Source organism: Chitinophaga agri (genome assembly GCF_010093065.1).
Classification (GTDB): domain Bacteria; phylum Bacteroidota; class Bacteroidia; order Chitinophagales; family Chitinophagaceae; genus Chitinophaga; species Chitinophaga agri.
Window position 1 is genome coordinate 7,101,788 of record NZ_CP048113.1, and the last position, 230,686, is coordinate 7,332,473.

General features: G+C 47.3%; 118 protein-coding genes, 1 tRNA gene and 1 riboswitch (2 of these 120 cut by a window edge). Of the genes, 75 read left to right on the top strand and 44 right to left on the bottom strand.

Annotated features, from left to right (window positions below):
• The 9 genes from GWR21_RS28285 to GWR21_RS28325 form a co-directional block, all read right to left on the bottom strand.
• On the bottom strand, positions 1–1,844 hold the 5' portion of the coding sequence (locus GWR21_RS28285) for a SusC/RagA family TonB-linked outer membrane protein (RefSeq protein WP_162335057.1). The gene continues 1,702 nt to the left of window position 1, outside the view; the window shows 1,844 of its 3,546 coding nt (coding positions 1–1,844); it begins with the start codon at positions 1,842–1,844; its stop codon lies off the left edge, out of view.
• 191 nt (positions 1,845–2,035) lie between these two features.
• Positions 2,036–3,196: a FecR family protein gene (locus GWR21_RS28290; protein WP_162335058.1), complete on the bottom strand. Its 1,161-nt coding sequence runs from the start codon at positions 3,194–3,196 to the stop codon at positions 2,036–2,038.
• Positions 3,197–3,286: 90 nt separating this feature from the next.
• A complete protein-coding gene (locus GWR21_RS28295) occupies positions 3,287–3,865 on the bottom strand; it encodes an RNA polymerase sigma factor (protein WP_162335059.1) in 579 nt (192 codons plus the stop codon).
• 131 nt (positions 3,866–3,996) lie between these two features.
• On the bottom strand, positions 3,997–4,587 hold the full coding sequence (locus GWR21_RS28300) for a TetR/AcrR family transcriptional regulator (RefSeq protein WP_162335060.1): 591 nt from the start codon (positions 4,585–4,587) through the stop codon (positions 3,997–3,999).
• 69 nt (positions 4,588–4,656) lie between these two features.
• Positions 4,657–5,625 (bottom strand): hypothetical protein, encoded by a 969-nt coding sequence (locus GWR21_RS28305; RefSeq protein ID WP_162335061.1) that lies wholly within the window; start codon positions 5,623–5,625, stop codon positions 4,657–4,659.
• Positions 5,626–5,644: 19 nt separating this feature from the next.
• Complete coding sequence (locus GWR21_RS28310; RefSeq protein ID WP_162335062.1) at positions 5,645–6,007, bottom strand: DUF3817 domain-containing protein; 363 nt, start codon at positions 6,005–6,007, stop codon at positions 5,645–5,647.
• 15 nt (positions 6,008–6,022) lie between these two features.
• Entirely contained in the window at positions 6,023–6,526 is a 504-nt protein-coding gene (locus tag GWR21_RS28315) for a hypothetical protein (protein ID WP_238430057.1), read from the bottom strand.
• Positions 6,527–6,587: 61 nt separating this feature from the next.
• Positions 6,588–7,772 carry a metallophosphoesterase gene (locus GWR21_RS28320; RefSeq protein ID WP_162335063.1) on the bottom strand — a complete coding sequence of 395 codons (1,185 nt, stop codon included), beginning with the start codon at positions 7,770–7,772 and terminating at the stop codon, positions 6,588–6,590.
• A gap of 119 nt (positions 7,773–7,891) precedes the next feature.
• On the bottom strand, positions 7,892–8,164 hold the full coding sequence (locus GWR21_RS28325; protein WP_162335064.1) for a hypothetical protein: 273 nt from the start codon (positions 8,162–8,164) through the stop codon (positions 7,892–7,894).
• Between the two features lie 167 nt (positions 8,165–8,331).
• On the opposite strand from GWR21_RS28325, the gene GWR21_RS28330 reads away from it, so the two are divergent.
• Complete coding sequence (locus tag GWR21_RS28330; RefSeq protein WP_162335065.1) at positions 8,332–8,571, top strand: helix-turn-helix domain-containing protein; 240 nt, start codon at positions 8,332–8,334, stop codon at positions 8,569–8,571.
• A gap of 145 nt (positions 8,572–8,716) precedes the next feature.
• Positions 8,717–11,020 (top strand): S9 family peptidase, encoded by a 2,304-nt coding sequence (locus tag GWR21_RS28335; protein ID WP_162335066.1) that lies wholly within the window; start codon positions 8,717–8,719, stop codon positions 11,018–11,020.
• A 128-nt stretch (positions 11,021–11,148) separates the two neighbouring features.
• Here GWR21_RS28335 and GWR21_RS28340 read toward each other — a convergent pair whose 3' ends face one another.
• Entirely contained in the window at positions 11,149–11,796 is a 648-nt protein-coding gene (locus GWR21_RS28340) for an SEC-C domain-containing protein (protein ID WP_162335067.1), read from the bottom strand.
• 135 nt (positions 11,797–11,931) lie between these two features.
• On the opposite strand from GWR21_RS28340, the gene GWR21_RS28345 reads away from it, so the two are divergent.
• From GWR21_RS28345 to GWR21_RS28355, 3 genes are all read left to right on the top strand, one after another.
• The gene (locus tag GWR21_RS28345; protein WP_162335068.1) at positions 11,932–12,510 is read left to right on the top strand and encodes a Crp/Fnr family transcriptional regulator; all 579 of its coding nucleotides are present in this window, start codon (positions 11,932–11,934) and stop codon (positions 12,508–12,510) included.
• A 111-nt stretch (positions 12,511–12,621) separates the two neighbouring features.
• Entirely contained in the window at positions 12,622–12,801 is a 180-nt protein-coding gene (locus GWR21_RS28350; RefSeq protein ID WP_162335069.1) for a hypothetical protein, read from the top strand.
• A gap of 57 nt (positions 12,802–12,858) precedes the next feature.
• Positions 12,859–13,494: a nitroreductase family protein gene (locus GWR21_RS28355; protein ID WP_162335070.1), complete on the top strand. Its 636-nt coding sequence runs from the start codon at positions 12,859–12,861 to the stop codon at positions 13,492–13,494.
• Between the two features lie 63 nt (positions 13,495–13,557).
• On the opposite strand, the gene GWR21_RS28360 is transcribed toward GWR21_RS28355, so the two are convergent.
• Positions 13,558–13,794 carry a hypothetical protein gene (locus GWR21_RS28360; protein ID WP_162335071.1) on the bottom strand — a complete coding sequence of 79 codons (237 nt, stop codon included), beginning with the start codon at positions 13,792–13,794 and terminating at the stop codon, positions 13,558–13,560.
• A gap of 336 nt (positions 13,795–14,130) precedes the next feature.
• On the opposite strand from GWR21_RS28360, the gene GWR21_RS28365 reads away from it, so the two are divergent.
• On the top strand, positions 14,131–16,686 hold the full coding sequence (locus GWR21_RS28365; RefSeq protein WP_162335072.1) for a tetratricopeptide repeat-containing sensor histidine kinase: 2,556 nt from the start codon (positions 14,131–14,133) through the stop codon (positions 16,684–16,686).
• 47 nt (positions 16,687–16,733) lie between these two features.
• Here the strand turns inward: GWR21_RS28365 and GWR21_RS28370 are convergent, their stop codons facing one another.
• Positions 16,734–17,129, bottom strand: a complete 396-nt coding sequence (locus GWR21_RS28370; protein ID WP_162335073.1) for a winged helix-turn-helix transcriptional regulator — start codon at positions 17,127–17,129, stop codon at positions 16,734–16,736.
• 105 nt (positions 17,130–17,234) lie between these two features.
• On the opposite strand from GWR21_RS28370, the gene GWR21_RS28375 reads away from it, so the two are divergent.
• Positions 17,235–17,837, top strand: coding sequence for an FMN-dependent NADH-azoreductase (locus tag GWR21_RS28375; protein WP_162335074.1), 603 nt, complete (start codon positions 17,235–17,237; stop codon positions 17,835–17,837).
• Positions 17,838–18,401: 564 nt separating this feature from the next.
• Here the strand turns inward: GWR21_RS28375 and GWR21_RS28380 are convergent.
• The 3 genes from GWR21_RS28380 to GWR21_RS28390 form a co-directional block, all read right to left on the bottom strand.
• Positions 18,402–20,684: a xanthine dehydrogenase family protein molybdopterin-binding subunit gene (locus GWR21_RS28380; protein WP_162335075.1), complete on the bottom strand. Its 2,283-nt coding sequence runs from the start codon at positions 20,682–20,684 to the stop codon at positions 18,402–18,404.
• 107 nt (positions 20,685–20,791) lie between these two features.
• Positions 20,792–21,814: an FAD binding domain-containing protein gene (locus GWR21_RS28385; RefSeq protein ID WP_162335076.1), complete on the bottom strand. Its 1,023-nt coding sequence runs from the start codon at positions 21,812–21,814 to the stop codon at positions 20,792–20,794.
• Positions 21,815–21,835: 21 nt separating this feature from the next.
• On the bottom strand, positions 21,836–22,624 hold the full coding sequence (locus tag GWR21_RS28390; protein ID WP_162335077.1) for a 2Fe-2S iron-sulfur cluster-binding protein: 789 nt from the start codon (positions 22,622–22,624) through the stop codon (positions 21,836–21,838).
• A gap of 1,005 nt (positions 22,625–23,629) precedes the next feature.
• Here GWR21_RS28390 and GWR21_RS28395 point away from each other — a divergent pair.
• From GWR21_RS28395 to GWR21_RS28460, 14 genes are all read left to right on the top strand, one after another.
• Positions 23,630–26,074 carry an outer membrane beta-barrel family protein gene (locus GWR21_RS28395; RefSeq protein WP_162335078.1) on the top strand — a complete coding sequence of 815 codons (2,445 nt, stop codon included), beginning with the start codon at positions 23,630–23,632 and terminating at the stop codon, positions 26,072–26,074.
• Between the two features lie 33 nt (positions 26,075–26,107).
• Positions 26,108–42,199 (top strand): non-ribosomal peptide synthetase, encoded by a 16,092-nt coding sequence (locus GWR21_RS28400; protein WP_162335079.1) that lies wholly within the window; start codon positions 26,108–26,110, stop codon positions 42,197–42,199.
• A gap of 38 nt (positions 42,200–42,237) precedes the next feature.
• Entirely contained in the window at positions 42,238–43,995 is a 1,758-nt protein-coding gene (locus GWR21_RS28405; RefSeq protein ID WP_162335080.1) for a carbamoyltransferase family protein, read from the top strand.
• 6 nt (positions 43,996–44,001) lie between these two features.
• Complete coding sequence (locus tag GWR21_RS28410) at positions 44,002–46,083, top strand: SGNH/GDSL hydrolase family protein (RefSeq protein WP_162335081.1); 2,082 nt, start codon at positions 44,002–44,004, stop codon at positions 46,081–46,083.
• Positions 46,084–46,101: 18 nt separating this feature from the next.
• Positions 46,102–47,982 carry an asparagine synthase (glutamine-hydrolyzing) gene (asnB, locus tag GWR21_RS28415; protein WP_162335082.1) on the top strand — a complete coding sequence of 627 codons (1,881 nt, stop codon included), beginning with the start codon at positions 46,102–46,104 and terminating at the stop codon, positions 47,980–47,982.
• Between the two features lie 30 nt (positions 47,983–48,012).
• Positions 48,013–49,662 (top strand): cyclic peptide export ABC transporter, encoded by a 1,650-nt coding sequence (locus tag GWR21_RS28420; protein WP_162335083.1) that lies wholly within the window; start codon positions 48,013–48,015, stop codon positions 49,660–49,662.
• Between the two features lie 46 nt (positions 49,663–49,708).
• Positions 49,709–70,291, top strand: a complete 20,583-nt coding sequence (locus GWR21_RS28425; protein ID WP_162335084.1) for a non-ribosomal peptide synthetase — start codon at positions 49,709–49,711, stop codon at positions 70,289–70,291.
• Between the two features lie 32 nt (positions 70,292–70,323).
• Positions 70,324–81,600 (top strand): non-ribosomal peptide synthetase, encoded by an 11,277-nt coding sequence (locus GWR21_RS28430; RefSeq protein WP_162335085.1) that lies wholly within the window; start codon positions 70,324–70,326, stop codon positions 81,598–81,600.
• Between the two features lie 74 nt (positions 81,601–81,674).
• Positions 81,675–93,812 (top strand): non-ribosomal peptide synthetase, encoded by a 12,138-nt coding sequence (locus GWR21_RS28435; protein ID WP_162335086.1) that lies wholly within the window; start codon positions 81,675–81,677, stop codon positions 93,810–93,812.
• Positions 93,813–93,822: 10 nt separating this feature from the next.
• The gene (locus tag GWR21_RS28440; RefSeq protein WP_162335087.1) at positions 93,823–94,779 is read left to right on the top strand and encodes a TauD/TfdA family dioxygenase; all 957 of its coding nucleotides are present in this window, start codon (positions 93,823–93,825) and stop codon (positions 94,777–94,779) included.
• A 33-nt stretch (positions 94,780–94,812) separates the two neighbouring features.
• A complete protein-coding gene (locus tag GWR21_RS28445) occupies positions 94,813–96,078 on the top strand; it encodes a KamA family radical SAM protein (RefSeq protein ID WP_162335088.1) in 1,266 nt (421 codons plus the stop codon).
• A gap of 36 nt (positions 96,079–96,114) precedes the next feature.
• Complete coding sequence (locus GWR21_RS28450) at positions 96,115–96,798, top strand: thioesterase II family protein (protein WP_162335089.1); 684 nt, start codon at positions 96,115–96,117, stop codon at positions 96,796–96,798.
• 48 nt (positions 96,799–96,846) lie between these two features.
• A complete protein-coding gene (locus GWR21_RS28455; protein ID WP_238430059.1) occupies positions 96,847–98,466 on the top strand; it encodes an MBL fold metallo-hydrolase in 1,620 nt (539 codons plus the stop codon).
• Positions 98,467–98,489: 23 nt separating this feature from the next.
• A complete protein-coding gene (locus tag GWR21_RS28460) occupies positions 98,490–99,653 on the top strand; it encodes a hypothetical protein (protein ID WP_162335090.1) in 1,164 nt (387 codons plus the stop codon).
• A 190-nt stretch (positions 99,654–99,843) separates the two neighbouring features.
• On the opposite strand, the gene GWR21_RS28465 is transcribed toward GWR21_RS28460, so the two are convergent.
• Positions 99,844–99,917 (bottom strand) — tRNA-Arg (locus GWR21_RS28465).
• A 93-nt stretch (positions 99,918–100,010) separates the two neighbouring features.
• Here GWR21_RS28465 and ung point away from each other — a divergent pair.
• Positions 100,011–100,682 carry a uracil-DNA glycosylase gene (gene ung / locus GWR21_RS28470; RefSeq protein ID WP_162335091.1) on the top strand — a complete coding sequence of 224 codons (672 nt, stop codon included), beginning with the start codon at positions 100,011–100,013 and terminating at the stop codon, positions 100,680–100,682.
• A gap of 89 nt (positions 100,683–100,771) precedes the next feature.
• Here ung and GWR21_RS28475 read toward each other — a convergent pair whose 3' ends face one another.
• The 5 genes from GWR21_RS28475 to GWR21_RS28495 form a co-directional block, all read right to left on the bottom strand.
• The gene (locus GWR21_RS28475) at positions 100,772–101,914 is read right to left on the bottom strand and encodes an efflux RND transporter periplasmic adaptor subunit (RefSeq protein WP_162335092.1); all 1,143 of its coding nucleotides are present in this window, start codon (positions 101,912–101,914) and stop codon (positions 100,772–100,774) included.
• Positions 101,915–101,925: 11 nt separating this feature from the next.
• Positions 101,926–106,278 (bottom strand): CusA/CzcA family heavy metal efflux RND transporter, encoded by a 4,353-nt coding sequence (locus GWR21_RS28480; protein WP_162335093.1) that lies wholly within the window; start codon positions 106,276–106,278, stop codon positions 101,926–101,928.
• Between the two features lie 106 nt (positions 106,279–106,384).
• On the bottom strand, positions 106,385–106,726 hold the full coding sequence (locus tag GWR21_RS28485) for a hypothetical protein (protein WP_162335094.1): 342 nt from the start codon (positions 106,724–106,726) through the stop codon (positions 106,385–106,387).
• Positions 106,727–106,851: 125 nt separating this feature from the next.
• Positions 106,852–107,355 carry a hypothetical protein gene (locus GWR21_RS28490; RefSeq protein WP_162335095.1) on the bottom strand — a complete coding sequence of 168 codons (504 nt, stop codon included), beginning with the start codon at positions 107,353–107,355 and terminating at the stop codon, positions 106,852–106,854.
• A gap of 39 nt (positions 107,356–107,394) precedes the next feature.
• On the bottom strand, positions 107,395–108,111 hold the full coding sequence (locus GWR21_RS28495) for a class I SAM-dependent methyltransferase (RefSeq protein WP_238430061.1): 717 nt from the start codon (positions 108,109–108,111) through the stop codon (positions 107,395–107,397).
• 445 nt (positions 108,112–108,556) lie between these two features.
• Between GWR21_RS28495 and GWR21_RS28500 the strand changes: the two genes are divergently transcribed.
• The 9 genes from GWR21_RS28500 (at position 108,557) to GWR21_RS28540 (ending at position 124,411) form a co-directional block, all read left to right on the top strand.
• A complete protein-coding gene (locus GWR21_RS28500) occupies positions 108,557–111,313 on the top strand; it encodes a glycoside hydrolase family 2 protein (RefSeq protein ID WP_162335096.1) in 2,757 nt (918 codons plus the stop codon).
• A 206-nt stretch (positions 111,314–111,519) separates the two neighbouring features.
• Positions 111,520–112,914, top strand: a complete 1,395-nt coding sequence (locus GWR21_RS28505) for an alpha/beta hydrolase family protein (RefSeq protein ID WP_162335097.1) — start codon at positions 111,520–111,522, stop codon at positions 112,912–112,914.
• Entirely contained in the window at positions 112,911–114,794 is a 1,884-nt protein-coding gene (locus GWR21_RS28510; protein ID WP_162335098.1) for a right-handed parallel beta-helix repeat-containing protein, read from the top strand. Before GWR21_RS28505 ends, GWR21_RS28510 begins: the two co-directional genes overlap by 4 nt.
• Before the next feature lie 12 nt (positions 114,795–114,806).
• Entirely contained in the window at positions 114,807–117,011 is a 2,205-nt protein-coding gene (locus GWR21_RS28515; RefSeq protein WP_162335099.1) for an alpha-L-rhamnosidase-related protein, read from the top strand.
• Positions 116,995–119,034: an aceric acid hydrolase gene (locus tag GWR21_RS28520; RefSeq protein WP_162335100.1), complete on the top strand. Its 2,040-nt coding sequence runs from the start codon at positions 116,995–116,997 to the stop codon at positions 119,032–119,034. Before GWR21_RS28515 ends, GWR21_RS28520 begins: the two co-directional genes overlap by 17 nt.
• Positions 119,035–119,465: 431 nt before the next feature.
• Positions 119,466–122,690 (top strand): TonB-dependent receptor, encoded by a 3,225-nt coding sequence (locus GWR21_RS28525; RefSeq protein WP_162335101.1) that lies wholly within the window; start codon positions 119,466–119,468, stop codon positions 122,688–122,690.
• Between the two features lie 253 nt (positions 122,691–122,943).
• Positions 122,944–123,348, top strand: a complete 405-nt coding sequence (locus GWR21_RS28530; protein ID WP_162335102.1) for a hypothetical protein — start codon at positions 122,944–122,946, stop codon at positions 123,346–123,348.
• Between the two features lie 50 nt (positions 123,349–123,398).
• Positions 123,399–123,872 (top strand): hypothetical protein, encoded by a 474-nt coding sequence (locus tag GWR21_RS28535; protein ID WP_162335103.1) that lies wholly within the window; start codon positions 123,399–123,401, stop codon positions 123,870–123,872.
• 53 nt (positions 123,873–123,925) lie between these two features.
• A complete protein-coding gene (locus tag GWR21_RS28540; protein ID WP_162335104.1) occupies positions 123,926–124,411 on the top strand; it encodes a hypothetical protein in 486 nt (161 codons plus the stop codon).
• A 58-nt stretch (positions 124,412–124,469) separates the two neighbouring features.
• On the opposite strand, the gene GWR21_RS28545 is transcribed toward GWR21_RS28540, so the two are convergent.
• A complete protein-coding gene (locus GWR21_RS28545; RefSeq protein ID WP_162335105.1) occupies positions 124,470–126,647 on the bottom strand; it encodes an outer membrane beta-barrel protein in 2,178 nt (725 codons plus the stop codon).
• A gap of 124 nt (positions 126,648–126,771) precedes the next feature.
• Between GWR21_RS28545 and GWR21_RS28550 the strand changes: the two genes are divergently transcribed.
• From GWR21_RS28550 to GWR21_RS28560, 3 genes are all read left to right on the top strand, one after another.
• Complete coding sequence (locus tag GWR21_RS28550; protein ID WP_162335106.1) at positions 126,772–128,205, top strand: sensor histidine kinase; 1,434 nt, start codon at positions 126,772–126,774, stop codon at positions 128,203–128,205.
• Positions 128,202–128,894: a response regulator transcription factor gene (locus tag GWR21_RS28555; protein ID WP_162335107.1), complete on the top strand. Its 693-nt coding sequence runs from the start codon at positions 128,202–128,204 to the stop codon at positions 128,892–128,894. The genes GWR21_RS28550 and GWR21_RS28555 overlap by 4 nt, the downstream gene beginning before the upstream one ends.
• Positions 128,895–129,035: 141 nt before the next feature.
• A complete protein-coding gene (locus GWR21_RS28560) occupies positions 129,036–131,432 on the top strand; it encodes an ABC transporter permease (protein ID WP_162335108.1) in 2,397 nt (798 codons plus the stop codon).
• A 6-nt stretch (positions 131,433–131,438) separates the two neighbouring features.
• Here GWR21_RS28560 and GWR21_RS28565 read toward each other — a convergent pair whose 3' ends face one another.
• From GWR21_RS28565 to GWR21_RS28580, 4 genes are all read right to left on the bottom strand, one after another.
• Positions 131,439–133,256 (bottom strand): hypothetical protein, encoded by a 1,818-nt coding sequence (locus GWR21_RS28565; protein ID WP_162335109.1) that lies wholly within the window; start codon positions 133,254–133,256, stop codon positions 131,439–131,441.
• A gap of 202 nt (positions 133,257–133,458) precedes the next feature.
• Positions 133,459–134,253, bottom strand: coding sequence for a helix-turn-helix domain-containing protein (locus GWR21_RS28570; RefSeq protein ID WP_162335110.1), 795 nt, complete (start codon positions 134,251–134,253; stop codon positions 133,459–133,461).
• A 2-nt stretch (positions 134,254–134,255) separates the two neighbouring features.
• Positions 134,256–134,645, bottom strand: a complete 390-nt coding sequence (locus tag GWR21_RS28575; RefSeq protein ID WP_162335111.1) for a winged helix-turn-helix transcriptional regulator — start codon at positions 134,643–134,645, stop codon at positions 134,256–134,258.
• 41 nt (positions 134,646–134,686) lie between these two features.
• Complete coding sequence (locus GWR21_RS28580) at positions 134,687–135,682, bottom strand: hypothetical protein (RefSeq protein WP_162335112.1); 996 nt, start codon at positions 135,680–135,682, stop codon at positions 134,687–134,689.
• A gap of 324 nt (positions 135,683–136,006) precedes the next feature.
• Between GWR21_RS28580 and GWR21_RS28585 the strand changes: the two genes are divergently transcribed.
• The 3 genes from GWR21_RS28585 (at position 136,007) to GWR21_RS28595 (ending at position 144,451) form a co-directional block, all read left to right on the top strand.
• Entirely contained in the window at positions 136,007–139,174 is a 3,168-nt protein-coding gene (locus tag GWR21_RS28585; protein WP_162335113.1) for an RICIN domain-containing protein, read from the top strand.
• Between the two features lie 502 nt (positions 139,175–139,676).
• Positions 139,677–141,119 (top strand): amino acid permease, encoded by a 1,443-nt coding sequence (locus GWR21_RS28590; protein WP_162335114.1) that lies wholly within the window; start codon positions 139,677–139,679, stop codon positions 141,117–141,119.
• Between the two features lie 101 nt (positions 141,120–141,220).
• A complete protein-coding gene (locus tag GWR21_RS28595; protein WP_162335115.1) occupies positions 141,221–144,451 on the top strand; it encodes a S41 family peptidase in 3,231 nt (1,076 codons plus the stop codon).
• A gap of 221 nt (positions 144,452–144,672) precedes the next feature.
• Here GWR21_RS28595 and GWR21_RS28600 read toward each other — a convergent pair whose 3' ends face one another.
• The 4 genes from GWR21_RS28600 to GWR21_RS28615 form a co-directional block, all read right to left on the bottom strand.
• Positions 144,673–145,518, bottom strand: coding sequence for a hypothetical protein (locus GWR21_RS28600; protein ID WP_162335116.1), 846 nt, complete (start codon positions 145,516–145,518; stop codon positions 144,673–144,675).
• A gap of 223 nt (positions 145,519–145,741) precedes the next feature.
• On the bottom strand, positions 145,742–147,445 hold the full coding sequence (locus GWR21_RS28605) for a M56 family metallopeptidase (RefSeq protein WP_162335117.1): 1,704 nt from the start codon (positions 147,443–147,445) through the stop codon (positions 145,742–145,744).
• A gap of 14 nt (positions 147,446–147,459) precedes the next feature.
• Entirely contained in the window at positions 147,460–147,861 is a 402-nt protein-coding gene (locus tag GWR21_RS28610; RefSeq protein ID WP_162335118.1) for a BlaI/MecI/CopY family transcriptional regulator, read from the bottom strand.
• 1,199 nt (positions 147,862–149,060) lie between these two features.
• Entirely contained in the window at positions 149,061–149,447 is a 387-nt protein-coding gene (locus GWR21_RS28615; protein WP_162335119.1) for a VOC family protein, read from the bottom strand.
• A gap of 125 nt (positions 149,448–149,572) precedes the next feature.
• Here GWR21_RS28615 and GWR21_RS28620 point away from each other — a divergent pair, with 125 nt between their 5' ends.
• The 8 genes from GWR21_RS28620 (at position 149,573) to GWR21_RS28655 (ending at position 160,530) form a co-directional block, all read left to right on the top strand.
• Entirely contained in the window at positions 149,573–150,571 is a 999-nt protein-coding gene (locus tag GWR21_RS28620) for a GlxA family transcriptional regulator (protein ID WP_162335120.1), read from the top strand.
• Positions 150,572–150,669: 98 nt separating this feature from the next.
• Positions 150,670–152,004, top strand: coding sequence for an ethanolamine permease (eat, locus tag GWR21_RS28625; RefSeq protein WP_162335121.1), 1,335 nt, complete (start codon positions 150,670–150,672; stop codon positions 152,002–152,004).
• Positions 152,005–152,019: 15 nt separating this feature from the next.
• A complete protein-coding gene (locus GWR21_RS28630) occupies positions 152,020–153,396 on the top strand; it encodes an ethanolamine ammonia-lyase subunit EutB (protein ID WP_162335122.1) in 1,377 nt (458 codons plus the stop codon).
• Positions 153,393–154,175, top strand: coding sequence for an ethanolamine ammonia-lyase subunit EutC (gene eutC / locus GWR21_RS28635; RefSeq protein WP_162335123.1), 783 nt, complete (start codon positions 153,393–153,395; stop codon positions 154,173–154,175). Before GWR21_RS28630 ends, eutC begins: the two co-directional genes overlap by 4 nt.
• Positions 154,176–154,232: 57 nt before the next feature.
• The gene (locus GWR21_RS28640; protein WP_162335124.1) at positions 154,233–154,811 is read left to right on the top strand and encodes a sigma-70 family RNA polymerase sigma factor; all 579 of its coding nucleotides are present in this window, start codon (positions 154,233–154,235) and stop codon (positions 154,809–154,811) included.
• A gap of 45 nt (positions 154,812–154,856) precedes the next feature.
• Positions 154,857–155,771, top strand: coding sequence for a FecR domain-containing protein (locus tag GWR21_RS28645; RefSeq protein ID WP_162335125.1), 915 nt, complete (start codon positions 154,857–154,859; stop codon positions 155,769–155,771).
• 19 nt (positions 155,772–155,790) lie between these two features.
• The gene (locus GWR21_RS28650) at positions 155,791–158,991 is read left to right on the top strand and encodes a SusC/RagA family TonB-linked outer membrane protein (protein WP_162335126.1); all 3,201 of its coding nucleotides are present in this window, start codon (positions 155,791–155,793) and stop codon (positions 158,989–158,991) included.
• A 9-nt stretch (positions 158,992–159,000) separates the two neighbouring features.
• Positions 159,001–160,530, top strand: a complete 1,530-nt coding sequence (locus tag GWR21_RS28655; RefSeq protein ID WP_162335127.1) for a SusD/RagB family nutrient-binding outer membrane lipoprotein — start codon at positions 159,001–159,003, stop codon at positions 160,528–160,530.
• A 2-nt stretch (positions 160,531–160,532) separates the two neighbouring features.
• Here the strand turns inward: GWR21_RS28655 and GWR21_RS31620 are convergent, their stop codons facing one another.
• Together GWR21_RS31620 and GWR21_RS31625 are read right to left on the bottom strand one after the other, a co-directional pair.
• Positions 160,533–160,691 (bottom strand): hypothetical protein, encoded by a 159-nt coding sequence (locus GWR21_RS31620; RefSeq protein ID WP_238430064.1) that lies wholly within the window; start codon positions 160,689–160,691, stop codon positions 160,533–160,535.
• Positions 160,692–160,886: a hypothetical protein gene (locus GWR21_RS31625; protein WP_238430066.1), complete on the bottom strand. Its 195-nt coding sequence runs from the start codon at positions 160,884–160,886 to the stop codon at positions 160,692–160,694.
• A gap of 140 nt (positions 160,887–161,026) precedes the next feature.
• On the opposite strand from GWR21_RS31625, the gene GWR21_RS28665 reads away from it, so the two are divergent.
• The 7 genes from GWR21_RS28665 (at position 161,027) to GWR21_RS28695 (ending at position 183,806) form a co-directional block, all read left to right on the top strand.
• Positions 161,027–161,233: a hypothetical protein gene (locus tag GWR21_RS28665; protein ID WP_162335128.1), complete on the top strand. Its 207-nt coding sequence runs from the start codon at positions 161,027–161,029 to the stop codon at positions 161,231–161,233.
• A 786-nt stretch (positions 161,234–162,019) separates the two neighbouring features.
• Entirely contained in the window at positions 162,020–166,426 is a 4,407-nt protein-coding gene (locus tag GWR21_RS28670; protein WP_162335129.1) for a hypothetical protein, read from the top strand.
• A gap of 5 nt (positions 166,427–166,431) precedes the next feature.
• Positions 166,432–168,504: a fibronectin type III domain-containing protein gene (locus GWR21_RS28675; protein ID WP_162335130.1), complete on the top strand. Its 2,073-nt coding sequence runs from the start codon at positions 166,432–166,434 to the stop codon at positions 168,502–168,504.
• A 30-nt stretch (positions 168,505–168,534) separates the two neighbouring features.
• Positions 168,535–175,401, top strand: a complete 6,867-nt coding sequence (locus tag GWR21_RS28680) for a SprB repeat-containing protein (RefSeq protein ID WP_162335131.1) — start codon at positions 168,535–168,537, stop codon at positions 175,399–175,401.
• A 13-nt stretch (positions 175,402–175,414) separates the two neighbouring features.
• Complete coding sequence (locus GWR21_RS28685; RefSeq protein ID WP_162335132.1) at positions 175,415–177,208, top strand: hypothetical protein; 1,794 nt, start codon at positions 175,415–175,417, stop codon at positions 177,206–177,208.
• Between the two features lie 20 nt (positions 177,209–177,228).
• Entirely contained in the window at positions 177,229–183,324 is a 6,096-nt protein-coding gene (locus GWR21_RS28690) for a deaminase domain-containing protein (RefSeq protein ID WP_238430068.1), read from the top strand.
• Positions 183,324–183,806: an SMI1/KNR4 family protein gene (locus tag GWR21_RS28695; RefSeq protein ID WP_162335134.1), complete on the top strand. Its 483-nt coding sequence runs from the start codon at positions 183,324–183,326 to the stop codon at positions 183,804–183,806. Before GWR21_RS28690 ends, GWR21_RS28695 begins: the two co-directional genes overlap by 1 nt.
• A gap of 177 nt (positions 183,807–183,983) precedes the next feature.
• On the opposite strand, the gene msrA is transcribed toward GWR21_RS28695, so the two are convergent.
• Complete coding sequence (gene msrA / locus GWR21_RS28700) at positions 183,984–184,601, bottom strand: peptide-methionine (S)-S-oxide reductase MsrA (RefSeq protein ID WP_317165762.1); 618 nt, start codon at positions 184,599–184,601, stop codon at positions 183,984–183,986.
• Positions 184,602–184,834: 233 nt separating this feature from the next.
• Here msrA and GWR21_RS28705 point away from each other — a divergent pair, with 233 nt between their 5' ends.
• The 7 genes from GWR21_RS28705 (at position 184,835) to GWR21_RS28735 (ending at position 196,409) form a co-directional block, all read left to right on the top strand.
• The gene (locus tag GWR21_RS28705; RefSeq protein ID WP_162335135.1) at positions 184,835–186,952 is read left to right on the top strand and encodes an endonuclease MutS2; all 2,118 of its coding nucleotides are present in this window, start codon (positions 184,835–184,837) and stop codon (positions 186,950–186,952) included.
• A gap of 183 nt (positions 186,953–187,135) precedes the next feature.
• The gene (locus GWR21_RS28710) at positions 187,136–187,576 is read left to right on the top strand and encodes a MarR family winged helix-turn-helix transcriptional regulator (protein ID WP_162335136.1); all 441 of its coding nucleotides are present in this window, start codon (positions 187,136–187,138) and stop codon (positions 187,574–187,576) included.
• A gap of 277 nt (positions 187,577–187,853) precedes the next feature.
• A complete protein-coding gene (locus GWR21_RS28715) occupies positions 187,854–188,735 on the top strand; it encodes a helix-turn-helix domain-containing protein (protein ID WP_162335137.1) in 882 nt (293 codons plus the stop codon).
• Positions 188,736–189,065: 330 nt separating this feature from the next.
• Positions 189,066–190,244: an efflux RND transporter periplasmic adaptor subunit gene (locus GWR21_RS28720; RefSeq protein ID WP_162335138.1), complete on the top strand. Its 1,179-nt coding sequence runs from the start codon at positions 189,066–189,068 to the stop codon at positions 190,242–190,244.
• A gap of 102 nt (positions 190,245–190,346) precedes the next feature.
• Positions 190,347–193,517, top strand: coding sequence for an efflux RND transporter permease subunit (locus GWR21_RS28725; RefSeq protein WP_162335139.1), 3,171 nt, complete (start codon positions 190,347–190,349; stop codon positions 193,515–193,517).
• 33 nt (positions 193,518–193,550) lie between these two features.
• Positions 193,551–194,975: an efflux transporter outer membrane subunit gene (locus GWR21_RS28730; RefSeq protein WP_162335140.1), complete on the top strand. Its 1,425-nt coding sequence runs from the start codon at positions 193,551–193,553 to the stop codon at positions 194,973–194,975.
• A 450-nt stretch (positions 194,976–195,425) separates the two neighbouring features.
• Positions 195,426–196,409 (top strand): alpha/beta hydrolase, encoded by a 984-nt coding sequence (locus GWR21_RS28735; RefSeq protein WP_162335141.1) that lies wholly within the window; start codon positions 195,426–195,428, stop codon positions 196,407–196,409.
• Positions 196,410–196,679: 270 nt separating this feature from the next.
• Here the strand turns inward: GWR21_RS28735 and GWR21_RS28740 are convergent, their stop codons facing one another.
• Entirely contained in the window at positions 196,680–197,570 is an 891-nt protein-coding gene (locus GWR21_RS28740) for an AraC family transcriptional regulator (protein ID WP_162335142.1), read from the bottom strand.
• Between the two features lie 529 nt (positions 197,571–198,099).
• Between GWR21_RS28740 and GWR21_RS28745 the strand changes: the two genes are divergently transcribed.
• From GWR21_RS28745 to GWR21_RS28755, 3 genes are all read left to right on the top strand, one after another.
• Positions 198,100–198,648 (top strand): carboxymuconolactone decarboxylase family protein, encoded by a 549-nt coding sequence (locus GWR21_RS28745; RefSeq protein WP_162335143.1) that lies wholly within the window; start codon positions 198,100–198,102, stop codon positions 198,646–198,648.
• A gap of 30 nt (positions 198,649–198,678) precedes the next feature.
• The gene (locus GWR21_RS28750) at positions 198,679–199,602 is read left to right on the top strand and encodes an AraC family transcriptional regulator (protein ID WP_162335144.1); all 924 of its coding nucleotides are present in this window, start codon (positions 198,679–198,681) and stop codon (positions 199,600–199,602) included.
• Positions 199,603–199,988: 386 nt separating this feature from the next.
• A complete protein-coding gene (locus GWR21_RS28755; protein WP_162335145.1) occupies positions 199,989–201,071 on the top strand; it encodes a hypothetical protein in 1,083 nt (360 codons plus the stop codon).
• A gap of 61 nt (positions 201,072–201,132) precedes the next feature.
• Here the strand turns inward: GWR21_RS28755 and GWR21_RS28760 are convergent, their stop codons facing one another.
• Positions 201,133–202,665, bottom strand: a complete 1,533-nt coding sequence (locus tag GWR21_RS28760) for a serine hydrolase domain-containing protein (protein ID WP_162335146.1) — start codon at positions 202,663–202,665, stop codon at positions 201,133–201,135.
• A 133-nt stretch (positions 202,666–202,798) separates the two neighbouring features.
• A complete protein-coding gene (locus tag GWR21_RS28765; RefSeq protein WP_162335147.1) occupies positions 202,799–203,035 on the bottom strand; it encodes a hypothetical protein in 237 nt (78 codons plus the stop codon).
• A gap of 408 nt (positions 203,036–203,443) precedes the next feature.
• On the opposite strand from GWR21_RS28765, the gene GWR21_RS28770 reads away from it, so the two are divergent.
• From GWR21_RS28770 to GWR21_RS28780, 3 genes are all read left to right on the top strand, one after another.
• Positions 203,444–207,403, top strand: a complete 3,960-nt coding sequence (locus tag GWR21_RS28770) for a caspase family protein (protein WP_162335148.1) — start codon at positions 203,444–203,446, stop codon at positions 207,401–207,403.
• A gap of 158 nt (positions 207,404–207,561) precedes the next feature.
• Complete coding sequence (locus GWR21_RS28775) at positions 207,562–208,302, top strand: hypothetical protein (RefSeq protein WP_162335149.1); 741 nt, start codon at positions 207,562–207,564, stop codon at positions 208,300–208,302.
• A gap of 33 nt (positions 208,303–208,335) precedes the next feature.
• Complete coding sequence (locus GWR21_RS28780; RefSeq protein WP_162335150.1) at positions 208,336–208,737, top strand: hypothetical protein; 402 nt, start codon at positions 208,336–208,338, stop codon at positions 208,735–208,737.
• Positions 208,738–208,785: 48 nt separating this feature from the next.
• On the opposite strand, the gene GWR21_RS28785 is transcribed toward GWR21_RS28780, so the two are convergent.
• Complete coding sequence (locus tag GWR21_RS28785) at positions 208,786–209,364, bottom strand: hypothetical protein (RefSeq protein ID WP_162335151.1); 579 nt, start codon at positions 209,362–209,364, stop codon at positions 208,786–208,788.
• Between the two features lie 353 nt (positions 209,365–209,717).
• On the opposite strand from GWR21_RS28785, the gene GWR21_RS28790 reads away from it, so the two are divergent.
• The 3 genes from GWR21_RS28790 (at position 209,718) to GWR21_RS28800 (ending at position 212,213) form a co-directional block, all read left to right on the top strand.
• Positions 209,718–210,326, top strand: a complete 609-nt coding sequence (locus GWR21_RS28790; protein WP_162335152.1) for a hypothetical protein — start codon at positions 209,718–209,720, stop codon at positions 210,324–210,326.
• 212 nt (positions 210,327–210,538) lie between these two features.
• Positions 210,539–211,345: a patatin-like phospholipase family protein gene (locus GWR21_RS28795; RefSeq protein ID WP_162335153.1), complete on the top strand. Its 807-nt coding sequence runs from the start codon at positions 210,539–210,541 to the stop codon at positions 211,343–211,345.
• 109 nt (positions 211,346–211,454) lie between these two features.
• A complete protein-coding gene (locus tag GWR21_RS28800; protein ID WP_238430071.1) occupies positions 211,455–212,213 on the top strand; it encodes a basic secretory family protein in 759 nt (252 codons plus the stop codon).
• A 263-nt stretch (positions 212,214–212,476) separates the two neighbouring features.
• Here the strand turns inward: GWR21_RS28800 and GWR21_RS28805 are convergent, their stop codons facing one another.
• A complete protein-coding gene (locus tag GWR21_RS28805; protein ID WP_162335154.1) occupies positions 212,477–213,112 on the bottom strand; it encodes a hypothetical protein in 636 nt (211 codons plus the stop codon).
• Between the two features lie 55 nt (positions 213,113–213,167).
• Here GWR21_RS28805 and GWR21_RS28810 point away from each other — a divergent pair, with 55 nt between their 5' ends.
• Positions 213,168–214,988, top strand: coding sequence for a glycoside hydrolase family 15 protein (locus tag GWR21_RS28810; RefSeq protein WP_162335155.1), 1,821 nt, complete (start codon positions 213,168–213,170; stop codon positions 214,986–214,988).
• 9 nt (positions 214,989–214,997) lie between these two features.
• Here the strand turns inward: GWR21_RS28810 and GWR21_RS28815 are convergent, their stop codons facing one another.
• Both GWR21_RS28815 and GWR21_RS28820 read right to left on the bottom strand, forming a co-directional pair.
• Complete coding sequence (locus GWR21_RS28815; RefSeq protein WP_162335156.1) at positions 214,998–216,524, bottom strand: TolB family protein; 1,527 nt, start codon at positions 216,522–216,524, stop codon at positions 214,998–215,000.
• Positions 216,525–216,733: 209 nt separating this feature from the next.
• Complete coding sequence (locus GWR21_RS28820; protein WP_238430073.1) at positions 216,734–217,201, bottom strand: GlxA family transcriptional regulator; 468 nt, start codon at positions 217,199–217,201, stop codon at positions 216,734–216,736.
• A 193-nt stretch (positions 217,202–217,394) separates the two neighbouring features.
• On the opposite strand from GWR21_RS28820, the gene GWR21_RS28825 reads away from it, so the two are divergent.
• The 6 genes from GWR21_RS28825 to GWR21_RS28850 all read left to right on the top strand — a co-directional run bounded on the left by GWR21_RS28825 (position 217,395) and on the right by GWR21_RS28850 (position 227,095).
• Positions 217,395–217,910, top strand: coding sequence for an alpha/beta fold hydrolase (locus GWR21_RS28825; protein WP_162335157.1), 516 nt, complete (start codon positions 217,395–217,397; stop codon positions 217,908–217,910).
• Positions 217,907–218,239: an alpha/beta fold hydrolase gene (locus GWR21_RS28830; protein ID WP_162335158.1), complete on the top strand. Its 333-nt coding sequence runs from the start codon at positions 217,907–217,909 to the stop codon at positions 218,237–218,239. Before GWR21_RS28825 ends, GWR21_RS28830 begins: the two co-directional genes overlap by 4 nt.
• A 259-nt stretch (positions 218,240–218,498) precedes the next feature.
• The gene (locus GWR21_RS28835) at positions 218,499–218,888 is read left to right on the top strand and encodes a hypothetical protein (protein ID WP_162335159.1); all 390 of its coding nucleotides are present in this window, start codon (positions 218,499–218,501) and stop codon (positions 218,886–218,888) included.
• A 92-nt stretch (positions 218,889–218,980) separates the two neighbouring features.
• A riboswitch (cobalamin riboswitch) is annotated at positions 218,981–219,172 on the top strand.
• 169 nt (positions 219,173–219,341) lie between these two features.
• A complete protein-coding gene (locus tag GWR21_RS28840; protein ID WP_238430074.1) occupies positions 219,342–221,588 on the top strand; it encodes a TonB-dependent receptor in 2,247 nt (748 codons plus the stop codon).
• Between the two features lie 306 nt (positions 221,589–221,894).
• Positions 221,895–222,734, top strand: a complete 840-nt coding sequence (locus tag GWR21_RS28845) for an alpha/beta hydrolase family protein (RefSeq protein WP_162335160.1) — start codon at positions 221,895–221,897, stop codon at positions 222,732–222,734.
• The gene (locus GWR21_RS28850; RefSeq protein ID WP_162335161.1) at positions 222,731–227,095 is read left to right on the top strand and encodes a caspase family protein; all 4,365 of its coding nucleotides are present in this window, start codon (positions 222,731–222,733) and stop codon (positions 227,093–227,095) included. The genes GWR21_RS28845 and GWR21_RS28850 overlap by 4 nt, the downstream gene beginning before the upstream one ends.
• A gap of 163 nt (positions 227,096–227,258) precedes the next feature.
• Here the strand turns inward: GWR21_RS28850 and GWR21_RS28855 are convergent, their stop codons facing one another.
• From GWR21_RS28855 to GWR21_RS28870, 4 genes are all read right to left on the bottom strand, one after another.
• Positions 227,259–227,867, bottom strand: a complete 609-nt coding sequence (locus GWR21_RS28855; RefSeq protein ID WP_162335162.1) for a pentapeptide repeat-containing protein — start codon at positions 227,865–227,867, stop codon at positions 227,259–227,261.
• A gap of 274 nt (positions 227,868–228,141) precedes the next feature.
• Positions 228,142–228,990, bottom strand: coding sequence for an STM4011 family radical SAM protein (locus tag GWR21_RS28860; RefSeq protein WP_162335163.1), 849 nt, complete (start codon positions 228,988–228,990; stop codon positions 228,142–228,144).
• On the bottom strand, positions 228,987–230,291 hold the full coding sequence (locus GWR21_RS28865; RefSeq protein WP_162335164.1) for an STM4012 family radical SAM protein: 1,305 nt from the start codon (positions 230,289–230,291) through the stop codon (positions 228,987–228,989). The genes GWR21_RS28860 and GWR21_RS28865 overlap by 4 nt, the downstream gene beginning before the upstream one ends.
• On the bottom strand, positions 230,288–230,686 hold the final stretch of the coding sequence (locus tag GWR21_RS28870) for an STM4013/SEN3800 family hydrolase (protein ID WP_317165763.1). 417 nt of this gene lie beyond the right edge of the window; the window shows 399 of its 816 coding nt (coding positions 418–816); the start codon falls outside the window, past its right edge — the gene reads right to left on this strand; it ends in the stop codon at positions 230,288–230,290. The genes GWR21_RS28865 and GWR21_RS28870 overlap by 4 nt, the downstream gene beginning before the upstream one ends.

Consider the following 230,686-nt stretch of genomic DNA (forward strand, 5'->3'; position numbering starts at 1 on the left):
AACTGTTTACGCTGGCCGATAGTGCGGGCGTCCGTAAATGTAGTCGACGTGCCAGGCGCTTTCAGGTAGCCGTATGTACCCTGGAAGCTGAAGCCTTTCCACAGTTTAACACCAACATTGGCGGTGAGATTGACACTGATTGTGTTGGTATTGGAATGTGCATAGTTGATTTCCCGGAGGGGATAATAATCCAGGTTGATCCTGCTTCTGCCAGTATAATTATTACGGGTGGAATCGCTCCATCCATTGGTGAATGCAATATTCTGTTCTCTTCCCTGTCCATCTACAAATAACTGATAGGGCAGGAAGGTATTATCAACGGACGGCATATTCCTGGCACTCATGACGTTATTGATCAGTGAGGTGTTCAGCGATACCGTGATCCGTTTGCCGGCATTGATATGCTGGGAGAGGTTAACCTTATAGGTATTGTTCTTATTACCCGGCGTATTATTTTGCACACCTGTCCAGCCCAGCGAAGCATAGAAGGCATAGTTACTGTTTCCTGCGGAAACGGACACGGTGTGATTGGTAGTGACAGGCTTACGATAGAAAAGATCAATGATCTGCGACCGGTTATCTATGCGGCTCATGCTATCCAGACTTTTATCAGCCTGTGCTGTACTGATCAGGCCGCGGTATTGATTATATAGTACCATCTCATGCGGCAATACCACCTGTGTGCCCAGTGAGTTCCAGGGATAGTTAACAGGATCAAATGTCTCGCGGGCGGTCTGTATGTACTGTTCACTGTTCATCAGCTGATTATAGCTGAAGTCTGGTTTGCCCTGCAAACTCACAGATCCCGTGTAATTCACCGACAACTTTTGATTTTTATTGCCTTCCCTGGTTTTCACGACAATCACACCATTAGCGGCCCGCGCACCCCAGATGGCGGCAGCAGCGGCATCTTTCAGCACAGTGATATCTTCTATGTCATCGGGATTGACAGAACTGAAGTCGGTCGTAATGACACCATTGATGACATAGAGCGGATTGGTAGGCTGATCACCACTCACAGTAGAATATCCCCTGATCACACTTGACCTGGTGGTAAAACCGTTGCCTGTTCTGCCGGAGGAGGTGGAGTTGATACCTACGGTAAGACCTGGTACCTGCCCTTCCAGCCTGGCCACCACATCAAAAGTGCTGACACGTTCTTTGAACACTTCCATATCCGGCTTGCCGAAAGCACCGGTGGCTCTTTCCCGGCTCAACTGCTGATAGCCGGTGTTGTAAATGGTAACAGTGGATAATGCACTGATACGGGGCGACATGATGATGGTCATGTTCTCCGTCATCCGGGAGTAGGGAACTAACACACTTTCATGGCTGATACTGGTGAAGAGCAGCGTATCGGTAGGAACCAGTCCATAAAGGGTAAACTGTCCCTGTTCATTCGTGAATACGTAGCGGCGGCCATTGCGGAGCATCACGGTAATGTTTGGAAGCGGCTGAGCGTTATTGTCAGTCACTTTACCGGTTACGTAGCCCGGATGGTCGGAGCCGTCTTCTGTGGCCTGTGAGATCACGGCAGGGGGCTTGCGACTGATAAAGATCGTTTGCCCCTGGATACTGTAGTTCAGTGGCTGATCGGCCAGGATGAGCTGCAGGGCTCTGATCAGCGGTACATTCTTTAACTGGACCGTTACCGGTGAGGCGATGGCCAGGTCTTCGTTGCGGTAGAAGAACTTGTAGCTGGTTTGTTGCCGGATGCTGGCAAACACTTTCTGCAACGGAACTGACTTACCACTGAAGGTGACCAGTGGAGTCTGCGTCTGTGCGAAGGTGCTGGCATTTACCTGTAGCAGCGCCATGAAGAAAAGCAGGATAGCCAGTTTCATTACAAGTGCGTTTTTGGTTGATCTGGTCCCCATAAGCATAGGGGGGACGACGGGATTGCATTGACCCTTAATTTGCATACATTTGCAATGTTTAATGTTTAGTAATAAGCCGGACTTAAACGAAAACCGGGGGTAGGACGCCAATCTTTGCACCCGGTTTTTTCATTTAGTTCACGCGATTTTGGTTCTCTCTAATGCTGAATAATAATTAGCTTTTTGCCCTCGATTTTATAGTTGATACTTGTTGCCGATAACCCCTGTAACACCTGTGATAAGGTGAGGGTTTTGTCTATTTCTCCTGTAAAAGTGGCGGTTGGTATTTTCCCCTCATAGCTCACTTCAATGTCGTACCAGCGGGCCAGTTGCCGCATGACGGTCTGCAGGTCTGCATTATTAAAGGCGAATATGCCTTCTTTCCATGCCACCGCGCTGTTTACATCGGCCTCTTTGATAAGACGGATCTGCTGACCGATCTGCGCTTCCTGACCTGGCTTCAGTAATTGTGATGTTTCCTGATGAGACACCCTGACAGCACCCGTTATCAAGGTGGTGTTGATGGTGGCTTCATCTTTATAAGCGTTGATATTAAATGCAGTTCCTAAAACATGGATGGAAGTGACGTCATTGATGATCACCTTAAATGGCTGGCTGGCGTTGGCTGCCACATCGAAATATGCCTCACCGGTTACCTTTACTGTTCTTTCCTTTTCTGTGAAAGCTGTAGGATAGGTAAGGCTGCTGGCCGCATTCAGCCATACCCTGGTACCATCTGGTAAGATCAGCTGATACTGGCGGCCCCGGGCAGTGGTAATGGTATTGTAAGCGACAGGTCCGGTATGCTTCGAATGATTACCATTCCTTTCCTTATAGGAGATCTCTCCGTTCCTTAACTGAATGGCGGTGGTGCCCTGCATAGCGATCAGGCCATGTTGCGAGCTATCCAGCACTATATCGCTACCGTCAGCCAGGGTAAGTATTGCGCCCGTCTTTCCCGGAAGAATGTCAGTATGCTTTGCCAGCTGTGGTGGCGCCGGTGCAGGTGACTGCCGTAATAAATAATAACCACCGGTGAGCAGCAATAAAACAGCTGCTGCGGCTACTGCCCAACGGCGAATAGGGAATAGGGGTCTTACGACCGGTTCCTGCCGGATACTTTGTAAAAGCTGATCCTGTATGTTGGCAGCAATTCCTGCTTTCTGCTGATCGAAATCTTTCAGCACGTTCCGGTCCCGGTAATCCAGCACTTCCAGGTACTGTTCTACAAACGCGGCTTCTTCAGGGGATGCTTCCCCTTCATTATACCTGGCGAGCAGTTGGAAGAAGTGTTGTTTGTCCTTGCCGGAATCGTACATAACAGGTGGCTTTAATAGTATAGTCAGGAAAAAAGGAGTGCTTTCCCGACCTCAGGACACTTTTTTTAAAAAAGTTTTCCGGCTGCCTGGTCAGAGCGTGTCATCCAGCAGGACGAGCAGGATGAGGAGGTGCCCGAAATGGGCTTTCAGGTCCTGTATAGAGATGCTGAGCTGGTTCTGTACTGTCTTACGGGAGAGCTGAAGGTTATCGGCAATCTCCTGGGTGGTGAGGTGGTGGAGATAGTATTGAATAAAGATCTGCCGGCGTCTTTCCGGCAATACTTCTGCCCATGAAATGATCAGGGCCGTGAGGTCTTTTTCCAGTAATGCCTGATCTGCTTTATAAAGGGATTCTTCTGTATTGTCAAGCAATTCGAAGAAGAATTCGTCTTTTTTAGCGATGAGTTTATTAATAATACGGTATTGGAGGGCTTTTCCCAGGTAGGCAGGCAGGTTCATGATGGCCAGTTCTTGCCTGCGACGCCACAGGTCCAGAAAAAGGTCATGTACAAGTTCCCGGGCCAGTTCCTGGTCACCCAGCTTTTTACTGGCTGTCGTATACAGCTTTTCCCAATGCCGTTGAAATAATTGCTGGAAGGCCGTTTCTGAGCCGTTTTTAATAAGACTGAGCAGCTGTTGGTCGGTGTCGGTATGTATGAAGTCGTTCACTAAGCGCTTAAGATTTCCCCCAGGCTTAAATTTAATCAAAAAATAAGGAATTTGTACAACTCCTGACAGCATCTGGATTTAGCGGGTAATGGCCGGACGCAAACAGCATATTCCTTATACGGTCAGTGGCTTCACTTCAGTGTATCCAGATAGTACTTCAGTTGTTTGAGAAAAAGTGTATAAGGGGCTTTGCTGTTCTCCAGTTTGCCAAAGTTGCGTGCACCCCAGTATCCCGACATGACGAACAGGGTGACCTGTTTCGCATTCACATCTTTTCTTACCAACCCGTTTTTCTTGCCTTTTTCAATAGTGGCGATCATGTTTTTCGTCCATTGTTGGGTCAGTTCGTTTAACGCCTCATTAAAATCGGCGTTCCAGGGACTCATTTCCTGTGCGAAATTAGCCACCGGACATCCATATTCAACCTGGAGGAATTTATCCTCCATCAGCAGGTGATGCACTAAGTTATAAATAGCTTCCAATGGCGGTTCGTCTTTTTGTAAGGGGGCAATAAAACTTTGCGTAAGTGCAGGCTTCATTAATTCATTGATAATGGCGATCCCCATTTCATCTTTGTTTTTGAAATGGTAGTAAAAGGCGCCTTTGGTGACCTGGGTGGTGGCAATAATGTCGTCAATACTGGTGGTCTTGTAACCCCTGACATAAATTAGTTCGAATGCTTTTTGCAGAATATTGATCCGCGTCGCTTCCGCCTTTTTCATCTGGATATCTTTGGTTTATGTAATTGCCCACGTTAAAGTAAGGTAACAATTTACGTGTGCAAAGTTGCATTATTTCCCGGAGGTTTCCTGAGCGCCAAGACTGTAGATATACTTTTTCACCAGTTGTAATCCTTCCTCATCTACAATGGTAGTGCCGGTTTTCGGCATATGGTATTCTCCCAGTGTATGCATCCTGACGAGCATGTTTTGTTTGTTGAACTGAATGCCGGTTTCCTCAAAAGGAAGGGAATAACCGAGTTGGATAGAGGTGTTGCCTGCGATGCCGGCCGACTGATGACAATGTGCGCAATTGATATCGAGATAGGCTCTGGCCCTCACAGGAACAGCGAGTGATGCGTCATTATAATCGGGCATGGAGGGAATGGAAGTGATGTTGGCCTGCGCGAGTATACCTTTATGCATGAGATAGTTGAGTTGCGGCTGCCGGATACCATCTCTGTCAACAATGATATGCAGGTTGGATGCTGTGGGGCCTATCGGACTTAATGCGTCTCCTGACCGATGGCAGGAACCACAATCCTGCTGTGTGGGGATCTTATAGTGCAGCTGTCTTTTTTTTCCGGTATGATCAGTGAACATCACCGGAACGGTAGCGCCATCCTTTAATAAAGTTGCATCGGTCTGGGCGTCATTCCAGCGATATGTTGCCGCATTCCATTTTTTATCTTTCAATAATAGCAGGCGGGTCTCTATGATTTGCCTGCTACCGTTCGCAGTAGAGGAGTAATAGAATGTTTTGGCGATGATGGTGCCTTCGGGAAAGATGGGTAGTCCGTTGCCGTTCAGCACCAGCTTACTTCCGGCAGGGATCTTTAACAGCCGTTGTTTCTCCGCATAGTCTGTAAATAAGGTGGAGGCGATATGAAAGGTGACGACGCCGGTAGCTGGCAGCAGATCCCTCATTTTTCCTTCGAACAGCGGGTAGGCGGAGAGTGTGTTCTTAAATGATATATTGTTACTGATAGCCTGTGAGGAATTGTTACAGGCTATCAGATATGACGCTAGCGCAGCGATCAAAACAATAAGCGGAATATATTTATTTGCCCGCACTGTTGTTTGTGTTATGCGGCCCGTTCTGCTGGCGTTCGCTAGCCGCTTCTTCCGGTACCAGTATATATTTATCTACATAAAAGTTCCCGAAAGGGATCAGGCAGGAGAGCAGTACTTTCCAGGAAGTCTGAAAAAATTTCCAGCGGTAGGTGACAGCCACACTGAGAGTAGTGATCACGAAAACGATGAAAAGTATGCCATGAACGGGTCCCAGTAGTTTAACCAGTGCAGGTTGCTGTGCCCAGTATTTTAATGGCACCGCAATGAAGACGAGTATGATTAGGGACATTCCTTCGAAGAATCCGAGGATCCTGAGACGGCCTATCGGCGTTTTAACAAGATGTAACATGATATTGAACAGTGATTAGAATGATCGGAGAAAAGGTCGGTTAGCTAATGGAGAGAACGGCCATGGTATTGCGATGAGTATGATCAGCAGCCCCAGGGAATACCATCGTAACATGTTCCTGAATTTTGACTGATCCGTATCCATCCGTTTGGCTGTTGCGGAGCCAATGGTGATGATGACGATAGCAATGATCATGAGACAGAGGTGTATGAAACGAAAGAACGTGTGTTCGCTGACGATATTATCTGAAGCAGCATCAAATCCCGCCAGCTTCACCACAGGACTGATGCAATACAGGGCGATGCCGAGTACCAGTTGTATATGTGTAATGGTGGCGGTAAGGTGCCTGATCGTGTTACTGGATCGGGAGAATGGCTTGTTAAGCCGGATACCATTCCACGCCGTAATGATCGCAGCAATAAGACTGAAGACAACAAGATATCTGTTGACGGAATGTAGTAGTAGCAACGTCTGGTGCATAGTTTGGCTATTGAACGAAGCAAAGATAAATAAAAACATACTAGTTAGTATGTTTTTGAAAAATAAAGGTATGGGTAATGTAAAAATGGCTGCTGTGTGGTTATGCCTTTCCTTTCTTCAGTGTCAGCACGGTTATCTCCGGCCACATACCGATCCTGCCTTTTAATCCGTGGAAGCCAAATCCTCTGTTTACATACAGGTACTTTCCGTCCTGGTTGTACAAGCCGGCCCACTGTTTATAGAAATACTTGATCGGGCTCCATTTGAATCCAAATAATTCAATACCGAACTGCATACCATGCGTATGTCCTGCGAGGGTAAGATGTACGTGCTGATCATGATCTACGGTCACTTCATCCCAGTGGGACGGATCATGGGACATCAGTATTTTGAAAGCATTATCAGGTACATTGGTGGTGGCCTGTTTGAGGTCACCATATTTGTGAAAGCCGCCTTTACCCCAGTTCTCTACACCGATCAGCGCAATACTTTGTCCCTGTTTGCTGATCCTGATAGCTTCGTTCAGTAGTAGCTGGAAACCGATCTCACCGTGGATCTCTTTTAAGCGGACCAGGTTTGCTTCCTTGGCAACCGGACTTTCCCAACGCATATAGTCTCCGTAGTCATGGTTACCCAGAACGGAATATTTGCCATAGGGAGCTTTCAGTTTAGTGAAAGCGGGGATCCATGGGTCCATTTCCGTCGCCATGTTATTCACAAGATCTCCCGTAAAAAGCAGCAGATCGCTGTTCTGTGCATTAACGAGGTCAAGTCCTTTTTGCACACCTGCGGCATCGCTGAAGCTACCGGAGTGTATATCTGAGATCTGTGTAATGGTGAAGCCATCGAATGCTTCCGGGAGGTCGGGGAAGTGTAATGTTTCCTTACGTACGCGGTAAAAGTGTTTGCCGCGTGTTAAACCGAAGAGAATGACAAGGAACAGGACACCTGCGAGTGCCAGTGTCGCCTCGCTGACATACAGGCTCCTGGGCGGAAATCCCCTGAAGATCCTGACGAGGTCTTCCGCTAACAGAAATACCGAGGAGAACAGTTTGGGTACGAAAAGTAATATCATGGCCGCCATCAGCAGCGACAGCATTCTTTGTACGCGCTTGCCTGCCCTGAGCAGGGAGATGCTGACGATAATGCCCGCCATTATGAGTATATCGAGCAGCCAGTAGCCCTGATGGAACAGGGCGTTATGGGTAAGTGTAGTGATAGCCTGGTAGAAATAAACATCGCCTGCCACAAACAGTAATAAGATCAAAAAAAGCCTTCTAGCCATATAGATAAATCCTGTGTTTTATAGATAGACGAATGGCACACAGAAATATTTTACCAGTGGGCACTAATTTTGAAAGATGACCTGATCATGTTAGCAGACAGGGCCCTGCCGCTGCCGGACTATACCTTGCTGTATCTGTCTACCTGGGCGATAGCGTCTTTTAAGATCTCTAAATGAACACGCAGGATCATTTCCTCTTCCGCATTGCTGTATGCCTTTTCCCCTTTGATGTTCGTTCTGCATTTACGGTAGTAGGTAGGAATGCTCCATCCGCATTCTTCGCAGATCCTGTCCCGAAGAACGACGGGTAAATGGGTCATTATCAAATGCAGTTCATTCAGCAGATTACTGGTTGGTTGGTCCTTCTTTTGTCCTGTTTGTGGCGCGTTCATATCCTGGAGCTTTTCTTATTATCTGATAAAATGGTTGTCCATAACAGCCCTTTTTCACCCTGTCACTGTGTGTTTTATGTTTTTGCTGTTGGAATAAAGTTACCATAATTATACTTAATTGTCAAAATTGACAATTTTATTTTTAAATAGAACTGCATATTCGGAACGTGAAAGTCCGTAATACAACATATTTAAAAGCCTTCGGAGAGCATCTGAAGAAGGTCATAGTTTCTCAGGAGAAGACACCGGAAGAAGTAGCTGCCCATGGTGGTTTGGAAACAAAGCAGGTGTATCGTGTCATCAACGGAGAGCATAGTGCGACCATATCTATCATCTATTCTATTGCCAAAGGAGTTGGCGTACCACCTAAAGATCTGTTTGACTTTGAATTTGAGGATGTTTCTTAGGAAAGTATTGCTGATGAACGCTGTCAACTGACCGTTCGGGTCATTTCGGACCTGCCTGATGTAATTTATATCACTCCTTCTTATATATAACGTCACAATCTTATCTTTAGTCCCTGACTAAATGCCCACGCATCTGGAATTAACTATGAACAAATTACTTTTAACCGCTTCCTGTGCCCTGGTTACGTGCAGTCTTTATGCGCAGCAGCCTGTTACAGTTGACGCTTACCGGTTCGCAGAGAGCCGGCTAATTTATAACACGGCCCCACTGGTGGATAATAACGTAGTATCTCCCGAGTGGCTGGAAGATGGCCGTTTCTGGTACAGGGTGCTGACTGCCCGGGGGAGTGAATTTATATTGGTGAATCCCGCAAAAGCAACCCGCAGTGCCGCGTTTGACCAGGAGAAACTGGCGGCATCATTGTCGAAGGCTACCGGTATCTCTTATAAAGCATACGCACTGCCGTTTCGCGCTTTCCATTTCCTGAATAATAACAAAAGCATCGGCTTTGAAATAGCTGGATATGAATGGACCTGTGATCTGCAGTCCTATCAGTGTCAGAAAGTTGAAGGCCATCTGGGTGATGCCCATTCCGGAAATGGTCGGGGTGGTGTGCTTTCACCCGACGGCAAACTCATTGCTTTTATCAAAGACGATAACCTGTGGGTGCGTGAGCTGCCTGGAGGGAAGGAACGTGCACTGACCACCGATGGCGTGAAGAACTTCGGTTATGCAACTGATAACGCCGGCTGGCGCAGCAGCGATAACCCGGTATTACGCTGGTCGCATGATTCCCGTAAGATTGCCACTTTCAAACAGGACCAGCGCGAGGTAAGTGACATGTACCTTGTGACGACCAATATTGGTAAGCCTGTATTGAAAACATGGAAGTATCCACTTGCCGGTGATCCGGTTATTCCGATGATCCACAGGGTGATCATTGATGTCGATGCGGCGAAGGTAATCCCTATACAGGTAGCACCAGACCCGCATCGTGGCACCCTGAGCGATGATATTTCTTCCAGTGGCACCTTTGATGATGTGGACTGGAGTGATGATAACACTGAGCTGGCATTTGTATCTACTTCCCGCAATCATAAGGAAGAGAAGCTGCGCATTGCTAACGCTACGACCGGTGCGGTGCGTGAGGTTATGCAGGAAAAAGTAGCCACCCAGTACGAATCCGGACAGGACGCGATCAACTGGCGTTATTTTAAGAAGACCAATGAGATCATCTGGTATAGCGAACGCGATGACTGGGGGCACCTGTATCTCTATGACGCTACTACCGGACAGGTAAAGAACCAGATCACCAAAGGTCAATGGCTCGTTACCAGTGTGGAGCGGTTCGATGAGAAGAACAGGGTGATCTATTTCAATGCCTGCGGCCTCGATAAGGTCAATCCTTATTTCAGCCACTTCTGCAAAGTTAACTTCGACGGTACCGGCTTCAAAGACCTGACGCCGGAAGCGGGCAATCATAAGCTGACCTTCGTACCGGGAGAGAAGTACTTCATAGACAGCTATTCACAGCCGGATATTCCTGCGACCACCGTGTTATGCAATGCACAGGGTAAGCTACTCATTACACTGGAAAAGGCCGATATCACCCGTTTGAAAGCGACCGGATGGAAAGCGCCCATGCCGGTATCTGTTAAGGCCCATGACGGCAAAACGGATATCTATGGACTGCTGTTCACGCCTACCAACCTGGATGCAGGTAAGAAGTACCCGATCATTGATTATATCTATCCTGGTCCGCAGGGTGGGGGTGTACGTGACTGGTCGTTTATGGCTGCCCGGAATGACCATCAGGCGCTTGCAGAACTGGGTTTCATTGTAGTCATACTGGAAGGTACCAGTAACCCGCTGCGGAGCAAAAGCTACCATGATATGAACTATGGTAACATGGCGGAGAATACATTACCTGACCAGATCACCGGTATCCGGCAGCTGGCTGCCAGGTATACGTATATCGATACCAGCCGTGTAGGTATCTGGGGACACTCCGGTGGCGGCTTCGCTACCGCTGCCGCCCTTTTCCGTTATCCTGACTTCTTCAAAGTAGGGATCTCTGAATCAGGCAACCATGAAAATCGTAGCTATGAAGATGACTGGGGTGAGCGTTACAACGGCCTGACCTCCGAATCGGACTATGCCAAACAGGCCAATGCCCTCTATGCCGGTAACCTGAAAGGCAAGCTGCTCCTGGCCCATGGTATGATGGATGACAACGTGCCTCCGTATAATACATTACTGGTGATAGATGCACTGACGAAGGCTAACAAGGATTATGACCTGATCGTATTTCCGCACGCCAGACACGGATTTGCAGGAGATGGACCTTATATGATGCGTCGCCGCTGGGATTATTTTGTGCGTAACCTGCTGCATGCGGAACCGCCAAAAGAATATCAGTTGTCAGGCAGACCTGATCCAAGGTATTAACCGCGGTCCATTCAAATAACTTTAGGAAAATAGCATAAGAAAAATAACGCCTGTAACCGGAAGTAGGATTACAGGCGTTATTCTTTATCTGTTGAAGCATGCAGCCGGGAAGGCCTCATGGCCATCCGTTACTCATTCACCTTTGTGGCATTTTGTTTATCCACAGCAATAGCTGCCGGCAGGTTTTTACCATGACACTGGCTATAAGGCTTTCCACTTTTACAGTAACATGGCGCACCAAATTTACCGCCTTCCGTGAGGAACAGCATGACGTTATTGGCAAGGGTATCGTAGTGGTTATACATGTTCCCGGTATAGGTATTGAAATTGATGTTATCGTCTTCCAGCTGTTTACCATATTTCAACAGGAACTCTTTCATCTCGGAGAGCATAATGGCATGATCTACCAGCGGATTGCCGGTGATATTAACCCGGACATTACGGGCCTGCTTGTCTTCAGCGGTGAACCTGTCATCAGGGATGAACATGATCTTTTCTAAAGCAACACGCGGCGGCGTGACATCGGTCAGGTTACCATCGTTATCTTCCCATACGGCGTAATGCTCGCCTTCGCAGATAAAATCACCCTGCCAGATGGCCCAGCCATACACGGGGTTACCCCCGTCTTTCGCCACTTTCTCCTGCACATTGATATAAGACTTTCCTGTCTTCGCTCCGGGTGCCGGCTGTACTGGTATTATTTCATGTTCATAGTCTGATCCGATACGATCAATAAGTTGCTGAACAGGTGTAGTAATGTCAATTGGACTAATCATGCCGTAAAAATACAACACAATACGATAAAATGCTGGGGTACGGCGCCGGCCGCCGTATCATCTGCTGCAGCATCCCGTGATCAGCGTACTCTGGCGGGTTTGCATTATCTTTACGGGTAAGTATAATCCAACAATATGTTTGCTGCTTTCCAGAAATATTTAACCGATAAGATTGAGCTGTCAGAAGAAGAAATTGCAGCTATTGCTGATGTAGCCGTAGTGAAGAAGCTCCGTAAGAAGCAATACCTGCTGCAGGAAGGGGATGTATGGAAGTATAATGCTTTTGTATGCCGGGGTTTTCTGAAGACGTTCTCGGTAGATAACAATGGTATCGAGCATATACTAAACTTTTCCCCCGAAAACTACTGGACGGGCGACAGGGAGAGCCTTACCAACGGAACACCTTCCCGGCTCAATATTGACGCCATCGAGGATTCGGAAGTATTACTGATTAAGAAAGAGGCATTTGAAGCGCTTTGTCAGCAGATACCTCAATTCAATAACCTGATCAACAGTATCCTGCATAAGAGTTTTCTGATGTCTCAAAGCCGTATTCTTGCGAATATCAGTCTCTCCGCAGAGGAAAAATATCAGCAGTTCCTTGAGAAATATCCCGCTATTGCGAACCGTATTCCCCAGCACATGATCGCGTCATATATTGGTATCACCCCTGAAACCCTGACCCGCATCCGCAGGAACGGGCTTAAGAAATAGCCGTCCCGGAAATCATTGACATTTGTTTGCTTTTTTTTCGGACAATAGTCAATGGATCGGGGCACTGCCTCATACGATCTTTGCATCATCAATAACAATTAAACACAAACGATGAGCAAGATAGTAAACGCAGTAGCGCAACAACAGGCCCCTGCGGCAGTACTCTGGTCTCCTAAAGATGGTATTACCTTACACTGGCAGGTCGGTACACCTGAGAAACCAGCTGCTGTGACGGGTATGGACCTGTTTGTTTTTGAGCAGGGTAAGGTCGCGCATCCTATGTATTTGTAGACGGCAATGAATAATCTTCGTCAGTCTCAGTAAAAGATAATGTTTAACATCATTGCCATGAACAATATTATAGATGCCCTGCAGTGGCGTTATGCCACCAAACGGATGACCGGTGCTACCGTGCCGGATGATAAGCTGAACACAATATTAAAGGCGGCTCATCTGGCGCCTTCCGGAATCGGTTTGCAGCCCTACGAGATCCTGGTGATCAGCAATCCACAACTCAAACAGCAGATCCTGCCTATAGCCATGAACCAGGTTGTGGCAGTGGAATCCTCACATTTACTTGTATTTGCGGCCTGGGATGAATACAGTGCGGAAAGAATTGACCATGTATTTGATCATCTGAATAGGGAACGTGGCACAAATGGGACAACATCTGACAGGCAGCGTCAGTTTGCCAAAAACTTCTTCGGGCAGATGAGCCTGGATGAGAATTTTCACCATGCGGCGAAGCAGGCCCATATTGCATTGGGGCTGGCGGTGGCTGCTGCTGCGCTGGAAGGGGTGGATGCTACTCCGATGGAAGGATTTAATGCGGCTGCACTGGATGAGTTCCTTCATTTACCCCAAAAAGGGTTGAGAAGTTCCATGTTGCTGGCACTGGGTTACCGGGATGAGGCGAATGACTGGAACCTGTCACTGAAAAAGGTACGTAAGCCTTTTGATGAATTGGTGACCACCCTGAAATAACGGACCCTTTTGTTAAAAATGATGTATGCTATGGTTGAGATAGCATACATCGTTTTATTACATTTAAATATCCAGCGTGCTATGCAGGGACTTTACTTCTTTGTTGAGTACGCTGTCATAGTCCCTGTCACGTGTTGCTTCGTCTTCATATGACCAGATCTCGAAATGCTCTTTACTAAAATAGAACCGTATCTGATAATCTCCGCTCTCACCGTTCCCGGCGTTAATGTGTGTTACCAGGTCCAGGTTAACAATTCTTCCCGATAGCTGTTCTGCTGATGATTTGATGAAAGTTGCCATGTGTAATGAGGTTTAATGATTAGGTGGAACTCACATTGTCCATTAGGAACATTAGTCAAAGATAATACCAGAGATAGTTGTATAATAGACAGAATTAGTGGCAGTTGGATGCAGGCAACGTATGAGAACCAGTAATACCTGCTAATAAACAGTATGGTATAAATTGTTGTAATGGTGGTGTTTTTAATGGTCTGCTGACGGTAAGAAGATTCCAATACAAAAAGAAGTATCTATAAATTTTGTTTCTTTGAGTACCGGACTGAAAAGCTGGCAGCCAGTTAGTCCCGGTGGGAACATTTATGTTGTATTGGTCTGTTTTACAATTCAAATGACGACATGGTAACAACCAAAATCTGGTTTTATTTAGTAGCATTGATCTTGTTGCCGTCAGGAATATTTGCACAAAATACACCTGCCACACTGGAAGTGAGGCTGGAAAAGGATCGCGACGGTGCGGCATTACTGAAGCAAATAAATGTTAATGCAAATGATACCAATCAGGTCAAATTAACACTTAAGGCAATACGTATGTATTGGTACCTGCGGTCAGAAACGGGTAAACTGGATACCTGTATGGTGCTGGCAAAGAAGGCTTACAAGGTGAGCACTGAACTGAAATACACGGAGGGTATAAACGAGGCCGCATTCATTTTGTGTAAGGCGTACATGGTGAGAAATAATGCTGGCGAAGCAAGCAAACTGCTTACAGCTGCTTATGGCGAGCAACGTGTAAAGCTGATGCTTGCCATGGCAGAATATTACGTTTTTGAGTTTGAACCCAGTGACCCGGAATACAGGAAGGCGTTGCCGCTCATGAAAGACGGCATAAAGGTATGTGAAACATATCGTTCTGACCGATGGTTAGACGAATGCATGGTGCTTCAGGGAAAATATCTTTTTAAGAGTGGCGACTATCAGGGTGGCAGGAACTCGTTTATGAACATCATTCGTAAACATCATGCGGCGGGAAATTACGGAAGGGCGGCCAAATTTTGGTCTGAACTGGGGAATAATACGCCGGAGAATGACAGTACATTTGAAGATATCCGCCATAGTCATGAAATGGCCGTGCATAATTATTATCAGGCAAACGATCTTAAAAATGCGGCCTATTGCTTACGGGATCTTGCTGTTGTAAATGGAAATCATAACCGGACAGATTCTTCAGAGCGACAGCTGCTCCGCGTTATTACAACACTAAAGGCTATCGGGGAGCGCGTTACGCCAACGACGTACAATATACTTGGAGATTTCTACCGGTTCACCGGACAATATGATAAAGCGTTATATTATACATTGGAGGCACTCAATGTCACTGCTGACAATGAAACACAGGCCAGGGCGCATAGTCATTTATTAATAGGCAGGACATATGAAAAACTGCGTGACTATTCCAATAGCCTGAAGCATTATCAGCTTGCTTTGAATATCATTAGTCCAAGAAATAAACGTCTGCGATCGCTTATTGCTAATGATATGGCCTACGTAACGGCTGTTGCGGGGAACCCCCAAAAAGCGCTTTCTGATCTGAATGACTTTATTAAAGTAAATCCTCACCCATTTCTAAATAGCAAGCAGGAATTCGCTGCTACCTTTGGAGCGATCTATTCATTAATGGGAGATTATGTCAGGGCAGAGAAATATTATCTGGAAATGTTAAGTCTTAACAAGGCTGTTAACGAGGAGAACGGCCGGCTGGTTAACGAGTCAGGATCAACGCTCGCAAGTGGTGGCGCCTACTTTCTGATCGGGAAGTTTTACACAGCACGCGGGAATTTCAGTGCCGCAAATGGCTATCTGAAAAGATCATTGCAGAACGCACAGTTCCTTGATGCCGATCAGGAACTGGAGACCTATGAGCTGCTCTTTAAAACCGATTCAGCTTTGGGTAACTACCTGTCAGCCATTAAGCATCTCGAACGACACAGAATATTATATGATTCCATTAACAGTGTGCAGAAGAACAGGCAGATAACTGAGCTCGGTTTGAAGTATGAGACGGAGCAGCGATTGAAAGATATCGAGATACTCCGGAACAAAGAGACGAAGAATCTGGCAGCTTTACAGAAGGCTGACTTTATCAGGAATATAATCATTGCCGGCGCCCTTGTTACATTGTTATTCGCCGTATTTGCCTACAGGGCGTATTATAACAAGCGTCGTAGTAACCGCGAACTGCAGGCGCAACGAGAAGAGATCGATAGTCAGAACCAGGTGCTGCAGGTGCTGTTATCGCAGAAAGATCAGTTCCTGAAGGAGAAGGAATGGCTGTTGAAGGAAATCCATCACCGGGTAAAGAACAATTTGCAGATCATTATGAGCCTGTTGAACTCTCAGTCTGCGCATCTCAGAAATACAGATGCGATCGAGGCGATCACTACCAGCGGTAACAGGGTACGGTCCATTGCATTGATCCATCAGAAGCTCTATGGTGGCGAGAGCCTTTCCAGTGTTAATATGCCCGAATATGTGGCAGACCTTGTACGGTACATGATGGATGGATTTGACACCCGGGAACGTGGGATCACCTTTGTACAAAAGATAGACAGTATCAATATTGATGTGGCTCAGGCGGTTCCTGTCGGGCTTATATTGAACGAAGCCATTACGAATGCAGTCAAGTATGCCTTTGGTAAAAATGGTGGTGAGATCATTATTGATTTCCATCGTACCGGAGATGGTGTGATATTATCTATTGCAGATAATGGGAAAGGGCTGCCTGTGGGGTTTGATATCAGTCAATCCAATTCACTGGGTATGGAAATGATGCAGGGGCTCGCTAAGCAGCTGAGAGGTAAATTGGACATCAGTAGTGAGGGAGGGACCATTGTACAGGTCGGATTTAGGCTGCTTCCTGCAACGGACGGCGCATTGCCGGTTACGGATAATTAATCGTCGGACTTACTGCCGTATACTGTTGATGACGATAAAACCTGTTTTTAGTTGCGGGTCTCCCGGTCCCTTTGTATACTCCTCCTGATGAGCTCCCGGTGTTGTTTACCCCATGCACTGAGCTCACGTAATACGTTCTTCAGCGTCAGACTATATTGTGTCGCCTCGTAGATGATAGTGACTGGTTTCGTTGCTACCACATTACGCGTCACAAATGCATTCAGTTCCAGATCTTTTAGCTCTTTTGCCAGGATCTTTGGAGAAATGCCTTCCAGGTCATGCAGGATCTCATTGAATCGTTTCGGAGACTGCACAAGGCTTAAGATCAGTGGTAGTTTCCATTTGCCACCGAGAACATACAGCGTATCCATTACGCTGGTGAGCGAGCTGTCGCATTCCTGTTTGTCAGGAATTCTTTCTATGTACTGAACTTTCATTGTCATACCTAAAGGTACGCGCTTTCCTGTAAGTAAGCGCTTTCCTGGAGGTAAGTCCGATTTTTCCGGCGATGGGCACAGGTACCTTTGTCAGCAAATAATCCAGGATTTATGAAACGTATCCTTCATCTGATTTCAAGTATTCAGGGAAATGAATCTTACAGCTACAAACTCAGCAGGGCCATTGTAGAAAAAGTCATTGAAAAGTATCCGGGTAGTACCGTGGAAAATGTGGATCTGAATGATCACGAACCACCGCATCTGAACCCAACTATCCTTCAGTCTATGTTCACACCCGTTGACCAGCTGACGGCAGAAGCGAAAGAGTCGATCCGTTACTCCGACGCTGCGGTCGCACAGATACTGGCAGCGGATATCATTGTCATCGGTGCACCACTGTATAATTATACGATCCCTTCATCACTGAAAGCCTGGATCGATCATATCACCCGGGCAGGGATCACTTTTGGTTATAGTGAAAAGGGTCCCGTAGGCAAGGTACTTGGAAAGAAAGTATATTTAGCAATGGCTTCCGGTGGGGTGTATTCGGAAGGGCCGGGTAAGGTGAATGACTTTGTGGCGCCTTATCTGAAAGCTTTTCTGGGTGCTTTGGGTATGACGGATCTGACAGTGTTTCGTGTGGAAGGAGTGAAGGTGGCAGGAGTTAAAGAGCAGGCATTGGAGAAGGGGATAGCGGGTATTCATATAGACTGATGATGCTATTATCTTTTCATCATTTACGGCTTTGTTGATATGTCAATGAAGCCGTAAATGTTTTAACTGCCTGTCGGCGATTGCTGTAGGAATTAGGTGATTAAGTCGGGGAGCAGTTTTGACAAAAAAGTACTCTTCAAAAACTCTCCTGGCTCTTTTTTCCATTATTATTTTATCCATTTTGTCCTTTATCAGCCAAAGTTTTAACATGCGGTAAACACCATCTAGCGGATCACTACCCACAATTCGGCCGCCTCCCAATTCTATCTCTCTGATGTGACACCAAATTCGTCTATTGGTATTTTTTTTTGGTCATCCACAGTGACTATATGGTTGCAGCGAAGTAACATCCAATCTAATTAATACGAGAAAATAGAAAATGTATATACCCTCAAAATACTAAATAAATCTATTAACTGGTCATACAGAATTATCCCTGGTCAAAGTAGAAAGAGGATAACTATTTTTAGTAGTATCCTCTTTTCTGTGCATTCAGATCAGCTATTGTAGCATTGTTGTATGTGCATTTTGCTTGTATGGATCTTTGCTGGTGTGCACCTTTCCTCACACCAGTTTATCAGGCGTCAGCGGAAGATCTCTTAACCGTTTACCCGTAGCATTGAACACCGCATTGGCAATGGCTGCCGAAACGCCGGTAATCCCGATCTCTCCTATACCGCGTGCTCCGATAGGGGATATGTGCGGGTCTGGTTTTCCGATAAAATGTACATCAATCGGTGGTACATCCAGGTTAACGGGTACGTGATAGTCGGCCAGCGTCCGCATAACAGGATTACCCCAGCGTTTGTCGTATTCGGTAGCCTCCATTAAGGCAGCTCCAATGCCGAAAATAACTCCTCCGATAATCTGTGAACGGGCTGTCTTTTCGTTCATGATACGGCCTACGTCCTGTACGCTGGTGAAGCGTGTTACGCGAATAGTGCCAAAATCCTCATCCACCCATACTTCGGCGAACTGAGCGCCAAACGAATGAAAAGCATATTGTTTGATATCACTGTTTTGTTCAGCGGGCGTTGTCTGCGGGGTACAAAGAGCGCCCGGAATGGTCAAGCCTGCTCCCGAGACAGGCTGGGTAGTGGCGCAGGCCTCTATCTCATTTCTTTTAGTCCTGGTAATGATGTCTGTATATGAATCAGCTGTTTTCTCGTCACCTTTTACAAACAGTTTCCCATTGCTGTAGCTGATCTCTTCGGGGTTTCTGCCATGGAGCCTGGATGAAGGGTCTGCAATCGCCAGGCTGGCAAGTTCCTTCCTGAGCATGACACAGGCCTCCATTGCAGCCGGGTGGATGCTGGCAGTTGTTTGTGAACCGCCGGCCAGTGGTGCTGCGGGAAGACTCGAATCACCGATCTTTACCTGAATGCGGTCTACAGGTACACCCAGCGAATCAGCAACTGTTTGTGCCAGTACGGTATAGGTGCCGGTTCCGATATCAATAGATGCAGTCATTACGGTGACGTCGCCTTGTGTGTTCATCACTACTTTTACGGAAGCAGCGCTCCTGCCGCCCGGATAGGTGGCGGTGGCCATTCCATATCCCACAAGATATTTACCGTTGCGCTTTTGACGTGGCTCCATGGACCGGTTCGACCAGCCGAATCTCTCAGCACCTCTTGTGTAGCAGTCGATCAGGAAATCGGTGGAGAATGCGTGGCCTTTCATGGGGTCGCTGCCTGTATGGTTGGCGATCCTGAATTCGACCGGATCCATCTTCAGTTTGTATGCCATTTCATCTATAGCAGATTCCAGTGCAAATGTACCTGGTGTTTCACCTGGTGCGCGCATGAAGGTGGGCGTGCCCCGATTCAGTTTGGTGACATTATAGGTGACTTCGCGTAGCGGTGCCTTGTATAAAACGAGTGATTGTTTACCACTTGGTTCAAAAAAGTTTGTAAGATTAGTGTAGGTGTCCGTGTGATGACGTAGGGCACTCAGTTTTCCGGCGCTATCTGTTCCAATGGCTACGTGTTGGATGGTAGCTGCACGATGTCCGACATTGGTCTGCATCATCTGTCTGGTGAGCGCGAGTTTTACCGGTTTTCCTGTTGCTTTTGCTGCCATAGCCACTAACAGTGTATGCAGCCATAATCCTTTACTGCCGAAACCGCCGCCTACAAATGGTGCTATGACCTGCACATTTTCAGGCGAGAGACCCAGGAAATAGGCGGCAATAGCGCTTGTCATGCCCACGCCCTGAGTGGCATCATACAAAGTCAGTTTATCAGTACTATTCCATACCGCCACGGTAGCATGTGGTTCCATGGGGTGATGGTGTTCTGCAGGTGTCGAATAAGTTTGGCTTATCCGGTGTGCAGCTGCCGCTAGTGGGGTGGCAGTTTTCCCTTCGTTCACCTGTGCATCCTCTCCCATAAATACTTTCGGTTTTGTGGCGTGAGGAAGTGCAGCGGTGAGATCTGTGGCCGCCTTGTCCTGAGTATAACGGACCTTTAATTTATAAGCGGCAGCGCGCGCCTGCTCGTATGTCTCAGCGACGACAACGGCAATGAACTGACCGATGTAATGTACTTTGTTATCCTGAAGAGGCGGCAGGGTTTCTCCCAGGAATGCGGCGCCAGCTTTCATCTGAGCCTGCATATCGAGGGGTTTCAGCTTCATGGCATTTTTATAGCTGATCACAGCGATCACGCCTGGTTCTTTTTTTGCGGTAACATCATCGATGGAGGCGATTGTACCTTTTGCGATGGTGGCACGTACAGGAAACGCATATACCATACCGGGCTGGTTAAATTCTGCAGCATATGTAGCCTTACCAGTGACCTTTAAGCGGCCATCTATACGGCTGATGGGTTTGCCGGTTTCACTCATGATCTGAAAGAGTTTATCTGTTGAGAATGTGTGTTACTGTCCCATTACGGGACTTATCGGCCGGACTTGTTGTGTGGCCTGATGAACACCTGATTGCTTACGTGTGTTCAGACTTCGCTATGAAGGCCCGCTTCGATGCCATAGCCAGCCCCATTCAGCGCATAAGTAAGCGCCCGCACAATAGCATCTCCTGCCAGCTTCACTTTGTACTTATTATGTTCCAAAGGTTTAGCCTTGCTTAACTCCGCCGTTGCGGCGGCCTTGAAATTGGCTATTGTGGCATCCCTGCCTTTTAACAATTGCTCGGCAGCAGCAGCGCGCCAGGGTTTGTGGGCGACACCTCCCAGCGCGATCCGGACATCTTTGATCTTTGTGCCGTCTAAAGACATAGCAGCGGCCACTGACACCAGTGCAAATGCATAGGATGACCGCTCACGGATTTTCAGATAATAGGAATGATCAGCAAGATCATTTTCCGGTAGTTCTATGGAAGTGATTAGCTCTCCATGTTTCAGATTATTATCTATCTCCGGATTATTACCTGGTAACCGGTGAAAATCGGCAAACGGGATAGTACGCTTTCCTGTGGATCCACCTTGCACATGTACGACAGCATCCAGTGCAGATAACGCCACTGCCATGTCAGACGGATATACGGCCACGCACTTTTCAGACCAGCCGAAAATGGCATGATTGCGGTTCATGCCTTTCAGGGCACCGCAACCAGATCCTGGTTCACGTTTATTGCATGGCATAGAGACATCATAAAAATAGGTGCAGCGTGTGCGCTGATTCAGATTTCCTCCATTTGTGGCCATATTTCTGATCTGTGCACTGGCACCCGCCAGGATAGCCATACTAAGCAGTGGATAATTTTTGCGTATTTTCTCATGATTGGCAGTGAATGAATTCGTCGCCATGCCACCAATCAGAATGCCATTGTCGGTTTTCTCAATAGCAGTATGTTTCAGGCGGGTGATATTTATGAGTGCAGAAGGATGTGTGACATCTTCCTTCATCAGGTCCAGGAGGTTCGTTCCACCACCAAGGAATTTTGCATTGGCGTTTGCGGAAACAGTAGTGATCGCAGTCTCAGGATCACCAGCAATTGAAAATTTGAATGGTCTCATAGTTGAGGATTGCTTGAATGATCAAATAGTACCGTCGGCAAATTGCCATACCTGGGCTACAGCTTTATCTCCCTGCACTTCACGAATGGCATTCACAATATTCGGGTAGGCTCCGCAGCGGCAGATATTCCCCGACATCCTTTCGCGTATTTCTTCATCGGAAAGTTCCACGGCTTTTCCCGTTTTCCGTATATTGTTTGTGACATAGCTGGCTTCCCCGTCTTTTGCTTCATTGACCAGGGCTACAGCAGAACAGATCTGGCCTGGTGTGCAATACCCACACTGAAAGCCGTCATGTTTGATAAAAGCTTCCTGCATGGGATGCAGCTTATTGCCATCTGCCAGGCCCTCTATCGTCGTGACCTCTCTATCCTCACAAGTGGCTGCAAGTGTAAGACATGAGAGCACGCGGCGCCCGTCAATAATAACTGTGCAGGCGCCACACTGCCCATGATCACATCCTTTTTTTGAACCTGTCAGATCCAGGCGCTCACGTAGCGCATCCAGTAAGGTCATGCGGGAATCCAGCAATAATTGCTGCGTATTACCATTTACCTTGAAAGAGACATTGATGCCATTTTCAATGCCGGTTGGTGGGAGTGGATTGCCGGTGGCACTTCTGGCCATCAGTTGCTCAATACCGAGAAGATGGGTGGCCAGTAAGCCAGTCCCGGTGAAAGTGAATAATTTCAGGAAATGGCGCCTCTTCATGCCCGATGTGATGATCTCACTGATTTCATCAGGCATGAGTTCTTCGAGAGCACTCCGCTCTGCATCCGTTAAATCTGGAAACTTGGGTTGATCTTCCATTGTGTTGATTTGAGGTTTTTAATCGATAGGAGACTACTTACAGGTAAGCGGAAGGTTATCAGGCCTGATTGCTACTTCCGGCGTTTAAGACCGGCAAATAAGCGTTCTTTACCAATCATCACCAGTTGTTCACGAAGAAGTTTTACCGGGAAAGCCCGGTGCGCTGACAACAGATGGGAAATTGGTGCAAACGTCTTCACGTAAAGTCCGCACACCTGTACATATGTAATAGTGATATGCAGGCCTCAAATAGTGTACCGGTTGCTAAGAGCCTAAGTCACTATGCAGTTTTCGGGCATCTTCCGGCTGTAATTTATCTGATTGGTTCCGCCGCGCCAGCAGCTGTGCGTGATGCCGTTTTTAGGGGCTTCAGGTAAGTATAGCGTATCCACATCTGCATCCGTTGTTTCTATGGGAAGTTAACGTATAGGCTGGTACACACAATTGGTATGGGATGGTAACATTATCACCAGCGTAGCGGAGACATAAGGACCGGACCATCGGATGTGATGCAGGTATAGTGATGGTTATTCGGATACGTCGCATAAATGATCAGCGCCATTGCTGTTATTTCCGGTGATGATTGCAGATCAGTTTTCAACCGCGACTGAATATCGGGGTGTCTGACGTGATATTATATATGTGTAGACGTTACGATTCGGTGTATGCTCCACTGATGCATTGTTACAGCGTAAAAGCATTATTTGCTGTTTCTTTTCTTAACCGGGACGTAACATTTTTTTAGTTCTTTTTATTTGGATTTATGAATTAAAGAAATTACTTTTGAAACGTTCAGTTCCACCAACAGAGGTTCTACAAAGTATTGCCCAACAAATTGTTTAACAACATTTAGTATCACATGTTGACTCACCTTTGATGGTTTGCGTGAATAAAACCCTTTATTTCCTTTGATAGCGTGCTTTTAGCGGGTTTACTTCTTGCTTGTGTTAACTATTGTGTAGTCAGATGCCATTGAGTTGTTTAACATTCATTAACAATTTCGCGATGAGAATAGTTTTTTCCCTCTTTTTTATTCCACTTATGGTTTTTATCTCTTCGAATGCATTTAGTCAAAACCATTATATCGTAGAGGGAATCGTAGCTGATCAGAACAATAAGCCGCTTGCTTTTTCAACTGTCAATCTGATTAGTTTACCTGACTCTGTAGTTGTTGCTTCTCAGCCTTCTGACGAGCAGGGCAGGTTTTCGCTGTCTGTCAGTAATGAGGGGAACTATAGTGTGGTAGCAACTTATCTGGGGTATAGTAAAGGTATCACAGCTCCTTTTGTACTTGATAAGGACCATGCAATTATCAGGCTGCCAGCCATTGGCCTTACGTTGAAACAGGCCACCAACCTGAAAGAGGTGAATATCGTCAAGCAAAAGGAATATATTGAAAGAAGGAACGACAGAATTATTCTGAATATCGAAAATAATATCCTGGCTGCAGGCAACTCAGCGATGGACATTCTTGAAACGGCGCCTAATGTTTCTGTAGACCGGGACGGTAATATTTCATTACGGGGTAAAAAAGGGGTTGTGATCATGATCAACAACAAGCCGACATACCTGTCTGTCAGCGACATTTCCAACCTCCTGCGGAATACGCCGGGTGCCTCCATTCAGACAATTGAACTAATTGCCAATCCATCGTCCAAATTTGATGCGGCGGGAAGTGCAGGTATCATTAACATCCGGATGAAGAAGCGGGATGACTACGGTACGAACTGGAACCTGAGTGCGATGGCAGGGTATGGTACTTATTATAAGTCCAGCATCGATCTTGGCTTCAATCACCGTGGCGGCAGTTTCAACTTATATGGTAATTACGGTAACTCGAATAACAAGCGGTTCAATGATAATGATGTTGATCGCGTGAATTATCTTAATCAGGATATCACACTTTTTGATCAGACATCCAATGCTATCAGGAAGATAGGTAGTCACAACTTTTCCGTCGGAGCTGATTATTTTATCAATCCGAGGAATGTGATCGGAGTGCTTGTTTCCGGATCATTTACGGATGCCAGTCAGACTATGCTGAGCAAGACATTGATCGGATCAGCACCTAAGCGCATAGACTCAGTTTTGTCGACCAGAAATCCTGAGAAAAGCGGATTCGACAACATGACCTATAACCTGAATTATAAGACGGTGCTGGATACGCTGGGGCAGGAGCTATCCTTTGATGTTGATTATAACAGGTTTGTTTCCTACAAGCGTTCCTCTTATGATAACTTTTATCATCTGCCGGACGGTTCTCAGTTAAAGAACCCGGAATATTTGAGGAACAGTGCTCCTATAAGGATTAATATATACTCTGCTAAATTTGACTATACTGTTGCTGTCAAAAAGTTTAAACTGGAACTTGGCGGCAAAACAAGTTGGGTAGAGACAGATAATAATTTTCAGTTTGATTCGTTAAGTACTGATGTATGGACACCCACAAACAGAAGTAATCATTTTGTATATCATGAAAATGTAAACGCAGGATATATAAATGTGAAGAGAGAGTTCCAGAAGTGGTCATTGCAATTCGGTGTCAGGGCGGAACAAACAAATTCCAAAGGTGATCTGAAAGACACGAAGCAGGTAGTAAAACGCAGCTACCTGGACTTTTTTCCAACATTTTACGCAACGCACAAATTCTCTCCTGATCATGAGATGGGATTTTCGTACGGGCGTAGAATTGACAGGCCTAGTTATGAGGACCTTAATCCATTTCTTTTTTATGTCGATCCGTATACATTCAGCAGAGGAAACCCTTTCCTGAACCCGCAGTATACAAACTCGTTCGATCTGTCATATACACTGAAGAATACCTATTCTTTTGCCTTTGGTTATAGCTTTACTGACGATGTGATGTCTTCTGTTAATATCAATGACAGCATCGCCAAAACGGTCATTGTGACGAACGCTAATATTGCGAAACAGCGGTCTTACACCGCTTCAGCCAATGCGCCGGTAAAATTCACGTCCTGGTGGAAGAGTAACAATAACCTGAATGTGTTCCGTAATGAATTCAGCTCTCCGGATATTTTCGGTGTGGCATTCAGCAGCGGGCAATGGTCTTATATGTTTAACTCAAATCAGAGTTTCAATATACTGAAGGACCTCCGCGCAGAAATTAACTTTTCATACCAGTCGCCGGTTGTTCTTGGCACCTTAAAAGTAACCAATGCCCAGCACGGCATAGATATAGGCGTAAACAAGTCATTTGCAAACAACAAAGCAAATCTGAAGTTGTCTGTAAGAGACGTTTTTAATACAAGAGAACAAACAATTGTTAATCTTCTGCCGGGGATGGACTTTCAGCTTCACCAGAAGGGTGAAACCAGAATTGGCAGATTAACCTTTACCTACAAGTTCGGTAACAATAAAGTAAAACAGGCACGACAAAGAAACACCGGCTCTGAGTCTGAATCACAGCGAATAAAAGGAGCCAACTAGAGAGAAAATTTATACCATACTCATCCATTTATTATGAGAAAGTTAACGCACCAGGCTTTTGAATACAAAAGCCTGGAGAGACCTGCTTTGGAAGCAATTTCCGAAGACGGGAACGGTAGTTCTATCACCTTTGAAATCCTTAACCGTAGAAGTAACCAGTTAGCCCACCTGTTGCTAGATCAGGGATTGGCTTATGGTGAAAGCGTGGGTGTCTTACTCCCGGCAGGTATACGGCACGTCTCAGCTATGCTCGCGGTATTTAAGGCTGCAGGCGTATATGTTCCGATTGATATAAATTTTGCACGCGGACGTTTGCTGCAGATGTTCGAGGAAACAGGTATAGCACTCGTGATCACTGTACCTGAATACCGGGAACAACTGGACAGCTTTTTTGCTGCACATCAGCTGCCGGTTCGATGCGTTGTAGTATTGCCCGCTTCCGGCACTGAGCTGTTAAGGGATATTGATCTATCCGGGCAGGATATGATCAATATAGATGAAACCCGTCCGGAAGTCTATCTGAGAGATGCCATCACATCGGCATATACGAGCCTGCCGGTCAAAGATTATCCTGTATACAATCCGGATCTGTCGCAGTCGCCTGATGACACCTGTTACATCTTCTATACCTCCGGTTCTACCGGCAGGGGAAAAGGTATTGCAGGATCACACGGCAGCCTCAGTCATTATATACATTGGCATGTGGCCGAATGGGATATAAAGGAAGGGCACCGTGTGAGTCAGCTTGCACCACTTACTTTTGATGCCTCGCTTAAAGATATCTTCAGTTGTCTGATATCAGGCGCTGTTCTCTGTATCCCGCCGCTGGCCGCGCGTACTAACATGCCGCTGCTGGCCGACTGGCTGCGATCTGAGAAAGTCAGTATCCTGCAAACTGTGCCATCCCTCTTCCGGCTGCTGACAGCGGCTGTGAAGCAACAAGGGCGCGGCATAGAAAGTCTGAGGTACATTGTCCTCGCAGGTGAGAAACTATATGGTAAAGATGTGACTAACTGGTATGCAGTGAACGGAGAAGGTGCAAGATTATCCAATCTTTATGGTCTGACTGAAACAACTATACTTAAAACATATTATCACATCGATAAGTGGGACTGGGCGGCAGGAGAAGTAATTCCGGTGGGTTTTCCTATCAGCAATTCGATGGTAGCCGTTATCAGCAATGGTGTGATCTGTGAGGATGGCGAACTGGGTGATATATATATCAAGAGTCCCTATATCAGTAAGGGTTACCTGGACAAGAGCCTGACTGCGCGCAGCCTTGTACAGAATCCATTAGTGGCGGATAAGGAAGACCTGGTCTGGCTGACAGGAGATCTGGGGCGCTATCGCGACGATGGCAGCCTGGAAATCGTCGGACGGCGCGACGATCAGGTGAAGATCAGTGGGATACGCGTGGAACTGGATGAGGTACGTGGAAGTATATTGAAACTCGGTGACATAGACCAGGTGGAATTACTGGTAGATCAGGACGATGACTATCAGCAGACATTGATCTGCTATTATACAGGACGTGAACGCAGTGCCGGACAATTACGCGCGGAACTGTCGGATCAGCTGAACGCGGCGCTGATGCCCTCTTACTATGTCTGGCTATCAGCGTTCCCGTTAAATCTGAATGGCAAGGTAGACCGTAAGGCATTGCCACGTCCGCAAGAGCTGATAATACAAAAGGATGAAGAGCCTCCACATGCAGGTGTGGAACAGGAACTTGCCGATCTATGGCGGCAGGTACTCAAGGTTGAACAGGTGTGGCGGCAGGATAACTTTTTTAATATAGGAGGTTCCTCACTCAAGGCTATTCAGCTTATCTCCCGTATTTATAAATCGCTGGATGTACAACTGAGCATAGGAGAGTTGTTCAGCCATCCGGAACTGCATGCACAGGCGCAGTTGATAAATGCAGCAAAGCGATCGGCATATGCTTCGATTCCTTTGGTAAAGCCTCAACGCAGTTATCCGTTATCAAATGCGCAGAAACGGATATGGGTATTGAATCAGCTCGATAAAGCATCTACAGCATATAATATCTCCCTCTTGTATACGATACAGGGAGAGGTCAATATCGAATGGCTGCAAGCTGCTTTTAATGCGCTGATTGCCCGTCATGAAAGCTTACGGACAATTTTTATCCTGGAAAACGATGCCCCTGCTCAATATATCCTGGCCGCTGAAGAGCAGTCATTTGCAATTACGTTTGCAGACTGCAGGCTGTCGTCAGATCCGGTGTCCTTCGCCCTGGATAATGCACGTACAATAGCTGAGACAGTATTTGACCTGGAGAGGGCGCCTTTGTTAAAGGTGGGATTGTTCCGGGTAAGAGAACAGCAATACCTGCTGACGTTATGCATGCATCATATTGTTGCCGATGAATGGTCGGTTCAACAGGTGCTGCTGAAAGAGCTGGTGACGCTGTATGATGGATACAAAGATGGCCGGAATGCTGAGTTACCTCCGCTGCCAATACAATATAAAGACTATGCATGCTGGCAACTCGACCAGTTGAATGAGGGCGTGCTTTCTACAGCCCGGTCATACTGGCTTAAACAGTTCTCAGGGGAGTTGCCGTTACTGGAACTTCCGCTGGACTATCTTCGTCCGGCTGTACAAAGACACAGAGGCGAGCATTTTTATTTCGAGTTCGACAAAGTAAAAAGCAGCGAGTTTGAGGCCATTCTGAAAGCGTCTCAGGCAACCTTATATATGGGCCTTGTTGCATTGGTAAACGTCCTTTTATACCGTTATACGGGCCAAACAGACATAATTGTAGGGAGTCCTGTTGCAGGTCGTGACCACCCCGACCTGGAGGGGCAGATCGGGTATTACGTAAATACGCTGGCTTTCAGGAATAGCGTAGACGGAGATGCACCTTTTTCAGCCTTTTTATCGCGCGTAAGCCATACCGTCCTCGATGGGTTTAATTATCAGGCCTATCCTTTTGATGTAATGGTCGATGAGCTGGAGCTGCGTCGTGATCTGAGCCGTTCGCCGCTGATTGATGTGATGGTAAGCCTGCAGCAGATACAACAGCAAAATGTGGTCGAAACGGAGTTGTCAGGTAAATCGATGGATAAAGTATCTGTGCAGAACAGTATCAGTAAGTTTGATCTGACGTTTGCTTTCGAACAAACCGGTGGTCAGCTGAAATTACAGATCGAATATGACACCGATCTGTTTAAACGGGAACGTATTGAGCGTATGGCTCTCCACCTCGAAGGGATTATGGCGGCAATTGTTCAGATGCCGGGTGTGCCTTTGTCCAAACTGAATTACCTGTCTTCAGCAGAACGTGATCAACTACTGTACGGGTTCAATGATACTGCTTTTAATTACCCATCTTCAGATACCCTTGTCAGTTTATTCGAGCAACAGGTAAGAAGGTCACCTGACTCCCTGGCGGTTAAGTGCGGACAAAAGGAACTCAGCTACAGGGAATTGAATGCGCATGCAAACGCAGTGGCGCATTCCCTGCTCAGTAACTATGGTGTCAGTGCAGAAGAGTTGATCTGTCTGCATGTTGAAAGGAATGAATTCCTGCTGATAGGAATATTGGGTATACTGAAGGCCGGCGCAGCCTATCTGCCCCTGGACCCTGATTATCCGGAGGAAAGGATCGCTTACCTCGTGAAAGACAGTGGTGCGCGACTAGTGCTCACGGATAGCGAATTATTAACAGTTGAAGGAGCGGAAACAGTGTTTCTGCGGGAGACTATTCTGCAGGATCTTCCAACAGAGAACGATCCAGTTGTAAGGCTGCATCCGGGCCAGCTCGCCTATGTGCTGTATACTTCCGGATCGACTGGCCGTCCGAAAGGCGTAATGATAGAACACGGAAGTGTTGTCAATCTTTTGTGTAGTACTGGTGATATACTTAGTATCACCTCTGCGGACCAGTGGCTGGCAGTTACCACCTATACGTTCGATATATCAGTCCTGGAGCTATTCCTTCCCCTTATTACAGGTGCGAGCGTGATGGTGGCTGATAAAACAATGCTGAATGACCCAGCCTTCCTGCAGGCTGCCATCGACAACGGGACCGTTAGTATAATTCAGGCCACTCCGAGTATGTGGACCTTGCTGATGGATAACGGATGGAAAGGCCGGAAAGGATTGAAACTGCTGTCTGGCGGCGAAGCGCTGAATACAAAACTGGCTGACGATCTGTTAAGGTTTGGTTCGGAGCTGTATAATATGTACGGTCCCACGGAAACGACGATATGGTCAGTGTGCCACCGGGTGAAGCCATCCGGAGCGCTGATCCCTATTGGTAAACCGATGGGCAATACGCAGGTGTATGTGCTCGATAACGTGCTCGGGTTATGTCCTGTTGGTGTGCCGGGGGAATTGTGTATTGGCGGCGCAGGACTGGCAAGGGGGTATCTGCACAATGCGGACCTCACGAGAGAACGTTTTATCCGGCATCCCTATGGTGAGGGATCACTGTACCGTACCGGCGACATGGCCAGGTGGTTGCCTGATGGTACACTGGTATACCTCGGCCGCTTTGATAATCAGATAAAGCTCAATGGATACCGTATCGAGCTCGGTGAAATAGAAGCTGTACTGGCCAGCCATGAATCAGTAGATCAGGCGGCAGTTAAGGTGGTACAGCATAATGGAGAGCAGTATCTCTCTGCTTACTATACATCATCAGCTGATGTAACAACTGCTGACTTACATCAATTCCTGACAGCATTGCTGCCCCGGTATATGGTGCCTGCCTATTTTACGGCGCTGGATGCGTTACCGCTGACAGCCGCAGGGAAGACCGACCGAAAAGCATTGCCGGACCCACAAGTGAAGGTCAGCGTTTATCGTGCCCCTGTTACCCATACAGCGCGTCAGCTCGCGGCCATATGGGAGGAACTACTGGGCTATGCGCCTATTGGCTTGAACGATAACTTTTTTGCGCTTGGCGGCAATTCGATGAAGGCTATCCTTGCCATGTCGCGCATCTATAAATCATTTTCTGTAAGGCCTGATCTTAAAGACCTGCTTACACATGCTGATCTGGCGGCGCAAAGCCGTTTAATTGGCCATCTGCGTAGTGAGCTATATGCGCCGGTGCCTCAGGCATCCCCTGCGGAAAGCTATCCGCTATCGAACGCCCAAAGGCGTTTGTGGGTAATGCATCATCAGGAAGGTGCTTCACTGGCATACCACATACCGATTGCGTATATCCTGGACGGAAATTTACATGAAGAAAGTCTGGCTAAGGCATTCGGATACCTGGTTGCCCGCCATGAAATACTGAGGACCGTTTTTGAATTAAAGAAAGGGGAACCCAGGCAGCGCGTACTGCCTGCTGACGAAGTACCGGCGGCGTTTGACGTTTGGGATTACCGGTCGGATGCTGCCGCCGCTTATGAGCATGCACAACAACTGGCAAGAATGCCGTTCGATCTGGGAAAAGGGCCACTGTTGAGAATGGGTGTTTTCCGACTGGAGCAGCAACAATATCTTTTATTGTTCTGCGTGCATCATATTGTGTCTGATGGATGGTCTCTTCAGATTATGCTCAGTGAGTTACAGCTTGCCTACAATGCTTATCTGAATGGACTGCAACCGGAGTTACCGGTTCTCTCCCTGCAGTATAAAGATTATGCCTGCTGGCAACAGCAGCAACTGAAAAAGACACGTATGTCCGATAGTAGTACTTATTGGACAAAACAATTAGCAGGTATCATACCTCCTCTGGAACTGCCGGTAGACTATCCCCGCTCTTCAAAAAGAGAATATCGCGGTGCACAATACAGCTACTGTTTCGACGGGTCAGCCAGTCTGGCATTTGAAGCCTTATTACAGGAGGAGCAATGTACCCTTTTCATGGGCCTGCTGGCACTTGTAAACGTACTGCTTTACAGGTATACAGGTCAGTCTGATGTTACGGTAGGTAGTCCCGTAGCTGGCAGAGAGCATCCGGATCTGGAAAACCAGGTTGGTTTTTATGTCAACACACTGGCACTGCGCAACCGTATTAACGGTAGCAATAACTTTGCATCTTTTCTGTCGGATGTAAGGCAAGTGGTAATGGACGGTTTACAACATCAGTCTTATCCTTTTGACCTGTTGACCGAAGAACTGCGTGTACATCATGATGCCAGCCGTTCATCGCTGTTCGACGTAATGGTTAGCCTGTTAGGGCCATATCGTGCAGAGACTGAATTATCGTCATTATCCGGACTCACTATTCAATCCATTCCTTTTGAACATGGGGTGAGTAAATTTGACCTGCTGTTCTCGTTTGTTCGTGATGAAGCAGGCATCCGCCTGGAACTGGAATATGATACGGCCTTATACAGGGAAAGCACTGTCAGCCGGATGGCAGGCCACCTGGGTCAACTGTTAACCACCATCTTATCATCGCCTGATACTGCGCTGGATGAAATCAGTTACCTGAGCGAAGAAGAAACGCATGAACTGTTATACACCCTCAATGATAACACTGCCGGGTATCCTGAAGATAAAACACTGGTTGATCTGTTTGAGTGCCAGGCGAGCCAGACCCCTGATCATGTTGCGGTGGTTTTCGGTGACCACAGTCTGACCTATAAGGAACTGAATACCCGTAGTAACCGTTTGGCAGGTTACCTTCGGTCGCATTATCATCCACGTCCCGATGACCTGATCGGCATCCTGCAGTCACGCACAGAACAGATGATCATTTGCATTCTTGGCATTCTGAAATCGGGTGCAGGTTATGTGCCGATCGATGTTGACTATCCGGGAGACCGTATAGATTACATGAAGACAGACAGTAATTGTTTGGTGGTCCTGGATGAAGGGGAACTTAACCGGTTCTTAGCGGAAGAAGCCACTTATCCCGGAGATAATCCTGAGCAGGTGAATACGCCTTCTGATATCGCCTATGTGATCTATACATCAGGCACAACAGGGCAGCCTAAAGGGACTTTGATAACGCACGGGAATGTTGTGCAGTTGCTGAAGCCTGATCGCCCGATATATGATTTCCAGGCGACAGATGTATGGACAATGTTCCATTCGTACTGTTTTGATTTTTCAGTATGGGAGATGTATGGGGCCTTGTTGTTTGGTGGTCGTGTTGTGATCGTACCGGGAGCTACAGCCCGCGATCCGGAGGCATTCATCACGTTGCTTCAGGAACAGGGCGTGACCGTTTTGAACCAGACGCCGTCTGCTTTTTACAATCTGCGAAAAGCCCTCGATGAAGCCGGTTATCCGCCATTATCATTACGATATGTCATATTCGGTGGCGAGGCACTAAGTCCTGCAAAATTATCATCCTGGTATAAGTATTACCCATCGGCTGCTTTGGTCAATATGTATGGTATCACAGAGACGACGGTGCATGTGACCTTTAAAGCAATCACGGAACCGGATATTGAATCAGGTATCAGCAATCTGGGCCGTCCTATACCGACGCTACGTTGTTATGTACTGGATAGCCAGGGACAGTTACTACCGTTTGGTGTACCTGGGGAATTGTATGTAGGAGGAGCGGGGGTAAGCCGTGGTTATCTGAACCGTGCGTCACTGACAGCGTCCCGTTTCATAGCAAGTCCGTTTGTGACTGGCGACCGCCTTTACCGGACGGGAGATAAAGTTCGTTTGCTGGAGAATGGAGACCTTGTGTATTATGGCCGGTTGGATAACCAGGTGAAGATACGTGGCTACCGTATTGAATTAGGAGAGATCGAAGCCGTTCTTCGCAGGCATGAGATGATCGATGATGTGGTAGTGCTTTTTAACAATAATAATGGAGAAGAAGGTAACCTGGTCGTTTATCTGATTGCCAAAGAAAAACTGACCAGTGCAGATATACGATCCTTCCTGGGAGACAAATTGCCGGGCTACATGATGCCGGGCCATTTCCTGCAGCTGGAAAAGTTCCCGCTTACTCCAAATGGGAAACTGGACAGATTTGCATTGCCGAATGCCGTAACAGCAGGATTTAGTATAGGTGGCGATTATGTAGCACCACGAAATGATATGGAACGCAGGATGGCTGTCATCTGGGGAGCGATCCTGGAAAATGCACGGGTGGGCATCCGCGATAGTTTCTTTGAACTTGGTGGCGATTCAATTAAAGTTTTACGCCTGATAAGTGAACTGAGAAAACATGCGGCGCTGGAGATATCTATTGCTGATGTATATAAATATGAAACAATAGAAAAGCTCTTTCTCTATGTGCTGGAGAATAAATGGCTTATCGACCAGCGAAATCTGGCTATGGTGGACAAGGAAGTGCTGGTGAGAAAAAGCCTGGATGAACAGAAGGAACGGATACTCGCTTCCGGCAGGTTGATGAATGCAGCTAATGTGGCAGATATATACCCGATGAGCGGTATTCAGAAGGGAATGGTCTTCGAATCGCTTGTACGTCCGGGGCAGGGTGTGTATCATGACCAGTTCTTTTACCAGGAGGATTTTTATCAGTTCGATACGGAACGTTTCAAACGTGCCTTGCAACTATTGGTTGATAAACATGCCATTCTTAGAACATGTTTTAATCTTATAGAATATGAGACAGAAGTACAGATTGTCTATAAGGAGATAGACATAAAGATCGGATATTACGATGTAGCTGCCCTTGATGAGAAGGCACAGGAAACCTTCGTGGCCGACTATATGCGTACAAGCCTGAAGCAGCCTTTTGATGTGACCATTGCTCCGCTCTGGCGTATGAACATATTCAGGTTTGGTGAAGAGAAAATGGGATTTGTATGGGAATTTCATCATGCCATTTTGGATGGCTGGAGCAATGCATCCTTCCTTACGGAACTGAACAACCTGTATCTGCAACTGGGAAGATCGCCGTCCTTCATGCCGCGTAAACTCAAATCTGACTACAAAAGTTTTATTGTACAGGAGATCCTCGATAAGGAAGACAAAGAAGTCATAGGCTTCTGGGAGAAGGAAACAGCGGATTATACAAAGATTCAGCTGTTCAGAAAAGAAGAAACAGATGCCAGATTTAATGCCTTTCTAGATACTGTTTATCTGAATAAACTGGGTGCCCTCTCGCTGGCTATCAATACTCCAGTTAAGACCATCGCACTGGCAGCGTATCTTTATCTGCTGAAGGTGTTAGGGTATAGTGATGAGCCGGTAACAGGACTTGTTACTAACTCAAGACCAGATACGGAAGATAGTGCCGAAATACTGGGCTGCTTCCTGAATACCATCCCGCTTAAAACAGTGGTCAATGTTAATGAAACCTGTGCTGGTTTTATTAAACGACTCGACAGGCAACTGGTGGATCTGAAGAAATATGAGCGCCTTAGTATACAGGATATTCTAAGTCTTGGTCATCAACGCTCAGATTCAGATGAAGGAAATATACTGTTTGATGTAGCGTTTAACTACGTAGACTTTCACACCTTTAATGCCTTTGAGGATGACATCAGTGGGGATGAACAGGAAACAGCTTCGCTGAACATTCCTGACTTTGAGCGTACCGAAATCTACCTCAGCTTTATAGTAGACAGAACGGGAGGCGCATTTAATTTGCTTCTTCGTCAAACCCGTGAATTGAAATATGATCTGACGCTTACGGGTATCAGCGAACTGTACTTCAATATATTAAAGCAGATAATCGATCATACACAGCAGGTGACCGGCAAGATTGATGTCCTGACAAAAGCAGATCGGGAGATGCTGCTGTATAAGTACAACGACACAACTTTTGGATTCCCTGCAACCGAAACAATGGTTAGTCTGTTTGAGAGCCAGGCTGCGTCTGATCCGGAAGCAACTGCTGTGATATACAATAACAGGTCGTTAAGCTATCGTGAGTTGAACGAACGTGCCAATATGGTAGCGCATTTTCTCAGAATGCGTTTATCAGTAAAGCAGGGAGATCTGGTTGCGGTAATGCAGGAAAAAAGTGAACTGCTGATCGTAGCAATGCTGGGCGTGCTCAAGGCAGGAGGGGTGTATATGCCGGTTGACCCTGCCTATCCTGCCGACAGGATCAGGTATATGCTGGGCGATAGTAAAGTGAAGGTGATACTGGCTGACCGCACAATATATACAGATAGCGATGCTGTCTGCATCATGATAAATGACGAATTTACATTTGCCGGATCACCTGTCAGAAACCCTGAGATACGTCTGAAAGAAGATCAGCTGGCATATGTCATTTATACATCCGGATCTACCGGCCGTCCCAAGGGAGTGATGGTCAGTCACCTGGCGCTGGCCAGCCTGATATATGCGCAGCGTGCTTCTCTGAATGTCAGAAAAGATGATCGTGTACTGCAGTTCGCATCTATTTCCTTTGACGCATCTGTGTTCGAAACCTGCCTGGCACTGGCAAATGGCGCTGCTTTAGTGATGATGGACACTATCCAGCTGAAGGACAGGGAACTTACGGAAAGAATGAAGGAACAGGGCGTTACTGTTGGTATTTTCCCTGCATCTTACCTGAATGTATTGAACCTTCCTGCATTGAGCGCTTTCCGTATAATTGCTTCCTGTGGTGATGTGTTCAGCAGAGATATTGTTAAGCATATAGACCCGCAGGTCTCTGTTTTTAACCTGTATGGTCCCACAGAATATGCGGTATGGGCGTCGACTTACAGGGTAGCGCTGGGGGACTGGCAGCGTAGTACCATTCCTATCGGCAAGCCGGTAGCGAATGCACAACTCTATATTCTGGGAACTGACCTGGGGCTACAGCCGCCAGGTGTGCCTGGAGAACTGTGCATAGCGGGACCAGGACTCGCAAACGGTTACCTGAATAATCCGTCGCTTACAGCAGCCCGCTTTGTCAAAAATCCTTACGGAAAGCATCTCTTGTACAGAACAGGAGATCTGGCCAGATGGTTGCCTGATGGCAATATTGAATATCTGGGGCGCGCAGATAGCCAGGTGAAGATAAGAGGTTACAGAATTGAACTGCAGGAGATAGAACAGGTCCTAGCTGCGCACGAAAGTATATCGGAAGCAGTTGTAACTGTTATAGAGCGCGCCGGAGACAAAATCCTTTCGGCATATTACACTGCAAAGGAAGAGGTGAGTGTCAATGCACTTGCAGGCTTCCTGAAGGAACATCTGCCAGACTACATGATCCCGGCCTTTTTCACAGTGCTTAAAGAATTTCCGCTCACCGGCAGCGGTAAAATAAACAGGTTTATATTACCTGATCCCGGTATTCAGCGGCAGGAAGGCGTTCTTCCATCCAGTCCGGTAGAGAAGGAACTGGCTGCTATCTGGGAAGAGGTCCTTGCGTATAGTGGCATCGGATTGAACGATAACTTTTTTGACCTGGGTGGACACTCATTGAAGGCCATACAGGTACTGTCAAGGATACACCGCATATTTTCAGTGAGACTTGATCTGAACGAGTTCTTATCTAATCCTGTGATGTCCGCGCAATGCGAATTGATCAGTCAGGCGAAGAGAGAAGCTTTCAGGAAGATACCAATAGCAGCTGCCGGGAAAAACTATCCCTTGTCAAATGCGCAAAAAAGATTATGGCTCCTGCAGCAACAGGATAAAAATACGGTTGCCTACAATATTCCTGTTAATTATATGCTGGAAGGGGAACTTGATATTGCCTCTTTATCCCGTTCGTTTGAAACAGTGATCGCGCGGCATGAGAATCTTCGTACCGTTTTTGTGTTTGAAAACGGTGAACCCCGTCAGCAAATATTAACGACAGAGACCAGCAAGTTCCATTTGGAATATATGGATTATCAGGGCAATCCCGGAGCGGTAAAAGCAGCTGCCGAAGAGTTGTCAAATACCATCTTTGATCTGTCTGCCGGTCCGCTTTTACGGGTGGCATTATTCCGTACGGGTGTATCTACCTATCAGCTATGCCTGTGTATGCATCATATCATCTCCGATGAATGGTCTATGCAGGTACTGGTAAGAGAGCTGGTACATTGCTATAATAGTTATATCACAAGCACCATTCCTGCACTATCCCCACTACCGATTCAGTACAAGGATTACGCCACCTGGCAGCAACAGCAGTTACAGGGTGGATCGCTGGAAGCAGCCCGTCAGTACTGGCAGCAGCGTTTCAGCGGAGAGTTGCCTGTACTTGAACTGCCATTGGATCATCCCCGCCCTGTTGTACAGGGACATCATGGCAGTGAGGTCTACTTTGAGTTGAATGCCGAAGACAGTGCATTGTTCATATCACTGATGCGTAGTGAGGATGCGACGTTATTCATGGGATTGTTATCTCTCGTAAACGTCCTGTTATATCGTTACACGGGTCAGCAGGATATTATTATCGGCACGCCGGTAGCTGGTCGTGACCATGCTGATCTGGAAGAGCAGATCGGGTATTTTTTGAATACACTGGCCCTTCGCAACCAGGTATCCGGTCATCAGAGTTTTCGGCAGCTATTGCAGGCCGTTCGTACGAACACACTCGAAAGTTATCAGCATCAATGGTATCCGTTTGATATGCTGATAGAAGACCTGGGACTCAGCGTGTCGCAGGGCCGTTCTCCTTTATTTGATGTGGTGGTCATCCTGCAGAACATCAAACTGAATAACGACACCGTATTGGAAATGAAAGGTGTTGAAGTGTCGGTGGAAGATGCTCCTTTGGAAATCAGTAAGGGAGACCTTCGTATCCAGTTTGTAGACCGTGGTGAGGGACGTAACCTTTATGGCAGTATAGAATACAATACAGATCTCTTCGAGCGTGAGCGCATCGCGCATATGAGCAGACAGTTACAGGAGTTGCTCCATTCTATCGTTAAAGAGCCGGATGTGCTGATCCATACGCTTTCCTATCAGGAAGATGATGGCGTAGCAACGATGTTGTTCAATAGTGATCAGCCACTGGAAGCCTATCCGTTGATGCATCGGGTGTTTGAACAGCGGGTAGAAGAATTTCCGTCAGCGGTCGCCGTGTCAGATAATGGTATAACCATCAGTTATCAGGCGCTCAACAGCCGTAGTAACTATTTGGCGCGCCTGTTACAGGACGAAGGTGTCAGCATTGGTGACAGTGTCGGTATTTTCCTGCCCGCAGGTATCCGCCAGGTGACCGGTTTGCTGGCAGTGTTCAAGGCCGGTGGTGTATATGTGCCGATGGATATCAGCTTCGCCCATTCCCGTTTGCGGCAGATGCTGGAGGAAACCCGTCCTGCAGTGATCATCACATCAGAAGAATACCGGGAATCACTGGCAGAATTATTTTCGGCTCATCAGATAAAAGTGGACTGTTTGGTGACGTTACCGTTATCAGGAACCTCTTTATTACAGGATATAGGGCTTTCAGGAGTGGAGATGATTGCGGTGGGAGATACGGCGCCTGAAGTCTATCGCAATGGTGTCCGGATGTCCGCTAAAGAATACAGTACAGATAATCTGGAGAATGAGCCGGCGGCCGAAGGGGATAGTTACATTTATTACACGTCGGGTTCTACCGGTAAGGGGAAAGGCATTGTGGGTGCTCATAATAGCCTTAGCCATTATATACACTGGCATATGCGTGAGTGGAATATAGGCAATGGCGATCGCATCAGTCAACTGGCACCAGTAACATTCGATGCGTCGCTGAAAGACATATTGAGCAGCCTTGGATCCGGAGCGACATTATGCGTACCCTCATCAGAAGTGCGTAATAACATGCCGTTACTGGCAGAGTGGTTGCGTACAGAAGAGGTAAGCATATTACAAACGGTGCCATCTTTATTCCGTTTGCTGACTGGCGCGATGAAACAACAGAACCGGGGTATAGGCAGCCTGCGGCATGTGGTGCTGGCAGGAGAGAAGCTGTATGGAAAGGATGTGACTAACTGGTACGCGGCCAATGGTAATGGCGCCTCATTATCAGCGCTGTATGGTTTGACGGAAACGACGATTCTAAAGAGTTGTTATCATATTGAGGAAAAAGACTGGGAACCGGGCGAAGTTATTCCTGCAGGCCGTGCGATCAGTGGAGCGCATATTGCCGTGATCAATGAGAGTGGTATGTGCAGTTCCGGTGAGCTGGGGGATGTGTATATCCGGAGTCCTTACCTGAGCAAGGGTTATCTTGATAAATCACTGACGGCATTAAGTCTTGTACAGAACCCATTGTTGCGGGAAGCAGAAGACCTGGTATGGCTGACAGGAGACCTGGGTCGTTACCGTAAAGATGGTAATCTTGAGATCCTGGGGCGCCGTGATGATCAGGTGAAGATCAATGGCGTTCGTATAGAGCTGGACGAAGTTCGTGGTAGTGTGCTACAGCTTGAAGATATAGAGCAGGTAGAGTTACTGGTAGATCAGGATGCAGATTATCAGCAGACACTGATCTGCTACTATAGCGGTCGTGAGCGGAGTGGTCATGAATTGCGGGTAGCCCTTTCGGCGACTTTGAATCCGGCGATGCTGCCATCATATTATGTGTGGTTAGCATCATTCCCGCTGAACCTGAACGGGAAGGTGGACCGTAAGGCCTTACCACGTCCGCAGGAGTTATTATCAGATAGGGGATATGAAGCGCCGCATGCAGGTGTAGAGCAGGAAGTGGCCGTTTTGTGGCAGCAGGTGTTAGGGATAGAGAAAGTAAGCCGTCATGACAATTTCTTCAATATAGGAGGGTCATCGCTGAAAGCGATTCAGTTGATCTCGCGTATTTATAAGTCACTGGATGTGCAGTTAAGCATAGGCGATATATTTGGTCATGCGGAACTGCAGGAGCAGGCATCTGTTATCCAGGCAGCGAGGCGATCAGCATATGTTGCGATCCCACTGGCGGTAGTCCAAACCACGTATCCTGTATCCAACGCACAGAAACGTTTGTGGTTACAGGTACAGCAATCCCCTACATCTCTGCAGTTCAACGGTCGGGACCTTTACCGTTTACAGGGGGATCTGTCGGTAGAGAGTCTGATCCGTTCGTTTGATACATTGGTGGCTCGGCATGAGAGCCTGCGTACGGTGTTCCTGGTAGAGAGCGGGCAGCCGCGGCAACAGATATTACCTGCAGATGCCCACAGATTCAAGGTACAGTATCATGATTATACAGACCGTGCTGACAGCACTGAGCAGGCAATGGCACATGCACGTGCCATTACAGCCGAGGTGTTTGATCTTTCTGCGGGACCATTGTTACGTGTAACCCTGTTCCGTACAGATACGTCTACTTACCTGCTTAGCCTGAGCATGCATCACATCATATCTGATGAATGGTCTATGCACATCCTGGTGAAAGAACTTGTGCTGTGCTACAATAGTTACGTCTCAGGCAATCTTCCTTCACTGGCACCATTACCGTTGCAGTATAAAGACTACGCCTGCTGGCAGCAGGAGCAGTTGCAGGGAGCATCACTGACCACTGCCCGGAATTACTGGTTGAGCCGTTTTAGCGGAGAACTTCCGGTGCTGGCATTGCCGCAGGATCGTCCCCATCCGTTAACGCCGGGGCATCATGGAGGCGAAGTGTACTTCGAATTCACTGATGCTGAAACCGAAGCATTTGGGGCATTAGTGCGTAGTGAGGACGCCACCTTGTTCATGGGATTGATGGCTGTGGTAAAAGTACTGTTGTATCGCTATACCGGGCAGCGGGATATTATAATAGGCACACCGGTCGCAGGTCGTGATCATCCGGATCTGGAAGGCCAGATCGGATACTATCTGAATACGCTGGCGCTGCGTGACCACATATCCGGCGAGCAGAGTTTCCGACAGCTGTTACAAGCCGTTCGTAGTAATACATTAAATAGTTATCAACATCAGTGGTATCCTTTTGATATGCTTGTGGAAGATCTGGGATTAAGAAGTAGTCAGGGTCGTTCACCACTGTTTGATGTAGTGATGATCCTGCAAAACATACAGCTCGCCGAAAACACCACTTTGGAAATGAAAGGTGTGGAGGTAGTTGAGGAAGACGCTGCGCTGGAGATCAGTAAAGGTGATCTGCGTATTCAGTTTGTAGACTGTGGAGAGCAACGAAGTCTGTATGGTAGTATCGAATACAACACAGATATTTTCAATCGCGAACGCATTGAGCGTATTTGTCTTCATCTGCGGCAGTTACTCTGTTCTATTGTTGATAATCCGGATATCGCGGTTCACCAACTGGGCTATCTGAGTGAACATGAACAGGAAGAAGGGGCTGCGCAACTTGATGTTTTCAAATCTGAAATAGACAGGTCATTTTAGCCAACATTACTCATCCATATTATTAAATAATTGCCCACATGTCAACAAACATCATCGGAATTTCCGCTCACTACCACGATTCTGCATGTTGCCTGATACAGGACGGCGTATTAAAGGCTGCAGTGCAGGAAGAGCGATTCACCAGAAAGAAGAATGACCCTGACCTCCCCAAAAAGGCTTTCATGTATTGTCTGAAAGAAGGCGGTATAGGCATGGCAGACATCGACTGTATTGCCTATTATGAAGATTCCAGGAAAAAATTATCCCGCCAGCTATGGAGTGGTATTCAGGGACTGACCAGTCAGCAGATAATGGACATTCAGCCGTTGCGTGTAGAAGAAAGTATCCGAAAAGACCTCGGATTTAACGGGTTAATAAAGGTATATGAGCATCATCAGTCTCATGCTGCAAGTAGTTTTTTCTATTCTGATTTTAAAGAGTCTGCTATCCTGACTGTGGATGGTGTCGGAGAGTGGGCTACCACCTCTTATGGGACGGGGAAAGATGCTGCGCTGGAGATCTTTGAAGAAGTGGAATTTCCTAATTCGATAGGACTGCTTTATAGCACATTAACGAGTTTTCTAGGCTTCAGTGTAAACAGCGGAGAATATAAAGTGATGGGACTTGCACCTTACGGAAGACCGGTTTTTGCAGATAAGATATGGCAGATGATACGGCTTACGGAAAAGGGGCAATACGAACTGGACATGCAATACTACAACTTCCTGAAAGGAGCACGAATGTATTCTGATCTGCTTGCACAGTTGTTGGGTATTCCTCCCCGCAGGAAGGATACTGATATACTCGCAGTACATAAAGATATCGCTAAAAGTTTACAGGTTGTACTGGAAGAAATACTGATTTCCAAAGCACAATATCTGCATGATGTTACGGGAAGTGAAAACCTCTGTATGGCAGGAGGTGTTGCCCTGAATTGTGTAGCAAACGGCAAGATCCTGAAGCATACTTCGTTCAAAAATATGTTTGTACAGCCGGCGGCAGGTGATGCTGGCTGTTCACTGGGAGCTGCTGCACTTGCATACGCCGATATTACCGGAAAAAGGATAGCAAAAACAGAGAATCATGTATATCTGGGCCCGTCCTATAGTAATGACAGTATCCGGAAAGTATTACAGTCAACGTCTCTGGTATTTTCAGACTTCGAATCCAGGGAAGATGAACTGCTGCAGCATATCGCACAGAAAATAGCTGATGGTAAAGTAATAGGCTGGTTCCATGGAAGAATGGAATTTGGACCGAGATCCCTTGGCGCAAGATCAATACTCGCAGATCCGAGAGGTGCGCAGATGCGTGACAGGATCAATGCGATGGTGAAGAAACGTGAGGCATTCAGGCCGTTTGCTCCTGCTATACTATCCGAAGAAACAAGTAAACATTTCGACCTTGATCATGATTCGCCGTTTATGCTGGAAACCTGCGATGTAATATCTCACCTGGATCTGCCGGCTATCACCCATGTAGACAGATCCGCAAGAGTGCAGACCGTTCATAAAGAGACAAATCCCAGGTTCTATAAACTGCTGCAGGCATTCCAAAAGATCACCGGATGTCCGATACTGTTAAATACATCGTTTAACATAAAGGACGAACCGATCATATGCAGCCCTGAAGAAGCTGTGGTCTGCTTCGTTACGACTGATATCGACTGTCTGGTAGTTGAAGATTTTTTCATAGATGCGGAAGGTAACGATCTGAGCCTCCTTGAAATGATCAACCAAAACCTCGTAAGAGCAGTAGAATTTGAACTTAACCCGGATGTTTACACTTTTATCTAAGTAGTTATGTTACTAAGTACCTCAAAGGAACAAAGAAAAGAATATGCAACCCTTCTCACAGATCTTTTGTATACGGATAGTGATGATAAAGAGCTGAAAGCGTCATTGATCCGCAAGCTGGGATATGAAGAGGAAGCTGTAATTTCTCACACTTCAGAGAGCGACCTGCTGGTGGATGGCACAGTCGGTATTTATAAGCGAGAAGGGGAAGGCCGTACGGCCGTTTTTTCCCGCAACGTTGATGAAAAGGACAGGTGGTCTTATTTTGCAGATATCCACAGTATTCCGGCTGTAGGCGATAAACGAAGAGTAGTGTTTCTCGGAGAGTCAGTAGGCAGAGGCTTTCTGCTGGACCCCGACTATACCCCCAGTATCGTATTGGAATATCAGCTGAATCAGCTGGCAGGGAGAGAGGAATATGAAGTAATAGATCTGGCGGAAACGAATCTTGGTTTACCTGAATTACTGCGTCGTTACAGACAATGTTATCAGCTGCATCCTGATATGATTGTTTTTCTGGCGGGTAATAACTGGAGATACGAGTTATTAAGGGCTATAGAAGGCAAGCCGGATGTTTATCAGCGCCTTGTGAGAGCATTGCAGGAAAATGAGCAGATGCAATCAGTTGGGAAAATGATCGAGGACATCTTTGCTGATGTAGTGACGGCTTTCCTGGAAACAGTAGGACGGTTGTCCCGCGAGAATAACGTACCTGTTATCTTCGCCATCCCGGAATTTAACCTCCTTGATTGCAGAAGTACGCAGGCTGAACAATACATATCCACTTTACACGGTGAAGGTATTGACGAATGGGTTACCTGTAAGATCGTGGCCGAGAAAGCATTTGCAGCGCATGATCTGACTACTTGTATTGCTAATGCACAGCGGATGATCGCGCTGGATTGTACACATCCTTCCGGATATGAGCTACTAGCGGACTGCTGGTTACAGCAAGGTAAGTATGAAGAGGCAAGGGCCTGCCTTGAAAATGCAAAGGATACCGCTCTATACTTCAGGACAGACAGTAAGCCCAGGATATTCAATATTATCCGGGAAACCATCTTGTCGAAAGCAGCTGAGAACAACGTTCACATACTTGATATAAAGGCGGTTTTTGATACTTATCAGAATGGCCGTCTGCCTGGCAGGGAATTGTTCCTGGATTATTGCCACTTCACCGTAGAGGGAATACAGGTCGCTATGAATGCGGTCAGCAACCGTCTGTTCAATATTGATAAAGGTACTGATCATCCGCCTATGGTTGTCAAGTCGCCTGAGGCAAAAGCGATTACAAGGGGGCTGGGGCATCTGTTCGCTGCCATTCACAATGCGCACTGGGGACAATCGTATGAAATACTCTATTATCATTGCTGTAAGGCCCTGGAGAATTATAAGCAGGTGGCAAGGTTGATGGTATATTATTGTGACATGATGTCCCGGAAAACAGCCAATAACCTTTGTAAATCGCTTGAGATGATCCTGAAAAGCAGCGAGTATAACCTTGACAGGTATGTGCATGCGCTGTTGCCGCCGAGGAACAAAAAGTCACTGGAAACAGAACTGGTGAGTGCGATGGTGGATGCGTTGAAGACGGTACAGATAGATCTCACCAAGTACGTTCGCGAAATCCGTGTGGCAGAACATAATCAGAAAGATGACCCTACAAATCTTCTGCTGCCTTTCTACTGTCTCTCTTCATATGAGGAATTCCAGGGTTCAAATAATGCGTTCTACCAGGCCAGGAACTACCGTTCGGTGTTCAAGGTGGTCGGCACAGGCGGGCACACATTGAAAATAGATGTCGAACTACGGGTGCCTTATCAGACACAAGCAACTGCTAAGGCTTTGCTGTATATGAATGATGCACCTGTTACAGAACTGGAAGTCACCAATGACTGGGTACGTTATGAGTTAGAAATCCCCGCTGGAAAATTACACAATGATGTAAATGAACTTTCTGTTCATTGGCCGTTGCCAGGAGAGTTGCCGCTTAAACCCAAAGAACGCACGCGTACATTGTCGCTGCTGGATAATATGTTCTTTGTCTTTGGAGAAATAAGTCTGCTTAATGTAAGATTCAATAGTTAGCCAAATAAAAAATACAGTATGTGTGGTATTACAGGTGTTTGTTATAAAGACCCGCAGCGCAGGCCTTCCCTGGACGTGGTAAAACGTATGTCGGATAAACTTGTTCACCGCGGTCCCGATGACGCTCAGAACGTCGCCAATGGTAACGCCGGATTCGGATTCCGAAGACTGAGTATCATTGACCTCGTGCATGGTTCTCAACCATTCTATAGCAATGATGGATCTGTGATGCTGATCTGCAACGGTGAGATCTATAATTACAAAGAGCTCAGGGCTGAGCTTTCAGCCAAAGGATATGTATTTAATACGAATTCAGATATAGAAGTGCTGGTTAGCCTTTACGTAGAATATGGCAATGACTTCCTGAAACGGCTCAATGGTCAGTTTGCAATGGCCTTGTTTGACAGCAAACGAAACCTGTTGCTACTGGCAAAGGATCATTTTGGTATTTGCCCATTGTTTTACACGCTATATGATGATGCTGTGATCTTTGCATCAGAAATAAAAGCGATTCTCGAATACCCGGGAATTCCGAGAGAGGTGAACCTTTCCGGTCTGGACCAGATCTTTACCTTTCCCGCTGCGATTAGTCCCGCTACACTTTTCAAGGGGATTTACAGCCTTGAACCGGGTACCTATGCAGTGTATACCGGCGGCGTACTGACCAAAACTGAATATTGGGATTTGGAATATCCAGAAATAGGATACAAATACGAGAGTAAGGATGAAGCATATTATGTTGAAGGACTGAACGAGCAATTATTACGGTCTGTCAAATATAGAGTACATGCAGATGTGCCGGTAGGCTTCTATCTGAGTGGTGGCCTGGATTCCTCGCTCATAGGAGGATTGATGTATGCGACCAATGATTCCCGTGACTTTAACTCATTTTCTATCAGCTTTTCCGGTTCCGGTAAGGAAAACAAGGAGATCAATGAGCAACGGTATCAGCACCTGATGAGTAAGCATTTAAATTCCACTCACAATGATATTGATTTTTCCTGGGGACAGATAGACAAAAAATTACGTGAGGTAGTTTACTTCTCCGAATCTCCGCTGAAAGAAACCTATAATGTCTGCTCTCTGGCGCTGTCGGAAGCTGCCAGAGCCAGGAATGTAAAGGTTGTATTGTGTGGAGAAGGTGCAGACGAGCTATTTGGTGGGTATGCAGGATATAAGTTCGATACTCTCAGAATGAACAAAACGATACATAAGGATCTGGATCATCTGCTTGAAGATAAAGTCCGCAATCATTTGTGGGGTAACCCGGAGTTTACCTACGAGAAGAATGAGCATGAGTTCAGAGAGGTGAAATCTGCATTGTATTCTAACAGCATGCAAAGCCGGTACGGTGATTTTGATTGCCTGAAAACTCCTGTGGTCAACAAAGCCAGGATGAAGAACAGGCACATCTTTCACCAGCGGTCATATGTTGATTTTAAACTGAGGCTTGGCGGGCACCTGATCGCAGATCACGGCGACCGTATGGCCCTGGCAAACAGTGTTGAATCACGTTATCCGTTCCTGGATGTTAATCTGATCGACTATGTGACGAAAATTCCTCCGGGCATGATGTTACAGAATATGAATGAAAAATTCCTGTTGAAACAAGTCGCAAAAGGGATAGTACCTAATGAGATCATCCGGCGGGAAAAGTTCGGTTTTGTCGCTCCCGGTAGCGTGGCACTGCTGAAAGCAAATGTAGAATGGATAAATGACCTGCTTTCCTATGATACGATCAAACGGCAGGGTTTCTTCAATCCGGATACGATCGAACGACTCAAAAAGCATTATATGAAAGATGATTTTGTGCTTACACCACCATATGATCTGGACTTGCTGATCATCGTATTAACCTTTAATATTTTCCTGGATACATTTCAGTTGCCATCCCTGTAGGTCGCCTTTGCTAACATAATTCTCTTGTATATGAACTTTCTGAATATCCTGCTCCGTAAATTCAGAGCCTCGCTGATATTTATCCTTTTACTGGGCATTTTCAACAGCCTTCTTAACGGCGGTTTGTTGATATTCATCAATACAACTATTTCCGGTAAATCATTACCATTCTTTAATAATTACAGATGGATGGTTTTTACCGCAATAATAGTCAGTTCTCTTTTATGCGCCCGGATATTTCAGACTTACATGATCAGGCTGACAAATAATATCCTCTTCGATTTTGAGAATGACATCCTTCGGAAGTTACGGCAATCTTCATACAGGGATTTCGAAAACCTTGGAAAGGAAAAGATCTATACAGCCATAAATGATACGAAAACACTGGCTCATATACCCGAGGTGTTCATGAATGCCTTTAATGCATTTGTCGTGATGATCTGCTGCTGTGCTTACCTGCTGTTCATGTCTTTTACAGGAGGTATTGTTGTCCTGTTAAGTATGGCTGCGCTGGTTATATTTTATATCGTCAGAAATAATGGCATTGAAGCCGAGCTAAATAAACAAAGAGACCTTCAGAATGCCTATTATAAATACATCAATGACCTGTTGCTTGGCTTTAAAGAGCTGAAAATGGGAGCGGTTCGCAATCTGAATATATTCAATCACTTCCTGATAAAGAACAGGATCATCGCTAAGAAGATCTCTGTAGAAACGTCTATCAGATACAATGATAATGAGCTGACAGGTACTTACAGCTGGTATGTTATTTTCGGTATCACTATGTTCGTACTGCCGTTTTTCTTTTCCATGGATATTGAAAAGGTGACCGTATTTCTCGTGACTATTCTTTATCTCATGGGGCCTGTGGCCATTATGATAACCCTGATCCCAACATCTACGGCCATTAAAATAGCAATAGAACGGCTGTCGGTATTTGACCAGCAACTCAGGTTTATTGAGGGGCGGGACGGTGCGGAGGAATTAATGGATCACAATAAAGATGGCTTTGACCACCTGGAGTTTAAGAACGTAGATTTCACTTACTATGATAACAGTTTGCCGGACAGGCCTTTCCAGTTAAAATCAATTAATCTCAGGATTAACAGAGGAGAAGTGCTGTTTATTACCGGTGGTAATGGCAGTGGGAAAAGTACTTTTGGATATCTGCTGACCGGGCTTTATCAACCGGATGAAGGAGAGATCTCTGTAAATGGCAGAACGTTCGGGAGAGAAGAAGGGCAACTGTACCGTAACTACTTTTCAGCTGTATTTACAGATAACTATCTCTTTGGAGAGAATTATGACAATTTCGATCTTAGTTCTTCCAATACTGAATTTATGGAACTGGTGAAATTGATGAAGATGGAGAATGTGTTACATATAGATGAGACAACCAGAAAGATCACAACAAATCTTTCCAAGGGGCAGCGTAAGAGACTGGCATTGATTTATGCTTTGCTTGAGAATAAACCTGTACTCGTTATAGACGAATGGGCGGCAGAACAGGATCCGTCTTTCCGTCAGTATTTTTATACAGAAGTGCTGGATAAGTTGAACCGCAGAGGGAAAACAATTATTGCGATAACCCATGATGACGACTATTACTACTGTGCCAGCCGCGTTATTAAGTTCAACTATGGTTCGATAGTAAGTGAAGAATTGCCTTTAGTGAAATGAGTAGATTATTTACCCCATTCTAGCGTTTATGGAAAGGACACAATCAATGACATCAATTTTAATAGCTGCCAGTAAGACCAACAAGGGTATCACCTTTATCAAAGGTGCCAACTCGGAGAGCTTCTGTAGTTATGAGGAACTATATAATACAGCTTTACATATTTTACATAATCTGCAGCTGCGTGGCATAAGATCCGGCGATGAGGTGGTGTTACAGCTGTCAGATAACCGGAAATTCCTGGAAGTATTCTGGGCATGTGTCATGGGTGGGATCATTCCAGTACCATTGGCTCCAGGTACACAGGGGTTACATCATGTGAAACTGATCACTATATGGAAGAAGCTGGATAGACCGTCACTTGTTTTTGATGAAGAGTTTAAATTACAATATGCAGGCTATGCAGATAAAACAGGTGATACTGATATTGTTCAGCTGATGCTGGATAGGGGATGGCACGTTGACAGCCTGCGGGAATTCCAGGGACAGGCAACTGCGGAGGAGAATAGGCCTGAAAATATTTGTTATATACAGTTTTCTTCCGGTTCCACCGGAGACCCCAAAGGTGTCACACTCACACATGCCAACCTATTGGCAAATACTGCTGCGATCGCAGATAGGATTTCAACCCAACAGCATGACAGATCGTTATGCTGGTTACCGCTGACCCACGACATGGGTATGATCTGTTTTCACCTGACAAGTGTCCTGGCTGCAATCGATCAATATATCATTCCAACCCCGTTGTTCATCAAACGTCCCTTATTATGGCTGGAGATGATAGGCAGGTACCACATCACACAATCGTACTCTCCCAATTTTGGGTTAAAATATGTGATGGCTGCCATTGACACAAATGGTGATGCTACCGGTAAATGGGTACTCAATAGCCTGAGGGTGATCATCAATGGGGCGGAGCCTGTGTCAGAAACATTATGCAGGTCATTCCTTGATAAACTCGAAGTATGTGGTCTGCCCGGTAGTTGTATGTTCCCCGGGTATGGGCTTGCGGAGGCATCTGTTGCGGTCACCATTCCGATGAAAGAAAGCAGTCTGTCATTTCTGAAGTGCAGCCGTACTTCCTTAATAAAAGGGAAGCAGGTAACAATTTTAAGTGAAGATGATCATTTGCCTTATGTCAGTTTCGCCAATGTGGGTGTCGCTGTAAATGATTGTGAGGTCAGAATATGCGACGATCATGATAATGTATGTGATAGCCTCGTTATTGGTCATATACAGGTAAGAGGATTGAACGTTACTGCCGGTTACTACAAGGACCCGGTAAAGTCGGTAGCAGTATTTACTTCTGATGGGTGGCTGCGGACAGGTGATTTGGGTTTCCTGTCGGGAAAAGAGCTATATGTGACGGGAAGGGAGAAGAATCTTATCATTGTAAATGGGCAGAACTATTACCCTCATGATATCGAGCAATATGCGGAAGAACTGCTTGATCTACGTCCGGGTAGCACTGTTGCTTGTGGCATTAACAATTACAAAACAGCTTCTTATGATACAGTGTTGTTTGTCGTATATAGACAGGATACGGCGAAATTTTCAGTAATTGCCTCACAACTGAGAGAAGCTATTTTAGCAGATACTGGTCTTTTGATAGATAAGATTATTCCTATTCGGAGTATTCCCAAGACTACAAGTGGAAAAGTACAACACTATCAATTAGCGGAGTTTTATAACAACGGTACGTATGACTCAATTTGTGCAGAATTAGATGCATTGCGTGCCATTGAGATGGGCAATAGCTCGCCCCGTACACAGACTCCGGAAGGTAAACTGGTTTATGTTGCAGAAGTAATTTTTGGCAGAAAACTGGGATATGATGAAAATTTCTTTCAAAGTGGACTGAGCAGTCTCCGGGCTGTGTCTTTTAGTAACCTGCTTGCGCAGCAGGGGTATCGTGTGCCGTTGCATGTAATCTTCGAATATCCGACCATCCGGTTACTCCGTAGTGAATTAGAAAGGGGGCATGCATCATCTGTCGTGCACATTCCTTTTGTCGGGCAAAAATCAAGCATACCGCTCACCCCTGGTCAACGGCATTTCTGGCTTTTCAATGAAATCAGGGAGAACAGTGCAGCAGGGAATATTGCTACCTGTACTGATATAGTGGGGATCCTGGATGAAAATAGCTTCATACAGTCGATGGAAACGATCGTTAGACGGCATGACAGTCTACGTACGGTGTTTGACCATTCGGATGGAATGCCATTACAGCATGTACTGCCGTATGAGCAATCGGGCTTTAGGGTAGTTGTTGAAGATCTGCGGGCTGCGCCCGATCCGGTTACAGTTGCGCAGGTGCGCGCCCGGGAACTGGCTGCACAGGCGTTTGACCTGGAACGGGGGCCGCTGCTGGATGTCAGGTTATTGCGTACAGCAGCCGATAGCTACCTGTTTGTTTTTGTGATCCATCATATCATTTCAGATGGCTGGTCAATAGACGTGATCAGTAAAGAACTTAGTGTATTGTATGCTGCTTATGTAAAGGGAGAAGCGCCCTCGTTACCGGCGTTACCCATTCAGTACGGTGATTATGTTCACTGGCAGCAGTCACGGGTTGGCACTCCCGGATATGATGCCAGCCGTAGGTTCTGGCTGGATTATCTGAGTGGTGACTTACCAGTCAGTGCGTTGCCATCATTTTCGGGTTATGACAGTGTTAAGCGTGGTCAGCATGGAGCGACCCTGCATATTGATCTTCCCGCTGATGTGAGTCAGCAACTGAAGTTGATCAGTCAGCGTGAGGGCGTAACCATGTTTAGTGTTATCCTGTCGCTGCTGGGTATCCTGTTGCAGAAGTATACGGGGGAAGACGAGGTGATGCTGGGAACGGATATAGCCGGGCGGGATCACTATGAGCTGGAAGGGCAGGTAGGATATTATCTGAAGCTGCTGGCCATTCGTTTACGGTTGCGCAGGGATGAAAGTTTCAGTGAATTGCTGCAGTCTACGCATGCAATGCTACTGGAAGTATATCAGCATCAGGACTATCCTTTTGAACATCTGCTGGAGGAACTTGGTATCCGGCAGGAAGCAGGTCGTTCACCTTTGTTTGATATTTTGGTACTGTTCCAGAACTTTGATAATGCATTAGGGTTCGATGGATTGCTGGAGGGTGCAGATATACGCTCAGAGGAGATCGACAATGGGACCAGTCTCAATGACCTGTTGCTGGAATTCAGTGAACGCAAAGGGTGCCTTCATTTGAAGGCACGTTATGATACAAGTGTATTCAACGCGAGTCAGATAAGTGATCTGGCCGCTCAGTTCATCCATCTTGCAGCGCAGCTGGATGAAGGTCTGTTATTGCCATTGTCAGCGCTGGACGTATTGACCCCGTCCCAGCAATATCAATTACTACATACCTTCAATGATACATCGGTAGTATATCCGGCGATGGACATAGTGAGCCTGTTTGAACGTCAGGTGCTGCAATCTCCTATGTCCACGGCACTTATCTGTGAGACACGTGCGTTAAGTTATGCCGAACTTGACCGCCTCTCCAATCTGGTAGCCGGTTATCTGCTGACAGCAACCTCGCTGCGGGAAGGAGAGCTGGTTGGCTTGCTGACAGCGCGTAATGAATACCAGGTGATCAGTATGCTGGGTGTCCTGAAAGCTGGTGGAGCTTACGTTCCCCTGGATCCGGAATATCCTGCAGAACGACTCTCCTATATGATCAGTGATAGTGGTGTAAGACTGATCTTAAGTGATCAGTTGGGAGAGGAGGGCGCGAGGTTCATTCCTATTGTCGATATTTGCAATGGCGTTACTACTTCCTTTGTAGGAAGTGTCCGGCGTGATCCGGAGCGTGTCGCGTATGTATTGTATACATCAGGCTCTACTGGTCGTCCGAAAGGCGTGATGATCGCTCATCGTGCGTTAAGCAATTATGTAAATTCCTTTATTAACTATTTTTCAATAACCTCCAGTGACCGGGTCATCCATCAGTCATCCATGTCGTTTGATACGTCTGTGGAGGAGATCTACCCTGCGTTATGTAGTGGAGGGTTGGTAGTGATAGCACCTGGCGGTGGTCGCGATGTGGCTGCATTGTCAGCGCTGATACAGGATGAGAGTGCTACCGTGTTAAGTACAACACCACTTGTGCTGCAGGAGCTGAACAATGACAGTACGGCCCTGAGAAGTTTACGCGTCATCATCAGTGGTGGTGATGAGTTAAAAAACAAGTATATCGACCATTTACCTGCAAATGTGCAGGTTTATAATACATATGGTCCCAGTGAGACGACCGTGTGTGCCACCTATTACCGGATTGAGGGAGGAGAGGAAGTTATACCTATCGGTAAGCCGATCAGTAATGTGCAGGTGTATATCCTGGATGAAAGGTTAGGGCTTCAGCCGGTTGGCGTAGCAGGAGAGCTATGTATCGGAGGAGCGGGCGTAGGTCTGGGTTATCTGAACAATGCGGAACTGACGTCATCTCGTTTCGTAGCTAATCCTTATGGGGATGGCCTTTTATATCGTACGGGCGATATGGCGAGGTGGCAGTCAGACGGTAACGTCTTATTCCTTGGCCGTGCGGATGATCAGGTGAAGGTGCGTGGCTACCGGATAGAATTAGGGGAGATCTCCCAGGTGCTTGCAGGTCATAGGAGCATCTGTGATGCAGTTGCGAAGGTGTCAGATCAGTCGCTGGCAGTGTATTATACATTATCCGAAGCGGTATCAGCGTCAGCGCTCCGATATTATCTTGAATCGCGTTTGCCGCACTACATGGTACCCGCTCACTTTATAGAGTTAGCGGCATTGCCTTTAACCGCGAGTGGGAAAGTGGACCGTTCCGCTCTTCCCAGCCCTGTTGCGGGTACACGCAGTTACCGTTTGCCGGCAACACCCTTATCGCGGCAGCTGGCAGCTATCTGGTCATCTGTGTTATCACAGGAAGTTATCGGGCTGGACGACCACTTCTTTGAACTGGGTGGTCATTCCCTGAAAGCAGTGCAGCTGATCAGTCGCATCTACAGGGAGTTTTCCGTACGGCTGTCGTTGAAGGAACTGTTTACACATCCTGTGCTGGAGGCGCAAAGTCAACTGATAGCGAAATCCCGCAGCGCACAATATGCGTCAATTCCGGTGAAGGAAAATCGTGCAGCATACCCATTATCTTATGAACAGCAACGTTTGTGGTTACTTGATCAACTTATTATAGGTAATACTGCTTTAAATCTTTCATGGTTGTGCGAGTTATCGTTATCCTATTTCCGGCTGGATGAAAATAGCTTCATGCAGGCGATGGAAACGATCGTTAGACGGCATGACAGTCTACGTACGGTGTTTGACCATTCGGATGGAATGCCGTTACAGCATGTACTGCCGTATGAGCAATTGGGCTTTAGGGTAGTTGTTGAAGATCTGCGTGCTTTGCCCGATCCGGTTACAGTTGCGCAGGTGCGTGCCCGGGAACTGGCTTCACAGGCGTTTGACCTGGAACGCGGGCCGCTGCTGGATGTCAGGTTGTTGCGTACAGCAGCCGATAGCTACCTGTTTGTTTTTGTGATCCATCATATCATTTCAGATGGCTGGTCAATAGACGTGATCAGTAAAGAACTTAGTGTATTGTATGCCGCTTATGTAAAGGGAGAAGCGCCCTCGCTACCGGCGTTACCCATTCAGTACGGTGATTATGTTCACTGGCAGCAGTCACGGGTTGGCACTCCCGGATATGATGCCAGCCGTAGGTTCTGGCTGGATTATCTGAGTGGTGACTTACCAGTAAGTGCGTTGCCATCATTTTCGGGTTATGACAGTGTTAAGCGTGGTCAGCATGGAGCGACCCTGCATATTGATCTTCCCGCTGATGTGAGTCAGCAACTGAAGTTGATCAGTCAGCGTGAGGGCGTAACCATGTTTAGTGTTATCCTGTCGCTGCTGGGTATCCTGTTGCAGAAGTATACGGGGGAAGACGAGGTGATGCTGGGAACGGATATAGCCGGGCGGGATCACTATGAGCTGGAAGGGCAGGTAGGATATTATCTGAAGCTGCTGGCCATTCGTTTACGGTTGCGCAGGGATGAAAGTTTCAGTGAATTGCTGCAGTCTACGCATGCAATGCTACTGGAAGTATATCAGCATCAGGACTATCCTTTTGAACATCTGTTGGAGGAACTTGGTATCCGGCAGGAAGCAGGTCGTTCACCTTTGTTTGATATTTTGGTACTGTTCCAGAACTTTGATAATGCATTAGGGTTCGATGGATTGCTGGAGGGTGCAGATATACGCTCAGAGGAGATCGACAATGGGACCAGTCTCAATGACCTGTTGCTGGAATTCAGTGAACGCAAAGGGTGCCTTCATTTGAAGGCACGTTATGATACAAGTGTATTCAACGCGAGTCAGATAAGTGATCTGGCCGCTCAGTTCATCCATCTTGCAGCGCAGCTGGATGAAGGTCTGTTATTGCCATTGTCAGCGCTGGAAGTATTGACCCCGTCCCAGCAATATCAATTACTACATACCTTCAATGATACATCGGTAGTATATCCGGCGATGGACATAGTGAGCCTGTTTGAACGTCAGGTGCTGCAATCTCCTATGTCCACGGCACTTATCTGTGAGACACGTGCGTTAAGTTATGCCGAACTTGACCGCCTCTCCAATCTGGTAGCCGGTTATCTGCTGACAGCAACCTCGCTGCGGGAAGGAGAGCTGGTTGGCTTGCTGACAGCGCGTAATGAATACCAGGTGATCAGTATGCTGGGTGTCCTGAAAGCTGGTGGAGCTTACGTTCCCCTGGATCCGGAATATCCTGCAGAACGACTCTCCTATATGATCAGCGACAGTGGTGTAAGACTGATCTTAAGTGATCAGTTGGGAGAGGAGGGCGCGAGGTTCATTCCTATTGTCGATATTTGCAATGGCGTTACTACTTCCTTTGTAGGAAGTGTCCGGCGTGATCCGGAGCGTGTCGCGTATGTATTGTATACATCAGGCTCTACTGGTCGTCCGAAAGGCGTGATGATCGCTCATCGTGCGTTAAGCAATTATGTAAATTCCTTTATTAACTATTTTTCAATAACCTCCAGTGACCGGGTCATCCATCAGTCATCCATGTCGTTTGATACGTCGGTGGAGGAGATCTACCCTGCGTTATGTAGCGGAGGGCTGGTAGTGATAGCACCTGGCGGTGGTCGTGATGTGGCTGCATTGTCAGCGCTGATACAGGATGAGGGTGCTACCGTGTTAAGTACAACGCCACTTGTGCTGCAGGAGCTGAACAGTGATAGTACAACCCTGAAAAGTTTACGCGTCATCATCAGTGGTGGCGATGAGTTAAAAAACAAGTATATCGACCATTTACCTGCAAATGTGCAGGTTTATAATACATATGGTCCCAGTGAGACGACGGTCTGTGCCACCTATTACCGGATTGAGGGAGGAGAGGAAGTTATACCCATCGGTAAGCCGATCAGCAATGTGCAGGTGTATATACTGGATGAGAGGTTAGGGCTTCAGCCGGTTGGCGTAGCAGGAGAGCTGTGTATCGGAGGAGCGGGCGTGGGTCTAGGTTATCTGAACAATGCGGAACTGACGTCATCTCGTTTCGTATCTAATCCTTATGGGGCTGGCCTTTTATATCGTACGGGTGATATGGCGAGGTGGCAGTCAGATGGTAACGTCTTATTCCTGGGCCGTGCGGATGATCAGGTGAAGGTGCGTGGCTACCGGATAGAATTAGGGGAGATCTCCCAGGTGCTTGCAGGTCATAGCAGCATCCGTGATGCAGTTGCGAAGGTGTCAGATCAGTCGCTGGCCGTGTATTATACATTATCCGAAGCGGTATCAGCGTCAGCGCTCCGATATTATCTTGAATCGCGTTTGCCGCACTACATGGTACCCGCTCACTTTATAGAGTTAGCGGCATTGCCTTTAACCGCGAGTGGGAAAGTGGACCGTTCCGCTCTTCCCAGCCCTGTTGCGGGTACACGCAGTTACCGTTTGCCGGCAACACCCTTATCGCTGGAGCTGGCAGCTATCTGGTCATCTGTGTTATCGCAGGAAGTTATCGGACTGGACGACCACTTCTTTGAACTGGGCGGTCATTCCCTGAAAGCAGTGCAGTTGATCAGTCGCATCTACAGGGAGTTTTCCGTACGGCTGTCATTGAAGGAACTGTTTACACATCCTGTGCTGGAGGCGCAAAGTCAACTGATAGCGCAATCCCGCAGAGAACAATATACTCCCATTCCCGTCATAGCATCAGCAGATAGTTATCCGTTATCGAATGCACAGCAGCGTATGTGGGTACTGTATGAGCTGTCGCCAGGAAGTGCCGCATATAATATACCGTTGCTGTCCCGTTTGAGCGGTAAAATAGACCAGCTGGCGCTGGAACAGTCACTGCAGGTATTGCTGTTACGTCACGAGAGCTTGCGTACCGTGTTTGAGCAGCAGGATGGGGAACCGCGCCAGCGCATAGCCTCATTTAGCGGCAGTCTGCTGACAGTGTATGACTACCCTGGTGATGAGCCCCGTGCGTTAGCTCATGCACAGTCGCTGTCGGCTATCCCATTTGATCTGTCAGCGGGTCCATTGCTGCGCGTTTGTTTGCTGATGACAGGAGCAGAAGAAGGTTTGCTGTTATTGTGTCTTCATCACATCATTGCAGACGAATGGTCCATGCAGGTACTGTTCGGAGAACTGATCCGTTTATACAATGGTTATGTGTCAGGTAGTCCTGTGGAGCTGGAAGCACTTCGGGTACAGTACAAGGACTATGCTTACTGGCAACGCTCACAGTTACCGGAAGCATTATTATCATCACGTACTTACTGGACGGAACGTTTTTCAGGAGTTCTTCCCGTACTCGACCTGGCAACAGATTATCTGCGTCCCTCAGTGAAGGGATATCAGGGAGCCAGCTACACTTATACATTTAATGCAGGTGACAGCGAACTGTTTGGGCAGGTATTACAGGATCATCACAGTACCCTTTTCATGGGTTTACTGGCACTGGTGAAGTTATTGCTCTATCGTTACACGGGTCAGACAGATCTGATAGTAGGTAGTCCTGTGGCGGGCCGTGAACATCCTGATCTGGAAAATCAGGTGGGCTTCTATGTCAATACGCTGGCGCTGCGTGATGAGTTGAAAGGAGGCGAGGGCTTTAGCACATTATTGGAACAGGTACGTCAGACGGTATTGGAAGGGTTTGCGCATCAGGCATACCCATTTGATGAACTGGTTACGATGTTGTCTTTATCGCATGACATGAGTCGTTCACCATTATTTGATGTAATGGTGAGCTTACAGGATCAACATATCCTGCCTGAAGTAGCAGGTCTTTCCGTATCAGCGATACATCCCGATCAGGGTATCAGCAAGTTTGACCTGTCGTTTTATTTTGCGGACACCGCAGATGGTATTCAATTACAGCTGGAGTATGACACAGCACTATATAGTCATGAGCGGATCGTTCGGATGACAGGACATCTTGAGGGGCTGATGCGGGCAGTGTTAAGGCAGGGTACGTCAGCATCGCTATCCTCTTTGTCTTATCTGAGTGATGCCGAACAACAGGAACTGCTGTATACGTTCAATGATACATCAGCTGCATATGATTTGTCCGATACAATTATCAGTCTTTTTGAGCAGCAGGTAGCAATATCACCATCATCGATAGCTGTTATCAGTGAAGATATATCATTAAGTTATGCGGAACTGAATGCACGTGCAAACGCTTTGGCGCATTATCTGTTAAATGATTATGCTATTCGTCCCGGTGAACTGATCGGTTTAAAGACTGCGCGTACTGCGTACTTTGTTATCGGTATATTCGGCATTCTGAAGTCCGGTGCAGCCTATATTCCCATTGATCCTGAGTATCCGGCCGAACGTGTGGGATACATGATCAGTGATAGTGGTTTACGGTTGTTGTTAACCGATCAGGAGGGTGAAGAACGTTCAGGTGTTGAGACAATCTTCTTAACAGATCCTGCTGTTTATAGCAGCCGGTCTGCAATGAATCCAGGCAGGAGCACAGATGGAGGTCAACTGGCCTATGTGTTGTACACCTCTGGCTCCAGCGGCCGTCCAAAGGGAAGTCAGATCAGTCATAGCAGCGTAGTGAATCTGAGTAGCTGGCATCAGCGTCAATTTGGATTAACGACGGAAAGTGTAGGTTCTCTGTACGCCAATATCAGTTTTGATGCGAGTGTGTGGGAGTTGTTTCCTTACCTGTTATCAGGGGGTAGTGTGAAAATGTTATCAGGGGATCTGCGTTTAGATCTGCCAGCATTAGTAAAAGAGCTGAACACGGGAGGCATTACACACACCTTCCTTCCCACCGGCATACTGAAATCTATTCTTTCTTCAGCACTGACCTTAAAAAAGGAGCTGATCATTCTTACGGGAGGAGATACACTAGACCGTATCTCGGCTCCAGGATTAACGATATACAATAACTACGGTCCGACAGAGTCCACCGTTGTAACTACAAGTTACCGGATTAAGGGCGGAGAGGAAGTTATACCCATCGGTAAGCCGATCAGCAATGTGCAGGTGTATATCCTGGATGAAAGGTTAGGGCTTCAGCCGGTTGGCGTAGCAGGAGAGCTATGTATCGGAGGAGCGGGCGTAGGTCTTGGTTATCTGAACAATGCGGAACTGACGGCATCTCGTTTCGTAGCTAATCCTTATGGGGAAGGCCTTTTATATCGTACGGGTGATATGGCGAGGTGGCAGTCAGATGGTAACGTCTTATTCCTTGGGCGTGCGGATGATCAGGTGAAGGTGCGTGGCTACCGGATAGAATTAGGAGAGATCTCCCAGGTGCTTGCAGGTCATAGCAGCATCCGTGATGCGGTAGCGAAGGTGTCAGATCAGTCGCTGGCCGTGTATTATACATTATCCGAAGCGGTATCAGCGTCAGCGCTCCGATATTATCTTGAATCGCGTTTGCCGCACTACATGGTACCCGCTCACTTTATAGAGTTAGCGGCATTGCCTTTAACCGCGAGTGGGAAAGTGGACCGTTCCGCTCTTCCTGCCCCTGTTGCGGGTACACGCAGTTACCGTTTGCCGGCAACGCCCTTATCGCGGGAGCTGGCAGCTATCTGGTCATCTGTGTTATCACAGGAAGTTATCGGGCTGGACGACCACTTCTTTGAACTGGGCGGTCATTCCCTGAAAGCAGTGCAGCTGATCAGTCGCATCTACAGGGAGTTCTCCGTACGGCTGTCATTGAAGGAACTGTTTACACATCCTGTGCTGGAGGCGCAAAGTCAACTGATAGCGCAATCCCGCAGAGAACAATATACCCCCATTCCCATCATAGCATCAGCAGATAGTTATCCGTTATCGAATGCGCAGCAGCGTATGTGGGTGCTGTATGAGTTGTCACCAGAAAGTGCCGCATATAATATACCGTTGCTGTCCCGTTTGAGCGGTAAAATAGACCAGCTGGCGCTGGAACAGTCACTGCAGGTATTGCTGTCCCGTCACGAGAGCTTGCGTACCGTGTTTGAGCAGCAGGATGGGGAACCGCGCCAGCGCATAGCCTCATTTAGCGGCAGTCTGCTGACAGTATATGACTACCCTGGTGACGAGCCCCGTGCGTTAGCTCATGCACAGTCGCTGTCGGCTATCCCATTTGATCTGTCAGCGGGTCCATTACTGCGCGTTTGTTTGCTGATGACGGGAGCAGAAGAAGGTTTGCTGTTATTGTGTCTTCATCACATCATTGCAGACGAATGGTCCATGCAGGTACTGTTCGGAGAACTGATCCGTTTGTACAATGGTTATGTGTCAGGTAGTCCTGTGGAGCTGGAAGCACTTCGGGTACAGTACAAGGACTATACATACTGGCAACGCTCACAGTTACCGGAAGCATTATTATCATCACGTACTTACTGGACGGAACGTTTTTCAGGAGTTCTTCCCGTACTCGACCTGGCAACAGATTATCTGCGTCCCTCAGTGAAGGGATATCAGGGAGCCAGCTACACTTATACATTTAATGCAGGTGACAGCGAACTGTTTGGGCAGGTATTACAGGATCATCAGAGTACCCTTTTCATGGGTTTACTGGCACTGGTGAAATTATTGCTCTATCGTTACACGGGTCAGACAGATCTGATAGTAGGTAGTCCTGTGGCGGGTCGTGAACATCCAGATCTGGAAAATCAGGTGGGCTTCTATGTCAATACGCTGGCGCTGCGTGATGAGTTGAAAGGAGGGGAGGGCTTTAGCACATTATTGGAACAGGTACGTCAGACGGTATTGGAAGGTTTTGCGCATCAGGCATACCCATTTGATGAACTTATTACGATGTTGTCTTTATCGCATGACATGAGTCGTTCACCATTATTTGATGTAATGGTGAGCTTACAGGATCAACATATCCTGCCTGAAGTAGCAGGTCTTTCCGTATCAGCGATACATCCCGATCAGGGTATCAGCAAGTTTGACCTGTCGTTTTATTTTGCGGACACCGCAGATGGTATTCAATTACAGCTGGAGTATGACACAGCACTATATAGTCATGAGCGGATCGTTCGGATGACAGGACATCTTGAGGGGCTGATGCGGGCAGTGTTAAGGCAGGGTACGTCAGCATCGCTATCCTCTTTGTCTTATCTGAGTGATGCCGAACAACAGGAACTGCTGTATACGTTCAATGATACATCAGCTGCATATGATTTGTCCGATACAATTATCAGTCTTTTTGAGCAGCAGGTAGCAATATCACCATCATCGATAGCTGTTATCAGTGAAGATATATCATTAAGTTATGCGGAACTGAATGCACGTGCAAACGCTTTGGCGCATTATCTGTTAAATGATTATGCTATTCGTCCCGGTGAACTGATCGGTTTAAAGACGGCGCGTACTGCGTACTTTGTTATCGGTATATTCGGCATTCTGAAGTCCGGTGCAGCCTATATTCCCATTGATCCTGAGTATCCGGCCGAACGTGTGGGATACATGATCAGTGATAGTGGTTTACGGTTGTTGTTAACCGATCAGGAGGGTGAAGAACGTTCAGGTGTTGAGACGATCTTCTTAACAGATCCTGCTGTTTATAGCAGCCGGTCTGCAATGAATCCAGGCAGGAGCACAGATGGAGGTCAACTGGCCTATGTGCTGTACACCTCCGGCTCCAGCGGCCGTCCAAAGGGAAGTCAGATCAGTCATAGCAGCGTAGTGAATCTGAGTAGCTGGCATCAGCGTCAATTTGGATTAACGACGGAAAGTGTAGGTTCTCTGTACGCCAATATCAGTTTTGATGCGAGTGTGTGGGAGTTGTTTCCTTACCTGTTATCAGGGGGTAGTGTGAAAATGTTATCAGGGGATCTGCGTTTAGATCTGCCAGCATTAGTAAAAGAGCTGAACACGGGAGGCATTACACACACCTTCCTTCCCACCGGCATACTGAAATCTATTCTTTCTTCAGCACTGACCTTAAAAAAGGAGCTGATCATTCTTACGGGAGGAGATACACTAGACCGTATCTCGGCTCCAGGATTAACGATATACAATAACTACGGTCCGACAGAGTCCACCGTTGTAACTACAAGTTACCGGATTAAGGGCGGAGAGGAAGTTATACCCATCGGTAAGCCGATCAGCAATGTGCAGGTGTATATCCTGGATGAAAGGTTAGGGCTTCAGCCTGTTGGCGTAGCAGGAGAGCTATGTATCGGAGGAGCGGGCGTAGGTCTTGGTTATCTGAACAATGCGGAACTGACGGCATCTCGTTTCGTAGCTAATCCTTATGGGGAAGGCCTTTTATATCGTACGGGTGATATGGCGAGGTGGCAGTCAGATGGTAACGTCTTATTCCTTGGCCGTGCGGATGATCAGGTGAAGGTGCGTGGCTACCGGATAGAATTAGGAGAGATCTCCCAGGTACTTGCAGGTCATAGCAGCATCCGTGATGCGGTAGCGAAGGTGTCAGATCAGTCGCTGGCCGTGTATTATACATTATCCGAAGCGGTATCAGTGTCAGCGCTCCGATATTATCTTGAATCGCGTTTGCCGCACTACATGGTACCCGCTCACTTTATAGAGTTAGCGGCATTGCCTTTAACCGCGAGTGGGAAAGTGGACCGTTCCGCTCTTCCTAGCCCTGTTGCGGGTACACGCAGTTACCGTTTGCCGGCAACACCCTTATCGCGGGAGCTGGCAGCTATCTGGTCATCTGTGTTATCACAGGAAGTTATCGGGCTGGACGACCACTTCTTTGAACTAGGCGGTCATTCCCTGAAAGCAGTGCAGCTGATCAGTCGCATCTACAGGGAGTTTTCCGTACGGCTGTCGTTGAAGGAACTGTTTACACATCCTGTGCTGGAGGCGCAAAGTCAACTGATAGCGCAATCCCGCAGAGAACAATATACCCCCATTCCCGTCATAGCATCAGCAGATAGTTATCCGTTATCGAATGCGCAGCAGCGTATGTGGGTGCTGTATGAGTTGTCACCAGAAAGTGCCGCATATAATATACCGTTGCTGTCCCGTTTGAGCGGTAAAATAGACCAGCTGGCGCTGGAACAGTCACTGCAGGTATTGCTGTCCCGTCACGAGAGCTTGCGTACCGTGTTTGAGCAGCAGGATGGGGAACCGCGCCAGCGCATAGCCTCATTTAGCGGCAGTCTGCTGACAGTATATGACTACCCTGGTGACGAGCCCCGTGCGTTAGCTCATTCACAATCGCTGTCGGCTATCCCATTTGATCTGTCAGCAGGTCCATTACTGCGTGTTTGTTTGCTGATGACAGGAGCAGAAGAAGGTTTGCTGTTATTGTGTCTTCATCACATCATTGCAGACGAATGGTCCATGCAGGTACTGTTCGGAGAACTGATCCGTTTATACAATGGTTATGTGTCAGGTAGTCCTGTGGAGCTGGAAGCACTTCGGGTACAGTACAAGGACTATGCCTACTGGCAACGCTCACAGTTACCGGAAGCATTATTATCATCACGTAATTACTGGACGGAACGTTTTTCAGGAGTTCATCCCGTACTCGACCTGCCAACAGATTATCTGCGTCCCTCAGTGAAGGGATATCAGGGAGCCAGCTACACTTATACATTTAATGCAGGTGACAGCGAACTGTTTGGGCAGGTATTACAGGATCATCAGAGTACCCTTTTCATGGGTTTGCTGGCACTGGTGAAGTTATTGCTCTATCGTTACACGGGTCAGACAGATCTGATAGTAGGTAGTCCTGTGGCGGGTCGTGAACATCCAGATCTGGAAAATCAGGTGGGCTTCTATGTCAATACGCTGGCGCTGCGTGATGAGTTGAAAGGAGGGGAGGGCTTTAACGCATTATTGAAACAGGTACGTCAGACGGTATTGGAAGGTTTTGCGCATCAGGCATACCCATTTGATGAACTGGTTACGATGTTGTCTTTATCGCATGACATGAGTCGTTCACCATTATTTGATGTAATGGTGAGCTTACAGGATACCCCGGTGTCACCATCCGTATCAGGACTATCTGTGGAAAGTGTAGCGCTTGATCATCGCATCAGTAAATTTGACCTGCTGTTCTCGTTTGTTCGTGATGAAGCAGGCATCCGCCTTGAACTGGAATATGATACGGCCTTATACAGGGAAAGCACTGTCAGCCGGATGGCAGGCCACCTGGGGCAACTGTTAACCGCCATCTTATCATCGCCTGATACTGCGCTGGATGAAATCAGTTACCTGAGTGAAAGAGAAACGCATGAACTGTTATACACCCTCAATGATAACCCTGCCGGGTATCCTGAAGATAAAACACTGGTTGATCTGTTTGAGTGGCAGGTGAGTCAGACCCCTGATCATGTTGCGGTAGTTTTCGGTGACCACAGTCTGACCTATAAGGAACTGAATACCCGTAGTAACCGTTTGGCAGGTTACCTTCGGTCGCATTATCATCCACGCCCCGATGACCTGATCGGCATCCTGCAGTCACGCACGGAACAGATGATCATTTGCATTCTTGGCATTCTGAAATCGGGTGCAGGTTATGTGCCGATCGATGTTGACTATCCAGGAGACCGCATCGATTACATGAAGACAGACAGTCATTGTCTGGTGGTCCTGGATGAAGGGGAACTGAACCGGTTCTTAGCGGAAGAAGCCACTTATCCCGGGGACAATCCTGAGAAGGTGAATACGCCTTCTGATATAGCCTATGTGATCTATACATCAGGCACAACAGGGCAGCCTAAAGGGACTTTGATAACGCACGGGAATGTTGTGCAGTTACTGAAGCCTGATCGCCCGATATATGATTTCCAGGCGACAGATGTATGGACAATGTTCCATTCGTACTGTTTTGATTTTTCGGTATGGGAGATGTATGGGGCCTTGTTGTTTGGTGGTCGTGTTGTGATCGTACCGGGAGCTACAGCCCGCGATCCGGAGGCATTCATCACGTTGCTGCAGGAACAGGGCGTGACCGTTTTGAACCAGACGCCGTCTGCTTTTTATAATCTTCAGCAATCACTGTTATCGGCTGGTTGTCCGCCATTGTCATTAAGATATGTCATATTCGGTGGCGAGGCATTAAGTCCGGCAAAGTTATCATCGTGGTATAAGTATTACCCATCGGCTGCTTTAGTCAATATGTATGGTATCACAGAGACGACGGTGCATGTGACCTTTAAAGCAATCACGGAACCGGATATTGAATCAGGTATCAGCAATCTGGGTCGTCCTATACCGACGCTACGTTGTTATGTACTGGATAGTCATGGACAATTGGTTCCGTTTGGTGTACCTGGAGAATTGTATGTAGGAGGAGCGGGGGTGAGCCGTGGTTATCTGAACCGTGAATCACTGACAGCGTCCCGTTTCGTAGCAAGTCCGTTTGTGGCTGGCGACCGCCTTTACCGGACGGGAGACAAAGTTCGCCTGCTGGCGAATGGAGACCTTGTGTATTATGGCCGGTTGGATAACCAGGTGAAGATACGTGGCTACCGTATTGAATTAGGTGAAGTGGCGTATGTCTTGTCGCGGCATGAGGACATAGAAGATGCTGTTGTAAAGGTGATAGACAGGAACGGGGACAAACAGCTGAGTGCTTACTATACACAGGTATCACCGGTAAGTGATACGGCATTACGTGAATATATGCACCAGCGTCTACCCGCCTATATGGTTCCCGTTCACTTCACGATGTTAGACAAGCTACCGCTTACATCGAATGGGAAAGTCAACCTGAACGCATTACCGGAGCCGCAGACGGTTGGCCGGATGTACCGTGCAGCGTCCACATCCACAGAGAAGTCCCTTGCCGAGATATGGGAAAGCCTACTGGGCTGTGGCCGTGTGGGACTGGATGATCATTTTTTTGACCTGGGTGGTCATTCTTTAAAGGCGGTACAGCTATTGAGCCGTATCCAGCAGCGATTTTCGGTGCGTCTCAGCCTGAAGGATGTGTTCACCCATGCATTGCTATCCGATCAGAGCGCGCTGATAGCGGCTGCTGCACATGACGCCTATGCTCCAATACCGTCAGCGCCTGTGGCAGACAGCTATCCGTTGTCCAATGCACAGAAGCGGCTATGGGTATTGCAACAATTCGATAAACAAGCTACAGTATACAATATATCCCTGTTAAATACGCTCAGGGGTAAAGTAGATGTCGACAGTATGAAGCGCGCCTTTGAGGCATTGATAGCACGTCATGAGGTGCTTCGTACTGTGTTTCTTATCCAGGGAAATGAGCCATGGCAGTATATTCTTCCACCGGGAATGTTTTTGTTCGCTGTTGAATATGTTGATTATACCTGGAGTGAGGATGGCACAATGCGTGCAAAAGAACATGCAAAATCGATAGCTGAGACTGTCTTTGATCTTGAACGGGGTCCTTTATTAAAAGCCGGTTTATTCAGGATGGCTTCGGACGAATATCTTTTTGTTATAGCCATTCATCATAGTATTTCCGATGAATGGTCCATCCGCATACTGGTAAAGGAACTGCATGATTACTATAATAGTTATGTAAAGGGACAGGCTCCGGTTATCGCACCTTTACCCATACAATATAAGGATTACGCCTGTTGGCAACAGATGCGTTTACAGAAAGGTGATCTGCAGGAAGCCCGCACATACTGGCTTGAGCGATTGAATGGGGAACTGCCGGTTTTAGAGCTGCCTACTGATTATCCTCGTCCACCTGTACAACGCCATCGGGGTGCACAGATATGTCATCGGTTTGCGAAAGCAGAGATAGCAGTATTTGAGTCTTTACTGCATGAACAGGAGGCCACCCTATATATGGGACTGGTCGCATTAATCAATGTATTATTATATCGTTATACCGGACAAACAGATATCCTTATTGGTAGTCCCGTGGCAGGGCGTGTACATCGTGATCTTGAAGATCAGATCGGCTTTTATGTAAATACGCTGATATTAAGGAATCAGATACCGGTTACAGAAGCATTCACTACATTTCTACAACAGGTACGGCACACAGTAATGGATGCGTTCACTTATCAGGAATATCCTTTCGATATACTGGTTGAAGAACTATATGTAGCGCGCGATCTGAGCCGTTCACCGCTGTTTGATGTGATGATTAGTTTGCAGGAAGAACAACCAGCCCAGGCGTTTAGTGGGGTTTGCGTGGAAACCTTGCCGCTGGAAAATGCGGTCAGTAAGTTCGATCTGCTCTTTTTCTTTGAAAGGGAAAACGGTCAACTGCAGTTAAGGATTGAATATGACATTGACCTGTACAGACATGATCGTATCGAGCAGATGGTGAGGCATCTGCAAGGTTTAATGACGGCTGTGGTGTATACTCCGCATGCATCATTATCAGCACTTGCCTATCTATCTGAACAAGAGCGTCATCAGTTGCTTCATACATTTAATAATACTTATGTGGATCAACTGGCGGACGCCACAATGGTCAGCCTGTTTGAAAAACAGGTAGACTGTGAGGGCACTGTTATCTGTGGAGACGTTAAGCTTAGTTACGCGGAATTGAATGCCAGCGCCAATATGTTGGCGCATTATTTATTGCATGAGCAGAAGGTTCAGGCGGGAGAAATAATAGGGCTATATACCAATCGTAATGAATACATGTTAATCGGCATGCTGGGGATATTAAAAGCCGGAGCCGCGTACCTGCCTATAGATCCTACGTATCCGGAAGATCGGATCTCATACATGGTAAAGAACAGTCGATTACAAATTGTACTTACCGATCAGGATTTTCCATTTGTTCTACCCGCGAAGATTGTATCGCTCCGGCAGGAAAGCTTAATAGCTGGTCAGCAGATAAGTAATCCACAGATATCTATCCCGGCCAACCAACTCGCATATGTGCTTTATACATCCGGGTCAACCGGCCAACCTAAAGGTGTGATGATTGAGCATGGTGCCGTGGTCAACATGTTGATCAGTGTAGGAGCGGAAATTGGCATCAGTGTTTCCGATCGCTGGTTAGCCGTGACCACATACACATTTGATATGTCAGTCGTAGAACTGTTCCTGCCATTGATAACAGGTTGTGATCTGATTATTGCAGACCGTCGGATGATCAACACACCAGCGTTATTGACAGAAGCGATTAGCAGCAGGAAGGTGACTATAATGCAGGCGACACCCGTGATGTGGAACCTGCTGGTTGAAAGCGGATGGCAGCCTGGTGGCTGGCTAAAGCTGATTACTGGTGGAGAACCGTTAACAAGTGTACTCTGTCAGCGTTTGTTGGCTGGTGGTGCGGAACTCTGGAATATGTATGGCCCTACAGAAACCACTGTCTATGCGACTTATCACAAAGTAAAACGTAGTCTTGATAATCAGCCTATCGGGCGTCCCGTTTCCAACACACAAATCTACATCCTGGATGATCATCTTGCACTGCAACCTGTCAACGTACCAGGCGAATTGTACATCGGAGGAAAGGGAGTAGCGCGCGGTTATCTTCACAATGATAAACTCACTGCCGACCGCTTTATTGAGAACCCCTTCGGACAAGGCCGTCTGTATCGTACCGGCGATATCGCCCGATGGTTGCAGGATGGAAATATAGAGTATGTGGGGCGCGCAGATGATCAGGTGAAACTACGCGGTTATCGCATTGAACTGGGAGAAATAGAACAGGCCATCCTATCCTGCGAAGGTGTGGAGCAGGCAGTTGTTAAACTGATAGTGCATTCCGGCGATAAGTTCCTTGCAGCCTATTATACGGCATCACTGGAAGTAAGTGTGAATACCCTACGGAAATATTTGCAGGCGAAATTGCCACAGTACCAGGTACCTTCTTATTTCATTTTGATGAATGAATTTCCTGTGACCTCAAGCGGTAAGATTGACCGTCGTGCGTTGCCGGAACCTGTCATTCGGGAGCGCCTGTATCGGGCTCCTGTTACAAATGTAGAACACGAACTCGCAGGTATATGGGAGGATGTGCTAGGCCATGCTCCTGTGGGGTTGGATGATAACTTTTTTGAATTGGGAGGACATTCTCTGAAAGCAATACAACTTATGTCCAGAATATCTAAAGCGTTTGCTGTGCAACTCGATATCAGGGAACTATTGATAGATCCTGTACTCTCTGCGCAAAGCAGCAGAATAGAGGTTCATCAGTGGGGAAAGGGCGCTGTGCCGGAAAATTCAATAGATAATATGGATGAGATCATTATTTAGTTTTTATAAAAGTATATCACAAGTACATTAATATGGAAGTCGTAGATATCTTAAATAAAGTAAGGAAACTTGGTGGTAGCATTAAGCTGTACGGCCCTGATGATTCACAGTTGAAGATTAATTCGCCTGCAGGTGTTTTAGATGAATTGCTGTTATCAGCATTGAAAGAGAAGAAGCTGGCGATAATTGAGTATCTCAGGAATATAAAAACAACGGAGCGTATTTATCCCGCACCTATTCAGCAAAATTATCCGTTATCGAATGCGCAGCAGCGTATGTGGGTGCTGTATGAGCTGTCACCAGAAAGTGCCGCATATAATATACCATTGCTGTCCCGTTTGAGCGGTAAAATAGACCAGCTGGCGCTGGAACAGTCACTGCAGGTATTGCTGTCCCGTCACGAGAGCTTGCGTACCGTATTTGAGCAGCAGGATGGGGAACCCCGCCAGCGCATAGCCTCATTTAGCGGCAGTCTGCTGACAGTATATGACTACCCTGGTGACGAGGCCAGTGCGTTAGCTCATGCACAGTCGCTGTCAGCTATCCCATTTGATCTGTCAGCAGGTCCATTGCTGCGCGTTTGTTTGCTGATGACAGGAGCAGAAGAAGGTTTGCTGTTATTGTGTCTTCATCACATCATTGCAGACGAATGGTCCATGCAGGTACTGTTCGGAGAACTGATCCGTTTATACAATGGTTATGTGTCAGGTAGTCCTGTGGAGCTGGAAGCACTTCGGGTACAGTACAAGGACTATGCTTACTGGCAACGTTCACAGTTACCGGAAGCGTTATTATCATCGCGCACTTACTGGACGGAACGTTTTTCAGGAGTTCTTCCCGTACTCGATCTGACAACAGATTATCTGCGTCCCTCAGTGAAGGGATATCAGGGAGCCAGCTACACTTATACATTTAATGCAGGTGACAGCGAACTGTTTGAGCAGGTATTACAGGATCATCAGAGTACCCTTTTCATGGGTTTACTGGCACTGGTGAAATTATTGCTCTATCGTTACACGGGTCAGACAGATCTGATAGTAGGTAGTCCTGTGGCGGGTCGTGAACATCCAGATCTGGAAAATCAGGTGGGCTTCTATGTCAATACGCTGGCGCTGCGTGATGAGTTGAAAGGAGGGGAGGGCTTTAACGCATTATTGAAACAGGTACGTCAGACGGTATTGGAAGGTTTTGCGCATCAGGCATACCCATTTGATGAACTGGTTACGATGTTGTCTTTATCGCATGACATGAGTCGTTCACCATTATTTGATGTAATGGTGAGCTTACAGGATACGCCGGTGTCGCCATCCGTATCAGGACTATCTGTGGAAAGTGTAGCGCTTGATCATCGCATCAGTAAATTTGACCTGCTGTTCTCGTTTGTTCGTGATGAAGCAGGCATCCGCCTTGAACTGGAATATGATACGGCCTTATACAGGGAAAGCACTGTCAGCCGGATGGCAGGCCACCTGGGTCAACTGTTAACCGCCATCTTATCATCGCCTGATACTGCGCTGGATGAAATCAGTTACCTGAGTGAAAGAGAAACGCATGAACTGTTATACACCCTGAATGATAACACTGCCGGGTATCCTGAAGACAAAACACTGGTTGATCTGTTTGAGTGGCAGGTGAGTCAGACCCCTGATCATGTTGCGGTGGTTTTCGGTGACCACAGTCTGACCTATAAGGAACTGAATACCCGTAGTAACCGTTTGGCAGGTTACCTTCGGTCGCATTATCATCCACGCCCCGATGACCTGATCGGCATCCTGCAGTCACGCACGGAACAGATGATCATTTGCATTCTTGGCATTCTGAAATCGGGTGCAGGTTATGTGCCGATCGATGTTGACTATCCGGGAGACCGCATCGATTACATGAAGACAGACAGTCATTGTCTGGTGGTCCTGGATGAAGGGGAATTGAACCGGTTCTTAGCGGAAGAAGCCACTTATCCCGGGGACAATCCTGAGAAGGTGAATACGCCTTCTGATATAGCCTATGTGATCTATACATCAGGCACAACAGGGCAGCCTAAAGGGACTTTGATAACGCACGGGAATGTTGTGCAGTTACTGAAGCCTGATCGCCGGATATATGATTTCCAGGCGACAGATGTATGGACAATGTTCCATTCGTACTGTTTTGATTTTTCGGTATGGGAGATGTATGGGGCCTTGTTGTTTGGTGGTCGTGTTGTGATCGTACCGGGAGCTACAGCCCGCGATCCGGAAGCATTCATCACGTTGCTGCAGGAACAGGGCGTGACCGTTTTGAACCAGACGCCGTCTGCTTTTTATAATCTTCAGCAATCACTATTATCGGCTGGTTGTCCGCCATTGTCATTAAGATATGTCATATTCGGTGGCGAGGCATTAAGTCCGGCAAAGTTATCATCGTGGTATAAGTATTACCCATCGGCTGCTTTAGTCAATATGTATGGTATCACAGAGACGACGGTGCATGTGACCTTTAAAGCAATCACGGAACCGGATATTGAATCAGGTATCAGCAATCTGGGTCGTCCTATACCGACGCTACGTTGTTATGTACTGGATAGTCATGGACAATTGGTTCCGTTTGGTGTACCTGGAGAATTGTATGTAGGAGGAGCGGGGGTGAGCCGTGGTTATCTGAACCGTGAATCACTGACAGCGTCCCGTTTCGTAGCAAGTCCGTTTGTGGCTGGCGACCGCCTTTACCGGACGGGAGACAAAGTTCGCCTGCTGGCGAATGGAGACCTTGTGTATTATGGCCGGTTGGATAACCAGGTGAAGATACGTGGCTACCGTATTGAATTAGGTGAAGTGGCGTATGTCTTGTCGCGGCATGAGGACATAGAAGATGCTGTTGTAAAGGTGATAGACAGGAACGGGGACAAACAGCTGAGTGCTTACTATACACAGGTATCACCGGTAAGTGATACGGCATTACGTGAATATATGCACCAGCGTCTACCCGCCTATATGGTTCCCGTTCACTTCACGATGTTAGACAAGCTACCGCTTACATCGAATGGGAAAGTCAACCTGAACGCATTACCGGAGCCGCAGACGGTTGGCCGGATGTACCGTGCAGCGTCCACATCCACAGAGAAGTCCCTTGCCGAGATATGGGAAAGCCTACTGGGCTGTGGCCGTGTGGGACTGGATGATCATTTTTTTGACCTGGGTGGTCATTCTTTAAAGGCGGTACAGCTATTGAGCCGTATCCAGCAGCGATTTTCGGTGCGTCTCAGCCTGAAGGATGTGTTCACCCATGCATTGCTATCCGATCAGAGCGCGCTGATAGCGGCTGCTGCACATGACGCCTACGCTCCAATACCGTCAGCGCCTGTGGCAGACAGCTATCCGTTGTCCAATGCACAGAAGCGGCTGTGGTTACTGCAACAGCAGGGGCAGGATACAATTGCTTATAACATACCGGTTAATTACAGCCTGAACGGGCATGTGGATATAGACTGCCTGGCCCGTGCTTTCAATATTGTTATAGCACGGCATGAAAGCCTCCGTACTATTTTCATTCTTGAAAATGGAGAGCCACGGCAGCAGGTACTTCCTATGAATGCTTGCAGATTTAAAATTGAATATAAAGATTACCGCAACACGCCAGGAGCAGAAAAGGTGGATGCGCAGGCAGTGGCTAATACCGTCTTTGACCTGTCCTCAGGCCTTTTACTGCGTGTAGCATTGTTTCGCACAGGTGAATCTGCTTATTTACTCAGTCTATGCATCCATCATATTATCTCCGATGAATGGTCGATGCAGGTGCTGGTAAAAGAGCTGCTACAGTGTTATAATAGCTACTGCTCAGGTGAAGAGCCTTCATTGGTCCCTCTACCAGTACAATATAGGGATTATGCCTGGTGGCAACAGGAACAACTACAGGGTAAATCTTTGGAGGCAGCACGTCATTACTGGCTGCGTCGTTTTAGCGGAGACCTTCCCGGGCTGGAGCTGCTGTTGGACCATCCTCGTCCTGTTATACAGGGGCATGAGGGTGCGGAAGTTTACTTCGAATTCAATGCAGAAGAGAGTGCTATATTCAGAGCATTTGTGCGTAGTGAAGACGCGACGCTCTTCATGGGGTTAATGGCAGTTGTTAAAGTATTGCTATATCGCTATACCGGGCAGCAGGATATCGTGATAGGTACGCCGGTCGCAGGTCGTGACCATCCGGACCTGGAAGGGCAGATAGGCTACTACCTGAACACATTAGCGCTGCGGGACCAGGTATCTGGAGACCAGAGTTTCAGACAACTTTTAGCCGGCGTACGCAATAGTACCCTGGAAAGCTATGAATATCAGTGGTATCCATTTGATATGCTGGTAGAGGATCTGGGATTGAGCGCTGGTCATGGGCGATCACCTCTGTTTGACGTGGTTGTTATTTTACAGAACATTCAGCTGAATGCAGATGCCGCATTGCAGATGAAGGGGGTAGACGTAGTAGTTGAGCATGCTGCGCTGGAAGTGAGTAAAGGAGATCTTCGTGTTCAGTTTATGGATCACGGTGAAGAACGTAATCTCTATGGCTGTATAGAATATAATACGGATATTTTTGACCATGAACGTATCGTTCATGTCAGCATGCATTTGCAGGAATTATTCAGCGCTGTTGTGAAAGAGCCGGATGGCCTGATACGTAACTTTTCATATCAGGAAAATGATGGCGTTACCGCTATATTGTTCAATAAGGAGCAGCAGCGGCATGCATTCCCGCTAATCCATGAAGTGTTTGAAACAAGGGCAAAAGAGCATCCTTCACTGACAGCAATAGTCGAAGCAGGTACAGGGATCAGCTATGAATCGCTCAACAGCCGTAGTAATCAGCTTGCTCACTTGTTGATGGATCAGGGAATAACGTCAGGTAACAGAGTCGGCTTGTTCCTGCCCGCAGGTATCCGGCAGGTGTCCGCTTTGCTCGCGGTGTTTAAGTCTGGTGGCGTGTATGTCCCAATGGACATTGGTTTTGCCCGTGCCCGTTTACTGCAGATGCTGCATGAAACGCGTCCGGCTATAATCATCACATCGGGTGAATACAGAGAAGCGGTGGTACAATTGTTAGCCGGGTACGACGGGGTAATAGATTGTCTTGTAGTCTTACCAGTGTCAGGTACCGATCTGCTACTGGACATCGGACTTCCGGCAGCAGATATGATCACTGCGGGGGATGCCAGCCCCGAAGTTTACCGTAATAATGTACTTATTGAATCTAAAGTATATAGTACAGCTAATCCTGAGGTTATGCAGCCTGCTGATAGCGATAGTTATATTTTCTATACTTCGGGATCAACCGGTAAAGGCAAAGGTATTGTGGGTGCGCATGATAGTTTAAGCCACTATATCCATTGGCATATGCGCGAATGGAATATCGGTAAAGGACACCGCATTAGTCAGCTGGCGCCTGTTACGTTCGATGCGTCACTAAAAGATATCTTCACCAGTCTGGCATCCGGGGCCACACTTTGCATTCCATCGCCATCAGTACGCAACAATATGCCGTTGTTGGTTGATTGGCTTCGGTCGGAAGAAGTAAGCATCCTGCAAACAGTTCCTTCTTTGTTCCGGTTACTGACAGCCGCTGCGAAACAACAGATGCGTGGTATTGATCATCTGCGTTATATCATACTGGCTGGTGAAAAGCTGTATGGTAAAGATGTAAATAACTGGTATGCAGTGAATGGTGGGGGTGCCCGTTTGTACAATCTGTATGGTTTAACAGAGACAACGATTCTGAAAAGCTGCTATCACATCGGGTTCAAACATTGGGAACCGGGGGAAGTCATTCCCGTAGGAAAAGCTATCAGTGATGCCAGTATAGCAGTGATCAATGAAAGCGGATTATGTACGTCAGGAGAACTGGGAGATGTATACATCAGGTGCCCTTATATCAGCAAAGGTTATCTTTCCAGTGAGCTGACCGAACGTAGCCTTGTACAAAATCCTCTGGTGCATGACCGGCAGGATCTTGTCTGGCTGACCGGTGACCTGGGACGTTTTCGCAGTGATGGTAACCTGGAGATACTCGGACGGCGGGATGATCAGGTGAAGATCAATGGGGTACGGGTAGAGCTGGACGAAGTGCGGGGAAGTATGCTGCAGCTGGAGGATATAGACCACGTAGAAGTATTGGTTGAGCAGGATACTGATTACCTGCAAACCCTTATTTGTTATTATACCGGTCGTGAACGCAGTGCAGACCAGTTACGGGGAGAGCTAACCCCCCTGCTCAATCCCGCCTTATTGCCATCATATTATATATGGCTACCACAATTCCCATTGAACATGAATGGAAAAGTAGATAGGAAGGTATTGCCCCGTCCGGAGGAATTGTTGTACGACAAGAACTACGAAGCACCGCAGACAGGAATAGAGCGGGAACTTGCTGATTTGTGGCAGCAGGTATTAGGAGTGCAACAGGTGGGGCGCCTGGATAATTTCTTTAATATTGGCGGCTCTTCGTTGAAAGCAATACAACTGATTTCACGTATCTATAAAGCCTTAGATGTACAGCTGACTATAGGAGAGCTGTTCAGTCATCCGGAATTGCATATACAAGCTACATTGATAAACGACGCTAAATGCTCTGTTTATGTTCCGATACCTTTGGCAGAACAACAAGATACATATCCGCTTTCCAATGCACAAAAGCGCTTGTGGTTACAAGTACAACAATCACTGGACGCTGTCCAGTTTAACGGAAGAGAGTTATACCGTCTGCAAGGTGATGTATCTGTTGAGAACCTGACGCGTGCTTTCAATACGATCATTGCACGCCATGAGAGTCTGCGGACCGTATTTATAATGGAAAACGGAGAACCCCGGCAGCATATATTGCCAGCTGATGCGGATATCTTCAACGTTCGCTATTATGACTATGCCGATAGTGCAGATGGAGCGGCAAAAGCGCTGGCCCATGCAAGGGCTGTCACGGCTGAAATTTTTGACCTTTCTGCAGGTCCACTGATACGGATAGCTTTATTCCGTAAAGATGTATCCTCCTACTTACTTTGCCTGTGTATGCATCATATCATTTCCGATGAATGGTCTATGCAGGTAATGATAAGAGAACTGATTTATTGCTATAACAGTTATTCCGCAGGTGCCAATCCGTCGCTGTCACCACTGCCGATTCAATACAAGGATTACGCTTCCTGGCAGCAAGAACAGTTACAGAGTGGGTCGCTGGAAGCAGCCCGCCAGTATTGGCAGCAGCGTTTCAGTGGAGAGTTGCCCGTACTTGAACTGCCATTGGACCATCCCCGTCCTGTGGTACAGGGACATCACGGCAGTGAGGTTTTCTTCAGACTGAGCGCAGAAGACAGAAGGTTGTTCGATTTGCTGGTACGTGGCGAGGATGCAACATTATTCATGGGGTTATTATCTGTTGTAAACGTGCTGTTATACCGTTATACGGGACAGCAGGATATTATTGTTGGGACGCCCGTAGCCGGTCGTGATCATCCCGACCTCGAAGGTCAGGTTGGTTGTTTTCTGAACACACTGGCGCTCCGCAACGAGGTGTCCGGTCATCAGAGCTTTCGGCAGCTATTGCAGACTGTTCGCAATAACACACTCGAAAGTTATCAGCATCAAGCGTATCCGTTCGATATGTTGGTCGAAGAGCTGGGCCTGAACCGGGGTAAAAACCGCTCCCCATTGTTTGACGTGGTGGTGATCCTGCAAAATATTCATTTTAATGACAGTCTATCCCTGAAGATGACTGGTGTGGATGTGTCGATGGATGATGCAGCACTGGGTATCAGCAAAGGAGATCTTCGTATTCAGTTTGTAGACCGTGGGGAAGATCAGGAGCTTTACAGTAGCATAGAATACAATACGGATCTCTTTGACCGGGAGCGTATTGCGCATATGAGCAGGCAGTTACAGGAATTGTTCCATTCCATCGTTAAAGAGCCGGATGTGCTGATCCATACGCTTTCCTACCAGGAAGATGATGGGGTAGCAACGATGTTGTTCAATAGTGATCAGCCAAGGGAAGCCTATCCGTTGATGCATCGGGTGTTTGAACAGCGGGTACAAGAATTTCCGTCAGCAGTCGCCGTGTCAGATAATGGTATAACCATCAGTTATCAGGCACTTAACAGCCGTAGTAACTATTTGGCGCGCCTGTTACAGGACGAAGGTGTCAGCATTGGTGACAGTGTCGGTGTTTTCCTGCCCGCAGGTATCCGCCAGGTGACCGGTTTGCTGGCAGTGTTCAAGGCTGGTGGTGTATATGTGCCGATGGATATCAGCTTCGCCCATTCCCGTTTGCGGCAGATGCTGGAGGAAACCCGTCCTGCAGTGATCATCACATCAGAAGAATACCGGGAATCCCTGGCAGCATTATTTTCGGCGCATCAGATAAAAGTGGACTGTTTGGTGACGTTACCGTTATCAGGAACCTCTTTATTACAGGATATAGGGCTTTCAGGAGTAGAGATGATTGCGGTGGGAGATACGGCGCCTGAAGTCTATCGCAATGGTGTCCGGATGTCCGCTAAAGAATACAGTACAGATAATCTGGAGAATGAGCCGGCGGCCGATGGGGATAGTTACATTTATTACACGTCTGGTTCTACGGGTAAGGGGAAAGGCATTGTGGGTGCTCATAATAGCCTTAGCCATTACATACACTGGCATATGCATGAGTGGAATATAGGCAATGGCGATCGCATCAGTCAACTGGCACCAGTAACATTTGATGCGTCGCTGAAAGACATATTGAGCAGCCTTGGATCCGGAGCTACATTATGCGTACCCTCATCAGAAGTACGTAATAACATGCAGTTGCTGGCAGAGTGGTTGCGTACAGAAGAGGTAAGCATATTACAAACGGTGCCATCTTTATTCCGTTTGCTGACGGGCGCGATGAAGCAACAGAACCGGGGTATAGGCAGCCTGCGGCATGTGGTGCTGGCAGGAGAGAAGCTGTATGGAAAGGATGTGACTAACTGGTACGCGGCCAATGGAAATGGAGCCTCATTATCAGCGCTGTATGGTTTGACAGAAACGACGATTTTAAAGAGTTGTTATCATATTGAGGAAAAAGACTGGGAACCGGGCGAAGTTATTCCTGCAGGCCGTGCAATCAGTGGAGCGCATATCGCCGTGATCAATGAGAGTGGTATGTGCAGTTCCGGTGAGCTGGGGGATGTGTATATCCGGAGTCCTTACCTGAGCAAGGGTTATCTTGATAAATCACTGACGGCATTAAGTCTTGTACAGAACCCATTGTTGGGGGAAGCAGAAGACCTGGTATGGCTGACAGGAGACCTGGGTCGTTACCGTCAAGATGGTAATCTTGAGATCCTTGGCCGCCGTGATGATCAGGTGAAGATCAATGGCGTTCGTATAGAGCTGGACGAAGTTCGTGGTAGTGTGCTACAGCTTGAAGATATAGATCAGGTAGAGTTACTGGTAGATCAGGATGCAGATTATCAGCAGACACTGATCTGCTACTATAGCGGTCGTGAGCGGAGTGGTCATGAATTGCGGGTAGCCCTTTCGGCGACTTTGAATCCGGCGATGCTGCCATCGTATTATGTATGGTTGGCATCATTCCCGCTGAACCTGAACGGGAAGGTGGACCGTAAGGCCTTACCACGTCCACAGGAGTTATTATCAGATAGGGGATATGAAGCGCCGCATGCAGGTGTAGAGCAGGAAGTGGCCGTTTTGTGGCAGCAGGTGTTAGGAATAGAGAAGGTAAGCCGTCATGACAATTTCTTCAATATAGGAGGGTCATCGCTGAAAGCGATTCAGTTGATCTCGCGTATTTATAAGTCACTGGATGTGCAGTTAAGTATAGGCGATATATTTGGTCATGCGAAACTGCAGGAGCAGGCATCTGTTATCCAGGCAGCGAGGCGATCAGCATATGTTGCGATCCCACTGGCGGCAGTCCAAACCACGTATCCTGTATCCAACGCACAGAAACGTTTGTGGTTACAGGTACAGCAATCCCCTACCTCTCTGCAGTTCAACGGTCGGGACCTTTACCGTTTACAGGGGGATCTGTCGGTAGAGAGTCTGATCCGTTCGTTTGATACATTGGTGGCTCGTCATGAGAGCCTGCGTACAATTTTTATTCTGGAGGATGGAGAACCTCGTCAACAGATACTGCCATCCGATGCCTCTACCTTCAGGGTACGGTATTATGACTATACAGACCGTGCTGACAGCACCTCGGCTGCAATGGCACATGCACGTGCCATTACAGCCGAGGTTTTTGATCTTTCTGCGGGACCATTGTTACGTGTAACCCTGTTCCGTACAGATACATCTACTTACCTGCTTAGCCTGAGCATGCATCATATCATATACGATGAGTGGTCTATGCAGGTATTGATAAGAGAACTGTTGCTATGTTACAATAGCTATGTATCAGGCAGTCTTCCTTCACTGGCACCATTACCGTTGCAGTATAAAGACTACGCCTGCTGGCAGCAGGAGCAGTTGCAGGGAGCATCACTGACCACTGCCCGGAACTACTGGTTGAGCCGTTTTAGCGGAGAACTTCCGGTGTTGGCATTGCCGCTGGATCGCCCTCGCCCATTAGTACAGCAATATCAGGGCGCGGAGATATTCTTTGAGCTAGGTGCTGCAGATAGTACATCATTTATATCACTGGTACTGAGTGAGGATGCCACCTTGTTCATGGGGTTGATGGCTGTGGTAAAAGTACTGTTGTATCGCTACACCGGGCAGCAGGATATTATAGTAGGCACGCCGGTAGCAGGGCGTGATCATCCCGACCTGGAAGGCCAGATCGGATACTACCTGAATACGCTGGCGCTACGTGACCACATATCCGGTGAGCAGAGTTTCCGTCAGCTGTTGCGGGAGATCCGTAGGAACACATTGGAAAGTTACCAGCACCAATGGTATCCGTTTGATATGCTCGTAGAGGACCTGGATCTGAACGTTGCACAGGGTCGTTCACCACTATTCGATGTAGTAATGATCCTGCAAAACATACAGCTCGCCGAAAACACCACTTTGGAAATGAAAGGTATGGAGGTAGCCGTGGAAAATGCAGCGCTGGAGATCAGTAAAGGAGATCTTCGCATCCAGTTCGTAGACCATGGGAAAGGAAATAGTTTGCATGGTAGTATAGAGTATAATACAAGCCTGTTCGAACGAGGACGTATTGAGCGGCTGGTGCTTCATTTACAGGAGTTGTTTGCCGGGATAATCCGGGAACCTGATCAAATGCTACAAAAAATTCAGTATATGCTGGTGGATGAAAAAGTGAAATCAACACAGCGGGCCTCATTGTTTAACTCATCTCTTGATTAACCCAAAGAAGGTCAGCTGAGCTGATCCTTATAGAGGTAGAATCGTTCAAAGTTCAGGTGTTTAAAAATCAGAAAATGAAAGAGTTTATATATCACGTTTTTGAGCAGCGGGTACAGGAGTCACCCTCATCCATAGCAATAATAGATGCAGGAGTTAGCATCAGTTACGAAATGTTAAACCGCCGTAGTAACCAACTCGCTCACCTGCTGCTCCATCATGGCGTAAAGACTGGTGACAGGGTGGCCGTTTTTCTTCCCGCTGGTATACGTCATGTTACAGCTTTACTGGGTGTATTTAAATCCGGAGGCGTATATGTCCCAATGGATATCAGTTTTGCCAGCGTTCGTTTGTTACAGATGCTGAAGGAAACACGTCCTGAGGTGATCATCACATCAGGAGAATACAGAAAGGAGCTGGAGGAATTTTTTCAACAACATAACTTATCTATCAACTGCCTGGTAGTGTTGCAATTGTCGGGAAGCTCCCTGCTGCAGGATATATCTCTTGAAGGCATTGCGAGTATCTCGATTGGTGAAACAGTACCTGAAGTGTATCGTGATCACGTGCTGGTCGCATCTGCTGAATATAGTGTAGAGAATCCCGTTGTTAACATGCCGGTGAACAGTGATAACTATATTTTTTATACCTCTGGTTCTACCGGCCGGGGCAAGGGTATTGTTGGGGCACATGATAGCCTGAGTCACTATATTCACTGGCACATGCGCGAGTGGAATATTAAGAGAGGAGACCGTATTAGTCAGCTGGCACCTGTTACCTTTGACGCATCGCTGAAAGATATTTTCAGCAGCCTGGCGTCGGGAGCTACACTTTGTATCCCATCACAGCCGGTACGCAGCAATATGTTGTTACTGGCAGATTGGTTGCGGACCGAAGAGGTTAATATTTTACAGACAGTGCCTTCTTTGTTCCGGCTGCTCACCACGGCAGTAAAGCAGCAGGGACAAAGTATTGATGCCTTACGCTATATAGTGCTGGCTGGTGAAAAATTATATGGCAAGGACGTTACTAACTGGCTTGCGGCAAATGGAAAAGGGGCTCGTATCTCAAACCTGTATGGTCTAACTGAAACGACAGTACTGAAAACATATTTTCATATCGATAGCTGGGAGTGGGAGCCAGGGGAAGTAATACCCGTGGGAAAGGCTATCAGTAACACATATGTTGCGGTCATCAATGAAAGTGGGCTGTGCTCTTCGGGCGAGTTAGGTGATGTTTATATAAAAAGTCCATTTATCAGTAAAGGTTATCTGGATAAAGAACTGACGACACATAGCCTGGTGCAGAACCCACTGGTGAAGGACAGAGCTGACCTTGTGTGGCTGACCGGCGACGTAGGCCGCTATCGTCCTGATGGTAGCCTGGAAATACTGGGACGTCGTGACGATCAGGTAAAGATAAGCGGCGTACGCATAGAACTGGATGAGGTACGTGGTAGTATCTTGCAGCTCGAAGACATTAATCAGGTCGAATTGCTGGTAGATCAGGACGCCGATTATCAGCAGTCGTTAATTTGTTACTATACAGGTCGTGAACGTAGCGGCGAACAATTGCGTGGCGAGTTGTCAGCCCTGCTGAATGCAGCAATGCTGCCTTCGTATTATGTGTGGTTATCTCAATTTCCCCTGAACCTGAATGGCAAGGTAGACCGTAAAGCGCTGCCCCGTCCACAGGAACTGCTGTACAATGAATATGAGGCACCACATCCTGGTATTGAACGCAACCTCGCAGATCTGTGGCAGCAGGTATTGGGTGTTGAGCAAGTAGGTAGAAATGATAACTTTTTTAACATCGGCGGTTCATCACTGAAGGCTATACAACTGATTTCCCGTATTTATAAATCATTGGATGTACAGCTTAGTATAGCAGAGTTGTTCAGTCATGCCGAACTGCATCAACAGGCAGCACTTGTAAACGTTGCCAAACGATCCGCTTACGTAGCTATTCCTGTAGCCCAATCACAACCGACATATCCGCTATCTAATGCACAAAAGCGTTTATGGTTACAGGTCCAGCAATCACCGGCAGCTGTCCAGTTCAATGGTCGCGATCTGTATCGCCTTGCAGGTCAGGTGTCAGTAGACAGCTTAATGTCGGCTTTTGAAACTATTATCGGGCGTCATGAAAGTTTGCGTACCATTTTTGTTGTGGAAAACGGGGAACCACGTCAGCAGATACTACCCGCTGACGCACCCATATTCCGTGTGCAATATTATGATTATACTGAAACAGCCGAAGGTGCAGCCAAAGCGCTAGCACATGCACGTGCCGTAACGAGAGAAGTCTTTGACCTTTCTTCCGGTCCCCTGATACGTGTTGCGCTATTCCGTATAAATGAATCTGACTATCTGCTCAGTCTCTGCATGCATCATATCATCTCCGACGAGTGGTCCATGCAGGTTCTGATCAGGGAGTTGCTGTTGTGCTACAATAGCTACACCTCCGGTAATGTGCCGTTATTGCCGGCACTGCCTGTACAATACAAGGATTATGCCTGCTGGCAGCAGGACCAGTTGAAGGGCGCCACTCTGGAAGCTGCCCGTAATTATTGGCTAAGCCGGTTTAGTGGTGAGTTGCCGGTATTATCACTTCCTCTCGATCATCCCCGTCCCGTTGCACAGGGATACCACGGGGGTGAGGTATATTTTGAATTCAGCGAGGAAGACAGTGTACTGTTTGGATCACTGGTACGTGAGGAAGATGCTACCTTATTTATGGGATTGTTATCCCTCGTGAAAGTATTATTATACCGTTATACGGGACAGCAGGATATTGTAGTTGGCACACCAGTAGCCGGCCGTGATCATCCGGACCTGGAAGGGCAGATAGGCTACTTCCTGAATACACTCGCGCTTCGCAATCATGTGACAGGCGAACAGAATTTCCGCCAACTGTTACATGAGGTTCGGGGTAATACATTGGAAAGCTATCAGTATCAGTGGTACCCGTTCGATATGCTCGTGGAAGATCTGGGCCTGAATACTGGTCAGGGCCGTTCTCCTTTATTTGATATCGTCGTTATCCTGCAGAATATTCAGCTGAACCAGGACACTGCATTAGAGATGAACGGTGTCGAAGTGACAACGGAGGATGCTGCATTGGAAATCAGCAAGGGAGACTTGCGTATTCAGTTCGTTGAGCCGGGAGATGGCCGCCATCTTTATGGTAGTATAGAGTATAACACGGATCTCTTTGACCGTGAAAGGATCGTCCATATCAGCAGACATTTGCAGGAGCTGTTTCATGCCGTTGTTAAAGATCCGGAAGGTTTGATCCGTACACTATCTTATCAGGCGGATGATGGTGTGGAAACAGCCTTATTCAACAGTGATGTGCCCGTGGATAACTATCCTCTTGTTCATCAGCTTTTCGAACAACGCGCGCTCCAGCTCCCGTCCGCGATTGCCGTGACCGATGCCGGGGTCACGATTAGCTATGGATCACTTAACGCCCGTAGTAACCAGCTGGCACATCTGCTCATAGACCTCGGCGTTGGTGTTGGTGACAGGATTGGTCTTTTTCTGCCGGCAGGTATCCGGCACGTAATGGCTTTATTGTCTGTATTTAAGACAGGCGGTGTTTACGTACCGATGGATATTACTTTTGCCCCTTTGCGTTTGCTACAGATGCTGAAGGAGACGAAACCAGCTGTGATCATCACATTAGCAGAACATCGGGAAGAACTGGAGCAGCTGTTCCTGGCTAATGACATCGCTGTAGACTATCTAGTTGTCCTGCCATTATCTGGCAAGGCATTACTGCAGGGAATCGGACTTGAGGGAACTGATATGATTTCCATTGGAGATGCTGTTCCCGAGGTATACCGTAATAGCGCTCCTGTTGTGACAAAGGAATATAGCATGGAAAATCCGCTTGTTGTTCCTGAAACTGATGGGGATAGTTACATCTTTTACACTTCCGGTTCCACTGGTAAGGGGAAGGGAATTGTTGGTGCCCATAATAGCCTGAGTCAATATATTCATTGGCATATACGGGAATGGAATATTGGCAGAGGGCATCGTATTAGTCAGTTAGCCCCTGTTACTTTTGATGCATCACTGAAAGATATTTTAAGCGCCTTGGCGTCAGGAGCAACACTTTGTGTGCCCTCACCGTCAGTGCGTACTAATATGCAGTTATTGGCCGACTGGCTAAGGATGGAAAAGGTCAGCATTCTGCAAACGGTTCCTTCAATATTCCGCTTGTTGACTGCTGCTGTTAAACAACAGGGCCGCGGCATAGAGAGCCTTGAGTTTATTGTGCTGGCAGGTGAAAAGCTTTATGGAAAGGATGTGACCAACTGGTATGCGGCGAATGGAAATAAAGCAAGATTGTCCAACCTGTACGGTCTTACAGAAACTACAATACTGAAAAGCTGTTTCCATATAGATGCCAGGAGCTGGGAAGCCGGTGAGGTGATACCTGTTGGAAGGGCTATCAGTAGCGCGCATATAGCTGTAATTAACGCGAGTGGCATGTGTACCGGTGGAGAATTGGGAGACATATACATCCGAAGCCCCTATATCAGCAAAGGTTACCTGGACAGCGCACTCACTGCGCGAAGTCTGGTGCAGAATCCGCTGATAAGTGAAAAGGAGGACCTGGTGTGGTGGACCGGCGACATGGGGCGTTATCGTAGTGACGGTAATCTCGAAATCCTTGGTCGTCGGGATGATCAGGTAAAGATAAACGGTGTGCGCATAGAGCTGGATGAAGTACGCGGCAGCATGCTGCAATTGAATGATATAGATCAGGTAGAGTTATTGGTTGACCAGGACGCTGATTTTCAGCAAACACTTATCTGTTACTATACAGGTCGTGAACGTAGCCCGGAAGGTTTGCGTACGGAGCTGTTAGCATTGGTAAATCCGGCGATGCTGCCTTCATATTATGTCTGGCTATCTCAATTCCCGCTGAACCTGAACGGGAAGGTAGACCGTAAGTCGCTCCCGCGTCCGCAAGCGCTTTCATCAGATGCAAATTATGAGGCCCCCCATACAGGAGTGGAACAGGAACTGGCCGGTCTATGGAAGCAGGTACTGGGCGTAGAGCAGGTAGGTAGAAAAGACAGCTTTTTCAATATTGGTGGTTCCTCCCTGAAAGCCATTCAACTGATCTCCCGTATTTACAAGTCACTGGATGTACAACTCAGTATCGGAGAATTGTTCAGTAACGCGGAACTTCATGCGCAGGCCGCATTGATAAGCGCGGCTAAACGCTCTGCTTATGCTCCGATCCCGCTGGCACAGCCACAACCGAGTTATCCTTTGTCGAATGCACAGAAACGGATCTGGGTATTGAATCAACTTGATACGCTGTCTGCATCATATAATATCTCTCTTGTTTATACACTGGAAGGCGAAGTGAACACCGGCTGGCTGGAGTCCGCATTTAAGAGCCTGATTGCACGTCATGAAAGTTTGCGCACTATTTTCAGGTTGGAGAATGACCAGCCCCGTCAGGTGATCTTACCATTGCAGGATCTGGCATTTTCGATTCATTTCAGCGACTGCACAGCTGCTCCTGATCCCGTAGCGTTCGCATTGGATAAGGTGGAGAAACTAGGTAAGACGGTGTTTAAGCTTGACCAGGCCCCGTTGATGAAGGTCGGTTTGTATCTGGTAAAAGAACAGCAATATCTGCTTACCCTGTGTATGCATCATATCATTGCAGATGAATGGTCAGTACAGCAGGTGTTGCTGAAAGAACTGGCAGCATTATATGAAGGATACAGTAATGGAAAGGAGATAGAACTGCCTGCACTGGTGGTACAATACAAAGATTTTGCATGCTGGCAGCAGGAACAGTTGAATACAGACGGCGCAGCTGCAGCCAGGAATTATTGGCAGCAGCAGTTCAGGGGAGAATTACCTGTATTAAACCTGCCATCGGATTATCCCCGGCCGCTTATTAGAGGATATCAGGGCGCGGAAGTCTATAGTCAGTTTGATCACGTAGACAGTATGGCCTTTGATGCGTTGTTACAGCAAAATCAGGCAACGTCTTTTATTGGTGTACTGGCTTTAGTGAATATATTATTGTTCCGTTACACCGCACAAAGAGATCTGGTGATTGGTACGCCGGTGGCTGGACGTGAACATCCTGATCTCGAAGATCAGATAGGATACTACGTTAATACGCTGGCAATACGTAATGTGATCCCGGAAAAAGAGGACTTTGTCAGTTTATTAGCCAATATAAAGAGAATCGTATCTGACGCTTTTCAGCATCAGATCTACCCATTCGATCTGCTCGTAGAAGAACTGGAATTGAAAGAGCGTGACCTGAGCAGATCTCCGTTATTCGATGTAATGATCAGCATGCAGGATTTAAGGCTATCAACTGTTAATGCTTCCGGTACATCCGGTTTAGCAACCGGCGGTCCGGCCATCAGGAAACATGTGAGCAAGTTTGACCTGACGTTTGCTTTTGAGCAGACGAATAGCGGACTCCAGTTGCGCATAGAATACGATACAGATCTTTTCCATCGCAGCCGTATCGAAAGAATGGCAGCGCATCTGCAGGGCTTAATGTCAGCAGTGATCCAGTCATCCACATTACCGGTCAGTGAACTGGATTATATCCCGGCAGATGAAAAACACTTGCTGTTGGAAGCATTTAATGATACAACATGTGCCTATCCGGGAGGTGCCACCCTCCCTGCACTTTTTGAGCAGCAGGTATTGCTTGTTCCGGATGCAGTGGCAGTAGTGAGTGCGGGAGGGGAATTAAGTTATAAGGCGCTTAATAGCCGCGCCAATGCATTGGCTCATTATCTGCAAACTGTCCATCATGTACAACCAGGTACGCTGATCGGCCTGTTGTCAGACCGTAACGAGCATGTCCTGATAGCGATACTGGGCATCCTCAAAGCCGGTGCGGCATATGTCCCCATGGATCCTGCTTACCCAGCGGAAAGGATCTCAGCGATCATTCATGACAGTGGTCTGAAACTGCTGTTGTCAGATAGCATATATCACAGCGATCTGCCGGTATGTACAATTGATGTAAGCGATTCAACCCTGTTTGAGTCGCAGGTGCAGGACAATCCTGCGCATTCCTTTGGTGTAGATCAGCCAGCCTATGTGTTGTACACGTCTGGTTCCACAGGGCGCCCAAAAGGAGTGGTGGTCAGCCATCAGAATGTAGTCAACTACCTGAGCTGGGCGAACGGTTATTATTTCGGAGACCGCACAGATAACGCTTTTGCAGTGTTCACATCTATAGCCTTCGATCTGACAGTGACCAGCCTGTTAAGTGGTCTTTTGCGTGGAGATAAAGTGTACCTGTATGATGGTACGGATATGGGAATACTGCTGGAAGATGTATTTACCGCACCGGGCGTGCGGGCGGTAAAGATGACGCCATCTCATGTGGATGCCTTACCAGCGCTTAGTCATAGCGGAGTAGAGACGGTGATTCTGGGAGGGGAGGCCGTTCATCGGCGCCATATTGCTCGTCTGCACCGTTTGAACCCGGCAATGAAAGTATACAATGAATATGGCCCCACAGAAACAACGGTAGGTTGTGTAGTGAATCTGATAACGGAAGAAGATGTGCGTATAGGCAAACCGATAGCTAACACCCGTATTTATATACTGGATCAGTCACTGGCATTGCAGCCGTTAGGCGTATCCGGGGAGCTATGCATAGCTGGCGCCGGCGTAGCACAAGGCTATCTTGGCCAGGAAGATCAGACAGCCGCCCGTTTTATAGATAATCCTTATGGTGTGGGTTTATTGTATCGCACCGGGGACATCGCCAGCTGGCAGCCGGATGGCAAACTTGTATATTATGGTCGTACTGATGGTCAGGTTAAGATCCGCGGTTACAGGATCGAACTGGGAGAGATAGAACAGGTATTACGCATGCATCCATCACTGGATCAGGTGGCGGTAGCCGTAAAAGCAAGGGAGGAAGATAAATATCTGGTAGCCTACTATACACAGCATGCAGTTGTCTCCTCCGATGAGCTTCGCCATTTCCTGGAGGAACGTTTACCACGTTACATGACGCCATCCTTCTTCGTGAAGCTTGATCAGTTCCCGCTGACGGTGAACGGGAAAGTTGATCTCAATGGATTGCCTCATCCGATGCACAAGCAACATTCTCATAGAAAGCCATTTACTGTCATTGAGAAAAAACTGGCGGCATTGTGGGAGAAGATATTGGATTACAGCCCCGTTGGACTGGATGATCACTTTTTTGAAATGGGCGGTCATTCATTGAAAGCGATACAGTTGAATGCACATATTTATAAGACATTTTCTGTTAAACCTGATCTTAAAGAATTATTTGTAAATGCCACGCTCTCTTCGCAGAGCATGCTGATCGGCAACGCGCGCAGGCAGGAGTATGCCGCTATTCCGATAGCGGAAGCGCAGGCAACCTATCCATTATCGAATGCCCAGAAGCGCTTATGGATGCTTAACAGGCTTGACACTTCCTCGACAGCGTATAACATCTCTATGCTGTACTGGCTCGAAGGAAATATTGATCAGGGAAGACTTTCAATGGCTTTCCGTCACCTCGTGGAACGGCATGAAAGCCTGCGTACTGTTTTTGTAATGGAGAATAATGAGCCGAGACAATTTATTATACCGGCGGACAAATTTGCTTTTGATGTAGAATTCTTCAATTACGAAAATGTTATGAATGCTGATGGAAGAGTACAGCTGGAAGCGCAGGCCATTGCCGATACGGTATTTGATCTCACGGAGGGGCCGCTGATGCGGGTAGCTGTATTCCGTTTGCCGGATCACCGGAGTTTGCTGGTTTTATCGATGCATCATATTATTTCTGACGAATGGTCTCTGCAGATCCTGATAAAGGAAACAACCACGTTCTATAACGCCTATCTGAATGTAGGGAAGCCCGATTTCCGGTCGCTAACCATTCAATACAAGGATTATTCCTGCTGGCAGCAGCAGCAGCTTAGCGCTGGCCTGTTAGATGCTTCCCGTGCATATTGGTTAAATCAGTTCAGTGGGGAATTGCCGGTGCTGGAATTACCTGCTGACTCGGCGCGGCCTGCCATCCGTCGTCACAGAGGGGCAAGGGTATATCACCAATTCTCACAGTCGGAGAGCCGGCTGTTTGAAACACTATTGAGAGATAATAATGCCACGCTTTTTATGGGGCTGCTCGCACTGGTGAATACATTGTTATACCGGTACAGCGGACAGACAGACCTTATTATGGGAAGTGCGGTGATGGGCAGGAACCATCCTGACCTGGAAGACCAGATCGGATACTATGTAAATATGCTGGCCTTTCGTAACCAGTTGGATCCTGCTATGGGATTCAAAGCGTTTCTTACCAATGTTCGTCAGACCGTATTGGACGGAATGAGTCATGAAGCATTTCCATTTGACCTGTTAATAGAGGAACTGGAACTGGCCAGAGACAGAAGCCGTTCGCCATTATTTGATGTGCTGATCAGCATGCCGGGATCATATGATGAAGCACGGGACGGGGTTACAGGATTATCGGACGTGAAAGTAGGATCAGGTGAGCTTGATCACAATGTTAGCAAATTTGATCTTACATTTTTCTTTGAACCGGCAGATACCGGACTTCAGTTGCAGATTGAATACGATACAGATCTTTTCCATCGCGGCCGTATCGAAAGAATGGCAGCACATCTGCAGGGCTTAATGTCAGCAGTGATCCAGTCATCCACATTACCGGTCAGTGAACTGGATTATATCCCGGCAGATGAAAAACACTTGCTGCTGGAAGCATTTAATGATACAACATGTGCCTATCCCGGAGGTACCACCCTCCCTGCACTTTTTGAGCAGCAGGTATTGCTTGTTCCGGATGCAGTGGCAGTAGTGAGTGCGGGACGGGAATTAAGTTATAAGGCGCTTAATAGCCGCGCCAATGCATTGGCTCATTATCTGCAAACTGTCCATCATGTACAACCAGGTACGCTGATCGGCCTGTTGTCAGACCGTAACGAGCATGTCCTGATAGCGATACTGGGCATCCTCAAAGCCGGTGCGGCATATGTCCCCATGGATCCTGCTTACCCAGCGGAAAGGATCTCAGCGATCATTCATGACAGTGGTCTGGAACTGCTGTTGTCAGATAGCGTATATCACAGCGATCTGCCGGTATGTACAATTGATGTAAGCGATTCAACCCTGTTTGAGTCGCAGGTGCAGGACAATCCTGCGCATTCCTTTGGCGTAGATCAGCCAGCCTATGTGTTGTACACGTCAGGTTCCACAGGGCGCCCCAAAGGAGTGGTGGTCAGCCATCAGAATGTGGTCAACTACCTGAGCTGGGCGAACAGTTATTATTTCGGAGACCGCACAGATAACGCTTTTGCAGTGTTCACATCTATAGCCTTCGATCTGACAGTGACCAGCCTGTTAAGTGGTCTTTTGCGTGGAGATAAAGTGTACCTGTATGATGGTGCGGATATGGGAATACTGCTGGAAGATGTATTTACCGCACCGGGCGTGCGGGCGGTAAAGATGACGCCATCTCATGTGGACGCCTTACCAGCGCTTAGTCATAGCGGAGTAGAGACGGTGATTCTGGGAGGGGAGACCGTTCATCAGCGCCATATTGCGCGTCTGCGCCGTCTGAACCCGGCAATGAAAGTATACAATGAATATGGCCCCACAGAAACAACGGTAGGCTGTGTAGTGAATCTGATAACGGAAGAAGATGTGCGTATAGGCAAACCGATAGCTAACACCCGTATTTATATACTGGATCAGTCACTGGCATTGCAGCCGTTAGGCGTATCCGGGGAGCTATGCATAGCTGGCGCCGGCGTAGCACAGGGCTATCTTGGTCAGGAAGATCAGACAGCCGCCCGTTTTATCGATAATCCTTATGGTGTAGGTTTATTGTATCGCACCGGGGACATCGCCAGCTGGCAGCCGGATGGCAAACTTGTATATTATGGTCGTACTGATGGTCAGGTTAAGATCCGCGGTTACAGGATCGAACTGGGAGAGATAGAACAGGTATTACGCATGCATCCATCACTGGATCAGGTGGTGGTAGCCGTAAAAGCAAGGGAGGAAGATAAATATCTGGTAGCCTACTATACACAGCATGCAGCTGTCTCCTCCGATGAGCTTCGCCATTTTCTGGAGGAACGTTTACCACGTTACATGACGCCATCCTTCTTTGTGAAGCTTGATCAGTTCCCACTGACAGTAAACGGAAAAGTCAACGTAAAGGTATTACCAGACCCCTTTGTAAAAGCGGAAACAGGCACAGGCAAAGTTTTAACAGATGCGGAAAAACGCCTGATCGCAATATGGGAAGATGTACTGGATTATAAACCCATTGGCCTCGATGATAATTTCTTTGAAGTGGGTGGGCATTCGTTGAAAGCAATACAGGTATTATCACGGATACAGCGGGAATTCGGCATCAGTATATCGCTGGGAACATTATTCAACAAGCCTACGCTCAGACAGCTATCGGACTTTAGCGGACTAAGTGAAGAAAATAGTACCCTCGTACCTTTAAATACGATAGATGATTCTCTCAGGAACATTTATTTCTTCTCGCCATTAATTGGTACACCGCTTATTTATCTCAGGATATGTAAAAATCTGAATGGTAAATTCAACTGTTACGGTTTACAGGATAAAGGTATTGATGACAGAACAACGCCAGCTGCCAGTCTGGAGGAAAAGACAAGGCATTTTATGGAAGAGATCCTGCGTAAGCATACAGGGGGCAAGATCGTTCTGTTCGGCTTCTCATATGGCGCTGCAATTGCCTACGAAACAGCAAAAATGATCGAGATGAAAGGGTATACCACTTCGTTGATTATAGTCGACCGGCATGTGCAGGAAAAGGTCGCTGGAAAGGCGGCTAAAGCATCTGAGCAGGAGGAGATGGAAAACGATTTTGCATGGCTGGCCTCCAAGCTGGTCACTTCAGGTGTAGCGCTGAAAGACACGGAATCCCTCAAGCGTATCTGGAGGAACAATGCAACTATGATCAGCGATTACAAACAGCGCGGTAAGATCAAGGGTGATCTGATCGCATTTAAATCCAAGCTTAATATCACAAGGAATTTCCTGAATATGCAAAAATGGTCAGAATATAACGAAGGCTCGTTTGACGAATACTATCTCGACGGAGGACATTTCGATACCATTCAGTCCGACGCAAATATTAAACTTATCACAAACAAAATTATTAAACACATCTAAATCTACCGTTATGGAACTCACAGAAATCGTAAGGCAAGATACTTTGCCAATATTCCTGCAGTTAAATAACCAGGGCACAACAGAAGAATTTGTTGCCTGGTTCAGGGAAAATGAAACTGATTTTACCCAAAAACTGCAGAAGGCCGGCGCCGTACTTATCCGCGGCCTTGACGTTAACTCTGCATCCAGGTTTCAGCAACTGATGCAATCCCTGTTCCCCAGTACACGTAATTTCCTGGATGGTAATTCCAGCAGGGGCAAGTATACAAAGAATGTATATAATGCCTCTGAGTATGATGCTTCATCTATCATACAGCTGCATACCGAATTTTCCTATTCTAATATCTGGCCGGAGATCATCTGTTTCTGTTGCGAGATCAGGGCTGATGAAGGTGGACAGACTACTGTAGGAGACTGCCGTAAAGTACTCGAACTGCTGGATCCGGCTATTGTTGAAGAGTTCTCAAAGAAGGGGATTACCTATATCCGGAACCTGCATGGTGGTGGCGGCCTGGGACCAAGCTGGATGGAAGCCTTCGAGTCAGACGATAAAAACTTCGTTCAGAAGTATTGTGATGAAAACAATATCATCATAAGTTGGAACAAAGACAATTCCCTTAAGCTGGTACAAACACGCCCGGCAATAAGAAAACATCCCCATACACAGGAGGACCTGTGGTTTAATCAGGTAGATCAGTTCTATCCGCAGATATATGGAGAAGAAGTATATGATACTTTGCTGGCGCTGGCAGGGAATAATCCGGAAGCACTGCCTATGTATGCGAGATACGGTGACGGATCAGAAATTCAGAAAGCATATATAGAACAGATCATTGAAGTACTGCACAAGATCACTGTACCAGTGGAATGGGAAACTGGTGATCTGCTGGTTGTGGATAATATGCTTGCGCTGCATGGACGGCTTCCTTATAAAGGCAAAAGAAAAATACTTGTGTCAATGGCATAGTCCCACGTTTGATAACAAAACAAAAAAAAGAATATGGCTGCTAAATATAAATCATACAGTATTGGTAACATTCATAATATTCCGGGAATAAATGTACTGGAGGATAGTATGATCGAGGATATTAAACTTGTGGCCGAAATATATCCTTTTAAGACAAATAATTATGTGCTTGAAAATCTGATAGACTGGGACAATTTTGTGAATGATCCCATTTTCAGACTGAATTTTCCTGCACGTGAAATGTTGACGAACGAGGATTTTGAGCAGCTCAGGTTAGGCCGTGAGCGTATGTCCGTTGATGAATATCAGCAATTGATAAATGATATCAGGGTGGGGTTGAATCCGCATCCCGCGGGTCAGTCCTCATTCAATATCCCTTTTGATAATGGTGTTAAACTGGAAGGAATACAGCATAAGTATAAAACGACTGTTCTTTTCTTTCCCAGTCATAATCAAACATGTCATGCTTATTGTACCTTTTGTTTCAGGTGGCCTCAGTTCGTATCTGGCCTGAATATGAAGATACAGGCGAAGGAAACGGAACCACTGATTAATTACCTGAAAGCAAACAAATGTATCACCGATGTGCTGATCACCGGTGGTGATCCAATGGTCATGAACTCCAGAATACTGGAATCTTACATCGATACATTGCTTGAAGTTGATAGTATTGAAACGATCCGGATAGGTACAAAGTCATTAAGTTTCTGGCCGCATAAGTTTGTTGATGAAGAAGATGCCGATAAGCTGCTGGCTGTCTTAAAGAAGGTAGTGGATGCAGGCAAACACCTGGCTATTATGGCCCACTTTAATCATGGTGTAGAACTTAGTTCCTCGCTGGTGGCAACAGCTATTCTTAACCTCAAAAAGATAGGTGCCGAAATAAGAACGCAGGGGCCATTATTAAAATCCATTAATAATTCGTCCAATGTCTGGGCTGATATGTGGAAGAAACAGGTGCAACTGGGTTGTGTGCCCTATTACATGTTTTTACCACGGGATACCGGCGCCCAGCATTATTTTGCCGAAACGCTGCCTAATGCACTGAAGATCTACCGCGAAGCTATTCAGCAGGTAAGTGGACTGGCACGCACAGCAAGAGGTCCGGTAATGTCGGTGGTGACCGGTAAGGTAGAGGTGCTCGATATTAAGAACGATGTCTATTATCTCCGGTATTTGCAACATCGATCCCCGGAAGAGACGTACAAAATATTTTTGGGTAAGAGCAAAGTGGAAGCACCGACCTGGTTTAGTGACCTGGAATACATAAATGAAGAAGATGCTCATTTATTTATTTAAATCGAACCTTTAAACGGGACATAGAATAAGGATACTATGGCAAAGAAGCAGATATTTCTGATGCATTATGCAGGTGGAGATTGCTATTCATACAGGTTTCTTACGCCCTTTCTCCATGATACGGAAGTACATACGCTGGAGCTGAGTGGTCGTGGAAGGAGAATTAATGAGCCGTTACAAAGTAATTTCAAAGACGTGATAGAAGATACCCTGAAGCAGATCAGAAAACTGTTATCTGCTCCTTCAGTCACCTTATACGGGCACAGCCTTGGAGGGCTGCTGGCTTTTAATGTGGCAGCCGCTTTGGAAAAAGAATACAAGGGTAGCATGAAACTAGTCATTAGTGGAAACGCCGGTCCCTTCGTCACACGGGAAACGAGCTGGCATACGCTTTCATCAGAAAACCTGATCAGCAAGCTCCGGACATTGGGAGGAACGCCTGACGTTATCCTGGACGATCCCGGGATGTTTGGATTCTATGAGCTCATTATCAGGTCTGATTTCAGGGTTGCTCATGAAATGGCAAGCTGGGGGCAGGAGAAGATCAATACACCCATATATTGCCTGATGGGAAGCCAGGAAGAACATGCCGGAAGGATAGATAACTGGGCAAACTATACAACTGGCAACTTCAGGTACCAGTTGGTGCCCGGGGGGCATTTTTTCATTTACAACTATCCGAAACTTATTGCCCAACATCTGCTCTCAGATCAGGTATGATCTATCCGGCAGACAAGAACAAAACATTGTTTCAACCTAAGTCAAAACATGATGAAAGATAAAAAACTTTATCTCAAGCCGAACGTAGTTATTGAACCACTTATAGATCGCTGGTATGCCTGGACGCATCTTATATCTCCCGCTCCCGCAGCGATGAATATCCTGAAACGTCACATGGAGATCATGAATTCCTACCTGGCAGCACCGGAGTTTCATGCTGATGCGGTCCTGAACCCCAAACTGCGGGGTGGTCCCTTTATGGATCTGAAGGGTGGCAGACTGGAAGAAGTGGAAGGTCTGCTTAAAAATATCCATGAACGTTATCCTGATCTGATCGCATTTGCGAAGGCAATCAAAGAGCTGGACGAAATGTTACTGCAGGAGGCAAAAGGGTTCGGCCTGGAAGAAACCTATCGTAAAGTGCCTGAGCTGTTGAAAGGATATGTTGAATTGCATTACGACAGGCATAATAATCCCGGCTTCCGTTTCTTTGAGTCCTTATTGTATAAGAGTCCTTTTTATAAGAAGGAAATGCAGAGCATTGCACTGTGGATCACGCGGAACGACGAGCGCCCCTTTTGCCTGAGCACACCCCGCCTGGATGAAGCGGATGTCCTTCATCTGAATATACCTTTTGATCATACCGGTATCGATGAACTGGCAAAAATGAAAAAAGCACCACAGTCCCTTGATTATATCAGGGCATTGTTAGGGATCGCAGATACCGATATGCCACTATTTGAGACTTTCTTTACAGAAGAGGCTCCGGCTCCTTACAACCGCTATACAGGTAAGAAGATCCGCATGCGTTACTTCGGACACGCTTGCATCCTCATAGAAACAGATACTGTTAATATCCTGATCGATCCCCTGGTCAGCTATTACGGTTATTACTCTTCACTCGATCATTTTTCAGATCTTGATCTGCCCGAAGTAATAGACTTTGTGCTCATCACACATAATCATCAGGACCATATCCTGTTTGAGACACTACTGCCTTTACGGCACCGGATAAAAAATATCATTGTTCCCGCTTCCAGTACGGGGAAGCTCGAAGATCCTGACCTGAAACTGATGTTCAATACTATTGGTTTCAATAATGTGATCGGATTGAAGGAAATGGAAAGTATTCAAATATCCGATACGGTGATCACCGGCTTACCATTTACAGGCGAACATAGTGATTTGAATATCCTTACCAAGGCCTGTTACCTTGTCGAAGTAAGTGGTTTTAAACTGATGTTTCTGGCAGATTCCAGGATCATTGAACCAGCGCTGTATAAACATATCAGGCGGGAAACAGGTGATGTGGATGTCATGTTCCTGGGTATGGAGTGCGATGGTGCACCCTTGTCCTGGTTATACGGCCCGTTACTCACACGCCCGGTGACCAGGGAGCAGGATTTTAGCCGCCGCCTGGCCGGTTCTGATTGCGGTAAAGGGGTATCGCTTATTGAGATATTTGAGCCCAAAGAGGTGTATGTATACGCCATGGGCCAGGAACCATGGGTTGAGTTTATCAGTAGTATTAAATACGACGCCAATTCAAACCCCATTGTCCAGGCTAACAAGTTGTTAGATTATTGTAAGGAAAAGGAGATCATCGCAGAGTTACTCTACGGTGAGAAAGAACTCCTCTATAACCGGAAGACGCCTGCTTTTTACTAGTTGTTAACATTAAAATAATCGGAATGCAAATGTCAAACTCCGCGCTCTCCCTAAAAAGGGAGAGCCATTTGAAAATAAAAGAACAGCACGTAGAAAGAGTATTAATTTTATTTGATGACGATCGATTCTATATCGGGGATTTCTGTATATGTACCCACCTGTTGAAGTCCTGCCGGCTGCTTTATAACCAGGCATTGATTGAGATCATTATTACCAATCAGAAACATTTTGTGCGATACCGGGATCTGCTTACAAACAATCCCGCTTTTGACCTTATCTCTATGAACACGTTGCAGGGAATCGACTATCTCAGCTACGATGTAATAATATGTGTCACTTACTGGGAGAAGAAATTACTGGACATGATGAAGGAAAAACATGGCCCACTGGCGGGAGAACCCGGATTTGGTCCAGCTGTATTTTCTATCAGCCAGTACCTCCTCCGGCCAAGTGAACACCAGGAGATTTGTTTTCCTGTAAATACATCATTGTATAACCTTGCATTAACAGAGCTGTTGAACCATCCAAGGGAGCTGCCTTTTCTGATGGAAGAGAGGGCCTGGGGTGATCAATGGCTGGAAGCAAACGGTATGCAACCCGGAGAAAAGCTTTTCGTCCTGCTTGATTCGTCTTCCAGCAGAGACAAATTGCTGAGGGTCGATGTTTACATTGATTTACTCAGGTACCTCTTAAAGCACGACAATGCCAGGCTGCTTATTTTCGATGAGAAGAATGTGGGCAAGGACGCATTCTATAGGGAATGGCTGGGGGAAGAATTGCTGGACAGGATTATCTTTTCCCGGGGCCTTACACTGCGGCAGGATCTCTGTCTGCTAGGTTCGGCCTATACCAAAATGGTCTTCGGCCCGTGTACCGGATTATTGCATTGCGCCTCCGGTATCTACAATTACCTTTTAAGAAAGGGCCTGCCTCAAAGTGAAGTTCCTCTTCTGGTAGTGTATACCGGTAAGTATATTGATGGTAACGCGGAAGCCTGTGCAAATGACTGGTGGTGTGATTCGCCTTTGGTCAACTGTATGATCCTAAGAGAGAGAGGAGGAAAGAAATATATAGATTTCTTAAATGAGATCGATGAAAGCGAGCGTAAAAGGAATGATGATCTGTTGAAATGTGGCGAATATACGATCGAACTACTGACTGGCTCACTGGATAAAAAATTGCACTGAACTATTCGTTTTAAATTTCATGTGCGGTGAAACTACCTTCATTGAAGCCTGCCTGGAAGTATTGTATTGATCATTTAACCAGAAAAGTCTTCGTTGTGACAGGGAGTATAAAGAAAGCTCCCGACAGAAGATTTTTGAAAATCAGTCTAATATGTACAAAAAAAATGGCGCAATGTAAATTGCGCCATTGTGGACCGGATTGGATTCGAACCAATGGCCTACTGCTTAGAAGGCAGTTGCTCTATCCAGCTGAGCTACCGGTCCTTTTTCCAAATTTTTGCTATACATTAGCGTTTCATTTGGGAGTGCAAATCTATGCAAAATTCCATTAATTCAAAATAAATTTTAAAAAATTTTATGGAGGTTAAGATTGAACCGACCTGGAAGGAAGTCCTGAAAGACGAATTTCATAAAGCCTATTTCGAACAGATCGTCATGGCCCTCAAGCATGAACGCGCTGTAGGGAGCACCGTTTATCCTCCCGGAAACCTGATTTTCAATGCGTTTGACAAAACCCCCTTTGACAAGGTAAAGGTAGTTTTACTGGGACAGGACCCTTACCATGGCGCTGGCCAGGCACACGGATTATGTTTTTCTGTGCAGGATGGTATTAAACCGCCCCCGTCCCTGGTGAATATTTACAAGGAAATGAAAGAAGACCTGGGACTACCCATCCCGCAAAGTGGCAACCTGACCAAATGGGCAGAACATGGGGTACTGATGCTCAATGCCATGCTGACCGTCCGTGCCAACGAACCCGCTTCCCACAGCAAAATAGGCTGGGGAGATTTTACGGACTCCGTGATCAAAAAGGTTTCCGACCTGAAAGAAAACGTGGTTTTCATCCTCTGGGGAAAGTTTGCACAGGACAAACAGGTCCTGGTCGACGCTACCAAACACCACATCCTGAAAGCGGCACACCCGTCACCTTTTAGTGCGGACAAAGGCTTCTTCGGATGTAAACACTTCTCCAAGACCAACGAACTGCTCGTTAAATCAGGTATAGAGCCTGTAGACTGGCGTTTATAGCATAAAGCTGATATCGAGATCAGAAAATGCAAAAGGCCCGCTTAATGCAGGCCTTTTTGCGTTCTGTTTACGCGTCAGGATCTCCTGACCTATTCTTCCTCCGCACTGTTTTTCATTTTCATCAGCAATGCATATGCATTTTTGGTTACCACACGGGTCGCCTCCGTAATACCCGGGGCGGTGAACTGCTCCTGTCCCTCATATACATTCCCAGGGGTCACCTGCACCATACGGAAAGCATTATTCCCTTTATCCTCAAATATATAGAACCTGTTTTCCCAGCGAACGATAGCTGCCTCACTCACGGTAAGGGCTGTCATATTGCTGACCACCACCTCTGCATTCATGAACATGCCTGGCAGCAGCGACGCATCAAACTCCTTAAAATGACAATGTATGGTGGCCATACGTTCCGCATCAAGGCTTTTACTGATCAGCAGGATCTCTGCATTGTATTTTTTGTCGGGATGTTCGTTGGTATAGGCGATCACCTTCTGCCCGATAGACAACTGGTTCACATCTTTCTCAAACACATTCAGCGCCAGATGTATATCACTCGGGTCCACCAGTTCGAACAATACATCGGTAGGGGAAGTATACTTCCCGATATTGACATTCACCTTCGCCACAAATCCATTAATAGGAGAGTAGATGTTCACGCTCTTGGATATATTACCCGCATGCAGGTGTCCAGGATCGATCCCGATCAGCTCCAGTTTACGGGCCAGTGCCTGCATGGAGATCCGCTGACTCTCCATTTCCGCTTTCGCCTGCTGGAATACCTTATCACTACTTGCCTTACTGGCATTCAGCTCCTGCTGACGCTTGAATTCGGTCTCCGCAAATGCAAACTTTTCCTTTGCCAGCAGGTAATCCTGTTGCAGCTGGATGAACTGCATATCTTCCAGTACGCCCAGTACCTGTCCTTTGCGCACATGTGTACCTGGCAGCAGGTCTGTTCTCTTCAGATAACCTCCGAGCGGAAAACTCACGCTGACGGTGCTTTGTGGCGGAACATCCACTGTACCCTGTAAACGAAGGGTACCGCTTACCGCCGCCGTAGCCGGATGCCCCACCTCAATACCGGCATTTTTGATCTGATCAGGGGTGAGACTCACCATACTGCTGTCGGTGTTTTCCGGTACCGCTTCCGTTGCTGCCGGTTCCTTGCTGGTTTGCTGACTACCACAGGCGGCCAGCAAAAGGGTGGATATAAAAAGATATTTATGCATGGATGGTTAAATTAGATATTTTGCAATTTCAGTACCTGAATGACGGATTGATTATAGTTGTTCAGCATATCGAGATATTCATTCCTGATGCTGATGGCCTGATCTATCAGTATCACCCATTGCAGGTAGTTGATCTCGCCGCCAATAAATTGTGTATCTGCTGTAGTGATGATGGCTGCCGCATTTTCGAGTCCCTTACCCTGGTAGTATTGCAGGCTCGCCGTATACTTATGCAGCTGTGTCTGTGCGTTCTGCCACTCCGTCTGTGTTTGTAACAGGGCATATTCCGTACGCTGACGCGCCACCTGCCAGTCCACCTGTGCTGCCGCTGCCCGTGCTTTCTGTGCACCAAAGAACAACGGGATGCTCACGCCCGCATTCACATAGTTAAAGCGTTTACTGTTGTTATAATAGACGTCTTGTCCGCCTACTACCTGGGTGCCGTTGATACTAAGGTTGTTGTAGCCGACAAAGAAGTCAGGTAATAACCTGGACTTCTCTGTACGCCAGCGCCACTGCGCAGCTGCTGACTCATGTTGCAGCCCCCGTATCTGTGGTAACTGACTGAAGGCGGTATCGGCTGCGACTGCGGATGCCAGCAGGATACTGTCCGCCGATGGTGTGTACACCACACTGTCCCCCAGTAACAAATTGAACTGTTTCACTGTGACCGCTATATCTGAAGACAACATCTCCAGCTGATTGGCGATCTGTTGCCGGTGAGAAGCCGCCGTTGTCTGTTCGAGTATGTTTGTCTCCCCGGTCCTGAACCGCAGATTTGCTTTTTCTTCGAATAACCGGTAGATACTGTCCGCATACTGTAACAACCGCTGCTTCTCATGCAGCCATATCCAGTCGTAGTAGACCCTGCGTACATTTGTCCGCACATCCTGTTCCATCAGTTGTCGATGTGCCTGAGCAGCCAGATAGTTTTCTTTCAGCGCCTTTTTCTGATGTCCATACACCGTCGGGAAACTCAGTGACTGCGTAATGCCGAAACGGTTGTCATTATGGATGCTGTTGAATTGTCCGTAGTCAACGCTGAACTGCGTTTTGGCAATGTCTGCGCCTGTCTGCTGACGGATGTGCTCCGCCTTTTCATTCAGTCTTGCGCCTGCTGCCTGCCGGTTATGGCTCATCGCAATATTGATCGCTTCCTGTAATGCTACCGGACGCTCCTGTGCCTGTACTGCCGGAATGCCCAGGAACAGTATGCCGCCAATCATCACTGCTTTATTAACAGCTACCTTTTTCTTTCCCTCGAATAACAGGTATAATGCCGGTAATACAAATAATGTCAGCAGTGTAGCGGTCAACAGTCCTCCGATCACAACTGTCGCCAGTGGACGTTGTACTTCCGCGCCTGCACCATCACTCAGTGCCATTGGCAGGAAGCCGAGTGAGGCCACCGCTGCCGTCATCAGTACAGGGCGCAGACGGTTACGTGTGCCCTGCATCACGAGGTCCAGCGTGTCGGTTATCAGCCCTTCCTTCTTAATACGGTTGAACTCCGATATCAGTACGATACCGTTCAATACCGCTACGCCAAACAGCGCAATGAAACCTACACCGGCAGAGATACTGAAAGGCATGCCCCGCACGGCGAGTGCAAAGACACCACCAATAGCGGATAACGGGATCGCTGTATAGATCAGCGCTCCTTCTTTGACAGAAGAAAAAGCAAAGTATAACATCACAAATATGAGCAGCAGGGACACCGGTACAGCAATACTCAGGCGCTTCTTCGCCTGTTGCAGGTTCTCAAAAGCACCGCCATAGGTAATAGTGTACCCCGGTTCCAGCTTGATTTTAGTGTTGATCTTTTGTTGTAACTCTTCAACGATCGATTGTACGTCGCGTCCTCTCACGTTGAAGCCTATTGTAATACGGCGTTTGGCATTCTCCCGCTGGATCTGATTCGGCCCTTCAATTTCATCAATGGCGGCCACCTGGTATAAAGGGATCTGATTACCGGTAGTGGTAGCCACCATCAGGTTCCGGACATCTTCTATGTTCCGGCGTCCTTCATTGCCTACTCTCACCACCAGGTCAAATCGTTTCTCTCCTTCATAGACCTGTCCGGCGGCAGCGCCTGCAAACGCAGCATTCACCGTACGGTTGATCTCATTGATGTTCAGCCCGTATTTGGCTATTTCATTCCGGTTATACCGTATTACCACCTGCGGCATGCCGGTGACCTTCTCTACATACCAGTCAGCAGTACCTTTTACTGTCTTGCTGATATTACCGATCTGATCCGCATACTTCGCCAGCTGTGCAAGGTCTTCTCCAAATACCTTACACACCACGTCCTGTTTGGCGCCGGTCATGAGTTCATTGAAACGCATCTGTACCGGGAACTGGAAGCCCATGGTTACACCTGGAACGGCATTCTGTACCACGGCCGACATCTTATCTGCCATCTCCTGAAAGCTTTTCGCACTGGTCCATTCAGATTTATCTTTCAGCACAATGATCATATCTCCGCCTTCTATCGGCATCGGGTCTGTTGGAATTTCCGCACTGCCGATACGGGATACGATCTTCTCTACTTCAGGAAATTTATCTTTCAGCAAACCGGAGATCTGCTGGAAAGTCGTGATCGTCGTGCTCAGGTTCGTGCCTATCAGCAGGCGTGTCTCCACGGCAAAATCGCCTTCTTCCAGTTGTGGAATGAACTCTCCGCCCATACGGGTAAAGAGGAAGACCGCAATGGCAAACAGTCCGAAGGCCATCGCAACCAGGGCCTTCCGGATACGTAACGCTTTACCCAGCGCCCGCTGATATACATGTTCGATCTTATCCATCACCCGGTCAGAGAGATTCGGCTTATGTGTCAGTTTCTTACTGATGAACATCGAACTGATCATCGGTACATAGGTCAGCGACAGGATAAATGCCCCCATAATGGCAAAGGCAACGGTCTCTGCCATGGGTTTGAACATCTTCCCTTCAATACCTTGCAGGGAAAGGATAGGTAGGTATACGATCAGGATGATGATCTGTCCGAAGACAGCAGCATTCATCATCGTCGAAGAGGACCCAGTCACTTCCTGGTTCATTTCTTCCTGTGATAACAGGTTGATATCCTCATATTTTTTCGAGAAATGGAGATGATGGAGGATCGCTTCCACGATGATCACAGCACCATCGACGATCAGTCCGAAGTCCAGCGCACCAAGGCTCATCAGGTTTCCACTCACGCCGAATGTGTTCATCATAATAATGGCAAACAGCATCGATAACGGGATCACAGAAGCCACGATCAGTCCTGCACGCAGGTTGCCCAGGAAGATCACCAGTACGAAGATGACGATGAGTGCTCCTTCCAGCAGATTATGCTCTACCGTACCAATCGCATTGTTCACCATTTTAGTACGGTCAAGAAAAGGTTCTATACGTAATCCGTCCGGTAAGGTTTTCTGGATCTCCGCGATACGGGCTTTCACATTTTTAATCACCTCAGATGAATTCTCTCCTTTCAGCATCATGACGATGGCCCCGGTCACTTCGCCGGTATTATTATAGTTCAGCGCACCATAGCGGGTCGCTGCACCCATCCGCACACTAGCCACATGCCTGATCAGTACAGGCGCGCCGGCAGATGTATTTTTAACAACTATATTCTCAATATCGGCAATGCTACCAGCCAGTCCCTCACTACGGATGTACATCACGGTCGGTCCCTTTTCAATGTAGGCGCCGCCGGTGTTCTGGTTGTTGGTCTGTAACGCGGTGAACACATCATTGATGGTCAGTCCCAGTGACTTTAACTGATACGGATTGATCGCAACTTCGTATTGCTTCAGTTCACCACCGAAGGTAGATACATCGGCTACGCCTTTGGTACCGAGCAACTGCCTTCTGACCAGCCAGTCCTGGATAGTACGGAGGTCCGCCAGACTATACTTCCCTTCATAACCGGCCTCCGGGCGTAACACATACTGGTATATTTCTCCCAGTCCGGTGGATACCGGGGCCAGTTCCGGTTTACGGGCATTCTCATTGATATCTACCTGCTGCAGCCTTTCTGTAACCTGTTGCCGGGCCCAGTACACGTCCGCATCGTCTTCAAAGACAACACTGATCAGGGATAGTCCGAAGCGGGACATACTACGACTTTCCTTAAGATGAGGAATATTACTGATCGCCTGTTCTATAGGAAACGTGATCAGTCGTTCCACATCCTGTGCGCCGAGAGCTGGGGCGGTAGTAATGATCTGTACCTGATTGTTTGTGATGTCAGGTACGGCATCGATTGGCAAACGGGTCACTTCAAAGATGCCATAGATGATCCATAGCAACATGAATAGCCCAATCACCAGTTTATTGCGAACTGAAAATTGAATGATCTTGTCAAGCATGAGCTGCTGTTGAGTGAAGTGCAGTAATATCAATATCGGACACTGACAGCAGCTTCTCGCCGTATCAGGTCAACAGATATTGAATAGAAAATAATGGTACAACCACTTAGGCACAGGGTGGTCTGAACGGAGAAGTGAGGTTAGGGGCGGGATGATATTGGTCCTTATAAGCTTTAAAAGTCTGCGGAATGATCTGTTCGGCCGCAATGATCTGCGGCACCTGGGTGAAGCGCGCAAACAATACCTGGTGGGTAGTGGTGTTCACCTTTTTGTACGGGAGCTGCATATCCCGGGCATTATCATTATCATTCAGATCCTGGCCCCAGTAATGCATAGAGAGAAATTCCAGCAGTCCCACCTTAGGATCACGCTCCTGATGCTCTTTAAAGTGCTCAAACAGCACGGGCAGTTTCAGGAACTGGTCCAGGGAGGTGTTCTCCACCGACATAAAAAATATTAGTATGTAAAGGCATACTTTTCTCACAATAGCAAAATTAAGCCATATGCCGGGTTATCCAAGCGGCATAGATAAAAAATATGGCCCTGTTAAGATTTATATATGATGAATAGTAGTTAGAATAATCGCCCGAGGGATAGATATTTCGCCAGGAACGCGAAGAGGGCCGCTTCTGCCACGTAAATGGTCCGGAGCAGGTAGGGCTGGTAGAACACACTGATATGACGATGCCCGATCAGGTAGTGATAGCGCGTGTTCATCTCTTTTACCACCAATGTCGGATTCACCAGCAGATCTTGTGCAGTTATTTCGTAATACCCGCCGTAGGGCTCAATATCCCAGCTGACTAACCAGCAGATATAACAGGCAATGACCGCCATCCATATATGCAGCTGCCTGTTATCAGTTCCGGTAAACGCCTTTGCCCACCGAAGCAGGAAGATGAGTGCTCCCATATCGATGAACAGTACCACGAGTGGCCTGCCGATACCCTTGTGCGCAGAGGCACCGGCATAAAAGGAGCCGAGTGCATAGGCAGCAACAATAATAACGGCAAAGGCAATCACGGCCCTTATTGTACCGGACAGTCCGGATACTTTATTCGCAGTGCCAGCTGGCATATTTGTTTATTTGATGAAAGTATCAGTAACCAGGTACGATCAGGTGTAATAGGACGTTACCGCTTCCTGCCCCGTGTAATTAGGCCCCGATTTATCATCTGCACCTACATAATTCAGCCCGAAAGTCACTGTGCGTGGCCCCTTGCAGTACAACAGTTTTGTTCTGCCGTTATACTGAATGTCGTTCTTCTTGAAGGCACGCTTCAGATAATCATCACCTACCGCCATGATCATGATATTCCCCAGGTCCAGGTGACCATAGAATACCCCATTCTCACTGAGAGAGGCAAATATCCTGGATAATACTTTTAACTTATCCCCCACATAATGTAACCCGTGTGAACAGGTGATCAGGTCATACTTTTCAGTAGGTTCCCAGGTTACAGCCGATTGTATATCAAAAGACACACAACTTATACCGGCAGGTACCGGATCGAATCCGTCAATAAGGTCCATGCCTTTTAATGTGGCCTTATCGTGCAGTTGCAGCGCAGACAGGTGACTGGCTGCCTGTATGAGGGCTTTGCCTTCACCACAGCAGATGTCCAGCCATTTCACATGGCCGTGCGCCTGGATATATTCAGCCAGAAAGTCCTCTGGACGGAACTTAAATTCCTTTTCGTAACTATTGACCCCACTGGCATTACGCTCCCTGTTCATGCGGCTATTGGCAACCACCGGAGACGCTATCAATTCTGATTCAGTTAATAACTTCATTACTCGGATAATGCTGATGCGGGTGCGAAGTTCTTCCATATTTCACTTTTTTCAAAACGAATAATACCCACATTGTGAAGAAACAGGAATTGGGAATCAGGAACCGGGATTTTGCTGCTTCACGGGGCGGTAGTGGAGTACGGAGCCACGATAATAGGAGTCATCCCCGGTTGTTGTAGTATTATTTCTTATGTGATATTATTTTAACATTTTGATGGGGCGGTTTGTTTTATAAGGTTTTTATAGTATGTGTTTCATATCTGCTGCTGGAATGGCAGCAGATATGCTCCGGGTATAAGTGGTAGCTTTCCGGCTACCGTAACCCAACCCCATTATCCTAACCCATTATTTCCAATTAAAATTGTCTTTGTTACATTTAATAACGCCGCCTGTCAATACTATCAGGCATTTCTGTAAAAAGATGTTTTAAAATGTCAGTATTGCTGCTTAACTTACCCGTCCCCGGTATCCTAAATAACCACGGATGATGAAACGAATTCCACTGATATGTCTGACGCTTGTCATGGCGCTGCATGCCATGGCACAATCTACTGCAATACAATACCTTTCGGGTACCGGAAGCGATCATACGGTGAACTGGCAGTTCCGCTGTACAGGTGGCAGCAACGCTGGTAAATGGACGACTATTCCTGTGCCTTCCTGCTGGGAGTTGCAGGGTTTTGGGAAATATGACTATGGATTTGCAAAAGACAGTGTCCGTGGCAAAGAGAGCGGTCTGTATAAGTATACCTTCCGGGTTCCTGCTGACTGGAAAGGGAAGCAGATCAATATCGTTTTTGAAGGTGTGATGACTGATGCTACTGTGAAGATAAATGGCCACTCCGCTGGCCCTGTTCATCAGGGCGCCTTTTATGCTTTTAAATACGATATCTCCACAATACTGAAATACGGTAACCAGGACAATCTGCTGGAAGTTACAGTGGATAAACACTCTGCCAATGAATCTGTCAATGAGGCGGAACGTAAAGCTGACTTCTGGATATTCGGAGGCATCTTCCGGCCTGTATTCCTCGAAGCCCTGCCGCCACAGCATATTGAAGCAATTGCCATTGATGCAAAAGCTGATGGTGCATTTCTGGCAAATGTGAAAACAGCCGCGACTGCCGGTATGCAGGTCGTGATACAGCTCTATGATAGAGAAAACCGGAAAATAGGAACGCCATTACAGCAACCTATCAGTAATCAGGAGACACCCCTATACGGCCGGTTTGATCATATCAATCCCTGGTCATCAGAATTCCCGAACCTGTATATTGCAGAGATATCACTTTTACACAATAACAAAACTATACACACCATCCGCCAGCGATTTGGCTTCCGCACAGTAGCACTTCGTCAGCGGGATGGCATTTATATCAATGGTGTCAGGATGAAGTTTAAAGGTGTGAACCGTCATTCCTTCAGTCCGGAAACTGGCAGGACCACCAGTAAGGCCATCAGCATCGCCGACGTGCTGCTCATCAAAGAGATGAACATGAACGCGGTGCGTATGTCTCACTATCCTCCGGACAAGCACTTCCTGGATGTATGTGATTCTCTCGGACTTTATGTGATGGACGAACTGGCAGGCTGGCATGGGCACTATAATAACGAAACCGGCGCTAAACTGGTCAGGGAGATGATCTCCCATGATGTAAACCATCCATCTGTTGTAATATGGGCGAATGGCAATGAAGGCGGACATAACAAATCGCTCGATCATTTCTTCCCGGAACTCGACCCACAGCAACGTCCTGTGGTGCATCCCTGGCAACTGTTCAACGGCATCGAAACACAACACTACCGGGAATATAACTATGGCATCGGCAACTATGAGAACGGTAGAGAAATAGTAATGCCGACTGAATTTCTTCATGGCCAGTTTGATGGTGGCCATGGTGCCGGACTGGAAGATTACTGGGAGAAGATGTGGCACAACCCGCTCAGTGCAGGTGGCTTTCTCTGGGATTTTGCAGATCAGGCGGTGGTCAGGAAAGACCTGCATGATTCCCTGGACACTGACCATCACAGAGGCGCAGATGGTATCGTCGGACCGCACCATGAAAAGGAAGGTAGCTTTTACACGATCAAACAGGTATGGAGTCCTGTTTACATGGAGCGCAGAGAGATTACGCCTGCCTTCGATGGTACTTTTAATATCGAAAACCGTTACGCTTTTACCAATCTGAAACAGTGTAAGTTTACCGCCAGTCTTGTTAACCTGGAAAGTGGTCAGCAGGATTCCATTGCAGTTTCTGCGCCGGACATACCACCGCTTGAGAAAGGGGTTTTGCGGGTGGTACTGCCCGCCCGCTGGCAGTCTTACGATGTGCTCTATGTCACCGTATTTGATACCAATAACAAAGCGCTCTTTACGTGGAGTTATCCGATCATCACGCCACAACAGGTGGTGCAAAAGAGTATTGACACTACCTTTAGTGGTACGGTATCGCTCTCCGAACAGGGTTCACTGTGGATCGTTACTGCGAATAGCACCCGCCTTTCTTTCAACCGTCATACCGGTTTACTGACCAGTGTGCTGCATGGCAGGGACAACATCCCTTTTAATAATGGGCCCGTCCTCCAGGAAGGAGAGAATAACTTCGCCGGTTTCACTCATCACTACGAAGGAAGGAACCTGGTGATCGCATCCACCTTCGACAGAAAGAACAGTTATAACACACTGGAGTGGACGATCTATCCATCCGGTATCGTAAAGATGTGTGTTAAATATTTCCCTTCCGCGTATTTCACCACGTTCGCAGGTATTAACTTTTCTTTCCCGGAGTCAGCTATAGCAGGGGTAGGATACATGGGGGATGGTCCTTACCGTGTATGGAAGAACAGATTGAAAGGCAACCGCTTCGGTATCTGGCAGAAGAAACACAACAGTACCGAAACAGGTGAAAGCTGGAACTATCCTGAGTTCAAAGGCTATTATGCGAATATGTACTGGTGCGATTTTGTTACTGATAGAACACGTTTCAGGGTATATACAGAGAACGAAGGTCTGTTCCTGCGACTGTTTACACCTGCCAGGAAAACTGACCAGTGGCATAATTACGAACCTTTATTCCCTTCAGGAGATATTTCATTTATGCAGGGCATCAGTAGCATTGGCACCAAGACGCAGCGGAATGAAACAACCGGCCCGATGGGTGGCAAAAATATCTTTTATGACTATGAAAAGGAACCCGAAAGAGCCTTGCGAATAGTATTGTACTTTGACTTTAAGAACTAGGTATCAGGAATCAGGATTTTGTACTAATAACCTTAAAACATGCATGTCTCCTTGTATTCAGCTTTGTACCCTTTTGGGGCCAATCATACCTGTTCATATGTGAGACTTACCCATTCCTGATACCCGATTCCTCATTCAAAAAAAGACACCATAGGATGATCTCTCTGCCATTTTAAACTAGATTCCCCTCCGTTTAATGCCATGTTATGAAAAAAACGTTCCGATTCCTGCTGCTCCTGATGAGTGGCGCCTGTCTCTTTTACACCCATTTGCTACAGGCACAGCAAACGTCTGACAGCGCCTACAGACGTCCACTTAAAACCGTACTGGCTGATATTGAAAAGAAATATGGCATACAGATCCGGTATAATGAGAAGCTGGTGGCCAACAGGTATGTCACTTATGCTGACTGGCGCTATCGTCCTACACTCGAAGCGACGCTGGATAATGTGCTGTCTCCGCTCGACCTCAAAGTGAAAAAGGATAAAGGCATTTATAAATTAAGTGAATACGAATATTATCGCTGGGCCGTTGCCGATGGCTGGGCGGAGCTGGATAGGATCGCGGCTCAATATAAAGATCAACAGGAGTGGGAACAAAGAAAGGCACAGTTGAAACCCTGTTTACTGGAGGCGCTGCAACTTTCCCCAATGCCTGCTGCACCCCCTTCCAAACCCATTATCACGCCTGAAAGAAAATACGATGGATATACCGTATCCAATATTGCTATAGAGATCTTACCCGGACTATACATCAATGGTTCTTTGTATAAACCGGCAAAGATCAAAGGTAAGATCCCTGTGATCCTGAATCCTGATGGACACTGGCAGCAGCAGCGCTACCGTCCTGATTGTCAATACCGCTGTGCCGCGCTGGCACGTATGGGTGCTATCGCGTTCAGCTACGATCTCTTTGCCTGGGGTGAATCCCAGCTCCAGTTTGAAGAAGCCGATCACCGTAAAAGTCTGGCGATGACAATACAGGCACTTGGCACTATCCGCATACTGGATTATCTCTTATCGCTGAAGATAGCAGATCCTGACAGGGTCGGCATCACGGGTGGATCAGGAGCCGGTAGTCATACCGTACTGATGTCCGCAATAGATGATCGTATTAAGGTCAGTGCTCCTGTTGTCGCTATCAGCTCTTACTTCTATGGTGGTTGTCCATGTGAAAGCGGTATGCCGATCCATGCCTGTGGCGGTCGTACAGATAATGTGGAGATCGCTGCGATGGCAGCACCTCATCCCCAGTTGTTAGTCAGCGATGGTGGTGACTGGACAGATAAAACGCCCGAACACGACTATCCTTATTTACAGAAAATATATGGTTACTACGGTAAAGCGGATCAGGTGAGTAATGTACACCTGCCTGCCGAAGGACACGACTTTGGCATCAATAAGCGTAATGCAGTATACGATTTTATGGCGAAGCATCTAGCGCTGGATCGTGCCGCCGCAGATGAATCGAAGATCACTATTGAGAAAGTACCTGCTATGTATGTATTCGGAGAAAAAGGAGAACAGCTGCCTGCAAATGCTATTCATGGTTTTGCACAGCTGGAGCGGATATGGAAACAGGCCACAAATACATCGAAATGAAAAGAGGCTTTATAATCGCTTGTTTGTGCCTGTGGATGTTACCCTTGCAGGCTGCTGATATTTATGTAGCGGTCACTGGTAACGATCACCATCCTGGTACAGCTGCTCAGCCTAAGGCAACGCTCAGTGCCGCATTGAAACTGGCAAGAGAATTAAGAAGACTGGATGATGCCAGTATAAAGAACGGTATTCATATCATCATTAAAGGAGGTACGTACACGCTATATGAACCTGTTTTTATCAGGCCTGAAGATGCTGGTACCGTGGGTAGTCCTACTATTATTGAAGCGGCGCCGGGAGAACGCCCTGTATTCAGCGGTGGCGTACGCATCACCGGCTGGCGTCCATCTGCTGCTAACCGTAAAATATGGGTAGCAGATGTTCCGGTGACAGGTATTGACGGATTTAATTTCCGGCAGCTCTGGGTCAATCATGCGAAGGCGGTCAGAGCAAAGGATATGCCCGGCGATAGTATGCGCCGCATTCTCTCCTGGGATCATGCAGGCGGCACCTGTTGGGTGCCTTCTTCCGCGATACGCGGATTAGACAAGGCCCCCGGACTGGAAATGTTCATTCACCAGTGGTGGGCTATTGCAAACCTGCGTATTAAAAGTATGCGGGTCGCAGGCGATAGTACATTACTCGCCTTTCATGAGCCGGAAAGTAAAATACAATCAGCGCATCCCTGGCCTGCGCCCTGGATATCAAAGGCGTCGGGTAATTCTGCCTTCCTGCTAACGAATGCCTTACCGCTACTGGATGAACCAGGTGAGTGGTACCTGGATGTGAAGGCCCAAAAGCTCTACTACTGGCCCCGTTCACAGGAAGATCTCTCTGCTGCGAACGTCACAGCTCCTTTACTGGAATCACTGATCACGGTACAGGGTACCTTAGATCATCCTGTGTCACATATACACTTCAGGGGCATCGCCTTTCAGCATACTACCTGGCTACGTCCTTCTGTAAAAGGACATGTTCCCTTACAAGCGGGACTTTTCCTGCTGGATGCCTATAAACTGGATATCCCGGGCACGCCCGATAAAAAAGGATTGGAGAACCAGGCCTGGGTAGGGCGTCCGCCGGCGGCTGTAGATGTCGCTTATGCCGAAGCCGTTAACTTCACGGGCTGCCGGTTTGAACACCTGGCATCCACTGGTCTTGATTACCGGATAGGTTGTCATAACGATACGGTGACGGGCAATCTGTTCAGGGATATTGGTGGAACTGGTATTCAGTTAGGGACCTATTCTGATGAAGCGACCGAAGCACATCTGCCTTATCAGCCACAGGACAGGAGGGTGGTTTGTCATCAGCTGTTCATTGCCAATAACCTTATCACGGATGTAACGAATGAAGACTGGGGAACACTGGGTATCAGTGCCGGTTATGTAAGGGATGTCACCATCACACACAATGAAGTGAGCGAAGTCTCCTATACTGGCATCAGTGTTGGCTGGGGTTGGACAAAGACGATCAATGTGATGAGCAATAACAGGATCATCGCTAACAAGATCCATCACTATGCGCGTCATATGTATGATGTCGCGGGTATCTATACATTGTCTGCCCAACCCGGCTCAGTGATCAGTTACAATTATATTGACAGTATATATAAGGCGCCATATGCGCATCTTCCGCAGCACTGGTTCTATCTGTATACAGATGAAGGCACTGCCTATTATACAGTCAATAATAACTGGTGTCCTGCGGAGAAGTTCCTGCAAAATGCAAATGGTCCGAACAACGTATGGGCGCATAACGGCCCCCAGGTAAGTGACAGCATTAAATACAGTGCCGGACTCGAAGCGCCCTATCACTATCTGTTATCAGAAAAGGCAGTACCTGCTGTCGCACGATCTATCAATCAATATCAACAATAAAGGCCACGGCTTATGAAAAATATGTTAATTAAAACCTGCCCGCTGATCTTACTCTTATTTACACTCTGTCAGCAACTGCCTGCACAGTCGGCCGCTACCTGGATCTGGTATCCCGGCGACTTCGAGATCTGGCTGAGTAATAACATGCAGAACCGTCGTACGGAACGAGGCACTTTCTTTCCCGTATTCTGGAAATATGACAGTCATTATCCACTGATAGATTTTCACAGGAACTTTATCCTCTCTGCACCAGAGGAAGTAAAGATATATGCAGAAGGTATTTATAACGTGAAGCTGGATGGAAAGCCGCTGGAAGGTGCCCCTAAACAGATCACAGTACCGGCAGGGCAGCATCGTATCAATGTGAAGGTGTTTAATCAGGCGAGTGTACCGGCTATATATGTCTCGGGAAAAACGATCGTATCTGATACGAGCTGGCTGGTCACCTTTGAAGATAAGGAGTGGATAGATGAAACAGGCAAGACCTCGGACGTCTCTGCCACGAAATGGCTGAATGCAGGAAGGTGGTATTTCAATACGCCGGACGCATTACCGTCAGCGTGCAAACTGCCGGTCACTGTCCAGCATGCCATTAGTGTCACTAAAAACAGTAATAGTACATTGATGGACTTTGGCAGAGAAACCTTCGGCTTTATCCGCCTTCATGGACTACAGGGTACCGGGAATATCGCATTGTATTACGGCGAAAGTAAAGAAGAGGCCCTGAGTGAAAAAGCGGCGGAGACCCTGGACAGATTATCTTTTCACCATCAGCAAAAGGCTGATTCCATCATGCCTTTGTCCAAAGCATTCCGGTATGTGAATATGGTGACCAGTGGCGATATAAAAGTGGATAGTGTGTCAATGTTATACGAACACGCAGGCCTGAAAGAGAGAGGTAGTTTCCGTTGTTCCGATGAGGAAGTCAATCGTATATACGACGTTTCTAAATACACCTTCGGGCTCAATACCCGTGAGTTTTTCATTGACGGTATTAAACGGGATCGCTGGGTATGGAGTGGTGATGCCTATCAGAGTTATCTGATGAACTACTACCTGTACTTTGATAGTCCGACAGTGGCGAGGACCATGCTAGCATTAAGAGGTAAAGACCCTGTTACCAGTCATATCAACACTATTATGGACTACACATTCTACTGGTTTCTGGGGATATATGATTACTATCTGTACACAGGTGATCAATCATTTATCCGGCAGTTCTATCCACGTATGCAGACAATGATGGAGTATTGTCTCGGCAGGAGGAATAAGGACGGTCTGATGGAAGGCCTGCCGGGTGACTGGATCTTTATAGACTGGGCGGATGGACTCAGTAAGACAGGAGCAGTAAGTTTTGAACAGTTATTGTTGTGCCGTAGTCTGGAGACCATGGGGCTTTGTGCAGATATTGTGGGTGAGAAAGGCGATGCAGATAGGTATCATCAATATGCAGCTGTGCTAAAAAAGCAATTGTTTGATCTGTATTGGAATGATCAGCAACAGGCGCTGGTACATAGCCGCGTAAATGGCAAACAAACGGCAAATGTGACACGCTATGCGAACATGTTCGCTATCTTCTATGATTATTTCACCCAGCAGCAAAAGGAATCGGTGAAGCATGCTGTCTTATTGAACGACAGTATTCAACGTATCACTACACCTTACATGCGTTTCTACGAACTGGAAGCACTGTGCGCGATGGGAGAGCAGTCCTACGTATTAAAGGAAATGAAAGACTACTGGGGCGGTATGCTCAAACTGGGAGCGACCAGCTTCTGGGAAGAATATAATCCTGCAAAGCATGGAGTGGAGCACTTTGCCATGTATGGGAGGCCATTTGGCAAAAGTCTCTGTCATGCCTGGGGAGCCAGTCCGCTGTACCTGCTGGGTAAATATTACCTGGGCGTAAAACCTACGTCACCTGGATATGCAACCTACACAGTGCAGCCGGCACTTGGTGGATTAAAATGGATAGAAGGCAAGGTGCCTACACCCCAGGGTGATATTGCAGTGTATTGCAGTACGGAAGAAATAAAGGTGACCACTGTGGATGGTACAGGTTTGTTGCGCTTCCGCAGTAAAACAAAGCCGGTATGTAAAACAGGTTCGATCAGTGCGAAGGGAGACAACTGGTATGAAATGACAATGCAACCGGCCACGTCTTACGTAGTCGCCTATCAGTCACTTAAAGAAGAACAACATGGAAAAAGGAAATAAGGTACTTGCCTTCGTGGTGATGTTACAGCTGTCTGTATGTATAGTCTTTGCCCAGAAGGGTCTCATCAATACCAGTACCAGTCCGTATGCACGGCGGCAGGGTGTGGACATGGGCAGTGTGCAATGGACAAAGGGATTCTGGGCAGAGCGATATGAAGTATGTGCACATACCATGGTGCCGGCATTATGGAAGACCTATCATGATGCCGGGAAATGCCATTCGTTTAAAAACTTCGAGATCGCTGCCGGGTTAGATACAGGTGCATTTATCGGTCCGTCATTCCATGATGGTGATTTCTATAAGACCCTGGAGGCAGTAGCAGGACTATATGCCACCACGAAAGACCCTGCATTGGACAGGATGATGGATGAAGCCATTACCGTCATCGCAAAAGCACAAAGGCCAGATGGTTACGTATACACGAAGTCTATTATTGAGCAGCAGCAAACAGGTAAGCGAAGCCTGTTCGATGATAAGCTCAGTTTTGAAGCTTATAACTTCGGTCACCTGATGACCGCCGCATGCGTCCATTACAGGGCTACCGGTAAAACGAACCTGCTGGACGTAGCCAGGAAGGCCACCGGCTTTCTCATCGGCTTTTACAATACGGCTACACCGGAACAGGCACGTAACGCGATCTGTCCGGCGCATTACATGGGCATCATCGAATTATACAGAACAACCGGTGATAAAAAATACCTGGCGCTTGCCCGTAAACTGATCGACATCAGGGGCCAGACCGAAGGTACAGATGACAACTCCGACAGGGTGCCCTTCAGAGAGATGAAACGCGTAGCCGGTCACGCTGTACGGGCGAACTACCTGTTTGCCGGCGTCGCGGATGTCTACGCAGAAACCGGCGATACTACACTGTTACACACGCTCAACCTGATGTGGGAAGATGTCATGAACAGGAAGATGTATGTTACCGGGGGCTGTGGTGCGCTCTATGATGGCGTCTCGGTAGACGGTATTTCCTACAATCCCGATACCGTACAGAAGGTGCACCAGTCTTACGGCAGGAACTATCAGCTTCCCAATCATTCCGCTCATAACGAAACGTGCGCGAATATCGGCAACCTGTTATGGAATCGTCGTATGCTGCAACTGACAGGAGATGGAAAGTATGCCGACATCGTCGAACTGACTTTATACAACAGTATTCTGAGTGGTGTCAGTATGAACGGAGAGGATTTCTTTTATACGAATCCGCTCGCGGCATCCCGTAATTATCCCTACCAGCTGCGCTGGATGGGTGGGCGTCAACCTTACATCGGACTATCCAACTGTTGTCCGCCGAATACAGTCCGCACTATTGCCGAAGTAAGCAACTACTTCTACAGCATGGACGATAAGGGGCTCTACGTAGATCTGTATGGAGGCAACATCCTGGAGACCCGGTTGAAAGACGGAGGGCATATCCGGCTGGAGCAACAGACGGACTATCCCTGGGAGGGCACTATCCGTATTACGATCAAAGAGGCCCCTGTCAACGCCATGGATATCGCCCTGCGTATTCCGGGCTGGTGCCGGCAGGCGACCATCAGTGTTAACGGGAGGAACATAGCGCAATCCATCCAGCCCGCACAACTTACCGCTGCATCTTACCACAAAATACACCGCCAATGGAAAGCGGGTGATCAGATCATCCTGACCCTCGACATGCCGGCCACGCTGCTGACATCGAATCCCCTCATAGAGGAGACCCGCAACCAGGTAGCGATCAAGCGGGGGCCGGTAGTGTACTGTCTGGAATCGCCCGATCTGAAAGGGCAACCGCTGACCGACATCCTGATCCCCGCCAATATCCGTCTGACGCCCAAAACAATGAAAATCGCAAATGGGCGTATTACAGCCCTCGAAGGGGAGGCGCGCAAGCTAGCTTCCACTAACTGGAATAACGCCTTGTATCAGCCTCTAAATAACGTTTCGCGTCCACTCCCCATCACCCTGATACCCTACTATGCCTGGGCGAACCGTGGGAGCAGTGATATGAGTGTCTGGTTACCTCTTCTCCGGTGACCTGCTTTAGAGGGAGGTAGCCGGTGCAATCTGCCTTTGGTCAGGATTCGGTTTATTTTTCATCAGGTAAGCTTTCTCCTACGTTTCTCCTACGTTTTAAGACGTAAGAGAAACGTAGGAGAAAGCTTACCTGATGACTTCCTGAAACAACCAAATTGATAGTTCAACACCAGGTTGCTTCTCCCGGAACAAGCCCAAAACTTCCCGGAATTCTGCGCGATGCTCCGGGACTGCGACAAACTACTGCAGTCACACGACCCTGTATTCCTACTACAAAAAGTATCATTCCGCCATCTAAAACCTGAAAATTCGGTACAACTACTGCCCCCAATCCGCGAAAATTGAACTAACTTGTATCCATTGTTTGGGATTGTTCAGCGAGCGTTTACGGTTAACAACAGCAGCATTTTATCCACCCAATTATAAGTACGATGTATCAACCAAATCTAACTAAGTTATTAGGAAGTCTGTTCTTTGCCTGTTTTATGTTTTTGGGGGCCCGCGCCCAGGTAACCACCGCAACACTCAGTGGTATCGTTAAGAACGAAGCAGGACAACCCCTGCCCGGCGCTACTATCCGGGTGACCTTTGCCGATGCAGGGATCAATAAAGGGCTCGTCACCAAATCGGACGGTAGTTTCGTGGTACCCAACCTGCGTGTCGGCGGACCATACACTGTAACTGCGTCATACACCGGTTTTGCGACCGAAACCGCTACGGGTGTATATCTTACCCTGGGGCAGAACACGGCCCTGGACCTGCGGCTGCAGGAAACAGCCGGTAAACTTAATGAGGTGGTGATCAGTGGTCGCTCTACTATTTTCAATGACCAGCGTACCGGTGCCTCTACGAACATCAGCGGTCAGCAGATCAGGCAATTGCCGACGATCTCACGTTCGGCGGATGACTATCTGCGTATTACACCGTCCGCTTCCCCGACGTATAACGGGATCTCTTTCGCAGGAAGGAACGGGCAGTATAACAATTTTTCGCTGGATGGCGCTGTGTTCAACAACCCGTTCGGACTGGATGCGCCGGCTCCCGGCGGACAAACAAACGCGCAACCTATTTCCCTGGATGCGATCGATCAGATACAGATCAATATTGCACCCTACGATGTGACCCAGTCTGGCTTTACCGGTGCGGGCGTGAACACCGTAACAAAGAGCGGTAGCAACAAGTTCGGCGGAACGGTGTATGCCTTCTACAGGAATGATGCAATTTCCGGCGATAAGATAGACGGCGAAAAACTGAAGGTGCCAACCCTTGAACACTTCCAGGGAGGATTCTCCTTAGGCGGTGCGGTTAAAAAGGATAAACTGTTCTATTTCGTGAACTTCGAGACAGAACAGCGCACCGATGGTGCAAGTGCCTATGTGGCCAGGAATAACAGTAATGCCGGTGATGTGACGACCTCCCGCGTATTGGAGTCAGACCTTATAGCCGTACAGAATGCACTGCAGCAACGTTTCGGATATGCGACAGGTCCTTACCAGGATTATGAGTACAAAAGGAAGAACTACAAGTGGCTGGCAAAACTGGATTGGGTGATCAATAGCCAGCACTCACTTTCCTTTACGTATAATGGTCTGGATGCGTCACAGGAGAAAGGCGCACATCCCAATGCGATCAACCGTCGTGGGCCGGACGCTATTACCCTGCAATTCCGGAACTCCGGTTACAAGATGATCAACAAACTGCATTCCTTCGGGCTCGAACTGAAGTCTAACTTTAATGATACATATTCCAATAAGTTCCGTGCCGTATTTACTACTTTCAGGGACAAACGTGATCCGTTCTCCTCACCATTCCCGGTGCTGAACATTACCAAGTATAACGTACCCTATATTGTAACCGGGTATGAACCGTTCTCTATCAATAACCGCCTGAACCAGGATGCACTTCAGTTGACCGACAACTTCAACATCATCCTGCCAAAGCATACACTGACCATTGGCGCTTCCTATGAGCAGTTTAAGTTTGGAAACTCCTTTAATCTGACAGGTTTTGGGTTTACCGTATTCTCCGGTGTAGACATCGCGACGTTCCTGGGTAATGTAGCATCCGGGGGATATGATGCCAATGTGACCTATGCGAAGAACCGTGTAGCAGCAGACCAGTGGACGTGGTATTACCTTACTGTCGGACAGCTGTCAGCCTATCTGCAGGATGAATTCAGCGTAGCGCCTAACTTCAAACTGACTTATGGCGTCCGCTTTGACAAGGCACTCTATTTCCCATCCAAAGCAAGCTATAACAGCCCGAACGTGAATGCTGACGGTACCTTCGCAGGCACTTTTGTGGAAGGTTCTCCCACCGTTCCCAATACAGACAACCTGACCCTGTTCGATGAGAACGGGAATCCGGTGAGGAATGGTCCGGGCCAGTCGATAGACAACACCCGTATGCCGAGTGGGAAGATACTCGTGTCTCCACGTCTCGGCTTCAACTGGGATATTAAAGGCGATAAGACCATACAGCTGAGAGGTGGTACAGGATTGTTCACCGGCCGTTTCCCGTTTGTATGGCTGGGTAATGCGATCGGTAATCCATTCACTGGCTACTACAACGTGACTGCGCATAACTTTAAATGGCCGCAGATCTGGCGTTCCAATATCGGACTGGATTACAAACTGCCGATTGGTACAGTGCTGAGCGCGGATATCGCTTATTCCAAGGATATCAATGCGATGATGGTGCGTGACTATGGACTGGGTACACCAACAGGTACACTGAATTCCGGCACCGGCGACAATCGTGAAGTTTATCAGACAGCAGATAAGGGCAACACAGGTACGTATGTCTTCACAAATGTGAAAGCAGGGTATTCGTTCAACGGTACCTTCCAGGCGCAACAGACTTTCGGCAAAGGGTATTTCCTGATGATGGGATATAACTACCTCGTGGCGAAAGATGCGAGCTCTATCTCCGCAGAGATCTCCGGAGATGCCTTCGACCGCAACCCGATACTGGGTAATGCTAACAGGGCCGTGGAATCTACTTCCCTGTACGGAAACAAACACCGTATTACTTTTGCCGGTATCAAGAAGTTTGAATATGGCAAAGGGAAATATGCGACCACCATCTCCTTCTTCGCTAACTGGACAAGCGGTAACCGCTTCTCTTATGTGTATGGTGGTGATGTGAATAATGATGGCTCATTTGCCAATGACCTGATGTATGTACCTACAGCTGGGGAGATCAGAAGTATGAACTTCGCTACGCTCACCGATGCGGAAGGTAACACACAGAACGCTGCTGCGCAGGGAGCTGCACTGGAAGCGTTCATTAGCCAGGATAAATACCTGAATGGTCATCGGGGGCAGTACACCGGTAAGTATGCGGGCGAAACGCCCTGGTTTAGTCAGATAGATATGCGTGTACTGCAGGATTTTAACTTCAAGGGAAAGGAAAAGACAAGTACTATACAGGTGAGCTTTGATGTCGTGAATCTCGGGAATCTGATCAGTAGTAAATGGGGATTGCGGAAGTATGCGAGCAATAGTGGTTATTATCAGCCGTTGGCTTTTGCCGGCAGGGATGGTAGTGGCAAGGCTATCTACCAGTTCGATCCTTCACAGCGAAAGACGTTTATTACAAACCCTGATCTGATTTCAAGGTGGCAGTTGCAGTTGGGGATAAGGTATTCATTCTGATGATATGGATATGATTTTAAAAGCCGCCCCGGGTAACCGGGGCGGCTTTTGTACTGAGGGAATGTAGTCATGCCGTAAGTCTGATGGCCTCTTTGTTAAATGCTTATCATTATCGCCTGCTGATTATACGGTGGGGAAGGAATATTTTAAACGCAGGGAAACCCTGCTATAAAGCTTTTGAGATACCAGTATTTCTCCTTTAATTACTATATTTATCGCCTAAAACAACCAATCACCATTCCTATACCCAAACATGAGTAGCCGAACAACCCGTATAGACATCTACGATAAAAGAGAAAATAAAATTACCGCTGTAGCCGTTGAACAGCTGGGCTCCCAACTGTTTACATTAACCGAATACGTAGGCCCTTACTTTAGCGTACGTCAGGGCGAAGTATTTAAAACCCGGCTTAATAAAGACGGTCAGCATGAGCTGCTCAGCGTACTGAAAGGAGACAAATATACAGAGCGGGTGTTTTTATCGCCTGTTATCTATGAGGAAAGTATTTATCGTCCGGTAGCAGATGAAATAGCAAAACAGGGAGGATACCTGGATATACGATTTGATCATGCTATTGTGGTAGTATTGCCCAGGACAAGTACTTTTGACCCTGTTCAGTTGTTTCTTCAATACAACATGGAGGCTAATGAAGTATAAAGCTGCTGTTTGCCACACTACCAACAGCCTGCATCTTAAAAATATAACTCTTGATAAATATAGATGAAACAATAGGCATTCTGATCATTCAGGAAGTGGGGGGAAGTATTGTGCTACACATAGTGCTGGCTGCCGATGGCACTATTCATAGAATGGGCCAGAACAAAGCGGAGCACCACGCTAATGGCACGTTTATCGGTCGTACAGATCCCAAACTATTTAATGAATTGAAATCTTCCCTGCATCCGGACATGCTATCAGTATTTCAGCACCAGATAGAGAACTGGGACATAGAGGGGCAGCCCTTTAACACGAAAGTGATCTGCAAAACAAAAGATAGGAAGACCGGAGTGGAGTCCACGTATGGGGGACAATATACCGGGCCGTCGGACGTGGTTACCGCTTTTGTGACAAAAGCCGTTCAGCTAACTGACCCATGGTATGCTGAGCAGCATCAGGTAGCTGAGACGGAGAAGGCGGCAATGAAACCCTGGTGGAAGGTGATGTGTAACCTTAATGGCTAATACCCGCTTTCTTTATTAATTTATTTTTTACCCTCACCTTTGAAATATAATTTATGATCAATGTAAATGACATTACAGGCATCATGGTAAGCCTGGAAGTAGATAAACGTATTGTACTGTATATTCTGATTGCTCCGGACGGTATTATTAAAAGACTTGGCGATGGCCGGGCAGATTGTAAGGAAACGCAGGCATTCATAGGACGTGTGGAGCCCGGTATCTTTAAAGAATTGAAAGCCGCCTATACCCAGGAAATGGCTAATTCTTTAAATCAATATTATGAGATACATGAAATAAAGGGGCAATTATGCGATCTCAAAGTAATGGTAGACGTGAATGGCGTCGAAGGCTATACACAGTTCGTATATGGAACAGCATCTGTGGGGCCATCACGCGACTTCGCAGACTTCGCTGCCAGGGCTGTGTCGCTCACTAATCCATGGTATGCTGAGCAGCACCGGATAATGGCGGAGGAAAAAGCTGCCAAGGCTGCAAAAGAAGTCAACGTGGAGAAGAAATCCTGGTGGAAACCCTGGTAAAATGGTATAAGTTAAAAAGGGAGCGTCTACATTGACGCTCCCTTTTTAACTTATACCATTATTTATTCGCTCTTTGTCTTTCTTCTTCACTCGCCGTCTGCCTCTTACGGGTAGGAGAGATATTTTTACCGAACTTATAGGAGAAGGACAGTGCTACGTTTCGCGTGTCGCTTTTGATATGTGTACCGTTCCGCTGTTGTGCATAAGCGATATCCAGTCTGTAGGGGTTGTCATAGAAGATATCCGCAAAGGCCAGTTTGATAGTGCCCTGTTTCTTCAACACAGATTTACTGAACCCAATACTTACATCAGAGGTCTTGTATACATACAGCACGCCCTGGTAGAGTGGGGATCTGTAGTTAGCGTTTAGCTCTGCTTTAATACCCAGCTTTTTACTGAGGGTGAATGACTGACTGGTACTAAGTTCTGTTACAAAATTATGTGTGGCAAAGTAACCATCGGTGAACATAGAATGCTGACGGCGGAACGCTCCCCAGAGGGTAACAGTCATTTCCCACCACTTTGCCGGACTCACATTCGTCTGGAACTGTAAAGAGTAATCGTCGATCAGGTCCAGGTTCTGCTGTGTGTCGTAGAAAGTCCTGGTGGCATTATCCTGTACAGTCACATTACTCATTAATCCTTTCATACGATGGAACCCCGCGGTCAGCGTATGATTTTCCTTAAAGGTGTAGTTCAGTTCTCCGTTTGTAAAGATAGCGGGCTGCAGGGCCGGATTACCCTGCTGGAAGCTGTATGGACTGGTATAGAACCTGGCAGGATTCAGCTGCATGTATCCGGGACGTTCTATACGACTGTCGAGGTTGAGGCTGAACACATGGTCGTCAGACGGTTTGTAGGAAACGAGGACGGTCGGGAAAAGACGGAGGTAGTTCTTTTTGTTGATGGTGTTTAGCGTAATGGAATTGCCGGTGATACGGGTGTATTCCGCTCTCAGACCGCCCTGTAATGACCACTTACCGATTGTACGGCTAGCGCTGGTATAGGCTGCAGAGGTGTTCTCTGTGTACCTGAACTCATTACTTCTGCCGGCATCGTATACAGGCTTGGAAGCAACATCATAGTACAGGAAAGAGTTATCAGAAGAAATGCTGTTGTACTTAACACCAGACTCCATATCCCACCTGCCGGCCAGCTTATAGGTAAGGTCGATCTTGCCTGACCAGATGTCTATACGCTGGGAGGACGGCGTGAAGATATCGAAGTTGCGATTGAAGCTGCCATCAGGTATGTAACTGATAGTGTTCACATATTGGTCAGATGTATTTTTATATGGTACGTAGTCCAGGTCAATATTCATACTGGTGCCGGCACTGTCCAGGTTCAGTTTATAATTCACGTTGAAGCTATAATTGCTGGTAGTACCGTTGGAATAGTTGCCCGTACGCAATAGTGAGTCAGCAACAGTACGGTGATCGTTGTAGACCGATGTGGCGATGTTAGCGGTGTTCGTTTTCTCTGAATTGAATCCTGTCATACGGAAGCCGAATACCTGTTTGGTATCAATGTTATAGTCAGCGCCTAATTGATAGCTATGGGATTTAGTGACGGGATCGAGTGTACGGCTATTGCGCCAGTCTGCATAAGCACCAGGCGTTTCATAGATAGCATAGCCATCTAAACGGCGGCGGATCTGCTTATCTGTATAACCATAGTTGCCATATATGTTCAGTTTTTGCTGACGGTAATTGAACGTACCGTTTACCATATAGCTTGGCAATGTAGCCTGGGTATAGGCAGCTCCTGCTGAGCCATTGAAGCCTTGTTGCCTGGACTTTTTAGTGATGATATTCACAATACCGCCACCCTGTGCATCGTATTTGGCAGACGGAACTGACATTACCTCAATCTTGGAAATATTGTCTGCCGGCAGGCCACTCAGATAGGCTGCCAGGTTCTCACCGGTCATTTGTACAGGTTTTCCATCCATATACACTGTTACGCTTTTGTTATTAGCAGTAACCTGTCCGTTATCGTTGGTCTGTACACCAGGTGCTCTGCGTAAGGTTTCCCAAACGTTGCTGCCGCTGGCGAGTATGCTATTTTGTACGTTGAATACCACACGGTCCGGTTTACGTTCTACCTGTGGTGTACGTCCGCTGATAACAATGTCTTTCAGCTGTTGTACTTTCATGGTATCAGCTACGGGTTGTTGCTGCGCGTGTGTCAGGGAGGGCAGGAAGGAGAGTGCGAGTATGTAAAGGATCGTTTTCATCATAATTGGTTTGTTGATGCAAACGTATTCCGAAGGGGTGTAAACGAAAGTTAAGTTCGGTTAAATAAAGTTAAATCGGCCGCAGGGGCGAGCTTTGAGGTTATAAAATGTATATTTTCGGGTTATGAAATGGCTTTCCGCAAAATACGCTTACCCACTTGTTGTTGTGTCCGTGCTGGCCAGTATCATCTTACAGGTGATATGGCTGCAGCAATTGTTTAACGGACAACGTTCTCAGGCAAAGCAACAGATAGAGCAGATCGTGAATAATGCTGCCAGGGATAATATGTATAATAGTCTGAAGAAGCTGGGGCTTACTGATACCCTGCTGACGCCATTCTTTAAAGGTGCGGAATGGGGGTTGATCAGAAGTGGGTTTGATGCGGTGAAGGCGCCGCATATGTATAAATCCTTTGAGATCTCGGATACGAATAAGGACAGTACTTATGTCGCTTTTAAGTTTGTATTTATCAATCCTGAAAGTGACATAAAAAGAAGAAAGCCGGGCCAGACCAGCTCAGACCCTTATTCACCACAGGCAGATTCTGTTTCAATACGCGAAATGCATGCCCTGGTCACCAAAGGGCTGGCTGAAATGGGGCTGAAAAAAGGCTTTTACTATGGTCTGTATGCCTATAATGCTGCTACACCGAAAAATGGCGCGGATACAGCCGCCGAATATGCCAGCGCGAAGTATACCTACAATATGGCGTATATGCATAAGTACCAGTTGATCATTCCTTCGCTGGAAAGATATATCTGGTATACCATGCGGTACTACATCTTATCAGTGGTGCTGATGCTGGTGCTTACCTGCGCTGCGTTTTATTTTATCATCCGGCTGATGCGGAACCAGCGCTTATATGCAGAAGCCAGGGTTGCGTTTACCAGCAACATGACACATGAACTGAAAACACCTATCGCTACTGTATCACTGGCATTGGAATCTATTACCCGCTATGGGTTGATACATCAGCCGGAAAAGCTGGAAGAATATCTGTCTATCGGGCGACAGGAATTGCAGCGGCTGAACCTGATGATCGAAAAGGTACTGAACCTGAGCAGGGAGGAAGAAGGCGCTTATCCGCTGAACAAGGTATTGTTCGATGTGCAGACAGGTTTGCAGGATGTTGTTCGTTCCATGGAACTGCAGCTCACGAATGCGGGGGCCGTATGCAGGCTGCAGCTGTCTCCGGAACCCTGTTTTGTAGATGGAGATCCTGTACACCTCACGAATGTTTTCTATAACCTGGTAGAGAACGCGATCAAATATGCTGACAGGCCATTGGAACTGGAGATCAGTTGTGCAGCTGTGAATGACAGGGTCATCCTCCATGTAAAAGACAATGGTCCGGGTATAGATAAGTTATATCATGACAAGATATTTGACCGTTTTTTCCGTGTTCCTGCAAAGGGAGATACACACGATGTGAAAGGTTCCGGACTGGGGTTGAATTATGTGAAGACTATCATAGAACACCACGATGGTACCGTTACCCTGAAAAGCGAGCCTGGAAAAGGCAGCGATTTTATTATTAATTTACCGGCAGCAGTATGAGCAACAAAGTATTATATGTAGAAGACGAACCTTTTCTGTCACGCATTGTCAGTGATGGACTGAAGGCAAGCGGTTATGAAGTGAACCTGATCACGGATGGGAAAAAGGCGCTGCCTGCTTTTGAGTCTTTCCGCCCTGATATCTGTGTGCTGGATATTATGTTGCCGTCTAAAGATGGATACACTATTGCAGAAGAGATCAGGATGATCGATGACACAGTGCCTATTATCTTTCTCAGTGCCAAATCACTGACAGAAGACGTCGTGAAGGGGTTTAAAACAGGCGGCAATGACTATCTCCGGAAACCATTCAGCATGGATGAATTACTGGTGCGCATAGAAGCCCTGTTGCAACGTTTTGCCGGCAAAAGAGAAGCGATGGCTGAACAGAAGGAAACACGTTTCACATTTGGTACCTGTACCCTGGATACCGTACAGCAGGTATTGACTACTTCAAAAGGGCTGCATACGTTATCATTTAAGGAATCCGCGTTACTCGAAATGCTGATCCGCCGTAAAAATGACATCCTGGAAAGGCAGGAGGCGCTGCTCAGGATCTGGAATGACGATAGTTACTATAACACCCGCAGCATGGATGTGTTTATGACGCATATCCGTAAGCTGCTGAAAGATGAACCAGGAATTCAGATCCTCAGCATCCGGAGCGTGGGATATAAGCTGGTATGCTAGGCGTTCCTACCTGAAACCGGACACTATTTGTATCAAAACCGGACACCTTACCAGAAGAGTGTTTTTGTAAGTTGCTGATAATCATTTATGAAGTGAACTGTCATTATTTTTGTACCTGTCGTTGCTGTAAGTTACCCGGTTATGTTCAAAAACTACTTCAAAACAGCTTTCAGAAATCTGCTGCGGAATAAGATCTATTCCATCATCAATATTCTTGGTCTGAGCATGGGCCTGGCCTGTGGAATGCTGATCATCCTGTATGTGAAAGATGAGGTCAGCTATGACCGTTTTCATGATCGGCTGGATAATATTTACCGTGTCAGTTCTCTGCAGACGGGAACAGACAGGGGAGATAGTTATAATGCTTACTCAGGTTATCTGCAGGGACCACGTTTTGCCGCCAGTGTATCCGGCATAAAGGCGTTTGTCCGGATACAGAGCGACATGAAAGATGTAAAGAAAGGGGTGGACATTAAAGCAATGCCCATACATCAGGTAGACTCCAGCTTTTTCTCTGTATTCTCTTTCCCGCTACTGAGTGGTAATCCGAAAACGGCCCTGATGGCGCCGGATGCTGTCGTGATCACGGAAGATGTGGCGAAAGAGCAGTTTGGTACGGTGGATGCGCTGGGCAAGATAATGATGATGAAGTCGGGTGATGACGAATTTAAGCCCTACACAGTAACCGGCGTCGCTAAAAAAACACCTGAGAACTCTTCCCTGAAATTCAGCATATTAATGCCGATCCGACCTACAGCAGCGGAGGAGGCAAATGACGATAACTGGTTTAACTTCTTCCTCAATACATTCGTATTACTGGAACCGGATGCTGACAGGACACAGGTAGAAACGCAGATGCAGGAGGTGTATACCACCAGTTCGGCCGAGGCAAAGGTCAGGCAGGAAAAGCAGTATGGTCCTTTTGGGAAGACGGTCTACAACCTGCAACCGCTGGCAGAGATGCACCTCAGTACGCATTACAGGGCTGACAATGGACTCACAGATGCCAGTAATCCGGTGTTCTCCTATATTCTCTCCGGCATCGCCGCATTCGTACTCCTGATCGCCTGCATTAACTTTATTAATCTCACCATTGCCCGTTCATTAAAACGCGCGAAGGAGATCGGTATACGTAAGGTCGTAGGTGGCGATAGACGCCAGCTCATGATGCAGTTCATGGGAGAGTCTTTTATACTGAGCACCGCTGCTTTTATCCTCGCATTTATACTGGTGCAACTCGTGTTGCCGGTATTTAATGAGCTATCTAATAAAGCACTTGCAATCAGGTATCTTTTTGATAGCGGGCTGGTAGGAGGTTACCTGTTGCTATATATATTAACAGGGTTCCTGGCCGGCTTTTATCCGTCACTGGTATTGTCAGGTTATGATCCGGTGAAGGTGTTGTATAACCGGTTCTCTCTTTCCGGAAAGAATTATCTGCAGAAGGGATTGGTTATCTTACAATTCACACTGGCATCGTTCCTGATCATCTCGACCATTACGATCTATTATCAGTTCCGGTATCTCACTACCCGGCAGTTAGGCTATGATGATAGTGAACTGATCGTATTGCAGCACAATGGTATCAGTCATCAGCGTACAGATGCTTTCCGCGCTGACCTGATGAGCAATGCTGCCATTGCGGACGTGACGTTCAAGAACCAGGGGCAATGGATGACCACAGCAAAAGTGAACGGAGAACAGATGGTCAACTTCGTCTATGAAACAGTGGATGAACATTATCTGCCTTTGCTGAAAATACCCGTTGTAAAAGGGCGTAACTTTTCCAGGGCCTTTCCCTCTGATTCAACGCATGCAGTACTTGTCAATGAAGCCTTTGTAAAGGAGGCCGGCTGGAAAGATCCTATTGGTCAGGAAGTCAACTTCTGGTATAACGCCGGAGAAAAATATACGGTAGTAGGTGTGGTGAAAGATTATCACTACGGACCAGTGACCAGGAAGATCGGTATACAGTTATTTACGATGAAGAACAGTAATAATTTTGGAAAGACACTGGTGAAGATCAAACCTGGCAGGGAGACAACCGCCTTACAACATATCGCAGCCATCTATAAAAAGTATTTTCCATTGAGTCCTTATGAGTACACTTTCATGAATGAAGCCAACCGTAAGAATTATGAGTCGGAAGCGAAATGGAAGCAGATCATCCTGTTCAGTGCTGTTCTCACGATCTTTATTTCCTGTATCGGACTGTTCGGACTGTCCGTCCTATCCGCAGAAAAAAGAACCAAAGAAATTGGCATACGGAAGGTACTGGGTGCATCTGTTACTACTGTGGTAAGGCTCCTTTCCACAGATTTCCTGAAACTGGTAGTGATCTCTCTGGTTCTGGCCATACCATTGGCCTGGATGGCGGGTAATAAATGGCTGGAGAGCTATCCTTACCGTATCGCTATCAGCTGGTGGATGTTTGCCATTGCTGCCCTGTCAGTAGTTGCGATTGCGTTATTAACGGTGAGCTTCTATGCCGTCAAGGCAGCAGTGGCAGATCCGGTGAAGAGTCTGAAAATCGACTGATCCCTTTTATCCTTTATACAATGGATCGATCTCTCTGAAACAGCTCCTGATCTGGCTTTCGGTTAGCAGGTAGATCTGTTTGATGGCAGGCAATGCAGGATTGTATCCTTTGATGTCCTGCTGATGCTGACCGATCCATTCAAGCGTATTATTCAATATCATCTGGTTTGCCTGACCATGGCCGGTAGGGCCTGCTTTACTGATGATCTTACCGAGCAGGTATACAGGAAAGTCGGCACAGGCGATCTCTGACAGTTTCGCCCTGTATTCACGTTCTCTGGCAGGTGCTTTGTCAAAGTCATTCTTAAAATAGATCTGATCGATGCTATGTCTGCCTTCATGGGCGAAGATAGACGCATCTTGTTGTTTTTGTTCAAAGGAATGCATGAAAGCGATCTGTAGGGCCTTCTCTCTGAGTCCCTGCTGATACAGGGAGGCATACAAACTATCCAGTGCGTCCATCCGCATACGGGCGTTGATGCCACTGAGTATAGTGACGGTATCGTTGCTGGCCATGACGTTCTCAAATGGCGCCAGCTTCTCCTTCCTGATGCTACTGTCCGTGATCATGGTCCACGCGCTCATAGGTTCGCGTACATACGCTTCTCTTACCTGGTAAATTGTATCATTCACTGACCATCCGCCATTCCTGCTTTTCCCGTCAGTGAACCAGTCGGTAAATCCATTGGACGTCATCAGGTCTGTTTCAATAAATGTCAGTGCGCCTTTATAGCCATACTGTAATACTTCTTTATGGGTGATATTCACAATATGCCCCAGGCAGATCTCTTTTGAACTGAAACCGGAACTGAAGCCCAGGTAACCTGTGGTGCCAAACCTTGGCCGCATAAGTTCCAGGAAGGTCTCATAGGTCAGCGGAGCCGGGCCCGCAGATAGCTGCAACCGCTGCAGGAGTTGTGTACAATGAGAGAGCAGCTGTTGTTCGAACAGCGTATCATTGCTTCGGTTTAATGCCAGTTGCCGGTAATAGTCAGTGATAAGGGTACCTGTCTTTTGGAGGAAAGCTGCATATACTTTTATCTCCTGTTGGGCAGGCGTCGCCAGCAGGTTGGCATATTCGTAGAAACGGGAGTCTGCTAATGCTGCTGCAATCTTTTCGTTGTCAGTAGTGCCATTCCATTGGGGCAATACTCCTGACAAGATAGCGGCGTTCTTTTGCTGGTACTCCCACACGGTACCTGCTCCGGAGAAGTGAAAATATCCATTCCATCCGGCAAGCACCAATGGTCCGTCTTTTTTCAGGATACCGATGCCGATCAGTTGTTTCGCTGCCTGTGGATGTCCTGGCATTTGATCAAGGACAGCTACCAGGAGGCTGGCGGCTTTGCTTAGAAGGGCCGTATCCGGTTTCCGGGAGTGCATCGAAGCGGCGTAGGCGGCGTGGGCATAGACAAGAGCGGCGGACTGCCATTCAGCGGAGGTCCTGGCGGAGGAGAGTGCTTTGCTGGCTGCGGACAGGGAGGCTTTGTCCCGTCCGGCACTAATGGAGATGTCGCTAAGCAGGGCATAAGCGGACTGACTGTCCGTTGACTGCCGTAATGCACTGTCGATATGGTGAACGGCAAGCGGGTAATTACGGTAGAATTGCCAGTCGCGGGTGGCGAGTGTACGATATGCCCTGGCTAAGTCTTTCGGGTTGGTCTGTGGCGCCTGAATGATCTCCCTGATGGCAGCCGCCGATCCTGGCAGGTCGTAGGTAAAAAACGCCTGATCAGCCTTGTCCCATAGCAGTGACGCCTGAGAGTAGGAGAGTTGAGCAGACAGGAAAAATATGCCGGACAGGATGAAGTTTTTGAGCATCATGTGAAAAATTAGGAATTAAGAATTAGGAATTCGGAATGCAATTCCGAAGGCTCGGTATACCTGGTTTACAGTTGCTGCAGATGCAGCATACCCAATCGGAAATTATGATTCAGGTAGATGACGCTTTACGCTTCACCTATTCCTGATCTCCAATTCCTAATTACAAAGTAACCTCATTAATACCCCTCAGAATTGTACATAACTAACCTTTCAGTGTTTTACTGAAATCGCGGGGAGAGGCGCCAAAGTAGTGCTTAAAACTGCGGGTGAAGTGGCTCTGATCATAAAATCCGCTGTCGTAAGTGATCTGTGTGAGGGTATCCTTACCAGCTACGATGCTGTTGGTGGCCTTTTCCAGACGTACCCGCGTAATGTATTCAGACAGGCGTAATCCGGTCTTTTCTTTGAACTTACGGAGCATGTATATGGGATGCACGTTGACAATAGCTGCCAGGGTGTCTACAGCATGTGCTTCATCAGGCTGGTCGTGGAGGCGGGCTATGATGGTATTGATCCAGGGAGTTTGCCCGTAGCGGGAAAGATTGTCTTTTTCAAACAAATGGGAGATGATCTCGAAGGAAAGCATATCCAGGGTGTCAGCAGGATGGCCCTGACGAAAACGGTAATAAAGCAGGAACAGGTCCAGAAAGGATCGTTTCAGGATGATGGGCCGGTGATCGTTCATGTCCTGTGAGAAAAGGGGGGTAATATTGCTTCTCAGCTCCAGGTTGAAGCACTTGCCCGGCTGACCGTCGAAGATATTGGCATGTTCATGGTTATCAGGACGGAAGATGGATTGTCCGCCGGAGAGGATAGTTTCTTCCCGGAGGGCTTTTTCCAGGTAATTACCTTCCAGCAGCAGGCTGAAATACGGATTCTTATGGTAGTGCTTCGGCAGTGACACGTCCGCGCTGTATATAGTCTGCGTCAGATTGAAATGTTCCAGTTCAATCTGACGGACTGTATGTCCATAAAATTTTCCGTCGCTTAGTTGCATGGTCAGGAAGATAAGGGAGCCGTTTCCCGCATCCCGTTTTTGATGTTCATTCTGTGCATCATTCCCCATTCGATCAGGGCCCTGATCACATTATCCAGGGTGCCGCTGTATTCGGTTAGTCCGTATGATACAATGGCAGGTGAACCTGGATGTACCGTCCGGCTGATAAATCCGTTCATCTCCATGTCTTTCAGTTCGTTAGATAATACCCGTGCAGATATGCCCTCGATATTGCGCTGGATATCATTGAATCTGTTATGCCCTTCGGATAGGGCCAGGATGATCCTGAGCTTCCATTTTCCGCCAATGGCATAGATGGCATCACTTAATGCCTGCAGGGCGGCGTTGCATTCTATCTTAGAGACAACAGGAGTGGTTGTAAATTGTGGCATCTTTCTCACATTTTCCGGTAAACAAAGGTACTCACTTTTTGTCAGCGATGGCATTTGATATCATAGAGCATCCTGCCGGGGCCGCCGTTCGTTTTCCGGACAAAATGGAGCTCCACTTCATAACCGGGAAGTACCTGGGTGCCGAGGTTCTCTATGGGACGCACGAGGTAAAGGCGGTCGGATATGCGGTAATATACATCCCCCGTACCCAGGCTGGGCTGCATGGTAGAGATGATCTCCGTCACTTTTCCCCGTACGATCGTCTTACTTTCAGAGCGGGTATAGCTGTTATATACATAGTAAGCTGGTGTGGCGAGCAGGAAGAACGTCAGGTAGATGGCGGCGATCACAAAGTAGAGGTTAGCGTAGCTCCCTTTGGCGATACCGCCGACTAACAGGATAAGTGCCAGACCGGTACAGCCCGTGAGGAACAGTTTGATGAGGGTAGATTGCTTTTCCTTCATCAGCAGCATATCGTCAGCTGTGATCCTGGCTGTACTTTCCCTGCGATAGGTGTGTGGATATTCCGCTTTCAGGAGGATGTTACCGTCCATACTGACATGTAATATAAGGTCATAGTTGGTCAGGCTGGAGATATTCCTCACAATCGCCTGATGACAGGTAGTCCGCTGTTCGAAGAAGAAACTTCTGTCTGGCAGGGCCGCCCTGACCTCAATGATGTCATTATGGTTACTGATATATTGGAGATCGCCCTTGGGAGTCGTCAGGATCGTCTTCAGGCGGAAACGTATGAGTTTTTTTCTTCCACTCCGTAGACCACTTCTGCTGCGGTGCCTGATTTTGAGTGCGCTACGCCACATAAAGAAGCAGATGGCAAGCATGATGAACCAGGCAACGGAGACAGGGATGTACACGCCGGCCTGTCTGCCGCAGAGTGCCATCAGGAGCAGCGACGCAAGGATCATTGTGGTCGCTGTGAATAATAAAAGCAGGAGCCAGCGTATACCCGTGATCCTGCCAGCCGTTGTAAGGAGCCGGATGTCTTCATTGGTAAGGGGACCTTCATCTTGTATCATGTTTCTAAAGTTAACGAAAAAGGAAGTTCGCCGGAAGGGGCTGATATAGTAACAGTGTCGGACCACAGGTGCAAGGCCGATCCGGGCCCGCGAAGTGTCGACGACCTGACGCAGGGAGGCCATTAGTACCCGATGACTGCTGGATTTTTCCGGACAGTCTGTTTTTTAGGGCATTGATTATCAGTGGTGTGATAGAAAAGATCGTTGGATTTTTTCAATGGGCCGGTCTGTTGCGGCCTGTTTACCCTATTTAATTATTTACTTTGACCTGCCACCTGGCAGCCTTATAACTGATATTCAAATACCCTCAAATAAAATTCCACTATGAAAAGACGACTACTTTATCTGTTGATGCTCTGCCTGTGCACTATAGGCACCTCAGCACAGGCGCTCAAAACCTTTTATGTCGATTTTGGTCCCAATGATGTAACCAATGGTAATGTCACGGCCAGCCCCGATGGCAATGGTAACTACTGGAACAATGTGACCAATACCGCTACAACAGCGCCTGCGGTATACCTGTTGACGAACAGGAACGCTTCATCAGGCGCCTGTATCAACATTACCGCTGGTTTTAGTTCCAATGGGATCAACAATGGCGGATTACTGGCGCCTAATGCGGCACTCCTGAATGATTTCGCGATCAATACCGCTACGCAGGATTATTTCCATACAGATAATACCGCTGGTTTTATCATCAGGGGACTGGACGTCAGTAAGGGATATGTATTTTATTTTTTTGCTACCCGCAATGACCCTGAAGTGCGTAAATCCAGTTATACACTCACTGGTAAAACAACCTATAGCGCCACCCTGCAAACGTCAGGAACCAATTTAGGTGGAACGGGGTATAATGGTAACAACAGCACCGTTCTGGCAACCACTACGCTGTCACCTGACGTAAAAGGTCAGATAGCGGTTACGGTTAAACGGGAGCAGGGCGCTTTCGCCTATATCGGTGCACTGAAAATAGAGGAAGTCGCTTTACCCATTACTGCTTTGAAAACCGCCTTCATTGATTTTGGACCGAATGACGTAGTCAACGGGAATGTAACGCCTGGTCCGGATGTAAATGGGAACTACTGGAATAATGTGACGAATACAGGTGTCACAGCTACCCCCGTGAACCTGGCCGACAAAGCGAACGCGCCTACCGGTGCATATATCAGGATCCTATCCGGCTTTTCTTCGAATGGTATCCAGAACGGAGGGCTCTTATCCCCGAATCCGGCGTTATTAGGTGATGTGGCTATTCCTACCGCCACACAGGACTATTTTCATACGGATGCTTCCGCCACGCTTTCCATCCGGGGACTGGATAAAACGAAAGGGTATGTGTTTAATTTATTTGGCAGCAGGAATGATCCGGAGAAGCGGGTTACGACCTATGCATTGACGGGAGCTTCGTTTTATAACGGCACATTGCAGACATCCGGGACAGATCTGGGAGGGACAGGATATCATGGAAATACCAAAACGGTCCTGACCACCGATATTATCATGCCTGATGATAATGGACATATCAATCTGACAGTGACTAAAACAGAAGGGGCTTTTGGCTATCTGGGTGTGATGAAAATGAACCAGGTAGCACCAATAGCGTTCGAACCTTATTGTGTGACCAAGGATGCTTCCCGTATAGCTGTTATGGGGTCTTCTGTACCCTCAGGTACTGGCGCCACCAATAACCAGGGATATGCGCAGTTATATGCCCAGTTGCTGACTGCCAGGGCAAACAGCGGGGTAGGGCAATCCTGGAATGTGTCCAATATTTCAGTGCCTGGTAATAATACCCTGAGTGTGATCAACCGGTGGGATAAAGACTTATTACCACTCTGCAGCAGGTATGTTATTTATGCGCTCTCATTAGGGAATGAAGGCATTACTACCGGCGGACAAGCCACTTTCAACCAGTTCAGGGACAACCTGAAACTGCTGATAAATAAGGCCAGGCAGCAGGGTATTGAACCCATTATCACCAATTGCTACAGCCGGGAAGATTATACAGCGACAGAATACAATTACATCAAACAGATGAATTTACTGATCCACTCCTGGAATGTAGCCAGTATAAATCTGTTAGGTGCACTGGACAACGGCGCCGGTAAGTGGGCCACAGGCTATAAAAGTGATGACCTGCATCCTAATGATGCCGGACATGCGGAGTTTAAATATGCCATTGTGCCGTCCCTGTTTGATGCGATGAAAGCAGGCAAGCCCCAGCCATATAAAGTAGATGGTACACAGTTGAACCTAAGTCCGGCCAGCGGCTATAAACTGCAGATCAGGCCTGAGGAGGTCCTTCATTCTTTCACCTTGTCCTATGATATACAAACGTCATCACCAGGAGAGATCACGGAATTAAGTACGGTTGCAGGGCAGCATAAATTAGTGATCAATGCAGCGGGTAAGATAGATTATTCTTCTGCCTCATCAGCGGGTATTCCCGGAGTGACGGTTGTTAGTAATAGCCAATGGCACAGGGTCACCCTGACACATTACTATGCGATGGGAAAGACATTCCTGTACGTGGATAAGGTACTGCAGGGGTCAATAGCAGAAAGGATCGTCACGACTGCCTTTGATCTGAATGGCGTAAATGCGCCTGCTGCCAGTTACAGGACTTTGCAGCTCCATCGTTCAGGTATGGTGGCTGAAGAGATCAACGCCATGGCAGATGGGAACCTGCTGAAGTCGAGTCTGGAAATATACGCGCCGCTGGATGGTGCTAATGTATTCAGTGCAGATCCACTCGTGAATCTGGCGCAGAGCACCAACAAGGTGACAAAGGTAAACCTGATCGCAGGGACCTACTATATCCAGAACCGCTTCAGTAATTTGTACATGGATGTGGATGATAATCTGATTACGCAGGATGGCGGGAATATGCAGCAATGGGGCTTTATGGGGACCACTAATCAGCAGTTCACTTTCACGCATCTCGGTAATGACGTCTACAGGATCATCTGTGTTAAATCAGGCCGGTCCATGGATGTATCTGCTGCAGGTACTGCGGATGGCGCTAATGTGCAGCAATGGGGATATGTGGGTGGCGCGAATCAGCAGTTCTTTATGGTACCTGTTGATGGCGATTATTATAAAATAGTGGCAAAGCATAGTGGTAAGCTGGTAGAGGTGTCTGATTTCAGTACGGAGAATGGGGCGAATGTACAGCAATGGACGGATGTGAATCAGCTCAGTGGACAGTGGAAACTGGTAAGGCCGGCAATGGCGATGGTAGCGGCAGTGGACAGTACATACAGGAGAGCAGAGGAGACAGGTATGATTGTGTATCCGAATCCGGCAGTGACGAGATTGTATATTGGCGGGGTTAAAGAGGCGGTAGCGATCAGGGTGTATGATAGTAGCGGACAGTTACAGTTGTCAGCCCGGGGGATGTCTGTAGCAGTGGACCGGCTGCGTCCCGGTGTGTATTTTGTGCAGGTGAAGTTAAATGGCAGGTACCAGGTGCTGAAGTTTGTTAAACAATAGCCGGTTATTATGAAAAGCCGTTATAACGCTGTTCGTAATCTCCGGTATCTACACGTCATGCATCTGCGTCTTTCACGGTACCTGTTATTACCGGACCTTCCGTTTGTTACGGTTGCTATTGTCAACTAAGTTGAGTACCGGGTACATATCTGTTTTGTGAAACAACTTACACTGTTGCCATAGCAACAGTCGGTCAATCCGCTACAAGATGAGTATTGACAGGCTATTGTCTGTGTCTCAGCATATTTATTCGGAACTTATATGAGTGGAAAATAACAGCAATGTCTTAAAAAAAGATAAGCCGCCCTATAAAGAGCAGCTGTCTGATATCCCTATACCTATGAAATATATGGCTGTAAGATATAAAAGAGGAGCATCGAAATGGTTAATGACTCGTTAATAAAACCAAAATTCTTTCCGTCTGGGTATTGTCATGTTATAGCCTATTGGTTTTGTAGGGTAGTCTGAAGCCATTACCTTTGCAGCCAAACCAACTTTACCTGTGATTAAAAAATCGATAGAGAGTCTTCAGCAGGAAGCCGCCAGGAGCGGAGCCAATACACTTAAACGCAATCTTGGAGGTATTAACCTCATTGCCATAGGGATCGGTGTTATCATTGGTGCAGGTCTTTTTTCCCTGACCGGGATCGCTGCCGCTAATAATACGGGCCCGGCCGTTATCCTGTCTTTTCTGCTGGCAGCTGTCGGCTGTGCATTCAGTGCCCTTTGTTATGCTGAACTGGCTTCTATGGTGCCTGTAGCCGGTAGTGCATATACGTATGCCTATGCGACCATGGGCGAACTGTTTGCCTGGATCATCGGTTGGGACCTGGTACTGGAATACTCCGTAGGTGCTGCTACAGTAGGTATCAGCTGGTCCAAATACCTGGTCACTTTTCTGGGTAAATTCAATATTCACCTGCCGGCGCAACTGATCACGTCTCCATTTGAAACAGTCAGGCTGGCCGACGGATCGCTTATACATGGCTATATCAACCTGCCTGCAGTGCTCATCATCGTCTTTATCACTGCTATCATTATTTTTGGCACCAGGGGTTCCGCATTGTTCAACGCTATCGTAGTAGCGCTTAAAATCAGTGTGGTACTGGTGTTTATCGCGCTGGGCTGGCATTATATCAACCCGGAGAACTACAAGCCGTTTATTCCTGCCAATACCGGAGAGTTCGGACATTTTGGTCTGAGCGGTATCCTGAGAGGGGCCGGTGTTGTCTTCTTTGTCTTTATCGGTTTTGATATCGTAGCCACGATGGCCCAGGAAACTAAGAATCCCAGGCGTAATATGCCGGTAGGTATCCTGGGGTCACTGATCGTATGTACCATCCTTTTCATTCTGTTTGGATATGTCATGACAGGCCTGGCTCACTATACCGAGTTTAAGGATAATGCAGCCCCTGTTGCTGTCGCCATTGCACATACGCCTTATGAGTGGCTGTTCCTGGCTGTTATTGCCGCGATCCTTATCGGATATACTTCAGTGATACTTGTGGACCTGCTGGGTCAGTCCCGTGTGTTCTACACTATGAGTAAGGATGGCTTACTCCCGCCGGTGTTCTCCGTGCTGCATCCGAAATTCGCTACTCCGTATAAATCCAATATAGTGCTCTGTATCTTTATCAGCCTGTTCGCCGGACTGGTACCTATTCATGTCGTGGGAGAGATGACCAGTATCGGTACCCTGCTGGCGTTTGTGATGGTATGCCTGGCGGTGATCATCCTGCGTAAGGAACAGCCTAACCTTCCCAGGGCGTTCAAAACACCATGGGTGCCTGTTATACCTATCCTGGGCATTCTGACGTGCCTGCTGATGATGTTCTCCCTGCCAGTGGACACCTGGATCAGGCTGATCGTATGGCTGCTGATCGGGTTCGCTATTTATTTCGGTTATGGCCGTAAACACAGTACTGCCCGCAGAGGAATGAACTAATAACAATAAAGTTATCAGGAGAGATCGCCTTTTATCATTTCCCCTCATGAACTCGTTGCTGCATTTGCTATCTTGAGTAGCGAATTAACAGCAGCCTATTTATGAGAAAATTACTACTTGCACTAACCATGTGCTGTGCCTATGGTGTTAGCCACGCACAGGAAAACCCACAATGGTTACGATACCCTGCCATCTCTCCTGATGGTAAAACAATTGCGTTTGGTTACAAGGGAGACATTTACCGTGTAGATGCCAATGGAGGGGTGGCCATTCCTGTCACTATCCACGAAGCACATGACATGATGCCCGTGTGGAGCCATGATGGTAAATACCTCGCTTTTGCCAGTGACCGCTACGGCAACTTTGATGTATTCGTTATGCCTGCCTCCGGCGGTACACCCGTTCGGCTGACCTACAACAGCGCCGGTGATTTTCCTTACGACTTTACTCCTGATAACAAACAGGTGCTTTACGGCAGCTCCCGTAATGCACCTGCTGCCAGTGTCCGCTTCAGTTCCGGACTGTTTGCCAATCTCTATACAGTGCCTGTTACAGGTGGTCGCTCCCTGCTGGTGACTGCCGCCGGTGCAGAAAATGCACACTACAATGCTAAAGGCACACAGATCATTTTCCAGGACAGGAAAGGGTATGAAGATCCATGGCGTAAACACCATGTGTCCGCCGTTACCAGAGATATCTGGGTATACGATATTGCTGCAAAAAGCTACAAACAGGTATCCGGCTATGAAGGGGAAGACCGCGAGCCGCTCTTCTCGGGCGACAATGATATCTTCTACCTGAGTGAGAAAGGCGGCATTGCCCAGAATATCTTCAAAGCCTCTGCTACCGACAAAAGCAAAATGCAGCAGCTGACCCGCTTTGAGAAAAATCCGGTAAGACACCTGTCAAAGTCGGATGACAACCTGCTGTGCTTCACCTGGAATGGTGAGATCTATACCATGAAAGAAGGTCAGCAGCCAAAGAAACTCGCTGTTCAGGTATTTAATGATGGTCGTTCTTCCGTTACCAAACCTATTCCTGTTACTGGTAACGTCACTGAATTTGCTATGCGTCCTGATGGTAAGGAAATGGCGTTCGTGGCACGTGGTGAGGTCTTTGTGACCAGCGTGGAAGGCAATCTGACCAAACGTATCACCAATACCCCGCAGCAGGAACGTTCCGTTGCCTGGTCGCCCGATGGTAAGAAGCTGGTATATGCTGCGGAAAGAAATGGTAACTGGGATGTTTACCAAACCACCATCGTACGTTCCGAAGAGCCTTATTTCTTCGCTTCCACACTGCTGAAAGAGGAACCGCTTATCGCTACTGAGGCAGAAGAGTTTCAGCCGGTTTTCTCCCCCGATGGGAAAGAGATCGCTTTCGTAGAAGACCGTAACGTACTGCGTGTGTATAATATCGCGTCTAAAAAGAGCCGTACCCTGTTGCCTGCCGGCCGTAACTTCTCTTACTCTGATGGTGACTGGGAATTTGCCTGGAGCCCTGACAGTAAGTGGATCGTTACTGACGACCACCAGGGTTATTTCAATGTGACCAACGCCGGGATCATCCCTGCTGATGGTAAAGGGCAGACCATCTATCCTGTGTTGAGCGGCTTCGGTGAGAACAATACCAAATGGGCTGCCGACGGTAAGATCATGACCTGGCTGAGTGACCGTGACGGTCGCCGCGGACTGGCGCGTCAGGGCAGCCGCGAAGTAGATGTCTTCGGTGTGTTCTTTGATCAGGAAGCTTACGATAGATTCAAACTGTCTAAAGATGAATTTAACCTTCTCAAAGAAAAGGAAGACAGCTCGAAGAAAAAGGATACTACCGCCGCTAAGAAAGATAGTGCTGCACCGAAAAAGCCGTTTAATCCGGATTTCTCTAACCTGGACAGCCGGACGGTCCGCTTCACGATCAACAGTGCCTCTATAGGCGACTACGTATTGAACAGCGACGCCAGCAAGATCTTCTACATGGCTGCTTTTGAGAAAGGTTATGACCTGTGGGTAACAGAGCCCAGAACAGGTGAGACCAAGATCCTCGCAAAGCTGGGTGGTAGTCCTGGTAGCATTGCACTGAGCAAAGACGGTAATACCTTATTTGTAAGCAATCGTGGCAGCGTTGTAAAAGTAGATGCATCTTCCGGTAAGATCACTCCGGTGACTATCAGTACTGAGTTTGTACTGGACCAGGAAGCTGAGCGCCGTTACATCTATGAGCATGCATGGAAACAGGTGATTGACAAGTTCTATGCGCCTGCTGAACTGAAACAGATCGGATGGGAAGCCTATGCGAAGAACTACGAGCGCTTCCTGCCTTATATCAGTAATAACTATGACTTCCAGGAACTGCTGAGTGAACTACTCGGAGAACTGAACGCTTCCCATACCGGTGGTCGCTTCTATAGTAGTCGTTCTGATGGTGATAATACCGCTGCGCTGGGTCTGTTGTATGATGAGACTTACACCAGCAATGGTCTGAAAGTAGATGAGGTGATCGCTGGCGGTCCGTTTGACAAGGCATTCAGCAAGCTCAGAAAGGGCAATATTATTGAGCGTATCGACGGTGAAGAAGTGACTGCACAGAAAGACTGGGCAGTTTTCCTGAACCGCAAGACAGGCAATAATGTCCTGGTGAGCATCTATGATCCTGCTACCAGTAAACGCTGGGATGAATCAGTAAAACCAATCTCTAACGGAGAGGAAAGTAGTCTGATGTACAAGCGCTGGGTGAATAACATGCGTAACATGGTAGATAAGCTCAGCGGTGGTAAAGTTGGCTATGTACACGTACAGGGTATGAACGACGCGAGCTATCGTTCTGTATATGATGAAGTGATGGGTAAGAACAGAGAGAAACAGGCACTGATCGTAGATACCCGCTTTAATGGTGGTGGATGGCTGCATGATGACCTGTATAATTTCCTTGGTGGAAAGGCCTATATGAACTTCGCACCGCAGGGACAGCGTACAAAAGCATACGAACCTCAGACCCGCTGGACACGCCCAAGCTGTGTACTGATGGGAGAGGGTAACTATAGCGACGCGCATATCTTCCCATTCATTTACAAACAGGATAACCTGGGTAAACTCATCGGTATGCCGGTAGCTGGTACAGGTACTGCTGTATGGTGGGAAAGACAGATTGACCAGTCCCTGGTATTTGGTATTCCGATGGTGGCTACTTTCGGTAAAACAGGTGATCATCCGCTGGAAAATATGCAGCTTGAACCAGATATCCGTGTACCACTGCGCTATGAAGATGCATTTAGCGGAAAGGATAATCAGCTGGAAGCAGCGGTTACAGAAATGCTGAAAGAGATTAAATGATCAGGAATGGGGAATCAGGAATGAAGCATTGAAAAGCCGCGAAGATTGTAGTGGATCTTTCTTCTTCCCCGGTGATGATAGTAAAGGGCGCTCCGTTATTCACGGGCGCCCTTATTTTTTGAGACGAAGCATAAATACTTATCTCTTTACCTCCAGAAATAATTCATTGTAAAAGCAGTTTGCAATTCCTGATTCTTCCTTCCCGATTCCTAATGCTTCATTTAATTCCTGCCATTCCAGTTCCGTTGTATCTGCACATGCCCATTCTCTGCCCGGTAGGAAATACCGTTTTTAATATAGTCCTGATATTTAGTAAGGTATTTTCTATGCACATCTTCAGACTGTTTGTGTCCGTTCAGTTGCATACCCTCATTATTGATCACCAGTTGATGGATCTCACTTTTAGTGGGAACGAGTTTATCTTCTACTACATCACTGAGCAGCTTTGCTATTAACTTCCTGTCTTCCTCAGCGGCAGCGCGGTCTTTTTCAGCCTGCACCCGGTCGAGTGCTGCCTGTTGCCTGTCTTTTTCGGCCTGCACTCTGTCACGGTCCGCCTGTTCCCTGTCTTTTGTTGCCTGTGCACGATCCAGCTTCGCCTGTTTTCTATCCTGGTCGCCCTGGATCTTGTCTTTTTCTGCCTGCTGACGATCCAGCTCTGCCTGTTTTCTATCACGTACAGCCTGTTCCCTGTCTTTTTCAGCCCGTGCCCGGTCCAGGTTCGCCCGTTCCCTGTCTTTGGCGGCTTGTTTTCTGTCTTTCTCCGCCTGTATCTTATCCTTCTTTACCTGCTCAAGTATTTCATTGATGAAGGTTTTGTATTCACCCCATTTATCCGCAGGAATGGATTTTCCATCAATAGAGAGGGATGTCATTTTGTTATCGGCAAAGGTCATTTCATACGTCTTTCCATCTTTGTCAGTATGGATCGTTTCTTCATTGGTGTTAGTATTGATATTGGTATGTGTGCCGTACACTGTCGGTGCAGTCTTTTGTGCGTAGCTGCTGACAGTGCATACCAGTAGGGCTGCAATAAGGGTATAGCGCATTGTGTGGATCGTTTTCATGTGCTGGTAGATTTTTATTGTTAAAGAATGATGATGAATGTGATAGTCTGCCAGATAAGGGCAATAGTGATCCCTGTCTCAGCTGCTGACTGTGAAAAAATTATTGATATAAATAAGTTGAATGATGAAGGCAACAGGCTGCCAGCCGTACAAATAGTACGGTTTTTACAAGATCATATTTTTATAGTTGAATGATCAGACTGAGCGGATGACAGGCGGTCTCTTACTGTACATTGTCAGGCTGTCTGTTAGCGTTATACTTGTTGTTATACGTGTTTCTGTACGTGTCGGTATATCTGGTGGTATAGAACGTCTTTTCAAATACCTCACTTTTCACGACGGCCGGCACAACGGCAGCACGTTCCTTCTCTGCGTTTGCGCGGTCTATGTTGGCCTGTTGTCTGTCTTTTTCCGCCTGTGCCCTGTCGCGGTCAGCCTGTTGTCTGTCTTTCAGTGACTGTAGCCGGTCCAGTCTTGCCTGCTCTCTGTCCCTGTCCGCCTGTATACGGTCCAGGGTGGCCTGGTATTTATCTCTTTCTGCCTGTTCTTTATCCCGCCTTAGCTGCTCCTGTTGGCGCCTGGCTTTTTCCTTCCTATCACGTCGTGCCTGTTCCATTGCAGTTGACGTTGATGACTCCTCTACCTGTACTTCCTCATTTATCATCGTAGCAGGTGCGGGTTGTGGTGAGGGTATAGCTTCAGGTGAGGCGGCGTTACGACTCGCCACAGTAGTGATAGGTGCATGACGGGTGACAGTCACGGATGGCATCTTTGTCACTACGGGCGACAGGGTATCAGGTATGGTCCTGTCAAGAGCTACTGGCGGGACGATCTGCTCGCCTTTGGCCACGAGGTAGGGCGTGTTTATTTTGCTGGTAGTATGACGTGCCAGCTGGGTAATAGCGGCGGTGGAGAGCACTACGCTCAGCATCGCTATACCTGTGAAGAATAAGACTTTTTCTGCGGTTCCCAGTGATTGCCGTCTGTCGTTAACAATACGGCTGATGCGCTGTAACAACTGATTTTTATTGCCGGGAAATGCAACAGCGGGGTATTGCCTGTTGAGCGTATATTCCTTGAAGCTGATCAGTGCCTGCACGAAAGCCTTCTTACTACCTGTTTGCTGAAGGGCAATGTCGTCACAGCAATGTTCCCTTTCATCGCGCAGTAAGGCGGATATCCATAACAGTCCGGGATTGAAAAAGAAGATGGTCTCCAGGCATACCTGGAACAGGTTAACGATATAATCATGCCTGCGTATGTGTGCAAGTTCGTGTAACAGTACCGCTTCGATCTGCGCTGCGGGGAGGCCGGTCAGCAAACCTGCCGGGATGAGTATTACTGGTTTCAGGTGGCCAGCTGCCAATGGCACTTTTACAGTAGCCGATTCCAGCAGCCGTACTGTTTTTGTAATACCCAGCGACAAACATAACGCCTGCAAACGCTCCCGCCATTCTTCCGGTGCGGCATAGATCTTTTTCAGTCTGGCGTTACGCAGGTAGATCATTCCCTGTACCATTCTTACTGAGCGGAATGTAAAGAACAATGCCCATACGATGACCAGCAGATGTGCATTTGCAGAGATAAAACCAGCGCTGTTTGCAGTAAATAGTTTCACATGCATTGCATCGAGTCTGAACAGGGTGGAAGCGCCTTGTCCGATACTATCTGCCAGTGGTACCACTTTTTGCGACACATTGCCGGCAAGTTCCCGGAAGAAGGTTATGATACCAGTGGCAACAAATGCAATAACATTAACCAGCACAATATGATACCTTATTGAGGAAGCCGCTTTACGGGTCAGCTGCAAGAGTAATACTGTCAGCAGGGCCAGTAGCATACCCTGCCAGAGGGAGTGCACGAGCATCCAGCTAAACGCCTGTAGCAGGCGTTCTCCGAAGGGGTATATGTCCAGGTACAGATACATGGGAATGGGTTTAACTATTTATCATCCAGTTTATTCAGCAGTTCCTTCATTTTTTGTAGTTCTTCAGCTGAAGTCCTGTCGTTGCCTAACAGGGCCATCATCAGGTCACTTGGTGAGCCGTTATACATGCTGTCCATGAATCGGCCCAACATGGTTCCTTTCACTTTAGTTTCTTCCACAACAGCGCTGTAGACATGTTTCATGCTGCTCTCGTCCCTGTCCAGCATTCCCTTTTCCTTCATTACCTGCATCAGTTTCAGCGTACTGGTGTAGATGACGGCCTCTTTCTGTTCATTGAGTTTGTCATGAACAAAGCGTACCGTCGAAGGACCATACTGCCATAGTATCTGCAGTACATCCAGTTCGGTCTTGGTAGGCACCACTTCGGGAGTCGGATCTTTCTTAAATAAGCTCATGTTTCAAAGGTATGCATTAAAAACGTACGTTTGATAGAATAGGTTGTTTTTTTGAAAAAATATTTTGAATATCCTGGTTAGTCGTCTTTATCCATTTAAAGGGCGATCTGTTTATAATGCAAGGAGTTGGTGATACCGCAGTTACAGGTAGGACCGCTGGCTGTGGTACCTGACCTTCCTCAGTAGCCATCAATTGCCACACTATGTCTTATTGTGCCGATCTCACATTCCTCATCACTAACTGATTATGAACATAGGACGCAGTTAAGTGCAGCAGGTAAGCCATTAAGTACGCTCACACCATTAATACAGCATCTGATCTTTAGATTAACAAGGCATTGTTAGGGTACTAATACGTTACCAAAAGGGCACTTCAATATCCCCTGGATATTGAAGTGCCCTTGAGATGCCCTTATGGTGCCCTTGAAGTACCCTTATGGTGAAGATGAAGTAAGCTTATCAAAAGGCTATTGAACAACTGTCAGACAACTACCCTACAACTGTCAGACACCAATCATACAACTGTCAGACAACCATTAGTATATGAAAAAGGAACAGGTATAGGAACAGCTAGCTAATACACCTCGTACATAAACACTGCGTTAGCCCCTTGCTAACACCGCATTTATTTAAGTGCATACTAACCCCATCAACAGTCATAACTACCCGATAATTAATAAAACACCTCCGGCCTGTGTCCGGATCAGTGACTATTACCCCCCGGTTAAGCTGACCCACCTCCACCCTAAAGTAAAGACACACAATTAATACCGCGACCTGGATGATCTGTAGAACTGCCAGATGAAACTGGCTGGCCTTAGGCCTTTGAAGTACGCCGAACCCGTATTCCAGGGGTTAAATAGCATTCCCCGTGCCCTAACATTCCCCCAGCGCCCAATCTCCGGGAACTTCAAAGGGCGTCAGCCAGCCAGTCCATCTGACAGTTCGGTATCATCACGGCTATTGCTACGTCAGCCTCTCCAAAAACAAACCCCGATCCCCGGAAATATGAAAGATCATCCGCCAGCCAGTCCATCTGACAGTTCGGTATCATCACGGCTATTGCTACGTCAGCCCTCAATTCCACCCCATAAAAAAACGGTCAGGCAAACCGCCCGACCGTCCAATACGATCGCATAAACCCCCTTATGCCAATACCGGCACAAGAAGATCTCAATTACATCACCTACTACTATAATCTATCGCTGCTCCCACAACATCAAATGCGCCCCCGCCGGATCCTGAATAAGACAATACACCGCATCATCCCCCATTTTCCGCTTATCGCCAATCACCTTACCACCCAGGGCCGTACACTGCTCCAGACTCTTATCCAGGTCATCCACTGCTACATAGATCAACCACTGTGGCGGCAGATAAGCATTCCCACCCTTTGCATGGCATATCCCCACCGTACCCGTCTGCGCATCGCCCTCTTTCGCCTGCATAACATAGTCGTCATAGTCCCCCATGCTAAGACCTGATTTATCCCATCCAACTACCTGACGGTAAAAATCACTGACAGCGCCTGCATCCTGCACAGCAATGTCATGCCATAAAATAGTGCCTGCTTTTTTCTTTTCCATATACATGTATTACATTCCTAAGATACAACTTGTATTCTTTTCCAGCGCAGGATAAAAATGGGCTCACAGGGGGTATTTGGGACAAATGTCGTACCTTAACTTTCTCTGTTTTAAAACCTGTAATAATGACGAACCTGGCATTGTTGCTTACCTATAATCATCGGCTGATCAGCACGGCCGCCATCCTGGATGTGTTTGAGTCTGTCAATTCCATGTATACCGCCAGCCAGCAGCCATCTTACTTTAATATTCAGCTGATATTACCTGATCAGGAAGACGTCAGTCTGCTGCCCCACTATGGTCGCCATCAAACTGTGGCGCTGAAGGATGCCGGTCGTCCTGATGTCGTGTTAATACCCGCCTTCATCTCTGGTGATGTAGATACGGCTATTACCGCCAATAATATCTTTATTCCGTGGATCAGGCAGCAGCACCAGGCAGGTGCTGAGATAGCGAGTTTTTGTACAGGCGCGTTCCTGTTGGCTGCTACCGGACTGCTGAATGGTAAACCAGCTACTACACATATGAATGCGTGTCCTGCGTTTGCCGGGCACTTTCCGGATGTGTTGCTGCAACCGGATAAAGTACTCACCGCTGCTGCAGGCATTTACACCAGTGGAGGTGCGACGAGTACCTTTCATTTGCTGTTGCATCTCGTAGAAAAATACTGTGGTACAGATATGGCTGTCAACGCAGCCAAACTGTTCGCTATCGATATGGACCGTGACACACAATCCTACTTCGGCATGTTCCTGCCGGTGAAAAGACATACAGATCCACTGATATCGGAAGTACAGCAACGTATGGAAGCCAGTTTCCGCGAAGCGCGCAATGTAGAGTCGTTTATGGAAAATATCCCCGCCAGCAGGCGCAACTTCGTACGCAGGTTTAAACAGGCAACCGGTATCACACCTATTGAGTATTTGCAGAAAACGCGCATAGAAGCTGCTAAAAAAATGCTGGAGCAGACCGGAAACAGCATCCTGGCTGTGATGCTCGACTGCGGATATAACGATATCAAGGCGTTCCGTAAGGTGTTCAGAAAGGAAGTCGGACTTACGCCTACCGAATACCGGCTTAAATTCGCCGGTAGCCGTAATACCTTCCTGCAGGTGGAAATGTGATCTTTTTGCGTATCTTGACAGGACTCACGGAGGGAAACGGGAATAGACTTTATCAACCAATGGTGATGTACCAACATTACCTGTAATCCCGTATTTATATGTCTGCTCAGGAAACTGTTTTAAAGAAGGTGATCAAGCCTGTTCACCTGTGGGCCATCGGTGTTGGCCTTGTTATTTCCGGTGAATACTTCGGATGGAATTATGGCTGGGGTGTGGCCGGTACCGTCGGCTTTCTGCTGGCAACAGTGATCATTACCGTATTGTATATCACGTTTATATTCAGCTTCACTGAACTCACCACGTCTATACCACAGGCCGGCGGACCATTCACTTACACGCATCGGGCACTGGGGCCTTTCGGCGGACTGATAGCCGGATATGCCACTGCTGTTGAGTTTTTGCTGGCCACACCTGCTATCGCTTTTGCATTGGGGAATTACCTGCATTTCCTGCATCCCTCACTACCAGTGCTGGGGTGTGGTATAGCGTTTTATGTGATACTTACCGGCGTGAACCTGCTGGGTATTAAAGAATCTGCATTGTTCTCACTCGTTATCACATTACTGGCAGTGGTGGAACTACTGATCTATATGGGTATCGTAGCGCCTTCCTTTAAGGTAGACAATTTCATGCACAATGCCATGCCCGCAGGATGGATGGGCGTGTTTGCCGCATTGCCTTTCGCCATGTGGTTGTATGTCTGTATTGAAGGTATTGCGATGGTGGCAGAGGAGGTAAAAGACCCTGCTGATAACATTCCTACAGGATATATCTCCGCCATGCTGACGCTGGCGATACTCGCTATCGGTGTGATGGTGCTTACCGGAGGTATCACTGACTGGCAAACTTTATCTGCCATAGATTATCCGCTGCCGGAAGCTATCGGTGTGGTGCTGGGTAAACAGAATGGTATTACCAAGATATTTGCAGGTATCGGTCTCTTCGGACTGATCGCATCCTTTAATGGTATCATTATCAGCTACTCGCGCCAGTTATTTGCACTGGCCAGAGGAGGTTACCTGCCACCGGTACTGGCTACACTTAGTCCTAAAAGGCAGGTGCCTTATGTCGCATTGATCGTCGGTGGCGCATTGGGGGTAGTGGCGTTGTATCTCGGAAAGACTGATCAGCTGGTGATCCTGTCAGTGATGGGGGCCGTTGTAATGTACATCCTGAGTATGATCAGTCTGTTTATATTACGGAAGAAGGAGCCTTTACTGGAACGTCCTTTCAAAGCGCCTTTCTATCCCTGGTTTCCGGCTATAGCGCTGGTGCTCTCTATCGTATCACTGATTGCTATCATTTACTATAACAGCATGCTGGGCTTACTCTTTTTTGCCGGGATGCTCATTGCGGTCATCATCTTTGTCGCTATGGGCAAACATAAAATAGTTGTATCAAATACCGGCACAGAAAAAGTGATCGCTTCATAACATAAATTGTTCGTTGTGTCCTATCAACACACCATACATTATAAGACTTATCAGTTCAATGACCTGCGTACATTGCTGGCAAAGGCGACACCGTTCCGTTCGGGAGATGCATTAGCCGGACTGGCTGCAACGACGTACGAAGAGCGGGTGGCGGCACAAATGACACTGGCGGATGTACCGCTAAAGACGTTTCTGCACGACGCTATCATCCCTTATGAAAAGGATGAAATTACGCGCCTGATCATTGATTCACATGACGGGGCCGCATTTGCGCCGGTCAGTCATTTTACTGTAGGAGAGCTGCGCGACTGGTTGCTGAGTGACGCCGCGGATACGGTTACATTACAGCAGCTATCTCCCGGACTTACACCTGAGATGGTCGCTGCTGTGTCCAAACTAATGCGCAACCAGGATCTTATCAGTGTCGCACAGAAATGTGAAGTAGTGACGCGCTTCCGGAATACCATTGGTCTGAAAGGCCATCTCTCTGTACGACTGCAGCCTAATCATAATACGGACGATCCGAAAGGTATCGCAGCGAGCATCATAGACGGACTGCTATATGGTAGTGGTGATGCCGTGATAGGGATCAATCCGGCTACTGACAGTCCGCAGGCAGTGGTACAGTTACTGCGGATGCTCGATCAGCTGCGGGAGCAGTTTGACATTCCCACACAGTCCTGTATATTATGTCATGTCACCACTGCTTTGCAGATCATCCACCAGGCGCCTGTAGACCTTGTATTTCAATCTATCGGCGGGACGGAAAAAACAAACAGCAGTTTCGGTGTTCAGCTTAAACTCTTACAGGAAGCACATGAAGCGGCGTTATCACTGAACAGGGGCACTGTTGGTAATAACGTGATGTACTTTGAGACAGGACAGGGTAGTGCACTGTCGGCCAATGCGCATGAGGGAGTGGATCAGCAGACGTGTGAAGTGAGGGCTTATGCGGTGGCAAGAAAGTTCTCGCCACTGCTGGTGAATACAGTCGTAGGTTTCATCGGACCGGAATATCTGTTCGATGGTAAACAGATCATCCGTGCAGCATTGGAAGATCATTGCTGTGGTAAGTTACTGGGACTGCCTATGGGAGTGGACATCTGTTATACCAATCATGCAGAAGCAGACCAGGATGATATGGATAATCTGCTGACATTACTGGGTGTGGCGGGTTGTAACTTTATCATGGGTGTACCGGGAGCCGACGACATTATGCTGAACTATCAGTCCACTTCTTTTCATGATGCGCTGTACGCAAGAAAAGTACTGGGATTGAAGCCGGCGCCGGAGTTTGACGCGTGGTTACAACGGCAGGGCATTATGGATGCCCGCGGACAATTACAGCAGGTTGGCAAGGCACATCACTTATTAAGTTATCAGGCAGGATGAGTAACATACAACATCAGCATACCGTAAAGGAAGACCCCTGGTCTTCACTGAAGGCATTCACCTCAGCGCGTATTGCCCTGGGTAGAACGGGTACGGCTATTCCACTTAAAGAAGTGCTTGCTTTTAAACTGGCACATGCGCATGCAAGAGACGCCGTTTATTCCCGGTTGGATAATAATCTGTTACTGGAAGAATTACATGCATCGCTCTTGCCTGTATTACTATTACACAGCAGTGCTGCGGACCGCCATGAGTATTTACAGCGCCCGGATAAGGGCCGCCGTCTTGATCAGGAAAGTATAGCTACGTTGCAGGCACAACCGGATGCCTTTATGCACCGGGATGTGGCGATCATTATTGCAGATGGTTTGTCGGCTACAGCTATAAATATACATGCTGTTCCGTTTCTTAATCACTTATTGCCGTTGCTGAAGGCAGCCGGGATATCAGTAGCGCCGGTCTGTCTGGCGGAGCAGGCGAGGGTTGCCATTGGTGATGAGATAGGAGAACGGCTACAGGCAAAGATGACACTGATGCTGATAGGAGAAAGACCGGGCCTGAGTGCGGCTGATGGTATGGGGGCCTATATTACTTTCAATCCACGTACAGGCAATACAGATGAAGGGCGTAACTGCGTATCCAATATCAGGCAGGATGGTTTACAGTATATTCCTGCAGCCGGAAAGATCTGTTATCTGTTACAGGAATCACTGCGGTTGCAGTTGTCAGGGGTGGCATTGAAAGATAACTATGAAGACCCGTCACTGCTGACAGCATAGCACCGGGCTGATACTATATTTATTTTTTCTGATATTATTTTAAAAAAATTATACTTTGTGCGCCATTCCCAATATCTGATGACGCACGACGGATACCATATCTCTGCAGAAGAAGCCACTGAAGCCCTCCGTAGCCGTGATGCCGATGTCTTCCGGAACATTTACAATGCCTATGGCGAGGAATTGTACCTGCTGGCTTATCGCTGGGTCAGAGATCATGACCTGGCTAAGGAAGTTGTGCAAGGTCTGTTCACGCACTTATGGGAAAAGGGACCAGCGCTAACGATCACGGGTAACCTGCGGCATTATCTGTACCGTGCCGTTTCCAACAGAAGCATTAACGAACTGAAACGGACGTCCCGGCACGTGAGTGACGAAGCCTTACAATGGCAGGCGGACGAATCCTCTTTGCATGATGTTACAGATCATTTATTATTGCAGAAAGAGATAATACGGTTATTGCAGGCACTGGCCCCGCGCTGCCGGGAGATCTTTATGCTCAGCCGTTTCGACGGGCTGGAACCTGCGGCTATTGCAGAGAAACTGGGTATCACATTGAATACCGTGTATTTCCAGCTGGCAGTTGCCCTGAAGCATCTGCGTACACATCTGCTGAATGGAAAAAAACTGGAGTAGGCATCAAAGAAACGCGGCATTGAATTGTCGTAATATGTATAAGTAATGAATAAGAAGGACGTAACGGAATTTGTCATTGATTGTCTGACAGATGCCGGCAACACAGACAAGCAGGCTGCATTACAAAGATGGTTAGCGATGTCGGAAGACAACCGCACCCTGTATGCGGAACTGAAGCATCTCTGGGAAGCCGCCGCAGCTGTCCCTCCTGTACCTTTTGATACAGCTGCTGGCTGGGAAGAACTGGCCGCGGGTATCCGGATGACGGCTCCTGGAAAACGTATCTTCCCCTGGAAAGCTGTAGCAGCAGCTGTATGCCTGTCGCTGGCAGGCGCTGGCAGCTGGTGGTGGCAGTCCACAGCTGCCGTCTGGAAAGTCTATGTAGCCCGTGACATAGAAAAGGATAGCCTGTTATTGCCTGATGGCTCTCTTGTTTACCTCAAACCAAACACTTCGCTGCAATACAAACAACCTTTCACCGAACGTACGGTAATGATGCTGACAGGAGAAGCTTATTTTGATGTCGTAAGCGATCCGCAGCGCACTTTTACGGTGCAGGCAAAGGAGGCTACACTCCGGGTGTTAGGCACTGCTTTCAATATCCGCATGGATGATCAGCAAACGGAGGTCATCGTTTTTCAGGGAAAAGTGAGTGTGCAGCAGCAGGGCGCGCAACTGGTACTGAACAGCGGAGATGGAAATAAAGGTGTGCTGGACCAGTCGGCCGGCATTATCACACATCCACAGGGAAATTACAGCAATCAGTGTGTATGGGCTACCCATGACCTGTCCTTTGAAAATCAGGAGGCGGTGATAGTTGCCAGCACTATCGCGGCATACTATGGCATCCCGGAAATAAAAATTGCCGAAAATCTGAAACATAAACGTATTACCTTACGGCTGCATAAAATGCCGGTCGAACAAGCGCTCGAAATACTGGCAGCCGTTTTAGAAGAATAACTGATCTCCATTAACCCACATGAAGGTCCTGCCCACTTTAGGTCTCCTCGTCATTTCCATGTTAGCTTCCCTGACGGGAATAGCGCAACCGCTCCCATTCATGCAGCAGCCACTGGATGTTAAGGTAAAACGCATGCCTGTGGTACAATTCATGAAATGGATCACGGCCCGGACAGGCGCTTCCTTTGCCTACCCCAACGAGGTGGTGGAAGGGCACGCCCCTGTTACCATGGAAGGATCGCATATAACGGTACAGGTTATGCTCGAACGTATCTTTCCCCCGGCACAATATGATATCAGGACCATTGGTCAGCAGATTATTATCCGCTTCAGAAAACAGCCGTCTGCTGTCACAGATACAGCACAACCAACCCGTATGCTGCAGATGAATACCGTGGTGGTAACTGCGCTGGGCATCAGGCGTCAGCAGCATACGCTGGGATATGCGTATGCGGAGGTCAGGGGAAATGAGCTCACGGCAGCCCGGGATATCCATCCCCTGAACACATTGAGCGGGAAGGTGGCCGGACTGGATGTTAGCCCGGTGAACAGTGGTATGAGCGGTTCCGTGAGACTGACCCTGCGGGGGATGAGATTACTGGGCGCGAATAATCAGCCACTGCTGGTGCTGGACGGGATTCCTGTTAATAACTCCTCTCCCGGACAGGCAGAACGCTACGGTGGTTATGACCTGGGTGATGGTACTGCCATTGTCAACCCAGATGATGTGGAAACAGTCTCAATACTCAAAGGAGGGGCTTCCGCGGCTTTATATGGCAGTCGTGCCGCAAATGGTGTCCTGCTTATCACTACGAAAAAGGGAGTCGCCAAAGGGCTGGAAGTAGCCTTTATGTCGAACGTTGGGCTGGAGCAATCAAACGATCCCTATCATTTCCAGGAAGAATATGGAAGTGGTCGTGATGGTATGCTACCGGTCGATGCGGCCGCGGCCCGCTGGGTTTCACAGTACAGCTGGGGACCTAAGATGCATCCGGATTCCCTGGTATGGCTGTGGAATGGGCAGCAGGTACCCTATGTCAATGCCAGGCATACCATCAACCATTTCTTTCGCCAGGGGTTCAGGAGCACACATTCCCTCTCGGCATCAGCCGGCAGTGAAAACCTCCGTGTCCGGCTGTCCTACACCAATACCCGTTCAAAAGACATCCTGCCGGAAAGTGATCTGCAGCGACACCATCTTTCCACCCGGATCACTGCAAACCTGACCAGGCGACTGGAAGCAGATGCGCGTTTTTCCTGGTTGCACGAACAGGTAGGTAACCGTCCGGCATTATCTGATAATCCCAACAATGTTGGGTATGTGCTTTCCGGTCTGGCAGCGAATATTGATCCTGACTGGCTGCAGGTTTACAAAGACACTGCAGGCCGCTATATCAACTGGAATAACAATGGATATCAGGTCAATCCCTACTGGGCTGTCCATGAACAACCGAATAACAGCCAGCAGGACCGGCTCCATGGTTTCCTGCTGCTGAAATATAAACTAAGTCCGGACCTTGCTGTACAGCTACGCACGGGTGTTGACCATACTGCCTTCACCTTTCAGGAGTTGATGAATTACTACACGCCTGTCAATCCATTGGGCGCCATCAATGTGAAAGACCGGCGGTTATCAGAGATCAACGCTGACCTGTTGCTCACCTACTCCCGTCGTTTGCATCAGTTAGGGATCACTTTGAACGCAGGTGCTATCCGCATGGATTATTATGAACGCGTGCGTAATATGACGGGCAGGGAAATGATACAACCCGGTAACAGAGGCGTTGAGAACTTCGGTACCCGCATGCGTACCGAGATGGTATTGCGGAAGCGTACCAATTCACTTTACGCCTCACTCGACATAGCTTACAAACGGTTGTTGTACCTGTCCCTGACCGGCCGGAATGACTGGTCATCCACTTTACCTGCTGACCACAACGCGTATTTCTATCCTTCTGCATCGGCCGCTTTTCAGTTCACAGAACTGCTGAAGGATAAGCGGGTCCTGTCTTTCGGCAAGTTGCGGGTATCTGTAGCACAGACCGGGACGGACGCGGCGCAGCCTTATCTGCTGCGGCTGAGTTATAGCCATAACCCGGACATCCCCCGTATCAAAGGATATTCTATTGGTGGTGTAGCGGTAGACCATGTACCTTTTGCTGATCTGCGACCAGGGGTCAGCAGGGGATATGAAGCCGGTGTCGATCTCGCTTTTTTTAATCACCGCATGGGTCTCGACGCGACGTGGTATCAATCCAATACACGTGATCAGGTACTGAATGCGCCGGTATCCATCACTACGGGTTATACCAGTGCGGTGATCAACTCAGGTAATATCCGGAACAGGGGCGTAGAGATAGGTCTGACGCTTATACCCATTGCAGGTAAAGCGTTCAACTGGGAGACCCGTTTTATTTTTTCCCGTAACAGTAATCGTATACGCTCTCTGAATACGCTGGTCTCACCCTATTATACGATGTCCGTTGCAAGATGGGGAAATGCCTCTATCGTGGCAAAGGAAGGTGCTGCGTATGGTATGATCAGTGGCAGGCATTTCCTGCGGGATGCGCAGGGCCGGATGGTGCTGGATGTTAATCATCTGCCCAGATATACTGCAACGGACAGTTACCTGGGTAATAATCAGTATGACTGGACGGGGAGCATCACCAACAGGGTGTCTTACAAACGGTTCAGTGTAACATGCCTGCTGGATGTGAAATATGGTGGTAATATCTTTTCCATGACCAATCTCCTGGCCTATGCCAATGGCAGGCAGCGTGGTACGCTGGCCGGCAGGCAGGAATGGGCACGCTCAGAGCAGGAACGGATCAGTGCGGGGAAAAGGCCGGAAGAGTGGACGCCTACCGGCGGATTGCTCATACAAGGGGTGCAGGCAGCTACGGGGAATGCGGTGAGTGCGTATGTGAATCCGCAGGCCTACTGGACCCGCGTGTCAGATAATATCCCGGAAGCATTTATATATCCTGCTACGTTCGTCAAATTGCGGGAGGCACACCTGGATTACCGCCTGCCGCGCTTTCATCATCGCTTCCGCGAGGCGATGGTTTCCCTGACCGGCAGGAACCTGCTTACATTGTACAAAGCGGTGCCGAATATCGATCCTGAATCAGGTTATAATAACATTACTGCGCAGGGACTGGAATATGGCTCCCTGCCCATGAGAAGATCTTATGGTGTGAAATTCTCTGTCCAATTTTAACCAATGCTGATGAAACGATACCGTTGGTGTATATACTTATTATTCCTGGGGCTCTCTGCCTGTACCGCAGGATTTGAAGAGATCAATACTGATCCCCGCAGGACAGACAGTGTCCCCCCGGGTGATCAGCTGACAGCTGCCGCATACTTTATCAGTGGAGGCAGGGAGATGGGATATCCGAATCTTTACCTGTTTCAGCCCATGGTGCAATACGTGAGTGGTGCACCCGGCATGCGGGCAGGCGGGAAGTACATACTGAATGAATTTTACAACAACTGTATGTGGGATAATCTGTATGGTAAAAGTGTCAAACAACTGGCCGACCTGCTGGTCAGGCAAAAGGATAATACGGAGATGGTGAACTACCGGGCAGCAGCTCGCGTGCTGAAGGTATATGTGTTCTCGCTGCTTACAGATACTTATGGTGATATTCCTTATTTCGGTGCGGGACAGGCATGGTATGGCAAGAACTATACACCTGCTTATGACAGACAGGAAGCTATCTACCTGGATTTCTTTAAAGAGCTGCGGGAGGCAGTCATGCAGTTTGATGCCACAAAGGCGCCAATAGATAACGATATCCTTTACAGCGGTAATATCGGTAAATGGAAGCGCCTGGCAGGTTCGTTGTGGTTACGGTTGGCAATGCGGCTGACCAAAGTAAATCCGGTGATCGCACGTGAGCAGGTACAGGCAGCGTATACGTCGGGCGTGATGCAGGAGTCGCAGGACAATTTCCGGATGCTGCATGATGATTATGCCTATCCTGATCTGAGGGGAAATGGCTATGCACAGGCATTGCTGGAAGATAATGTTTACCAGTGGGCCAAAGGATGCCAGACGTTTGTGGCGTATCTGAAGGCAGCGCGGGACCCGCGCTTGCCCATTTTTTTTGCTAATCAGGATGCAGACGGAAATGATATTACAACGGTGACTAACTACCTGGCGATTGCACCGGGATCATACTACTGGGATGATGAACAATCTTATACCAGTCCTTCAGGCGTGGTGGTTCCTGCTGCCAATAAATACTGCCTGCTGAACCAGCCGTTTCGCCACTTGTCTACCCCGTTCCTGCACCTCGGCTATGCAGAGGTATGTTTCCTGCTGGCGGAAGCGGCCGCCAGGGGATGGGTACCTGATGTGGCCAACCATCGCTATCAGGAGGGGATCAGGGCCGCGATTGATCAGCTGAAATTATACCCGGAGATCCCTTACATTTCCGAAGCTGCCATCAATGCTTTTGTCAATGCCCATTCCCTGACGCCCGGCAAGGAAATAGAACAGATCAATTTACAGAAGTGGGTAGCCCTGTTTCCCAACGGATTTGAAGCCTATGCCAATCAGCGACGCAGCGGTTATCCGGTACTGGAAGCGATAACAGATAACGGCACCGAATCTGAAACAAACGGGGTGGTGCCCCGCCGCTTGTTTTATCCGGCCATGGAAGCGTTCAGTAATACCAAACACTACCAGGAAGCCCTTGACAGAATGGGCGGGACTGACGACTGGCTACACCCGGTGTGGTGGGACCGCTGATCTTACATGGTCTCCAGTTCCTCCGGATGTTTCGGCTTATACCAGCCGTAGTAGTAGGCCAGTATCAGTACGCCAGTCATAAAAGGGATCAGTGCCAGGTGTTTGTAGGTGATGGAACCGGTGACGATATTCGCATCAAAGTGCAGGAACTCACTGGCCATTCAATAGGAGTTAGCCATGATCCACACGGCAATTGCCAGATTGTGGCACAACTCGGACATGAATTGTCGTGTACGGTAAGCGATCACAAGTGCAATGATCAGTGTAGGGAATATCATCGCGATACCGAGCGGTTTCCAGATGAGGCACCAGCCTATATCCTTCAGTAACCAGAAAACGATATGAAGATTTTCCATTTTCCGGTATTTCAACGGAATGCTGTACACGGGAGTGTTTTCGGACATATTTGATGTTGATTGTGCCGGCAAAAATATAAAATCTGGCATCAATTGGTATAACTCTTGTATTAACCATTGCGGACCAAAAAAATTTAGCTATGAAAAAAGCATTAATAGCCGCTTCCATTGTCGGCGCAGCAGCAGCAGGAGTGATCATTTACCTGACCCGTAACAAGAATGGCATGCAACGCCTCCTGGATGGTGCATCTTCCACCGCAGATGATGCCCGTCGTATGGCGAACCGCCATTTACGTAAAACACAGAAGAAAATTAACAATATGATACATGAGACAGCTGTGGAGTAACTTTTTTGAGCAGGCCCTTTTACCGGGGGTAGTTAGTGTCATAGTTACTGCCCCGGTAAAATTCCTGCTTTTATGTTATTTCGCCGTCGCTTGTCCGCCGCTTGTTCTCTGCTTGTTATACCCTTCCGGCCCCGGACACTTTTTACCAGTATTTTGTACTATATAAAAGGGCTCCTTCCAGATAAACTTTCTCTGAAGCGCTTTGGCGCACATCTTTTTCTCTTTCCCTGATAAACGACTGAAAGACACCGCTGTCCTTCACCCAGCTTTGCTACATCCGCCAGATCCACCTGTTCAGCATGATTGTTCATGTACCCAATGCCTGTTTGTTACGGCGACTGTCAGTGCTGGGCAGGCCTTTGTGGACAGTTGTGCCCGATAGTGATCGCATGTTGCGCGAAATGGACAGCTCCTGTAATATAGTCTGAGGGAGATCGCCAGCAGTCAGGTATTGAATAAAAAGTATTATTGCCGTGTGAAAAATAACAGTAGTTTTGGAAAGATATGTTCCGCGACATATCTCACGTTATGAAGCATTTCCTTCCAGTAGTGGACAGGATCATTATTTTCCTGTGTTAATAATGAGGCATTGTCCTGATTCACCACAACATTAAACACGCTATGACCAGGAAGGGGCTGATGGCCCCTTTTCTTATGGGTATGAATGACAATGATTTATGAAAAAGAGTACTCAAAAGTCTACTCAATACTAACCTTGGGTAAATATTTCCATTACATTTGTAGAATATTTAATATTTAGGACCCTATATCCTGTTGACCGAGCCTATGCATCACCCTATACCCGCACTGCGAATAGCAGTGTTACTATTGTTATCGATCTTACTGAAGCCTGTTGTTAGTAATGCTACAGATAATAGGCTTTATCTCCCTGGAGATACCGCCAAAAAAAGCATTGAAAGCTATGCCCTCGGTGTTTTCGACAAGATTAAAGAAAAGAATAAGTTTATTAGTTTCCTGACCAATGAATCTCTTGGCACATTGCCTGTAGGGCTGGTTCGTGAGATTAACGGTAAAGTCTATGTTATTGCGATAGACAGTGTGCGTATGACGCCACAGGGTGCTTTTCTGAGTGCTTATTTCCGCTTTACATTTCCTGGTACTGAACGTGAACTGATCTTCGGCGGAAAAGATATTGCTTTCACGCCGGGAGGAATTGGCGCCGGTGCTTCTACTAAACTGGTATTGCTGAATGACCAGGAAGTGCAGATCAATGAACACGTTGAACTGACGTTCCCCGGCAACGCCAGCAACTTTGTGGAATGGGACTGTAATGGTTTTAAGGCGGCTAATCTGAGTGGCATGTTTGAATTCGACAAAGGATGGCTGCAACCTGACAATCCGAATGAGGACAAGGTGAAAGCTGCGCTGAACGTCAACGCAAAAGACCTCAGTAATATTATGGCGGACATTGATATTCCCGCCTTTCGCATTAATGGTTTGAATGATTTCAGCTTCAAGGTAAAACATGCTGTGATAGATATGAGTGACGTGGCCAATCCTGCCGGTCTCAGTGTCACGCCAGACATGCTGGAGGATGCTGGCAGTCCGCTGTTATGGAGAGGGTTTTATCTGCAGGAGCTCGAAGTAGGACTTCCACAGCAAATGGCGTCAAAAGATGGGCGGCCTAAAGTGAACGTCACTAATTTTATCATAGATGATCAGGGGGTAAGTGGATCGGTCAACGCCAGCAATATCGTGAAACTGGGCGATGCCAGTGCCGGCGGATGGCCACTGTCTATTGAGAAAGTAGGGCTGAGCTTCAGTAAGAATAAGCTGAATGGTGGTTCACTGGGCGGGCAACTCAGAATAGGCTTCCTCGGCGATGACCCGCTGGATTATGACGCCAGCATCAGTATGCGCGGTAATGATACGTACTACAATTTTGCGTTGCAGACCACAGCTGATAAAGCATATTCGTTCTTCGCAGGTAATATCACACTGAATAAAGACTGTCGTATTGAAGTTACGAAAACCGACAAGGATTTTATTCCGAAAGCAACACTTACGGGCAAAGTTGATCTTAATAAAAGTGTACTCAATGTAAAAGGTATCTCATTCGAAGACCTTACACTCTCGACACAAAAGCCTTATGTGCACAGCGGCACATTTGCGATCGCGACGGAGGGCGGATCAAAGATGAGCGGTTTCCCTATTGGGTTTGACGACCTGAGCCTCGGTATCTCAGATGGTAAAGTAGCGGTGGGTGCAACGGTAAAACTCAACTTCATGAACTCAGGAGACAAAGGCTTCAGTGGTAGTACATCCTTTGTTGTTACCGCTGCACAGGATGAGGTGAAGTCGACCGTCATGGTAAATAATATAGCAGTAGAAAGAATAGATACTCGCTGGAAGCTGGATAAAGTGACTGTAAACGATATTGACCTGACCGTAAAAGTAATGGCTTTCCAGATGCATGGTATCATCAGCCTGTTTGATGAACATCCTGTATATGGGAATGGTTTCCGGGGCATGCTTGATTTTTCTCTGCCCGGTCCGATACCCAAAGCAAAAGCAACTGCCTATTTCGGCTCCAAAGATGATTACCGCTACTGGCATGTGGACGCTTATATCGGTGTCAGTATACCCATACCGCCCATGTTACAGATCACGGGTATGATGGGCGGTATGTCCTATCATATGGAACGTCCTTCCAACTTTGACCCGTATGACTCCAGAAATGCCATTGATAAAAAGGGCGGAATGAAAGATGTCAATGAGATATTCCAGTACGTGCCATCCAAAGATGCCGGACTAGGTTTCATGGGTGGTGTTTCGCTGGCACTTGCAACGGAAATGGTGGTCAATGCGAACGTGGCGCTGGAAGTACAGTTTGGTTCCAACGGAGGCTTCCGTTATGCACAGTTTGACGGAGCAGGTTATGTGATGCATGAGGCGTTAAAAGCAAAGAGCAAGAACGAAGCGAAGGAAGATGAAGCAGCGCCGGCCTGGGTGCAGTTCAAAATGCGGTATGACAATGTCAACAGCACTTTTGACGCGAACATGAAAACCTATATCAACATTCTTGGTGCGATCAAAGGCATCAATGAAAGAGGACTCGTCGGTGAATCGGCCCTTCATGTCGGACCCGATGACTGGTATTTCTATATAGGACGTCCTTCACAGATGTTCGGCCTTTCTATCGCAGGTGTAGCGGAAGTGAAAAGCTATTTCATGATGGGGTCCAAAGTGGAGGATATGCCACCATTACCAAGTGCGGTGACAGAAGTATTTGATGATGTGAATCTCAACTTCATGGCCATGGAAAACACCATGAGCACCGGTAAGGGATTTGGTTTCGGTGCGCACTTTAAAACCGGGTTCTCATTCGATTATGGCGTATATGGTGAGTTTGAAGTAGGTGCTGGCGCAGATATACTGTTGCGTAACTACGGCGATGCGAAATGTAAGGGGAGCAACAGTATCATCGGGTTTAACGGATGGTATGCCTCCGGACAGGCATATGCTTATCTGAAAGGAGATGTTGGTATCCGTGTGAAAGTATTTGGTAAGAAAAAAGGTTTTTCCATTGCAAAACTGTCGGCAGCCGTACTCTTACAGGCGAAAGCGCCAAATCCGGCCTGGTTCAGGGGAATGGTTGCGGTGAAATATTCCATCCTGGGTGGTATGGTGAAAGGTAAGGCGAATATTAAAGTGGAGCTGGGTACGGAATGTGAGATCGTCGGTGCAAAAGAGATCAATGTGGAAGTGATCAGTGATATTAAACCGGATGATCAGGGTACCGATGTGAGTGTGTTCTCTTCTCCGCAGGTAGCGTTCAATATTGCCATACAGAAACCATTCTCTATGCTGAATGAATATGACCAGGTGGCTACTTACCGTGCACAACTGGATGAAGTGAAACTGATGAACGATAAGACCCGTATTCCGGGAGAACTGATCATTAACCCTGATGGGATGTCGGCTTCTCTCAAACAGCGTGATATACTGCCTGGTCTGAGTAAACTGACCGCTTCTGCAAAGGTGCATTTCGAAAAACAGAATGGCGCTGCATGGGAAGCGCTGAAAAGCGATGGTAAGAACATTGACTATGAGGTGAAGTCAGCCACGTTCACAACAGCGGAAGAACCAACGACCATCAGCTGGGAGAATATATCCTACTCCTATCCGGTGAAGAATCAGTATAACTTCCTGCCTGGTGAGTATAAAAAGGGATATATAAAGCTTAAATATGGCCAACCTAAACTATTTAGGAAGACCGATGAGAAAGGCAGGAACTATAGTGTGAGTGCGGCTTTTACCTCCGGACAGAAACAGGCTGTCAGTACGACGGTCTCCTATGATGAAAGTGCATCGCAGGTGAACTTCGATATTCCGGGGGGCCTGTCGGCCGAGATGGTGTATACCTATAACATTGTACGGGCTTCATTAGATGGAGAAGCTGCCGCCAACAACGTAACAAAGAAGGAAAATACAAGTGTCGGTGAACAGGGCGACAGTACGACGATCACACAGACAGCCCTGAAAGGAGACGCCAGGTCTGATGCAGATAAAGAGCTGATCGCCTATAGTTTTCGTACCAGCAAGTACAAGACGTTTGCCGAGAAAATGAGCGCTGTTAGCGGTCAGCAGGATGTGTGGGATATTGCTACAGGTTGGGTAACGGTTATCGGTACCCGTTTTAATACGGAGGAGAAATTTGACAGGTTCGATATAGAAGGAGATGCTGCATTGAATACAAGACCACTGGTGCAGCTGAAAGCAGGGACTAATAATGCCTGGTTACAAAACCAGGTGCTGCCGCTGATGTATAATGGTTACCCATTTGATCCATCCATGACGTTGTCGCGTGATCCTGCTACTACCGGCGGTATTCCTCCGCTGGAAGCAGTGAGGATGTTCAATAACGATGATAGCTACCATCAGCTGGAAAGCAATCATGTCACCGATGGCGTTGCTCCGCTCAAACCAGGTGTTTGCAGGTACATGTACTTTGTGCCGTTCAGTGTGCATGAGGACTATGTGGAACTGATGGCGAAGGCCAGCCGTTTATATGTGAGCGGTAAAGCGTCTTTACAGGTCACGAATCTGCTGAACAATACCTTCCCTGATCTCAAAGGAAATATTTACTATCCGGTGGAATTACAATACCGCTTACCGGGTCTTAACCAGATTTCCTCCACAATTACAAAAAGTATTTACTATAAATTATAAGTCGCATGCGTCGAATCCTATTGACCCTTTTGTCGTTAGTCACCTTGTTGTTATGCGGCACATTTAATTCCTATGCGCAGGAAAATCTACATAAGATTGTCGGTCTGGCCGATCCTAAAGACGGAAAGATCCGTTTGAGATGGTCTCCTGCAAGTTACATTGCCTGGGAGATCGGGAACAAATACGGTTATACCGTTGAGCGTTTTACTATCTCACAGAATGGTGTGCTGGTAAATCAGCCGAAACCGGTCATGCTGACCCGGCAACCCCTGAAACCTTACCCGCTGGAGCGCATGGAAGCATTGTCTCAGCAGCATGACCGCATTGCTGTTATTGCAGAACTTATATATGGGGAAGGGGCGAAGAAAGTGACCCCTGAAGGAGGTATCGGTGCATTTCTTGAAAGTCAGCATACGAACGACTGGAGAATGGGTATGGCGCTGCTGACCTGTGATCTCTCAGTACCTGCCGCTCAAAGTGCCGGATTATACCTGGAAGACACAGATGTAAAAAAGGGTGAGCGGTATGCCTATCGTATCGCACCAGCACAACAGCCCCAGAACCTGGTGATCGATACTGCATATATAGTTGCCTCTACTGACGAACCGTTTATACTTGCCAGGCCACAGGAGCTGGCTATAGTTTGTGGTGATAGCAGTGCGACACTGGGCTGGATCACTACTTTCTCACGCAGTATGTATAGTGCCTATGTGATAGAGCGGGCTGTAGATGGTAAAAACTTTAAACCAGTTTCTGAGCTGCCTGTTATTCCGACCGCTCCAGATAGAAATGGGTTCTCCTACTACCAGGATTCACTACCTGATAATGATCACCGGTTTACCTACCGTATACGGGGTATTTCCCCATTCGGTGAGTATGGTCCATATTCGCAAACGGTAGAAGGAATAGGGGTGCCTACGGTGTCCGATCGCCCTGTAATGGATACGATCATTGTTGTGGAGAATAAAAAGATCACCCTGCAATGGTCGCTGCCAGGTAAATTATCCCGCCAGCTGGATAAACTGATCATTACCCGTGCTGATAAAAGCCGTGGTCCGTTCGAGACTGTCGCCACACTGAAAGGAAATGCACTCACCTTTACAGACGGGCAGCCGGGTTTGTCAAACTATTACCGTATTAAGGGTATCACTAAGAATGGCAGGGCTATTTATTCTTTTCCTTATTTCGCACAGCTGATAGACAGTACGCCTCCCGCAGTACCTATAGGATTAACCGGTAAGATCGATTCTACAGGCATTGTAAAGCTGCAATGGACGGCTAATAAGGAGACAGACCTTCGGGGCTATCGCATATTTCGTGCGAACAGCAGCAAGGAGGAGTTTGTAGAGATCACCAGGACCATACTGGAAAAGCCGGCATTCACCGATACCGTTACTTTGCGCACGCTCACTTCGCATGTGTTCTATAAAGTGATAGCGGTAGATAAGAACTATAATCCTTCCGACTATTCACCCTATATCATGTTGAAAAGACCGGATACGATCCCGCCATCCCGTCCGCTGATGACAAAGGCCTACCGCTCCGACAGTCTTCAGGCCATTGTACTGGAATGGATCAATAGTTCCAGCAGCGACGTTGTAAAATATACTTTGTACAGGATCAACACCAAAGATAGTACCCGCAGGGAAGTGGCTGTATGGGATACAGCTTCCAGACGGGACCATTACCTGGATACTGCATTGATGGCAGGCCATACCTACTACTATGAACTAACAGTCTATGATGATGCGGGGAATTATGCACGGGAACTGAGTGGGGACATCTGGTTTGAGACAGGAAAACGCGCTTCTATCAAAGCATTTAAGGGTATTGTGAACGCGGAAAAGAAGATCATTGAATTAAGCTGGCAATATGATCAGCCCGAAGTCAGGCAATACCGTATTTACCGGGCTAAGAATGATCATCCGTTCATACTGTACAAAACAACCGAAGCTGCCACACAGCAATGGTCAGATAGCGAAGTCTTCTTAGGTAATGTTTACAAATACAAAATAACCGCTGTGATGAAAGGTGATGTGAAAGCTGAAATGAGCAAAGTGGTAGAAGTTAAATTCTAAATGAAAACCCTGATGAAAATTAGTAATAGTATGAAGTGGCTGTTAGGGCTTGTTATTTTGATTGCCGCCGGATGCATGCAGTCATATGGCCAGAGCTTGTCTGGCTCCACCTGGCTGTTCGGCCAGTATGCCTCAGGTAGCAGCACTTCGCCCATGATATATGTTCAATATACTGGTACCGGACAGGATGAAGCGCTCGGAGGTACGCCTCTGGGACCCGGAATGGTAGCTGCCGCAGGAGTAAAAGCGGCACCTCCTTATTTACTGAGAACTTCAACCGGGTCTTCTGTGGGAGGTATTTATACAAGTTCTGCCTATCCATTCGACTTCTCTTCCGAGCGCGACGATCTGCCATTTGTGGGGGCATACAGCAATTATAACCTGGGTAACTCCAGTACTGCCAGTATACGGTGGCTGTACGGGATGGTGGCGCCCAATAAGTTGTCCGCCTCACCGGCTACGGCATGTGGCAATGGTTCTGTATACATCAGCTCAGGTAACAACTGGCCGCTCTTCGATGATCAGTATGTCAAATCATATGTTGTATTTGAATACAATATCGTAGGTACAAGTGCATGGAAGCCGATAGATTCTGTTTCTACCTATGGCGGGACTTATGGATTAAGCTTTGTGCCTTCACAAAAGATCCCCGAAATACGCAGTGGTACTAAAAACGTTCGTTTTCAGAGCAAGGTGAAAGCCGTGTATAGTAATAAAACGTACTATTCGGCTTATTCTGCTGCATCGTCTCCTATAGAAATACTGGCACCCGCTCCAGCGCTGAATGTCAGTCGGATAGAGACGAAAATGACGTGTGCGGGTGAGTCCAATGGCGCTGTCAGGGTACCCGTGGGTGCTGTCACGAGTGCGAATCCGACCATGCGCTGGATACTCAGACCTGGTAATGTAACCAATCCCTGCTTCCCCGATGGTACATCCAATTGTGGTAATGGCATCGCGCAGAGTGAGGGCGCAGTGCCCGTGAGCACCACAGAAATAGCTTACAGCGGTCTTGCTGCTGGCACCTATACGCTTTGGTTCGTGAATCCTGGTGAGGAACTGAGAAGCTGCTTTTCCAGCTATTCATTTACTATCGGCTCCTTCCCGGCGGTAGCTATCGCAGAAGATCAGGGGCAACATAAGAACATCAGCTGCTATAATGCAAACGATGGCCGCCTGCGTGCTACTGCCACCGGTGGCGATCCGGCAGGTCAATATTATTTTACCTTATTACGTAGTGATAACACGATCTATACAGGTGAACAGGCTGGTAATGGGGCCTCTCTGGTATGGGATAATCTGCCAGCGGGTAAATATAAACTCCGCGTCAGAAACGACAGGTGTAGTGATGTACAGACAAGCCAGGAAATTGAACTGACACAGCCTCCTCAAATGACCGGTACGATCAGTCTTGTGCAGCCTACCTGTAATGTGCCTGGTAATGGAGCTGTTACTGTAACGGCAAATGCAGGCGGGGTCGCCTCATTCAGGTATGAGCTGTATAAAGGTGGTGTGCTGCAGCAACAATCCGGGGTTGTGCCAGACAGAAGTTATACTTTTTCCGGACTGACAGGTGGCAACTATGCAGTGCAATTTTACAATAACGACGTAGCTGGTTGTCCTCCATGGGTTGGGAATACGACGCTGGATGCCCCTGTGCCGCTGACATTAGTGCTCGCCTCCCGTGACTCCGTAAGCTGTTATGGAGGTAGTGATGGTAAACTCCGTTTCACTGCTTCGGGTGGAACCGGTGTATATACTTATACCTTGTCTGGTGGCACGATAGGTACACGTACCAGTACTGACGGACTTTTTGAAAATCTGCCTGCAGGTGATTATACTATACAGCTGACTAACCAGGCGTCCGGATGTAATGATCTGGTCGCTCAGCCTGTCAGTGTATTCCAGCGGTCACAGCTCACTATACAGCTGCAACCTGCCGGTATCAGCTGCTACGGCTTTGATGATGCAGCAGTACGGGCCCTGGTAAACGGAGGTTCCGGTAGTTACAGATATAAATGGCAGCAGCTGAAGAACGGCGTATGGATGGAGAATAGCTTCTGGTTTGAAACGGATACAAAGATAGACGCACTGGCTGCAGGTACTTACCGCGTGGTCATCACAGATGCGAAGGCTAACGGTTGTACTGTCACGGCGGATGAAGTGGTGATCAACGATGTAACAGCATTAAAGATCACTGATATTACCGTTACAGATGCCGTCTGTCTCGCTGATGGTGTGCATATTGTCATGACGGCTACCGGCGGAACAGGGGCATATACCTATTCCCTGTCTACAAATGGCGGCACAACCTTCACCCCATTCACCGCTGCCACTAAACTGACCACTTCGGGCGCCTACCATTTGCAGGTAACGGATGCGAATGGTTGTGTCACGCCGGCTGATGATGTCTATAACGTCGCATTACCCGCTGCTGCACTCGATTTTTCCACAACGGTATCTGATTATCACGGTTATAATATCTCCTGTAAAAATGCGGCAGATGGCAGGATCACAGTCAATGCAACCGGCGGTAATGGTGGTGCTTTCTCCGGTTATGAATACAGCCTGAACGGCGGTAAATATCAGGCGTCCCCTGTATTCGACCAGCTCGGTGGTAATAGCTACACGATCAGCGTAAAAGATGGGAGGGGATGTGAAGTGTCAAAGACGATCAACCTGACCGAGCCCGATATGAAAGAGGTGACACTTACCAAAGCAGACATTGCCTGTAACGGTGCTGCTACGGGCAAACTCACCGTTGATATAACCGGTGGGGCTGGTGCATATAACCTTACAGTGAATAGCCAGGCAGTAACGGCGGGTACTACCCTGGAACAGTTGTCAGCGGGTGTATATGACATCCATATCACTGATGCAAATGTTTGTCCGGTAGATACCAGCATCACACTCGTGAACACTTATCCGGCACTGACAATTGATAGTGCTGTTATAACAGCGATCATCTGTTATGATAATACCGCCAGGATCGATATTGGTGCTACGGGTGGCGATGGCGTACATCACTTCAGTCTGAGTACGGATAACTGGAGCAGTGCGACCAGCTACACAAGCGGTGCTGCACTGACTGCTGGCAGCTATGCCTTGCGTCTTACAGACGGACAGGGTTGTATTATCAACTATCCTGATATCCTGGAGATCACAGCGCCTGCTGCGCCACTCCGCCTTACGGCCATTTTATCTGAGCACAACGGATTTAATATTTCCTGTAAGGATGCCGCAGATGGTATCATTACTGTACAGGCCACCGGTGGTAACGGTGGTAGCTATGTTGGCTATCAATACAGTATTAACGGAGTTGCTTATCAGGCATCACCCGTATTCGATCACCTGGGACCAGGCGACTACACCGTCAGCGTTAAAGATGGCAGAGGTTGTATAGCGTCCGTCACAACTACACTGAAACAGTCTGATATGCAGGTGAACCTGACTAAAACAGACGTTACATGTAATGGCGATGCGACAGGTACCCTGACTGTTCAGGTCACAGGGGGGACGACTACATACAGTCTCACGGTGAACGGGCAAGCGGTGACTGCTGGAACCACGTTGCAGCAGCTGCCGGCGGGAATTTACAATATTCATATCACAGATGCCAACGGATGTCCGACGGATACCAGTATTACGATCGTTAACACCTATCCGGCACTGACAATCGACAGTGCTGTGGTAAAAGATATTGTATGTTATGGTACAACCGGTCGTATTGATCTCGGTGGTAGCGGCGGAGATGGTATACATACTTTTAGTCTGAGTACGGATAACTGGAACAGTGCGGTCAATTATACCAGTGGAGCTGTACTGACACCCGGTGATTATGCATTACGGCTGACTGATGGGCAGGGTTGTATCACCAGTTATCCGGATATCTTACAGATCACAGCGCCTGCATCCCCATTCAGTTTTACCGTTTCTTTATCAGACTATAACGGATACAATGTGACCTGTGCAGGTAGCAATGGCGTTATTACTGTGAATGCGACCGGTGGTAATGGTGGCAAATATACCGGCTATCAATATAGTATCGGCGGACGTGCATATCAGTCTTCACCAGTATTCGATCATCTCCGGGCCGGTACTTATACTATCAGTGTAAAAGACGCCAGAGGATGTGAATCGTCTACAACGGTCACGCTGGTGCAATCTGATATGAAGGTGGCTCTAACCAAGACGGATATTATCTGTAACGGCGCAGCGACGGGTACGCTGACCACAGTGATCACGGGCGGTGCAGGTAGCTACAGCCTCACGGTGAATGGCCGGACAGTAATGCCCGGTACGACCTTACAGCAGTTGTCCGCCGGCAGGTATGATATTCATATTACCGATGCAAATGGTTGTCCGATAGATACCAATATCACCATTGTATACACGTACCCTGCGCTGCATATTGATAGTGCGGTCGTAACAGATATTGTATGTTACGGTACGAAAGGACGTATTAATATTGGTGCCAGCGGTGGTGACGGTATGTATACGTTCAGCCTCAGTACAGATAACTGGAACAGTGCATCGACTTACACCACTGGTGCTGCGCTAGACGCGGGTAACTATAAATTGCGTCTCACAGACGGACAAGGTTGTATGACCAACTACACCGACAACCTAAAGGTTACAGCACCAGCATCGCCACTCACTTTCACGACCACATTATCTAATTACAACGGGTATAATATCTCGTGCATGGGTGGTAACAACGGAACCGCCGCTATCACGGCAGCTGGTGGTAATGGTGCGTCATATAGCGGATATACCTATGCAGTCGATGGTGGGATGTTTACAACAGACACATTATTCAAACAGCTCAATGCGGGTAAACATACCTTCTCTGTAAAAGATGCCAGGGGATGTGTCCTGTCAAAAGATGTTGTACTGACAGCGCCAGCCACCGCTATTAATCTGACACTGGTGAGCAGACAGCAGGTACCATGTGCTTCTCTGCCCGTAGGTAGCATTACCGTAACAGGTAGTGGTGGCACAGGAGGCTTACAGTATAGCATTGATAACCTTAACTGGCAGTCTGCTGCAACATTCAATGGATTGGTAGCCGGCGCATATACCGTGATGGTCAGGGATCAGAACGGTTGTGTGAAAACGCTAAGTACAGAAATAGTACCGGTGAATCCGCCGATTGTAATTGACAGTATCACTGTAAATGACATTGTATGTTACGGACAGAAAGGAACGATACAGGTACGGGCCCATGGTGGTACTGGCAGCCTGACCAGCGAATATGCATGGAATGGTGGTAACTACGATCATACTTTCAACAATACTACACCGATGGGAGCGGGTACTTATACGATTCGTATAAAAGATGCTGCCGGTTGTTACTCCGCTGTTTCTGCGGTGAAGCACATCACCGCGCCTTCAACTGCCCTGGACGTTGCTGTAACGACTACTGATTACAATGGTCTGCAAATCTCCTGCTATGGCCGCAGTGATGGCAGTATCAGTCTTGCAGCCACGGGGGGTAACGGTGGTAGTTATAATGGGTATAAATACAGCATCAATAACAGTGCATATGCGACCGCTAATACTTACACTAATCTCACTGCAGGCAACTATAGCATTAAAGTAAGTGATGGACGTGGATGTGAACTTGTGCGCCAGGTGGTCTTACAACAGCCAGCTGCTGCGTTAACACTTGCTGTAAGCAGCAAGGAAGATCTGACCTGTGAGGCTAATCCTACCGGAATGATCGGACTACAGGCCGGGGGCGGTACTGCACCTTATACGTATGCAATGAATGGTGGTAGCTGGCAGCAGGTGCCTGTATTTGCTGCATTGCCTGCGAATACCTACGCACTACAGGTAAAAGATGTCAATGGTTGTATGGCGAATGTGACGGAACAGCTCAACGCGATGTACCCGCCTATCACGGCAACAGCGACTATTGATGATGTCACCTGTAATGGTCTCGCCGACGGGTCACTGGCAGTGATGCCAACGGGAGGGGACGGCCAGTATACCTACGAATGGAATGTAGCCGGATTGTCTGGTCATACCGTGAAAGACCTGCCTGCTGGCACCTATACGGTGAAGATCACTGATGGCGCGGGGTGCTTCAGTTCATTTACCAATGAGGTTGGGCAACCAACCAGGCTACAGCTGGAAGTGGATGCACCTGCTGTCTGCGATGGACAGAACGGAAGCATAGACGCTTATGTAAGTGGCGGTATTGCTCCTTACAAATATTCTCTTAACCAGAGTAGCTGGCTGCCTGCCGGTTCGTTCACACAGATGGAAGCCGGTCAGTATAATATCAGGATACAGGATCAGCATGGCTGTGAGATAGCGCAGGATTTTGCCATCGAAAAGCGGAATGTCAAGCCTGACGTTAACTTCCTGGTAGCTTCCCGCCGCAATGCACTGGATACACTTGTATTAAAAGAGATCAGTGTACCTGCGCCTGATCATGTAAGCTGGAGCTATTCTCCTGCCGCCACATTCCTGGGCTATGAACCTGACGGTACGCCACTGATAAAATTCGCAGCACCAGGAACCTACTGGGTAGAGATGACCGGCACCTTTGGTGAGTGTATCTATTCGGAAAGGAAAGAAGTGATGATCAGTCCGTACGATCCGCTTGCAGGACCTGGTTATACGGTACCCGTGCGGGTCATCGATACCGTGATGATGTCTCCGAATCCTAATAATGGCAATTTCAGCTTCACCGTGAAACTGAACCGTAAGCAGCAGGTAGTGGCCTATGTATATGACATGAATGGTATCATTGCCGGCAAACGTCAGTACGCACCGGCTCTACAGATAGACGATAAATTTTCTGTCGGTGGGACCGCTACCCGCACATTCATCCTTCGGATCATCACTGAAAGCGAAAGCAGGGATGTCCGGTTTATTATTTCCCGATAAATGCCCTTGACCTATGAAATTGCACCGTTATCTGTTGTTTTTTATCACGACCAGTACATGGCTTGCCAATGTTACGGTTGTACAAGGTCAGGCCCTGGATGCGTTCAGTGCTAAAAAGGGCGTGACCATTAATGGGTCGCTGAATGCCAGTACCACCAGCTACGCCGCCAATGGTATTGAAAGCAGACGCGATCCTTTCGCCTGGTACCTGAACGGGAATCTTAACATTAACCTGTTTGGTTATGATGCACCGTTCTCATTTAGTTACAGCAACCAGGGGAAAAATTATGCTCAGCCTTTCAATCAGTTCAGGTTTGCGCCCAGTTATAAATGGGCGCGCCTGTATGTGGGTAGTACAAGTATGAATTTCAGTAACTATACCCTGGCCGGACATATGTTCAACGGTGTGGGGCTGGAACTTACGCCGCCCAAGTGGCATATCTCAGCCATGTATGGTACCCTGCTCAAAGCAGTGCCTTTTGATGTGCTGGTGCCAGAAAGTTATAGCAGGGCCTCATTTGAACGTAAGGGGCAGGGACTAAAAGTGGCCTATCAGGATAACGGGAATACCTATGGTGTTTCCCTCTTCCATGCTAAAGATGATGGTTCGTCATTGCCGTATATTCCGGATGACGCTACGATCACACCCAGAGAGAATCTGGCGGTAGCTTTTAATGTACGGCAGACTATCATCCAACGCGTCTTCGTAGATCTGGAATATTCTGTGTCTGCACTGAACAGAGACGTGCGGGGTGAGAAGAACGCATTCGACAGCAGCAGAGGAACATCCAATCTGCTAAGTCATTTTCTCTCACCTACCAATAATACCCGCTATTTCGATGCGATACAGGCGGGACTGGGATATACCGGCAGCTTTTATACGGTACAGTTGCGATACGAACGCGTGGCACCCGATTTTATCACATTGGGTGCATATAACGTAGTCAATGACATGCGTAACATCACCGTTGCTCCCAGTTTCAAGCTTTTTAACGGCATGGTGAATCTCTCTGCCAATGCCGGGATGCAGGTGAATAACCTGGATAACAGTAAAAGCACCGATGCAAAAAGATGGGTTGCTAACGTAAATGCAAATATTACGGCCGGACAACACTGGGTATTGAACGGCGGGTATTCCAATTTCAGTAATTACACCCGCATCAGACCACAGACAGACCCTTATTTCAACAACCCGTTAGATACGCTTGACTTCTATCAGGTAAATAATACTTACAACGGGATGGTCATGTATCATACCGGTGATAAGGACCGGCAGCAGGCGATCACTTTTAATACTTCCTACCAATACGCCAGTGACCGTAGCAGTAATGATAGTACAGGCCCTGCGCTGAGTAAGTTCTTTACGTCTAATCTAAGCTATGCGTATAGTTTGCCGCCAAAGGATCTTACAATGAGTGCATCGGTGAACTATTATAAGAACGCTGCCGCCGGGTTGAGCACTACTTTTATTGGTCCCGGTGTCAATATCAACAAACAGTTCCTTGAAAAGACCCTGAGGACAGGCGTATCCGCCGTTTATAATGTCACTGAGGCAACAAGCACTGTAGGAGAGGGACAGGCCATACGTACAAACAGCACGTTGTTCAATACCGGACTCAATATCAATTACAGTCCTAAAAGCAAACAGTCAGAGACCACAACAGATACTGAAGGCAGGAAAAAGCTGTTCAATAAACAGACCCATACCATAGGGGCCAATGTTTCATGGGTACTCCGCGGTGCTACCGTCAATCAGCGTGGCTACAATGAACTTACCAGCACCCTCAATTATACCTATTCGTTCTAATGACATATCCCACATTGAAAATGTCCCGTATATACCGTTATCTCTTTTGCCTGCTGTTAATGATAGCCGGCAGCTACCATGCTGATGCCCAGCAATACCCTGTGACAGCCAGTACCCAGATCATACCGCCGTATAGCGTATATCTTCCTGACTATGCCGTACCGGGTAGTGACAAGTTACGTGTCATACTCGTACAGAATGATCTCACGCTGCCGAGCTACGACATCAGACTACAGATGACGGTAGAGCAGAATGGTAGTGTGATCATGCGGTCTTCACCGGCATTTGTACCTAAGCCGCTGACGTTAAGTCCGGGTATTCCTACCATCATCGGGGGTATCGACCTGGTTGATTATCTTAACCCTGCTAATATTGAGTTTAGTGGTGGATTTAGCCGGGAAATATATGAGAAGAACCGGTCACTGCCTGAGGGCGCTTACCGTATCTCTTTTACCGCATATGATTATCGCCGTCCACAGGTACAGGTCAGCAATATTGGCGCGAATGTTTTCTTCTTCCGGAAGAGTGATCCGCCGTTACTGAATCTGCCTATCTGTAACAGCCGTGTGGAAAAGCTGGACCCGCAATTCCTGACGTTCAACTGGAGTAGCCGTAACTCACCAAATCCTTTGCCGGGAAGTGGAACAGAATATATTTTCTCCCTTTATGAGGTAAGGCCGGCAGGGAGCAATCCTGATTATATAGTCAGAAGTGCAAAACCGATCTACACCCTTATAACAGAAACAAATACGATCGTCTATGGCCCCGGTGAACCACAGCTGAGGGATAGTATGCAATACGTATGGACAGTGCAGGCCCGTGATAAGAGCGGCAGGGACATGTTCTCTAACAATGGATTAAGCCTCAGCTGTACATTTAATTACCTTGGTAACAACCCTTTCACACAAAGGAATGTTCCTAAACCGGAACTGACAGGGCGCACAACCGGTCAACGTAGCCTGCGCTTCGGTTGGCCGCTGGCAGATGATGCCTACGAGGTAGAGGCCTATCGTTTACAATACCGCGCAGCGAAAACAGGTAATACGGAGTTTGACTGGCAAACGGCGGAGATGGCAAGAGATACCGCCTATTCCGCTAACGGACTGGAACCTGGTCGTGCCTATGAAGGACGGATACAATGGAAAATAGCGGGCGTATACGGACCTTACAGTGATGTTGTGGCCCTGAAGACAGATTCAGTCAGGCCTTTCGTGTGTGGAGACCCTGCGTTATCGGTACTGCCTGCAAACAAGGAGCCGCTGGTGAGCGCAAACGTCGGTAGCATATTGCGTGTGGGTAACTATGACGTCATACTTACTGAAGTACAAGGCAGCAATGGTAAGTTCACGGGTAAAGGCCGTGTTATTACCCTGGGTTTTGGTATTGGCCTGCAGATGGAATTTAAAGATATCACTGTCAATACGGATATGGCGGTGACAGCAGGTGAAATGCGGGCCGTGACCGAGGGTATTGACAAGTTTGTGCAGGATAAGCTGGACCAGCAACATGGGGGTAATGATGTTGGTAAGGTAGTAACAGGCGATATCATTCCTGATATTACCACCAGACTAAAGATCTTTTCTCCAGCAAATATTAAAGTGAATACGGAGGATGGCACAATAACCCTGAAAGACAGTGAAACCGGTAAGGAGGAAGTCATCAACTACAAGGATAAACATAAGACCCTGCCGCTCATACTGGAGGATGCTGCTGGGAACTTGTATAACATCGATAAAAATGGCAAGGTAACATCTGCAGGTAAACGGGATAGTTCCTTTACACCAGCAGTGCTGGAAGCGCTGAAAAAGCTCGATTTGAGTAAAGGTACCGTCACCTTCGGTGCCACAGCCGGTAACGTCTATGGATTTGATACCTGGAAAGATGTTTATACAGGCAGATCAGCACTGGAAAGTAAATATGAATCGCTCGCAGAAGGTAAGTACCGCGTAAGTGCAAAGGCAATTATACCAGGTGTACAGGAAGAGATAACAGCCACCCTGAAATCCACGGGAGAGATTACCGCCAGCAAGCTGAAATTCGTAACGGGAAAAGGTATTGTACTAGCGTCAAAAGACCTGGGTAATGGCAGCTTCTCTGTGAAAGTAACAGGTGGACCAGGAGGTGATGCCCAGGAAGTGTATGCTGCTTATCCGGGTGAAAAAGGCTACAGCAGTCTTGGTAAGTTGTTAGTGGTAAGTTATACGCCGAAACAAAAGACCGTTGTACTCGTACCGATCGGCAGCGGAACACCGGTGTATGATGAAGCGATCCGGAATAAACTCCAGGAAGTATATGGTAAGATCGGGATGACCTATACGGTGAGAACTGATGATACATTCCGTAATAATAAAGACTGGGATACAAATAAAGATGGTGTATTGCAGGATAAAGGAAGCGGATTCCTGAGCAACAACTTCACTGGAGAGGAAAAGGCACTGAAGAAAGCCTATAGGAAAGCCGCGAAGATCTCCGACGATGAAGTCTATCTGTTCGTTGTCAATGAGGTGGCGCTGACAGATGGAGATCTGTTAGGTAAGATGCCACGTAAGAGCCAGTTCGGCTTCATCTTTACCGCCAGTGCTTCACAGGAAGCTGTGGTACGTACCGTGTTGCATGAGGTAGGACATGGTGATTATACCCTGGAGCATACATTCAGTGAAAGTATCGGGCTGGAGAAGCGTACGACAGATAACCTGATGGATTATAATGGCGGTTACTCCCTGATGAAATACCAGTGGGATATTCTGCATGATCCGGGTAGTGTATGGGGTATTTTTGAGGATGATGGAGATAGTGAAAACTTCTTCGGAGAGAAGATCAGTGAGGCATTTCTGAACAGAGACGGTGTTACCGTTTCATTCCTTACGCCGGCAGGAACAGTAGCCGCTGTTCCGTGGAAGCAACTCGGTAAGGTAGAATTCCAGTATGGAGCAGTCGCTGTGACAGACGACGTATTGAAATTCGCCCCTTACATGACAGTAGGCGCCGTGAGAAGTTTTGAGCTGATGGCCGATACCGGTACAGCGATGCAGCGTTATAAATACGACGACAACAGGGGCTTCTATTACAATACGTCCACGCAAAAGGATTTTGTACAGTCAGCGACTGAAAATGGCGTGGAAGGATTCATCTACCCATTGCATTGTGAGGGCAAGATGAGACTGTATAAGTTCACGCGTAATGAGATGCGGTTGTATAAAGGAGGAGAGCCCAAACTGAAATTTTTTGATTTTGCCCAGCAGTTCAGGCCATTTGCTGTCAATAAACTGATGGCGCCGGAATATTCTCCTATATATATCAGTCAGGCGACAGATGCAGCGGTAAGTGATAGGTGCCTGCATTGTCTGAACGATAATACGGTGAGAATGATGAAGGAGCATTGTGGAGGGCCGGAATATCTCTGGCTGGATAAGGTAGCTCAGATGAGACAGGTGTATCCGGAGTATTTTGCCCGCTTTACGCAGCTGGAAAAGATAACCGATCCTGAGCTTGTAGACAAGGATGCTGCTGTAGGTAACTGGGAACAGCCTGTGGAGTTAGAATATAAGCATAGCGGGAGAGGAGGCAGCTATTACAAACGACCGCCGGAATTCTATCCATGGGGTAAAATACTGAAAGATAGTGCGGCAGTTAAAGCAGCCTATACGGGTGATAGAGAACGTTTCTACAGGAAGTTCTATACGGCGTTTCTCGATTTCATTGAAAATACGGCAACGGTAGCTGATAATAATTTCTGGGATACACTTACTAACCGTGCGAGTTCCTATGACGTGTTTTCCAGGGTAGAAAAAGAACCTGCTTTACATCTTCAATCCGTCAATGTAGATAAAAGGGCGCTGGGTCTTGAGATCTTAACTGCTACCTTCAGCAATGATATCGTTGATTATACAAACGATGACCAGCTTTATCTGAAATTACTGACCAGTTTCAAAGGGGATCAGCGCGTAGCGTTACTGGAATACATTGAGAGCCACGCAGGGTTTAGTGCTACTTACAATTCATTTGTCAGGTTCTGGATGCCTGCCGCTATCAAAGTACCCGCCATGATGGCCTTCAGTAACATGATAACAGCTACGGGGCATTATGATGTGCTGATAGAAGAAAAGGCCGGTTTGATCGATACGCCAAAAGTGGCCAAGCTGGAATCTGATATGCTGCAGTTTAACAATGCAAGTGTGGAGTTCCCGGAAGGTAACAAGATCAGCATCGATGGCAAGCTGTATAATTATAATGATATCGTATCAGTAGAGGTTTCAGGTAGTTTCACTATGAAGCTGCAGAATAAGGATCAGCGCTTTGCAAAAGGTACTATACTGAATATCCCGGCCATCCAGGTGGGACTGATGGCATCTGTCAACACAGGCGAAGTAGCGGAGAAGACAGCCTGGCTCGCATTTGATGTAGGTACTATGGTATTGGGTATCGGAGAAGCGAAAGTTTTATTAAGTGCCGGTAACTACATCAGGAAGTCTATTGTTGCGCTGGATATAATGGGTTCTACTGCTGGTATAGCACTACAGCTGCTGGATGATGATGTGCTTTCACCTAAGCTGAGGTCATCTCTGCAGATTGCCTGCTTCGTTTCGTCTTTGCCCAATATGGCACTCGCGATACCAAAGATCGATAATGTGGTAAAAGACCTCGATCAGGTCATTAACACCAGGTATGGTAAGAGCGGTCTGACGGCCAAAGAGGCAAAAGAACTGGAAGCATTGCGACAGGTCAGGGAACAATTGTCCACAGCGGCTCATCTTTCCGACTTTACTGAAGATGCTTCTCAGATTGGAAGAAGGGCGGTGACAATAGCCGAGGATAAAGATGTGAAGGATGTATTATCCTGGTTGAATACGCATGGCGCTGATGGTAATATTTATATAGCCGTTCATGCTGCCGATGGCGATATGTTCAAAATAATGCACAATGGTGAAGAAAGAATATTAACCCATCGTTCACTGGCAAACTGGATTGAATCCAATCCGAAGCTTTTCCCGGCAGACCAGCAGCTCGTATTACTGTCATGCGTGGATATAGAGACGGCACAAAATCTGAGCCGTAAACTGAAACGTTCTGTAGTAGCTAACGATGGAGCGGTAAGGGTATATGAGAATGGTGTGATCGAGGCGGAAAACAGTTTTAGATACATAGACGCCGGTGGTAATATAGATAAGACCACTGTAGTGCCGGTGGGTAAGCAGGCAGCTGTTAAACCAGGCGATCGCGTCGTCGAGTTGGGCACCAGGTCGGCCAGGGCAGTGGCAACCGCTCAACTGGTCACAGCCTTCAAAAACAAATTTGGTATAGGAAGTGAACTGGCATTGAAGCTGACCAAGAATCCTGACTTTGTGGATGCATATAATAAGAATGCAAGATTGCTGGATGTGATTGCCAATGAATTGCCCGACATCGCCATGCCAGTGAAGAATATGAAGACATTCTCTACCTCTAGGGAGGCCCTCCTGGCAGCATGTGCAGAAGATCCCAAACTATTTGAGATCATGAATACGACCGTCAATAAATGTATTACCCTGATGGGTTCCTCACCTGATTTAGCGGCATATAAGGCGTATGCAGAGCTTAGACAACAGATGACGGAGTACATGCATGGTACGTGGGATATTGAAAAGGGCTTTTTCTCAAATGCAGTTCTTAATACAGCTGTATTCCGGAATGCGGGACTCGATGCGAGAGGATGGGCGAAGGTAGATGCGGGCAGGGCTTTCTGTAAAAGTATCAACGCTGATCAGAATGTATTGGTGGTAAGCCGTCAGATGACAGATGGTACGGAGATCACGGAAATAGCGCATAGTGGTCTGATAAATCCTGGCAGATACAGTGAGCCTGGTACGATCAAACGGGTTGAAAAGAAGTCTTCGAATTACAATCAGTTCATAGTAGGCAAAAACCGCGTGCAGGACTCTGAGTCTAAGTTCTTCGAATACCTGCGGGAGCTGCTCACAACAGCAGACAAGGATAAAAAAATAAATAAAGCAGATATTAAACGGTTAGTTTTGTACACGGAGCGGCCAGTCTGCCCTTCCTGCATGTATGTGATTGCTCAGTTTGAAAAGGAATTTGATATAAAAATTATTGTTTACGAAGGAAAATATCAGCGATAATGGAACAGTCGGCATTTTTATACCTTAATTATTTACTTGGATATGCGCAGGACAGCATGCACCAACAGACCTGTACAGAGGAGGAAGTAGATGAGATCGAACGTTCATTGCATCTGAAGTTCCCCCGGGCATACCGGGAGCTTTATCTGCTGTTGGGAAAGCGTCGTGCGTTCAATATTACAGAACATACATTCAACTATCCTGATTATCAGAAAATGAGAGACGCTGCCATCAAGATGATAGGGGAGGAAGATATCGGCGTAAACTTTGATGACAGCATATTTGTGTTTAGTTGTGACCTGGAGACGACCACCATTTGTTATTTCAGACTGGATGAAGGAGATGACCCACCTGTGTACCAATATAGTTTTGATACCGATGAACCAGAGAGGATGGCTGACCACTTCTCTGCGTATATCAAAATGATGCCCTGGTATGAGGGGTATTTGTGGATGAAAGAACAGGAGTCGAAAAACAGTTAGTAAGGTCCCTTATGAAAAGCGGGCGGCCACTTCAGAGCGGGCGCCAGCTGACGTACATCCTCGTAATAAATTTACAATATGAAAATAGGCGCCTCCTGTGAAGCGCCTATTTTCATATTATTCCGATAACCTTACTGATAATCAATACCCGCTGGTCTCCGCTGCAATTCCCCCTTCCTAATTCTTTAGCTTGTCTTTAAATGCTTTCTTGAATTTCTCCAGTTTCGGCTTGATCACAAAGTGGCAATACGGCTGTGAGCCATTTTGACTATAATAGTCCTGGTGGTAGTCTTCCGCCTTATAAAAATCTGTCATTGGAGCAATTTCCGTCACTACGGGTTTGTCATAAGCGCCGGATTCCTGCAGCTTTTTTTTATAGTGTTCCGCTAACTGGTGTTGATTTTCATTGTGATAGAAGATCACAGACCGGTATTGGGTACCGACATCGTTCCCCTGGCGGTTCAGTTGTGTGGGGTCATGGCTTTGCCAGAATGCCTGTAACAGTTCTTCGTAAGAGATCTTCTCCGGGTCATAGGTCACCTGGATCACTTCTGCGTGACCGGTAGTGCCTGTACCTACCTCATCATAGGTGGGATCGGCGACAGTACCACCTGCGTAACCTGATTCTACCTTTGTTACACCATCCAGGTACTGAAACTGCGCCTCGGTACACCAGAAACATCCGCCACCGAAAGTGGCTTTCTCCGTTTTTACATTGTTGCTGACTTCCATATCTTCTGGTACTTTATCGTCTGATTTTCCGTTCTGTTTGCAGGCGCCAAGAGTAAGTGCCATTAAACAGACTAAGAATAAGTATCTTCGCATGATTTAAATTGTTGAAAGTGGCATTTGCGGTCCAGGGAGCAGATACCCTCAGCAGGTTAAATTACGACAAGATTGATGTATTAGATCAACAAGTTAAGTAACTTTAACATTCTTTTGCCGCACCGTGGGCACGACGGAACGGCATAAGCCAATTTTAACCGTCTGTAAACAAAGGGTTTACAGGCTTTGTATGGATAAGTAAGATGAAATATTTTCCCGATTCAGCACTCGTACAGCTGGAGTTCGACAAGGTACAGGCTTTACTAAAAGAGCATTGTAAAACGGAGTTGGGTAAACAAATGGCAGATGATCTGCGTTTGCACACCCATATTGATTATGTAAAAACGGCGCTGCAACAGGCCCATGAATACAAGCAGCTGACTTTGCTGCAGGAACACTTTCCCAACGACTACGTACTGAACCTGAAAAATGAGCTGCGCATGCTGGGCATCCAGGGGGCTGTACTGGCCGAGGATCAGATCATGCAGCTGCGCAAGCTGGCAGAAAGTATGCACAGTATCGTGCGCTTTTTTGACCATGACAGACGCGTTACGTATTCCGGGCTATTCAGCGTTATTTCTCATACCCATTATGAGAAAAAGATCACCGCGCTCATTGATGAAATACTTGATGAGCATGGGGAAGTGCGCGATAACGCCACCCCCGAGCTGGCGAAGATCCGTATGAACCTCTTCCGCAAAAGAACAGAATTACGCCGTGCTTTTGACCGTGTACTTAGTAAGCTCAGCAAACTGGGTTACCTGGCAGACACGGAAGAAGCCTTCCTGAACGGCAGGAGGGTAGTGGCTATCTATGCGGAGAATAAACGTATGGTGAAAGGTATACAGCATGGTGAATCTGACACCCGCCGTACTACCTACATAGAGCCGGAAGAGACGATAGAGCTCAATAATGACGTGGGAGCCCTGGAACGGGAGGAGAACAAGGAAGTGTACAAAATACTGCGTACGCTCACGCATAGTCTCAGTCAGCATGCACATCTGCTGAACAACTACCATGAGATCCTGGGTTTCTATGACTTTATCAGGGCAAAAGCCAAGCTGGCGCTCGACATGGATGGAAACTATCCTATGCTCACGCCGCATGCGGAAGCTAACCTGGTGAATGCCTATCATCCACTCCTGTTGCTTTATAACCGCCGTAATCAGAAGCCGACCATTCCGGTTAATCTAAACCTTAATAAAGACAACCACATCCTGGTGATCAGTGGCCCCAATGCCGGTGGTAAGACAGTCACCATGAAAACGGTTGGGCTGATCCAGCTGATGCTGCAGGCAGGCCTGCTGGTGCCGGTGCATCCGAGTTCCCAGATGGGCATTTTCCGGCAGCTGATGATCCACATAGGGGATACCCAGTCCCTCGAGTTTGAGCTGAGTACCTATAGCTCTCACCTGAAGAATATGAAGTACTTCATGGAGAATGCCAACGGTAAGACGATGTTCTTTATTGACGAACTGGGAAGTGGTTCTGACCCGAATCTGGGTGGTGCTTTTGCCGAAGTGATCATGGAGGAAATGGCGAAGAAACATGCCTTCGGTATTGTAACGACGCATTACCTCAATCTGAAAGTGATGGCCAATAAAGTACGGGGTATCATCAATGGCGCGATGGGCTTTGATGAGGAGAACCTTGCGCCGATGTATAAACTGATCGTAGGTAAACCAGGTAGTTCCTATACGTTCTCGATCGCCCAGCGTATCGGCTTACAGCCGGCACTGATCGCCCGCGCCAAAAACCTGGTAGATGAGGGACATTTCCAGCTGGATAAACTGCTGAATAAGGCCGAACAGGACCTTCAGAAGATAGAAGCCAAGGAAAAGGAACTCCAGAAGCTATTGAAGGAAAATGAACGGCTGAAACGCGAATATGAGATCCTTTCTGATAAGGAAAGGAAAAGCCAGCAGTTCACCACCCTCAAACTACAGAACCAGATCAAGGAAGATGACCTGCAGTACCTGAAGGACATGGAGCGCAAAATGAAGCAGATCGTATTTGAGTGGAAACGCTCAGAAGATAAGCAGAAGGTGCTCAAGCAGGCAGAAGCCCTGCTGTTCCATAAACGCCAGAAGCAGGTGAACGAACGCTTCGAAAAGAAGATCCAGGATAAATACCAGGAAGTGATAGGTTCTGACCTTAAACTGGGCGACCAGGTGAAGATCAGAAGTAACGGTCAGGTAGGAAAACTGATGGAGATACGTGATAAACGCGGTATTGTGAAACTCGGTAATATTCCTATGAACGTGGCCATGTCTGACCTGGTACTGGTGAAGGAAAGGCCGAAGGAAGAAGTGAAGAATTAATCAGGAATCAGGAATTCATGCTGCTAAAAGTTTTCCTGGTTATACGAAGGGCGCTCCTGGCTATTGGTCGGGAGCGTCTTTTATTTAGGCATAACGCTATAAATATTGGAAATTCCTCATTCCCCCAGTCCCGGTTATTTATTTAGCCGGCTAAATAAATAAAACTTTTCTTATCTTCGTTCCATGAACAGACCGTTAATGTGTAGTACCATCAGTCATCTGCTTCAGCAGATCAGTAAGGTACACAGGAACAAGGGTAACCAGCTGCTGGCTGCCTATAACCTCCACGCCGGTCAGGAACAATTCCTGGCGACGGTGTTGTGTGGCGGTGCCATGACGATGAACGAGCTGACGGAAAATCTGGAAGTTACACCCGCCACAGTGACAAGAATGGCCGAAAGGCTTGAAAAGAACGGCTTTCTGAACAAGGAGAAATGCTGTAACGACCAGCGGGTGGTCAGGGTAAGCCTGACGGAAAAGGGAACAGAAGCAGCTACACAGATCATAGATACTACCTGGAATAAGCTGGAACAACAGATGGTCAGGAACATGAGCATGGAGGAAAAGATCCTGCTCAGAAGATTATTAATGCAGGTATTGGAGAATATCGAAGAGGAAGAATAGGGTCGTTTTTCCTTTTTCTAAAATATTTATTTAGCCGGCTAAATAAATACAGTGTTACAAGTAGAGCGTATTGTCGGGGATTAAATTATCAAGCTATAAATTAAAATCAGAAGAATAATTACGAAATGTGGGTGGATTGTATACTTTTGTACCACCATAACGAACATTATACGTTAATACTACTTGTTACCGCCTGCTTCTGTCCGGATCAATCCAAAAGATCTGCCTGATCCCCTTATTTGCTGTAGTGACCATTATTAATACCAAATCAAGTATTATGAGGAATAATGTATTGATACCCGTTTACGACTATGCCGACGTCAACAGGCCTGACAACCCTGTGAGGGGATTTCATATTGACCGTACAACATACCTGGTACAACCTGAAGATGTATCCGAACCTCATAGACGTTCTAACTACAGCCTTACTATATTACTATCCGGTGAAAGCATACAATATATAGACTTCGAAAAATATGTCGTGAAAGCACCGGCGCTGATTATGCTGATGCCTGATCAGATATATAGATATAGTGGGGATAGCTTGTCTGAAATAGTGAACATATCTTTCTCACCGGAATTTCTGCTACCCGAAACAAGTGTCAGCGGTATGGTTTGCTGGTCATGTGTATTTGAAAAAGCCATCGTTCCGCTGACTGATGGTCAGCTGAAAGAATTAATGGCATTCGCACGGCTGATGCTGCGGGAAACGGATAATCCGCAGCCACTGAGTGAAATGATCATCCGCAGTCAGCTGAAATCACTGATGGCAGCTACAGCACGGTTACCACAACTGGATATTGCGGCTATTCAGTCAGATACTTTGCCTAACCGTATCGTACGGCAGTTTAATGAACTGTCTGATATTCATTATAAGGATAAAACACAGGTAGCCCATTATGCGGACATGATGTTTGTCACACCGGGACACCTGAACGATACGATCAAATCGGCTTTGGGAAAGACAGCCAAACAGATCATAGACGAAAAACGTATAACAGAAGCAAAACGTTTATTGTATTGGGGTGAACACACGATTAAAGAGATCGCAGGACAGCTCAACTTTGAAGATGATGGATATTTTAACCGCTTCTTTAAGAAACATACCGGTGCAACACCTGCCTCTTTTCAGAAAAGCATCCGTGAAAAGTACAATTAATACCGTAATTAGTTAAATGATTTTCTTTATTATACGTCCTACTTTTGTATATGAATAGAAACCGTTTTAGCAATCGTCAACTAAAACCGAACGCTCATGAAGTATAACAATCTCGCCTGTTAATTATCAGGAACTGAATTCTCTTATTAGCTATTATTAGTAAATCTACCTCGTAGTGCGAACAGCTACGTAACAACTATCTTTTTTCCTTTCCATCAACTGCGGAAAGGGCTAGGCAGGATTTGCCCATAGCTCCACAATGTATCTGAAATCGCCAATAGGATTGCAGTGTGACCGGCTATTGTCAATTATCAAGAAAACACAAACCGTATGAACCAATTAATGCAGATTTACAAACAAAAGCCCGTAGGCTTTCTCTATAGCCTGATACTGCTGGCAGTATTATCAGGTTGTGCTTCCTCTTCCGCAAAGCCGGATGGGACGCCGCCTCCGACTGTACTGCCTGTATTTAAGGCAGCCGCTGTTCCCGCTTCTACTCACCGTCAATATAATGCTGCACTGGAAGGAAAAGTGAATGTAGAGATCCGTGCACAGGTGGATGGATATCTCGACAAGATCTTTGTGGATGAAGGTGCTTATGTGAAAGCAGGACAATCACTGTTCCGCATCAATGACCGTCCTTACCGCGAACAGTTAAGTAACGCATCTGCCAGTCTGATGGCTGCGCAGGCAAACGAAGAAAAAGCGGCACTGGAAGTATCCAGACTGACCCCGCTCGTAGACAATAACGTTGTATCTGATATCCAGCTGAAAACTGCCCAGGCTGCGTTACAGGCTGCTAAAGCCAATGTGGCACAGGCAAGAGCCATGGTCAGCAATGCACAGATCAATGTTGGTTACACACTGATCACAGCACCTGTCAGCGGTTATATCGGTCGCATTCCTTACAAGACCGGTAGCCTCGTAGGTCGGAGTGAAGTACAGCCACTCACCATCCTTTCTGATGTGAATGAGATCTATGCCTACTTCTCTATGAGTGAAATTGATTTCCTGCAATTTAAGGATAAGTTCAAAGGCAATACGATCGCTGAAAAAGTAAAACAGTTACCACCGGTTGAACTCGTGCTTCCCGACAATTCCATTTACGCTGAGAAAGGCCGTATCGAAACGATGGAAGGTCAGTTTGATAAGACAATGGGAGCTGTAAGTTTCCGCGCTGTATTCCCTAATCCGGACGGCCTGCTGCGCTCCGGTAATACCGGTAAGGTAAAGCTCTCCGAATCCTTTGCTGCTGCACTGGTGATACCTCAGGAAGCTACTTTCGAACTGCAGGATAAAGTCTTTGTCTTCACTGTTGGCGACAGTAATAAAGTAGCCAGCAAGCCGATCACCGTCGCTGGTAAGAATGGCGCTTACTATTTCGTGGAGAAAGGTGTGACGGCCGGTGAAGCTGTTGTGTATACCGGATTAGACCGCCTGCGTGACGGTATGGTGATCCAGCCACAACCGATATCAATGGATAGTCTGCTGAAGATCAGACCTCTCTAACTGACTACTCGTATGTAATGCAATATCCGATGTGACAGTCTGCAAAGACTGAGTAGGATACTATGCCCCTGCATACTGACAAACAACTAACGCAAGCAAATTATGTTAAGAAAATTCATAGAAAGACCGGTACTGGCAACGGTGGTGTCTATTATCCTGGTGCTGCTGGGATTATTGTCTCTCGCCACGCTGCCTGTTACACAGTTCCCCGATATCGCACCTCCCAGTGTGGCGGTAATAGCCTCTTACCCTGGTGCGAATGCGGAAGTAGTGGCCCGTTCAGTCGCCACGCCGATCGAAGAAGCCGTGAATGGTGTGGAGAACATGACCTACATGACCTCTACCTCCAATAACGACGGCTCCATGACGCTCACCGTATACTTCAAACTGGGTACTGACCCCGATCTCGCTGCTGTAAACGTACAGAACCGTGTTGCCAAGGCAACCAGTCTGCTGCCGGTAGAAGTCGTGAACGCGGGTATCACTACACAGAAACAGCAGAACAGTATGATCATGGTGGTGAACCTGATCAGTGACAATGCGGAGTATGATGAGAAGTTCCTTCAGAACTATTCCAAGATCAATATCATCCCGGAAATACAACGTGTAACCGGCGTAGGACAGGCCATGGTATTCGGTGCAAAAGATTACTCCATGCGTATCTGGTTACGCCCCGACCGTCTTGCTGCGAATAACCTCGCTCCGCAGGATGTGCTCAACGCGATTCGTGAACAGAACCTGGAAGCCGCTCCCGGACGCTTTGGCGAAAGCAGTAAGGAAGCATTCGAGTATGTGATCAAGTACAAGGGAAAGCGTAATCAGAATGCACAGTATGAAGACATTGTGCTGAAGGCAAATGAAGATGGTTCCTTACTACGCCTGAAAGATGTCGCCCGTGTAGAGTTTGGCTCATTCACCTATAGCAGTGATACACACGTAAATGGGAAATATGGTATTGGTATAGCGATCTATCAGACCGCCGGTTCCAATGCGAACGAGATACAGAGCCAGGTAAATGAGCTGATGAAAAAAGCTGCTGGCCTGTTCCCTAAAGGGGTAGATTACTTTAACATCTACAGCACCAAAGAATACCTGGATGAATCTATTGACCAGGTGAAACATACCCTGATAGAGGCATTCATTCTTGTATTTATAGTGGTGTTCATCTTCCTGCAGGACTTCCGTTCCACACTGATACCTGCTATCGCTGTACCTGTCGCGATCATCGGTACATTCTTCTTTATGCAGCTGTTTGGTTTTACGATCAACCTGCTGACCCTGTTCGCGCTCGTACTGGCCATTGGTATCGTCGTGGATGACGCGATCGTCGTCGTCGAGGCGGTACACTCGAAGATGGAGACGATCAACATGTCTCCGCGGGTAGCGACGATCACGAGTATGCAGGAAATATCAGGGGCTATCATTTCCATCACCCTCGTCATGGCGGCCGTGTTCATTCCGGTGGGCTTCATGCAGGGACCCGCAGGTGTATTCTACCGGCAGTTCGCCTTCACACTGGCTATAGCGATCCTGATCTCCGCATTGAACGCATTGACGTTAAGTCCGGCGTTATGTGCCCTGCTGCTGAAGAACAACCATAGCCAGGACGCCCATGGCGCCGCTTATACCAAAGGCTTTGGTAAACGTTTCTTCACTGCATTCAACGCTGGTTTTGAAACAGTGACCAATAAATACATCAACAGTATCCGTTTCCTGGTAAGACGTAAATGGATTGCGCTGACTGCACTGGCTGTTGTCATCGGGGTGACGGTATGGCTGGTGAAAAGAACACCAACAGGATTCATTCCTACGGAAGATAACGGCTTCGTGGTATACTCCGTGACTATGCCGCCGGGATCTTCCCTGCAGCGTACCCAGGAAGTGGTAAATAAGGTAGAGAAGGAAATGAAGGCACTGGAATCAGTGAACAGTTACCTGAGCGTTTCCGGGTTCAACATCCTTACCAACTCTAACAGTTCCGCATATGCTGTTGGTTTCGTGAAGCTGAAGAAGCATGAGGACCGTGGTCAGATGAAAGACCTCAAGGATGTAATGGGTATGATGCAGGCTAAACTGGCCGATATCAAGGAAGCCAGCATCTTTATGTTCAACATGCCTACTGTGCCCGGTTTCAGTAACGTGGATGGCTTTGAGGTGATCCTGCAGGACCGTACCGGTGGCCCGCTCGATAAACTGGCCAATACAGCGTATGGCTTTATCGGAGAACTGATGAAGCGCAAAGAGATTGCGTTTGCATTCACCACTTTCAACGCCGGTAACCCACAGTTTAACCTGGAGATCGATGAGACTAAAGCAAAACAGCTGGGTTTATCCGTATCTGATATCCTGCAGACCATGCAGGTATATTATGGTAGTTCCTTTGCTTCCGATTTCAACCGCTTCGGAAAATACTACCGTGTGATCGTACAGGCAGAAGCACCTTCCCGCGCGGAACCTGCATCTCTGAACGAGATCTATGTAAAGAACAATAAAGGTGAAATGGTGCCTGTGAATGCTGTTGTAAAGCTTGAAAGAGTATACGGTCCTGAAACGGTCACCCGCAATAATCTCTTTAACGCAGTAACTATTAACGGTCAGCCGAAACCTGGTTACAGCTCCGGTGATGCGATCAAGGCTGTAGAAGAAGTGGCGCAGCAATACCTGCCAAGAGGTTACTCTTATGAATGGGTAGGTATGACGAAAGAAGAAATTGCGGCTGGCGGACAGGCGGGTGTGATCTTCCTCCTGTGTCTTGTGTTTGTATACTTCCTGCTGGCAGCACAGTACGAAAGTTACATCCTGCCATTGTCAGTGATCCTTTCTATTCCGCTGGGTATCTTCGGTGTATTTGTTTTCATCAACCTGTTTGGTATTGATAACAACATCTATGTGCAGGTAGGGCTGATCATGCTGATAGGGCTGCTGGCCAAGAACGCTATCCTGATCGTGGAGTATGCGGTACAACGCCGTCGTAATGGTATGGGACTCCTGGCGGCTGCGCTCGAAGCATCCCGTTTACGTCTCCGTCCGATCCTGATGACCTCCTTTGCATTCGTGGCAGGTCTGACGCCACTGATGCGTGCGACAGGTTCTTCTGCCCTGGGTAACCGTTCTATCAGTACAGGTGCCGCCGGTGGTATGCTCACGGGCGTCATACTGGGCATCTTCGCTATACCGGTGTTGTTCATCATCTTCCAGTATCTGCAGGAGAAGATCAGTGGTAAGCCACTGAAGACCGCTCAGCATGATACAGCAGGAGATGCAACGGTATAAGCGTATATCAATTTAAAGTATAAAGAAATCAGGATGACACTAAAATATATTCATCTTTCATTCATCTCTTTCCTAATAGTTGCTGGATTAGCAGCATGCCGGGTGGGCCGCAATTACGAACGGCCCTCCCTCGCCCTGCCTGCCCACTATAATGATTCGGCAGCTGCAGCATCGGCTGACAGCAGCATTGCGACGCTGGAATGGAAACAGTTCTTTGCGGATACGACACTGCAGGGGTTAATAGGAAGGGCGCTGAGCGGAAACTATGATTTGCAGCTGGCTATTAAACGTATAGAAACGGCACAGGCATATCTGAAACAGGCGAAATTAGGATGGTTGCCAACAGTAAATCTTCAGGCAACAGCGTCTACTTCCATCCCTTCCAAGAACAGCTTAAATGGTACCAGTCTGAATACATTCCTCGGTACTGATCACATTGAAGATTATAACCTCAGCGCTGGTCTCTCCTGGGAGATCGACATATGGGGTAAGATCAAACGTCGTAAGGAAGCAGCCCTGGCCAGTTACCTGGGCACTTTCGAAGGGATGCACGCTGTGCAGACAGGTCTCGTGTCCAATATTGCCAATAGTTACTATAACCTGCTGATGCTGGATGCACAGCTGAACATTGCAAGAAGTAACGTGGCATTAAGCGACACCATCGTACAAATGATCCGTTTGCAAAAGACGGCCGGTGAGGCGACCGAACTCGCCGTACAACAGGCAGAGGCGCAAAGACAGACAGCTGCTTTGCTGATACCACAGCTGGAGCAGGCGAAGGCCATTGAGCAGAATACGCTACGTATACTGGCAGGTGACCTGCCGGGTACGATCGATTATACGACTACGCTCATCAATACGCCACTGAGAGATATCATGCCGGCAGGCGTACCGGCAGCGCTGCTGAGTAACAGACCCGATGTTAAAGAGCTGGAACTGGCACTGGTAGCTGCGAATGCGCAAGTAGGCGTTGCGCAGGCCAGTATGTACCCATCATTGAACATTACTGCGAACGGCGGTGTGAATGCATTTAAGGCAAGCGACTGGTTTACATTGCCTTCTTCTTTGTTTGGTATGGTAGCGGGAGGATTGACACAACCAGTCTTCCAGCGCGGACAACTGAAAACGAACCTGGAGGTAGCAAAGATCGCGCGGGAGGAGGCTGTGATCCGTTTCCGTCAGGTAGCACTGAATGCGATCGGAGAGGTGTCTAATTCACTTGTGAAACTGGACAAACTGAAAGAACAGCAGGAGATCGCTACCAGTCAGGTGAACACGCTGGCGCTGGCCACTTCACATGCGAGAATGCTTTTCCGTAGTGGGATGGCTAACTACCTGGACGTGATCACTGCGCAGAGCAGGTCACTACAGGCGTCATTGACACAGGCGGATATTACCCGTCAGCAGCTAAGTGCTTCTGTAGAATTATACAGAAGTCTTGGAGGAGGTTGGAAGTGAGCAGGGTAAGATGATAAAGAAAAGTTGTAATAGGTAGATTATAGTTTGTAACCCAATAGCGCCACAGCTCTGTGGCGCTATTTTTTTATCGTCAACTATAATAAAAAAAGCTGTTCCTGAAAAGAAACAGCCGTTTGGTAACCAATGCCAACTTGATAAAAATATCAGGTTTAATTTTCGCTGATGATCCGATATCTTATTGATAACAGTACAAAGATGATGAAATCCGTCTTTTCACACAATGCCGGAATCAGGGTTTAATTTGTATTAATTATGGTCATTATTACTTCTTATTTCAGCACACCTCAGCGATAGATATTACGCTCCCTGCTCGATAAAAAAGACAACAGTTGCAGGTGTTTGGCAATTGTCAGACTATGGGATACAAGATAGCTTTGTGAACATTGATCGGACACAATTGTTAAGTCATAAAAATAAAAACCCAATAAAATGAGTAAAGAGATCAAGTTACCACTGGATCCTGATGTTGATCCAGCTATAGACAGTAAAGTAAAAGCGTTCCTGCATGCATTAAATACAAGCGGTGGTCAGCCACTGGAAACATTATCTCCTGTTGATGCACGTGCTGTGCTGACAGGTGCACAGGAATCAGTGCAGGTTGATACATCAGGTGTGGAGTTTTCTGAAAAAACAATCACATCTGAAGGACTGACCGTTAAGCTGGATATCGTGCGTCCTGCAGGTGTAAGCGGTAAGCTGCCTGTGTTCATGTTCTTCCATGGTGGCGGCTGGGTACTGGGTGATTTCCCTACTCACAAGAGATTGGTACGTGACCTTGTTGTTGCTTCAGGAGCAGTAGCAGTGTTCCCTAATTATACACCGGCACCGGAAGCTAAATATCCTACACAGATCAATGAAGCCTATGCTGCCACAAAATGGGTGGCAGAACATGGTGACGAAATAGGCGTAGACGGTAAGAACCTGGCACTGGCGGGTAACAGCGTAGGTGGTAACATGACAGCTGTTGTAGCTTTGCTGGCAAAGGAAAAACAAGGTCCTGCCATTAAGGGACAGGCGCTGCTCTGGCCTGTGACGAACGCAGACTTCGAAACAGGATCATACAATGAATTTGCAACCGGTCGTTTCCTCACCAAGGACATGATGATCTGGTTCTTCGATAACTATTCTACCGTGGCGCAGCGCAGCGATATTCATATTTCTCCGTTGCAGGCGACAACAGAACAGCTGAAAGGGTTGCCACAGGCACTGGTGATAGTAGCCGAAAATGATGTGCTGCGTGATGAAGGTGAAGCGTATGCACGTAAGCTGGACCAGGCAGGCGTTCCTGTAGCACTGGCACGTTATCAGGGTATGATCCATGACTGGGGATTGTTAAACCCACTGGCGACCGTTCCTGGTACACAGTCTGCTATGAGGCACGTTGGTGCTGAACTGAAGAAGTTCCTGCAATAATCCTTCAGATCCATCCAATATAAATAAGCTCCTGCCTATAGTGCAGGAGCTTATTGCTTTATATCGTTGCTGAAATAGTTTGTGGGTAGAGCTGACAGCAGGTGAGGGGGATAACGTATTATGATGTCAGGAAGGCACCGCCGCAGTACGGGACCAACTGGTAACGAAATACCGTGACGACCGGTCATTCATCTGCCAATAAAGCGTTGGTTACAGCGGGCTAACTATGATTCCGTTGACAATTTTAAATAAGCATATAATAGTATCCTCTTAGTGTGCAGGACTGATAACAAGACATTCCTTTCTGAAATCAGAGAAAGTAGTTCCTGTTGCATTCTTAAAGAATTTGCTAAAGTGCGCGATGTCAGAAAAACCCAGATACCATGCTACTTCTTTCATACACTCATCAGAATAGGCCACCCTTCTTTTCGCCTCCAGTACAATACGCTGACGGATATGATAGCTGGCGGGATACGCCGTGATCTTCTTAATGATCTCATTCAGGTAATTAGGCGTTACAGCGAGTAGCTTTGCGTAGTCCGCCACTTTCCGGTGTGTCTTGAAATGTACTTCTACCAGTGACTTGAATTTCTCTACCAGTTCCAGGTTACGTGTCTGAATAACGGTTTGTAAAGGTCCCTGGAACTGACGGGTAACATATATCAGGAATATCTTCAGGTAACGGCGCAACATCTCCGTTTTGAAGAGGTATACGTTTTTACTTTCTTTCAGCATCTTTAAGGCTACTTCCTGCATTTCCCTGGCGACATCGCTGGTCAGTCTGATACCGGCAGAACGTGAGAACGCCTGGAACAGACCGGAGTTATACATCAGGTCAAACTCCTGTTCACCCATATGAAGAAAGGTTTCGGTAAAGGAGATGACATAGCCTTCCATGTCTTCATCTGTTCTTAGCTGATGCAGCTGTCCCGGAGTAATACAGAAGATGCTGTTGTTCTGCAGGTCGAACATTTCCAGATCCAGTACAAGGGTGCCGCTTCCTTTAGTGATCCAGATGATCTCTACGTAGTTCTGTTTGTGTGGTGTGGCATTGTGCTCCATAATGTCTTCCGGCATGTCGCTGAAGGTCTGGATCTGAAACGGCAGATTAGCATCTATATCCTCGAGCTTTAATAAAGGACAATATTCTGTATACTTCATGGCTTGTGGTTTATGCCAATCTTATAGGCCAATAGTATGCCTGAGTTGTTATGTATTGATAATCATTTACTTGTGCTTTATGAACGAATGAGAAAACGCGAAATATCGTCATATCGCCGTTTTTCACGGAAAATCCGTTTATGATATTTAATAATTCGCGGGATCCGGATACTCGCGATCATTCCAGTCACTACCAAAATTGGAGGTTACAGCAATTTTAAGCCAGGTTCTGTATAACTCCTTTACCAGGAACCCCATGTAGTCTCAAAAGCCGTATTTTGGCCTCATAAAGCACGAAATATACAGTTAAGTTCATCCTACCTGTTGTGCCTTTATCTTTTCGCTCGCAATTTCTCTCTCGCGGCTATTCACTAAATAAAGTGAGCAAAAACAGTGAAATCACTAAATATAGTTAATTGTTAGATAGTAAATTTTAATCAAGTGACTCTTTCTCAGTTCTTTGGGCGAGTGGTATATGATTTGTTTTCCCTATGCAGCTATACCGACATCACAACAAAACAGAAAGAGAATGATAGACTTTAGCGTACCGACAAGAGAACAGATTTATCCTGGAAACGAAGCGGCCTTTGACACATTGCATAAAAGACTTGGAATGGTGCCGAATTTATACGCAACGATCGCCTATTCCGAAAATGGACTCAACAAATACCTGGCCTTCCAGACTGCAAAGACCTCCCTGTATAACCGCGAAAGAGAGGTCGTGAACCTGGTCATGGCACAGGTCAACGGTTGCCGTTACTGCCAGAGTGTATATACTGCTCTCGGTAGAAAGAACGGTATCCCGGAAGAGGAACTGATCGCTATCAGGATGGGTAGTAGCAGCCATCCCCGGTTACATGCACTGGCTGCACTGACAAAAGAGATCGCCGAAAATAAGGGCAGGGCTTCCGCGGAGTGTCTGAATCGCTTCTTTGAAGCAGGATATGATAAGGGAAACCTTGTTGACCTCATCCTGCAGATCAGCGATAACATCGCTATGAACTACCTCTATAATTTAACGCAGATAGAAATAGACTTCCCGTTAGCTCCCGAGCTTCAGGAAGAGAATGACGCCTGAAATTTTTATAGGAACCATTAATAACACCATATGACAAAAGCTATTCACAGTTATGCAACGCCGCAAGCCTCAAAGAGCAGAGCCGCACAGATGTCTGTCCCGGAAGAAAAACCGCACGTGCCGTTTGAGATCTATAGACTGGAGGACCTATCCGGGAATAGTCACTTAAACGATGGTGTACCTCATCTGCACAACAGTTTTGAACTGGTATGGGTACTCGATGGGAGTGGTAATTACTTTGTAGATAATGAGCAACATGACGTTGGCCCTGATCAGATCTACTGCCTTACGCCGGGACAGCTGCATCAGTTCCGGCCAGATCACCAGACCCGCGGATTCGTACTGACCTTCAGTCCTGAATTCCTGTTTATGCCGCAGGATAATGCGGCGCTTATTTTTCATTCCAGTTCCTTTCATAAACTGTCTGGTACTACCATCATCCCGCTGACCAGCGAGATCAGGGAGGAAATGGAAGACCTGGCAGGTAAGATGGTACGGGAGTTTGAAAACTTTTTTCTGCTCAGATCTGAAATACTGCGTGGCCTGCTCAATATCTTCATGATCTACCTCACCCGTCAGTATCGTCCGGCTGTGTTACCGGCTATAAAAGCTGGTAATAAAACACTGGTTAACCGGTTTTTCGCCATTGTTGAAAAGAAATATATGGAGTATAAGCTTGTTGCCGAATATGCGGATGAACTGGCCGTTACGCCCAATCATCTCAATGAGATGGTCAAGAAAATATCCGGCTTCCCTGCCAGTCATCACATCCGGCAGCGGGTTGTGCTCGAAGCGAAGCGCCTCGCTACCTATTCCGGGTCCAGCATGAAAGAGATCGCCTATAGCCTCGGCTTTGATGATATTGCACACTTCAGTAAGTTCTTTAAGAATTTCTCCGGTAGAAGCTTTACCGATTACAAGAAAGATGCGATGCAGCAGTTTTTAAGTATATAACTCATCGCTTATGATATATAATGCTACCCAATTGCATAGGTATCTAACAGCCAGCTAACAGGCTTTTATACCCTCTCCCTCTCTATTCATACAGTGCCTGATATCTGTAGTAATTAAGCTTTAATACATCATTATAAGGGCACCCAAAGGGTACGTTAATATCCCCGGATGTTAAAGTGCCCTTTGGGTGCCCTTATACGCACAGGTCGCAAATATGGTCCGTATGGTTCAGCCTGTATAAAACGATCTGTATCAGAAGCCCATTTGATGAACGTTTGGGGGGCGCGGTGCTATTTCATGTCATAACACCTAACATTGTGGCATATTTGTCTGTATGTAGCAACACGTAATAACCCTCGAAATTTCCTAACTAAAAACTGATAATTATGAAATCCCTTGTCAGCGCACTCGCTTTGGTGACAACTATTGCCGTTGTCTCCTGTAACAAACAATCTACGCAAGAGAAACTGAACCCATCCGGCATCGCTGCGGCTGCAGCACAAGAAAACCCTGATGCGAAACGTCTGGCAGCACTTTTCCAGAGCGCCGGTCCCCGGACCCAGTTCTATACGGTCCCTCCCCGTGAAGGAACAACGATCGGTACACAGAATGGTTCCAAGTACACCATTCCTTCCGGCGCCTTCCGCAGAAAAGATGGTTCCGTACCTACCGGGCCCGTTACGGTTGCTATCCGTGAAGTACTAAGTCCAAAAGACTTCGTATTCTCCAACAGACCTACTGCCACCAATGGTAATTACCTGTTGTCCTATGGTGAGTTCTTTGTTCGTGCCACAGAAGCCGGCGCTGACCTGACCCTTGCTGCACCGATCGCTGTGCAGACGCCGGTGAGAACACAGCTGCGTCCGCAGGAAAAAGTGCCGATGTGGAATGGCGACACCTCCGCTTATTATATCCTGAACGGCTATAATCAGTTCAACCAGGCCACTACTGTTACGCAACCTGCTTCACAGGATCCTGGTATCAACTGGAACGCAGCGCCTGACTACGCGTTGTTCAATTCCACTACCAACACCCTGGATTTCTCTATCTCTCAGCTATTGCAATGGCGGAACTGTGACGTGTTCAGCGGTACTACCGGACCTAAAACAACTGTATTAGGCTATTTCAACGTCTTCAATGACGATACCCCTAACTCATCTCCTGAACAGCCAAGCATGCTGTTCTTCAAACCCAAGACGATCAATTCTGTTGTCAAATTCTTTAACCTTATCCTTAATGCACCTCCGGGCTTCAAAGGCTTCCTGAGCTATCAGGCAGTGATCCCTGTAGGCCAGCAGGGTACTTTCCTGGCGATCACCTCTCTTAACGGACAGTTCTACGCTGAACTGAAAGATGTGACCATCGCTGCTCCTGCCAGTGGTACAAACTACACACCTGTTAGCTTTAACCTGGTGCCGGTATCTGCCACGGATCTGGTTGCCCTGGTAAATGAATTAAATAACAGATAAACATAAAAAAGTAGTGTGGCGTATCCTGCCACACTACTTTACAACAAAGACAGGCTACCCTTTACGGCCGGCTGAGTAACCGTTGGAGGGCTTTTGCCCCTTCTTTGTTGTCCGGGTTTAACGCAATGGATCGCCGGTACATAAGGATGGCCTCCTGCGTCTTTCCTGTTACTGACAATGCCTCTGCATAGCTGTCATAAGTATTGAAACTATCAGGAAATAGCAGCATATTGATCATAAATGTTTCTACGGCTAACTGCTGGTGTGCCGGAAAAGCTGATAAATACAGGAACTCATATCCCAGTGTGTTCATCTCCCGCTCACTGATGTAATAATGACTGGTGTCACTTTTAAATGTATACAGACAACTTACCGCATTCTCCATTCCATATTGAATGATCGCCTGACCAAACAACCTGGCCAGTGACGTTTTCCGGTGTGTGTGTAATGGGGCCTGCTCATGCAGTATATGATAAGCGGATGTAATCACATCACCAAACGGTGCTCCTGCATAGTTATCAAACGCAATAATTGTTTCCTGCCGGTCAAGATTCCTGTAATAGAATGTAGCCAGGCCGAATTTAAATCCTCCATGCCCTACGGCCCTACCGGTACCAGGTTGTTCAAAGATATCCCACCCCAGGCCATAACTCCCCCTGCCTTCACCTTTCATTGTATCCATGTGCTCCCAGAGGGTATCTCCGCTATTGAGACAAACTGGTGTGAACGCTTCCTGCATGGACGCCTGATGTAATAACCTGCCTTCAAAGAAAGCCCTGTCAAACAATTGCAGATCACCGGTTGTCGTCACAATATTGGACGCACCCACTGCCGCACTGTTATTATAATCCGTATAACGGTATCTTTTGATCGCCGATATATTGGTACGGGTAGCGTCATACATTTTTTCATACACATGAGCGGTAACAATATGTTTATCCGATGGCCGGAAGGAATAGGTGTCGCAGCTGGTTCGCAGCATCCCTGCCGGCTGAAATATGTGTTGCTGCAGGTAGTCGCTGAATGATTGTCCACTAAGCTTTTCTACCAGCAGCGCCAGCAGTGAATAGTTGGTATTGGAATAACGGAACTTATCTCCCGGCAGGAAATACAGTGTCCGTTTCTCCTTTATCAATGTCGGAATAATGATCGCATTTGTTACAATCGTGTCCGGAAAGGCGCTTATTAACGATTCATATAACTCCAGGTCGGGTAGTCCGGATGTATGGGTCAACAGATGCCTGATAGTGATATCAGCATAGGGGAAATCCGGAAAATATGCCTGTAAATGATCTTCCAGTGTCAGCAGTCCTTTTTCTTTTAACTGCAGGATAGCAGTGGAGGTAAATATCTTCGAAATGGAAGCCAGGTTAAACCTGGAACTATCTGTATTCAATATGCCAGTCGCCAGGTCAGCATGACCGAAGGACCGTTGATAGATCGTCCTGCCTTTTACTGCCAGCAGTATATTCCCGTTCAGGAGCTGTTGTTGTGCTATCTGGTTAAAGTAAATATTGAGATTCCCTAACCGTTGCTGCGCAATGCTATGTGTAGAATTGAGCAATAAGAGTATGAGGAAAAGTCCGCGTTTCATAGTTGTCTGCGATTTGAAAAGCAATAGTAATAAAGCCGGTTGGCACCGCAGGACAAATGTGACGAAACGCAGGGCATAAGTGATAAAAAGCAAAGCCCCCGCCAGATCGGCGGAGGCTTCCTATATAGTCAGCTTACTGGGGTAGGGTGTCTTTCTTCCAGGTGGTGTCCTTTTTCATTTTATGCTTCATCTTCTTATGCATGGAAGTGTCCTTTCTTGGTGTTGTATCCTGCCTGAAAAATTCGTTACCGGCAATGTATGCCTGTTCATTGGATGAATTTGCTGCGTATGATGGCGAGGACAATCCCCCGAAATAAACAAAGCCGCCAGATGCGATCAGCAAACCGATGATTGCGAGATGCTTTTTCATAACTCAATTTTTTTTATGAAGAGTGAATAATAACCTGTCATGCTAAAATCCTGCTTGGTTTGCTGATGACGCATGGATATTAAATATCACGCGCTTATATTTCATGAATAATTAAGTATTGATAATGCCTGTTATGTTAATGTGGACTTCCCGATAGAAAGAGGGAAAATAAATATACAGCCACAGCAATGAAATCGGATACCTATCGTAATGTGAGGAGAATCAGCTGATTCTGAATTATAAATCTTATATTTGGAATAGGCATTCATTAAGTATTGTGTTTCGGGAATCCAATTGACAGATCCAATTTCACACGTTAATAGTTTCACACAACAAGAGTTTTTGCAACAAGCACCGGCATTATTTATTTATTTATTACCAACACCCCAATAATAAACTGACCTCTACATGAGATATGACTCCTTACCCCAGATCGAGGCGCGATTCAAGATTGATTCGGCTTCTCTGCTGACGCCATTTTCTCTGCAGGTTCCTGGTGAACAGCTGTTTCTAAAAGGACAATTGTATAAACCGGGCCGCACGAATTATTTTTATCCCACAGTTCATACGAAAGAACGGATCGTCCTTCATTTCACTGCGGGTAATCTGAGGTCCGACATGCAAAGTCTTACCACACAGGACAGACATGTGTCCGTTCCATTTGTGATCGCCAGGGATGGTACTATTTACCAGCTCTTTCCTTCTAAAAACTGGTCCGGCCATATTGGCAAGGGAGTAGGTAATGAAAACACACAGAATGCGCAGGATAAGGTGACCATAGGTATTGAACTATCTAACTATGCCTACCTCGTACCACATGATGGCGTACTGGAAACGGTTTATTCCCGTCAGCCGGTAAACGGCAAACCAGGTCCCATAGACGAATACTGTGCACTTAGTAACAGTGAGGCTTTCATCAAGATCAACCAGCCATTCCGTGATCAGTCCTATTATGCTTCCTATACCCCGGAACAGATAGAGAGTACTATTATCCTGCTGCGTTATCTGACCTCAACCTACAATATTCCGAGACAGTTCCTGCCGGAAGATAAAAGATATATTACAACGAATGATGTGCTCAGCTTTAAGGGTATCGTTTCTCATATTAACTACCGCTCTTCCGGTAAGTGGGATATAGGTCCTGCATTTGACTGGGATACACTCATCAGTGGTGTAACAGCACCAGCATTCCTTCCTGCTGCCACCAGCCGTTCGCTACACTTCGTAACCCGTGACCTTACTGCTGCTATCGCATCTGAAGAAGAGATCGTAGATAAGTATGCCGGAGTAGGCGACTTAAATGAAACCGGCCCTGAAGCAACAGATAATGAAGGATACTATCCGCCCAGCTTCGAGGAAGACCCGCTGGAAGGTGTCACTCCTGCCAGTGGTAAAGTATTTGCTTTGCTGGTAGGGATCAATGCATATGCGAAAGTACGTCAGCTGCATGGTTGTTTAAATGATGTGAAACAGGTGGAAGACTATCTCAGGAACCGTACACCATTCGACTGCCGCATTGAAAAACTGCCTGATGAGCAGGCAACCCGTGCCAATGTGTTCAAACTGTTCGAAGAGCATCTCGGACAGGCTAATGAAGAGGATACTGTCCTGTTTTATTATTCCGGCCACGGCACACAGGAAGATGCTGCGCCGGTATGGGAGGAGACCGATGGTAAACTGGAGTGCCTTGTTTGTTATGATGGAGATGCCGCCAAGCCGGCAGACTACCTGCTGACCGATAAGGAGCTGCGCTATATGATCGGAAAGCTGTATGAGAAGACAGGTGCGCACATCGTAACGATCTTTGATTGCTGCCACTCCGGCGACAATACACGCGGTCAGCTGATCAATACAGCTTATGCTAGCAAAGAAGTCATCAAACGTATGGTCTATAATCCGGACCATAACGCCCGTTACGCTGGTGCATTCCCGCAACGTGACTGGAATGACTTCCTGTTTAGTAAGGACATTAAAGAGGAAGACATCAATGGTCGTAAGCCGGATGAATTCCTCCCCGAAGGTATACACATACAGATGGCTGCCTGTGAAAGTGATCAGTCAGCTGTCGAAGTAAGCGGGGAAGGTGTGTTTACCAAAAAGCTCCTGGGCGCACTGGACGCCTGCACAGGCAACGTGTCTTACAATGAACTGGGCAGCCGCATCCGGCAATACCTGCGTTTCAGCTTTCAACAGACACCGAAGATCTATGTCTCCGGCAACAGGAAAGGGCTGATGGCCGCAGGTTTCCTCAACCGCAGCCTGACTGACCAGGCCACTGTTGCTGAAGTGACTTATAATATAAAAGGCTGGCAGCTGAACCTCGGCGCTATTCATGGTGTAGATGAAAATACAAAGATCACGGTGATAGATGCGGCTGACACAAGCCGTAAATGGGTAGCGATTACTGATAAAGTGTTTATTGACTATAGTATCATTTCTATTGATGGTAGTCCCGGCCAGGACAGGGCGCATAAGGCATTTGTAGAGGGGCTGATGAGTGGGAAGATCTTACTTGAACTGAATAATGTCAATGGCAATCCTGCGGAGATGGCCAGGTTGCTGGACGATATTGAAAGTAAAGCAGGTGGACGGTTTGAGTTCCAGAGTGCTGCCGGAGAGAACGGCCGCAGCGCTGACTATACCTTACATATCAGAGCAGGAGAGGCGATCATTACCCGCGCGAATGATCCTTATCGCCCGGTAGTACGCCCGCTGGACATTGTGAAGGAGAGTGGTATACCGGAACTGGTAGAAACCCTCAAACATATTTCACAATGGCACTTTATTAAAGAACTCCAGAACAGTACGATCCCTGATGGCTTCCCTCAACAGCCGCTCCGTATGGAACTCACCCGTATCTATCCTGATGGCTGCCGTGAGAAACTGGATACCACTATGGGCAACGCCGTTTTTCATTTCGAAGAGAATGAAACCCTCTGGAAAGGAGCGATGGAGATCAAGCTAACCAATCAGACGAACCAGCCTTTATATGTTTCGGCATTATACCTGGCAATACAGTTCAGCAGTTATATCGATTACCAGTATGATATACCTGTTTTGCTGGAACCAGGAAAATCGATGTTGGTGGCTAAAAAAGGAGCCGACAGGATCCGTATCCGTCAGGACAATTTTGTGAGGGAGTACAACTGGCCGCTCAGTATAGAAACACTGAAGGTTATTACCAGCACCGAACTCTTTGATGTAAAAGCACTGGAGCTGGGTAATCTGCCTGCGCCATACGTACTGGCTGACAGGGAAAAAGGCGTGGTAAGAAGCGGTATGGAAATTCCCAAAGCTATCGATACATCAGAAGATGAAGAAACCGTTTTTACCGGCTGGATCACGCAGCGACTTAACTTTATCTTTAATAATCCTTCATATAACCGCATTGATGAAAAGACCCTGCAGGGATTGATGGAGTATGAAGAGACGGCTTATTATGCCGCAGGACTGTATTTTAACTTAGTGGAAGACGTCAATGGACAACCCACCGGATTGCAGCTCAAACCAGAGATCAAGCTGCCTGAGGACCAGCGGGGCATCTTTGGAGATGCGGTGTTATGGATCGCCAATACCATCGAAACCACCCAGCGTAAGCGGTTATATAACCGGCTTAAAAATACGGACAGGCTCCGTATTGTGGCTGAAGGAGATTCCTGGTTCCAGTACCCCATCCGTCTGAAAGATATCCTGGATCAGCTGTATAAACTCTATGCTATCCGCAGCTTTGCAGAGGCAGGCGATACGCTGGAAAATTACATGAAGAAAAAGGAATACCTGAAAGCGATCAAAGAGGAGGAAGCTCAGATATTCCTGGTAAGTGGTGGCGGAAATGATATACTGGGAAAACAGTTCCGGGAGTTCCTGCGTGCTGTACCGGCAGAGAATGATGGTGCATACAGCCGTTACCTGGAAGATACGTTTATGAAGAAGCTGGACGACCTGGAGAAATGGTACCGGGACATGTTCACCGAATTACATGACCGGTATCCGAACCTGCGCATCCTGGTACATAGTTATGACTATGTTATACCGGTGGATACTGATCTCACGCCCAGGAAAACCAGCTGGCTGGGTAAATATATGATTGAGAAGAATATTAAGCCACAGCCGGAAAGGGAAGAAGTGATAAAGTTCATTCTGAACAGGTTCAACGAACGCCTGCAGAAAATAGCAGCAGATTATGCCGGCATCGTATACTATATAGATGCAAGGAATACCGTAGAACGTAATTCATGGTATGATGAAATTCATCCTACGAATGATGGATTCGGACTGGTTGCCGATAAGTTCGTTGCGGTGATAGAATCTCTGCGGCCTGGACTGGCGCCTTTTATTGAGTCAGTAGCTTTGTCTGCACAATCCTGAGTGGATTGTTTTGTTCTGTATAACATAAGGTGAAGGTGCCCGTTAGCGCGGACACCTTCGTTTGTTATATGTAGTAATTATCAGCTTGCACATGTATTAGTTTATCATTTAGTTTGTCCTTGGCTAATAATATGTAATTTTGCAGTCACAATATACCTATGTCATACTCTAAAAATTATATGTTGCTCTGTGTAGCAGCATGCCTGTTTGCGTGTAAGCAACAGCCTACAGCTTTGATGAATGCCTCCGCTCAGTTAACAGACAGTATTGGTCAGTCTAAAAGATCTACTCAGAAAAAGAATGCTGCTGTGCTTATTCCGATCGACAGGAACGATAAGGGTTTTCCTGACGGGTTACCGGTTGATATGGTTACACCCGCAGGGTGGTCTATCAGATACCTGGTGAAAGATGATGAAACCAAATACGACGAACTTTATATTGAATGTGCCAAAGGAAGCAGTAAGGTGGTTTTTCAGGACTTGTTCCTGAACGTAAGGTTAATTCCGCGTTTTTCCGCAGAAAGTGACACACATCTTTTTCTTACGCATAAATGTGGGTCTGACTGTATAGGCCTCACAACTGTCAGTAAGCAGCAGATACCTGAATATCAGACATATGAATGGGTGCTGGATTATGACGTGGCTACAGGGCAGGTAGTGTATAAGATCGCTGACGATAGTACGGAAGACAGCGTGAAACTGATGGTGGTGAATGTCCCACTGGGAAAGGAAAAGCGTATAGCTTTTGATAACTTACCTGCGCATTCGCAAAAGGGAGGGGTGGACAGCATTGTTTTTAAGAACAGGAAGGTGCAGTTGTTCGCCGGACTGATAGATAGAAATGACCCTGACGAAGAAGACATTGTGAAAGAAACACGTACTGTGTCTTTTGATAGATAGAATACCGTTATACTTGCAGAAAGATGTGGAATCATGGTAGAAGCAACTGATGTGCGCACTGGCAATATGGTATGGTATTATGATCTGTATATGAATGAGATGGTGTTTGAGGTAGAGGGTTTACTGGATGGCTTTATTTACAACTCATCACTACCTAAGAGTAAGTTGCCGCTGGCAAGTGTACATCCCATCACACTGGATGCCGGACAGCTGCATAATCTGGGATTTGTAAGAGGTGACAGAGAACATGGGGAAGATGTCAATGTATTTTCCTACCGGTATAACCGTAAGGATAGTATCTATGTGAGGGATGAGGGATATGTGTTCCAGGTATTGATCGAAACGTCTGGTCAGCAGGTGCCCTGTGGACAGCCGATATTATATGTACATCAGTTACAGAACCTGTTCTACTGTTTGACAGGTAAGGAACTGTGATCCGGTGTGGACGTTCCCGCAGAGGAAGCCCACACCGGATTAGTTATATCATGGATGCGGGCCCATACAGGTGATGGCTACGCCGCTGAAACTTCCTTTGATAGTGATAGTTTTCTCGGAGCCAGACTCTATGTCGTTAGGTCCGGTAAATTCAAAATTGCCGGATATGTAAGCCTTTACATCATCAAACCGGATCTCTGACAGCGTGAAGGTACCTTTCTGTGAACTGGAGGAAATATCTTTTCCTGCGCCTTCATCTGCTGTTTCTGTTGCCTCATCCTGCGGATAATTCAGGAACTGTGCAAAGTTACCTGCTTCATCCTCATTACCTGTTTTAATGAACTCGATGGTAGTGGGTTTAAATTCCCCTATTTTCTTGAGATCAAATCGCAGGGACAGTATCCTCTTGCCGTCACGTAAGGTACATTCCAGGTTCATGATAGCCTGTTTACTGCTACCAATAGTGGCAGTTCCCCTGATATCCTTCGAGGAAAAGACACTCCCGTTCTTTTCGATGTTTAAGGTACCCGGATTGAGTACTTTCTTTTGTGCGAGTACAGTAGTCACGCTCATACAGAAGATAGCAACTACTGCGGTTGATATCCGTGATAGTGTTTTCGTTTTCATGTAGGTGTAGTTAGGGATAGCTGATAATTGACGAAAGATACAAAAATTATTTTCAAACCACTACCAGTGACAGATGTACTATATTATTTTATAACAGCGGTCCGTCTGTATGGTGAACGGCGGTAGAGAAAACGTGTTTTCAGACAGACGTATTGATAGCGAGTGTTTTAAGTGCGGACATGGCTTTTTCCGCATCTTCCGTATCATGTCTCTGCGTAAAATAGATATATCTGTAATGCCGCTCATGCTGTAAATATAGTAAACAACAGTAGGTGTTGTCAGTACATTTGACGCATAAGTGTTATTGATAATTTGATGAGTGCGCTATATCTTGCTGCCCTTTAACAAATATTATGACCCAGATCTGGACCAGTAGCAAAGGAGACAAGATTATTGCATTTGCCAACAACACCTTATACAAAGCCAATCCTAAAGACGAAAACGTATCCTTTCTCGTTGCCGGTATGAAAGCAGGTGACTTTTCCGATCCTGCCCTGTTTGCATTACCGCTTGATATTATCAGGTCGATCCATTGGCAGGAAGGTAATGATCACATACAGGTATTCTTTAGTCGTGAATCAGAAGAACATTTTATTATCAAAGATCCGGTGATACGGGAGGAGATCTTCAACCACCTGAAAGCATACATTCCCGGTGCTACGTATGGTGTAGATAGATATGATGAGATGAGAGCGGCTGCCAAGCCGCTGGCTGGACTGGTAGTTGTGTTGCTGCTGTTCGCCTATACCATACATGTGATGGCCGAACTGAATAGTGGAGAATCTGTAACAGCATTCGGACGTCTCGGCGGCCTGATAGTAGGACTGGTGTCATTGGGTACGGTGAAAGTGCTATTGGTCTATGGCGCATTGATCGCAATAGCCGGTTATTCAACCTATAAAAAGATGAGGAATCCGCCGGTGGTACATGTCATTGGACTGGGGCGTCCTGCAAATATATGAGGTAAGTATTAACAGGAACATAGCTGATATAAACGGGCTGTTCGGCAATACGGACGGCCCGTTTATATTACTATCAGGGCCGGACTGGGCGTATGCCGGTAGGACAGGCGCCAGCAGTGTTGCTGTCAGTAACAGAGAGTAGTGTTTCATTTGGGTTAATTTTGGCCGTGCTAAAGGTAGCAGATTTTACTTTCTTTATATATATTAGCCGGATGAATCAGGAGTTGAAAATCCCTATACGGCGTCCGTTTGTTCTTTCTGGAGGTGGCGCCCGTGGCTATGCCCATCTTGGCGTTTTAAAAGCATTTGAAGAGAAGAATGTCTTTCCTGAAGCGATTGCGGCTACCAGTGCCGGCTCTATAGCTGCGGCATTTATCTGTGACGGGTATAGTACAGATGAAGTAAAAGAGATCTTCCAGCGTACAAAGATGGGACTCTCTATGCAGTGGCGGAACCTGAAGGCGGGTTTCCTGTCCTTACGTACGGTAGAAAAGGTATTGAAACAGACATTACGCCATACAACATTTGAATCGTTACCGGTACCATTGTATATCTCTGCAACGGATTATCACACCGGCTTTCAGCGTATATTTTCACAGGGAGAAGTGATCCCGGCAGTGCTGGCAGCTTCTACGATCCCGATGCTGTTCCCGCCGGTGATGATAGATGGTATACCTTATATCGATGGCGGTATTTCCGGCAATCTGCCTGTAGAGCCTTTACTGGGGCAATACAGGGATATTGTAGGGGTGCATGTGAATCCATTGCCAGCCTACAATCCGTCGGGCAGCTTCCTGGCAGCAGTAGACCGTACGATGCACATGGCTATCCAGGAAGCAGTATTGAAGAATAAACGACACTGTGACCTGTTTATTGAGCCTGAGGCACTGGGACAGTTTGGGATGTTCGATTTTAAGCGCCTGGATGCTATTTATGCTACCGGACTGGATTATACCCGTCAGTTACTGGAAGAGGGGCAGGTAAAGGCACTGGCCGGGAATAGTCAACTTGTCAAGTAGGATTTTGTTTGCCGGTAGGGAAACAGCTTGTACGAAAAAGCCGGGGAGTGCGTTTATATAGGTAGATCGCGTTGTTCATTTGCCTCCTATCGTAAACCCACTCAGAAAAATGAGACACTCGCTTAAAAATTCCATGATTATCGGTACCCTTGGTATCTTTTTATTGTTTGCCTGTAGCAAATCTGAAAATGTAACTCCTTATCAAACGGCCCCTAAAGCAGAAACAAGGGCCAAAGGAGAAGCCGCTGCCCTCGCAGTACCTGTTGGTACAGTTGTTTACACCAGCAATGGTTATAAGCTGACGCTTACCAACAATGACCCTAATTTTAATGAAACGGTACGCCAGAAGATCGTAGACATCTTCTTTGGTAAGTATCCGCAATTGCTGACCCGCTTCAACCCAGGCGTCACCAAGTCAATTACCTATGTGATTGACCCTAACTACAGTGGTGTGGCCTATACTTCCGGCACCACCGTTACTTACAGCGCGGCATGGTTCCAGAGCAATCCGCAGGATGTTGATGTTGCCACACATGAGATCATGCATATCATTCAGGCCTATACGGGTGGTACACCTGGTTGGCTGACGGAGGGTATTGCTGACCTGGTGCGTTACAGGTATGGTGTTAACAATGCGGCCGCAGGATGGACATTGCCTGCCTATTCTTCTTCACAGTCCTATACAAACGCTTACCGCGTAACCGCCCGTTTCCTGGCATGGCTGGAGAATCACGTGAGCAGCACGATCGTCACCAATCTGAATACTGCTTTACGTAATCATACCTACACTGCCAATACCTGGGTAACACTGACAGGCAAAACTGTAGATCAGCTGTGGGCTGACTATGGCGCGAATCCTGCTTTGTAACAGGTAAATTGTATCGTGCACCAGTGTTGCTACAGATCATTATAACTATCACACGGAGGTGGTGAACCGCGGTCGTTTATGCAACACGGGTTAATCAGGAATTAAGAATCAGGAATTGAGAATTTGTAAGTCTTACATGGGCATATTGTCCATAGTGTGTACAAGTTAGTTGCGCGATGTTTCATCTGATCGATATCAGCATTCCGCTTACTATCGGGTGGAAGACGGTTGTAGCAGCTCAATTCCTGATTCGAAATTCCTGCTTAATCAAAGATCGCTTCCGGCGGTGTCCTGTCAACCCTGAAGGCCTGATCAAGATAATACAACACTGTCTCAGGGGCTTTCGCATTCCTGTCCAGTTCCCGTAGCGGTGTAACGATCTTCGGGTATTCATCGATAAACTCCAGTCCCTCAACCGGCGGAAGGTCAAAAGATTTCATCAGCAGGCGGAACCTTTCCAGTTCAGCTCCCCAGTACCGGATATATTTGCTGGCACTGATGTTCAGTTCTATCAGGATGTCCCGGGTCTGAAACAAGATCCCGGCTTCCAGTTGGCATTCCTGCGTCAGTTCTTCCTCGTATTTTTCCAGCTCCTTCAGTACAAAGTCTTTTTGTAGTAAAGGCGTGGTCATACTGTCTTCTTCGTATATGCCGTAGGTACAACTTACCTTGCCGGGTAACGTCTCTGCCAATGTGAGAAAAAGCGCCCACAAACGGTCGTTGTCAATATTGACGGTTGCCTGAAAACGGTAAGGCATCCTGGGGTTCTCATTCAGTACAAGGCTATATCCTTCCACGATCTTCGCTTTCCTTCTCCTGAAAAGTATTTCGTCAATATCAGGACGATAGTCCAGTTCATCGTCGGCAGGAATACGTACAGTAACAGGCAGTTTTAACATGTCATAAAGGTAAGGTATACCATTGTTTTAGGCATGGTTCATGATAAATACCAGTATGAAGCATACGGAACGGTCTTATCAGCGTATAGAGAATTATGGTATCATCGGTAACCTGGAAACGGTTGCCCTGGTTTCTCTGACGGGATCAATAGACTTTATGTGTTTTCCCCGTTTTGATTCCCCGACGATTTTCGCTTCCCTGCTGGACTCGCGTCAGGGTGGTTATTTTTCTGTCGAACCACAGATGGGATCCTATAATTCCAAGCAGTTGTATATACCTGGTACTGCCATTCTGCTGACCCGCTTTTTCTCTGAGTCGGGTATTGCGGAACTGACAGATTATATGCCCCTCCAGCCGGTTGAGGAAGAGACAGACAGCACGATTGTCCGTAAGATCAAGGCTATCCGTGGGGACATTACCTTTAAAGTGCATTGCGCACCCCGTTTTGACTATGCTGCGGCCAGACATGAGGCAGTTCTCAAGAAGAGGAAGAATGAGGTGATCTTCAAAGATATCAACAATGGAAATGTGCAGCTCCGGCTGATCGCCGACGTTCCGCTGCAGCTAAAAAGAAAGGATGGTTATGCGGAATTCATCCTGAAAGAATCGGAAACGGCGCATGTGGTTTTACAGGCTGTCAAAAAAGACCATAAAGCGGCTTTTGCTGACATTGAATACTACGCCCATGATACTTACCATCAAACGATCACAAAATGGCGGGAATGGGTCGGAAAATCCACTTACAGGGGACATTACAGTGAACTGATCACCCGTTCCGCCATTACGCTTAAATTACTGACTTCCGTCCGTTATGGTTCTGTCATAGCAGCGGCCACTTTTGGTATACCGGAAACACTGGGTGGCAGTCGTAACTGGGACTATCGTTTTACCTGGATACGGGATGCTGCCTTTACCATGTACGCCTTCCTGAAACTGGGCTTCTATGATGAGGCGACTGCTTTCATGGCCTGGATCTCCAGCCTTTGTTCAGAGTCAAAGCTGCAGCTGCTGTATCGTATAGACGGTAATAAATGTGAAGGGGAGAAGGAGCTGAAGTATCTCGCCGGCTACAAGGATTCTAAGCCTGTCAGGGTAGGGAATGCAGCCGCTATCCAGCATCAGCTGGATATCTACGGTGAGCTGATCGACACGATCTACATTTACAACAAGTCGTATAAACCGATCACTTTCGAGTTCTGGACATTGATCCGTCAGCAGGTGGAATGTGTGGTGGCCGACTGGAAAATGGCCGATCATGGTATATGGGAGATCAGGAATGAAGAGCGGGAATTCCTGCATAGCCGTCTGATGTGCTGGGTAGCGATGGACAGAGCGATCAAGATCGCTGAGCATCGTTCTTTCCCTTATCCCGAAGAACAATGGCAGGCGGTCAGGGATGAGATATACATGGATATCTATCATAATTTCTGGAATGAGGATATTGGCGCCTGGGTACAATACAAGGGGGCTAAAACTGTGGATGCCAGCGCGCTGCTGATGCCACTGACCCATTTTATCACCCCACTTGAACCAAGGTGGCTGTCTACCATGAAGGTCATAGACCGTGAGCTCAGACTGGATGTATTGATATACAGGTACCGGAATCACCTGGAAGGTATTGACGGATTAGACGGAGAGGAAGGTACCTTCAACATGTGCTCGTTCTGGTATATCGAGGCACTTGCCAAATGCGGAGAGATAGACCTCGCCGTGGAGAGTTTTGAGAAGATGATCGGATATGCAAATCACCTGGGACTGTTCAGCGAGGAACTGGGCATGAAGGGAGAGCACCTGGGTAACTTTCCGCAGGCCTTTACGCACCTGGCCCTGATCAGTGCTGCCATGGAGATCAATAAGCAACTCAGCAGGAGGTGAAATTAGTCGTCACCTTTCTCTTGGAAACACCGGAAATAGCAGGTTTGTATTGCTGACAAAAGCAATGCGTTTACTATCGGGTGACCAGGAAGGTGTATTGATGGTACCCTGTCCGCCATAGAGATAGGCAATTACCTTTGCTGGTCCACCGGCTGCCGGCATCAGTCGCAGGTATACATGTTTATAGAAAGGGTGATCAGCAGCATCCACCTCTTCCTTCAGGAAAGACAGGAATACGATCCACTTGCCGTCAGGTGAGATATGCGGGAACCAGTTATGGAACCCGTCGTCCGTTACCTGCGTCTGCTCGCTACCGTCAGGCGCCATGCGCCAGATCTGCATCATACCCGTACGTACCGAATTAAAGTAAATGTATTTGCCATCGGGGGTATATTCCGGACCGTCGTCAAGTCCCGGTGCGGTGGTTAGCCGTACTTCTTCTCCGCCTGCCGCCGGTACCCGGTAGATATCAAAGTCGTTATTCCGCTGTCCCGTAAACACCAGGTATTTACCATCCGGCGACCAGCCATGCATATAGGAAGGACCTGTTTTATTGACCCTTACCGGTTCTCCGCCTGTACGTGGTACGACATAGCCCACGGACGCCCCCTTTTCTCCCTCACCACTGCTGATAGCCAGCCATTTCCCATCAAAGGATAACACATGGTCGTTATTGTTGTTTTTAGCGACACCGGTGGGGATGACTGCCGGTGTTTGGGTACTTAGGTCAAACTGGTACAATTTACCGTCCGCGTTATAGATCAGGGATTTGCCGTCTTTATTCCAGTTGGGCGCCTGTATGGATCCTGGTGTCTGGTACACGATGGTACTGGTTTGGGTGGCGATGTCCATGATCTCCAGCAGGCTGCCAATATACTGGCGGTAAGGGGTAAGGTCAGGCGGAGCAGGGACTACCAGGCGTACGTTACTGAAAAGTGCCTGTTCAGACGCATTCTGATCGTGTGAACAGACAAAGATACCGGCATATACTTCTTCTCCCAGGTGTATGTTATCCAGCTTTTCACTGATAAAAGGTATGCCGTTACGGGCTACGGAGAGAATATATGTATTACCCTTCCGTTCCAGTTGCAGTACGTCTGCATGGTTAATCGTCGTTTTAACCTCTTCCGTATTAGCACCGTTGGTTTTCCGGAACTGGAGGGACGTAAGTCCATCGCCATGTACAGTGCCGTTTATATGCCGGGACGCGGAATCCAGGCTACTGCGTATCATGATTCCCCACTTGCGGTGTGCCGCTTTACCCTGACCGGTGAAGTGTGCCCTGGTGCTTAAGATAAAATCACCTTTCATCTTTTTCCAGGCAAAATGAAAGGCGTCGCTTCCAAACCACATATTACTTCCTGAGCCGGTAACAGTATATCGCTGTGTTCGCGGGTCATACTTTGTGCTACCTGCCTGCCTCACTATGCCGACATCCGTCTGCCCATCAAATATGCCTGTTGGCTGCGCAATAAGACGGTTGGAAAAGGTATTGATAATCAGGGTGATAAGTGTAATGCGAAATGTGGTCACCATAACGGAACAAGATAAGCGGGTCGTGGAATATGAAATCTTGTCTAATTTACCGATGTTTCCCTGAATCTGATCCCCTATGGAAATAAATAGCCGGGGTACCAGGTCTATCTGCTGCATGGCGACCCCGATATAGGCCCTTTTGACCTTGCCGGAGCGTATGAGCTCATTGGCATAGCCTTCGCGGTGTTGATGCCCTATGCCGTTAAGCGTTATAACGCACTTCTGAAGCGTTTTTTATATGCAGACGGCGTTGTTTCCAGCACCCGCTGAAATACCTTTCGCATATTGTCTGCATTGCCAAAACCACTTTGTATGGCAATCTCTGATTGTGTAAGTTTCTTGTCTGTAAGACTGCGGCAGGCCATTTCCACACGTAGTTTTTCAATATACCTGGCCGGAGTGATCTGCATTTCCTGTACAAATATCCGGGAGAAGTTACGTGGGCTCATAGCGGCTTCTTGTGCGAGTCTTTCCACCGTGATCTCTTCATGCAGATGTCCCTGTAGCCAGGTCAGCGCATTGTTGATAGGGGTATGATCTGTTTCCTGAGCCGCCAGCATGGTGCTGTACTGTGACTGATTGCCCGGTCGCTTCAGGAACAGTACCATCTGCCGGGCTATCTGCAGCGCGAAAGTTTTACCCGTGTCTTCCTCTACCAGTGCGAGTGCGAGATCCATACCGGTGGTAACACCAGTATGACAATATGTTTTTCTTCGCTACTCATCATCAATCAGAGATATAGTTAGTGGTTCAGGAATGGCAGGAATTACCTGTTTTTTGTCTTTCCATACAAACGGCTGTCTGAATAATTTTACTGCATGAGACAGTTGCTCACTCGTAGCACTATTTACATTTTTATCCGTTAGCACAATGAAAGCACAAATGCCTGAAGCAAAATTTATGCAGATCGAAAGTACGACGCTTTGTTATTATGAACAAGGTCAGGGGGATGTTATATTGCTGTTGCATGGCTGGCCGCAGACGTCCTACGTATGGCGTAAAGTCATTCCCCTGCTGGCAGCACATAACAGGGTGATAGCGGTTGACCTGCCCGGACTCGGAGGTAGTAGCCCTGCATTATATTATGATACCAGATCGATAGCTGGTATCATAAGTCGTTTTATCAGCCATTTGCATATTGATAAGGTACACCTGGTATCACATGATGTGGGTAGCTGGGTCGCGGTATCTTTTGCGTTGTATCATGAAGCGCAGTTAAATACGCTGACAGTAATTGACGCCGCTATTCCGGGTTTATGTCTGACGACATCTTTAAACCCGCTAACGCAGGCAGGATCTGGCAGTTTTATTTCCACGCCGTGGCCGATATACCAGAAACATTGGTCGTGGGCAGGGAGAAGGAATATCTGGCCTGGTATTTCATGAATAAATCTTTTGTGAAAACGGCCATCAGCGAGGAAGACCTGGATGTATATGTGCGCGCTTACACAGGGAAGGAGCGTCTGCAATATGGTTTCGAATATTACAGGGCATTTACCACCAGTGCGCAGGTCAACAAAGCGGGCGTACATCGTTTACAGATACCTGTATTGGCCCTGGGGGGACAATATGCGCTGGGAGCGTATATGGGCGCTGCGTTGCAACAGATGGCCGATCCGAAGGTGATCGTTGTCGGAGATGCAGGACATTATGTGCCGGAAGAACAACCAGTGGCTACGGTACAATATATCCTGGAAATGATAGACAACAGATAGACATCACGACTCAGTACAGGTTCTTTCCGTTTGAAACGTCATTATACCCGTTTCATTCGTTCGGCAATACACGCACCGGATATTTAATGCCATATTTGTTATCAAATAATTAGCAGTAACAATTGCTGCGTTTAGCGCAATTGAGACAGTTGTAGGTCTAAGCAGATCACCGGCTATTCTTAGCCGGTGTGTGTATTTGTATACGTTAGTAAAAGCCAGGTAAAATCGACTATATTTGACGTGTATTTATCAACAGACCATGAATAAATTCATCCTGGCTACAGTAGTGTTAGCCATTGCTATTTTCTTTTTTGCGTCACGTTATGCAGCACAGTATCAGGTGGCAACGAAAGGTACAGTAGTGAAAATGTTGTTAACCGACAGACCCACTTTTTGTGAAGGGGGAAAATCATTGCAGTCACAGGCGGCCTTTCAGTATAATGGTATGACATATAAAAAAAATGTCAGCCGGTTTTTCTGTAGCAAACATTTTGTCGGCGAATACATGGATATGCGATATCTCAGAGGACATGAACTGGTATTATATCCTGATGAGGTGATGGGATCCTCTTTTTATCTGATAGGATCGATACTATTGTTAATGATAATAGGAGTTGTGATGGTGTTCCGATCAGGGAAGCTTAGGTAGCAGCCATGTTCCTGCATGAGCCGGAAATTTTAATACCCGGGCGTACTTGCCAGCCAAAATCATATATTTGCGCCCGTTCAGTTCTTTTTTCTTTCCCCCCGACGGGAAAAGGTTCTGCTTAACCGCAGATTAATAGGGAATCGTGTGTAAATCACGAACTGTCCCGCAACTGTAAGTAACACACAAAGTTACTGCCACCGAATGTCCACTGTTCGCCATAGGCGGATGGGAAGGACGGCAGTCACGTTACAAGTCAGGAGACCTGCCTTTTCTTTGCTGGCAATGCTTTCGTGGAATGAAGCAACGTTAGGTCCGGAGGTTTTGCGTCCGGAGTGGCTTTATTTCAGGGCTAGGTATGTACTGACGCAAGCCTTCAATCTTTCTTGTATCCATCTCTGACAGCATGGTAAAGTCTGGAAGAACAATGTTTCATTATTCTTTATCAACTTATCAATGCAAACTACTACAACTATTGCTGCGCCGGACAGCAACCCTTTGTCTGTGTTCGTTCCTGAGCGCCGTATTCCCTTTTGTAAGCAGTCATTTGCTATGTGTGTGATGCTTTGCTTTATGCAGATCATGCTGCCTGTTACGCCCAGCCATGCACAGCACATACCTCATCCTGCCAATGATCATTTGCACGGTCAGCTCACTTCAGATACAGGACGGCCAAGGCAGCTGTCGGCCGTTACCGTTAGCACCACACAGCGTGCTTCCTTTACCGGCATCAACAAAATTGGTGTTCCCGTAAGAGATATACCGCTCACCACCAGTGCTGTTTCTGCCCATACACTTGAACAGCGGGGCATAGACGATCTCGGTGATGCCATGAAGAATACTACTGGTGTAAGAGCCAATAATACTTATGGTGGTTTTCAGCATTTTACCGTACGCGGTTTTAATAACTTCGTATTACTGGTGGATGGTGTAAGGGATGAACGTCACAATATCTCTACCAGTGCACCGAGCACCAACCTGGCTAATATTGAGCGCATCGAGGTCTTAAAAGGCCCGGCATCTGTATTATTCGGTCACTCTGCACTGGGAGGAATTATCAACCTGGTGCGCAAGCGTCCTACCAGAGAGCAGCGTGCTGATTTCTCCGCCACCTATGGCAGCTTCAATACCCGCCGTATGCGTGCGGGTGCAGGTGGTCCGTTATCTGGTACCCTCTCATACCGCGTTGATGTGGGTTTCTCTGAAACAGATGGTTACCGTCGGTCGGGTGTCAATACCAACAATGCTTATCTGGCATTAGAATACACGCCTACTGCCCGCGATAACTTCTATTTCACTGTTGGTGCAAACAAAGATAAATACGACACTGATGCAGGTATCCCCATGCTGGAAGGAGGAAGATTGGCGCCGGGACTGGACGTGAATACGCGGTATAACGATCCTGCTGACTTTCTGAAAAACACGCGTTATGATTTCCAGCTACGCTATACACATCAGTTTAGTGAAGCATGGCAGTTGTCTGATCAGCTGTCCTATTCTGATGACAACATTGACTACTTTTCCACAGAGGAACTGCGCTTCAACGAAGCACTGGATTCATTGACACGTTCCTCACCATTATATTTTAATCACCTGACCAGACCCCTGCAGAACCAGCTGGAACTGACATATACAACGAAGACTGGTGGTATTGAACATAAATTACTGGTTGGTTATTCGCTAAGCATCCTCGACAGAAAAACCTATAATGGTAATATTTTCGGCGCAGGACTACATACCACTATAGCTGTTCAGGATCCTGTGCTGAATCAGGGTGATCTTGATTACTATCGTACGCAATACCGTGCTACACAAGAGCGTGTACATGGATTCTATGCACAGGAATGGGTAAGGTTGTCCGAAAAAGTGAAAGGTTTGATAGGTGTACGTTACGATATTTTCCGGGGAACTTATTTTACTAATAAGGTGGATCGCGCAGACCATGTGACAGATAAGGGAGTAAAGACGAATATCCCTTCTTCCGCATTTACCTATCGTGCAGGTCTGGTATATCAGCCAACAGAAATGTGGTCGGTATACGGTTCTTATTCCACTTATTTCAAGCCATCAAGAAGAGTAGCGCCTAACGGAGAGACCTTCGATCCGGAAGATGGATATCAGGCAGAAGTGGGCACCCGCCTGGAGTTAGGTAATACCTGGGCACTGAATGGAGCAGTTTATTATATGCGTAAGAACAATCAGGTGGAAAGTTTACCCGGGGGTGTATACAAGCGTGTAGGCTCCGCTGATTCCAAAGGCTACGAACTGGAGTTCCAGGGTTCACCACTAGCCGGTCTTGATGTGAATGCAGGGTATACTTTCACAATAGCAAAGTACCGGCCGTTTGCCGGCGATAACGTCAACCCTGTCGCAGGCAGGACGGTGGCACTGGCGCCCAGGCACATGGCGAACGTATGGGTCAACTATCAGTTGCAGCGTACGGTATTACGCGGACTGAGCGCCGGTATAGGTGCTAATTATATGTCTGATACCTATGCAAACAGTAACAACACTTATGTATTACCAGCATATACAGTGACCGATGCCGCGATCGGTTATCAGATAGGCAGGGTAGGGCTGCGGCTGAATGTAAATAACGTAGTCAATAAGCGATATTTTGCTAATGTCATCATCACTAACCAGTTCTATCCCGGCATTACACGCAGTTATTTACTGACGCTTAAATACGCTCTACAGAAATAACCACCTCCCGCCTGGTCTTTTTTATAAGGAAGGTCAGGCGGATATTCCCGCTTTATATGCGCACGATGCGCCAGCTGTTCAGTTTCCCCCATGAATCTTTGACATTCCTGGTAGATATAGTCTTCTGATTCCGGGTATAAGGGAGTCATATATTTTATTAGTTGTTATCCCGGTAGCATTAAAGTGCCAGGGTAAAATATTGTTGATTTTTGAATTATAGCATAATTTTAAACTATTGCCCTGTCAGCCACGTTATTACACCATTGACTGTTTACAGATTCCCCCAACATCTAAAACTATATTGATATGCCCCGTATACTAGCCGTTCATGGCATTGGTCAGCAGTATAAAGCAGATGAAGTAATTCATAGTGAATGGTGGCCTTATCTCGCAGGAGGGTTGCATAACGTTAATGTAGACATTGTAAAGGAAGACCTGGTATGCCCTTTTTATGGCCATTTATTCAGAAAACAGGATCTGCTCAGCGGCGATGATAAGTATGATCCCAAAGATATGACTACAGAAGAGATAGCGCTGATGGAGGCATTGCTGGAAGAAGCCGTCATCCAGGAGCCCGGTAAAGTCGCCGGCAGGGAAGTTTTTGCGCAGCAGCATCTGGGCACCCCGCAATGGGCACAATGGGGTATCAGGATGTTATCCAGAAGTAAGTTCTTTGTGAATATCAGCCAGCACATGATGATGGGAGACCTTAAACAGGTGGTGCGTTATATGAATGACAAAGCTATACGGGAGGCGGTTATTGAGAAAGTGATGAATAAATTTACAGATGATGTGAAGATTGTTATCGGACATTCCCTGGGCGCTGTCGTGGCTTATGAGTGCCTGTTCCGTAAGCCTGAACATCCGGTTTGTTTTATTACCATGGGATCACCGTTGGGGATCAATAACCTTATATTTGATAAGTTAAGACCCGCCCCTCAGAAAGGTAAGGGCACATGGCCGCCTGTAAAGAACTGGACCAACATTGCTGATAAGGCAGACCTGGTAGCGTTGAATAAAAAACTGGATGGGCTTTTTGGGCCTGGTATCACGGATATCGTTGTGGACAACGGTGCGCATGCACACGATGGCACGCATTACCTCTCTTCGTCTGCTATTGCTAAAACCATTGCAGCTAACTTATGAAAAAGATCCTCATCGCAGCAGGGACAGCCCGGTATGCATATCTGCCAGACCACGAACAACGCCCTCAGCTAACGGAGGTCGTTGCCAAGATAAAAGCCGCCTTTTCAAAAGATATGCACTACGAACTGGCACTTGAGCATATTAGTAATAACCCTTCCTCTAATCAGCTACGGGATGAACTGGATGACTGGCTCGGAGATCCGCAGCGAAGTGGGGATGACTGGGTGGTTATATATTACACGGGGCATGGAGAGATACTCGATAGCGGAAGTTTGTATCTGTGGACCAGTAATTATAGATCAGGTAAGCATGCTGCTACTGCGTTTCTTTTCAGTCAGCTGGCGGATATGGTCGCAGGGCGTACGGCCTCCGGGGAAAACCGGCGAACCAAACGGATACTGTTCATCCTTGATACCTGTTACGCTGGTGCCGGTGCCAATGAGATAATGGAAAAGATAGGTCGCTATTTTACACATGATTCCAGGAGTGGTATGTATTATGTCCTGGCGGCCTCTTTTCCTAATGAACCTGCCCTGGCAGGTGGGTTGTCTGATGCACTCCTCGCATCACTGGAAGAGTTGTCGCAAAAGTCAAAGCAACAGCAGTATATTTTTTTTGATCAGATCAATGCGGCGATCAACCAACGGCTTGGCGCTTATAAAGCTTATTTTGTAAATGTGACGTCAGCAGATGAAGTGCAGCAATTTTTTCCGAACCCTTATTGCGAGGCAAATAGTGTTGCTACGCCGGTAGCGGCAACAACTTTTACCCCTGCTGAGCTGCAATGCTTAAAAGGCATAAATATAAATGAGTTCAGAAATTACTGGGCGCCAAATGCAAGAGGAGTAACGGCCGAAGTGGAATCCGGATGGTACTTCACCGCAAGGACAAAGTTGCTGAACGAGATAGCAGTATGGCTGAAAGATAAGGCTGCTGATCCCATGCTGATCGTGACTGGACCTGCTGGTTCGGGCAAGTCCACTATACTGTCGGCAATCGTCTTGCTGGCACAGGAAATAGCAGCAGGACTGACAGAAAGGTATACTATTGACAAAGAAGATGTCCGGCAGTTCCGCCGGCTGGACCTTGCGATACATGCAAGGGGTAAAACGCCTGATGATACTTTACATATTATAGCAGATGCGATAGCGGTAAAACCGGAAATGGAAGCGGTGCTGGCACAACTGCAGACGAGAGGGGACTATTTTATGCTGATGGATGCACTCGATGAAGCAGTAGATCCTCAGCGTATCTGTAATCAGCTGTTGAAACCACTCAGCAAGGTATCCGGCATCAGGATACTGATCGGTAGCAGACCGGAAGCAGTGAGAACGCTGGGGGAGGACTTACCTATGTTGTATATTGATGATGCTAAATACATCAGCTACAGCGATTTTGAATTGTATATTTCAAGAAGATTGACAGGTATTACGGCTTACAGGTCCACTGATCACCTTACGGATGATATAGAGTACCTGCGGGCGGTGAAAAAGATTGCCGGGAAAGCATACCCCAATTTTCTCATCGGCCGCCTGGCTACGGCTGCGTTGGAAGCTGCAGGTACCGATATCGCCAGTTTCAATCAGCAGTTATTTGAGTTTCCCGCTTCAGTGAACGCGGCATTTGATCTATACCTCCGCCGGTTCAATGAGCACTATGAACTGGTCAGGGATATATTGCGTCCCCTGGCCTGGTCGCATGGATCGGGTTTTCCCTGGGACCATATCTGGTCGGCATTAGCCAATGCGTTTTCCGGAAAGGAATATCATGATGATGATATTCGCTGGGTGATTAACAATGCAGGCTCATTCATAGTAGAAACGCTGGAGTTCGGCCGTTCTGTTTTCAGGTTGTATCATGAGGCAATGGTGGAGTTTTTGAAAGGAGATATGGATGAAGTAGCCGCAAATCGTCTTATAGTCAGGGCCCTGGTAAAGACAGTTCCGTTGCTGGATAACAGGGAAAACCGTGACTGGCGGATGGCACATCCCTACCTGCTGCATTATCTGCCTGGACATGCGGCTATAGGACATGATCTGGAATGGCTGACTAATGATCCGCTATTCCTGCTTTGTGCGAACGACGTTAAACTGCACACCGTCCTGATTACAAACAATAGCCAGGTATCTCCGCAGCTGCTGGATGTATATCAGAGTGCTGTGCACCACATCAGGGAGAAGAATCTTGCGGAAGCAGCAGTTTATCTGCAGTTGAGCGCCTGGAAGTACAGCTTGCGATCGTTTTATATGCATTATGCATGGGCAGTGATCAATGGCCCCTGGAAGGTGATATGGGCCACATGGCTTCCGCCGTCTTCCAGTAATGAGATCGCACATGGTATGACGCATATTAGTGCACTGACAACGGGTAAATGGGGTGAGCAACATGTGGTGGCTGTATGCCGTTCAAATGGAACGGTTGAAATATGGGACATGGAACGTTCTGCAAAGATCTTTACCCCGGACACGGGCATGAAAGATGGCGCAGTAGCCATGGCGCTGGCAGCAACCAGATCCGGAGCGGTGCTGGTGATGGGATGGTCAGGGGGCCAAATGAAGACGATCAACCTGGATACCGGAGAAGTACTGTCGCTTAATACCGGATACAAGATTACACTGCTCCATACAGCAAAGAGGAACGGAGAGGATGTGTGTATTATCTACTATAACAGATCTGCTATCGCTATACGCGCATTGGCAGGGCTGGAACTGATATTGAAAAGAGAGAACATGGCCGAAAATGCGTTGTATAGCATAGACGATGTAAAAGTTGGTCAACAGCATTGTTTACTGGCCGTTGGAGACCATTTAGTGGCAGATACCGGTGGAACGGCAAGTAATATCCTGCTGTTCTCAATGGACGATCTGACGACGGTCTGGTCTAATTCTCCTTCAAACAGAGGTGTTTTCGTCGATGTTCAGGTGCAGCAGCTTTTTAATACTACGATAGCTGTTATCTCACAGGACAACTGGGGCCCAACGGAGATCTGGGACCTGAAGCGGGGCGCGAAATTGTTCCGGGATAATCAGACTGGCACCTACTCCTGGATCTATCCTGAGGGAAACAGGTTGTATCTGTTCACTGTGTTTATGTCCAGACTCAGGAGACTGGAAGTGCAGTACGATAAGGTGTTACGACAGCTTTCAGGTAGCGATGACTATACCTATCCGGATGTGATGCTGACAGGTAAACCATATCGTACACTTCAAGTGAATGGAAGAGAGCAGTTGCTGACCGTTAACAGTAATTACCTGCATATATGGGATATTGAGTCTGTTATCAGAAGTAAGTCGGCCACCCATGGGTATCAATTGTTAAAACAGCATACAGGTGGATTCGCTGTCAGGCTGCAAAGGTCGCCGGTTCTTTACGTAGGAACACGGACGGGAGTGGCTATATTACACGCAGAGACATCGGAATGGAAGGAAGACTATGAAATGGATGGAAATGATCCGGTGGCGCTATTAAGTATTGCACCAGATGAAAGTATGATGGCGGTAGTGAGGGATTCAGGGAATGTATATTTATGCGCTGTCTATGCTGATACCGGTACATTGTCAGCTGGTGTTCAGTTATTTACAGCGGATGCTATTGGTGCGCTGTACTGGATAAAACGCGATGGCCGGTATATTCTTATGGCAGCCGTACGGGAAAGAGGCGTCTGGCTCGTCCGTCTCTGGAATATTACTCCTGGAGGAAATAGGACGCACGTGGGTCAGATAAGACCGGATGCGGGCTCAGACGCCGGGGTAGCTGCAGGACCTGGTGTGAAGCGGATCCGGGGGGAGGAAATGCCTACAAATAGCAGGATAAGATTATACGCCGGGCAGGAAGATAAGATGATTGAAGGACTTACGGCGAAGGTGATCAATGATAAACTGCGCATCGCATTTGCAAGTAAATATGGAATGGTGAATATCCTGGATTATGAAGACCTGCAGGATAGTGTTTTTGCGATACATGAGTGGTATACACCGTCGAATACAGGAGAGTATATTGAATGCCTGCTTTCCTGTAATGCCGATGGGCGCGACCTATTGATCGCAGCCGCTGAATATGGACAGATCACCATCTTTGACTTTAAAACCGGAGAAGTAATCACTGCGAAAGGAAATGCGCATGAAACAAAGGTGACCGCATTATGTGTTTTTAGCTCAGATAAGGGCAGTTGTTTTATCTCCGGTGATGATCGCGGGGTATTAAAATTTTGGTCGTTCCGGTTACAGGAAAGGTATAGCATAGATCTGCGGGCAGGCATTCTGAAACTGGAGCAGGGGGGAGATGGCCGGTTATATGTTTATACCAGATCGGGCATGGCTTTACTTCAGCTCTCTCCCGACCTCTATGAAACAATATTCTAATGCTTATAAGCCTGTTAACAAAAAAAAGGCTTTAGTGATGCCGCCTTTTCGCCCAAAGGGAATTGCTAAGCAGCAGGAAAAATAAAATAAATGATCTCATGGTTGGTTGGATAAATCGGGATTAAATATAGGGGTTTAATTAAATAAAGTAGGAATGGGTAAGCTATATACCCTGTGTGAGTGCCGCAAAACTACCGACTGTACGACTGCCTTTAGCGTCCTGTATGACCACATCGCTTACCTGTACCGGATAGTTGTCGGTTATTTTATTCTCCTCAAATGCAGGATGAGTAAGTGTGAGATCAGTAATCACTGTTCCTTCCAGCCGGCATCGCCGGAATATAATATGCTCATAAGCACCTTCTGAAAAATATGCCCAGTCCAGATCACAGTCAATAAAGCAAACATTGCGGAGGGTACACCCTTCCAGGCTGATATGCGGAAGGATACACGACTGGAAAGTTACATCTGTCAGCTCGCAATCCTGTAACTGTGCTTTCTTAAAATTGCTGTTGGTGAATATAGTCTGCCGGAAGTGGCACTGGTATATGTAAGCATGCGAAAGATCCGTATTGTCAAAACGGGAACTGATAATATCTGTGCCGGAAAATGCCGCATCATGCAGCAGTACTCCATCGGTCTGGTAGTTCTGCAGGGTTTCATCTTCAAGATTAAGCTTGTCACTTTCATCAGGTTCGCCTACGCCTGATATTGTCTGCTGATACCATTGCTCGTGTGTCTGTAGCATTTTCTCAAAAACTGATATCTCCATGATTGATTGCAATTACTCGTTTATAAAACGCGATAGTTTGAGGTCTTGTGGGGTATAATAAAGATATTGTTTTTAGCAAAAATGGCCAAGGATGTCTGGAAACCTGTTGTAGCCGTCCGCCCATACCGGGAATGGATAATTTACCGGCCTTCTGTGCAGCTACCTGCGTAAGCTGGTTACGCGATTCCCCGAACGGAATGGGTTGATGAACCACGATGGTGGAAGAGCACGGGTATGTGGATGAACATAACAATGCTATTAACTAAGTCAGTGCTTATTTCAGTATGATCCTTTCCAGTTCCCGTCCCTGGTATAACGCATACAGTTTCAGGTCGTCCATGTGCACATACCCAATATGGCAGCCGCAGGTTGCATTGGTGCATGTCCTTGGGAATAAGGCTTCCCTGAAATGTTGTTCATAGATATTGCCGATCTTCTCTTTGATAAAATGACAGCGGAACATGTTACCGTCGCCATCGAGGCTGATCACGGTATGTCCTGTTTTACAGGCCTTCCCGTAGCTGTCATAGTGTATCATGTTATTCACGACATACGGATCAATACTTAACAGTGTAGCTGTTTCTTCTGCTGTGTAGTAGTTTGCCAGCTTTTTTTGTGCATTGATCCAGAGGTATCTTTCCGGCGGTAATGCTGCCCGCAGGTGTTCAATCTCTGTAATCGCTTCTTTAAAGCCCACTACTCCCACGCTATAGGATACCTCCATGGCATCCAGCTGCCGGCATTGTTCCAGGAAGGCGGTGCGGCTGGTCTCACCGGGGTGATAGGTGGTCCATAGTGCCAGTTTAGTTTTATCTGCCTTTTTTAGCCACCCCAGTTTACAGGAAAGGTTCGTCTGTATAGCCACCCTTTCTACGTTTGGTAACAGGCTTAACGTTACCATGGCTTCCTGATAGTATTTCCGGATCAATGCTTCTCCCCACGGAGTAAACAGGATCTTAAACTGTATATCAGCCTGCTCCTGTACAAATGTTACAAAGCGGGCTAACTGTGCGGCATCGCGTTCCAGTGTTTCCCTGGAGTCTTTTCTTTTGGCAAACGGACAGTAGTTACAGCTGTAATTGCAGCTGGACAACGGTCCTCTGTATAATATAGACAGCGTCATTGTAATGCAAAATTGTTGATAAGCGTCCGGATGGGCGTTGAGTACAACCATGGGCCGATCGCATCCGAATAGTCAATGCCCCTGCTGGTGAGATGGAACAGCTGTCCCTCCGTTACGGCCATACCCTCATCAAGCAGTGACTGTAACTGCGGATAGTCGGTCAGCGGATGACTGCCATACAGCTCCCGGTAGCGGGAAATATCCAGTCCGCTGTTATGCAGTACTGATTTGATAATAAACCGTCGTTGCTGCTCTTCCTGCGGCAGTATGATGCCATAATCCGCCTGACTGAAGTCAGCTGCTGCCTTCATTGAATACTGGTCTATGATCGACTTAATATTATGCCGGGCCACTGCATACTCAGATGAATAATGTACTGTCCTTGTATACGAACGCGCGCCGGCACCCAATCCGATCATACCATCTTCCTGACAGGAATAAACAAGCGGTCGCACAGGTCTGTCCGGTTTGATCTTTCTGAACATGCGCATAGACACCTGTTCATATCCTGCATTGAGCAGCATGGACTTTGCTGCCAGGTACAGTTCAAAGCGGTTATCTGCAGGTGCGTTCCCTGATTTGGCAATGCCTGTCAGGGGACGAACATATAGTGGGTAGATGAAGATCTCATCGAGCTCATACCGGATGGCTGCGTCGATTGAATACAGCCAGGTATCCGGGGTTTGTCCCTGGGCCCCGTAGATCAGGTCAACATTGATTGTCGGAAACCCCTGCTTTTTCAGCAGGTCCAGGGCCGCAAATACTTCCCTGTTTTTTTGAGGACGGCCCAGTGACTTCTGTTCTGTTTCCAGGAAGCTCTGTACACCCATACTCACGCGGTCCACACCCTGTGAGAAAAGGAACTGCGCTTTCTCAGCCGTTATTGTTTTGGGAGACATCTCAAAAGATACCGGCAGCAGTTCCGGCTGTGCACCTAATTTCCGGATGATGCCAAACAGCTTTTCCAGCTGCGGTATTTCCAGAAAGGTGGGCGTGCCACCGCCTACCGCCATCTGACCGAAGTGCTGTGGCTGCACAACCTCCCGGATCGTATCTGCCTCTCGCGCCAGGGCGTCAAGATAAACATCCACCATGTCATCTTTCGGATTGGCAATGGTGAACAGGTTACAGAACCCGCAGCGCATCTCGCAGAAGGGGAGATGCACGTACAGAAAAAGGGCATCCTTCTTCTCTTCCTTCCACAAAGCAGATAGGGATAACGGTGCCAGTGACCGGTAACTATGCTTATGTGGATAGGAATAAGCGTAGGAATCAAATATGTTGTCGAACAATGTCGTCATGCTTTCTTCTTTAATACAAAACTGGCCATCGGCACTTCCCATACACTGGGATGACCGATACGATGACCATAATATCCTTCTTCTCCGTAGGCTGTTCCATGATCTGAACAGATAATACAGAAGGTGTCTCTGTCCTGACTGGCCAGCGCATCCATCAGTATGGGCAACTGGCTGTCCACATACGCCAGTGCCGCCTGATGTGATGCGATCGTGTCTGTAGTCTGCTCATTAGTATGATAGAAATAGTTAGGCTGATGAATAGCCGATACATTGATAAACAGGAATAGCTGTTGTCCGGCACATTCACTGATAACAGTGGCGGCCTTCTCAAACTGGTTCCGGGTAGAGGCGGGGTCCGTCACACCATAGGAACGGTCCCAGTAGCTCTCCTGGAA

Bases quoted from the DNA above. Each gene is read 5' to 3' on its own strand.
- GWR21_RS28290 (WP_162335058.1), bottom strand. From the start codon at position 3,196: ATGTACGATTCCGGCAAGGACAAACAACACTTCTTCCAACTGCTCGCC.
- GWR21_RS28300 (WP_162335060.1), bottom strand. From the start codon at position 4,587: ATGAAAAAGGCGGAAGCGACGCGGATCAATATTCTGCAAAAAGCATTC.
- GWR21_RS28310 (WP_162335062.1), bottom strand. From the start codon at position 6,007: ATGTTACATCTTGTTAAAACGCCGATAGGCCGTCTCAGGATCCTCGGA.
- GWR21_RS28315 (WP_238430057.1), bottom strand. From the start codon at position 6,526: ATGTTTTTATTTATCTTTGCTTCGTTCAATAGCCAAACTATGCACCAG.
- GWR21_RS28320 (WP_162335063.1), bottom strand. From the start codon at position 7,772: ATGGCTAGAAGGCTTTTTTTGATCTTATTACTGTTTGTGGCAGGCGAT.
- GWR21_RS28325 (WP_162335064.1), bottom strand. From the start codon at position 8,164: ATGAACGCGCCACAAACAGGACAAAAGAAGGACCAACCAACCAGTAAT.
- GWR21_RS28335 (WP_162335066.1), top strand. From the start codon at position 8,717: ATGAACAAATTACTTTTAACCGCTTCCTGTGCCCTGGTTACGTGCAGT.
- GWR21_RS28340 (WP_162335067.1), bottom strand. From the start codon at position 11,796: ATGATTAGTCCAATTGACATTACTACACCTGTTCAGCAACTTATTGAT.
- GWR21_RS28345 (WP_162335068.1), top strand. From the start codon at position 11,932: ATGTTTGCTGCTTTCCAGAAATATTTAACCGATAAGATTGAGCTGTCA.
- GWR21_RS28350 (WP_162335069.1), top strand. From the start codon at position 12,622: ATGAGCAAGATAGTAAACGCAGTAGCGCAACAACAGGCCCCTGCGGCA.
- GWR21_RS28355 (WP_162335070.1), top strand. From the start codon at position 12,859: ATGAACAATATTATAGATGCCCTGCAGTGGCGTTATGCCACCAAACGG.
- GWR21_RS28360 (WP_162335071.1), bottom strand. From the start codon at position 13,794: ATGGCAACTTTCATCAAATCATCAGCAGAACAGCTATCGGGAAGAATT.
- GWR21_RS28365 (WP_162335072.1), top strand. From the start codon at position 14,131: ATGGTAACAACCAAAATCTGGTTTTATTTAGTAGCATTGATCTTGTTG.
- GWR21_RS28370 (WP_162335073.1), bottom strand. From the start codon at position 17,129: ATGACAATGAAAGTTCAGTACATAGAAAGAATTCCTGACAAACAGGAA.
- GWR21_RS28375 (WP_162335074.1), top strand. From the start codon at position 17,235: ATGAAACGTATCCTTCATCTGATTTCAAGTATTCAGGGAAATGAATCT.
- GWR21_RS28380 (WP_162335075.1), bottom strand. From the start codon at position 20,684: ATGAGTGAAACCGGCAAACCCATCAGCCGTATAGATGGCCGCTTAAAG.
- GWR21_RS28385 (WP_162335076.1), bottom strand. From the start codon at position 21,814: ATGAGACCATTCAAATTTTCAATTGCTGGTGATCCTGAGACTGCGATC.
- GWR21_RS28390 (WP_162335077.1), bottom strand. From the start codon at position 22,624: ATGGAAGATCAACCCAAGTTTCCAGATTTAACGGATGCAGAGCGGAGT.
- GWR21_RS28395 (WP_162335078.1), top strand. From the start codon at position 23,630: ATGAGAATAGTTTTTTCCCTCTTTTTTATTCCACTTATGGTTTTTATC.
- GWR21_RS28400 (WP_162335079.1), top strand. From the start codon at position 26,108: ATGAGAAAGTTAACGCACCAGGCTTTTGAATACAAAAGCCTGGAGAGA.
- GWR21_RS28405 (WP_162335080.1), top strand. From the start codon at position 42,238: ATGTCAACAAACATCATCGGAATTTCCGCTCACTACCACGATTCTGCA.
- GWR21_RS28410 (WP_162335081.1), top strand. From the start codon at position 44,002: ATGTTACTAAGTACCTCAAAGGAACAAAGAAAAGAATATGCAACCCTT.
- asnB (WP_162335082.1), top strand. From the start codon at position 46,102: ATGTGTGGTATTACAGGTGTTTGTTATAAAGACCCGCAGCGCAGGCCT.
- GWR21_RS28420 (WP_162335083.1), top strand. From the start codon at position 48,013: ATGAACTTTCTGAATATCCTGCTCCGTAAATTCAGAGCCTCGCTGATA.
- GWR21_RS28425 (WP_162335084.1), top strand. From the start codon at position 49,709: ATGACATCAATTTTAATAGCTGCCAGTAAGACCAACAAGGGTATCACC.
- GWR21_RS28430 (WP_162335085.1), top strand. From the start codon at position 70,324: ATGGAAGTCGTAGATATCTTAAATAAAGTAAGGAAACTTGGTGGTAGC.
- GWR21_RS28435 (WP_162335086.1), top strand. From the start codon at position 81,675: ATGAAAGAGTTTATATATCACGTTTTTGAGCAGCGGGTACAGGAGTCA.
- GWR21_RS28440 (WP_162335087.1), top strand. From the start codon at position 93,823: ATGGAACTCACAGAAATCGTAAGGCAAGATACTTTGCCAATATTCCTG.
- GWR21_RS28445 (WP_162335088.1), top strand. From the start codon at position 94,813: ATGGCTGCTAAATATAAATCATACAGTATTGGTAACATTCATAATATT.
- GWR21_RS28450 (WP_162335089.1), top strand. From the start codon at position 96,115: ATGGCAAAGAAGCAGATATTTCTGATGCATTATGCAGGTGGAGATTGC.
- GWR21_RS28455 (WP_238430059.1), top strand. From the start codon at position 96,847: ATGATGAAAGATAAAAAACTTTATCTCAAGCCGAACGTAGTTATTGAA.
- GWR21_RS28460 (WP_162335090.1), top strand. From the start codon at position 98,490: ATGCAAATGTCAAACTCCGCGCTCTCCCTAAAAAGGGAGAGCCATTTG.
- ung (WP_162335091.1), top strand. From the start codon at position 100,011: ATGGAGGTTAAGATTGAACCGACCTGGAAGGAAGTCCTGAAAGACGAA.
- GWR21_RS28475 (WP_162335092.1), bottom strand. From the start codon at position 101,914: ATGCATAAATATCTTTTTATATCCACCCTTTTGCTGGCCGCCTGTGGT.
- GWR21_RS28480 (WP_162335093.1), bottom strand. From the start codon at position 106,278: ATGCTTGACAAGATCATTCAATTTTCAGTTCGCAATAAACTGGTGATT.
- GWR21_RS28485 (WP_162335094.1), bottom strand. From the start codon at position 106,726: ATGTCGGTGGAGAACACCTCCCTGGACCAGTTCCTGAAACTGCCCGTG.
- GWR21_RS28490 (WP_162335095.1), bottom strand. From the start codon at position 107,355: ATGCCAGCTGGCACTGCGAATAAAGTATCCGGACTGTCCGGTACAATA.
- GWR21_RS28495 (WP_238430061.1), bottom strand. From the start codon at position 108,111: ATGGAAGAACTTCGCACCCGCATCAGCATTATCCGAGTAATGAAGTTA.
- GWR21_RS28500 (WP_162335096.1), top strand. From the start codon at position 108,557: ATGATGAAACGAATTCCACTGATATGTCTGACGCTTGTCATGGCGCTG.
- GWR21_RS28505 (WP_162335097.1), top strand. From the start codon at position 111,520: ATGAAAAAAACGTTCCGATTCCTGCTGCTCCTGATGAGTGGCGCCTGT.
- GWR21_RS28510 (WP_162335098.1), top strand. From the start codon at position 112,911: ATGAAAAGAGGCTTTATAATCGCTTGTTTGTGCCTGTGGATGTTACCC.
- GWR21_RS28515 (WP_162335099.1), top strand. From the start codon at position 114,807: ATGAAAAATATGTTAATTAAAACCTGCCCGCTGATCTTACTCTTATTT.
- GWR21_RS28520 (WP_162335100.1), top strand. From the start codon at position 116,995: ATGGAAAAAGGAAATAAGGTACTTGCCTTCGTGGTGATGTTACAGCTG.
- GWR21_RS28525 (WP_162335101.1), top strand. From the start codon at position 119,466: ATGTATCAACCAAATCTAACTAAGTTATTAGGAAGTCTGTTCTTTGCC.
- GWR21_RS28530 (WP_162335102.1), top strand. From the start codon at position 122,944: ATGAGTAGCCGAACAACCCGTATAGACATCTACGATAAAAGAGAAAAT.
- GWR21_RS28540 (WP_162335104.1), top strand. From the start codon at position 123,926: ATGATCAATGTAAATGACATTACAGGCATCATGGTAAGCCTGGAAGTA.
- GWR21_RS28545 (WP_162335105.1), bottom strand. From the start codon at position 126,647: ATGAAAACGATCCTTTACATACTCGCACTCTCCTTCCTGCCCTCCCTG.
- GWR21_RS28550 (WP_162335106.1), top strand. From the start codon at position 126,772: ATGAAATGGCTTTCCGCAAAATACGCTTACCCACTTGTTGTTGTGTCC.
- GWR21_RS28555 (WP_162335107.1), top strand. From the start codon at position 128,202: ATGAGCAACAAAGTATTATATGTAGAAGACGAACCTTTTCTGTCACGC.
- GWR21_RS28560 (WP_162335108.1), top strand. From the start codon at position 129,036: ATGTTCAAAAACTACTTCAAAACAGCTTTCAGAAATCTGCTGCGGAAT.
- GWR21_RS28565 (WP_162335109.1), bottom strand. From the start codon at position 133,256: ATGATGCTCAAAAACTTCATCCTGTCCGGCATATTTTTCCTGTCTGCT.
- GWR21_RS28570 (WP_162335110.1), bottom strand. From the start codon at position 134,253: ATGCAACTAAGCGACGGAAAATTTTATGGACATACAGTCCGTCAGATT.
- GWR21_RS28575 (WP_162335111.1), bottom strand. From the start codon at position 134,645: ATGCCACAATTTACAACCACTCCTGTTGTCTCTAAGATAGAATGCAAC.
- GWR21_RS28580 (WP_162335112.1), bottom strand. From the start codon at position 135,682: ATGATACAAGATGAAGGTCCCCTTACCAATGAAGACATCCGGCTCCTT.
- GWR21_RS28585 (WP_162335113.1), top strand. From the start codon at position 136,007: ATGAAAAGACGACTACTTTATCTGTTGATGCTCTGCCTGTGCACTATA.
- GWR21_RS28595 (WP_162335115.1), top strand. From the start codon at position 141,221: ATGAGAAAATTACTACTTGCACTAACCATGTGCTGTGCCTATGGTGTT.
- GWR21_RS28600 (WP_162335116.1), bottom strand. From the start codon at position 145,518: ATGAAAACGATCCACACAATGCGCTATACCCTTATTGCAGCCCTACTG.
- GWR21_RS28605 (WP_162335117.1), bottom strand. From the start codon at position 147,445: ATGTATCTGTACCTGGACATATACCCCTTCGGAGAACGCCTGCTACAG.
- GWR21_RS28610 (WP_162335118.1), bottom strand. From the start codon at position 147,861: ATGAGCTTATTTAAGAAAGATCCGACTCCCGAAGTGGTGCCTACCAAG.
- GWR21_RS28615 (WP_162335119.1), bottom strand. From the start codon at position 149,447: ATGGAAAAGAAAAAAGCAGGCACTATTTTATGGCATGACATTGCTGTG.
- GWR21_RS28620 (WP_162335120.1), top strand. From the start codon at position 149,573: ATGACGAACCTGGCATTGTTGCTTACCTATAATCATCGGCTGATCAGC.
- eat (WP_162335121.1), top strand. From the start codon at position 150,670: ATGTCTGCTCAGGAAACTGTTTTAAAGAAGGTGATCAAGCCTGTTCAC.
- eutC (WP_162335123.1), top strand. From the start codon at position 153,393: ATGAGTAACATACAACATCAGCATACCGTAAAGGAAGACCCCTGGTCT.
- GWR21_RS28645 (WP_162335125.1), top strand. From the start codon at position 154,857: ATGAATAAGAAGGACGTAACGGAATTTGTCATTGATTGTCTGACAGAT.
- GWR21_RS28650 (WP_162335126.1), top strand. From the start codon at position 155,791: ATGAAGGTCCTGCCCACTTTAGGTCTCCTCGTCATTTCCATGTTAGCT.
- GWR21_RS28655 (WP_162335127.1), top strand. From the start codon at position 159,001: ATGAAACGATACCGTTGGTGTATATACTTATTATTCCTGGGGCTCTCT.
- GWR21_RS31620 (WP_238430064.1), bottom strand. From the start codon at position 160,691: ATGGCCAGTGAGTTCCTGCACTTTGATGCGAATATCGTCACCGGTTCC.
- GWR21_RS31625 (WP_238430066.1), bottom strand. From the start codon at position 160,886: ATGGAAAATCTTCATATCGTTTTCTGGTTACTGAAGGATATAGGCTGG.
- GWR21_RS28665 (WP_162335128.1), top strand. From the start codon at position 161,027: ATGAAAAAAGCATTAATAGCCGCTTCCATTGTCGGCGCAGCAGCAGCA.
- GWR21_RS28670 (WP_162335129.1), top strand. From the start codon at position 162,020: ATGCATCACCCTATACCCGCACTGCGAATAGCAGTGTTACTATTGTTA.
- GWR21_RS28675 (WP_162335130.1), top strand. From the start codon at position 166,432: ATGCGTCGAATCCTATTGACCCTTTTGTCGTTAGTCACCTTGTTGTTA.
- GWR21_RS28680 (WP_162335131.1), top strand. From the start codon at position 168,535: ATGAAGTGGCTGTTAGGGCTTGTTATTTTGATTGCCGCCGGATGCATG.
- GWR21_RS28685 (WP_162335132.1), top strand. From the start codon at position 175,415: ATGAAATTGCACCGTTATCTGTTGTTTTTTATCACGACCAGTACATGG.
- GWR21_RS28690 (WP_238430068.1), top strand. From the start codon at position 177,229: ATGTCCCGTATATACCGTTATCTCTTTTGCCTGCTGTTAATGATAGCC.
- GWR21_RS28695 (WP_162335134.1), top strand. From the start codon at position 183,324: ATGGAACAGTCGGCATTTTTATACCTTAATTATTTACTTGGATATGCG.
- msrA (WP_317165762.1), bottom strand. From the start codon at position 184,601: ATGGCACTTACTCTTGGCGCCTGCAAACAGAACGGAAAATCAGACGAT.
- GWR21_RS28705 (WP_162335135.1), top strand. From the start codon at position 184,835: ATGAAATATTTTCCCGATTCAGCACTCGTACAGCTGGAGTTCGACAAG.
- GWR21_RS28710 (WP_162335136.1), top strand. From the start codon at position 187,136: ATGAACAGACCGTTAATGTGTAGTACCATCAGTCATCTGCTTCAGCAG.
- GWR21_RS28715 (WP_162335137.1), top strand. From the start codon at position 187,854: ATGAGGAATAATGTATTGATACCCGTTTACGACTATGCCGACGTCAAC.
- GWR21_RS28720 (WP_162335138.1), top strand. From the start codon at position 189,066: ATGAACCAATTAATGCAGATTTACAAACAAAAGCCCGTAGGCTTTCTC.
- GWR21_RS28725 (WP_162335139.1), top strand. From the start codon at position 190,347: ATGTTAAGAAAATTCATAGAAAGACCGGTACTGGCAACGGTGGTGTCT.
- GWR21_RS28730 (WP_162335140.1), top strand. From the start codon at position 193,551: ATGACACTAAAATATATTCATCTTTCATTCATCTCTTTCCTAATAGTT.
- GWR21_RS28735 (WP_162335141.1), top strand. From the start codon at position 195,426: ATGAGTAAAGAGATCAAGTTACCACTGGATCCTGATGTTGATCCAGCT.
- GWR21_RS28740 (WP_162335142.1), bottom strand. From the start codon at position 197,570: ATGAAGTATACAGAATATTGTCCTTTATTAAAGCTCGAGGATATAGAT.
- GWR21_RS28745 (WP_162335143.1), top strand. From the start codon at position 198,100: ATGATAGACTTTAGCGTACCGACAAGAGAACAGATTTATCCTGGAAAC.
- GWR21_RS28750 (WP_162335144.1), top strand. From the start codon at position 198,679: ATGACAAAAGCTATTCACAGTTATGCAACGCCGCAAGCCTCAAAGAGC.
- GWR21_RS28755 (WP_162335145.1), top strand. From the start codon at position 199,989: ATGAAATCCCTTGTCAGCGCACTCGCTTTGGTGACAACTATTGCCGTT.
- GWR21_RS28760 (WP_162335146.1), bottom strand. From the start codon at position 202,665: ATGAAACGCGGACTTTTCCTCATACTCTTATTGCTCAATTCTACACAT.
- GWR21_RS28765 (WP_162335147.1), bottom strand. From the start codon at position 203,035: ATGAAAAAGCATCTCGCAATCATCGGTTTGCTGATCGCATCTGGCGGC.
- GWR21_RS28770 (WP_162335148.1), top strand. From the start codon at position 203,444: ATGAGATATGACTCCTTACCCCAGATCGAGGCGCGATTCAAGATTGAT.
- GWR21_RS28775 (WP_162335149.1), top strand. From the start codon at position 207,562: ATGTCATACTCTAAAAATTATATGTTGCTCTGTGTAGCAGCATGCCTG.
- GWR21_RS28780 (WP_162335150.1), top strand. From the start codon at position 208,336: ATGGTAGAAGCAACTGATGTGCGCACTGGCAATATGGTATGGTATTAT.
- GWR21_RS28785 (WP_162335151.1), bottom strand. From the start codon at position 209,364: ATGAAAACGAAAACACTATCACGGATATCAACCGCAGTAGTTGCTATC.
- GWR21_RS28790 (WP_162335152.1), top strand. From the start codon at position 209,718: ATGACCCAGATCTGGACCAGTAGCAAAGGAGACAAGATTATTGCATTT.
- GWR21_RS28795 (WP_162335153.1), top strand. From the start codon at position 210,539: ATGAATCAGGAGTTGAAAATCCCTATACGGCGTCCGTTTGTTCTTTCT.
- GWR21_RS28800 (WP_238430071.1), top strand. From the start codon at position 211,455: ATGAGACACTCGCTTAAAAATTCCATGATTATCGGTACCCTTGGTATC.
- GWR21_RS28805 (WP_162335154.1), bottom strand. From the start codon at position 213,112: ATGTTAAAACTGCCTGTTACTGTACGTATTCCTGCCGACGATGAACTG.
- GWR21_RS28810 (WP_162335155.1), top strand. From the start codon at position 213,168: ATGAAGCATACGGAACGGTCTTATCAGCGTATAGAGAATTATGGTATC.
- GWR21_RS28815 (WP_162335156.1), bottom strand. From the start codon at position 216,524: ATGGTGACCACATTTCGCATTACACTTATCACCCTGATTATCAATACC.
- GWR21_RS28820 (WP_238430073.1), bottom strand. From the start codon at position 217,201: ATGGATCTCGCACTCGCACTGGTAGAGGAAGACACGGGTAAAACTTTC.
- GWR21_RS28825 (WP_162335157.1), top strand. From the start codon at position 217,395: ATGAAAGCACAAATGCCTGAAGCAAAATTTATGCAGATCGAAAGTACG.
- GWR21_RS28830 (WP_162335158.1), top strand. From the start codon at position 217,907: ATGAATAAATCTTTTGTGAAAACGGCCATCAGCGAGGAAGACCTGGAT.
- GWR21_RS28835 (WP_162335159.1), top strand. From the start codon at position 218,499: ATGAATAAATTCATCCTGGCTACAGTAGTGTTAGCCATTGCTATTTTC.
- GWR21_RS28840 (WP_238430074.1), top strand. From the start codon at position 219,342: ATGCAAACTACTACAACTATTGCTGCGCCGGACAGCAACCCTTTGTCT.
- GWR21_RS28845 (WP_162335160.1), top strand. From the start codon at position 221,895: ATGCCCCGTATACTAGCCGTTCATGGCATTGGTCAGCAGTATAAAGCA.
- GWR21_RS28850 (WP_162335161.1), top strand. From the start codon at position 222,731: ATGAAAAAGATCCTCATCGCAGCAGGGACAGCCCGGTATGCATATCTG.
- GWR21_RS28855 (WP_162335162.1), bottom strand. From the start codon at position 227,867: ATGGAGATATCAGTTTTTGAGAAAATGCTACAGACACACGAGCAATGG.
- GWR21_RS28860 (WP_162335163.1), bottom strand. From the start codon at position 228,990: ATGACGCTGTCTATATTATACAGAGGACCGTTGTCCAGCTGCAATTAC.
- GWR21_RS28865 (WP_162335164.1), bottom strand. From the start codon at position 230,291: ATGACGACATTGTTCGACAACATATTTGATTCCTACGCTTATTCCTAT.